Source organism: Lysinibacillus sp. FSL K6-0075, from assembly GCF_038592945.1.
GTDB lineage: Bacteria > Bacillota > Bacilli > Bacillales_A > Planococcaceae > Lysinibacillus > Lysinibacillus fusiformis_F.
The window spans coordinates 461,373-692,058 of record NZ_CP151947.1 but is presented as its reverse complement, the minus strand read 5'-3'; the positions used below and the strand labels follow the sequence as shown (position 1 = coordinate 692,058).

The following is a 230,686-nucleotide window of genomic DNA, read 5'->3' as shown; positions in this document are numbered from 1 at the left end:
AAATTAACAATCTTGAAGAAAAATATGTTAACAAGTCAGATGCTGAATTACGAGAAATGACTTTTATTTTCAAAGATCAATTAGAACAAGGTGAGCCTATTACATCAATTATCCCGGACGCATTTGCTGTTGTACGCGAAGCCTCAAAGCGTGTATTAGGAATGCGTCATTTTGATGTACAGCTTATCGGTGGTCTGGTATTAACTGAAGGTAATATTGCTGAAATGCCTACAGGTGAAGGTAAAACACTTGTTGCTTCCCTTCCCTCTTATGTGCGTGCATTAGAAGGCAAAGGTGTTCACGTCATCACAGTAAATGATTACCTGGCGAAACGAGACTATGAGCTAGTTGGCCAAATCCATCGTTTCCTTGGCTTAACTGTTGGTTTAAATGTACCGATGATGGAACCGGCTGAAAAGAAAGAAGCCTATAATGCAGATATTACATACGGTGTGGGTACTGAGTTTGGCTTCGACTATTTACGTGACAATATGGCTTATAGCTTAGCAGATAAAGTGCAACGTCCTTATCACTTCGCTATTATCGATGAAGTGGATAGTGTATTAATCGATGAAGCGAAAACACCGTTAATTATCGCAGGTAAAATGCCTTCTAACGATGAGTTACACCGCATTGCTGCTATGTTAGCTAAACGTTTCAAGAAAGATGAAGATTATGACTTTGATGATGAAACAAAAGCTACTTCTCTAACAGATAAAGGTATTGAAAAGGTTGAGGCTGCCTTCAATATCGATAATTTATATGACTTAGAACACCAAACACTCTTCCATTATGTCATTCAAGCAGTACGTGCGCATGTTATGTTTAAGCGCGATGTTGATTACATTGTGAAAGAGGACAAAATTGAGCTTGTTGACATGTTTACTGGTCGTATTCTAGAAGGTCGTTCACTTTCTGATGGCTTACATCAAGCAATTGAAGCTAAAGAAGGTGTAGCCATTACGGATGAAAATAAATCCCAGGCGCAAATCACTATTCAAAACTATTTCCGTATGTATCCGAAGCTTTCCGGGATGACGGGTACAGCGAAAACTCAGGAAAAGGAAATTCGCGAAGTGTACGGCATGGAAGTTATACAAATTCCAACAAACCGTCCGCGTCAACGTATCGATCAGCCTGATATTATTTTTAGCACACAGGAAGCAAAATATAAGTATGTTGCAGCCGAGACGAAAAAACGTCACGAAAAAGGACAGCCAATTTTAATTGGGACAACATCAATCTTACAGTCTGAAACTGTAGCTGACTATCTTAAAAAGGAAAAGTTAACATTCCAATTACTTAATGCAAAAACAGTTGAACAAGAAGTTGAACTTATTTCACAGGCAGGTCAAAAGGGTCGTATTACTGTAGCGACAAACATGGCTGGTCGTGGTACGGATATCATGCTAGGTGATGATGTACATGAACTTGGTGGTTTATATGTAATTGGGACAGAAAAACATGAAAGCCGCCGTGTAGACAATCAGCTACGTGGGCGTTCAGGCCGTCAAGGTGATATAGGTGAAAGCCGCTTCATTCTCTCTATTGAAGATGATATGTTCCGCCGTTACGCAAAAGAAGAAGTTGAAAAATTCTCTGCAAAAATGATTGTAGATGAAAATGGCATAATTCAAAATAAAGAGGTGCAAGAACTTATAGACCGTACACAGCGTATTGTTGAAGGTTCACAGTACGGCATGCGTGAATACAACTTAAAGTTAGATGATGTCATTAATGATCAGCGTACGGTTCTTTATGGATTACGCGACAAAATTTTAGCCGGTGAAGACTTGATGGGTGAGCTGAAAAAAATGCTTCGTGAAACTGTTGAATTTGCTGTTCATGACGCCGCACCGGAAGACGTGTCTTCTATAGATTGGGACTATGATCAAATGGAGTACGCACTTAACTCCTTGTTCATCACACCAGTTACAATTGATCGCGAAGTTGGAAAAGTAAAACAAATGCTAATGGATGTTCAGCCTTCTGAACAAGAACTACTCAATCATATGGAAAAATTTGCTGAAAACGAAAGAGTAATGGAAGTACTTCCTCAAATCATGCTTAGCCATATCGATAGTGGTTGGGTAAAGCATTTAGAGGCAATGAGTCATTTAAAAGAAGGAATCGGTTTACGTCATTATCAGCAAGAAGATCCAATGCGTATTTACCAACGTGAAGGACTTGAATTATTCGGTAAAAATTTCCAAGAATTACGTCGTTCAATAATTATTGAAATTACAGGCTTCATGAAAACAGTTGAGGCACAACAGGAGGCACAATAATGGGCTTATTTTCATTCTTTAAAAAATCAGATAAAGTTGTTCAGGAGAACACAATTGACTCAAAAGATTTATTAGGAAATACTGCAAAAAACACTGGCGATAATCGTGATGTGGAAACAAAATTATCATTCCATCCAGAGTGGGATGTGCCACAAGAACAAAAATACATTTTTAACTTCCTAGCGAATGAGCTAGAGCCATTGAAACCAAATCAATTGTCACTATCTTCTATTAGTATCGAAGAAGACATACTCACTCGTAAATGGCTTGTTCGTGCATTTTTCCGTTCCTCGTTACCTCAAGCAATTGAACTAGGTGAGATTGAACTTTTCATCTTGGATAAAAACGATGAGCTTGTAGCATCTAAAAAATTCGATTTTAAAGCACTTGGTACAATCCCGGCAGAAAGTGCTCGCCCATGGGTATTCGAATTTGAAAAATCTACAATTAAAGTAGATGAAGTGCCCGAAGATGGTTGGAAAATTGCCTTTAACCTCGTTTCCCTTCGTGGTCATCAATTAGAATTAGATCCATCCTGGGAAAAACAGTTACCAGCAGAACAAAAAGAAGAGCTAGAAAAGATCGTGAAAACACTACCAAAGCTAGGCGAAACAGAAGTAAATTTCACAGGTTTACAGGCAAAACTAGCTGACAATGGCAATTTAAACGTATCCATCTTTATTCGTAATGGACACAACAAAGCAATTAATCTAGAACAATTACCACTAGAAATTATCGATGCTACAGGTAAACAAATTGCCAAAGGCTCATTTAAAATGGATCCAATCTTAACTGTGCAACCAAATTCAACAAAGCCTTGGACATTCATATTCCCAGCAGAGCTTGTTGATGCAAAAGACGCTGACCTCTCTCGTTGGACAGCACGTGTAACACAATAACCGAATAAAACCCCCTCACTTTTTGTAGAAGGGGGTTTTGCTCAAATTAAAAGCGATTTTTGCCTAGGCAAAAATCGCTACTTTTTATTTCACACTGTCAAAGCGCTTGTAAGCTACTAATTTAGAAGACCAGTAAGAGTACGTAACATCTGATACTTCTACACCATCTGTACCCGCATGTATGAATTTATTATCACCGAGATAAATTCCCATATGAGAAATACCTTCTTTATACGTATTTTCAAAGAATACTAAATCACCAGGTACCGGATTTTCTACATGGGTTGTATTGCCATAAAAATAACCTTCACTGCTTGCTCTTCCTATTTTTAAACCACCTTGATTAAAAGCATAAAAAATAAAGCCACTGCAATCAAGACCTACTGGTGTATTACCACCGTATAGATAAGGTGTTCCAACCAATGTATTGGCAACTTCAACTGTTTTGTTATAAATCGCTTGTCCATTAGCTGTAGGATCTTTAGCGGTTACTTTTGATGGAGTGCCCGTACCTGAAGTCACATTATTATGTATAGTATCACCATCGGGTATCACTGCGCCTTGAGAAACCTTCAACACTTGTCCAATAAAAATCGTGTCTTTTTCAAGCTTATTCCAATCCATTATATCCTTAATTGTCACATTATATTGCTTTGCGATTTTTGATAATGTGTCACCTTTTGCTACTGTATGTGAGCTAGTTGTTGGTTTTACAGATGTTGATGGAGTGGAAGGCTTTACTCCCTCATTCGTAGATTGTTTTTGAATCTCAAGCTTTTGAGCTACATAAATCGTATCTTTCGATAGATTATTCCACTTCATAATATCCCCAATAGAAACTTGATGATTTTGGGCGATTTTAGTTAAAGTATCTCCTTTTTGTACAGTATATGTTGCTGCTTCTACTGTTTGTAGTGCTAAAAATGAAGTTGCTATAGTACTTAAAACAAGAATTCTCCATTTTTTTGTCTTTTGCATACCAAAGTGCCTCCGTTCGTGCTAGAATATTCCCTTGTGTGTCTATCATACTAGATAACTGCCTCATGAAAAATCGGAAAAACTGACTATTTTTCAAACATTATAGCAAACTTATAGAATACGACGAAATCCGACTATATTGAAATACTATTTCGATTGCAAGATTAGTGTTCCTATGATAACATACACTTCTGTATTTAAAATTTTTAGAAAGTTTTAGCTTTTCAATCTTAAAGGAGTTTTTATACTTATGAAGAACATCTTGCATTTCATCAAAGGAAATTTAGCAGTAGGATTACTACTATTTGCCTTGTTCTTGGGTGCTGGCAATATTATTTTTCCACCGTTATTAGGCCAACAAGCAGGTGAAAACATCACTGTAGCCATGATTGGTTTCCTTATAACAGGTGTTGGTTTACCACTACTAGCGATCGTTGCAGTTGCCAAAGCAGGAGGCGATTTGCAGCTGCTTGCAAACCGTGTTAGCCCTGCTTTTGGTGTGATTTTCACCTCAATTGTCTATTTAGCGATTGGACCCTTCTTTGCTGTACCACGAACAGGGTCTGTATCCTATGAAATAGGCATTGCGCCATTCCTCTCTGAAGCTATGAGGGATCATTGGGCGCCACTATTTATCACATCTATTTTGTTTTTCACTTTAATTCTTTATTTATCCATTAATCCTTCGAAGCTTGTCGATCGAGTAGGCAAAATTTTAACACCTGCCCTGCTTTTTGTTATTTTATTGCTTGCTGTTAAAAGTTTTATCTCTCCAATGGGAGAACCAGGAGAAGCTGTAGGAAACTATAAAGTGTCACCTTTAGCTGAAGGCTTTGTACAAGGTTACTTAACAATGGACGTTCTAAGTGCTCTTGTTTTTGGTATCGTAATTTTACAGGCCTTGCGTGATATGGGTATGAAGGATACGAAAAAACAAGTAAAAACAACGATTTTTGCCGGTGTCGTTGCTGCTATTGGTTTATCATTTGTCTATATCTCTCTAGGCCATATTGGTAACACAAGTATCAGTGCAATCGGTATCTCTGATAATGGCGGAAATATTATTGCAAAATCAGCTGAGGTGCTCTTTGGAAGCCTTGGAAGTATTATTTTGTCTGCGACTATTTTACTAGCTTGTATATCAACCGCTGTCGGTTTATTAACTGCCAATGCACAGTTTTTCCACAAGCTCTTCCCCAAAATTTCGTACAAAACGTTTTTAATTGTCTTCACTATTTTTAGTACAGCTATTACAAATGTAGGGCTTTCAACAATAATTAATGCGTCACTACCTGTACTCTTAATTATTTATCCTTTAGCTATGGTATTGATGGTCTTATCACTAGCAGATCATTTCTTTAAAGGTGGACAAATTGTTTATATTTTAGCGCTCGTTCCAACTTTCCTTGTTAGTCTATATGGTGGCTTAAAACAAATGAAAGTTGAAATTACACCTTATGAAAATATCCTGAAAGCATTGCCAATGTATGAGCAAAATTTAGGGTGGCTTTTACCAGCTATTGTTGGTGCATTAATTGGTTTTATTATTCATAAATTGATAAAAAAATAATATACAAGAATCTGCTTATCCTCTAGTGACAAGCGGATTCTTTTTCTATCTCATATAAGTCCACCACTATAGTTATGGCTTCATGTATAATAAAAATCAGATACTCAATTGCAAAATGTAACCATCCAATTAATACCATAAAATACTACATTCTATTTTGAGTTCTAGAAAAGAGGTGTCCAATGAAAAAGTTAATATGGTCATTCGCATTTGTTCTAGGCTTCATCCTTCTCCCTTTTACAACGACTCACGCTGCTGAAAATGATCAACAGCTTATCAAGGAAATTAAGGAGATTGTGAAAGATACTTACGTTGGAACAATTAATGGAAACTTAGAGAAGGCTACATCCATCTCAGAAATCATGAGTATGCTTGATCCTTATTCAACCTACTTCACTAAGCAAGAATTCGAAAATTATATGAATAGCATCAACCTAGCTACTATAGGGATTGGTGTTGTGATTGAAGAACACGAAGATGGAATTCATATTTTACAAGTAATTGAAGGAAGCGGTGCATTTGAGGCTGGTGTTCAGGCTGGAGATATCATCATTGGCGTTAATGGCGAATCTATAATTGGTCGCTCTACACAAGAGGCATCCTCCCTATTAATCGGTAATGAAGGAACTAAGGTGGAAGTTACATTAAAGCATAGTGATGGTTCAACAACTACGAAAACTATTACACGTAAAAAATTTACACTACCGAATGTACAAACTGACCTACTATTTGGAAATGTGGGCTATATCTCGTTAGCCTCTTTTTCAGAGGATGGCGCACAGCTTGTCAAAAATGCAATGATTGACTTAAAAAAGCTTGGTGCAACATCGTTCATCTTAGATTTACAAAACAATGGTGGCGGTTATGTGACAACAGCTGAAGAACTTACAGGATTATTCCCATCTGCTAAAATTGCCTATTTATTAGAAGAAGCACAAGCCTCTTATACAATACCAGCAGTTCAACAAGATACTAAGTTTCCAAAAAATACGCGTATTCTTGTCAATCGCTATAGTGCAAGTGCTTCTGAAATGCTTTCTGCCTCATTAAAAGATCAAAAAGCTGCTATTTTATACGGAGAAACAACCTACGGGAAAGGTGCAATGCAAGGCTTTTATACATTACATGATGGAAGCTATTTAAAGCTCACAGTTGGTAAATTTACGGGTCCTGCGGGTCATACCATTCATGAAGTAGGCGTTAAACCAAATGTTCAGACGACAACAGCACCTATTTTCCAGGCACATTATGATGCATTGAAGGAGAAGTATCCTAAATATAAACAACTCTCTACTGTAAAAAGTATTGCTGATACGGAAAAATTCACAGTGAAATTCCCTTCAGCACTTACTTCACAAATCGCCAAGAGCAACATTCAACTGGTTGCTTTAGGAGCTAAGGAAGTACCCGTAACAGTTAAAATTGAAGGGCGTTCAATAACAGTTACACCTAAGAGTGCTTTATCAGCGGATCAGGAATATATGCTACTTATTCACCCTAGGAGCAAAGATCAAAAAGGCTACTATCAGCATATAAGAATAAACAATTAAAAAATCCTGTCATCGATAATAAGAATCGATGACAGGATTTTTTATATCACTTCTTTAGTTTTCCAAAAATATAATTGTACAATATCATTTGCAAGTTCTGCAGGTAATCTTTTTTCTTCTAATAAATTCGTTATGATTAGTCTTTCTATTGACCCTACCAAACTATCTATCATTATTTTTATATCCACACTATACAGTAGAAGATCTTTGTCACAATCATGTAGATAAATAAGGTGGATCAATTGTTGTGTCAGTTGGTTTTTTACTAAATGGGCTTGCTTGGATTCAACAAAACCTATTTTAGTTAATTCAGGATTTTCAATAATATAAACAAACAGGTTCAATAACTTTTGCTCTAGTAGTGTGACAAAACCCTGTAATCCGTTTTCAATAATGTCAGTAGACTTATTATTCATTACTGCAAAGAATCCGCTTTGGAATTGCATATTCAAATCGTTATAAAGGGCATCCTTGCTTTTAAAATAGAGATAAAAAGTAGGCTGAGTTACATTGGCAGCCTTTACAATGTCACTAATTTTTGTGTGATGATAACCTTTATCAGAAAATAGCTCTATCGCTTTTTCAAGTAATAGTTGTTTGCTTTGTTCTCCATTTGAATTAAATTTTCTGCCTCTTGCCATACTTTCCACCTTATCTTAGTTTAGAGTAGTCATATTCCCTTTTGTATTGCTTATATAGACACACTATTCTAAATCAAAAGTAACTATAAATTCACAAAACGTACATAATTTAATCTTGATTATATACCATTTCATTATAATACACCCTGTTTTTTTTTACTATAAACTACTATTAATATGATATTTAGATTGAAAAATGCAAAAGTGGATACCTAAGAATCGCTTCTAAGATATCCACTATTATTTAGTTAATAAATTATATTGAAATAGCAATAAATCTATATTGAGATTTCTAAATACTATCGTGCCATTCAAGTAAAACTACTCTCTAAAACACCTATATCATACATATGCCCAAATTAAGACATATAACAACCAACATAAAGCAAATCTATAATTTTGAAAAGTCCTTTTTTTTGAAAAAAATTTTTTTAAATTGTATTTTTACTACGAAAAAGTCAATGACTGCAATAGTTTTATCTCTCTAACTAGCTGTCAAAAAATTTTTTTCTGAAAATCAAACCATTTTACTTTTCAAAAAAAGTGTTATAATCGCCAAGAATTTAAAATTTTCATTATTGGAGGCATATGATGGTATTACGTGACTTTTTCATTTATTTATCAGAGAACAAATTATTAAACAGCGCTGCACAAAAATATGGTTTAAAAATGGGTGCCCAAAGTGTTGTTGCTGGTACAAGTTTACCAGAAGTTGTGCAATCGATTAAAGAATTAAACAAGGCTAATATTTCTTGTACTGTCGATAATCTAGGCGAGTTCGTCTACGAAAAATCAGAGGCAACTGCTGCCAAAAATAATATTTTAGCTGTTGTACAAGCTATTCATGATGAACAGCTTGATGCACACATCTCTCTTAAACCTTCACAATTAGGTTTAGATATTGATTATGCATTTTGCTATGAAAACTTAAAAGAAATCGTAGCTCTTGCACATCAATATAATGTTTTCGTGAATTTTGATATGGAAAACTACGAGCGTTTACATAGCTCTTTTGAATTATTAGAGGAATTACACAAAGAGTATGATAACGTAGGGACAGTTATTCAAGCTTACTTCTTCGAATCAGAGGAAAATATTGAGAAATATAAAAACTTCCGTTTACGTATTGTAAAAGGTGCTTACAAAGAACCTGAAAATGTGGCATACCAATCAAAAACTGATATTGACCATAATTACTTAAAACTAATTGAATATCATTTGTTACATGGTAAATTTACTTCAATCGCTACACACGACCATAATGTGATCAACCATGTAAAACAATTTGTGAAACAACACAATATTCCAAATGAAAAATTCGAATTCCAAATGCTATATGGTTTCCGTAAAGAAATGCAGCTAGATCTTGCACGTGAAGGTTATAACTTCTGCACATACCTTCCATTTGGTAATGATTGGTACGGTTACTTCATGCGTCGTTTAGCAGAGCGTCCGCAAAACGTAGCACTTGTAACAAAACAAGTGTTTAACAAAAAAACGAACATGGCAATTGGATTAGGAGCCGCAGCATTTGCCCTTGGTCGCCTTTCAAAAAAAGGTAAATAATTACACAAGCTGAGAGCTATCCATCAGTTTAGTAATTCTAACCATCAGTTAGATAGTTCTATCCTTCACTTTCGGGAACCTATCCAAAAAAAGCGAAAACATCGTTAATCAATGTTTTCGCTTTTTTTATTGAGCTTATAGTTTTTAACACGATACTGTAAACTTTGTCGACGAATCCCCAATGCAGCAGCCGTTTTGGAAATATTCCCTTGATGAAAGTCCAATGCCTTCGAAATATAGTACTCCTCTACCTCTTTCATATAGACATCTAACGGTCGAATATCCTGTTGATTTTTAATAACAAACAAATCACTCGTAGAAACCTCTTTTTCCGTCTCCTCACAAGAGCTTTGGATTTTCCATTTGAAATGCACAGGTAGCATATGTGATTCAACGATTGTTTCATTGGTGATCAATGAGGTAATTTCATCCAACAGGACTTCTAATTCCTTTAAATTCCCAGGCCAATCATATTTTAAAAAAGTATCTCGCACTTCTTCTGAAAGCCCTTGAATAGATGAGCCAAAGCTATCACGATGCCTTTTGAAATAATCATCGATAAAAGGCATAATATCTTCTTTTCTTTCTCGTAAAGGAGGCACATAAATCGTAATACCTGAAAAAAGTCGGTAAAGCTTTTTGGATAGCTCGTGCTTTTGAATTAAATCAATTGGATCTTTACCAACACTAGCAATTAAAACATGCTGATGATTCGGATGATTATTGAAAAGTTCAACAATCTTTTCTTGTGCTTCTAGAGATAAATATTCGATGCGCTCAGCAAAGAAGGTTATTTTCTCCTTTTCCACAATATATTTTTCAAATTGCTTTAATACCGTTTTCTCATCTCGACGGCAAATTAAAGCAATAAACATATCATTTTGCACCTTTAGATCATGATGAATTCCCTCTGCAACCATATCAATCCCAGTACCTGATTCCCCTATTAATACAACAGGCATTCTACTTAGCGCCACAATCTTTGCCTTTTCAATGACATCCTTCATGACTGGTGATACTGCCGTGATGATGTCAAATGTCAATGGTGCGCCATACCTTCTTAATGGCTGATACATCATGTATTCAAGCTGTGTAATATCTCGGGCAAATTCCACAGCGCCTATTAAAGAGCCTTCATAGTGCAACGGATAAATATTGCTTATGTAGGTCACTTCTTGATTTTTTTTATTCCAATACGTTTTTTTTATATTGTGCACTGGCGTTTCAGAGCTGAGGACCTTATAAATATCACTTTTTTCGATTTCAAAATCAATGATCTCTAAGGCTCGCCTCTCCTCAAATTCATCCTCATTAACGCCTTCTAATTCTCTCATTTTTTTATTGTATATAAGCAATTTGCCCTCAGTGTCTACCACGCAAATTCCCATATCGCCTTTTTCAATGACGTATTTATAAATACTTAGTAGTACATTATTATCCATCTTGTCCTCCTGTATTCCATTAAGCTTATTCTAACACCAATATGAAAAGCAGATGCAAAAATTAAAAAAGTTTTAAAATTTGAGTTGATTAATGCCAAATTATATTGCATTATATAATTAACACAATCTAAAAAGGTGCATAATCATTTGGCACCACTTATCCATGGGGAGGAAACTGACATGATTCCATACAAACACGAACCATTCACAGATTTTTCACAAGAGGCAAACTACAATGCTTATGTAGAGGCTTTAAATAAAGTTGAAGGTTACTTAGGTCAAGACTACCCACTAATTATTGGTGGCGAGCGCATTACAACAGAAGATAAAATCGTTTCGTACAATCCTGCAAAGAAAACAGAAGTCATTGGTCGCGTTTCGAAAGCAAGCAAAGATTTAGCTGAAAAAGCGATGCAAGCGGCAGATGAAACATTCAAAACTTGGAAAAAAGTTGATCCAGCGATTCGTGCGGACGTTTTATTCAAAGCAGCAGCGATCATTCGTCGTCGTAAACATGAATTCTCTGCTTTATTAACAAAAGAAGCTGGGAAACCATGGGCAGAGGCAGATGCAGATACAGCGGAAGCAATCGACTTCTTGGAATACTATGGTCGCCAAATGCTACGCATTAAAAACGGTCAACCAGTAGAAAGCCGTCCAGGTGAGTACAACCGTTATGACTATATTCCACTAGGAATTGGTATCGTCATTTCTCCTTGGAACTTCCCATTTGCAATTATGGCTGGTACAACAGTAGCAGCTTTAGTAACAGGGAACACAGTTTTATTAAAACCAGCTTCAACAACTCCAGTTGTGGCGTATAAATTTATCGAAGTATTAGAAGAAGCAGGCCTTCCAGCAGGTGCAGTGAACTTCGTACCAGGTTCTGGTGCTGAAGTAGGTGACTACTTAGTTGATCATCCAAAAACTCGTTTTATCAGCTTCACTGGTTCACGTGATGTTGGCTTACGTATCAACCAACGTGCATCTGTGTTAAATGACGGTCAAATTTGGATTAAACGCGTTATCGCTGAAATGGGCGGTAAAGATACAATCGTAGTCGATAAAGAAGCAGATTTAGAATTAGCTGCACAATCGATCGTGAAATCAGCATTTGGCTTCTCTGGTCAAAAATGTTCAGCATGTTCTCGTGCTGTTATCGTAGAAGATGTATATGACCAAGTGGTGAACCGTGTAGAAGAGTTAACAAACGCTCTAACAGTGGGAGATCCAACAGATTTCAGCAATTTCATGGCAACAGTAATCGACCAAGCAGCATTCAATAAAATTACGGAATACATCGAAATCGGTAAAGGCGAAGGTCGCCTAGTAGCTGGTGGTACAGCGGATGATACAGTCGGTTACTTCGTACAACCAACTGTATTCGCGGACGTAGAGCCTTCTGCACGTATTATGAAAGAAGAAATCTTCGGACCAGTCGTAGCGATTGCAAAAGCAAAAGATTTCGATCACGCAATTGAAATTGCAAACGATACAGAATACGGTTTAACAGGTGCTGTTATCACAACTAACCGTGTGAACCTAGAAAAAGCGCGTGAAGAATTCCATGTAGGAAACCTTTACTTCAACCGTGGCTGTACAGGCGCAATCGTTGGTTACCAACCATTTGGTGGCTTCAACATGTCAGGTACAGATTCAAAAGCAGGTGGCCCAGACTACCTACAACTGCATATGCAAGCAAAAACAACTTCAGAAATGCTTTAATTATTATCCCAATAAAATGCCGTACATTGTTTCTTAGCACACAATGTACGGCATTATTTTTATGGACAACACAAAGGACATATATAATAGAAGAAACTCATGTGAATTTCGATTCACTTCCCCTCCCCTATTTTAAACTAACTCTCCCATCAAAATATAAAAGCATACTTATTGCCTATAAAAGGCTGGTATATTTTATGGTATTTCTAACATTTGACCCTTATCTTGATTGTGTAACTTTGTTAAAATGATATCAGTTTAGGAGGGTAAAACTATGAAAAAACTATCAATTTTTATGTTGCTCATGATGCTTGTTAGTCTAGTCATTTGGCAACCCCAATCGGTCTATGCAGATGAGCTATCAGGACATATGCACGAGAGTGGTCTGCGCTATTTAATTCAGAAAGATGCATTGCTGAAAGATGCAAATGGTAGCTATCGTCCAAATGCTACGGTGACACGCGGTGAATTCGCCACATACATAGCAAAAGCGTTAGATTTGGACGCAAAGAACGAGATAACGTTTACAGATGTCTCAGACACATATTTATTTGCAAATGAAATTAAGCTTGCTGCTACTGCTGGAATTATTACTGGCTATACGGATGGCTCATTTAAGCCGGATGACCGTATTTCAAGAGAGCATATGGCAGTTATGCTAATCAGAGCTGTTGATTATTTAAAAATACCAAAAGGTACTTCTTCTATTACCTTCAAAGACAATACCACTATTTTTAAAGATTTCCGTCAAGATGTTGCAATCGGTGCACAATTAGGACTTATTAAAGGAAGCTCCAATGGCATGTTTTTACCTAGAGACAATGCCACAATTGGTGAAGCGTCAACATTTATCTTACGATTAATCCTTCTTGCTGATCAGGTTGACGCTGGTAAAAATGAAAACAACGGTAACTCCGAGAATAACGGTAATACTAATAATAATGAGAACAATAATAATACTGGTAATAACGGTAATACTACCGCATATATCGTCAAAGAAATTTCAAATGGTAATCTAGTAGACAAGCAAACCTTTACTAGCTTTGAAGCAGCTGAAAAAGCGATGACGAATAATTCTTTAGTGATTACTCAAAATAATAAAATTATCAAAATGACTTCAGGTTATGTTGTAACGAATAATTATGTGGCACTGAATTCTGAAACCATAAAGGATCAAATCGCAGTTGCTGGTAATACAGAAATGGAGTATCTAGGTAGTGATGCCACACAAGTAAAAGTACGCTTAGCTGGTCATACTGGCTATTTAAAGCAGGCAGACGTTAACTTAATTCCTTCTACTTTAGTGAAAGGCCGTTCTTATTACACAAATGAATATGGTGAAATAAAACATACCTTATATGATTATAAAACAAATAAATATTCAGCTAGTTACGTGTATGGCAAGGCACCTAGCTTTATGAAGCAGGGTGAGAAATACTTTAGCTGGGATGGCATTAACTTTACCAATGCTGATGGTTCTTCAAAAGGAGAAGCCTATAACTACTATCAATTCTTACCAGCCCGTGCAACAACTCAATATACAGTAGAAGAGCTAGATCAATATATTGTGGAAAAATTAGCAGAGGTTGAAAGCTCTGGTGCTTCGATTTATAAAAATGCCACAACTAAAAGTAAGCTACTTGGCTTAGGTTCTGTATTAAAAGACGTGGAAGCAAATTCTCATATCAATGCTATGCTTATTTTATCTCTAGCACAGCATGAGAGTGCCTATGGTATGAGTGATCACGCTCAAAACCTAAACAATCTATTTGGATTATATGTCTATGATACAAATCCACTGAACAAGAAGTTTGATAGTGTCGAAGCTAATATTAATGAGTTGGTTGAAAAATTCTTACAGCCAAATTATATCACGCCAGGTGGACGTTATACGAATGGCGCAGTTGTTGGCTCTAAGGCTATTGGCTTCAACGTAAAATACGCTTCAGATCCATTCTGGGGCGCCAAAATTGCTGGACATTATTATCGTGCAGAAAAAGCTTTAGGCTTTAAAGATGCGAATAATCCTTATAAAATTGCACTTACAACAACTGCTGGACTGAATGTTCGTGCAGATGCATCAACAAGTCAAAGTCCACTCTTCACATTTAGTAAAAGTAATATGCCGGTCATCGTCACAGATACAAGCTCAAACGGTTGGTATCAAGTTGTTTCGGATAAACTAAACACTGAACCAGGATATATTAGTAAGGATTACATTAAATTCATTAATACCGTGAAATAACAGTAAATGGCTGCCTCTTCTAATTGAGGCAGCCATTTTTTAGTGTTGAGAAACAAAACCATCAATAAAATTTTTGTGAAAGATGAAGGGTTTCCGTTACAGGCTACTTGCTTTCCTGTGGGCGAGCGCCGAGCCGCTTCCTCCGCTACTGCTCCGTGCAGGGGCCCGCCTGTCTCGCTATCCACGGGAGTCAAGTAGCCTTCCACTCCAACCCACTAACTTTTTAGTAAAGGTGTTCACTACTCATTTTATGGAGGGGTGTCGTAATGAATTACTTCTCCACATTGAAAATAAGAGTCTATCCTTTCTCTAATTATACAAATAATGGGCTACTTTGATCGCTTCGGCTAGTATGAAAGACAAGGAAAAGACACTTTTACAGGATGGTTGATAGTAGTGGAGCCAGCGTCACTCCTAGGGGATTTAGGCGTTACAGATGAGACCCTGGAGCGAACGGAAGTGAGTGAAGCGGTTCATCGGACGCCCCCTGGAAAGAACGTTGGTGGAACGGTAACCAACCCCCCTCTTTTTCTGCTAGTGACATGATCTTTTTTCAACAACATGAAATGATTTGTTTGTCTTTCTCTAATGTAGGGTATATAGAGAATAAGAAAAACGATTCCAAAGGCTAGTACAGCTTTGGAATCGTCTCTTCATCACTTATTGTTTTTTATAGTATTGCAAAATACCATTATAAATAGATTCTGCAAATAACTTAACGTATTGATCATTTGTCATTTTACTGTTATCCTCTGCATTCGTTAAGAAACCAAGTTCCACTAGAATGGACGGGATCACCATATTACGAATTACGTAGTATTGCTCTTGCTTGACACCACGGTTTTTCATATTTAAATTGTTGACAATTTGATTATTAACATAAGTCGCTAAATCAATGTCTTCCTGATACATATCTCCTGTAGATATTGCATAATATGTTTCAGTACCTGACGCTGACGTATTAGCAGCAGAGTTGACATGAACACTCACGAAAATCTCACCATAGTTTGCTTGAGTAAAGTCTACGCGATCTTGTAATGATGGATACGTATCACCAGTACGTGTCATATAAACTTTTGCACCAGCATTCTCTAGTAATTGCTTCACTTGTGTGCTGACTTTTAGTGTAATGTTCTTTTCAGAAGCAGAGCCCTTTACAGTACCTGGATCTTTACCACCGTGACCTGGGTCTAGGATGATAATACGATTTTGTAAAGGTTTAGCTGTTTGATTTAATAGTTTCAAATAAGACTTGTGAACATAACCTGTTTGGCCATTATAAGTGATTTCTACCCAGTAACCATTGATGCTATTAACTTGGACATACTCTCCTTTGTTCAACTTAAATAACACAGCTGATGTAGAGTTACTTTGACTGCGAACATTTAAGTTATCAACCGTTACTCTTCCAAGCACATCACCTGAAGCTGGTGGTGGTGTAGGATCTGGATCTGGATTTGGATTTGGCTTTTCTTCTTCCACAGTATCTGTAGTGCTACTCGCTACAATATAGCCAGGTAAACCATTTACTTGTGTTAAGTAGTAGCCACCAATTGTTTTGTAAACAGGAAGCTTTTCATTCGCTTTAATTGATGAAATTACTTTTGCTGAAGAAGTAGGCTTCACATATAAATTGATAGCATTTTTTGTCGTTACTTCTTTTTCGACTGTTCCTAACTCATTGCCATCTGCATCTACAAATTCTGCATATTGCTTATAAACATAGGCATATGCCCCTTTATAAGTAACCTTTAGCCAATTACTTTCAACAGCGTAAACTGATAATTTACCGCCTGTATTGACTTTACCTACAATGTTCGTACTTGAAGTAGAATCTTTTGATTTACGGATGTTTAACCCATCAGTAGTGACCTTCACTAAGCCAATGACTTGTGATGTATCTGGAACTTGTACACCTTTTACAGGAAGCTCTAATCGATATTTTTCACTGTTTGCACGTGCAACGAATAATGAGAATTGTGAACGTGTTACAGTGCCATTTGGTAAATACGTATTACCTGTTCCGTTTGTAATACCATTATAATAGATTGTATTGATGTATTTCACATATTCGTGTGTGATTCCTACATCAGTAAATGGTGAGTCGATCCCCTCATACTCACTAGTATCTAAATTAAAAGCCTTTGTTAATACATAACTCATTTCTCCACGAGTTAGAGGCTTATTTGGTAAGAATTGGCCTTTTATATTTTTGTCGAAAAATCCTAGCTGTACAGCACGTTCTATGTAACCTGACATTTCAGTGCCGACTGTAACATCTGAAAAGCTAGATTTATTTACAATTAATGGTTTATTACCAGAGGCCACAACAACCATTTTAGCTGCTTGTCCTCTTGTTACACTATTATTTGGGCCAAAGACTCTTTTACCATTCACAAAGTAACCTTGAATTACCCCCAAATTTACTAAATAATTGATTTCTTCATATGCTGGGTGATTTTTAGTAACATCTTCAAATGTTATATTCGAATTGTTAGCTGCACTGACACTTGCACTATGTATCGTAAACATAGAAGCCGAAATGAATAAGACGCACAAGATAAGACTAATTTTTTTGATGTTCAATGTCTTATTTCCTCCCTTCTTGTTCTCTTAACGTGTCCATTTTAACAAAATTAGCTAAATAAAGCATCATACAATAGAACTGTTAAAATTTAATTTTCCAATTCACATCCTTTCCTACAAAATTATCATAAAAATAGAAGAGTCTGCTATTGCAAACCCTTCTTCCATTATACGCTATTCAAAAGATCATTTCTTGCAATCTATGACACAATTAAAGTGTTAACTTTATGAACTTATTGTTGAATTCTTTCAATAAATACTTTTAATTGTTCGATTTTTAGTAATTCATCAGAACCGAAGCTACCATCTCCGTCACCATTTGTAATGCCATTTGATGCTAGAGTAGACACATACTCATTAGCCCAGCTCTTTTGAGGTACATCACTAAATGTTACACTTCCACCATTGTTTTCAAGGCCAAATGCTAGCACTAATACTTTAGCAATTTGCGCACGCGTAATTGGTGAAGACGGGTTGAATTTACCATTTGCATCGCCTTCAAAGATACCTAATTTAGCTACAGCTGCAATAGCACCTGCGTGAGCATATGTAGGTTTTACATCAACGAAACTAGTAGTAGTATCAGATGTATCTAAGTTTAAAGCTTTTGCAATTTGTACTGCTACCTCTGCACGAGAAGCATATACAGAAAAGTCAATAGCTGCTTGCTTTACTTCAGCTTGTTGTTGAGCATCAAATGTTGCCACGCGTTTTGCACCTACATAACGATCACCCCAATAATATGGGTCATTAACATTTGAGTAGCTTACACCTTGACCAGTTTGAGAGTGGATCATTTTACCATCACCTATGTATATCCCCACATGTGAAATCCCACTACCACTTGTATTGAAAAATACTAAATCGCCAACTTGAAGATCACTCTTTGCAACTGCAGTACCTTGTTGATATTGTGATCCTGACGTACGGTTTAATTGAATGCCTAAGTCTGAAAATACTTTAGAAGTAAAGCCTGAGCAATCAAAACCGCTTGTTGTTGTACCGCCGTATTTATATGGAACACCTAAATATTTAGAAGCTGTATCAGTTAAATCTGCTTTAGACGCTGCTTCAGCAGTATTAATATTAGTAGTTGAAAATAACATAAAAGATGCAAAAATCGGTAATAACCATTTCTTATTCATACTTTTGTTATACCCCTCTCAAAACTTTTTTGCCTATACATAGACTATCACAAAAGAGGCTCATGTTATTTTTCAATTGTGTAACGGTTTTAGACAGCAAAAAAACGCTGTAATACCAACGTTTGGTGGTATTTCCAGCGTTAAAAGGGGGATTTTTTTATCGTAATTTGGAACTTTCGTAACATTTCTGTAATATTAGCGATTCTTTGTTACACAACAACTTATTGACTAGAGAACATTTGAACCCAATAGTAATTTCCTTTGCTATCCTGTGCTATTGCAACACCCGTATTTGTATAATGTTCTTTTAAAATATTATCTCGATGACTTGGAGAAGCCATCCATGCCTTTACTGCAACTTCTGGCGTTTTAATATTTCTAGCAATATTCTCTCCAAAACTTGTATAGTTGTAATCAAATAATGTCGCTAAATCCCAAGGTGCCCCATAATATGGAGAAACGTGTTCAAAATAATGACGCTTTACCATGTCCTGTGCTTTGATAATAGCGATTTGTGTCAGCTCTGAATCATAGACAACAGGTTCCAGCTTATTCTTCTGTCTTTCAACATTAATTAATTCAATCACCTTTTTAGACCACTCGGAAGAAAGGTTTACAGTTGGGATATAATCCTTTGCAAGATAGTCATAAGCTACTTCCAATGCCTTAATTTTTTGCTGAAAAACAATGCTCCGCTCAACAAAAACAGCAAACTGAGCGCGTGTTACCATTTGGTCAGGAGCAAAATGTTTAGCATCCACTCCACCGATAATGCCGATATCTGCTAAGGATTCGATATAATCTTTTGCCCAATGAGTACGTGTAATATCTGCAAACTGGCTATTATTTTTGCTATCTACTTTAAACTGATACGCAAGTGCTAGCATTTTTGCCACCTGCATACGCTTTAAAGGCTCTTCTGGTTGAAAGGCATCACTTTTTTGAATGACTCCTAGTTTAACAAGCTGACAAATTTCCTTGTAATAAGGATGTGTTGTAGGAACATCCTTAAATTTTACAGGGTTTTCAATGTCAATGTTTGTTTGAAGAGAGCGTGCAATAGCAGCAGCAGCCTCTGCCCTTGTAATAGCTTGCTCAGGCTTAAAAGTGTTATCGTTATATGTAGTCATATATTGTTTAGTGAGCATATGTTGAATTGAGGCATTTGCCCAGTATGAATTTGTCACATCTACAGCCTTTGCAGATGCTGCTTCGACTTGACTAAAACTAGTTAAACTTCCTACGGTTGCAGCTATTGAAAGTACCATTATACTAAGTAATTTTTTCAACAGGGCTACCTCCTCACGTTGGCAAAATGAATATGTATCAAATGGTACCTCCCAATCAAAGCGACCATTTATACTATAAGATACGAAATTCAAATGATATAGTTTCACTTTTTTGGAAAATAATATTAAGGTCCACTTTTTCTTACTTATAAAAGGAGTTTTCCCGTAATAATCATTGGGAAAACTCCTTTTTTATCATACTATTGAATCATTTTAAGATAGTCTTCTAGAATGCGGTAATTATACACTAAGCCCTGTTGCTCAATCGACAAATTACTATAATCTTTTTGAGCAGCTAGCACCTTTTTCTCAAATGATGAGCTGTCTGGATCAATGTTTCCGATAGCTTGAACAACTTTGAGAACGGCAGCCACATCTTTTTCAGCCTGCTTTAAGACATCCTCATTAATGACTTGTCCTTTAATTTTAGAGTCCAATGCCTTATAAGCCGCAACGGCATTCGCCACATCTTCAATATATGTCGAAGAACTTGGAGAAAGTCCTGCTATGATCTCTACAACCTTCTTCACATCGGCTAAACTTTTCTCTGCTTCGAGTAAAATAGAATAGTTGGAGATACGCTGTTTATCTGTCGTATTCAAACTATCATACTCTTTACGCGCCGCTTCCACCATGCCAAAGTAATATTTATCCTTTGGATTCAATTTAGCAATATTATTATAAACCTTTATAACACTATCTAGTGAAAGCAATAGTTGGTCGTTATAAACATAGCGTCGTTGATCAGCATTGAGTTTATCATACGCTTTTAAAATCTTTTGGTATTGACTATTCATATCTTTTGCCGTTAGCAATCGATCTATATCTTCTACAATACTTATTACAGGCTTTATTAGCTTTTCTTGATCTTGTAGTACTTGATAATTTTGAACAGCTCGTTGCTGATCCTTTGGTAAAGCATTGTAAGCAGCACGGATTTCTTGAATGCGTTTTACATATTGCTTTGGATCAACAGATGGTAAACCATCAATCATTTGCATGACATTACCAGCACCTAAAATACTAGACTCCGCTGCTTGCAATAAGTAGTAGTTTGTTACATATTGCTTCATATCGTCAGGTAGCGCATCGTAAAGTGAGCGTGCTCGTGACGTATCTTGAAGGAAGGTGTTACTTGAAGATTTTAGTTTACTAATCAATTCCATCACATTGGACACAGGCTCAAACTTTAACAGAATATCAATATTGTCGATATATTTTTTTTGATCTTTCGATAGTTTATCATAAGCTTTACGTGCTGAGCTTACCTTACTAACAAAGCTTTTTGATTCTGGATCTAACTCATTAATTTGAACCATCACACTTAAAATTGGTTTAACAGCTTTCTCACGTGTTGTTAGATCTTTAATATTCGTCACTAATTTCTTTTGGTTAGATGACAGCTTATCATATGCTACACGCGCATTCATTAGTTTCGTTAAATAGTCGGCATCCTGCACTTCTGTTAAGTTTATAAGCTCAACCACGCTCTGTGCTAAGCCCTGTTCATTTTCTGCTGCTACCAGTGCATCATAGTTTACAATTGCTTGCTGCTTCTGTTCTGGCAACGCATCATAAAGCTCACGCGCTGTTTTCATATCTTGATAGAATGTTTTACTAGTAGGCTTTAATGAAGCAATGAGACCAATCAAGGAAGCAACATCCTCAACAGCAGTGAGATTAGCATAGTTTGTCACACGCTTTTGGGAAACTTGATCAAGTGCATTATAGGCTTTACGAGCATCAAGAACCTTTTTTGTATAATCCTTATTTGTTGGATTTAAGGCATCAATCATTTGAATAACCTTGATTACCGCTTTGTTATCCTTCTCGTAGGAGCTTAACATTTTAGCTTGCTCCACTAGCTTCTGTGCGTTTTTATCCATTGCTTTATATTCAGCTGTCAGATCGGCTACCTTTTTGACAAATGTATCAGGTCCTTCATTTGCTAATGCTATAATACGGTCATCAAATGCCTTGGCCGTATTGATATAGCCCTGTGCTTTTGTTAGGTCCTCGCTGTTTACTACCTTTACCTTAAGAGATTCACCCAATTTATTAAACGCTTCATCTGCTTTTGCCACATCATCTTTATACGTTTTTTTAGATGTATTTAATGCACTAATTTGCACCATTACGTCAATTGCAGGAATAACATCTTTTAAATCTTTATAATTTTGTACAAATGTCTTATTCTTATCATCTAGCTTCGCATAAGCCGTATAAGCTGATTTTGCTTTAGAAATATAGCTTTTAGAAGTTGAATCTAGCTTTTCAAAAAGAGAGATGACATTAACAACCGATTTATAGGATTTCTCTAAATCTGTTAACACTTTAATATTCGTTACTCGCTTTTTAGCTGTCGTTGATAATGCATTATAAGCTGAGCGTGCAGCCAGTATTTCTTCAATTGCCACATTCGTGGACGCACCAAGATTCGTAATTTTCTCTTTAACCTGTTCTACAGCTGTTTCTTCATCTGTCAAAGCCTTTAATTCTTCTGTTAACTTTGTTTTCAAGCTATTAAGAGCTGCTTCATTTTCACTACCTGTAGCATCTAATTGATCTACTAGGGTTTTTAATTCAGCAAGCTGTGTGTTGTATTCAGCAGTAGGTTTTAATGTAGCAATTCTTTTTGATACATCAGCGTATTTTTGAAACAGTGTTAGTTTTGCAGCTCCTTGCACTAACTTTTTATCATTATCATTCAGCTTGTTAAAGGCTGCCCAAGCTGAGAGCGTCTTACTTTCAAAAGTTTTTGCAGTTGGATCTAGGCTATCAATTAACTTATCTACCTTTAAGCCAGCACCTAAATTTTTCTCCCAAGATGTTAACTCTGCTAAATTATTGACGATTTTTTTTACATTGCTTGGATTGATTGTTGTTCCAGTTGGAGCAGATGGATTATCATAAGCTGCACGCGCTGCTTTAATGGCAGCTACTTTTTCACTATCTGCTTTAGTACCAATCAATTTTATAAGATCTTCGATACTTTCAGCTACAGTAATATTGGCTATTGCTGAATGTAATTCGATCGCGTTTTTAACAAACCCTTTTTCAATTGTTAGGTTATCATGTTCTGTTTTTAGTCCAGTAACTGCGGTACGATAAGACTCTTCTTTGGATACACGCAGCCCTGAAATGCTTTTCGAAATATTTGCTGCCTGAAGATATTGTGCAATACTATCATATTCTGTTTTTAATAATTGTTTTGAGGCAGCATCCAGATTATTGTAGGCTTTCTCAACAGCAGCTACAGCACTAATAAAGCTTGAGGCTGAAGTGAAATCTGCAGGCTGCTTACCTTTTAACTGTGCAATGCTGGAAGTCACTTTTTCTACAGCAGACAAACCTGACAAGGCATCCTTATACTTTTTAAAAGGTGTAACCTTATCATCATTTGGATTGTATGCTTCAATTACTTTCTTTTGATCTGTAGTTAATACATTATAGGCAGTTGTGAACTTTTCTAATGCCGTCGAGATGGCGGCATAATCCGAAGAATTAGTTAATAGGTCCACTAAGTTTTTCAAATCTATAGTAAGCGGTGTAATGACAGCTGCATCATCAGTTAATTTAGATAGTTTTGCAATATCTGCTTTATTTTTAAAATAGGTATTACGTGCATTGTCATCATAACCATATTGTAACGATGTGCCGCGAATAGTTGAGGCAATGTTACTAGCATTGTTGAGAAGCGCTGCCTCAACAGCCTTTTTGAATTGGTCTTGTGCATATAAATATGAATCGGCTGTTGTATCTTTCCCTAAAAACGCTTCATAGTCATCTTCTATACTTGCAACAGTCTCAAGAAATGTCTGACTGGAATACGAAACAGTACCAATTCTATCCCCAATATTTTTTAGTACACTTAATAATCGACGTTGCTCCACAATATAATCATATTTCGCCTGAATGAATACTTTCTCATCCGCATTAAAATCACCTGAATTTTGGACAACCTTTATATCACCCTGTGCTATCGTCATCTCATCAGACGTTGAATTCTCCGACAGCTTACCAAATTGTGCAATAAGCTGTTCTCTTGTCGTTGCAGCCGCTATTTCATTCGTATAGGCAACCTGCTCTGTTTGCGTTGTAACGCGGGATTGTGCATCATTTTCCTGTGCATTGGCTATAGTCGTAGGTGCCAATAAAAGACCTGTTATGACTCCTGCTGTCAATTTTCGATTCAATCGAACCACCCTTTCATCGTTTATGTATAGGAAAATGATTGTGTTCATTTTCATTTAGAAATTATGACTTTAGTATCGGTGTAAATTGCTTGATTTCAAGCCATTCTAATACATTTACAAAATCAGACATATCAAAAGTAACTTTTCAAAATTACTAGCTAGAAAAACAGGAAGTTATTTCAATTATACTATACAATGGTGTTATGAGATTTTCACCAATCGACATATAATGAGAGAAAGCGTTTTTTCAATGAATTTATTGGAAAAAAACAGCTATTTTCATATGTCATAATATCTTTACAAGGTGTATACTACAACTTTGATATCCTATTTTGGAAGAAAGGACGCTGTTTAATGTTTTACCATTATAAGTTCTGGCATAGTTTAAAAAATCCTACCTACTTTACTAGCATCGTAGAGAAAGGCGAGGTCATCGGATATAAAAAAAGAGTACTAACGGTGTTCATTCTTTTCATCCTGTTGTTTGCTGCTCGCGAATATTGGGGCATGGGGACAGAAAATTTAACTTCCTTATTCGCAATGGATTTACAAAATGAATACTATGTAGCACGTATACTTTCGATGCTTGGTGCCGTTATATGGGCAATCGTCTATTTTTGCTTCCACTATTATGGTGTTACCTATCTATTACATCTATTAACGGACATTCCTTATACTTGGATAAAAAGAGTCCAGCTTTATGTTGTGGCCTTTCTACTAATTGAAAAAGCAATCCTCTTTGCTGTTTTCTATGCAGTAGGCTATACAACCATGTTTTCTTTCTTCTCCTTAGCTCCTGCTGCCTTACAGGTGATTGAAACAGATTTCGTATTATTTACGATCAATCAGTTGACGGTAACAACGGTTTTAATCATTATTGTACAGTATCTCTTCCTATCGAAATGGGAGGAAGAAGCTAGTAGAAAAATGTTAGTAGTCAAATTGATTGGTGTACAGCTATTTATGGCCCTTTTTGTTGGCTTAATCAGTGTGCTACCAATTAAAGAATGGATTGCTAGGGGGTTAGGATGATGGCATTTATTAAAACAAGACTATGGACAACGATGACCATCGTGTTAGCAATGCTAGTAATCGGTATAAATGCTTATTTTGTCTTTAAAGATAATAGCAGTGTGACACGATCCTACTTTATCGATGAGTTTCAAAAAGCGTATGTCGGCACGAATACAGAGCAGGTTCATAAAGAAACCATTGTAGCACCTGCTGAAACATACACGATTACTGCTGATGCCACTAACTTATCGGCTGTGAATGTAAAGCGTGGCCAAGAAGTGATGATGAATGATGTACTTGCTACCTATAAAACGGATGAGGTGGATGAGGAGTTAACTAAACTCGAATCTGAACGTACGGCCTATGAAACAGAATTACATGATTTACAAGATGCAATCGATCAAATTGAGGATGAGTACGGAGACAGCTCTAACCCAAAAAGCTCTATTAATACGGATCAAATCAATGACAAGCTATCCGTAACGCTAAAATTAGAGCTAGCTCAACAAAATTCAGCATCGACAGCAGTTGCGCTGTTAAATCGACATATAGCTGAAACGAATCGTCAAATTGCGCTACTTGAAGCCCAAATAACACAAATACAATCTCGTCAAGGTATTGTGAGCCCTATAGATGGTATTGTGTCAGCGATCAAGGAAGAAGCTGGTGCGCTAACTTTTGAAATCTATTCCAATGAAAAAGCAATGTATGCCTATTTATCAGAAAAAGAATGGCAAAAGGTGCAGGAAGGACAAACTGTTGATTTTAAAGTGAAACATGTCAAAGATGAACTATCTGGCGTGGTATTAGAAAAACAAACGATTGCTACTGACGATCAGACAGTTTGGGCAAATGAGCTAGCCAAAACAGCAGCATTGCCGCAACCAACAAATTATGAAGTAACGTTGCAGCAAGATGCACCACTAGAGGACATCCCATTTTCGACAACTGGTAAAGCCTCTATTATTGTCAACGAAGCATTCGATTCTTATAAAGTCGATAAATCGTGGTTAGCCACAGCTAAAAAAGGGAACAAAAAGCTTTATATCATCAATCAGGACGGCAAAATTCAGCTAATTGATGTCAATGTGCAATTTAATACGGCTAAGTCAGCTATTTTTATGGATTATGTTGATGAAGGGACGCCAATGCTCTCTAATGAGAAACGTAATATCGAATCCTATACCTTCAGAACATTGCCTGTTGAGAAAATACAATGGAGTCATTTTAAAGAACTAACTTGGAAGCAATATGTGAAATATATCGTTTTCTAATTGAAAAATCCGCTTCGTCCTTTTATGGACTAGGCGGATTTTTTGTTACAAAAGAAAATCTTTATTTTAATGATAAGCATCTATTTAAGAAGCTTGCGAATTGTGCACGTGTAATTTGTGCATCTGGTCTAAATGTGTTATCTGGGAAGCCTCCAGTTAAATCATTGGCCACAAGTGCTTGGATATGGCTGTATGCCCAATGTGTTGATTTCACATCTGAGAAGCTTACTTTGCTTGTACCTGTTAATTTATAGGCTCTTGTTAAAATGGCAGACATTTCTGCACGTGAAAGCTGTCCGTTTGGATTAAACTTCCCTGCCTCTTGCCCTTTAATAATGCCAGCCTGCTCAACTGCGGCAATAGCACTGTATGCATAATGGCTCTTACTCACATCTTTAAAGCTAGAATCCTTCGTTGTAGTTAGATTTAGAGCTCTGGCAATGATTGTAGCTGCCTCTGCACGTGTAATGGATGCCTCTGGTTTGAACGTTCCATTTGAGTATCCTTTAATAAGAGATTTATCGTATAAGCTTTGGATTTCTGAAAATGCCCAATGCCCTTTTGTTACATCTGTATAAACTAATTCTTCATGATTGTCTTTATAAACTGCTTGTAATTGATCGAAATACAGCTGACCTTTCTTCTGAAGAGAAGTTGTTGGCTGAGCAACATATAAACGCTCGAATTTCAATGGCTGTGGTAGATCACTTGGAATATCCGCTGTCACGTACTTCCAGCCACTCCAGTCTAAACCGCCCTGGCTTGTGAAATCAATTGTATGCTTAGTTCCAGCACCATCAATGACAACGCCTCTTAGCCAATGCTTGCCAGCATCGCCAAATACCCAAAGACCGATATTTTTAGGCTGACCTGTCATAGCTATTGGTGTTTTCGCAACCATATAGGCAGCTTTTGTGCCTGTGCCTGCTGTTGTGAAATCGTAGTTTAATTGTAAGCTAGCAGTTCCCTGTCTAGCATACTCTTTAGAGCTTGCTAATGAAGCATTGGCTTTCGCTGTTTCGGTTGTCCAAGAAGACGCATTATCGAAGCTATCTAGTACAATAGGTTTTTCTGCTAGGTCTACTACTTTCACAGCTGTAGACGTGCGAATACCTTCATACTCTCCGATAATTTTCCCTTCACCTTTTTGTGTTGCTGTGAAAGTTGCACCGTCCATTTTGCCGATATTGCCTTCAACTGTCCAGTTCATATTTGCTGAGTTGATGGTCATTGGATTCAAGTATTGATCATAGGCACTTGCAACTTGCATATCAATAGAAGAACCTTTCATTACTTGACCAACACTACTTAACGTAATTGATTTTACTTTCCCTGGTGGCGCTGTATTCACCACCTGTAAAATCGCTGATACACGACGTTCACTACCCTCTGATGGTCTATTCACTAGATTGGCGAAATACCCCCCTGGATTACGCACGACCATTGCTGTAGAGCCGCCTCCATCTAGGTTAATAGCCGAAGAAGCACCCATTGAAATTAAATGAGAAGCTAAATCTGATAAATTAACACCATTACTATGACCACTTATGCGACCATCAATTGTCACAAGAGAAACCTTTGTACCTGTAGCATCTATGGCTACTGCTGTACGTGGGCTTCGTGTGGAAGCAAACCCTGAATTTGTTGGCATGGAAATATCAACTTTACCGTTACGTACAAGCATTGGTCCAGCAGCTAAAATGAACTGTGCATCCATCCATTTTTGATCGATTGATAAGCTGACATCCACGCTTGTGCCTTCTGTAATGCTACTTAATTCAGCGGCTAATTCTTTATTTTGTACAGAGATGACAAAGCCATCTGCTGGTACAGACGAGTTACCTTCTGCTCCATAGGCTGTTACATGAGAAACTGTGCCCGAGAACTGATCACCAAAATGCAAAGTGTTTGTATCTTGGCTAGCACCCGACACAACGAGTTCTACACCCCATGTATTTGTCCCTGTTGATCTTTTTTCAGGTGTATATAAAACGTTTTTATTTGTTCCTCGTTCACTATTAATAAGATCAATAGGATAGCTTTTGCCATTCACTTGGAAAGTTAGATTCGTAGAATAATAGTCTGCTATCGCTTTCCCTGATTTCGATAAACCAAATGCAACTGGTTTTTGTGTTGGGCTATCATATGTATCTCCCAAAATACCGTAGTTCACAATTTCATTGTTTTCTGCTAACAAGTTCGCAGGCATACCATTTCCTAAAAAGTAAGAGGCATTGACCGCTCCAACAACGCGATGCCCATCAACTGTGTTTTGCTTGGCCATAGCAGATGTTGTTTTTAAAGAATTAATAGGATTTGGCATACCAATTTCTAGTTTTGTATATGTATTATTTAAATTGACATCTAAAACATTTACAAACTGATGTATAGAACCTGAAGTATAGTTTTGCTGTGAATGTATTACCTGTGGTGAAACCTCTGTTTTAACTTCACTGACTTTATTGCCTAAACCAGCAGCTTGTCCATTGATGGGACTAACTGTAAGTGTAAGCATGAATAGGACTACAATAATCGTTATTAGTTTTCTTGCCATTTTTCACTCCGAATTAATTCAAAGTATGGCACGTACCATGTCACATGGCCCGTGCCAGTGACTTTTTTATTTTGTTTCTACATAGATCGCTACCGGAAGATTCACGCCACCAGCATGCATTAACTCTAATTCAATCGTATCTTTTGAACCCTTCATCTTGAAATCTGGTAATTCAACATACTCTGCCCCTACTCTTAAAGAAGGCACTAAATACACTTTGCCATTCACCTTAATCGCTCCGCTGTATAATCCTCCTCGACCTGCTAGCTTCAGCTTAATCGTTTTTGTAGAGCCTGTTGGATTGACAACTGGAATGGACACTTTATAGTTCATACCAAAGTGACCTGGATTTCCTACCGCACCATTAATTTGAGAAAGCGAATTTTCAGCCGTTTGTAGATGGTCTGTACGGCCATTAGAAATGTTATAGCCTACCTCAGGAGAATCTACTGTATAGGCTGGTAGCTCTGCTAGAATGGTAGCACTTGGCCACGCGCCTCTTGGATGTTTCGCATACTCATCTACCGCAACCTGATTCGATTGGATTGTTGTTAAATCTGTATTATCTTTTGAAAGCACTGTACGAATCGTATACTCTGGCTTTCCACCATTGACTGCTTGAATATCTAGATCATGTAAAAAACCAATAATATAATCATAGTGTAGGTCATATGTTTCAATTAGCTTCGTTTCACCTGGTGCGATAACAATGCCACTACTCTCTGATTTTTTAAGTTTATTATTTAATACAGCATCAGCAATTGTTAAACCAATATCATGACCTACCCAGCTATTACCTGTTTTTTGGTTAATGCCTTTCGAATCAGTCACTTTAATGCTCTCTGTAGTAGACTTGTTTTGAACGGTAATACCAATATTGACATCTGTTCCTAGCGTGTTATAGTGCCAGCCAAAGACACGGTGCTTATTCATTGCTGTCGTTGGTTTCACATCATATTGTGCAAGTGTTACATTATTTATTGGTACAAGCTTGCGTGTTAATGTTTCTGGATTATCACTAATAAATAGATCACGATCCCCTTCTAAACGAGCAGAAGGAACAACCTCTGGGGATGACGTAGTACCGTATGACTTTTCAAGGAAAGAACTAGTATACATGTAGCGATATACGTAAATATACATTTCTTTTTTATCAGTGATATAGCGCAAATTCCCACCTAATGCATCCACAAGAAACTTAGCAGGAACAAACATTTTACCTTTTTGTATAAAAGGCTTTTCGATCATTGTCACTGCTTCATTGTTAATCAAAGCCTGATTGCTGTTATCATTGAAAATAAAGCTCATCCCACCAATTAGCAATTCGAAGGAGCCATCAGGTTGCCATGTGCCAGATGAATCATCTAAATAATCATAAATATAGTTAGCAGGTAAATAGGTTCTTCCATCCTTTGTAACAATCTGATCTTTCATGACAATACGCTTGTTATTGATATGTAAGATATACGGGTCTTCCTGCGGTGGTGCTGTTGTTTCATCTGATAATGTAATATCTACCGATTGGGTAGCCTCATCCCAATTAACAACACCATCAAAGTTTTCGCTGACGAAACGTAATGGCATGTAAGTACGATCTTTATACATAAATGGCGCAACATCCATTGCAACCTCTTCTCCGTCTATTAAAGCAGTCATCGAATCGATCGTTAAATCAACCGTCTTACCATTGCGAATCGCCGATGCAGTCAACGTTTCCTTATCCCAATCCACACTTGCACCAACCGCTTCATATAATGCACGCATTGGTAGTAATAAGAAATCCGATTTATTTAAAATAGGGTCATAAACACTAATCGTCTCTCCATTAATCGTAATCGAAACATTGTTTTTTATCTGAATTCCATTGTTATTAGTAGCTGTTGCAGACGCTTGTCCAGGTAAAATTGTAGCCAACGCAACTGCTGATACAATACATGTAGTCCTTAGTTTCTTAAACATCTTAATCTCCTTTTTCCTCTTACAATAGTCTTTATCATCTTAACACGAAAAACCCCTAAAATGTGGGATTTATATCGAAAAGGGTAGAATTCGGTACTAGAGTGCTAGCCTTTCTCCTTCGAAAGCTTCATATAGAACAAATGGTATTCTAAAATACCATGAATATTTTCTATAAAAATTATTTTGGGTGCTTTCACACTATTAGTACATCCCTTTTAAGTAGACTTGTCATAGCCTCAATAAGTTACATAATTATTAATTTCCTTTTAAGAAATTGAACGATTGAGTCGCATTGCAGTGTTGAAATACCATCTTCTGAATACTTCAAACGCTTGTAAACTACAAGCTCGTAACATAAAAAAATAAAGCCTCGTGACTAATTTGTCTACGAAGCTCTTATTTTTATCCTTACTTTTTTAAATTATTTTTGATATTTAAATTGTAAATGAATACCTTTATCCAACGTTTGATTATTTGAGTTTTTCAAATTTGATTTAATCACAAGCGTATAGGAGATACCTTCTATATAATTGTTCATTGGCGTTACCGTAATTTTTTTACCATCTACTCGAACAGAACTATCTATTGGGTCGCCAAACATATCAAGTAATACAATTTGCTTTAAGTTTTCAGGAGTGTTTAACACTTCTTGACTTAACTGGATTGTCCAAGGCTTCTTTACATCATTCACCTTCGGCACAGATGTCCAAGCTGTTGAGTCATTAAAGGTAAGCGACTCCATTTTTTGATATTTCTCTCTTATGAGCTTAATGCGCTGCTGTACTCCATTTGATAGTCGTAATTGCTCAGATTGTGAGAGACTATCAAATAATGAAAATAGTTGCTCTGCCTTCGATTTAAAATCTTTACTTAGAAATACGATTTGATTCGACAATTCTGTAACTTGGTTAATTTTCGTATCATCAGTAGGATTTTCTTGAAGACTTTCACGATAGATTTCAACATTGTTATTATAAGCTACTAGATTGCTACCTTCACGTGTTATCTTTGTCACTCGTTTATTGGCAAGCATCATACTATTTGTGCCATTCGACTTCATTTTATAGAGATATCCACCATTTGAATAGTTACTAAAATATAACCAGTCATTTGCATAAAACAAATGTTGCACACGCGTATCGGATACCTTCTCTTCTTGTAAATTCATACTCCCTAAATCGATCTTATATAATTTTTGGTTGTCAGATCCATTTGGATAATATAAAACTTTATTAATTTGTATTGGGCTTTCCACATTTCTCATCGCCACAAAACGCTCACTTGTTGCATTTGGGTAGCCTAAATCATCAATTTGATGGTCTTGGGAAATAGCATTATCTGAAATTAAAAAGTATTTATAGCTAACATAATCAGACATATCTCCCGCACTTGCAGAGAATACTGGATCATTCCAGGTCGTATCTAGATGATACCATTGGCCATCTACCTTTACGATATTCCATGCATGTGCTTCACCAGCCCAGCCAGTAACATAGCGTACTTCCATTCCAGCCTCTTGCAATAAACGATAAGCTAGTAGCGCATATGCCTGACAAACCCCTTTCCCTTCATTAAGAATGGCATACACTGCATGCGGTGTTGTCGATGAATTATAGGAGTATGTTGAATTTAACACAATATAATCATTGATAGCCTTTACTTTTTCAAAATCAGACATTGACGGATTAATTTCTTCTTGTACAATTCGTCTCACTTCTGATTGAATAAATGCCTCCTGCTCAGCTGTCGTATGATAGTCAAAATTTATACTAATGGCAATATTATTAGCAGTACCCTTATAGCCATATTTCCAACTTGCAACTGTTCCATTTAAATAATCATTGTTATGTAAGTTGTTTTTTATGATGCTATTGATTTGTTCCATAATCATTGAGCTATCGCCCGTATATTGGATAGACACATTTGTCTGAAATTGATTCATTTCACTCTCAATAAGCGCAGCAAGCTCTTGCACAGTCGTTGCTGTTAAAGTTGGTACACTTTCAGCTAATACTTGTACATCGCTATAAACATTAACGTTAACACCATTCATGTCAGGATTCGCGATTAATCCACTTTCTTCACTAACCCAATCCTGATTTTCGGCAAGACTCTCTATAGGATGAACTACTGATACTGCTACAATTGGTACAGTCATAAAGACAGACAGTGCTAATTTTCGTTTGTTCAATGGAAGTATCCCCCTTTAAGTTATAAAACTAATGCCTTAATTTTCTGATTTTAGCTATTAAAAATGAATATACTAAACCTAGTAATATATTTTTATCGGTAAAATAATATATTTCATAAAGCTAAAAAGTAATATTAAATCGAATATAATTACCACTCATGTATGTATATAATAAGTAAGATTTTAAATCTAGAGATTCCTTAGAATCATATAAAACAATAACTGTCCAAAAATAGACAGTTATTGTAAAGTTAAACCTCGTTTTATTCTTGGAGTTCCTCCCTAATCCCTAAGACTTTCAAGAGAGCGGATTCGTAATTGTGCACTTCTCTTAGTTCTGATCTCATCCAAATCTAACTCAAGTTCTGCTAATTGAGCTTGCAGTTCTTTTCTTTTCTTATCTGCTTTTGCAGATGTATCAAGAGCCAAGATAGAAATATTATAATTTGTTGTTGAAATTTCAGCTGACTTCTCTTTTATAAGTTTTTCATATTCATAATCTGAATAATCACCTATTGGAAATTGTCTCTGTAGCTCTGTTATTTTTTTATCAATAATAGAATGATTATTATCATTATCATACTTTGCAGTGTATTCGATTAGTATATTTTCCAATGATCTTAGTTGTAACTGCGCCCTTCTCGCTATAAGAAAATCATCTAACTCACTCTTCACTTTTCCAAGCTGTTCTTTAGCTTTTTTTAAATTCAACTTACCTTCATATGAATTATCCAATTCATATAAAGCGATATTTTCTTTTAATAGATTAATTTCTTTCAATATCTTGTTATAAGAACGTTTGAATTCATAATCACTTAATCTTCCAATAGGATAATAAATTTTTATTTTATCAATTTTTAATTGAACTTCTTTTGCAAGAAGAAGATACTCTGAACTGGATAATTCATTTGTAAAAAATGATTCCGTTGTAAAGTTCATCTTAACTTTACCTTCTAATGATTTACCTTTAAAATTTTTAACATTATTAACAATTAGTGAATATGTAGTATTAGGATTATAGCCTTGATTAATTGGTGTGACTAATACACGGTATTCATCTAAAGCTACTACTAAGCTTTCATAACGATTACCATTCGTATCAATAATATAGAAAGTGTCATTACTTACAGTAGAAACATCAATTGGCTCATTAAAAGTAATGGTCCATTCTTTTTCGACATTTATATTTGTTTTAGCTATCCATTCTGTATCGCTAGCATAAACGGTTTTAGTAAAACATAATAAAAATAGTAGGCATCCCATTAATTGAATAGTTTTTTTCACTCAAACATCTCCATTCATTGATATTATTCATTCTATATTCATTTAAAGTAGAAATAAAAGATTTACTATGAATAGTTTAGTAAATTCAGGAACTATTAATTATTTCAACTAAATTTTTGAAAATCTTGTCTTAAGACAGAAAAGACGAAAACACTTCAACCGTTCTGTTGCTCAAACAAAACATATGAGGAGTTTTCGCTTTTTACTACAGTTATCTTCTCTATTAATTTTATTAGAGCCATAATGCACAATATAATTTAAGTATTAACTACTCAATAGAAAGGATTGTAAACGTTGTAGTAGTATTTGGTTGCTTTAATTCTCCATTTACTTTTTCATACTCACTAACAGAAACACCTTTAGGATTTTGGCCCGCTGGCAATTTAGCTGCTGCTTGAAAATCATATACTTGATTACCCATCACTAAATAGGTTTGATAGCCCAATACGTCTTTGATAATTTTCTTTTTATCCTTCTTAGAAGATGCTTGAAAATCTTTTAAATTATAGACCAATTCATTCTTAATATAGAAACCAGCTACAACGTTTTTTTCACTTGCTAAAGCATTTTCTTTTACAGGTGCTGATAAAGAAATACTAAATAGTAGTACAGCAACTACTATAATTCGAAACATATTTTTCAATTTAATTTCCTCCTATACAGTATATATTTTCATTATAATCCAAATCATTGGCAATGAAAGTATATATTTTTAATTATTCTATTAATCAAGTAAAGTATTTTTTCACTTCTATGGTTACTTCTTTCGAAATCTCAATTGATGATAGTGATTCAAATTCACCATAGTCACTAGTCTTTTCATCACATCAATATCCTCTGGTGATGACATTGTATCGTTCGATGGGTGATTGTGCCCAACAATACAGCTAGCACTGTTCGATATTATTGCCAGTTTCAGTACATCTCTTGGATGCACTATCGAAGCATTAATAGAACCAGTGTGTACAACTTGCATCGCTGTTGGCTCATTTTTCGTTGACAAGCACAACACCACAAACTTCTCTCGATCCGAATCGCCAATGAAGTCACGAATGATGTTCGCTGCATCCTCTGATGAACGTACTCGTCTTCCTTCAAACAGTTGCGAGCCTTTTCTTTCTAGTACAACATCAACTGGTTGAATACGTTGGACTGATTGTTTCTTTTGCTTGTTTTCTATATGAATTCCTCCTTGAATTGAAAATAGCCCCTCACTCTAGTTGAAATGAAAGGCTTGTATTGATGATTCAGGGGTATAATATATGTCTATTTTTCTATTTAGTACGGAAAAATTATTACGTTAACTAGTTCTATAAAATAGTCCAGCAACTAAAAATATAATGGCTAACATTACAGTCACTAAGTTAATGACGTAAAGCCATTTAGGGACTACTTGATTGTCTTTCTCTGAAATTTTTATATCATCGTTTAAAATGAACTCCCTCTCTTCCACAGTTGCACCTTGTTGATATGCTTCTTCAACTCTTGCCTTATGTTTCTTTATTGCAGAAAGAGCAATGATGTTTAGTATAGCAAGTATGGTAACTAAATATAAAATGGTATTAGTGATTGACAAGTAAAACAGAAATGATGGTTCTATTTCATAAAGTAAGATTGGTGCAAGAATACAGATTACTAGAAATAGTATTGACATTTTAGTTGCTTCATACGATCATTCTACTATAAAAACACCATATTTTGTTACTATATTTCATTATCAATTGCTTCACCTGTCTATCTTCCAACATCCGCAGCGGAAACAAAACTAGAAGTAACACCTGTGTTGAACGGTCTTTATCATGCGTATAAAAAAATAGCGTAACCCTTGCATTTTTAAAAGCTTTCAATGAAAGGTTTATTTGTCATGTACTTTTTTACTCCTATTAATTTTCTCCGATTATTTTCTTTTCATATTGTCCAAAATAAATATATGTTTATGAATAAAAGAGAACCACCCAATGAAAAATAGGAGTGCCTCAACTAGAATTTTAGTTTTTGAAGGGGACAAGTGGAACTAAGTATTAAACTTACAGCCACTGGATTGACAGGCAGGGTTCGCTTTCCTTCATTTTTGGCATAAAACAGAAAAGCCACCCGGAGAAATTCAAAGGAATTCTCTCCGGATGGACTTTTTGAAAGCGACTAATAATGTTTAATTTAGTTTTATTAAGGTTTTACAACTGTTACTTTTACACCAGCTTTTTGAGTGTTAGGCGTACCAGCTGTATCTTCTACTACAGAAGAAGCTTTTGTTTCAACTGTAATATCTTTTGTTAAGTCAAGTGTAGTAACGAATGTTGGGGCAGTTGTTGCTACAGTAAATGTATTCGTATCAGCTCCACCAGTGATTACTACTTCAACACCATTGAATGTAAATGTACCGTCACCATTTGCATCAAGTTCACCTACTACATCAGAACCCTGTTTAACTTCCAGCGTTCCAGCGTTATCAGCAATCGTGAATGTAGTAGCAGCTGCATCAGCATTTGCTGTTGTTTGGTCAGTAAAGCTTACAATAGAAGAGTTAGCACCACCTGCTGTAGCAGAACCAGCCGCATCTGTACCTTGATCAATCGTAATTCTTACTTTTTTATTAAAACCAGATACTGCACTTGCTAGCAACTCATCAGCTTGAGCAAATGTAATAGCATCAGTACCTTGTTTGATAATGAAATCATTACCAATATCAGTACCAGTTAGGTTAATAGCTTCGCTATAAGTTAATTCAATTGTTTTGTTATCAATTGCCTTAGCACTTTGAAGTACTGGTGAAACATTATCTTCAACATCTACTGTACCTGTATAAGATTTAACAGTTTTAGTACCAGCAGTATTTTTGATATTTGCAACAGTAAAGATTGCTGCCGCGTCATCTTTTTCAACAGATTCAGCTGGTAAAGTAATTGTAGCTACCTTTTGAGCCGAATCAAGCGTAATTGTAGTTCCAGTTGGAAGTGGTTTTCCTGCTAATGTGTAGTTAGCAAGATCAGTTGCAGAGTTTGCTACCGCGCCACCTTTTACAGCTTCATCAAATGTAACTGTGATAACGTTTCCAGATGCTGTTGGTAGGTTACCTGAATCAAGCTCGAACTCAGTTACAGTTTCACCTTGACCGAAGTCAATTGTGTAATTGAATGTAGCTGATTTATTTGCTGTTTCAGCTTGGTCAGACACTAGCTCGGCAGCAAATGAGAATGCATATTTACCAGATATTTTAGCTGCCGCTGCTGGTTTATAAACAACCTTCTTATCCCCAGCTTGAACAGGATCTGCAGTTAGTCCACCAAGAAGAGTTGAAGTAACAATAACTCCATTTTCATTAACAATTGACGGTCCTGCAGGAGTTGCATCAGCTGCTAACCCTTCACTAAAGCTTACTTCAATAGCAGTAACTTTACCATCAGCATCTTTTACTACATTGTAGCCAGTTGCTACTGGTTTAACTGTATCTTTTGTAAGAGTAACTTTTTGTGTAGTTGCTTCAAGCTTGTTACCTAATGCATCTTCAATTCCATCAGAAAGTACTACTGTTAATGTTCTGCTGTCTTTGTTTGTATAAAGAGTATCACTTACTGGAATTAAGAATTGAGTATCATTTGAATCTGCAACAACTGTTGCAGTTCCTGAGTTTACAGCGGCTAAAGCTTCATCCTTAACAGCACCGTTTGCTAAAGCTGCAATTGTTTTAACAGTATCCATCTTCTTGTTGAATGTAACTAGGATTTGCTTATCACTTTGTGCAGATAATGTAGCTGTTGGAACAGTTGCATCGACACTTACAGTGAAATCAGCTGATACTAAAACTGTTTTATTTCCAGCTAGGTCTTCAAGGTTAATTAATTCTAACGTATGTGTTTTACCTGCTTCAAGAGAAAGACCTGTAATTGTAGCAGTATTTGTTCCGTTGAAATCAACATTAGCATATGCACCGTTAACTTTAACTAATGCTCCAGTTTTTACAGGTTCTGAAACTTTAACTGTAAGACTTTTCGCAACAGTACCATTTGTTTTAGCTTCAACACTTGCAATCGTTGGAGCAACTACATCTTCATAAGTAATAGTAGAAATATATTTAACAGTTTTCACTAGGTGGTCTGCTTTTGATTGAATTGGTTGAACAACAACAACTGCATTCGTCACATTGATAGGTGCGTTTGCAGTTAATGTTAATACTTTTCCATCGTTAGAAAGTGAGCGATTTGAAATCGTAACACCTTCAATTGAAGTGTTACCAGCAGTTTCAGCGTCTGCTTTATCAACAGGTTGATTAAATGTTACTTCAACTTGGGTAGCGTTAATCGCACTTACTGAAGTAACAGTTAATTCTGCTGCTGGAGCTTCATTGTCAACGATTCCGTTAGGAGTAAGTTTTTTACCAGTTTCTGCAGTGTATTCTTCTACAGTTTTACCCAAGCCTTCAACTTCGCTAGCTGGTGCATTTTGAATTTCTTCTTTAGTCATGTCATAAACTTTACCGTTTTGAACAAGTACTAATGCATTATCTTTAATATTTTCTGCTAAAAATGCTTTCTTAGCTGTTTTTGAAAGTTTTGCAAAGTCAGCTACTGGAACAAAAGTGCTTCCTGTGTAAAAACCTGGAGCCGTAGTTTCAGTTTCGTTTGCAAATGCTGCTACTGGAGTGATTGCTGATAGTGCAACCATTGTTGCTGCAGAGAATTTCACAATTTTACCCTTTTTCATCTATAATTTCCTCCCAAACTTATAGTATAGACCTAGATTTTCTAATCTAGGTCTATACAGATATTAATAGTTTCTATGAACTATTTAAATTCTACGTTAGTTGCTGCGCCTTCAGTGCCTTTTGCTTTAATAGCTTTTACTTTGTGGTCATAATCATTGTCACTGAATGTAACAGTGAATTTACCACTTGCATCTGGAGTAATAGTTACTGTGCGAGCAACTACAGAATCGTCTGCTAAAGTAAGTTCTAATTCAATAGAAGTAGCTTTTACGTCAGCAACTGTACCAGCTACTGTGTAGTCAAAGTTTCCTAATAATTGACCTAAGAAAGTTTCGTCAGCTACTGCAGTTGCAGAAGTAATAGCTGTTACGCCAACTGGTACAACTGATTTAAGTGCTGTACGAGCATCATTTAAAGCTTTTGCTGCTGCTGCTTTTACAGAGTCAGCTGCTGTAGGAGCTACAGCTTTTGCTGCTACTAATGCATCGTTATATACTTTCCAAGATTCTGCAGTGTAATCAGCTTCTTTTAAGTTAGCATTTTCTGCTTCTTTAATAGCTGTTGCTAAAGCTACTGCACCTGATTGTGCTGCAGCATTATCAACTGGTTTGTTACCAGTAGTAGCCACGCTGTAGATGTAGAATGTTGTTACGCCATCTTTTAGTTCATAAGTTACTTGAACAGTACCAGTTGCATTTGCTAAAGCTTTCTCGAAGTCTTCAGCAGTTGCGATTGGTGTGTTGTTTACGTTACGGTAGTAAACTTTCTCACCAACGTATGATACTGCATCTTTGCCTGCAAATTTAAGTGTTTGTTTAATAGAATCATAAGAATCTACTACACCAGTGTAAAGTGCAGGTACAACTGATGAATTTGTAAATGTTACAGAAGCAGTTTGAGTTGGAAGAATATTGCTTGCACCTGTTACGTTAACACTTACTGTATCAGCAGTGTCAGTTGTAACGCGAACAATTGCTTGACCATATGCATCTGATTTTACTTGGTAAGTTTTTGTATTACCTAAGTTTTGAGAAGCAGCTAATACTTTACCAGAAGCATCTTTTACAGTTGCATTACCAAATGTAGAAGTTACATCAAATGCTAAGTTGTATTCGTGAACTGTTTCTCCTGTAACTGTTACGTATTTAGGAATGTAAGCAACTGTACCATCTGGAGCTACTACTTTTTCCCAAATTAATTGAGTTGTGTCGCCTGTAATTTTATAACCTGTTGGACGGTAGTCAAATCCATTTTGGTCTACAGATTGGTAAGTGAAGAACGCATCTTTACCAGCAGTTGTAGATGAAATTGTACGACCATACTCATCAGTTACTTTTAATTTTGCATTATTCACAACTGGTGCTTTGAAGTAAGTTACTTCAGATACAGCTTGCACATCGTTTTTGTCAAGAGCTAGTTTGTCACCAGATGTATTTAGGAATACAGTTGGTTTTGCGAAAGTAGTTGCACCTTTACCAGCTACGTGGAATTGTGCTTTACCTTCTTTACCTACAGTTACTTTGTATGGAGTATCTGCTGTTACTTTTACAAAGTTTTCTTTTGCAGTTGAGAAGTAAACATCACCTTTGAAGTTACCATCTTCAAATGTTACATATGCAACTGTACCTTCAGGTGCTAATTTACCATCTTTGTCTGTTACAGTAACAGTGTAGTTACGGCCACCTACAGAGTTTTGATCGTAAGTTTTTGGTTCTGCTAGGAACTCTGCAGATTCTGCAGTACCTTCAGCAGCAACAGTAATCGCTAATTTATCGATTTTTGAGAATTTCACTGTTGGAGCTTCTGATTGTAATGCAAGTTTAGAGTAAGATAAATCAGTTACAGTTTTGTTAACTGATGATGGTAAGTAAACGATAGGTGTTGCAGATAAGTTAGAACCCCAAAGAGTAAATGTTGCTTCACCGTTAGCGTTTGTTTGTACTTTAGCATATTCATCTTTACCAGTAGTTAACTCATAAGGAGTTACAAAGTTACTGTTGTTATGATCTTGTACTTTAACGTCAACAATTTTATCTGGATTTACTTCTAAGTTTTCTTTAATTGCTACATAGTAAGTTGTGTTTTTAGCGCCAACTACTTTGTATGATTTTTTAGTATTGTTAGCTAATTCATTACCAGTTGTGATTTCAGAAACTGCTAATTGAATTTTGTTAGCCCAGTATACTTTACCAGTAGAAGAAACTGAAGATTTGCTAGTAGCGTAAGCTGCTACGTTATCGTTGTGCTCGTAGTAACGAGTGTAAGAGTAAGAAGCAACACCGTTTTCATCAGTTAAAGCTTCAACTTCGATTTTAGCATTCACGTTAGCGTTATCGCTTACGATGTTGAATGTTACTGGGATACCAGCTTTAGATTGACCTTCAGCTACAGTAACTTGAGCTTTAAGAGTTACTTCTTTACCAATAACTCCTTGTACTGATGTAGTTGTTACATCGATTTTCGTAGGAATTACAGCTGCAATACCTTTGAATTTACCGATTTCTTCTTCTTTATAAGATAAAACGTATTCTTTGTCAGCAGTTTGAGCTTCAGTAGTTAAAACAACAACTTTTTTGTTTGTTTGTTTAACAGAAGCGTTTTTAACTTCTAAACCATCGATTTTGAAGTTTGAAGCTTTTACGTCATCAACGTTCACTTCTTCGTCGAATGTTACTTCAACAGTTGTGTTGTTGATAGCTTTGATAGAAGCATCCACTGGAGTTTCAGCGTCAACTAGGTCAAGAGTACGTGAGAATACTACTGCAAAGTCTTGACGAGTGATTGATGCATTAGGGTTAAGGTTTAATTTACCGTTTGCTTCAGAACCAGTGAAGATTCCGTTAGCTACAGCTGTTTCTAAGTAAGATTTAGCCCATGGTTTTACTGAAGAAGCATCAGCGAATTGGCTTAGGCTTTCGCTACCTTCTAAACCGAAAGCGTCAACTAGGATTTTAGCTGCTTCTGAACGAGTTAATGATTTGTTAGGTGCGAATTCAGTTGCACTAACACCTTCAAAAATTCCGTTTGATACAGCTGCTGCGATTGCATCGTAGTACCAAGCGCCAGCTTTAACGTCTTTGAAATCTACAGATCCATCAGCTTCTAATTCTAATGCTTTTGTGAAGATTGTTGCAGCTTCTGCACGAGAAATAGTTTTAAGTGGGTTGAAGTTTCCGTTAGCATCACCTTGGATTACGCCGTTGTCAACTAGTGATTGAACCGCTTCTTTCGCGTAACCTGAGATTTTGTTGTAGTCATTTAATTGAGCAGCAGATGCTACAGGAACGATTGCTGATGCAACTAATGCAGCTGTTGCTGATGCCGCGAAAAACTTACGGCCTTTGTTTTGCTTTGCCATTAATGTATTCCTCCCTAAAATTCCTTAAATTGATATTAATCCAACGAAAACTATAGTACCGCCTTATTAGTTACCTAAATGTATGTATTATAGCTTTCTTGAATAATACAAAACTAAAGCAAATTTGTTAGTAAATTTACTAGAAAAAGAGTAGTAGAATACCATTCTAGTAAGTTTATTCACTTTCTACAATAATATAACACTAACTTTTCCTAAATTCAAGCACTGGGACATAAATTTAGTTATGAAAGCTTATTTTACCATACCTATTATGGTATATAATAGATACCAATAAGCTACCATCTATTTATTGTCTAAAATGTATTGGTAACATATAGTTCCGTTACCTATTATACCTTACTCTCAATAATAACCAAGCATTTTCTGGAATGGTTACTAAATTGTCAAAAATTAAAGACTCCCGTAATATTTTAGTTATAATTGTAAAGAAACAGAAATATAGAAGGCGTTTCTTAGCGAATTCTGCCACTCCCCCACCAACTTCACGAGTTTCTTCTTTATTAAGTAAATAATCAATTCTATCTGTCCCCATGTTGTAATAATAGATTGCCACTTTTTATGCTACACTTTTGATAGTTTGATAGAACATGATCAACTATTGAAGGGAGCTTGAAAAATGAAACGTAAATTTCCTCTTTATGGAGCAGTTTTGGCAGGTATGTTATATCTTGCCCCTACTACCGCTTCAGCAGAAGATATTTCAAAGCACTGGGCCTACCATGAAATGAACTATCTCATTACCAACGATTTAATGAAGGGCGACGAATTCGGCCATTATCGTCCGAATGATGCTGTCACTCGTGCTGAATTTGCTGCTTTTCTTGTCAGAACCCTGAATTTGCCAGCAGCTTCTAGTCAGGCAACCTTTGCAGATGTTAAAAAAGGTGACTGGTATTATGGAGTGGTTGAGCAAGCAAGCTATCACGGGTTAATTAAAGGTGACGAGCAAGGCAAGTTCCATCCGAATAATCATATTAATCGTCAGGAAATGGCGGCTATGTTAAAAAGAGCTCTTACTTATCAAAACATCAACACATCTTCCTCCCCTATTGCTTTTAGTGACAATGCACGCATTGCCAAATGGGCCTATGCAGATGTACAAGCTGTCGTCTCAACAGGACTACTTGTTGGGAAGCCGGATAATCAATTTGCACCTCTTGCTCAAACAACTCGTGCTGAGGCAGCTACCGTGCTCTATCGTTTAATCCATCTGGAAGCGCCTGGCACTGGTGGTAAGCAATACGTGACGACGAATTACTCACAAGATTACTCTTCTGTAGTGAGTAAACAAACAAAGAATAATCCAAAGGTCGATGGTGCTGGCATTTTCACGGCTAGCGAGGCACTAGTGTCATACTATGTACACCCAAAAAGCTTTATGCAAGATAGCCCATCTTATTATCAATTCTTAAAATTATCTACGGTAGTCAATAACCTGAGTGCAAAAGAGCTAAATGAGAAAGTACTTGCAAATAAAGGAAGCTTAGCTGGTACAGCAGATGCCTTCATTCAGGCTGGTGTCGACAATAAGATCAATGCTATTTATTTGGTCTCCCATGCCTTACATGAAACAGCTAATGGTGGTTCTGCTCTTATTAAAGGGATTGAGGTTGGCTTAGATACAAATGGCAAACCGATGATGGCGACACCAGAAAATCGCGATAAATTAACTGCTATTAAGACAACCTATAATGCTTACGGTATTGGCGCTATTGATGCCGATGCTAATAAGTACGGTGCTGAGCGTGCTTATACAAATGGTTGGTTTACTGTTCAGGATGCCATTATCGGTGGTGCCCAATTTGTAAAGGACCAGTACATTAGCAAGGGTCAAGATACGCTCTATAAAATGCGTTGGAATCCTGACAATCCGACAGTCCATCAATATGCAACACATGTGATGTGGGCCGTCATTCAAGCGAAAAAGATTTATGACATTTATGAATTGATTGGTGCTCATACGACAACAAATCTAGTGTTTGATGTACCTGCTTATCAAAGTCAATCTTCCGCTCCTGCATTACCAAGCCCAACGAAGCAATATGCAATGGATTTAGGTTTAGCTGGAGCAACAGGTAAGACGACGATTAATCTCAATATGAGAACATATCCAAATACAACAGATAATGCTTCGATTATTACGAATCTGCCAAAGGATACCTCCTTTAAAGTTCTTGGTGAAAATGGTGGTTGGTTGAAAGTAAGTGTCAATGGACAAGAAGGCTGGGTGTTTGATGATTATGTGAGTCTTGAAAATGGTTTACAAATTGTCAACATGAACATTACACTCAATGTTCGAAGTGAACCATCTACTACGAGTGCTATTTTAGGTACTGTTAAACCGAATGGCTTTATTATCGGCGTTGTAGACGATAAAGGTGAATTTGTAAAAAATGATGCCTGGTATCAGGTAATCTACAACGGAAAAACAGGCTGGGTGCATGGCGATTATATTGTAAAAAAATAATTTTAATAGGATGCGCCAAAGAAGAGTGCGATGTTGATTCGCACTCTTTTTGTTGGTCATTTTTTATCACGGAAATGTAAGCGCTATATAATAGAAGAAACTCGAAATTTTAGGCTATCATTTTCAAAGCGTTTCCCTAAAATTTAGTAAATTTCTACGCCTAAAAAGTGCGCTAAAAAGCTTCATATGATGATCCATATTCTTTTTAAAATTCGTATCTTATGAGAGCTATACCCTAGTTAATCACAGTTAAACCCATTATCGAAAATTTCCTGTCAATATTGCTTTTATGGTATGATAGATTGCAGTGAAAATGGAATTACAGAAAGGTTTGAACACTATATGAGGCATGTAACGATTATGGGCGTACCCTTTTTACATATTGGTCAGCAAGGGTTTGTTGATTTACTCGTTAATCGTATTGAACAGCAAGAAAAAACTTTCGTTGTGACAGCCAATCCTGAAGTTGTCATGCAGGCAAATGAAAATCCAACTGTCATGAATTACTTAAAGCAGGCAACTTACATTTGTGCGGATGGCATTGGTGTCGTTAAGGCTGCTCAAATTCTTGGTGATTCACTTCCAGAGCGTGTAACAGGCTATGATACGATGGTACGTCTGTTGGAAGTTGGTCAACAAAAGCGTTTTAAAATCTATTTATTAGGTGCTCAAAAGGAAACCATCGAAAAGACGGTTGCCAATATTCATAAGAACTATCCTAACGTTGATGTCGTTGGCTATCATGATGGCTACTTCGACTGGAATAATAATGATTTTGCAAAAGAAATTGCTACTCTACAACCTGATCTTGTATTTGTGGCATTAGGTGTACCAAGACAGGAAAAATGGATAACGGAAAACCTTGAGAAATTTTCAAAGGGTGTATTTATCGGTGTAGGTGGCTCTTTCGATGTCATCGCGGGCACTGTCAAACGTGCACCAGTTATTTGGCAAAAATTAAATCTTGAATGGCTCTATCGACTGTTACGCCAGCCAAGTCGATTTGGCAGAATGCTAGTACTTCCACGCTTCGCTTTAAAGGTATTCGCATTAAAGCTTAAAGGTCAGGGCAAAACAAAATGAGTCAGTCAACATTTGTTAAAAGTACACTCATCTTAACGATTGCGACCTTACTTTCAAAAGTAATCGGTAGTATCTTCCGTATACCACTTCAAAATATTGCTGGTGATGAAGTACTCGGTATTTTTAGTCTTGTCTATCCTGTTTATATGGTAGCACTTTATTTATCCGTTGCAGGTATCCCTATCGCTATTTCTAAGCTGATTGCGGAAGCCAAGTCGAGTCATGATACTGCCAAAATTAAGAAAATTTATGTGACTGCAAGAATCCTTGCATTATCCTTTGGCGTCATTAGTTTTACAATCATTTACGGCTTTTCAGAGCAGATAGCGAATGCACTTGGTGGGCCTTCAACAGAGATTGCCTTAATTATTGTTGCCCTCACATTACTGGTAGCACCCTATATGGCTGTCTATCGTGGATTTTTCCAAGGTTTTGGAGATATGCGACCTACTGCCATCTCGCAAGTGATTGAGCAGTTAGTACGTGTTGCGTTAATTTTAATTGTGGCGTATTTCCTAGTTGCGATGGATTATTCGAATGATATCGTAGCTGGGGGGATTATGGCAGGCTCTGTACTAGGAGCTCTCGGCTCACTTTTCTATTTACTCTTTAAATATTTCCGTTCTTCGGTAAAAGTGACGAGCAAGGAGAAATATTCTGGTAAGGATTTCTCTAAATACAGTAAAACCATTTTAAAAATTTCCATTCCAATCGCGATTGGTTCTGTCACAATGGCACTCTTTAACTTTGTAGATTCTTTTACGGTTACATATGGCTTAAGAAGTGCTGGTGCAGATGCTAGTGAGATCAGCTACCTTTATGGTATTTATGGTCGAGGACTAACATTAGTTCAAATTACGACTGTTTTTGCTTCTTCGATTATCTTACCGCTTGTACCGCTCATTACAACGAAGCTAGCTGAACGTAAATTGGATGAGACACGCAATATTATCGAAAAAACCCATCGTATGACACATCTTATTTCATGGCCAGCTGCGATTGGACTACTAGCCTTAACCTTGCCTTTAAATCTAGCTCTTTTTAAAGACTTAGAGGGAAGCTTAATGTTAGCCATCATCAATCTAAGCTCTGTCTTTACATCTCTGACTTTGCTTGGAACAGGTATTCTACAGGGCATGAATGCTGCCAAAACAGGGGCTATCATTATATTGAGTGGTGTTGTCCTTAAGGTGTTTTCTAACATCTTCCTTATTCAGGCATTCGGTTTAGATGGTGCTGCCTATGCAACTTTGCTAGTGTATTTTGTGTTATTTATTGTGAATTCTGTCTTTATTTATCGTACGATTCGCTTTACTGTCCTTGGAAAAGATACGGTAAAAATGATTGTGTCTTCGATTGTAATGGGAGCAGCAGTTGGATTACCAACACTTTGGCTTGACTTTACACATTGGTCAAGAATGACGTCAATGGGCTATCTAATTGTCGCAATCGTAGTTGGAGGGGCTCTTTACTTCCTTCTACTATGGCTAATGAAAGCTATTCATAAACAAGATCTAAAGAAAATCCCTGTTATCGGAAAAAGATTTTCATAAATAAGAGAGGTAGGACACTTATGTCAAAACAGAAATGGCTTTGGGGAATCATTGTTCTTTTACTCGTCGTTTCCTCTACAGGTATCATGATGAGGTGGAATGCGGAGCAATCGAATGATGCTTATGAGATTGTTATTCCCTATGATGAAATACAAACCGCAGAAAAAAATAGCGATCTAACAATGGATGAAATCCTTTCCTCATTAAAGGATGCTGGACTGAATACTGTGAGTCTAGAGCCCTTAACATTAAAGGAAATGGAAAAGCAAAACTTAATTACCGTTTATAAAGAAAATGAATTAGCCGCACAATTATTGTTTACACCTTATAAAGATGCTGTAGATATCTCTAATAGCGGCTATTATATTCGAGTGCCTGAAAATGAAAGCTACCAAAAGCTGATCATGGAGAGCGTTGAACCAGCGGAAGTACAAATAGGAGAAGAAGCTTTCTATTTCCTTCCTGCTTCTAACCACAATTTTGATTTAAAAACACCAATTGGCTACGATCAGCCTGCTATTGACATGATTAGTAAGCATGGACTAGCTCACATCTTTAAGGTAGAAAATGCAGATAATGAAGTAGCTAATGAAAAGTTGGTTAATCAATTAGTCGCTTTAAAAGAAGCTTCTGCTGGCCGCTTACTTGGTCAAGGTGATGAAGCTATTGGTTTTGGACAAGAAGATGGCAATCAATTAGTTGAAAAATTAAATGATGCTGGCTATTACTTCTACACAATTGAAAGTAACCCACTTAAAGGTGAAAGTAAAATCGCTCAAATGACGGATTACAATATGATTCGTTTGCATAGTATCAATGTCAACAGAGAGACTAAATTAAAGTTAAATGCAAGTATTGACCGTACAACACGTGCTGTCAAAGAGCGTAATATTCGCTCCATCTTCTATCATATTAAAACAACAGGCAATGCCAAAGAAAATGTAGAAGAAACGATTGATTACTTAAATGGCGTGCATGACACAATGCCAGATCATTTCCAACCAGGTGAACCAAAGCTGTTTGATAAAGTAGCCGTACCAGCTTGGGTTACAGCAGCCGTATTAGTAGCAGGTATTTTATTTACCTTTATCATTTCAGAATTAGTAAAATGGCTGCCTCTTCGTATCGCGGCAGCTGGCTTTATGGCTGTACTAGCCATTGCGTACTTTATCCTAAAAAGTACCCTTTTCTTACAAGCATTTGCACTCATTATTGCAGTCCTTGCACCAACCTATGCAGTCATCAAATCGGCGCAAGGTTCTACGAAGATGTCTAACATATTGGTCCAATATTTAAAAGCAGTAGCGATTAGTGTTATTGGTATTGTTATTGTTATTGGCTTATTGAATGGTAATGCCTTTATGACAGGGTTTGCAGTATTTAAAGGGGTTAAGCTTGTTTATCTTATTCCAATCATGGGTGTTTTATTATTTACAGTGATTGAGATTAACCGACTAGCAGATCAAAACATTAAGAACTCTTTATCGAATACAGTAACATTGTTAAATAAAGAACTAAAATATTGGCATGTGCTACTACTCGTTGTGTTGGCAGGTGTCGGATTATTTTACATTAGCAGAACAGGTAACTCTGGCTCTGTGAGTGATATGGAATTAGCCTTTAGACAATGGCTAGAAAATACATTGTATGTTCGACCAAGAACGAAGGAATTTTTAATTGGTTTCCCATTCTTTATTTTAGCGTTATATGTAATGGGTATTAATCGCAAATGGGGTAGCATTCTCCTTGTACCAGGTGTTATCGGTTTCTTATCCATCATGAATACATTTACTCACCTACACATCCCAGTAGCTGTTTCTGTCTTACGTACACTGTACAGTGTATCTCTTGGTCTTGTAGTAGGACTAGTGTTTATCCTACTCTTCAAAATCGGTTATCGTTGGGTTTCTAAGGCAATCGCGAGGTGGTCATAATGCACGTTGTTTTATCTGGCTATTATGGATTCGATAATGTCGGAGATGATGCCATTCTACTGTCCATCATCCAATCTCTCAAAAAGTGGCAAAATGATATAGAGATCACGGTATTATCTAATAACCCAGCAGCTACTGAGCAAACATATGGTGTCAAAGCCGTTAATCGTTGGAAAATGAAAGAAATTCGCCAATTACTTAAGACAGCAGATGGACTTATTAGTGGTGGCGGCAGCCTCATGCAGGATCAAACAGGCATGAAAACTATTCCTTACTATGCGGGCGTTATTCAAATCGCAAAATGGTTGAAGAAACCAGTATTTGTTTACGCCCAAGGCATGGGTCCGATTAATCACTCGCTTAGTAAATTCATTGTTCGTACAGTCTTTAATAAGGTCGAGCAAATAACCGTTAGAGATAGAGCCTCTCTAGCTCTTTTAACAGAGATCGGCGTACGAAAAGAAACAATGATAGTACCCGACCCTGTTATGGGACTAAACGGTAATGACTTTCATTGTGATTGGCTAGAAAATGAATCTTTGTCAGCCGATAGCTATATCTCGGTAAGTGTTCGTGACTGGCCTTCTGCTGTTGCCTACAAAGAAAAAATCGCACACAGCCTAGATGAATTAGCACGCCAGGGTGAGCAAATCGTCTTCCTCCCTATGCATGGTGAGCATGATTTTATCACTTCACAGGAAGTAGCAGCACTTATGAAGGAAAAGAGCTTGATTGCTCCTGCTGATTTATCCATTGAGGAGAAAATTGCCGTGATTGGTCAATCGCAACTATTAATAGGTATGCGACTACATTCCTTAATTTTCTCTGCAATCTATGCAACACCTTTTATTGCGATTTCGTATGATCCGAAAATTGATGCATTTGCTGATATCGTTGAACAACCTGTAATCGGTCATGTCGAAGTAGATGATTGGAATGGTGTGACATTGTTTGAACAAGCTGTGGCAATCCTTGAATCCTATACAATGGTTCAAGAAAAAATGCGCCAGGCTGTCATCCCATTGCAAGACGAAGCAACAGCAACAGCTAAATTAGCAATTGAAGCTTTTTCAAAATAAATATTAAAAAATGATGAATTTCAATTAACATTGAAATTCATCATTTTTTTCCTACTTCTAATAATTTTAATATCGATTGTGCTTGTTGCATATGCATGGCTAACACGTATTGACTTGCTTGCATCAAAATTTGCGCCTTCACCATATTCATCATCTCTTTTGCGATATCTGCATCTCGAATTCGAGACTCTGCTGCTTGTAAATTCTCTGCGGTGTTCACATTGGCATTGTAGGCATGTTCCAAGCGGTTTTGATAGGCGCCAAGTCGTGAGCGTTCATTGGAAACTCTTTTTAAAGCTTCATCCATTGAAGACATGGCTTTTTCCGCTTCCTCACGAGTCGCAATGGAAGCATCCTTCAAACCAAGTGCCTCGGACCCCATCCCATTGATAAATAATTCTATACTTTGCCCTGCATTGGCGCCTGCTTGAATCTTAATGCCATTTGTTTCATAATCCCCATTGAGTAATGTCTTCGTATTAAATTCTGTATCGGTCGATGTGCGCTGAATTTCCTTTTTTAATTCCTGGAACTCCAGATCTAATTTTTTACGATCCTCATCTGTTAATGTATCATTGGCTGCCTCAACTGCTAACTCACGCATACGCTGAATCATAGCATGTGTCTCATTCAGTGCCCCCTCTGCCGTCTGCACAAGAGAGATACCATCCTGTATATTCTTAGCCGCCATATTCAATCCACGAATTTGAGCACGCATTTTTTCAGAAATCGCCAGTCCAGCCGGATCATCCGCCGCACTATTAATCCGATAACCGGAAGAAATCCGTAGCATGGCTTTACTCATCGTACCATAATGACGATTCATATTATTCAGGATCGCCATCCCCGTTGCTGACCACTTACCAAGCATGATTTCACCACCTTCTTGACCTATATATCGGTTCATCCCCTCATCTATTGACTTTATTTTTGGAAATGGTTTCTAATTTTTTATGAGTTATTAACATTTTATAGTTGATTAACCACATCATAAAAGCACCTGCTTTTCATTTATGAAAAGTAGGTGCTTACTGGACAATCCATCTATTCAATTTTGAAACCTCCAAGTTGATGGCTCTTTTGCTGTAGCAACTCGAAAAAGAGTACTTTATCATTCTCTAATAATGCCTGATCAATTAAATGATCCAAATTTCTGTCCTCTAGCTCTGCAATAAGCTGGTCGATTTCGCCAACCGTCACAGTAGAAACCATCGGAATTTGTTGCTTTGGTGTAGCGCTTTCAAGTATTGGTGCTAGATGCTCGTGAACATTGGTAATAAGCAATAGTTGATAAAGTGGTAATCGAATAAAACGATTTCCTTTTTGGAAAACAAATACCTCAGATAAATTTTCAATTTGCTGTGTCTTCATGTTGATGATCATCTCTTTACCTTCTATGGGAATGAAATGGAAAATCTCATTCTCTTTTAAAATAGAGAAATATTGATAAGCAAATACGAGACGTAATTTATCTCCAGTAACTTTTGTGTAAAACGGCTTCATGTATTGAACTTGCATCATCTTTCATCCCTCCCTAGTTATCTGATTATTCAGATTTTAACACAAATCAAAAGCCTTGTTAACTATCTTTATTTCATTTTTTTCTTTCTGATCATTCAGCTTATCATTACTGCATTTTAATCGTATAATGGAAGGACAGTCTTTTTTTCCTTTTTTACATTTAACAATGTTAACTATAGCCATACATGATGAAAGGAGTGAGGTTATGGCATTGTCTATATCGCAATTAGCTAAGGAACATCAAGCATTTGTGCTGACTAAATTAAAAGAAGCTGAACAAGGCTTACATCCTTCCTCCACCGAGGATGAGGAACTAGTGCGTCGTGCTGTCTTTTCTGTAAGGAATAAATCCATTGTTTTTGAACGGTTTAATGGAGCGAGTTCTATATTATATGCAAGTGTTCAAGATGTCAGACCCGCTTCTGTTGAAATTGATTTTTCCAAGGAAGAGCTACACTGTAGCTGTCCTCAAGCAAAATGGTGCCGACATCAAATAGGTGCTTTACTTGCTCTCTATCAATATTTTGATTCGGTGCAAAATTGGTCGAGTGCTTGGCGTGCTCAAAAATCAGTTCAGTTAAAATTTTTAGCAGATGAACGCAGCCCGCAAAGCTGGTCGATGATGGTGGATGAGGTGATGAAACGATTATTACCACCTGGGCGCGTACTAGAAGGCTATGGACTTTCTGCTGTAAGAACCGATGCATTGGAGCGTCTTCGTCGACATATGCCCTTTGAGCGTGAATGGCAACCCCTTTATAAGCTGTATATGGACCTAGCTATTTTTAATTCGATATGGCGGCATTTAAATGCAACACCTGGACATTCGTTAGATTCACCTTATATGAAATATTTTATCGATCAAAGCACTCAATCTTTTGAGAGCATTCTCACAGAGCTTTCTAATCGGTCACGTCTGTTTGCGACTGACCCATTTTATGATGCCATCCAAGAGCTAGTAAGAGAATTTTTATTAGAACGACAAGGGCTTTTCGCTAACCGACTTCGTCTATACATGCTGCTGTGGGCAGTGCTTTTTTATGAGAAGCCTCGACGTGAACAGGAATTGGCATTTATAAATAATCTTGATCACCCTTCAGCAGAAATTTCTCTACAATCGCTAAAATTATTATTTTATGTGCTATTACAAAAAGAAGATTTGCTGCTTGAAAGTTTGGCACAGATTGATTTACCACAAATGCAGGATTTGTTTGAACTGGCTACTTTTGCTCAACGTGCTGGTGAGTCCTATTCATTAGCAGTCATTTTACGAGCAATTTTACCTTTGACTGAAGAATTTCTACAGGAAGTCGTTCCAGTTGTTCAGCGTGCCCAATACGTAAGGCAATTCCAACTTTTATTTGACGAGATACAGCTTACAGATGAAGAGGAAGCAATGCTATACAGTGCCTTTGGTGTGTATGGGTTACAGCCGTTCTCAAGTTTTTTAATAAAAAAAGGACGTTATCGTGAATGGGCAGCTCTCCATCAATTAAACCCATCATCTCTATCCTATTTAGAAATGTGTGGATTAAAAGATGTATTACAGGTTGAACCTGCAACTGTTTTACCTTTATATCATGTCTATGCCATGACTGAAATTGCTCAAAAATCGCGACTAAATTATAAGCAGGCTGTGCGTATTTGGAAAAGTATGCGTAGCGCTGCAAAACGGGCTGGCAAAGTAGCTTATTTTGAAACATATATGCAAACCATTCGTGCAGAATATAAACGACTCCGTGCGTTACAAGAAGAAATTGAGAAAGGAAACTTAGTATGATGACAATAAATGCTCCTTCCCCTTTTTCCAAAACACAACAGCTCCGTATTGAAGTAGCTCGGGAAGGATATTTTACGTTGCAGGGTTTTACTGCAAATGGTACAACAATCGATGTTGATACATTAATTTCTTCGCTATTCTTTACTTATGAGGCAAATGTTTATGGATTATTAACAAATCGGGCTGATTTTACAATTGAGGTTTCTACAGCTGAGTTACTAGATATTTTTTCATCAAGCTTCCAGCACCCCTTTATCAGTTGGATTGGTGCAAATGAAGATAGTATGGAATGGTTGAAAAAAGTATACGCCTTACAAGAATACTGGCAAGAGCCTTCACTTTGGTCACATGCTGTCATTGCAGATGATTTTTCATCATTAAGTTTTCCTATTGATCATATAGATTCAGCATTATTGGAAACAGCTGTACAGCAAAAGCTTTCACAGGTTGGACTAATACTAGCTGATTTACCAAAGTTACTCCCCTTTTTCCTACGAGGCGGCTGGCCATTGGATCAAGCTCGTCAAGCTGGAGCTGTTTCCGTTTCTTTACGGTTAAGTGAGCCAGAAGAAGATGCCGATGTATGGTTATTAGAAACGGTCCTAAGTACTGCTACAACAAAAAACTACTGGACACCTGCTATTCGTAAACAATCCTTACCTATAGAAGAAGCACTACCTATAAAGTGGCGAATGTTTGCAACTGAAATTGCGCAGCAACAACAGCAAATTGTAGAACTTCTATCCACCGACACGATCAATAGTGACATCTTTATTCGTGTGACACTGGAAGATTTAGAAGTGCGCTCTTTCCTACGTGAGGATCTCGCTAGATTGCAGGCACTTGGTTTTGATGTTGTACTACCAGCATGGCTAAAGGATTTAAAACAATCCAAAATTAGAGTACGCGTCACAACTAGCAATGTCTCCACAAGAAAGGTAGCAGGTTTAGATGATATTTTAACGTTTAAATGGCAGTTTTCTATGAACGGACAAACGATTTCAGCTGAGCAATTTAAAAAGCTCGTGGATGAGAAACGTGAATTTATTCGTATTGGAACTGAATGGTTCCGAGTAGACGCCAATTGGATGCAAGAAATGCGTGAATTAATGCAGCAGGCTGAAGATGAAAGCTGGACTGTTCGGGAATTGTTATTTAGAGAGTTACCAGAAGACTTGTCTGCTCCTCTTGAGGAAGAAGATGCAGATGATGCACTGAGAGATGATCCAATCTTTGCATTAGAAATACAACAATCATTAAAAGCATACATGGAGCAGCTTTTGGAGAAGAAAGGCTTGCCTGCCGTTCCAATTCCATTGTCCTTACAAACCGAATTACGCCCTTATCAATTAGAGGGCTTTGAATGGTTAGTCTTTATGCGTCAACAAGGTTTCGGTGCGTGTCTAGCCGATGATATGGGCCTTGGAAAAACGGTTCAATTGATTACCTATTTACTTCATATTTATGAGTCCGCAGCTGATTACACGAAGCCATCCATCATTATTTGTCCCACTTCAGTGCTTGGGAACTGGCAAAAAGAACTTGCTCGATTTGCTCCGTCCCTGATTGTGCATACGCATTATCAAACAAATCGAGCAAAGGATGAAGAGTTTAAACAGCTAGTGACAGCAGAAAAGCCACATGTCATTTTATCAACTTATGGTACTGTGTCACAGGATACTGAATTTTTACAGAATATTGATTGGGCAACGGTTGTACTCGATGAAGCTCAAAATATAAAAAATATGCAAACATTACAATCAAAAGCCATTCGTAAATTGCTAGGGGACCATCACATTGCTCTCACTGGGACACCTGTAGAAAATCGTTTATCTGAGTTATGGGCTATTTTTGATTTCATTCATAAGGGCTATTTAGGTAGCTTTGGCCGCTTCAATGAAGAATTTATTTTGCCTATTGAACGGGACGAATCAGAATCGCATAAGCAGAAGCTTCGAGCTAAAATTCAGCCATTCTTATTGCGTCGTACAAAGCGTGATCCACATTTACAGCTTAACTTACCTGATAAGCTAGAATCGAATGAATATTGTCCATTAACAACAGAGCAAGCTTCACTCTATGAGGGCTATATTTTAGAGACACTTGATCAACTAGAGCAGTTAACAGGCTTTCAAAAAAAGGGTCGCGTCTTAAAGATGCTCAGTAAATTAAAGCAATTATGTAATCATCCTGCCTTATATTTAAAGGAACCTTTCGAGGATGCCGAAACAATGCTTGCACGTTCGACTAAGCTAGAGCGCATTGTACAAATGGCAGCTGAGATTGTGGACAATGGGGAGCAATGTCTCATCTTTACACAGTATATTGGAATGGGACAATTGCTACAGCATTGCTTTAGTGAATTATATAATGTAGATGCACCGTTTTTAACTGGTGCTATGCCTAAGCAGCAGCGAGATCGCTTAGTAGAGGCTTTCCAGGCAGGAGATTTCCCTATATTTATCCTTTCATTAAAAGCTGGTGGAACAGGACTTAATTTAACAGCTGCTACTCATGTTTTACATGCGGATCGCTGGTGGAATCCCGCTGTCGAAAATCAAGCAACAGATCGTGCTTATCGCATCGGACAGACACAATTTGTGCAGGTCCATAAATTTGTGACAATTGGTACGATCGAAGAAAAAATTGATAAAATGCTGGTGCAGAAATCTGCATTATCGGAAGAGCTTATTCAATCAAGCCAGTGGTTGACTGAGTTAGAAGATCAAGAACTCCGCGATTTAATAACATTAGATATATAATAATGAGATGCGCCAAGAGCAAATAGTTCTTGGCGCTCTTTTAGTGGAACTTGCTACTTCTTTTCCCTACTTACTTCATCATTCATATTTAGTTGTGTTGTAAATTCCATTGCTGTGCGGTCTTCAGCAATGTTTATTATTAGTGGTACACATCATTCCTTTCTGCTGTTACGGTGCAAGAAATATAAGGAGAATGGCGGATCAGACAATGAATTTTCTCTTGCCCCGTATGTAAACTTTCCTTGCTAAGGTAAGACAAAATCCTTTAAGCCTTCCTGTTCATTCGGTGGCTGCGACGGTACTATAGCTGTTTCGTCACTATCTCTTTGTTTAAGTTGATAAAATCTAACATCCTCAACCACTACCTCTGTCATAAAAATCTTCGTGTTCTCCTCATTTACAAATGACCTTGTTTGAATACGGCCATTGACACCGATTAATGAACCTTTACCGCAATATTTAACGATATTCTCTGCAAGCCTTCCCCAAGCTGTACAGAAAACAAAATCTGTATCTACTTCCCCATGATTGTTTTTAAAATTACGGTTAATGGCTAGTGAAAAATGAGTCTGCACACGATTTCCAGATAAGTAACGTAACACCGGGTCTTTCGTAAACCTTCCAACCAATCCGACTTGATTCATCCGTTCACCTCCTTTGTTTTTGATTGCTCTCATCTTACAAAATGATTCCGGCATTAGCAAAAATCAATATTGTTAATTTCCTTCAGTTTTTGAGCATAAATTGGGTAAATTAACATTTTTGTTTTTCTATTTTTTATTAATTTTTTAGCTGAATGCTTTAGGCTGTAATAGCAAATGCTATTTCATGAAATCTGCAATTTCGCAGTTTTTGAAAAATCGTCACAGGGGCACTTCACAAACAACCGCTACCTCATGTGTTATACTAAAAGAATGACAGACTTAGGAGGAATATACATATTGAAAACATTTAAAATGCTTTCCTTTGACCTTGTCACAAAAGATGGCGTGCAACCATTCCCTTTAATCGATGGCATCATTATTAATCAGGAAAATAGTCATCAATCTTGGATACTTGAATTGTTTATGGAAAAACAATATCGCTCAACCTTTGATGAGCTCTTAGCGAATGCTACAGTATTCAATGTACGTGCAGTTATTTCGTTTCCAGATAATGAACCCGCTCCTTTCCAGGTAATCGTACATACTGTTGAAGAAATCGGTGATCATGTTTCAGTACTATTAAAAGGTACGCTTAAAATTAAACGCTCTAAATATGCTGAGCAATTACTGTCAGAGTTACTTGCTGAGGGCGTTTCCCTAGAGGATTTACTGGATCGCTTTACGCAAGATATGAAAAAGCGACCAAAATTAAAAAATGACTAGCGATGCGAATTTTTGCATCGCTTTTTTGTTGGACAAGCAGTTATTTTTATGTACAATACAATTTAAAAAAGGAGGGTTACATTTGGTTGTTGCTATGAGGGAGAAGCCTTTAAAATTATTATGGCTTGAGGCTTTGATGAGGCGTCTTTTAAAGGATGATGTAGAATTTCATTATTATCAAGAGCAGTATCGTCGACTAGATGCAGGGTTTGCGGGCGAGCAAAAGGTTGATCGCGTATGGCATGAATTAATATACCCAAATACCTTTTTTGTCTTACATAATGTATGCCTTGTGAACACTGCTCAACATCTGCATCAGATTGATACGCTTTTTATTTGTCCTCAATTTATGTTGGTGATAGAAATCAAAAATATACATGGTCGACTTGAATTTGATCAACACACACATCAATGCACACGCACAAAGGTTGATGGTACTGTTGAAGGATTCCCAAATGCTCTTACTCAAACTGAACGTCATATACGATTTCTTAAAGATGTTTTTGCAAGTTGTTCGCTCCCTGTTGAAGGGGCTGTTATTATAGCGAATCCTTCAACAATCATTGTCAATCCAACTAATAATCTCCCCATTTTTCATGTGTCAGGTCTTCATAAGTATCTTCAGTCACTTTTTAAAAAGCATCCTAAAAAAATAATGACGGATAATCATTTAAGTCAATTCGTGCAAGGCTTACTTGCTAAGCGTACGATTCCTCAGATTCATACAACGATAGCCCCATCACGATTTCGACACGGTGTTCTTTGTCCAAAATGTTCCTATCAAAATAATATGTATTTCCATCGTGGCATTTGGAAATGTCCGTTTTGTCATTATAGAAGTATAGAAATTTTTGCAGAGACCATGCTTGATTATCGGTTATTAGTTAGTCATTGTATTACCAATCAGCAGTTACGAGCTTTTTTTAAAATTAATTCTAACGATGCAGCTACTCGATTGTTACGGAAATATCAGTTTCCATATACCGGTACCTATAAGGATCGTGTTTACCATTTACCTGAAAATTTGCTGGAGCATATGAAGAAATTTTATTAATGGGGGTTTTGCTTTGCCTCGCGGGTATTTGCTTTCCTTCCGCGGGTATTCGCTTTCCCTTCCGCGGGTATTCACTTTCCTTCCGCGGGTATTCACTTTCCTTCCGCGGGTATTCACTTTCCTTCCGCGGGTATTCACTTTCCTTCCGCGGGTATTCACTTTCCTTCCGCGGGTATCCGCTTACCTTCCTTTCGCGGGTATTGAAAAAAGAGTGTTTTCCATAGAGGAAACACTCTTTTTATGTTATCGGTTGTTCATACCATCACGGTACTTTTCAGTGTCGTTAACTTTATCGTCGACAACATCATTATTATTGTTGCTGTTTATGTTGTCATTACGTTCAACACCATTTACACCGTTTGCATTTGGTGTGTTGTCATAGCCGTTTGTGCCGTTGATATCGGCATTTGAACCAGGTGTTGTTGCTTCAGGTAATGTTGTATTATCGTTTACAGTACCTCGATCAACACCATTCCCATTTACGTTATTGCGATCGTATGCATCATCACGATTATTCGGATCTAATGCGTCCTCGACATCGTCGACACCACGACGAACGTCATTCTCGACTTCTCGGACAGGGTGATCTTCTACTGCTTTATTTCCCCAGTTACAACCTCCAAGGAATGCAGTTGCAAGAATAATGGTTAAAAATGACATTTTCCACATAGTAAAAAACCTCCTTTCTTGGGTACTATGTCATCAAATACATCTTCTGTATTTGTGATCCTACATAGATTGCCCGGGAAAGGAGGGAACTATCCGATTTTTGTACAAACTATTTTTGTTTTTCTTTTAATAATTGTTCAATATATGCTGCTTCTGCTTTACAGTCGTAGCTATAGTTTGTGCCTAGCTCTTTTTGCAATGTTTCGATTGTTTCGATTTGCTGCGCCGTTGGTTCTTCATTTAAAATTTTGGCAATAACCTCATCGATTTTTTGTGCCATTTCTTCATGAAACTGTGCACTCATCAATGTATCAGCAGGGATTTTTTCGATCCATGCGGCATTCTCCTGAAAATAAGTCTGCCAGCTTGCAATGAAGTCTTCCATGGAAAAGCGCTCTTCATCCCAACCAATACTTGCTAAGTATGTTTCAAAAGATGTTGAAATCGAACGAGTAATGCTAATTTTAATACCTGAAGACAATTCCTTATACATCTTAATAATCCTCCTACATTCGTAAAACCTGAAAATTACATCTATTTCAATTCACAATCGCTTATTTGCCATCGCAATTTAATAACCTACTAATCAATTTTTGACTTGACTTTATCTATTTTATATCTTTTGGTCTACAAATGCAAATTAAGCTTGTTTAGGCTGTTCAGGCCCAATTGCAAATAGAATATCGGCTTCACATACAAGTTCTCCATCTACTGTTGCTACACCATGACCTTTACCCATTACGCCACGAAGTTTTACAAACTCTACTTCCAATTTAAGTTGGTCGCCAGGTACTACTTGACGTTTGAAACGACAATTGTCAACACCCGTTAAAAATGCTAAACGGCCCTTAAATTCTTCTGCATTTAATAAAGCCACTCCACCTACTTGAGCTAAAGCTTCCACAATTAACACACCTGGCATAACAGGGTAACCTGGGAAGTGCCCATTAAAAAAATCTTCGTTGATTGAAACGTTTTTTAAACCTACAGCACGTTTCCCTTCTTCTAATTCAACGATGCGATCTACGAATAAAAATGGATAGCGGTGTGGTAAAATTGCTTGAATTTGTTCTGCTGTTAACATGTCATTTCCCCCTCAAAATTAAGTATGTATACACAAAGTAAGGTAAAGAATAATGTTATTCTTTACCATTCATAATATCAAATATATGCTGCCATGTTTCTCTTTTAAAAATATCCATAGCATTGCCTTCTCCAATAACGCTAAAGCCAAACATTGCGCCTAATGATGCGGCAACAACGACTAAGATGAGAACAATTACAATGCGTAACCAAATCGGAATCAGTCGGATTTGCACCCATCGAACCTCGCGTTGCTCTCCAGTCGAGCGGCGTTCTTTCTTTTCTGGTTGCGGTTGCGTATCGGTTTCTTGTGTCGGCACAGAACGTCGACGTGAATCGTTTGTCATAGATTGTACTCCTCTTCATTCCTTACTATGCGGTTTTGGATGACTTCTTATCGAATGCCATTAATTAGTCCAAGCATTTGATCTGCTAATGTAACCGCTCTTGCGTTGAATTGATAAGAACGTTGTGTTTGAATGAGTTCTGTCATTTCTTTCGAGAGGTTAACATTGGACATTTCTAGTGTACCACTTTGCATGCCAATTTGCTGACGGTTCGCTCCCACAAGCTCTGTTAGAACTTCCGCCTGTGTATAGCCAAGTTCAGCTAAATTATTAGGTAATCCCATATAAGAACCAGCAACATGCTCCATTAATTGCGGCTTTTGGAATTCTGTTACAGCTAAATCCGTACGAATGACATCCCCATTTGGATAAGATGCTTCTAATACACCACCATCTCGAACGGCAAACTTTTGAACAGTATCCGGTAATGTAATAGCTTGTCCTGCAGCATTGGCTACAGGGTATCCCTCTGCTGTTACGAGCATGACTGTTCCATTGTTTAATGGAGATAAATAAAAGTCACCTTGTCGAGTATACACTGTTTCTGTTCCATTTTCACCATCTGGCATTAAAATATTGAAATATTGTTTCGCTTTTGTGAAAGCTAAGTCTAAATTACGATTCGTTGTTTGTAATGAACCTTGCTTTTCATTGGATTTAATTTGCCCAACCATTGCACCCGTTCCATAACGAATACCAACAGGAGTTTGACGCTCAGCACGATCCTGCTTATCATTATTAAACTGCTGATAAAGTAGTTCATTAAAGGATGCTTCCTTTGCTTTATAGCCCGTTGTATTACTGTTAGCAATGTTATTACTAATTGTATCAAGTTTGTTTTGTAATTGACCCATTGTGTTTGTTGCTGTAATCATTGTACGTAGCATTGATAAAAGCCTCCTGTTCGCCCATTAAATTTTTCCGATTTCATTCACAGCTTTTTCCATGCTACGATCATAAGCTTGCAATACTTTTTGGTTTGCTTCAAATGCACGATAGGCTGTCATTAAATCTGTCATTGTGCGACTAGAATCTACGTTTGAACCTTCTAAATAGTTTTGACGTAGTGTAAAGGAAACACCATTCGCTCCATAGGCTGTTGGCAAGTTCTCACCATTTGCTGTACGAATAAGGCCATTATCCTGTTTTTGTAGCATGTTCGGATTTTCAGCGAATGATACACCAACACGAGCTACTTGTTGATCATTTACAAAGATAGCGCCACTTTCATCCAAACGAAAATCATCATTTGGTAGCTGGATACGTTGGCCCGCATCGTTTAGTACGTATAATCCTTGACCGTTAACTAAATAGCCTTGACCATCTAGCGTGAAATTACCATTACGTGTGTACGCCTCACCACCATTAGGATGCTCTAGTCGGAAGAAAATTGAACCAGTAACACCATCTTCATTTTGTGGTAAGTTTCCATCAATCAATGCCATATCTGTTGTAAAATCAGTGTTATAGATTTGGCCCTGTATGTAATTAGGCAATGTTTCTTGTAAATATGTCCCTGTATTTAAAGCTCCTACTTGACTCATATAATCAGCGCCGGCTTGTTGGTGAGCAGGTGCATTTGTTTTTCCAATGCTAGACATTAACATGTCTGGGAACGAGCGAATGGTAGATTGATCTGCCTTAAATCCTGGTGTATTCGCATTTGATAAATTATTGGTAAGTAATTCTGTTCTTCTTTGTTGCGTGATCATACCTGTTGCAACTGTATAAAATCCTTTAAACAAAGAAATCACCTCATTTTAATTTTATAAGGATGCTGGAACACGATCTATATTTTCAAGCATGATACCTGTACCAATGGCTACACAATCCATAGGTCTCTCTGCAATGAATACAGGTACCTTTAACTCTTCTATTAATAGCTGATCCATCCCATGTAACAATGCACCACCACCAGTAATAATCACTCCACGATCAATGATATCAGCTGATAGTTCAGGTGGTGTTTTTTCTAAGACATTTTTAGCTGATTGGACAATCATCGCTACTGATTCGTGTAGTGCACGTTCAATTTCCTCAGACTCAATTGTAATTGTACGTGGTAAGCCTGTTACCATATCACGTCCACGAATATCCATTGTATCATTACGACTACCTTTGAAAACTGTACCAATTGTCATTTTGATTGCCTCGGCAGTACGTTCACCAATTAGCAATTTATATTCTTTTTTAATATATTGCAAAATATCGTTATCAAACACATCGCCTGCTACTTTAATGGATTCACTTGTTACGATATCACCCATTGATAGAACGGCGATATCTGTTGTTCCGCCACCGATATCGACTACCATATTTCCACTTGGTTGGAAGATGTCCATTCCAGCACCGATTGCTGCTACCTTTGGCTCTTCCTCTAAATATACTTTTTTACCACCTGATTTTTCAGCCGCTTCACGGATTGCCTTTTGTTCAACACTCGTAATATTCGTCGGACAGCAAATTAAAATGCGTGGCTTCGCCAAAAATCCTTTTACATTTAGTTTATTGATGAAATGTCTTAACATCGCCTCTGTCACATCAAAATCTGCAATGACTCCATCTCTTAGTGGGCGAATAGCTGTGATATTACCTGGCGTTCTCCCTACCATTTGGCGGGCTTCTTCCCCTACCGCTAATACTTTATTTGTCTTTTTATCGATCGCCACAACAGATGGTTCATTGAGGACGATCCCTTTCCCTTTAACGTGGATTAATACGTTCGCAGTCCCTAAGTCAATGCCAATATCTTTCGAAAACATTCTATAATTTCTCCTTCCCGCCAGTTCCAACTACATAACGTTCATTTTATCTCTTTATCTAGAATATTTTATCATATTCTATTGGTAATTTCACCTAAATTTAGTGAATAAGACTGTTTTCTTTTTAGGTTGTGAACGGCTATAATATAGAATTACTATTCCTTAGAAATCATCAATTATTCTTGTCCAGCACAACAAAAAAGAACGAATCATTCTTGACTCGCTCTTTCTTTCCACTTGTTTTTCGTTGCTTCTCCTCCACGAATATGACGTACGGCCTTATGGTAGGCGAGTATTTCTTTCACTTGGTCAGCTAATCCTTCATGAATTGTTGGTAATCGCTCTGTTAAATCCTTGTGCACCGTACTTTTTGAATAACCAGTCATTTTCGCGAGGACACGCACAGTCTCACGCGTCTCAATCAGTAATTCACCGAGGCGTATGCAGCGCTTCCGAATGTGCTCATGCACGTTCTTCGTCCTTTCCACACAATTTCACAAAATGCTTTGGCAATCAGATGCACATTTGCGCATTTCTTCACCTTATGTGGGGACAAAGCTATTCAGAACACATTTTGCATTTTCTTGATAAAATGCTGACTTTTTATGCGTTACTAGCTTTTCTCATTAAAAAGCTAGTAATTTTTTCGGATTGATATATTTTCCGTTTTCAAGAATTTCGAAATGCATGTGGACGCCAGCCGCTTGATTCCACTCGTTGTCAGTCGCTTTACCTAATGCTTGACCTTGTGTAACCTCATCGCCTTCTTTAACAGCGATATCTTTTACAGAGCTATAATGTGTTTGCATACCATTTGGATGCTCGATCACGATCTTATTGCCTGTAAATGCGTCTAGTTTTACCTCTAGTACTTTACCACTCATAGCAGCTAGTACTTCAAATTCTTCACCATTCATAGCAATAGAGATTCCAGAAGATGTAGTAAATGTTTGATTAAATACCATTAGTGCATTTTCACGAGACTCTTCATTTGCCTCTAACTCGTAAAATTCTTGTAAGACTTGTACTTTACTAAAGTTCTCTTCTTTGAATGGATACATCATGTTTTCAGTTCGTGCATTTGTTTCTACTACAGGACCAGGATCTACTTCAGCTAAATCTGGTAAAGGAGCCTCTTCTACTTTTGATACGAGACTATTGTAACCAAATAATAATCCTGCTAGAACGAGTGCACCACCTGTGTAAACTACTGGCCAAAACCACGGTTTCTTTTGTAATTGGCCATTTTCCTTTTGATTTGGATCTTGGTTTTGAGAAGTTTTGTTATTTTTATCCTCTCTCATTTTCATCACCTCTAGTTGCAGTGTGAACAACTAGAAGTTATTTTAAACATGCATCTATTTTTTTTATTTCAATATCTTGATAATAATAGTGTAAAATTTCGGCAGCTGTTTTCCCTTCATTTGCCATTGCCTCCGCTCCATATTGACTCATGCCTACCCCATGGCCATAGCCCTGAGTTCTCACTTGAACCTTTCTTTTATTGGTATCAAAGACAATGGTAAAATCAGTTGATGGAATACCAAGGAGGGTCCTTACCTCTCTCCCCGTCCAGACATTATTCCCCAACTGTAAACGCTCTACTCGCCCAGAGTCATTATAAAATAACTGGATACGATTAAAATCACTAGGTTGCCATTGTATAGGCCAGAGCTTATTCCATTGCGCTAATGTCCACTCTTGCTCAGACTCAAACTTTGGAGATGTTTGATCGGATATACTTGCAACACTTTGCAAATATGGAATTTCATTTCCACCATAACCATAAGCACTTTCTGTTTTACCGTTACTTGTTGAATGGAACATAGCTGTAATTAATTCATTATTATAAAGAATAACTTGTCCTTGTGTTTCATTGATAGCTTCGACAATTTTCTTTTCATTTCCCAGGAAATTGCTAGCCCAATTCGCCTTTCTTTGCTCTTCATCATAGAAGACTTGCTTTGCCACAGTTGGAGCAATCGTATTTTTACCGTAATTTGTCGTTTTCAACGCATATGTGCGTGCTGCAATCGCTTGTGCCTTCAGTGCCTCTTTTTTAAAAGAAACGGGCATTTCCGCAGCAACTACTCCTGTAATATACGTTTCCAAAGGGATTTTTTCTTCTTGTCCCTCCACTTCTATAAATATTTCACAAGCATTCTCATCACTAGCTGGAGATTTGACAGCTTCTTGCCTTTCACTAAGCCCTACTATAGGAAGCATATATAATGCCCCAATCAAGCAAATGACACCTATACTAATCATCCATTTTTTCATAAGGAATAATATGCTAGATTTCTTTTAGTTATGAGAAAACAAAAACCCTCTGCTTAAAAAGCAAAGGGTTTTGAAATCTATTTAGTTTGTAGGCAATTCAACTGTTATATCTTCAATTGTCACTACTTCTTCTGTAATACGTTCAATATTAGCACCAAGAGATGCTAATTTGCCATGGAAATCAACATAACCACGATCTAAATGATGAAGTTTAGTAACACGTGTCATTCCTTCAGATACAAGACCTGCTAAAATTAATGCAGCCGCAGCTCGTAAATCCGTTGCCATTACTTCAGCTCCCTGAAGATCCACAGGCCCCTCGATAAACACAGAACGTCCCTCTATTTTAGCACCGGCATTCATGCGACGGAACTCCTCAACATGCATAAAACGGTTTTCAAACACTGTTTCTGTAATAATACTCGTACCTTCGGCAGTAAGCATTAAAGCCATCATTTGCGATTGCATATCTGTTGGGAAACCAGGATGTGGCATCGTTTTGATATCAACTGCTTTTAGCGTTTGAGGAACTCGTACACGGATTCCTTCATCCAACTCTGTAATTTCTACGCCCATCTCACGCATTTTAGCAATTAAAGCAGTCATATGCTCAGGAACTGCATTTTCAATCACTACATCTCCTCTAGTAATAGCTGCTGCTACCATAAATGTACCAGCTTCAATACGGTCAGGAATAATATGATGTTCTACTCCGTATAATGTATCGACTCCTTCGATACGAATCGTATTTGTCCCCGCACCGATTACACGGCCACCCATACTATTGATGAAGTTTGCAAGATCCACGATTTCAGGCTCTTTCGCAGCATTTTCAATTACAGTTGTCCCTTCAGCTAAAGATGCAGCTGTCATAATATTTTCAGTTGCCCCAACACTTGGGAAGTCTAAATACACATTAGCCCCTTTTAAGCGACCTTCTGTCTTCGCCTCTACATAGCCATGGCCAAATGAAATTTTTGCACCCATTGCTTCAAAGCCTTTTAAGTGTAATTCAATTGGGCGCGAACCGATTGCACAGCCTCCAGGTAGTGCCACACGAGCATAGCCATTACGAGCAAGTAGAGAACCCATTACTAAAATGGATGCACGCATTTTACTAACAAATTCAAATTGAGCTTCACTTGAAAGTTCTTTTGTTGCATCTATATATACGGCATTATCTTCAGGTATATATGTAACTGCTGCGTTTAAACTTTTAAGTACTTCATTTATTGTAAAGACGTCTGCTAAATTAGGGACTTCTTTAATTACATTTTCTCCTTTTGAAGCAAGTAAAGCTGCTGCAAGGATTGGTAACACTGCATTTTTTGCGCCCTCTACACGAACTTTTCCCTGTAGTTTTTGGCCGCCAGTCACTATTATTTTATCCACCCTATGTCCCTCCGAATTCAATCTATTAACCTATCGAATTTTTATTTTAAAAAGAAGTATAATGTCATAATCAGTAAACAAACAACTCTATAGTACAACTTTTCTAACGCTCGTTCAAGCGTCCAAATCACTATTTTAAGCCATTATTAGATATTTTGCTATTTATTTATTGTACGCTGCCAATTTTTTTTTGTGAATGACCAATAACCCGTTCGCTTCTAATACATACCCAAAGATATATGAATAAAAAACAACTTTTCACTTCTTTTTCTATAAAAAGTGATGTGGTGGATGCCCATTATAGCCCATCTCTCAATGGGTATCTCAACAGCTAATAGCGTAGAATTTATAAGAATCTAATGTGTTAGCGCAATTAGATTTCTGATCCAGCGTTGATCAGTCTTTTTACATAGTTCAAAGGGCCACACAAATGGTATTATAAAGTCCTTTGAAGTATGTAGGCACATAAATTTATTGAAGATAGAAGTGAATTCTTTAAAATAAATATGGAAGTTTGCCTGACCAGTTAGATATTTGGAGAAAGAAATTCGATACTGCTGAGCCTATCGCAATACTAAGTAAAATATATATGAGCTGAATTTGAAAAACTCGATTCTTTTTAAATAATTTTTCAATCATAAAAGCTTGTAATGCGTAAAAAGTTATAGCAATAAAAAATAGATGCGATAATATTCCCAATAAAGCTTCTTGTCCTATCGCCTCATATAGTTCCATGCGGCATCCTCCTTTTCACCTTCAATATGTTGATTCACCTTAAAAAACGGGCAGATGCTATATCTGCCCGTTAAAAATGAATTAGATATTACCCTCATGAACGTTGATACGATTCAACGCACGTTTTAATGCTAGGTCAGCACGTTTGAAATCAATGTTGTCTTGTTTACTTTGAAGACGTCCTTCAGCACGTTTAACGGCTTCTTTAGCACGTTGAACATCGATGTTTTCAGCAATTTCAGCAGACGGCGCTAAAATTGAGATTTTATCTGGACGAACTTCAATGAAACCACCACTTACAGCAACAATATCAGTCGAACCGTTTTCTTTTTTAAGCTTCACTGCACCAATTGCAAGTGGAGCAACCATTGGAATATGGCCTGCAAGAACACCGATTTCTCCTGAAGTTGTTTTGGCGATTACCATTGATACTTCAGAATCGTATACTGGGCCGTCGGGAGTGACAATATTGACTAGAACTGTCTTCATATTTTTTCCTCCTCGTCCCTAGTATTAAACCTCTACGCCCATGCTTTTCGCTTTTTCAACTACTTCATCAATAGAACCAACTAGACGGAAAGCATCTTCTGGTAGGTGATCCCATTTGCCATCAAGGATTTCCTTGAATGAACGAACAGTTTCTTTTACAGGTACATAAGAACCTTTTTGACCAGTGAATTGTTCCGCTACGTGGAAGTTTTGTGATAAGAAGAATTGAATACGACGAGCACGTTCTACTGTTTGTTTATCTTCATCAGATAATTCATCCATACCTAAGATTGCAATGATATCTTGTAATTCACGGTAACGTTGGATTGTACGTTGTACACCAGTAGCAATTGCATAGTGCTCAGCGCCTACGATTTCAGGTGATAATGCACGAGAAGTCGAAGCTAATGGGTCAACCGCAGGGTAGATACCCATTTCTGATAATTTACGCTCAAGGTTAGTAGTTGCATCTAAGTGGGCGAAAGTTGTAGCTGGAGCCGGGTCAGTATAGTCATCGGCTGGTACATAGATCGCTTGGATAGAAGTTACAGATCCTTTGTTCGTAGATGTGATACGCTCTTGTAGTTTACCCATTTCAGTTGCAAGTGTTGGTTGGTAACCTACCGCAGAAGGCATACGACCTAATAGGGCAGAAACCTCAGAACCTGCTTGTGTGAAACGGAAGATATTGTCGATGAATAAAAGTACGTCAGCGCCTTGCTCATCACGGAAGTATTCAGCCATTGTAAGACCCGTTAAAGCTACACGCATACGCGCACCAGGAGGCTCGTTCATTTGACCGAATACCATCGCTGTTTGCTTGATAACGCCTGAATCGCTCATCTCGAAGAATAAGTCGTTCCCTTCACGAGTACGCTCACCTACACCAGCGAATACAGAGATACCTGAGTGCTCTTGTGCGATGTTATTGATTAATTCTTGGATTAATACTGTTTTACCTACACCGGCACCACCGAATAGACCGATTTTACCACCTTTAATATAAGGTGCTAATAAGTCTACTACTTTGATACCTGTTTCAAGAATTTCAACTGTAGTTGAAAGTTCATCGAAAGATGGCGCTTCGCGGTGAATTGAATCACGACGAGCATCAGCTGGAATCTCTTCACCTAAGTCAATTACTTCTCCAAGTACGTTGAATACACGACCTAGTGTCACTTCACCAACTGGTACTGAGATAGCTTTTCCTAAGTCTGTTACTTCTGCTCCACGTTGTAAGCCATCAGTAGATGACATTGCAATTGTACGAACAGAATCATCACCTAAATGAAGTGCAACTTCTAATGCAAGAATTGTTGGATCTTCATTAGGACGTTCAATCTTAACTGTTAATGAGTTATAGATTGCTGGTAATTGGCCGTTCTCGAATTTTACGTCGACAACTGGACCCATTACTTGAATAACATGTCCTTTATTCATTACTGTGTACCCTCCTATCGTATTCTTATACGACATTGGTGAGCTGAGCCTATTCTAAGGCTGCAGCTCCACCAACGATTTCTGTAATTTCTTGTGTAATCGCTGCTTGACGTGCACGGTTATATTGCAATGAAAGATCTGCAATAAGATCAGATGCATTATCAGTTGCATTTTTCATAGCAGTCATACGAGAAGCATGTTCACTTGCTTTTCCATCTAATAATGCGCCATAAACTAAGCTTTCCGCGTATTGTGGAAGTAATACTTCAAGAATTGCTTCACCAGATGGTTCAAATTCATAAGAAGCTTTACTGTTTACAGGTGCGATATCTGTTAATGGAAGAAGTTTTTTCTCTGTCACTTCGTTAGCAATTGCGCTGACAAAGTGATTATAGTACATATAAAGCTCATCATACGTACCGTCAATGAACATACCAACAGCATTACGAGCGATTTCTTTAATATCAGCGAATGTAGGTTGGTCAGGAAGAGCAACAACACTGCTGATGACATTATGATCACGTTTCACAAAGTAATCACGAACAACACGACCTACTGCTAAAATCACGTATTCGTCTTTTGATTTATGACGCTCGTTGATTGTACGTTGTACTTGACGTAGGATGCTTGAGTTGTAAGCACCTGCTAGACCACGGTCAGAACCAATGACTAAGTAAGCTGTTTTCTTTACAGGACGAGCAGTTAACATTGGATGTCCACTGTCTTTTGTACCTGCTGCAATCGCGCCTACTACGTCTTGGATTTTTTCCATATAAGGAACGTAAGCTTTAGCATTTTGCTCTGCACGACGTAACTTGGAAGAAGAAACCATCTGCATCGCTTTCGTAATTTGTTTCGTACTCTTTGTTGAATTAATACGACCTTTTATTTCGCGTAAGTTTACCACTGGTATTTCACCACCTTTTGTTTTTTAATCAAGTGACTAGCTAGAACTTATTCTGATTTAGCGAAAGTTTTCTTGAATGCATTGATTGCTGCTTCATAATCCGCATCAGGAGCAAGCTCTTTTGTAGTACGAACATGATCTAGAACGTTAGTGTGGTTTGAATCTAACCAGCTTAAGAATTCATTTTCGAAACGAACGATATCTTGTACTGGGATATCATCTAAATGACCTTTAGTTAATGCATAAAGGATCGCAACTTGTTTTTCAACTTTAAGTGGTTTGTTTAGGTCTTGTTTAAGCACTTCAACCGTACGTTTACCACGCTCAAGTTTAGCAAGTGTAATTTTATCTAAATCTGAACCGAATTGAGCAAATGATTCAAGCTCACGGAATGCAGCTAAGTCAAGACGTAGTGTACCCGCAACTTTTTTCATTGCTTTAATTTGAGCTGATCCACCTACACGTGATACAGAAAGACCTGCGTTAATCGCTGGACGTACACCTGAGTTGAATAAGTCAGATTGTAAGAAGATTTGACCATCAGTAATTGAGATTACGTTAGTTGGGATGTATGCAGAGATATCCCCAGCTTGTGTCTCTACGAATGGAAGAGCTGTGATAGAACCACAGTTGTAAGTTTCATTTAACTTCGCAGCACGTTCAAGTAAACGGCTGTGTAAGTAGAATACATCACCAGGGTATGCTTCACGACCTGGAGGACGGCGTAAAAGAAGTGAAAGTTCACGGTAAGCTGATGCTTGTTTAGAAAGATCATCATACACGATTAAAACGTGTTTACCTTGTAACATGAATTCTTCTGCCATAGAAACACCAGCAAATGGTGCTAAGTATAATAATGGAGCAGGTTGAGATGCTGCTGCAGTTACAACGATTGTATAATCTAAAGCACCGTGTTTACGTAAAGTTTCAACAACACCACGTACAGTAGATTCTTTTTGACCGATTGCAACATAGATACAAATCATGTTTTCACCATTTTGGTTTAAGATTGTATCGATTGCTACAGATGTTTTACCTACTTGACGGTCACCGATGATTAACTCACGTTGACCACGACCGATTGGCACTAATGCGTCAATCGCTTTAATACCAGTTTGTAGTGGTTCGTGCACTGATTTACGAGCCATTACACCGAAAGCTGGACTTTCAATTGGACGAGATTTTGTAGCGTTGATAGGACCTTGTCCATCCACTGGTTGACCAAGTGGGTTTACAACACGACCAATTAGTTCTTCACCAACTGGTACTTCCATGATACGACCTGTACGACGAACTTCATCGCCTTCTTTGATGTCAGTGTATGGACCTAAGATTACGATACCAACGTTACCTTCTTCTAGGTTTTGAGCCATACCCATAACACCATTAGAGAACTCTAAAAGCTCTCCAGCCATGGCGTTGTCGAGGCCATGAGCAAGAGCGATACCGTCACCAATACGGATAACTGTACCAACTTCGCTTACTTTAAGTTCAGATTCATAATTCTCAATCTGTTGTTTAATCAGACTGCTGATTTCTTCAGCCTTGATGCCCATGTATGTCACCTCTCACATTTCTAAATTATTAACCGATTAATTCACGTTTTAGACGCTCTAGTTTGTTAACTACTGAGCTGTCATAAATATGGTTACCGATTTGAACACGAATACCACCAAGTAAAGTTGGATCGATTTCGTTTGTAATGTTTAATGCTTGTTTTCCAACAAGTTTCGCAAACGCTGTCGAAATATTAGCGCTTTCTTCTGCAGAAAGTGCACGTGTTGAAAATACTGTTGCATCTGCCATACCTTGTGCTTGTGCAGCAAGCTCAGCATATGCATTAGCAATTAGCTTAATCTCGTTTACACGTTTTTTCTCAACTAGAAGTTGAACTGTGTGCAAAACTTCTGGTGTTGCACCAGTGAAAATGTCAGCTACCATTTGCTTTTTACGTTCGATGGAGAACTTAGGCGCACTTAAAAGCGTTAAAAAATCCGGAGATTCTTTCATTACTTTTGTTAGTTCGTTTAAGTCTGCTCCAACTTCAGTAAGCTTGTTTTTTTGTTGCGCTAATTCAAAAAGCGCTTGAGCGTAACGTTTTGCTACAGTTGAATTACTCATCGAGCTTCCCCTGCCTTCGCAATCGTCTCTTCAATAAGAGCACGGTTGTCTGCCTCAGAAATCTCTTTGCTAAGGACTTTAGATGCTGCAAGTACAGATAATGAAACGACTTCATCACGTACAGCTGCAATAGCTTTTTCTTTTTCAGACTCAATTTCACGTAAAGCCGATTCTTTTAAGCGATTTGCTTCATTGCGTGCTACAGTAAGAATTTCTTCTTTTTGTAGTTCGCCTTGCTTCTTAGCGCCCTCAACAATCGATTGTGCTTCTGTACGAGCTTCCTTAAGAAGGCTCTTTTGTTCTTCTAAAAATTGGTGCGATTCTTTGCGCGCTTTTTCAGCTGCTTCGATTTCACTCGCTACTAATTCTTCACGTTGTTGCATGATGCCCATAAGTGGACCCCAAGCGAATTTCTTAAGTAGTAACATTAATACTATGAAAATAACTAATGTTGCGATGATATCTCCACTATTAAACGAAGCACCGCCTGAACCTAGTACAAGATTATCTAAAAACACGATTGTTTCACTCCCTTCAAGAGCTTTAACTTCAACATAATTTAATGACTAAAAAACTACCTATTTTAAAAAGCTATATTTACACATAGCTTTTATCCGTTCCAAAATGAAGGGCGAAGTTTCATCTGGTGAATCCTGCTTCGCCACTAGTAAAATTCAGTGTTCAACTGAATTATTTGTTCATTACGATGAATGCTACTACTACTGCGATGATCGGTAGGGCTTCAACTAATGCAACCCCGATGAACATTGTAGTTTGAAGAACGCCACGAGCTTCTGGTTGGCGAGCGATACCTTCTACTGTTTTTGATACGATAAGACCGTTACCAATACCTGCACCAAGTGCACCTAAACCGATTGCGATTGCTGCTGCTAATAAACCTAATGAACCTGTCATTTGAAAATTTCCTCCTTGGAATTGTTTGTATTTGTTGTTCAAGCATAGGATATATGCTTTATATTAATGGTCATCGCTCACTTTATGAGCCATGTAAACCATTGTTAACATTGTGAAGATAAAGGCTTGGATAAAGCCGATGAAAATTGAGAAACCTTGCCATGCCATCATAGGAACGATTGCCCCGATGAATCCCACAGCACCTGATGATGCTAAACCTGCAAGTAAGCCAAGTAAAATCTCACCCGCGTAAATGTTACCGTAAAGACGTAAACCTAATGTTAATGTGTTTGCAAATTCTTCTACTATTTTAAGTGGGAACATGAATGACATTGGTTTGAAGAATGTACCAACATAATGACCTGTACCCTTCATTTTAACACCATAGTATTGCGTTAAGACTAAAATCATCGCTGCCAACGTCATCGTAACTGTAGGATCAGCTGTTGGTGATTTCCACCATAGCTCATGATCATAGACGATAGAGAATGGAAGACCTAATAAGTTAGATACTGCGATAAACATAATTAGCGTAATGGCTAGAACGTGGAATCGTCCACCAGTTTTCCAGTCCATGTTGCTTTTAATAATATTCTTAACGAAATCCATAATCCATTCCATAAAGTTTTGCATACCAGTAGGTTTTAACTTTAGGCTTCTAGTTGAAATAAAGGCAATTAAAAATACGATAATTGCTGCAACTAGTAACATCATAACTGTCGATTTGTTAAATGTTAAAAAACCGACTTCTAGTAACGGAGCTTCATGATTCATTGTTATTTTTCACCTCTCTTTCTAATTTAAAGCACATTAGCGGTTCCTTACATGTGACACAATTCTCTCGACAAAGAGAAAAACGTACGGAATCATTAGCCCTATAACCGTGCTAATTAAGTGAAAATAGTTTGGCAACGAAATGGCTATTGCGACTGCCGCAACACCTGATCCAAAGCGAAGCGCTGTACCAAGTGAGCCTATTTTCTTCCCTTCACTAATGGATCTGTCAAACTTCTCCATACGACGAACTAAGATCCAAAAATTATACGTACCAAAGAATGCACCGACTGCGATGCCCGCAAAAACAGTTTGATAGGGGGTAAATCCCCAGCCTAATGCGCAGAGTGCAAGCAAAAAAAATAACGCCCTCTTCTGCACAGCAAAAATGTGATGCAAATCTAGCATTGGTTGTAATCTCCTGAATCATTTTTTCGAGTAATGAAAACGTTTGCTGACCACTATGTGAAATCAGAAAAGAGCAGTGAAAAGCACTACTCACAGCGGAATAGTAATGGGAGAGTCATTTCAATTACAGGTGTAAATGCCCAAAAAAATAACTTACACCCCTTACCGACTCGGTAAAAACCGAAACGCACAAAACGTTGCAAATCGACAGTTTTATTTTGAACTGTCAATTTAGTAGAAAGTTGATATAACAAGTGTTTCAACGTCCTATTTATGAACAGAAACCCTTATCATTCTTACCCTTTGTAAGCATACAATAGGTGATATTTGAAGTCAATTGGTAAAGGAGAAAAACTTCACAGCCTCTATACTCTTGTCAAATTGTTGACAAATTTGTGTATGAAATTTCATAGTTTCAAAATTTCACAACCTTCTCACGCATAAAAAAAGCTAATTTACGACAAGATTATGCTCGTAAATTAGCTTACCCATTTCAATAGGTACATTAGACTTATTTTTAATATAAAATATAGTATATTAATTAGTTTTTTGTAAAAATCCTAGCAATGCCTCCACAATACGCTTAGATGCATGCCCATCGCCATATGGATTTGATGCTTTAGCCATTGCTTCATAGGCGCTTTTATCTGTTAGTAATTCTTTTGCTAAAGCGTAAATCGTTTCCTCTTCTGTTCCTGCTAGCTTTAATGTTCCTGCTGCAATCCCTTCTGGACGTTCTGTCGTATCTCTAAGAACAAGCACCGGCTTCCCTAATGAAGGAGCCTCTTCTTGTACACCACCTGAGTCCGTTAAGATCATATATGAATTTGCCGCAAAGTTATGGAAATCAAATACTTCAAGAGGCTCAATTAAATGCACTCGTTCATTATCCCCTAAAATTTCATTTGCAATTTCTCTCACAGCTGGATTCATATGCACTGGATAGACAACTTGAACATCCTCATGTTCTGCTAGGATTCTGGTGATCGCTTTAAACATATGGCGCATTGGTTCACCAAGATTTTCGCGACGATGTGCCGTTAATAAAATCATGCGATCTTCACCCATTTTATCTAATACAGGATGTGTGTAGTGTTCACTGACCGTTGTTGCTAATGCATCTATTGCAGTATTACCTGTAACAAAAATCGTCTCAGAATTTTTATTCTCATCTAAAAGATTCTTTTTAGATACTTCTGTTGGCGCAAAATGTAAATCAGCCATCACACCTGTTAGTTGACGGTTCATTTCCTCTGGATATGGTGAATATTTTTTCCATGTTCGAAGTCCTGCTTCTACATGCCCTATAGCAATTTGGTTATAGAACGCCGCCAAGCTAGCAATGAAAGTCGTCGCTGTATCACCATGTACCAACACGATATCTGGCTGTGCTTCTTTCATTACTTTATCTAAACCTTGTAATGCGTTTGTCGTTACATCGATTAATGTTTGGCGATCCTTCATAATATTTAAGTCATAGTTTGGTGTAATTTTAAATGTCTCTAGTACTTGATCGAGCATTTGGCGATGCTGTGCTGTTACAGTTACAATGGATTCTATTTGCTCAGGATACTTTTGCAACTCCAAAACAAGAGGAGCCATTTTAATTGCTTCTGGTCTTGTACCAAAAATCGTCATTACTTTCCATTTCTTTGTCAAAACGATCTGCACCGTCCTTTTTGTTATTGTATGCAAAGGTCAATCCTCCCCATTGATGCTAATCAAGAGGAATTACTTACCTACACATACTATGAAACGCCCTTCAATTTGAAGGACGCTTTCACAAGTTATTAGTTTCCTAAATGAGGAAACTTCATGTATTGATTTTTATTTTGTACCGAATAAGCGGTCTCCCGCATCACCTAAACCTGGTACAATATAGCCATGATCGTTTAATTTTTCATCAAGTGCAGCAATGTAAATATCTACATCCGAATGTTCTTCTTGAATAGCTTTTACACCCTCTGGTGCAGCGATTAAGCACATGAATTTAATGTTTTTAGCTCCACGTTTTTTCAGTGAATTGATTGCTTCCACTGCAGAACCACCCGTTGCAAGCATTGGATCTACAATGATGAAATCGCGTTCTTCAACATCTGCAGGAAGTTTTGCGTAATACTCAACTGGCTTTAATGTTTCTGGATCACGATAAAGACCAATATGACCAACTTTTGCAGCAGGGATAAGCTTTAATACGCCATCTACCATACCGATACCCGCACGTAGAATCGGTACAATCGCAAGTTTTTTACCAGAAAGTACTTTTGTTTTTGCAATTGTTACAGGTGTTTCAATTTCAATTTCTTCTACCGGCATATCGCGTGTAATTTCAAATGCCATAAGTGTTGCCACTTCGTCTACTAGCTCACGAAATTCTTTTGTTCCTGTGTTCTTGTCGCGAATATAAGTTAATTTGTGTTGGATTAGTGGATGATCAAATACATAGACTTTGCTCAAAGGGATTCTCTCCTCACCGTTCGGATTCATTTTTATCTCAACTAGTATAACAGAAAAAAGGAGTCGCCTCAAAAATAAATTTAGGACGACTCCTTTTATCATCTATTCTTTTGTCAAAAATAAGTTATTGATCCAGGATTATATCTAATTGTTCAATTGGCATTGGCTTAAAATAGAAGTATCCTTGTCCTACTGTACAGCCTAGCGCACGTAAAATTTCAACCTGTTCCTCCGTTTCTATGCCCTCTGCCACTGAAATCATCCCTAAATTTAATGCTAACTGAATGATAGAGCGAACAATAGCTAGTGTTGCGGGATCTTCAATAGCATTGATAAAGCTACGATCAATTTTTAATTCAGCAAACGGTAGTTGTTGCAAATAGCTTAACGAAGAAAAGCCTGTTCCAAAATCATCTACTGACGTTTTAAAGCCATAGCTCTTTAGCTCTTGAATTATTTTATAGGCAGATTGAAAATCTACTAAACCAATATTTTCTGTCACTTCTAAGATAATATAGCTAGGGTCAATATTATACTTCCGCACAAGTTTCAGTGTATCCTGAACAAAGTGTGTGTAGTAAAAATGATCGGGTGAAATATTGACTGCTATTTTCACTAATTTCTTTCCCAAACTTTGTCGGTCCGAAAGCCATGAGAGCACCGTCTCTAAAATAAGCACATCAATTTCTCGAACCTTACCGGCACTCTCTGCTACGGGAATAAAGACTGCTGGTGAAACAAAACCTAGTTTCGGAGAAATCCACCTTGCAAGTGCTTCAATACTTTGAATTTCTCCATTGCGTAAATCGACTTTAGGCTGTAAATGGACTGTAATTTCTTTATTTTTGATGGCCTCTGACAAATGATTTAAAACCGTCATCTTCTGTACAAGCACATCATTTTTCTCTGTTGTAAATATTTCGGTATGTGTGCCTGGTCTATCGATTGCAAAGGATAGCGCATTATCTGCAAAACGGATCGCATCATTAATATTTGTGTCATCATTATATGAAGCAATTCCTGTTTTTAAGGTAATATAGATTTGCTTTCCTCCTATAATAAAAGGCTGGCGAATCGTTTCTTTTATTCTCATCTCATAATCATGTAAATTTTCTTTCAGTGACATTGTAGTCATAATCAAACTAGAGCTCGTAAATCTAGCAACATATTCATTATTTTCCGACTTGTCTTGCTCGAGACGTTTGGCAAGTTGTCTTAAAAGTTCATCACCTATTTCACGCCCATACAGTTCAACTACTTGATGAAATTCACTAGGCTTTAATATTTTAATAAAGCCGCTTTGTCCCCGTTGGACTTCTCGTTCAATCGTATTAACAAAGCTGTGACGATTAGGTAGACCTGTTGTAATGTCTGTATAGGCTAAATCCCAAATTTTTTTCTGCGTCCTTGCATACGAAAAAGCCAATGCAACAAGTGCACCCATTTTTCGAAACATATTTTTAAACGTTTGGTCACTCTGTGTTTTTTGGCTAAAAATCGAAAAAACACCTATCACTTGCCGCTGCTGATTGCGTATAGGTATAAACCATCCATGCGGCTTTTTAGCTAGCGAAGCATATCGCTTATGTTCTATAGGAATATTCACTTCATCTAAATTCTCTACGAAAGTAGGCGTTTCTGATTGCATAACCTTATTAAAGAATTCATTGTTTGCACAACATCTTGGTACGCTCTCTGTTTGATTATCTCCTGTGAAAACTTGTAATTGGTTTACTTCTGTTTTTATGAGCACCATACTCGCAATATTTGGCATAAAAAATTCATCGAGACCGTTACAAATAATCTTCATCTTCTGCTCGAAGGTAAACTCCTTCTCAATTGCCTTGTACATATCATTTTCTAGACGCATTAAGAAGTCTTCCGTATGATAATACGTAACATCCTTCACAAATACTAAAACAAATTGCGTTATATTTGCATCATTGCAAAATGGTAGTGCTTGTATTTCTGCCCAAAAGGGAGGTTTATTGATGCCGTTATGATTTAGCTTTGCCTGCACCATTATGCCGTTATGTATTTTTTCTTTAATCATTTCAATGGTTGTCTTTTTTTCGTCCATAGATAGCCATGAAAAATAATTAGTATTTAGAATTTGAGAGCGTGAAGCATTCGTAAGCATACAAAAAGAATCATTACACTCTAATATGCAATGATGATTTGTTGCATCAAAAATAACGTAGCTTTCTTTAGAATTATTCCCTAATTTGCGAATGCTGTTTAATAATACATCATAATCTGTGTTTAACGATTTAGTGACCATCCAACCCCTCCTTTTCTATCACTTCAGCTCATTTCCATTGTACATAAAATTTAATTAAATTTTCACTTTTATTAAAAAAAACTTCTTTTCTAGGACACTATCTGTCCTCTGCCTACTATAATATATCCCTTTATACCGATTTAATGTAAATTTATTCAAAAATAAGGGGATTATTCTACTTTATTAGAAAAAAGATGTTTTTTACAGTTTAATCCTTCGTTTACAAAATAAAAAGCTGTATTTAAAGTAAAATTTGTACTTTAAACACAGCCCTATTATTCTATTGATTATGCGTATAGTGGATGCTTATCTGTTAATGCTTTCACACGATCTTTTGCATCTGCTTTAACTGCTTCATCTTCAGGGTTTTTAAGAACTGCTGCAATAATTGCTCCTACTTCTTTCATATCTTCTTCTTTAAACCCACGAGAAGTAACAGCTGGAGTACCAATACGAATTCCAGAAGTAACGAACGGAGATTCAGTATCGTAAGGAATTGTATTTTTATTTGTTGTAATACCCACTTCATCTAGTGCATGCTCTGCTACTTTACCTGTTAAACCAAGAGATTTAACATTTAGAAGTAATAAGTGGTTATCTGTACCACCAGAAACAATTTCAACACCTTCAGCAATTAATACTTCAGCTAAAGCTTTTGCATTCGCTTTAATTTGTTTTGCATAGTCTTTAAATTCTGGTTGTAATGCTTCTCCAAATGATACAGCTTTAGCAGCGATAACATGCATTAATGGACCACCTTGAATTCCTGGGAAAACAGATTTATTTAGTTTTTGCTCCCATTCCTTTGAAGCAAGGATTAATCCACCACGTGGTCCACGTAATGTTTTATGTGTCGTTGATGTAACAAAGTCAGCGTATGGTACTGGTGATTGGTGTTCGCCAGCAGCAACAAGACCAGCGATGTGCGCCATATCCACCATGAAATAAGCACCTACTTCGTCTGCAATCTCGCGGAATTTAGAGAAGTCAATTTCACGTGGATAGGCAGATGCACCTGCGACAATAAGTTTTGGTTTATGTTCTAAAGCTTTTTGACGTACATCTTCATAATCAATCACTTGTGTATCTTGTGTTACGCCATACTCAACAAAATTGTATAGGATACCAGAGAAGTTTACTGGAGAGCCGTGTGTTAAGTGACCACCATGAGAAAGGTTCATACCAAGCACTGTGTCTCCTGGTTCTAAAATTGTATGGTAAACAGCCATGTTTGCTTGTGCACCAGAGTGTGGTTGTACATTTGCATATTCTGCTCCAAAGAGTTCTTTCACACGATCACGCGCAATATCTTCTACTACGTCTACATGTTCACAGCCACCATAGTAGCGTTTACCAGGATAACCTTCAGCGTATTTATTTGTCAGTACTGATCCTTGCGCTTCCATAACTGCTTCGGATACAAAGTTTTCTGATGCAATCAATTCAATATTTGCTTGCTGACGTGTTTTTTCTGCAAGAATTCCATCTAATACTGCTTTGTCTTGTACTGCTAATTTTTCATATGCCATGTTTGAAAAAGCCTCCTAAAGTATCATTATTTATCTATACCACTAATAAATAGTAGTAATTATTTATATACTGCACGTTCTCCGCCAATTAGCTTTGGACGTGTTGTTGCAATCGTTACAACTGCGTCTCCTACCATTTTTACCGATGTTCGAACTGGAACAGCTACTGCTTTCAAATGCATACCGATTAATGTTTGTCCAATATCAATACCTGCATGTGCCTGTATTGTTTCAACAATCACTGGGTTATCAAATTGCGTATAGGCATATGCTGACATTGAGCCGCCTGCCGTACGTACTGGGACTACCGCAACTGGATCATAGCCAAATTTTTCAGCTGTCGATGCTTCCATAGTAATGGCACGATTTATATGCTCACAACCTTGGAATGCTAAATGCAATTGATGCTTTGATGCAAATTCTTGTAACGGCTCAAAAATGGCTTCTGCTATTTCCAATGCGCCTGCTGTGCCAATTTTCTGACCAATCACTTCAGATGTAGAGCACCCTACTACAAAAATTGTATGGGGTCGTATCGTTACCTGCTCTTCAAATTCACTGAGTAACTGAGTCAAATGTGTTCGTATTTGTTTTACAACCATTAAGCTCAGCTCCTTCATCTATATCCATTAAAATCATGCCATATATGACATCCTCTACGAATGCCATATATGGAATAACAAAATTACTATTGCTCTAGTTCAGTAATTTTTTCAATGCGGCGTGTATGACGGCCGCCTTCAAAATCTGTTTCTAGCCATGTTTGTACGATTTCACGTGCAAGGCCTGGACCAATAACACGTTCACCCATCGCTAAAATATTTGAGTCGTTATGGCAACGCGTTGCCTTGGCACTAAATACATCATGTACTAATGCACAACGAATGCCCTTAACCTTGTTAGCGGCAATGGACATACCAATGCCTGTGCCACAAATTAAAATACCTTTATCAAATTCTCCGTTAGCAACACCCTCAGATACAGGTTTTGCATAGTCTGGATAGTCTACTGAATCCGCAGATTGTGGACCAAAATCTTCGTAGCTAATGTGAAGTTCATCTAATAGCTGCATAATCTCACGACGTAAGTTATTGCCTCCGTGATCAGAAGAAATTGCTATTCTCACTGGGTTCCCTCTTTTCGAATTATAGTCAACCTTAGTGTACCACTTCTTTCTGAAGAATAACATGATTTTTCTTGTATTTTTACGCTGATTTCTCCCGAAAGACGAACATTAATTGTATATTAACACAAAAACATTCACTTTTAAACCTATATTTTTGTGGATAATGTGAATATCATGTTAATAAGTTCGGATAATGGTCTTTTGTTGTAATATTCCATCTTCTGAAGTTTTTTTAGCTTTTTACTTACAGTGGACATAAATTGCCCTTTAATAAAAAAGGCTATACATAAATCCGATTTTTCATCGCATTTACGTATAGCCTATAGCACTATGCTTGTCTATCAAATTGTTGAATCATTTTATGCAGTGCTTCCGATTGCTTTTTCAAACTTTGAGCTAGATGCTCTACCTGTTCAATTGCGTAGGCTTGCTCTTCAGCGGCACTACGAACTTCCTGTGCACCTGCTGACGTTTGTTCTGCAATGGCAGCAACTTCCTGTGATTGTCGCGCTGTCGTTTCAATATTATGCATTTGCTGTTCGATTAAAGAAGAAATCTCAACAATTGATGCTGCCATTTCATGTACATTAGAAGCCATATTTTCTACTGCTGTCGTTGTTTCAGAAACTCGATCGGCTTCCTTTGTAGCAAAGGCCACTTGTTCGTTCATTTGTTTCACAACTACTTCTACATTTTGCTGCATGGATTGAATTAAAGCTGTAATCCCTTGCACAGCTTTCGCACTTTCATCAGCCAAACCACGAACTTCCTCAGCTACTACCGCAAAGCCCTTTCCATGCTCCCCTGCACGTGCAGCTTCTATAGAGGCGTTTAGTGCCAATAGATTGGTTTGTGCCGCAATGTCACCAACTAAGCTAATTATACGTTCTACCTGTCCCGCATTTTCTTCTAGCGCATGAATGCTCTTCAATGCTTCACTATTGCCTGTCGCAATTTGTTGAATACTATTCACTAATGTTTCAATGGCTTTTGTTGTCGTCGATAAATTATGTAGAATCTCTTTCGTTTGTGATGCTGATGCCTCTGCTCTACTATTTACTTCTGTTGCAAGCGTTCTTACATCTTCAATTGCTTCAGCAGTATCTTGTACAGCTGTTGCAGATGCTTCTGCTCCAGTAGAAATATGCTTTACTGTAGACGCAATACCCTCTGCCTTTTTTGTTGCCACGCCTGCCTCATCGGATAGCTGAATAATTGATTGATTTGTTTGTTGGAAGTTATGATCAATACTTTCCACCATTTGGCGCAAGTTTAACACCATTTGTTGGAATGCCTCTGCAACTGATCGAATCTCATCATTTGTATTAGGCATTTGGACATCCTGCCCTATTTTTCCTTCTGCCACAAGTGTTGCTGAATGCTCAAGCTGCTGTAATGGCTTGATGAGAATTACACTTAAAAAGGCAGCTAGTATACCTGACCATGTTATGCCTAACGCGTAAGTAATCACTTCAAAAACTTTCCTGTTAGTGTCAGGGAAGAAGGTAGGTTGTAAAAACTCAATGAATATAAAACTGACACTGTAGGTGATTAGCGCAAGAACACTAACAAATAATACCAACTTTAGTCGTAAACCAAATTGTTTTTTCATAGGACCCCTCAATTCTTTTCTAGTTTTTGTATTAATTGATCAACCAGTTCCTTTAATTCTGCAAATGTTGCTTCGTAAATTGCTCTATTACCACCGTAAGGATCCCCTACATTTTCCAGACTGCCCTCATTTGTATACTCTTTCAATGTAAATACTTTATGTTCAGCTTCTGGATAATTGGAAATGACAGTATCTTTGTGAGCAGTCGTCATCGTTAAAATTAAGTCTGCCCAGTCCATTTCAGCTTTTGACAATTGCGTTGCCAAATGCTGATGAGGCATTTTGACTTCATTTAGCACTTGTTGTGCATGTGCTGACATTTGTGCATTAGGCATCGCATAAATACCTGCTGAACGCACGTCTACATTGTTTATTTGTTTATGTTTTAAAATAGCTTCTGCCATCGGACTGCGACAAGTATTGCCTGTACAAACAAATAATATTTTCACACTTATCACTCTCCAGTTTAATCTATTGTTGAATAGCTAGAATACTCATGATAATAAATATAATGCCAGCAACTACTTGAATTTTATTGCCAAAAAAGACTTGGCTTCTACGTGCAATGACTAATGACCCATATGCACAAATTAATGCACTTAAGCCTGCACTCATAATAAAGATTGTTTTTTCTAAGTTAAGCATACCAAAAGAAACACTAACTGAAAAGGTATCTAGGCTTGCAGTCACTGCTAAAAGTACAGGTGAAATTGTTACTTTTTCATCTCTATGAGAAAATAATAGTAAATGTATACCAATACAAAATAATAAAATACTTGAAATCCATTGTCCCCATTCTAATAGAAATTGAACTAAATAGCTTCCTAATTCAAATCCTAATAAAGGGAAAAGCATATGCAATGCAGCCGTCCATAATGATAAAAATAATCGATATCTAACATTGGGCAGCAAAACATATAGACCAATCACATCAACAGACGTTAATATACCTGCAAGAATTCCCTGCAAGAACGCACTCCTTCGCTCCCTAATATTTTATCATTTTATGCTCGAAAATACATTATTATCATAGTTGTTCACTATTATTTTTCATTTTTAACGTATAATAATTAGACAAAAAAAGACAAAAAACATCAGGTTGTTCAATGTCTTTTGTCTATAATGGCTCTATTATTTTTTACAATGAATACCATTTACCTCCAGAGGCTTTTTCAAGTCTATTCATAATAGCTGCTCCAACTCCTTCTATTGAAGTAGTTGTTGCTAATATAACGGTAGCGGTAGTTTTATCACATGCTCTTAGTGCATTGTATAAGGCCGCACCCATTTCTTCTTTACTTCCAGCTTCACCAATCGAAAAGTAAAAATCAGCCTTGATCTTCTCAAAATTCACAGGTGCAAGCAACGCTACGCTATGTCCATCACTCTGTAATTGCTGAACTGCTTCACTGACTTTCTCAACATCACAATCTATTAAATATACTGGAGCATTTGGTGCATAATGTGTATACTTCATTCCTGGTGCTTTAGGCGTTGTTTCTAGCTTCTGCTCTATTTTAGTTGGTTGAATAACAGGGCCAATCTTAGCTTCAAGCATTTCCTTTGTAATGCCGCCTGGACGTAAAATTACTGGAGGCTCATGTGTCACATCTAACACAGTGGATTCAAGCCCAATTCCGGTAGAACCTCCATCCAAAATATAAGGTATGTACCCTCCTAAATCATCTAATACATGAACTGCTTCTGTAGGACTTGGCTTTCCACTACGATTAGCGCTCGGTGCAGCTAGCGGTTTTTGAAGCTGTTGCAGTAAGGCAAGTGCTACTGGGTGGTCAGGCATCCGAATGCCCACTGTTGATAGTCCAGCTGTGACACTTTTAGCTAATACATTTGGCTTCGCTGGCATCACAAGTGTTAATGGTCCTGGCCAAAATAAATCCATGCATTGTTTCGCTATGTCAGAAATATCATCGATATAGATTGCTACTTCCTCTTTTGTACCTACGTGGACAATTAAAGGATTATCTGAAGGTCGACCTTTCGCTTCAAATATCTTTTTAACTGCCAGATCATTTGTGGCAATTGCTCCTAAGCCATAAACCGTTTCTGTCGGAAATGCGACTACCTCTCCTGCATTTAAGATATCCACAGCTTGTGTATAATTAATCTGACTATTCACATTACTGTCCACAACCTTACAAACGGTTTCCATGATTAATACCTACCTTCAATTATTCATTTTTACTGAATTATCCACATATTGTTTATAACTTATTAAAAAATGTGTATAAGTTGTCTGAATTTGTGCACAATTCATCCAAAAATCCCTTTAATCCATTCCCATATAAAGAATGTTACTTGCTCTTTTTCTTCCTCTACTTCTTCTTTTACCTCTTCTTTATCCGGCTCACAAATAGATGGGAAGATACTGCACCACCAGTTATCCCCACGCGCATCACCAATCTTCACAACAATCGATTGATATACATTTTGTGGATAAAGTACAGCACCTTGTCTTTTCGGTGGGAATAAGTTATCCCCAACAACAACCTGTGTATCTAATTGTGGATAATTTTCGCTCAGTTCAGCTTCAATTTGTTGTTTTAACGAAAGAATTTGCTCATTCCCTACAAATCCAGCGGTAGTCACTTGCAGAAAGTAAGGCTTTAAATCTTGGACAAGCTGCTGTTTCTCTAGCTGATCTTGTGCAGTATTACTGTTTGCAATAACACGTATACGAAAATCTTTTTCTTGCTCCTCATCGGAAGATTCCTTCGCAAAACCTACTAATGATGGAATATATAAAACACATAACTGTAAAGCAATCGCAATTAATACTAGTCTAGCAAAAGCTAGCAAGATATTTTGTTTAGGTAATCTAATAATCTTGTATTCGTTTAACATAAAAATCCCTCCTTGCTCAACATTGTTGGCAAGATTAAGAAACTTTATACATGAATCTCACAAAAAATCATTCGAGGTTTACCATTAATATCTTTTTCTACTGAAACTGTTGCCTGTGGAAAACTATCTTGAAAGAGTTTGGCTACTTTCTCCCCCTGTGTATAACCGATTTCTAATCCAATCAATGCTGGCCTATTCATATACGCTGGTAATTGTTCAGCTAATTTTCTATATAAAATAAGACCGTCTTCCTCTGCAAAGAGGGCACTATGCGGCTCATGCTCTAGAACAACACTGGACATTTCTTGTGCCTCATCAAATGCGATATATGGTGGGTTCGATAAAACAATATCAAATTTCTCTCCTGCAAGTGGCGCGGCTAAATCTCCCAATCTAAAATCAATATCCGCCTCTAATTGCTGTGCATTTTTTTGTGCGGTTGCTAGTGCATCTTTCGATATATCAGTAGCTATGACTGTTAACGCGGGACATTCTAGCTTCATTGAAATAGCTATGGCTCCACTGCCTGTACCAATATCAGCCAACTTCAATACTTGCTTTGTAAATAGTTTAGGTAGTCGATTAATTGTTCCAAGTACCAATTCCTCTGTTTCAGGTCGCGGTATTAAGACAGATTCATCCACTAGAAAAGAACGTCCATAAAATTCCTCACGCCCAACACAATATTGTACAGGGCGTCCACTGGCATGTTCTTCTATGAGCTCATTAAATGTCATTTGCTGTACTGCTGTTAATTCATCCTGCAAATGCAACATAACCTCTGCATAACTAGTACCAAGCACATGTTGCATGACAATACGCGCTGCTGTTTGTTCACGACCATTATCCACTAAAAAAGAAGAAGCCCACTCAAGGGCCTCCATTACATTTTTATAAGTCATCATTTAAGCGCTCTAACTTCGATGCTTGTTCTTCTAAAATAAGGGCATCGATAATCTCGTCTAGTCTACCTTCGACGATTTGGTCTAGCTTTTGAATCGTTAAACCGATACGGTGGTCAGTTACACGGTTTTGTGGATAATTGTATGTGCGAATTCGCTCAGAGCGATCGCCAGAGCCTACAGCAGATTTACGTGTAGCATCAATCTCTTTTTGTGCTTCCTGCATATACATATCTGCAACACGAGCACGTAGAATCTTCATTGCCTTTTCACGGTTTTTAATTTGTGAACGTTCATCCTGCATCGAAACCACAACACCTGTCGGTAAATGGGTCATACGAACAGCAGACATCGTTGTATTTACAGATTGACCACCCGCACCAGAAGATGCAAATGTATCTACACGGATATCTTTTTCATGGATTTCAACATCTACTTCCTCAACTTCAGGTAAGCAAGCAACTGTTGCTGTGGATGTATGAATTCGGCCTTGTGATTCTGTAGCAGGGACACGTTGTACACGGTGCGCGCCGTTTTCAAATTTGAATTTTGAATAGGCTCCTTGTCCGTTAATCATAAAGATTACTTCTTTATAGCCGCCCATTGGATTTGGCGTAGCTTCCATAATATCAATTTTCCAGCCTTGCGTTTCTGCATAGCGGGAGTACATACGGAACAAGTCACCTGCAAAAATATTGGCCTCGTCACCACCAGCTGCGCCACGGATTTCCATAATAACGTTCTTATTATCATTCGGATCTTTTGGAATTAATAAAATGCGTAAACGTTCTTCTAGCTCTTCCTGCTGTGCTTTTAATAGGTTAAATTCTTCCTTTACCATTTCATGCATATCAGGATCTTTTTCGCTATCTAACATTTCACGTGTGTCTACTAATTGCTCTTTAACATTTTTATATTCTCGATAAGTATCTACTGTCTCTTGGATATCTGATTGTTCCTTGGAATATTCGCGTAATTTCTTACTATCATTAACAATATCCGGATCGCTCAAAAGCTCTGTTAGCCTTTCATAACGATCTTCCACTGCCTGTAATCGATCAAACATGGATTTCACCTCTATTTAGTTTTTTTAAGATGCTCCTTTTTTACAGAGAAGCCGCTTCAATCAAAATTACGCTTAGGCGTAATGGCTTTTTCATTTCTTATTTCCACTACTTAGTATAAGGAAAATTTCACATGTATGCTACTTTTTCTTAGCACTGTTACATGCTATTTAGCTTTATAGTGGTGGATTTGCGTGACATTTTCGGCAAACAGGATAATACGTATCATTGCCACCGATTTGAATTTGATCACCTGTGTAAACTGGCTTTCCACTTTCATCCACTCGCAAATTCATTGTTGCTTTTTTATGACAGAACCAGCAAATTGTTTTCATTTCCTCAATTTTATCTGCATATGTAAGCATGTACTGGCTACCTTCAAATAGCTCATTTTGGAAATCATTTTTTAAACCAAAGCCCATTACGGGGATGTCCAATTTATCCACAATGTTAGCTAGTTGTAAAACATGTGCCTTTTTTAAAAATTGAACTTCATCCACAAGCACACAGTAAGGTTTGACAGCATTACTTTTCACTATTTCAAAAATATTTGTATCTTCATAAACAGGAATGGCTTGTTGTCGTAAACCTACCCGACTGGAAACAAAGCCCACCTCATCACGCGTATCTAGACCTGAAGTAAATATCATTACAGGCTTTTGTTGTTCTTCATAATTATGGGCAACTTTTAGAATTTCTATTGATTTCCCACTATTCATTGCACCATGTTTAAAATATAGCTGTGCCACTTTGTCTTCTCCCTTTCTTTGCGTCAATCTGGATTTTGAAAAGACTTGCATCAACGTAATTATTTACTGAAAAAAATACCTGCCAAGCGCATGCTTGGCAGGTATTAAACTAACATTAGTTTTTAAGACCGTATTTTTTGTTGAAACGATCCACGCGACCATCAGCAGACGCGAATTTTTGACGGCCAGTGTAGAATGGGTGACATTCGTTGCAGAACTCGACAACGATGTTTTCTTTTACTGAACCAGTTTTGAAAGTGTTCCCACAAGAGCAAGTTACTGTTGCTTCTTTGTAGTCTGGATGAATTCCTTGTTTCATATTCGTTTTCTCCTCTCGCCCTGAACCATCTGGAACAGAGTATTATCGAACTGTACCTTACATAGCCCGAATATGTCGACTACAAAAAATGTGTCGAAGTGGAACGTCAGCTACATATGTACACGTTGCATACTTTTGAAGTATAGCATAGTCATTTTATCATTTTCAAGTAAAAAATATTAACTGGGAGCCTTCTCTAATTCTTATCCGCGAACTTCACGATAGTCATTGTCTACTAACCCAATTTTTTCATTTCGTTCTTTGAAGCGAATATTATGGGATGATACATAGGCTACTTTCGGTGCATCTGGTTCCAAATAGAGTTTGGCACTATTTAATGCTAGTACCCCATCCGTAAATGCACCTGCTATTAATCTGACTTTACTAGGATGATCAATAAAATCACCAGCGCCATAGATTCCTGCTACGTTCGTTTCACGATTCTCATTGACAATCGCTACGCCATCTTGGATGTTTAATCCCCATTCTTCAAGTGCACCGTAATCACATTTTAAACCATGATTCACAATGACAGCATCTACTTCTACTCGTTCCATTTCATCAGTTTCTTTATTGACAATGGATACATATTGAATTAAATCACCGTCTCCATGCAATTGAACGACTTCATAAGGCGTTTTTACACGAACTGAGGATTCCTTCATGCGCAAGACATTCTTTTCATGACCACCAAAATCATCTCGACGATGCACAACTGTAACACTTGCTGCAATTGGCTCTAGCTCATTTGCCCAATCGACCGCAGAATTGCCACCACCTGAAATTAACACATGCTTGTTCCGGAAAATTTCTAATTCCTGTACTGTATAATGTAAATTCGTTACTTCATAGCGATCTGCTCCTTCTATTTCAAGCTTTTGCATAGAAAGAACGCCATAACCTACTGCTAAAATAACGGTTTTAGAATAATGCTTTTCACCTGTAGAGGATGTTAAAATAAATGTTCCATCCTGTTGTTTATCTAATTTTTCCACCTTTTGATTTAAGACAATCGTAGGATCAAATGTTTCAGCTTGCTCCACAAGTTGTTTAATAAGCTGCCCGCCTAAAATAGGTGTTACTCCACCAACATCCCAAATCATTTTTTCAGGATAAATTAACATACGACCACCTAGTTGTGAGCTATATTCGATAATTTTCGTTTTTAAATCTCGCATTCCACTATAAAAGGCAGTATAAAGCCCTGCTGGACCACCGCCAACAATCGTAACATCATATAGTTCTTCTGACATTTCTCCTTCTCCATCCCCTTTTAACTTGATTCAAACGTTAAATGTTTGATAAGTATTAATCTAATTTTCCCTTGATGGCAATACTATCTACACAACGGAAAAAGCGCCATTTATTCTTTTAATCGTGCTAGTAAATATAAGAAATAAGGTGCGCCTAAAACTGCTACCACAATCCCTGCTGGAATTTCTGAAGGTTCTAAAATCGAACGACCGATTGTATCAGCCATTAACACTAAAAAACCTCCTAATAATGCTGCAGTTGGCAATAAAAATTGGTGTTTTGCTCCAACAAGCTGTCGAGCTAAATGTGGCGCTACAAGTCCTACGAACCCAATACCACCACTTACAGAAACACTAGCTCCAGCTAAACCAACAGCAGCAGCCAACAGCCAACGTCGCTCTTTTTCAATTGAAGCACCTAGTCCTACCGCTGTTAATTCACCTAAATTCAATATGTTTAATACACGTGATTTTGAATAGACGAATGGCAATAAGATGACTAACCATGGTAATAATGACAGAACAAATCTCCAATTCGAGCCCCAAATGCTACCTGCTAGCCATGTTGCGACAAATTGATAATTCTCTGGTGATAGACGTAGTGTTAGCACAATCATAGCCGAGCTAATCCCTGCTGCCACAGCTACCCCTGTTAAAATTAAACGCATTGGTGTAATACCTTCATGGCGTCGATAAGAAAGTGAATAAATCAGTACTGCTGTCAAACCTGCTCCTACAAAAGCCAGTATCGGCAGTAAATAAACTGGCGCTGCTTTCGTAGTTGGGAAAAATGACACATAGAGCATAACGGCAAGACCTGCCCCAGCATTAATCCCTAAGATTCCTGGGTCTGCTAAAGCATTTTTAGAAATGCCCTGTAAAATAGCGCCTGAAATAGCTAAACCCATACCTACTAATACAGCAATCACAATTCTTGGAAGTCTGAACTCATATAAAATAAGTTGCTGTTGTGCATCACCTTGACCAAAAAGTGTCCGAAGAACTTCCATTGGTGTCAGTTTAATTACCCCTGTATTCATACTTATGACAAAGGTAATAACGATTAACACAATGAGCGTAGCAAGAATGGAGAAATTTTTCCTTTTCGCTTTCAGCTGACTTGGTGTTAAATAGCTGTTACTCATAGTTCTTTTCCTCCTTTTCGAGCTAAATAAAGGAAGAATGGTACACCGATAAAGGCTATGAGCGCACCAATTGGTGTTTCATAAGGTGGATTGATCACACGTGCTACTAAATCAGCTAACACAACAAGCAATGCTCCATATACCAAGGAACAAGCGATAATCCAGCGATAATCATGACCAACTATGTATCTCGTTAAATGAGGGATAATTAACCCTACAAAACCAACCGCACCGACAACAGATACTGCTGCACCCGCTAAAACTAAAACAATGATCATTCCCCATACTTTTACCACAGCAGTACGTTGCCCAAGCCCGACTGCAATTTCTTCACCTAAGCTTAGCACTGTGATGGAACGCGATAGGATAAGAGCTCCTATCATCGCAACAAGTATCCATGGAGATAAAATTTGTAGATGACTCCATTTTGTGCCCGAAACACCGCCCGCATACCAAAATGCTAGGTCTTGCCCAATACGAAAATAAAGAGCAATCCCTTCTCCTAGTGCTCCAAGTAATGCACTAACAGCAGCTCCGGCTAAAACTAGTCGCATAGGTGTTAAGCCACCTTTAGAAAGTGAGCCAATACCATAAACGATGGCAACACCAAGACCTGCACCTACAAAGGACCATAAAATTAAAAACATATAAGGCAGACCAGGGAAAAAGGCAAAACACACAGCTAACATAAAGGCAGCTCCTGAGTTCAAGCCTAATAATCCGGAGTCAGCTAATGGGTTACGTGTCATCCCCTGCATAATCGCACCTGCTACTGCAAAGCTTGCACCAACTAATGCTGCTCCCAGTACCCGTGGTAAGCGAATATCATGGATAATTTGATGTGTTGTTAATTCTGGTGAAAAATGGGTAACTGCTGTCCAAACAGTACCCAATGAAATATCTGCAGCACCAAAAGAAATTGATAAGCCAATGGCAAATATTAATCCAATAACTCCTACGATTAAAGCCACTACTCCACGGATCGGATGAGATCGCTTCTGTAGCTCTTCTAAATCATTGAGCTCTCCTACTCCTGTCGACGTAGTCATTTTATTTCCTCCTCATAACTTCCAAATAACCATACTAACTAGCTTTTATTTTTTCATATCGTACAACTGATAAGATAGGCAGATTGGATTTTTACTATAGGGACATACAGCCATTTCAGCATCGATATTAAATACCTTTTGTAAATTTTCTTTTGTCATCACTTCTTTTGGACTGCCATTCACCATTAAATTGCCGTCTCTCATGGCCATCATAAAATGAGAGAATCGTGATGCATGATTTAAATCATGTAAAACCATGATAATTGTTCGTCCTTCTTCCTTATTTAGTTTTTGCAGCAACAATAAAATATCAAGCTGATGTGCTAAATCTAAATAAGTTGTTGGTTCATCCAGTACTAAAATATCCGTGCCTTGCGCCAATGCCATGGCAATCCATACTCTTTGACGCTGACCACCTGATAATGCTTCAATTGGTCGATCACTAAATTCCCTTAGCCCCGTAACATCGATAGCCCAATGGATATATTCATAGTCTTCCTTTTGCAATGTACCAAAACCTACTTGATGCGGAAACCTACCATAGGATACTAGCTCAAAAACCGTTAATCCTCCTGGTGCTGTTGCTGTTTGAGGTAAAATAGCCATTCTTTTAGCCACTTCTTTAGTCTTTAATTGGTGTATAGCTTTGCCATCTAAATAGACAGCTCCATTTTGTGTGCGTAATACACGTGCAACAGCCTTTAGTAAAGTAGACTTGCCACAGCCATTTGGACCGATAATCGTGGAGATTTCCCCTTTTGGAATCTCCACACTTAAATCATTGACGATGAGCGCTGAGGAATAGCCAATCGCAACATGATCTATTTCGAGTACTGACATCTTTAACTTCCTTTCATTTTTGAGAATGCTATTGATTTTAAATTTGTAAACCGAATTGAGCTGTATACAAGCCATAATATGCATTTTGGCGTTCCATTAATTGCTCGTGTGTGCCCTCTTCAATGATGCCCTTTTTCGATACAACGACAATTCTGTCTGCATCCTTAATTGTTGCTAAGCGATGGGCAATCACTAATGTAGTACGACCGATGGAAAGCTCGTTTAAGGCTTGCTGGATAGCTTGTTCTGTTTCTGTATCCAATGCAGATGTTGCTTCATCCAGTATTAAGATTTTTGGGTTTTTCAAGAAAATACGGGCAATCGATAATCGTTGTTTTTGACCACCTGATAATTTCACGCCACGCTCACCAATTAATGTATCCATGCCCTCTGGTAAAGCATTGATCACATCTGTCAGTTGTGCTCGTTGTGCGGCATACCAAATATCTTCTTCACTGGCATTTAAATCACCATAGGCTATGTTTTCACGAATGGTACCATCGAATAAAAAGACATCTTGCTGAACAATCCCAATATGCGAACGTAAAGATTGCAGTTTAAAATCTCGTATATCAATACCATCAATTTTGATGGAACCTTCATTCACTTCATAAAAACGTGGCAATAAACTACAGATTGTAGATTTCCCTGCACCAGATGGACCTACCAAGGCAACGGTTTCACCAGGATTTACTTTTAAATTAATATGATGTAGGGCACGATTATTGGCAGCATAGCCAAACGATACATTCGAGAAAGTAATGGCGCCATCAATTTCCTCAACCGCTTTTGCCTCTGGACGATCAGCAATTTCAGGTTCCGTTTCTAGAAATTCGATATACCGTCTAAATCCTGCCATACCTTTCGGATAGCTTTCTATAAACATATTGATTTTGTTAATCGGGCCTAAGAGAATGCCTGACAGTAAAATAAATGCGATAAAATCACCATTTGTTAAATGTCCATTTAACACAAAATACGCTCCTACAGATAAAGTGAAGAGTGATAAGACCTTCGTGAGTATGCCTGAAATAGCTTCATTCCAAGCCATTACTTTATAGGAGAACAGCTTTGTCATACGGAATCTTTCATTATTTACTTTAAAGCGTTTAATCTCATGATCTTCATTTGTAAAAGCCTGTACAACACGAATACCACTTACATTGTTTTCAACACGTGCATTGAAATCTGCGATATCTCCAAACATTTGACGGAATGCTTTGGACATTAATTTACCAAAAATAATGGTTAAAATTAAAATGATCGGTACTAGTAGGAAAATAAGAATCGTAAAGGTTGGATCAATATAGTACATGACACCGAATGTTCCAATAATCGTCATTGCTGCAATAAAGATATCCTCTGGACCATGGTGAGCAAGTTCGCCAATATCCATTAAGTCATTCGTTAAACGAGAAACAAGATGCCCTGTTTTGTTGTTATCAAAATATCTAAAGGATAGCTTTTGTACATGGCTGAAGGATTCTTTTCTCATATCCGTCTCTATATTAATACCCAGCATATGTCCCCAATACGAAACGATAAAATGAAGAATGGAGTTAAAAATGTATAATCCAAACAGCAACAAACTTGCCATAATGATCCACTTTATTTCCCCATCTGGCAGAATATCATCTATTACCTTATTTAAAACAATTGGAAACGCTAGCTCGATTAGTGCCACTAATATGGCACAGCTAAAATCTAAAATAAATAAACCTTTATAGGGCCTATAATATGAAAAAAAGCGCCGTAATAACATGGTGTAGCCTCCTATTGTGATCTCGTTTTACGTATCTAATAAATGAGCTATCAACTATAGCTCTCATGTTTTCTCAGTTATTGTTGATGAGCCTTCGTAAAATCAACTATTTTGTCTGCTAGTTCTTCAGCTTGATGTAAGCCAGAGAGCGGATCAGAAGCAAAATAATATTCAGATGAAAGCTCTAATACTTGATTATTTTTAACGACATCTAAATTTGTCCATGTTGCTGGCAACTGGCCATCTTTGTTAAAGAAATTAATCATGAAGTTATAGTCACCTACATAATCACCTACTACTTCATAGGAAATCTCATAACGTCCATTACTTGCTTCCTTTGTATCAAAAATCTCCTGCACCTTTTCTTGAGGTTTCATGCCCAAAATTTGATAGAGCGCTCTACCGCCCGATACACTTGATTGCCCAACAATCGTTGCATTTTTTTCAAACATTTCATAAATAGTAAATGTGGATCCTTCTGGAATCACATCCATGATTTTTTCTTTAGCTTTTGCTATACGATCTTCAAATTCTTTTGTAAAGTTCTCAGCCTCTGCTTGTCTTCCTAAGTAATTTCCCATTGCCTTAATCTCCTCAATCGCTGATTGATGGGCGTCTTCAGCGAAGACAATTGTCGGGGCAATTTTTTCATATTTTGCTACATCTTCCACATTCCAAGTAATAATCAAGTCTGGCTTTAACTCTAAAACTTTTTCTAATGATACCTTACCATCTGTACCAATATTCGTAATTTCTCCATCCTTATAGTGTTGCTTTAAGAAAGCTGCATAATCAAGGTTAGCCGTTACGCCTCCAACTGGTACAACATCTAACGCTAAAATTTGCCCAAGATACCAATCAGTTACGATTCTCTCTGCCTTCACTGGAATTTCTACTTCGCGTCCACTATCATCTGTTACGGTTCTAGTCTCTGCCGTATCAGACGAAGTTTGTTCGTCAACCTTAGATTGGCTCGTATCTTCATTACATGCTGCCAGTAACACAATCAGGCCTAGTAAAAAAGGTAGCTTTATATGCTGAATCATCTTACTCATCATGATTTCATTTTCTCCATTCTCAAATCGTTTTGCTTGCGCGAGCTGATTATTATTGTATTGAAAATGATTCTCATTTGTAATGGCAATTTCGGACATACTAGCTGTATATTTCAGCCTAAAGCTACTTGGAGCCATATTTGTTGCTTTTTTAAAAGCACGACTAAAATAATATTCATCTTCAAACCCAAGAGAAATGGCAATTTCTTTTATGCCATATTGATTGGTTAGTAAATACTGCTTAGCTTGCTCTATTCTCAATTGTTGTAAATAAATTTGTGGACCTATTTCATAACGCGCTTTAAAGATGCGTAATAAATGCCGTGTACTAATCTGAAGCATGTCTGCTAATGTCTGTATAGATAGTGGTTGATGAATGTGTTGCTTAATAAACAATCGTGCAGCTTCTGCCTTATCCATCTCATGTGGTTTCCCTTGCCCTTCCGCTAATTCTCGAAAGACATGGTAGATAAGCTCATAGAAGGAGGCCTTTACAGATAAATGCTCCTGAATAGAGCCAGATTGCCATTTACTGTACATATCTTGAAGGATGCTGTGAATAACGATCGGATTAGCGGGTACACAAGAGAAATGTGTTTGAAATGGTTGATAGTGCATATGCAAATGTTGCATAAAAGCATCTTTGTACATGACATCCCCTTTATAGCTAATGAGAAAATAGCTAACACTCTGTTGTGCTGTAATCTGAAGACATTGAGATTTTCCTATATGAAAAATACTGAAGCGCTGCACATGATAGGGTTGATCATCAATGACAATCTGTGCACCACCTGCTGTGACAATAAGAAACGAGCTATATGTTAAAACCTTTGACACATGAACATCTGATTTATTTATGTAATCGATTTGCTTCAACTGGATAAATGCATTTTGCCAAAGAAGCATATAGGCATCATAATTCATCTTCGTCTCCTTCAAAATACATATTTACTTACTATTATATTGATAATGATTATCAATTTCAATATACATTTATAAAATAAAACTTATACAAAAAAATCACCATTGACAATTTGCTCGTCAATGGTGATGCCTTTTATAAAAGCCCCTTACCTTTTGTTGCTTTTTTCATATCTTCGTTCAGCTTTTCAAAAAATTCTTCATTTGATTTTGTTGTACGTATTTTTTTCAGGAAGCGCTCTGCAAAATCAGGTGCATCAGAAAATGTTTTACGAATTGCCCATAGTTTTTCAAGTTGTTCTGGCTCAAGAAGAAGCTCTTCTTTACGTGTACCTGAACGACGAATATCAAGCGCAGGGAATATACGGCGTTCTGCTAACTGACGATCAAGATGAAGCTCTAAGTTCCCTGTTCCCTTAAATTCTTCATAGATAACTTCATCCATACGAGACCCTGTATCTACTAAAGCGGTCGCTAAAATTGTTAAACTACCACCTTCTTCAATATTACGAGCTGAACCAAAGAAACGTTTTGGTCTATGGAATGCTGCAGGATCAATACCACCAGAAAGTGTACGTCCACTTGGAGGAATTACCAAGTTATAAGCACGCGCTAAACGTGTAATGGAGTCCATTAAAATAATTACATCACGCTTATGTTCCACTAAACGTCGTGCACGTTCTAATACTATTTCAGCCACTTTCACGTGGTTCTCAGGTACTTCATCAAATGTCGAGCTAACAACATCTGCATTGACAGACCGTTCAATATCTGTCACTTCCTCAGGACGTTCATCAATCAGTAAGACAATCAACTCCGCTTGTGGATGATTGGTTGTAATAGCGTTCGCGATCTCTTTTAATAAAGACGTTTTCCCTGCCTTTGGCGGAGCCACAATTAAACCACGTTGTCCAAAGCCTACAGGTGCCACTAAATCCATTATACGTGTCGATAAATTGCGTTGGTTTGTTTCAAGCTTAATTTGTCGATTTGGATATAAAGGGGTTAGTGCTGGAAAATGAACACGTTCCTTCGCTACCTCAGGATCTTCACCATTGACAGCATCTACTTGTAATAGGCCATAATAGCGTTCATTTTCCTTTGGTGGTCGCACCTTTCCTGACACCTTGTCCCCATTACGTAAGTCAAAGCGACGGATTTGGGATGCAGAAATATAAATATCTTCTTTACTTGGTGAGTAGTTGATTGGTCGAAGGAAGCCAAAGCCCTCTTGCGAAACAATTTCTAGTACGCCTTCCATAAAGAAATAGCCCTCTTGCTCTGAACGCGTTTTCAAAATAGCAAATATTAATTCTTTTTTCGTTAGCTTGCTATAATATGAAATTTTATATTGGCGTGCAAGGGCGTAAAGCTCTTTTAACGTCATGTTTTCTAATTGAGCGATTGTCAATGCAGACATATGCACAACTCCAGTCTTTTTCAAAATATAATACAATTTTATGGGGTTATCATTGAAGTTTACGATCGGCTCTGCTATTGCTTATATGGCTGCCTCAGTTTAACAATAACTATTGATATACTTTCCACCATATAACTAAACATAGCCTTAAAAATATGGGATGGTTATTTTAAGAAGAAGGTACCTAGCACAAAAGATGTACTAGGTATATTTTAGAAGAAAATAACATTAATATCTAGGTTTTTTCTCAAGAGCGTGACGGCCTTCAACAAAGCGAACCGTACCAGATTTAGCACGCATAACTACTGAATGGGTTAAGGCATAAGCACCTTTATATTGTACACCCTTTAAAAGCTCGCAATCTGTTACAGCTGTCGCTGCAAAAATAGCATCGTCACCTTTTACTAGGTCATCTAAATAAAGAACTTTTTCAACATCCACACCCATTTTTGTGCAGCGTTCTAATTGTTCTTCATCTTCAGGTACTAGTTTTGCTTGGAAATCTCCGCCAAGGCACTTTAAGGCTACAGCCGCAATAACACCCTCAGGTGCGCCGCCTGTTCCAAACATAATATCAATACCTGTTTCATCAAAGGCCGTATTGATTGCTGCGCCAACATCGCCATCTTGGATAAATTTAATACGTGCACCAGCCTCACGAATTTCATCAACAATCGCTTGGTGACGTGGTCGATCTAAAAGAGTAGCCACAACATCAGAAATATCTTTATTTTTAGCTTTTGCTACTTGTAATAAGTTATAAGTGACTGAAGCATTGATATCTACTTTGCCCGCTGCTTCTGGCCCTACAGCAATTTTCTCCATGTACATATCTGGTGCATTTAACAGATTCCCTTTGTCTGCAATAGCAAGAACTGTCATTGCACCATTAGTACCTTTTGCCACAATATTTGTACCTTCTAAAGGATCCACTGCAATATCTACTTTTGGACCACCATTTCGTAAACCAAGTTCTTCACCAATATAAAGCATTGGCGCTTCATCCATTTCACCTTCACCAATTACTACTGTAGCATGCATTGGAATTGTATCGAACATTTTTCGCATCGCTGTTGTTGCTGCATCATCTGCCTCAATTTTTAAACCGCGTCCCATCCATTTCCCGGATGCGATTGCTGCTGCTTCTGTTACTCGTACTACTTCCATCGATAAACTACGTTCCATTGTTGCTTTGCCTCCCGTTATCGGCATCTTTATGTGCCAAAACATTCAAATTACCTCTATTGTAACATAATTGGTTGAAAACTTTTAGCTCTCATTATTCCTTTGTTTCAGCTACACGTGCCATGATTGTTTCACGTCGAATATCAGCGCCTAAATCACGTAATTTCTCAATAAGTGAGCTATAGCCACGTTCGATATGATAGATATCCTGAATCTCAGTTTCTCCTTCCGCTAAGAGTCCAGCTAATACTAAAGCTGCTCCAGCGCGAAGATCTGTAGCTGTTACGGTTGAGCCATGTAATTTACTTGGCCCTTTAATAATCGCTGTGTTTCCTTCTACACGAGCATCTGCATTCATACGACGAAGCTCATCGATATGCTTAAATCGAGCTGTATAAATAGTATCTGTTACTTTTGAGGACCCGAATGCTTGTGACATTAACACGGCCAGTGGTTGCTGAATATCTGTTGGTAATCCAGGATATACCAATGTTTTGACATCCACTGCCTGTAATGTGGAGAGATCTGTTTTTGGTACATAAATACTTTCTTCACCGATTTCGAATTTCACACCCATTTCACGAAGCTTGGCAATGATTGCTTCTAAATGCAGTGGGATAACGTTATCAATTGTAATACCATCACCGACTGCTGCAGCCATAATCAAAAATGTGGAGGCTTCAATGCGATCTGGTATAATCGTATGCTCAGTACCATGCAGCTCTTCTACGCCTTCAATACGAATGACACTTGTACCTGCACCTTTAATATTGGCACCCATATTCGTTAGAAGTGTCGCTACATCAATTATTTCAGGTTCTTTTGCAGCATTTTCAATGACAGTACGTCCCTTAGCAAGTACAGCAGCAAGCATAATATTAATAGTTGCACCGACACTTGCCACATCTAAATAAATTTTTGCCCCAATTAACTCATCTGCACGTAAATAAATGGCTCCATGTTCATTGGTGATTTTAGCTCCTAAAGCCTCAAAGCCCTTTATATGTTGATCAATAGGGCGTGGTCCTAAAAAACAGCCTCCTGGTAAACCAATGACTGCCTTTTTGAAACGTCCAAGCATAGCGCCCATTAAATAATAAGAAGCGCGTAACTTTTTTACGTTGCCATTTGGTAAAGGTAATGCAATCATCTCTGATGGATCGATTGTCATTTTCCCATTCTCAAACGAAACTTCCCCACCAATTTCCTCTAATAAAGCCTTTAACGTCCAAGCATCTGAAATTTCGGGTATCCCTCCAATAGTCACTGGAGAGTTCGCCAAAATTGATGCAGGAATTAAGGCGACTGCACTATTTTTTGCACCACTAACTTTGATTGTACCTTGTAGACGATTTTCGCCAGTAATTTTATAAACATCCATTTTGCGTTCTCCCTCATGATTGGAAAGTAGTATTTTTGCAATTGACACACTTTATAATCTTATTATTCGCCTTTTCTCTTATTCCAATCCGCTAAAAATCCTTCAATTCCTTTTTCAGTTAATGGATGGTGGAAAAGCTGCTTTAATACTTTAAACGGAGTCGTTGAAATATGTGCACCTGCTAAAGCTGCTGCTGTAACGTGTTGCGGATGACGAACAGAGGCAGCAATAATTTGCGTATCGATATTATGAATTGTAAAAATATCTGCAATTGTTTCAATTAACTCAACACCATTTTGACCAATATCATCTAAACGGCCGATAAATGGTGATACGTATGTAGCACCTGCACGCGCAGCCATCAATGCTTGGTTTGCACTAAAGATTAATGTCACGTTTGTTTTAATACCTTTATTTGCAAAGAAACGACATGCCTCTAATCCAGCAGGTGTCATTGGCAGTTTAACTGTAATGTTTGGAGCAATAGCAGCTAATTCCAAACCTTCTTTAATCATACCTTCTGCATCAAGTGCAATAACTTCCCCACTTACAGAGCCATCAACAAGCTCAGCGATTTCGCGAAGACGATCATGGAAAGAAACATTCTCTTCTTTAGCAACTAATGATGGGTTTGTCGTCACTCCTGATAAAATACCCCATGCATGTGCCTCTTTAATCTCTTCAAAATTTGCTGTATCAATGAAAAATTTCATACTATTTCCTCCTGATCATTTTTCTTATATTATTAAATATTTTCCAAAATTTCTTTATTTCAAAAACAAGAGAAGGTCGATTGAAAGCATCAACACTTCTCTTATTATGTGTATTTTTCTATGCTTTTGTAACATATTAAATGCAAAAATTATGCTTTTTGTGCACTTCCAAATTCACGAATTTTACCAATAACCGTTGCTTTAATGGCTTCACGAGCTGGACCAAGGAATTTACGAGGATCGTAAACAACTTTGTCGTTGTCAAGAATTTCACGAATTACTTTTGTTGCTTCAATTTGATTTTCAGTATTGACGTTGATTTTAGCCGTACCTAATGAAATAGAACGTTGGATATCTTTTGTTGGGATACCTGTACCACCATGTAAAACAAGTGGAAGATCTGCCAATTTAGAGATTTCCTCCATTTCCTTAAAGCCTAAGTTTGGCTCTCCTTTGTAAGGACCGTGTACAGAGCCAAGTGCTGGTGCTAAGCAGTCGATGTCTGTTAGTTCAACCATTTTGCGGCATTCTTCTGGATCAGCGTAAATAATACCACCGATTACGCCATCTTCATCTCCACCAACTGTTCCTAATTCTGCTTCCACAGAAACGCCTTTAGCATGTGCGTATTCTACTACTTCTGAAGTAATTTTCACATTTTCCTCAAATGAATGATGTGATGCATCAATCATCACGGAAGTAAAGCCTGCATCAATTGCTTCTTTACATTTTGCAAAGCTAGAACCATGGTCAAGATGGATCGCTACAGGAACTGTAGTACCGTAAGATTCCATTAAACCTTTTACCATATGAACAACAGAAATAAATCCGCCCATATATTTACCTGCACCTTCAGAAACACCAAGAATCACTGGAGATTTTTCTTCTTCAGCTGCTTGTAAAATTGCTTGAGTCCATTCAAGGTTGTTAATGTTGAATTGACCAACAGCATAACCTTCTGCTTTTGCTTTAATTAACATCTCTTTCATAGATACTAATGCCATACTAAAAATCCTCCTCATAGGACTATTATTTCTACATAAACATGCCCCTCAATCATAGCAAAAATAATAGCCCCTGAAAAGCAGGGGCTATTATTTTCTACCCGAAAGCGTAGTATAACGGAGCGACAGGGTCGACGAAGTGAAGTGTAACGCAACGAAGTCCACGCACCTGAAAAGCAGGGGCTATTATTTTCTACCCGAAAGCGCAGTATAACGGAGCGACAGGGTCGACGAAGTGGAGTGCAACGCAACGAAGTCCACGCACCTGAAAAGCAGGGGCTATTATTTTCTACCCGAAAGCGCAGTATAACGGAGCGACAGGGTCGACGAAGTGCAGTGTAACGCAACGAAGTCCACGCACCTGAAAAGCAGGGGCTATTATTTTCTACCCGAAAGCGTAGTGTAACGGAGCGACAGGGTCGACGAAGTGGAGTGTAACGCAACGAAGTCCACGCCCCTCAAAAGCAGGGGCTATTATTTTCTACCCGAAAGCGCAGTATAACGGAGCGACAGGGTCAACGAAGTGCAGGGCAACGCAACGAAGTCTTGCCCCTGAAAAGCAGGGGCTATTATTTTCTACCCGAAAGCGCAGTATAACGGAGCGACAGGGTCGACGAAGCGTAGTGTAACGAAATATCCATTCCAATTCGTCTTATATCAACATAAAAAAACAGGCCGTGTGTCCACCGCCTGCTTTTTAAACTTGTAAAGCTTTATTTACCTCATCACGCACTTCGAAAATATCAAACGGTTTCGTAAAGTAACGAATGGCTCCTAGTTCTAACGCTTCTTGCACAACATCCAACTCGCCATATGCTGTCATCATAAAGACAGGAAGCTTTGGAAATTTTTCTTTTAAACGTCTCAAAATTTCAATACCATCCATTCCTGGAATTTTCATGTCCAGTAAAACACAATCCATCTCTTGTTCGTCTGCATACTTTAATGCCTCTGAACCATTAGCTGCTAAATATGTAAGATATCCTTCCTTTTTCAGCACTTCATTTAAAAGTAAACGAATCCCCTGCTGATCATCGACAATTAGTAATCGTTTCACATTTCATTCCGCCCTTTTTAGTTTTATTCTTACACAAAAACTTTCTTTATTATGTATAATTCTCCTTTTTTAGCTTAATACCTTCTAGTATTATAAATTATCTGCTTTTGCTTTCTACCTTTTACCCCCTATAATATGAATAGAGGTGGGAACATGTCAAAAATTCTAACAACACAATTAAGTGGATTATTACAAAGAATTACACAAAATGAAGAAGAAGCTATTGAGGAGACTGCAAGGTTATTGGCGCAAGCCGCCATTGGCCAAGGAACTGTCTATTTTGCTTGCTTTGGGGAAATGCAGATTGTGGAATTAAATGCACTTCATGCAGTTGAACCGTTTAGCAAGTTAGCACCTTGGACTTCAGACACAAGCTTAACAGAAGCTGATCGTGTTTGCATTTTTACTCGAAGTGCACACGATGAAGAAGCACTAGTGTTAGCTCAAAAATTAAATACACAATTCATTCCCTTCGCGGCTGTGGCTAGTGAAACAGCCAGTGTAGATAACCCTCTTGCAGATTTAGCCTACACATACGTTTCTACACGCATTAAAGGCGGTTTATTGCCTAATGATTTAGGTCAACGGATTGTTGTACCACATGCACTTGCAGGTCTATTTGTATATGAAGCTATCAAAATTGCTTATGATGAAATGATTGGGTTTGATGAAGAAGAACTGTAATCATCCATTTAAAAAGAGTTGTCTCGATATACACGAGACAACTCTTTTTGATTATTTAAATGTTGCGCCGATAAAGTCGCGGAACAATGGTTGTGGACGATTTGGACGTGACACTAGCTCTGGGTGGAATTGACACGCTACAAAGAAATTGTTTTCTGGTAGCTCAATAATTTCAACTAACTTGCCATCAGGGCTTGTACCTGAGAAGACAAGGCCAGCTGCTTCCATTGCCTCACGATATTCATTGTTAAATTCATAGCGGTGACGATGACGCTCATAAACAAGCTCTTTGCCATAAGCATTGCTTGCTTTTGAACCATCTTTTAATTTACATGGATATAACCCTAAACGTAATGTACCACCGATGTCTACAGTATCATTTTGATCTGGTAAGAAGTCGATAATTGGATACTCTGTATTTGCATCAAGCTCTGTAGAATGAGCACCTTTCAAGCCAAGAACATTACGTGCAAATTCTATTGTTGCTAATTGCATACCTAAACAAATACCTAGGAAAGGAACATTATTTTCACGTGCATATTGTGTCGCTAAAATTTTACCTTCAACACCGCGATCACCAAAGCCACCTGGTACTAAAATAGCGTCAGCACCTTTTAATAGAGAAGTAACATTATCTGCATCAACATGTTCTGCATTAATCCAGTCAATTTCAATATCAGAATTAAATGCATACCCTGCATGCTTTAATGCCTCAACTACAGAAATGTAAGCATCTTGTAGTTCTACGTATTTCCCTACTAATGCTATCTTTCTTTTATTTGGTAAGTTCTTCACTTTTTCTACAAGGTCACGCCATTCTCCCATGTCTGCCTCTGGTGCTTCAATGCCAAAATGATCTAGAACGATATCATCTATATCTTGTGCATGTAGGTTTAATGGTACTTCATATAAATGCTCAGCATCACGAGATTCAATAATTTCATGTGGTTGAACATCACAGAATAATGCTAATTTCTCTTTCATCTCTTGTGGTACTTCTTGTTCAGTACGGACTACGATAATATTTGGCTGGATACCTAAAGAGCGTAATTCTTTAACAGAATGCTGCGTAGGTTTTGTTTTAAGTTCACCAGCTGCTTTAATATAAGGAATAAGCGTACAGTGGATATACATTACATTGTTATGACCTAAGTTCGTTTTCATTTGACGGATAGCTTCGAGGAAAGGTAATGATTCAATATCCCCTACTGTTCCACCAACCTCAGTAATCACAACGTCAGCATTTGTTTCTCGACCAGCACGTTGGATACGGTCTTTAATTTCGTTTGTAATATGAGGAATTACTTGTACTGTTCCACCGTTATAATCACCACGACGTTCTTTCTGTAATACAGATTGGTAAACACGACCTGAAGTTACTGTAGAATGTTTCCCAAGGTTAATATCAATAAAGCGTTCATAGTGTCCTAAGTCTAAATCAGCCTCAGCACCATCATCTGTTACAAAAACTTCCCCATGTTGATAAGGGCTCATCGTACCTGGGTCAATATTGATATATGGGTCAAATTTTTGAATCGTAACTTCTAAACCACGGTTTTTTAATAAACGGCCTAGAGATGCTGCAACAATCCCTTTTCCAAGTGATGATACAACCCCACCTGTTACAAAAATATACTTCGTCATGAATAAATTCCTCCTTATGATGTTCTAAAATATTAGTGCGTTTAGGGGGGATCAGAACCATTTATATTCTAATACCCTAAAAAAAGAAAAGCCGAGAATGTCTACAAAAATGTAGTCGATTCGAAGCTGTAATCGGTTCTATCTCTTTTCCACTTTCCTTTAAACCTTAAAACTCTAACAACTGTTCAGTCACCGTTTACTATACATCATGAATAAATAAAAACATTTATATTCATATCGTTATGAAAAGTATGGGAGAACTAAACTGAATAAAGTTAAAAACAAAAAAACGCTCCTCCTGCATAGGTTTGCAGGGGGAGCGTATTATATACACGGTCTTTCTCCTTCTTTTAAGGAGCCCAAGTAAAAGATTAAACGTAACCGTGATAGAAGTCAAGATTTTTTGCTTCAAGCTTAAAAGAAAGAAAATTCTAAGAGTACTGTGCTAGACCTCTTCCTCTTCTTCATCAAATTCTTCTTCCTCTTCATCGATAAACTCTTCATCGATTTCTTCATCAATTTCTTCTAGATCTTCATCGTCAAAGTCGATATCTTCTTTTTCATCTTCTTCTTCCTCAAGGTCTTCTTCATCAATGAACTCTTCAAAGTCTTCATCAAAGTCGATATCTTCTTCCTCTAAATCTACATCCTCATCAAGATCTTCATCATCAAAGGCAGCTTTAGATTTTTTCTTTTGAGTCTTAACAGAAGGTGCTGTTTCTTCTTCAATTTGCTCTACTTTAAACCATTCACGTAAGCCCCAGCCTGCTTCCTGATTATATAAAAAGCGGCCATCAATATTCATATCTGTATAAAATTGTAACAGACGAGATTTCATTTCTGCATCACTATAGCCCACAAGTTCTTGAATTAATTTTAATAAATCATTAAAAGACACTGAGGCACGTTTTTCATTTAATATTGCATAAGCTAAGTTAATTAACGATTCTTCTGTTAATTGTTCCTTTGTCATTTCACGAAAATTCAATTCGTGCACTTCCTTTCCCTCATCACAATGGACGTTTTAAAATTACATGGTGCTTTATTCTCCAAGCGCAGCAAAAAAGGCCACGCAAAAGGTTCTTTCCATACAATAAGCATAATACCCATTATATACAAAGTTTTAGCCCCTTTGCTAGCTTCAATTACTGTTTTTTATATTACGCATTTTTTTTATTCCAAGATAAAACAAATAGACAGATAATAGTAGTAAAGGAATAGCGCCAATTTGCTTATTATACAGGAAAATGGCTCCCAATACTAAAGCTAATATAATTATGTAGTGAATAACTGATCTCATCCTCTACCGCGCCTCCCCTTTTTTTACATTTCTATTATAGCGAAAATAAAAAGAAGTGCCTAATCTTAAGACTAGACACTAGAAACTAGAGAAGCAAGTTACATAAATTAGAAAAAAATGTTAGAAAACAAGCAGTTTTGAACGACACTACTTACATATTACGACGATACTGTCCGCCAACTTCATATAAAGCTTTTGTAATTTGTCCTAAGCTTGCTACTTTTACTGATTCCATAAGCTCAGCAAAAATATTACCATTATTGACAGCCACTTCTTGTAAACGTGCAATCGCAGCTTCACTTTCCTCTTCATGTGCACTCCAAAATGTTTGTAAATTGCGAATTTGCGTTTCCTTTTCTTCTGTCGATGCACGAGCGATTTCCATATTATCTATATCAGCATCTGAAGCTGGATTTGGGTTCAAGTAAGTATTAACACCAATGATTGGTAACTCCCCTGAATGTTTTAACATCTCATAGTACATGGATTCTTCTTGAATTTTACCTCTTTGGTATTGTGTTTCCATTGCACCTAACACACCGCCACGATCATTGATACGATCAAATTCTTCAAGAACCGCTTCTTCCACAAGGTCTGTCAATTCTTCAACAATAAACGCACCTTGTAGTGGGTTTTCATTTTTCGCTAGACCATGCTCTTTTGTAATAATCATTTGAATAGCCATCGCACGTCGTACGGATTCTTCAGTAGGTGTAGTAATGGCCTCATCATAGGCGTTTGTATGCAATGAGTTACAGTTATCTTGTAATGCCATCAATGCCTGTAATGTTGTACGAATATCATTAAAATCAATCTCCTGAGCGTGTAAACTACGTCCAGATGTTTGAATATGGTATTTTAGCTTTTGAGCACGCTCATTAGCACCGTATTTATCACGCATAACAATGGCCCAAATACGTCGTGCAACACGTCCAATTACTGTATATTCTGGATCCAGTCCATTTGAGAAGAAGAATGATAGATTTGGTGCAAAGTCATTGATATTCATGCCACGGCTTAAATAATACTCTACATACGTAAAGCCATTAGCTAAAGTAAAGGCTAATTGGGAAATAGGATTTGCTCCAGCTTCCGCAATATGATACCCCGAAATGGAAACAGAATAGTAGTTACGCACTTTATGGTCAATAAAGTATTGCTGAATATCGCCCATCATACGTAAAGCAAACTCTGTTGAGAAAATACATGTATTCTGTCCTTGATCTTCTTTTAAAATATCTGCTTGCACTGTTCCACGAACAACCTGCAATGTTTTTTCACGTGTCTCAGTAAACTCTTCAACTGTCAAAGTTCGTCCTAGCTCTTGCTCACGCAATTGAACTTGTTGATCGATTGCTGTATTCATAAACATTGCTAAAATAATAGGGGCTGGACCATTAATTGTCATCGATACAGATGTAGATGGTGCACATAAATCAAAGCCTGCATATAGCTTCTTCATGTCCTCAAGTGTACAGATGGATACACCCGATTCCCCGACTTTACCATAAATATCTGGACGGTAATCTGGGTCCTCACCATACAGTGTTACCGAATCAAATGCTGTAGATAAACGTTTTGCATCATCATCCTTTGATAAATAGTGGAAGCGTTTATTTGTACGTTCTGGTGTCCCCTCGCCAGCAAATTGGCGTTTCGGATCTTCACCCTCACGTTTGAATTGGAAAACACCTGCCGTATATGGGAATTCGCCAGGAACATTTTCTTTATAAACCCAACGCAATATCTCACCATAATCTTCAAACTTCGGCAATGCCACTTTTGGAATTTTTGTGCCAGATAGACTTGTTGTTTTAAGGATGGTGCGAATTTCTTTATCACGAACTTTCGTCACAAATTCATCGCCAGCATAAGCTTCTTTTAAAGCCTGCCAATTGTCCAATATACGCTTTGATTCTGCTGTTAATTCATCTCTAACACCTTCTGCTAAAGAAGTAAGCGATGCAACAAGTGCATCATCTGGCGCTTTTTCTTTCACTGCTGCAATAGCGCCTTCTAATTGGAATAGTCGACGAGCAAATGCCACCTGTTGCTCTGATTTTTTATGATAGCCACGAACAGTGTCAGTAATTTCACGTAAATAATAACGACGATCGTTTGGAATGATGACATCTTGCTTTTGCGTTTTAGCAAATTGCTCATAACTTGTTTCCCAATTAAAACCTGTTTTTTCGTTAATAATTTTAACGAGAGCTGCGAATAATGCATTTGTTCCTTTGTCATTGAATTGGCTAGCAATTGTACCGTAAACTGGCATATTATCAAGTGATTCATCCCAAAGCTCACGTGAACGTTGATATTGTTTTTGTACTTGTCTTAGTGCATCCTCTGAGCCTTTTCGCTCAAATTTATTGATAGCAATAACATCTGCAAAATCAATCATATCAATTTTCTCAAGTTGTGTTGGCGCACCAAATTCGCTTGTCATGACATACATAGATAGATCCGTGTACTTTGTAATTTCGGCATCCCCTTGACCAATACCGCTTGTTTCTACGATGATTAGGTCATAGCCTGCTACACGTACTACATCTAGCACATCACCAATCGATGCAGATAATTCAGTACGAGAGCCACGTGTTGCTAAACTACGCATATAAACACGGTTATTAAAGATAGCATTCATACGAATTCGATCCCCAAGCAATGCTCCACCCGTTTTTTGCTTTGTTGGATCGACTGAAAGAATGGCTACACGTTTATCTGGGAATTCTTTTAGGAAGCGGCGAATCAGTTCATCTGTTAATGAAGATTTCCCTGCACCACCTGTTCCTGTAATCCCCATTACTGGTGTACCTTTTGAAAGCTTTCGTACCTCATCTAGCATTTCCTTCGTAGCTTCGTCGTCATTTGACTCAGCTGCTGTTATTAGATTAGCTAAAATTTCTGGCGTTTCCGGCGTTAAGGACTTTAATTTCTCTAAATAATTACCCGTTGCAGTTGGAAAATCTGTTCCTTTAATTTGCTCATTAATCATTCCTTGTAGCCCTAAAACACGGCCATCCTCAGGTGAGAATATCCCTGCAATGCCATACGTATGAAGCTCTTTAATTTCACGCGGTAAAATAACTCCTCCACCACCGCCATAAATTTTTATATGTGGTGCCCCTTTTTCACGCAGTAAATCATACATATATTTAAAGTATTCCATATGCCCGCCTTGATAAGAAGAAACTGCAATACCTTGTGCATCTTCTTGTATCGCAGCATTCACGACTTCTTCAACAGAACGGTTATGACCTAAATGGATTACTTCTACACCGCTCGATTGTAAAATGCGTCGCATAATATTGACGGAAGCATCATGTCCATCAAAAAGACTTGATGCTGTCACAAAACGTACGTGATTTTTTGGACGATATACTTCTACCTTTGTCATATGAAATCCCCACTCTCTCCCCTTATTGAATAAAAAAAGCCAGCAATTGCAATATCGCTATATGCAATTGCCGACAAACCCCTTACAAAATATTAGAACCCCTTTATGCCTGAAATGAACAAAGTGATTTGCATGTCAATGAATTCGTCAATGGAATGCTGACGATGTAATGCCCATTTGCGGAACGCCCAGCTTTGTCCTGAAACAACTAAGTTATTGGCTGCTAAATGGATTTGCTTGTCTGTCATTGTTAGTTCGCCAGACTGCACACATCGTTGTAACAAGCGTTCAAATGTGGCAACCATTTCAAACTCTTTACTAAAGACATAGCGTTGTGCTTCTTTTGACAATGATTTTGTTTCTTGATACATGATTGTTAGCTCATCAACCATGCTATCAATTTGCAGGAAATATTCCCTAATCATTTCTTTCAACTCATCAATTGTTCCTGCTTTAATCTCATAACTTGAAAGTCGCTCCATTGCATGGTGATAGATACTATCACAAACAAGATAAAGAACGTCTTCTTTCGTTCGGATGTACTCATACAAAGTACCAATACTAAAGCCAGCAGCTTTTGCAATCTCTCTCGTCGTGGCACGATGAAAGCCTTTTTCTCTAAATAGCTTAATAGCTCCTTGAATCATTTGTTCACGACGAATGGCGATTAAATTTTCATCTTTTACAGTTGACTGTACTTGGGGCCTTTTATCTTTTTCAGTCATCAATTATTTCGTTAGCATACGCGAGATAACAAGACGTTGAATCTCCTGCGTACCTTCATAAATTTGTGTAATTTTAGCATCACGCATAAAGCGCTCTACTGGATAATCTTTTGTATAACCATAGCCACCAAATACTTGAACCGCCTCTGTCGTTACACTCATAGCCGTATCGCCAGACATTAATTTCGCCATTGCAGATGCCTTACCATATGGTAGGTTATTAGACTCTAACCAAGCCGCCTGGTATGTAAGAAGTCGAGAAGCCTCTATTTGAGTTGCCATATCTGCTAATTTAAAGGAAATGCCTTGGTTTGCAGTGATTGGTTTACCAAATTGCACACGTTCTTTGGCGTAGTCTACTGCTGCATCTAATGCTCCCTGTGCAATCCCTACTGCTTGAGCCGCAATACCATTACGTCCACCGTCCAGTGTCGTCATGGCAATCTTAAAGCCTTCCCCTTCAGCACCTAATAGATTTTCTTTTGGAACACGACAGTTATCAAAAATAATCTCTGTTGTTGGAGATGAACGAATTCCTAATTTCTTTTCTTTCTTCCCTACAGAGAAACCTTCAAACCCAGCTTCCACGATAAATGCGGATGTGCCGTGTTTTGCTTCTGGATCTGTTACTGCAAATACAATATAAGTATCTGCTACTCCACCATTCGTAATAAAGATTTTTGAGCCATTTAAAATATAATCATCGCCATCACGTTTTGCATATGTTTTCATACCGCCTGCATCTGAACCTGATCCTGGTTCTGTTAAACCATACGCACCAATATGTTTGCCTTCAGCCATTGGACGAAGGTATTTTTGTTTTTGTTCTTCTGAACCAAACTTGTAAAGTGGCCAACCTGCCAGTGAAGTATGCGCAGATAATGTTACCCCAGTCGAAGCACAGACACGTGATAGTTCCTCGACAGCAATGACATATGCAAGGTAGTCAAATCCTGCACCACCATATTCCTCAGGCCATGGAATACCAGTTAACCCAAGCTCCGCCATTTTATCGAAAATCGCACGGTCAAATTCTTCATTTTCGTCACGTTCAGCAGCTGTTGGCGCCACTTCATTTATAGCAAAATCACGAATCATTTCACGTAATTGTTCATGCTCTTCTGTTAACTGAAAGTTCATTGTCCATTTCCCCTTTTTAATTAGACTCTGTTCTGTGTTACCTGATTGTTGTTAGAGCGGGTTTCCCTTATTTTAGAGCGGGTCTACACTCTCTAGGAGCGGATTTCTACCACTTTGGAGCGGTTTCTTCTCTTAATAGAGCGCCTCTCTCACTTTTTAGAGCGGATCAACACACTTTATGAGCGTGTCTTCCTCTCTGGAACGGTTTGTACCCTTCCTAACATCAGGCTTTATTTCAGTAAATGTTTACTAATGACTAATCTTTGAATTTCACTTGTACCTTCATAGATTTCTGTAACCTTTGCATCGCGGAAATAGCGCTCTACCGGATAATCTTCCGTATAGCCGTAGCCGCCGAATACTTGAACCGCTTCTATTGCCGTTTGTACCGCTGTTCGTGATGAGAAAAGTTTAGCCATTGAAGCTTCTGCTCCACATGGTAAACCTTTTGCACGTAAATCTGCTGCGCGATAGACTAATAGTTTCGCCGATTCAACAGCTGTTGCCATATCAGCAAGCTTAAAGCCAACACCTTGTTGTGCAGCAATTGGTTTGCCAAATTGTATACGTTCTTTAGCATAAGCAGTAGCCGCCTCTAGTGCTGCTTCAGCAATCCCTAAAGCCTGTGCCGCAATGCCAATTCGGCCAACATCTAAATTGGCCATCGCAATTTTAAAGCCTTCTCCCTCTTCCCCAAGTAGGTTGTCGGCTGGAATGCGACAATTATCGAATGTCAGCTGAACAGTACGTGAGCCATGTAAGCCCATCTTATGTTCATCTTTTCCGATGATTAAGCCAGGTGTCCCCTTTTCGACAATAAATGCCGAAATACCTTTTGTTTTTTCAGCAGGGTTAGTAGAAGCGAATACAATATATACATCAGCCTCTCCACCATTTGTAATAAATACTTTGGAGCCGTTAATAACATATTCATCGCCATCACGCACTGCCTTTGATTGTAGAGAGCCAGCGTCTGAGCCTGCACCTGGTTCCGTTAAACAAAATGCGCCTAAATATTCTCCTGCTGCAAGTTTTGGTACATAACGTTTCTTTTGTTCTTCATTCCCAAAGTAAATGATTGGATTTGTTCCAACCGAAGTATGCACCGATAAAATAACGCCCATTACAGCGCTTACTTTTGATAGTTCATTAATCGCAATTATATACGATGTAAAATCCATACCAGAGCCACCTAAGTCTTCTGGTGTAGTAATTCCCATTAAGCCAAGTTCACCCATTTGCTGTAGAAGCTCACGTGGGAATTCTCCCGCTTCCATTCGCTCTACCCATGGTTGAATTTTTTCCTGAGCAAATTGACGAACCATATCGCGCATCATAATTTGCTCATCTGTAAATTGCAAATGCATCTATAATGTCACCCCTCTAAGTTGTCCCCAAACATCTAAATAACCCCATCCCCATAGGATTATTCGTAAACGTAAAAGCCTCTTCCTGATTTCTTACCTAGCCAGCCTGCTGCAACGTATTTACGTAGCAGTGGGCAAGGACGATATTTACTATCTCCTAGACCCTCATGTAAAATTTCCATGATGTAAAGACATGTATCCAAACCAATGAAGTCTGCCAATGTTAATGGCCCCATTGGATGGTTCATACCAAGCTTCATTACATCATCAATTGCTTCCTTCGTAGCTACACCTTCATAGAGTGCGTAAATCGCTTCATTAATCATCGGTAGTAAGATTCGGTTTGAAATAAATCCTGGGAAGTCATTCACTTCTACTGGTGTTTTCGATAATTTGACCGTCATCTCTTCAACAGCTTTGTATACTTCATCTGTTGTTGCTAAGCCTCGAATGATTTCGACAAGTTTCATAACTGGTACAGGATTCATAAAGTGCATACCAATTACTTGCTCTGGACGATTTGTTACTGCTGCGATTTCTGTAATAGGCAGTGAAGATGTATTCGTAGCTAAAATAGCATGTGCTGGTGCAATGCCATCCAGTTGCTTAAAGATGGATTGCTTAATTTCCATATTTTCTACAGCTGCCTCAATGATAATATCTACATCACTAGCATCCTGTAAATCTAGTGACATACTAATTCGACCTAGAACAGCAGTCTTCTCATCTTCTGTTTTACGACCCTTTTCTACATCACGTGATAAATTTTTCGTAATAACCCCTAATCCACGCTCGAAAAATTCTTGCTTGATATCGTTCAATTTCACATCAAAGCCTGCTTGTGCACAAACCTGGGCAATACCAGAGCCCATTTGCCCTGCACCAATGACCATTACCTTTTGAATTCCCATTAGTTCAGTCCCCCTGTTTTTGGTACTTCAATCATAATTGCATCACCTTGACCGCCGCCTGAACAGATTGCAGCAATGCCGATACCACCGCCACGACGCTTCAATTCCTGTGCAAGTGTTAATATAATGCGTGCACCAGATGCCCCAATAGGATGACCTAAAGCAACTGCACCGCCATTAACATTCACTTTTTCTGCATCTAAATCTGCCAACTGCTTGCTGACTAAAGCGACTGCTGCAAAGGCTTCATTGATTTCTATTAAATCAATATCTGCTAATGATTTATTGGTCTTTTTCAGTAATTTATTAATAACAAGACCTGGTGTTTGTGGGAAGTTTTCTGGCTCAATCGCAAGTTCTTCATGACCAATGATTACTGCCAATGGTTCTCTACCTTCACGTTTTGCACGATCCTCACTCATGATGACAAGTGCACATGCTCCGTCGTTAACCCCAGGTGCGTTTCCTGCTGTAATCGTGCCATCCTTGTCAAAGGCTGGTTTTAGCTTCGCCAGTATTTCCAAAGACGTACCTGCTCTTGGTGCCTCATCTGTATCAACAACAAGTGGTTCACCTTTTCGTTGAGGAATCTCTACTGGTACGATTTCTTCTGCAAAGTAACCTTTTTCAATTGCGGCTAGCGCGCGTTCATGACTGCGAACTGACCAAGCATCCTGTTCTTCTCGACTTAGCGAGAATTCTTTAGCTGTTGCATTACCATAGCTGCCCATATGCGGTCTCGCTTTATCGAAAGCACATGTTAAACCATCATAAAGCATGCCATCTACCATTGTTGAATCTCCCATACGCAAACCATTTCGACCATTCAGAAGATAATATGGCGCATTGGACATAGATTCCATGCCACCAGCAATAACCACTTCTTCGTCCCCTAAACGAATCAATTGATTTGCTAATGTCACTGCACGCATCCCTGACGCACAAACTTTATTGATTGTTTCTGTTTTTACTGCTGTTGGTAAATTGGCCTTCAGCGCAGCCTGTCGAGAAGGAATTTGACCCTGTCCCCCTTGTAAAACAGAACCTAAAATTACCTCATCTACTTCCTCAGATGCAAGATTTGCTTTCTCTAATGCCCCTTTAATCGCAATCGCACCTAAATCACTTGCATGTAATGCTGATAATGAACCTCCAAATTTACCAAATGCAGTTCTTGCTCCTGCTAAAATTACAGCTCTATTCAAGTAAAACACCCCTTTTGTTTTACGTTCTCGATGAAGTTGTAAAGCATTATTGACTGAACGCTCGCTCGACTTCTATCGAGGAAAAATGGGAGTTTACTATCTCAACTCCCATTCCCATTTAATCTTATTCTACAAAACAATTTTTTATTGTGCAATTTATATTTTTCAGATAACTAAAATATTTCTGCAATAGCAATCATTTTTCTGCGTTCGCTTCCGGATTCTCGTCTTGGCGAGCCTTTTCTACGGATGCTACCACTTCTTCAAATGTTTCTTCTGTTTCCTCTGAAGAAGGTTGAATAGCCTTTACTTTTTCGCCGAACACTGAGCGCTCTAGTAATTCTGCAACATCAAATGTTCCAATAGAATCTTCAACCTCTTTTGCCTTTGTACCATCCTCTAACATTGTTAAACAGTAAGGACAGCCCGATGAAATAACCGATGCATTTGTTGCGAGAGCCTGCTCTGTACGTGCTACGTTAATACGGTTCCCTACGTGTTCTTCCATCCACATTAAGCCACCACCAGCACCACAGCACATCGCTGTTTCACGGTTACGTTCCATTTCAACAAGCTTCACACCAGGGATGCCTCGAAGAATTTCACGTGGAGCATCATAGACATCATTGTAACGGCCTAAGTAACAAGAATCATGGAAGACAATCGTTTCATGAACCTCATAGTTTAGCGCTAGACGATTTTCTTCAATCAACTGATTTAATAATTCAGTATGATGATACACTTCGCCTTTCCAGCCAAAGTCTTGATATTCATTTTTAAAGATATTGTAGGCATGAGGGTCGATTGTCACAATTTTCTTCACTTCGTTTTTCTCAAACTCATCAATATTCGCTGTAGCTAGCTCCTGGAATAAGAATTCATTCCCTAAACGGCGAGGTGTGTCCCCAGAGTTTTTCTCTTTATTACCTAAGATTGCAAACTTCACACCAGCTTCGTTTAATAAACGACAGAATGCTAAAGCGATTTTTTGAGAGCGGTTATCGAAAGCTCCCATCGAACCAACCCAGAATAAATATTCCATTTCCTCACCAGATTTTTTCAGCTCTTTTACAGTTGGAATTTGGATTGTTGGATCTAGATCGCGCCAATTTTCTTTTTCTTTACGGTTTAAGCCCCAAGGATTACCTTGTCGCTCGATATTTGTCATAGCACGTTGCGCATCTGGATTGACTTTTCCTTCAGTCATAGTTAGATAACGACGTAGGTCAATAATTTTATCAACATGCTCATTCATTACTGGGCATTGATCTTCACAGTTACGACAAGTTGTACAAGCCCAAATCTCTTCTTCTGTAATGACTTCGCCTATTAAAGATGGACTGTAGATATCTTCAATTACAGCACCTTCAGCACCAGCTGCCATTGCAAGCTGATTACCCTTTGTATTGGCAAAGAATTGATAAGGCACCCACGGTTTTTGTTTTGTTACAACTGCGCCCGTAAATGTTAAATGATCACGCAATTTCACGATTAAATCCATTGGCGACAGCATTTTTCCTGTTCCTGTTGCTGGACACATGTTTGTACAACGTCCACATTCTACACAAGAATATAGATCGAGCATTTGCTTTTGTGTGAAGTCCTGTATGCGTCCCACTCCAATAGAAGGCATATCCTCTTCACTTTCAGCATTTTCCCCTGCTTCTTCTAAGGCCTCGAAATCGATTGGTGTTAATGTACCCGCACGATCTAAACGATTCATGTAAACATTAAGTGGACTAACGATTAAATGGAAATGTTTAGATTGCGGTACGTAAACAAGGAATGTTAATAGAATTAAAAGGTGTGCCCACCACATTACATAAAATACGCCAGCAGCCACTGATGTAGGTAGGAAGCCAAAAATAGCAGCAATGCTTGAAGCAACTGGCTCCGTATAGGTTAATCCCTCACCATGCCAAATTAATCCCATACCATTAGCGATTAATGTAGATACCATTAACCCACCAATGAAAATTAATACAAGACCATTTTTCCATCCTCGTTTTAGACGCACTAGTTTTTCAACATAGCGGCGGTAAAATGCCCACACTACCGCAATTAAAATCATTAAAACTACAAGCTCCTGGAAGAATGTAAAGACACCATAGAAAATGCCTAGTGGCAGATGTGATTCTGGTGCTAGTCCTTTCCAGATTAAATCAATTGCCCCTAACTGCACCATCAAAAATCCATAGAAAAACATAACGTGAATTAAACCACTCTTTGGATCCTTTAATAGCTTATTTTGACCAAATACATTGACCATAATATAACGAAGTCGTTCTTTAACACTTTCATCAAACTCAACCTTTTTCCCCAATTGCACATACTTATAGCGTGTTTTCAACAGGTAGAAGAACAATCCTACTGCATAAAGCACAACCACGACTGTTAAGACAATGTTAGCAATTAATAATGGACTCATGGTTGGTCCCCCCTTTAGTTTGTCGTAATTTTCTCTCTTTGTGACGAATTTGCTAGTTCATACAGAAATGTACTTCACTTTATCATTATATTCCTATTCTAATAAATGAGTGAGCATTCAGTCAACATAAAACGGAAATATTTCTGATAATTTTATATTCTTACATTTTACAAGAAAAAAAGCCACCCTGAATTTTTCCAAGGTAGCATTTTTTTACTTTCCTTATCAATTATACCTTACCGAATGTTACATATTCAGTAGACGTTTGAACTTTTGCTGAAGAAAGCAAACAAACCTCTATCCCCTATAGAGGAAGGAGGCTTTAGTATCCGATGTTTTATTATGTGTACAAAAACATTTACTAAATCAAACTTTTATTTTTTAAAAACATTCCCGCTACGAATATACTCAACATCCGCTACATTTAATCGTGCATTTACAACACGTGCAGCTGCAAATAAATAATCTGATAATCGATTTAAATATTTTTGTACAACCTTTGGCACATCTTCAACCTCTTTCATTAGCGTCACCATTTCACGCTCTGCTCGACGTGCAACTGTGCGTGCAATGTGTAAAGTTGCAGCTGCTGGTGCACCTCCTGGTAAAATAAAACGTTGTAATGGTGGCGCTTCGTCTGATAAAGCATCTATACGAGTTTCGAGTACTTCAATCGGTTGCTCTGTTAACTTATATTGGCGTTCTTTCATCACATTGGCAAGGTCTCCACCAGCATCGAACAGCTCATGCTGAATTGTCTCTAGGTCTGTTAAAATATCCTTGAAAAGCGCTTGATCTAATTCACTTACGGCCTTCCCAATAAAGGAATTTAATTCATCAATTGCCCCATATGTTTCAACACGTAAACTATCTTTATCAACACGTCCTCCAATAAGACTTGTTTTCCCCGTATCGCCTGTTTTCGTGTAAAGCTTCATTTCTCTCATCTCCTAAAATTCATTTTTATAATTCCTAATCGCCTGAACTGTTGTTTCATAGACACCCTTTGCAATCACTTTACCAACGTCCGTAATGGGGCCACCATACAGCATTTCTTCTCCTTTTTGAGTCGCTGCAATTAACAAACTATCTGTAGCAGTACCTGTCGCAATAGTCCCACTCCGCTCATCACGAATATTTTCTGATTGCAACGCCTTGGTTTTTGCCTCAGTTGCTGTCATCAATGCCTGAAAAAATGCCTCTTCGGATAAACAACCATTAATAATAACCCATGTATTAATAGTACCAATATATGGCTCATCTTGTCTTTCGTGAACACGAGAGACATCAACTGCATTGCCTACGCCAGCTGTTACAGCTACGATTATACTGCCAAAAGGTGCTGAAAATTCATTAATTGCCACTAGCGCTGTTGGCACTGCTGTTAGCATCACAACAGTATTTGTAGGAGAAAAATTCTCCCTTTGCAAAAAATCACTAACTTCTCTTTTTACATCACTGATGACATAATCACCAGGAACTGAGCGATTTAATAAGCAATTATGCCAACCAATACCCGGGTTATGAACGGCAGAGGATACGGTCTTCAAAGGAAGCTCTGATGTAAGTTGAATATAGTGTTCCGTTATCGTAAAATGCTCTTTTTTAATGACAGCTCGCTGTTGGTAGTCAGTTGCTGCAGGCATCATTGTAATTTGCGGTTTTGGTATTTCAGGGTGTGCATATGTAGTCACCCGCGCTTGATAAACTTCTTCAATTTGGGAGGCAATTAATACTTCATGTGGTGCCCCAAGTGCTCTCACTTGCCCACTCTCCATAAGTAATAATTCATCGCAATAAAGCGAGGCTAGATTCATATCGTGTAGTACCATAACAACCGTTAAACCACATTCCATCGCTTCCTTCCGAACCATATCTAAAATTTGACGTTGGTGTGCAATGTCTAAATGATTAGTTGGTTCATCCAGTAATAGAATTTCTGCTGTTTGAGCTAAGGCCTGTGCTACAAACACTCTTTGTTGTTCACCGCCAGATAAAAATTCCATAGGCGTATGCTCATATCGCTTTACACCTGTTTGAAGCATGGCATGTTGAACAGCCTGCTCATCTTGTGCAGACCAACTTGAGAAAAAGCCTGTTTGATGCGGGTAGCGCCCTAGTGAAACTGCCTCTCTCACACTATTCGAGAAAGCATTTGCATGAAGCTGTGGTAATACAGCCATCTTTTGCGCCAAAGCACGAGCATTATAAGAAAGAATATTTTGTCCATCAATCGAAATAGTTCCAGCAGTAGCTGGTAAAATACCACTCATTACTTTTAATAGTGTGGATTTCCCGCTACCATTCGGCCCTAGAATGCCAAGAATTTTCCCTTTTCCAACGGTAAAACTAATATCCTTGACGATTGGTACATCTTCATAGCCACCTGATAGATGTTCAACAACAATCATGCCCGTACCCCCTTGCTTCTTCGCTGCTTATAAAAAATATAGGAGAAAACAGGTGCTCCAATAAATGCCGTAATAACACCAATTGGTAGCTCTCTTGGCACAATGATTGTTCGTGCTACTAAGTCGCAAATAATGAGTAATGTTGCACCATTGAAAAAAGATAATGGTAATAAGTGGCGATGATCAGAACCCCAAATCATCCTTGTCATATGCGGCACCACTAATCCTACAAAGCCAATTGTGCCAGAAACCGCTACAGCTGCTCCGGTTAGCATGGAGCCACCTGCTAGTATCAGATATTTACTACGCTTCACATTAACACCTAAATGTTTTGCTCGCTCTTCACCATACAACAAAACATTTAGCTCTCGTCTTTGCGTCCATAGCATAATTGAACCTACAATAACAAATGGAAAGATCATTTGGACATATGGCCAACCACGCATCGATACAGAACCAAGTAACCAGCCTATTACCTGACGTAATTCTTCACCAGATAAAGCAATCATTAATGAAATAAGGGAACCTAAAAATGAACTAAAAATAACACCTGTTAATATCAATGTTTCCATTTTCAATGAACGGTCTACGAGTCTAGCGAAGCTCATGACAACTACCATCGTGATGATAGCACCGATCATACTAAAGGTTGGTAGAGCATACAAACCGACGACAGGGATAGAAATACTAAAAAAGATTGTTATAACAGCACCAACAGAAGCCCCTGATGAAACCCCTAGTGTGTATGGGTCTGCTAATGGGTTTTTTAATAAACCTTGGAATGCTGCTCCAGCAATAGCTAGAGATGCCCCCACTAGTCCTGCTAACAACACGCGAGGCAAGCGAATTTTCCAAAAGATATTGGCGGCTGTTTCATCAGCCGCCTTATTCCACAATACTTCTAATGGAATATGAACTGAGCCTATCGCTACGCCACACCAGATGCTAATAAGAAGAAGCGTACATGTTAGTGCATAGGCTAGTGCTATTTTTTTCACTTAAATACCTCAGGATAGATCGCTTTTGCTAATTCTTCTAGACCTTCTGCTAAACGTGGTCCCTGACGACTCGTTGTACTTTCATCTACCTGTACAATCGCATTATTTTTTACGGCATTAATAGTATCAAAACCCGCACGTTTTGGTATTTTCGTTAAAATATCTGGTACATAATGATATGTCACCACAATGACATCTGGATTTTTCGCGATAATTTGTTCTGCATCAATTTTATACCAATTATCACCATCTACAGCTACATTCTCTGCATTGATCATTTCAAGCATTGCGTTCATAAATGTGCCATTGCCAGCTGTATAAATATCTGGCTCATCCGATGCTTCGACTAACACTTTTTTTGGTTCAACATCCTTGACTTTAGTCAAAACTTCTTCTACTTTGGCCTTCATATTAGCAACAATTTTTCCAGCCTCTGGTAATTTCCCTGTAGCACGACCAAGTTGCTCAATTGTCGTATATGTTTCATTAAAGTCTTGTGCATTTCTTACTACAAACACTTTCAAACCTGCTGATTCAAGCTGTGCAATAGCCTCTTCTGAAAGAGACATGCTAGATTCGTGTGAAAAAACGATATCTGGTTTTAAGGCAATAATTTTTTCAATATCGTATTCCATTCCGCCAACCTTATCCTTCTCAGCTGCCTCTGGTGGATAATCGTCGTTGTCAGTAACACCAACTATTTCATCATTTAAACCAAGTCCAAAAAGGATTTCAGTGTTACTTGGAATAAGTGAAACAATTTTCTCAGGAGGTGCTTCAAGAGTAATGTCCTTGCCAAGGGCATCTGTTATAGTCATTGGGAATGTTGCTTCATCCTGTGCTGTTTCTTGCTGTGTTTGCTGCTCAGTAGCTGGCTTGTTATCTTTTGCTTCCTGTCCACAAGCAGCTAGCAAGCCTACTGCTAAAAATGCTGATAATCCTATTTTCCAAAATTTCTTCATGTGAATCCTCCTTCGTTGATCCGTGCGACATTTCACTTTATTCTGCATCAAAATAAAACCCCTCATCTTTGAATGATGAGGGGGCAAAATCGCACCAAAAAAACTGATACAAAATCCACCACCCTATCCTCGTAGGTTGTCATGTCTGTTATAAAGGCAGGTCTCCTGGCTTGTGCTCCTTGCGATTTTTCAAGCCTTCCCGAAATCTTCAGTGGCATCATTTGAAAAAACTCACACTTACAGTGGCGGGACCGCATCGGATTTACACCGATTTCCCTTTTCACTTTACTTAAGTAAAGAACCTTTACAATATTCAGTTGATTTCATTATACATGAAAATGAAAGAAGTCGCCTCCATTCAAGACGACTCCCAAGCTATTATACAATTTCAGAAAAATATTGGACTGTTTTCATTTGAGCACCCATTTCTCTTAATGACCACGTCTGCTCTAAATAAACGTCCGCTAGTTTTTCATATTTCCCACCAAATTTATGCGCCCATTCTACTGCTACAACACTTTCATAAAGATGAGCCATTTTTTTCGCCATATCTTTTGCTTCAAAAGTTTTCGTTGCCGCGTCTAAAGCGCTAAAGATTTGTAATTTCACAGCCATATTCGCTAATTGTTCTTTAACGATTTGTACTAACGAGCTGTTAGCTAATTTTTCTAAGCGTTCCTCCATCTCCTGTACAAACAGTTCATGTGCATGAAACTTATCTACTAACCGAATGAGTTCTAAGGCCAAAATATTAGCCGTCCCCTCCCACACCGTCAACACTTGTGCGTCTCTTAATAAGCGGGGCGTTACAAAGTCTTCGATATAGCCATTACCTCCGTGTAATTCAATTGCCTCACTAGCATAATGAACGGCTTGCTCTGCTGTTTCCTTTTTCATAATGGCAATATATAAACGATTCATAATAAGGTCTTGCTGTGTTCCCTGTCCACTCGTCACTTTATCGTATAATTGAATAAGATCAAAAACTGTCGCTACTTCCACATGCAACTTAGCCGCAAATTTACCTAAAGTATCCTGAACCATAGGGTATTGTGTTAAAGGCTTGCCAAATGCATAACGATTGGTTACGTAATGTTTTGCCTCTAAAAAGCCACGACGCATAATGCCAATTGAAGCTACTGCATTACAAATTCTTGAGAGATTTAGTGCTTCTAGCATGTAATAAATCCCTTTATTTTGCTCCCCTACAACATAGGCAAGTGCACCATCAAATTCTACCTCACCTGAAGGAACTGCTCGAACGCCTAACTTATCTTTCAGTCGGCGAATACGAAGATGATTGGCTGTTCCATCTTCTTTGTGCCAAGGAACTGCAAACAACGTTAAGCCTTTGGAACCTGCTGGCGCATCTTCTAGTCGTGCCAACACCATCGCTACTCCACACATGCCCGCATTGGATGCGAAGTATTTTTCACCATATAGGCGATACGCAGCGCCATCCTTTCTCGCCTCCACAACATTCGCGCCAACGTCTGAGCCTCCTTGACGTTCTGTTAAAAATGTCGCACCTTCATATAACTCTGTGTCGCCTGTTGCACAAACATGAGGTAAGAAACGCTGCTTCACCTCTTCATCCGCATAATGATCTAATAGGTAGGCAGTAGCCATCGTCAATGTCACGGGACAATAAAAACCAGGCTCTGCATGAGACAATAAGTAACCTTGCGCAAAGCTATAAACATAATTCCCCTTGTGACCTAGCTGTGGAATATCCTTGTGCACATAGCCGACAATACCCGTACTATATGTCTCTTCAATCGTTTTCTTATAACCATCATTGACCCAAACCTCTGATATCTCTTCCCCATAGGCATCATACCTTTGAAGGCGAGGCTCCCCCTGCCGATCTGTATGCTTTGCCCTCACATCAATATCACCTGCACATAGCTCTCCAAAATCTGTTAACTCTCGATGGGCATAGGACAAAAACTCTTTATCTAACATCATTTCTAATATTTTTTGAAGCGTTTCATCCTCTGTAAAAAAGTTCGTAGTACGCATTTCTTCTTGTTGTAATACTTTCATGCTATCTCACCTCTTGCCCCTTCAAAGATTGTTTTAATATTTTACCTGATGCATTGCGTGGTAGCGCTTCCACTTTTTCGAAAATACGTGGTATTTTAAACTTTGCCAGATGTTCCTCTAAATAAGCTTTCAGCGCTTCCTCATCAATGTCTTGTTTAGCGGAATATACTGCCTTTACAGTTTCCCCCCATTGTGGATGGGGTACACCAATCACAGCAACCTCGAATATCCCTTCAAAGCCTAATAAGCAATCTTCAATTTCTTTCGGATAAATGTTGACACCACCCGAAATAATGACATCCTTTTTACGATCAACAATCCAAATAAAACCATCTTCATCCCTACGAGCTAAATCTCCTGTTTTTAACCAACCGTCAATGAAGGCGGCATTCGTTGCTACTTCATCCTTATAGTAGCCAAGCATATTGCCCTCACCTAACAAAACAATTTCCCCTACTTCGCCTACATTTACATCTTCTCCGTTGTCATTCACAATACGCAACTCTGTACCAAGCGGCGCCCGCTGCCCTATACTTCCAGCCTTTGTTTCATGCTCCTTGCCAAATAATAATGAACCACTTGGTCCAGCCTCTGTTAATCCATATACACAAGTTAAATTATTTGTTCGGAATGCCTGCTGAATGAAATGAACTTCATTTTGGGATAATGGTGCCCCACCATACACCCACCATTTCATTGAAGACAAATCAGCCGATTGTAATCTTGGCATCTGTGCCGTTAATAAATAAGCAACAGGTGCACCAAAGAAATGTGTGGTTTTCTCCTGTTCAATGGCATCAATGAATAAATCAGGTGTAAAAGTTGGTGTTAACACATTTGTTGAGCCTACCAATACGCCTGCCATTAAAAATAAATGCAATGGCGCCGAGTGTGTTAATGGCATCATGAGCAAAATACGGCTCTCAGGCTTTACCTCCATTTCAACAGCAATCATTTGTGCCACTGTTAAAATATTACGATAGCTAAATAACACACCCTTTGGTTTCCCTGTTGTACCAGATGTATACAAAATCGTGGAAGGGTCATCTTCATGCAGCTGGCAATCAATCAGTTGTGTGCTAGCATTTTGAAGCATTGTTTCATATTGAAGCCAACCCACTTTTTCTTGACCTGTTTTAATTTTTACCGGAATCACAGCTAGCTGTTCAACTGCAGCAAAAATAGCCTCATGAACGACAATTGCCTTCGCTTCTGCATGCTGCGCCACGTACTCTACTTCCTGCAATGTAAATTTCGCATTGACTGGCACAACAATCGCTCCGATACGCTGAATAGCAAAGTAACTGACAACAAACTCTAAAACGTTTGGCATGAAGATGATTACCTTATCACCCTGCCTTACTCCCTGCTCTAGCAAAGCATGACTGAAACGTGTCACCTGCTCATCTAAATCTTGATAGGTAACGCTTCTGCCATGACAAATAACGGCTTCATTTTTCGGATACTTACGGGCATTACGTGCTAATAAATTGGAACTATTCATCGTGCATCTCTCCCTTTAAAGTCGCTAATTTTTCACTAAACATGCCATGCATTTGTTGTAATTCATGTTTCATCTGCGTCAGCTCAGCTATTTTACTCTCAATCTCTTGAATTTTTTGTTCTCCGTATTCAACCGTTCGTTCTAATTGCTGAATTCCCGAGCGATCAAAATCAAATAGTAAAACCATCTCTTTGATTTCCTCCAGAGAAAATCCATAACGCTTGCCTCTGAAAATAAGCTTGAGCTTCGCCAATTCTTTTTTGGAAAAGGTTCGTTGATTGGTAGATGAGCGATGAGGACAAAGAAGCCCAAGTTCCTCATAATAACGAATTGTCCGTGTAGATACATTAAACTCCTTTGCTACCTCCTGAATCGTCTTCAAAGCCATCTCCCCCTTTCCTAATTGGCAACAGTATACCATTGACGTTAACGTAAACTTCAACAAAATTTTCGAAATTAACAGAAAAATAAAGTTTGAAACAGCTAATATTCCACGGTCTATCCGTTTCTCGAGTCTTTCTATCCGTCACTTTTACGGTTATATCCGCCACTTGTAGAACTTTATCGTTCACTTTCAGCCTTCTATCCATTAAAAAAGCCCCTAACACATTTCATGTTAGGCGCTTAAAAAGGTATTACATTTTTTCCGGTGCAGATACACCAATTAAACGTAGTGCATTCGCAATTGTTGTGCGGACAGCCGTAATTAACGCTAAACGAGCCTCTGTTAACTCTTTGTTTGAAGCATCTAAAACTTTTTCTGCATTATAGAAACTATGGAATGCAGCTGCTGTTTCTTGAATATAGTTTGCGATACGGTGTGGTGTACGGTGTTTCGCTGCTTCCGCTACCACTCTCGGGAAATCGCCAATCTTTTTCAATAAATCAATTTCTTTTTCTGCTGTTAACAGATTGAGATGTTCTGTTGTAGCAGCAAAGCCTTGTTCATTTGCTGAACGTAAAATAGACGAAATACGTGCATGCGCATATTGTGCATAGTACACAGGGTTTTCATTCGATTGTGAGACAGCAAGGTCAAGATCAAAGTCCATATGAGAATCGCCCGCTGTTTTGACAAAGAAGTAACGAACTGCATCAAGGCCAACCTCTTCTACAAGCTCACGCATTGTTACTGCGTTCCCTGTACGTTTAGACATTTTGAATTTTTCACCGTTTTTATAAAGCTGAACCATTTGAATAACTTCCACTTCTAACGTATCGCGATCATAGCCAAGTGCTTGAATCGCTGCTTTCATACGTGGAATATAACCGTGATGGTCAGCACCCCAAATATTGATTAATTTATCGAAGCCACGGACAATTTTGTCTTCGTGGTAAGCAATATCTGGCGTTAAATATGTGAATGACCCATCATTTTTAATTAACACACGATCTTTATCATCACCAAATGTTGTAGAGCGGAACCAAGTGGCACCATCCTCTTCAAACACATGACCATTGGCTTTTAATTTATCTAATGCTACTTCGATTTTACCGTTTTCATATAGAGATGTTTCAGAATACCAGACATCAAAATTCACACGGAAGTTTGCTAGGTCTGTTTTTAATTTATCCAATTCTAAAGCTAAACCTTGCTGACGGAAGAAGGCAAAACGATCTTCATCTGATTTTGCTAGAATAGCTTCACCATGCTCGTCTGCTAATTTACCTGCAATATCAATGATATCTTGCCCATGATAGCCATCTTCTGGCACCTCAGCTTCCATTCCTAATGCTTGTTTATAGCGAGCTTCTAATGAGTAAGCTAAGTTATTAATTTGATTACCTGCATCATTAATATAATATTCACGAGAGACACTGTAACCAGCCATATCTAACACATTACATAAGGAATCTCCAACAGAAGCTCCACGAGCATGACCTAAATGAAGGTCTCCAGTAGGGTTTGCTGAAACGAACTCCACTTGAATCTTTTCTCCTGCACCAGCATTTGAACGACCGTAGTCAGTACCTTGCTCAAGAGCTTGCGTAATTACCCCAGTTAGGAAATCTTTACGTACTGTGATATTCATGAAGCCAGGACCAGCAATGTCGATTTTTTCAATATCTGTACCTGCTGTCTCCAGGTTTTCTAAAATAGCTTCCGCAATAGCACGAGGTGGCTTTTTAGCTAACTTCGTTAATTGCATCGCAATGTTTGTTGCATAGTCACCATTTGCTTTATCCTTTGGTGTTTCCAGGTGAATCGATAATTCTGTGCCAGCCTCAACTAAGCCTGCTTTTTCAACAGCCTGCACTATCGCTGCTTTAATAGCCTGTTGTACTTGTTCTACTGCGTTCATTATTGTACCTCCGTAAATGTAATATCTAATGTATAGTTGCCAACGGATTGCCCACCCATTAGTAAATCGTACTGTACATGGAAATCTCCGCTTATTGCCTGTTTTGTAAACGTCATTTTTTTTGTGTCAATAACGAGTGGCATGGAACCCAACTCACTTTCATAATGCCCTTTTTGTTGTTCAATTATGTTCAGTGGTAGTCGCATACTAACCGCTCCCGCACGCATAATCAATGCCTTTTCATGACCTAACTTCATCGTTGTGCGGATGATTTTATCCTCCTGCACCTCATCATATTTTAAATACAGGCTTCCTGCTTTTTCAAGTAGCTGCCCTTTGAGCCACATTTCATAACTTTCGGACTCTCCATCACTTGGACGAATGGTAGAAATGAGCTTAATGTTCACTTGCGATCTTACTTCGTTCGCCATAACGGATGCCCCTTTTTAGTCTTTTACTATAACCTTTTTATTATAGGATGAATACTTATGTTTTTTCAAGATAGAAGTGATGTAAAGGTCCACAACAAGTTTATGAGAGTAAATAAAAACCCTCTCCTTCCAATAACTGAAAGAGAGGATTTCATTTTATCTATACCATTTTTTTATGATCAATTGTTGAACTATTAACAATAAAGCACTAACTGTCCAATAGATTGGGATAATCGCTGGATTGAACAGACTAAAAATGAGGATCATGATTGGATTAATAAATACCATTATCTTTATATTTAACGGTTGGCTTTTCTCTAAGGCGATATAACTTTGAATTAAATAAATCAAACAAGCAATCATCGAAATCCCAATATCAATCGTACCTAAATTCATCCAAAGGAAATTTTCACTGGCAATCACTGAATCTAACTTAATCGCGTAATACAGTGAAAATAATATAGGTAATTGAATGATGATTGGTAAACAACCTACTAAAGAACTTTTCAATGAATCTGAAGTTAGCTCTTGGATTTTATGTTGTACCACTCTTTTTTCAGATTCGCTTTGACTATTCTTATATTTGTCCGTAAGCGCATCTAATTCAGGCTTAATGGTAGTCATTAATTCTTTTGAGTGCTTTTGATGTTTTGCCGATTGAATAAATAACGGCATAAGAATTAATCTGACTACAATCGTAATGCCAATGACACTAAGTGCATAGCTGCCTGTAAAAGAATGAATAAAATGAATGACGTTAATAATAGGTTGTGCTAGAAATGTTAACAATGATATTCCTCCTAGTTTAAAAGTTTAAATCAAACTAGGAGATACACTTTCTTCCTCATTATCTTCGGACATTCTAATACACAGTACAAACCACGTTAGCATAGGTGGAGTCCAAGTATTCGTGATATTATAGTCCACTTCAAGCTCTTCGTCCTTCACTTGTTGAACGGTTATTTTATTGACGAGATACAGATGCAAATGAACACTTAGGACAGTTAAAATCAAAGAAGCTAATAGCCAAAAGTATTCCATTGTACTAACAAAGATGAATAAATCATTGATGAGAAGTGACCAAATCATAATACCCCTCCTTCCCTCTCTATATACAAAAATTATATTCGTATGTTGAATAATGAGTCAAATGAATCCTCATATACTATTTGTTCTATTTCGTAGCAACTGCACAAGGAAATAAAACAAGCCAGGTAAAACGATAATTAAACCCACTATTATATAAATTTGGCCAATACTCAAATCTAAAAATGACGCAGAGGCAAAGGCAATTCCTAATGGCATAGCGACCCGTAGAAAGAGTAAACGAACAGCACTGAGTTGCGCCATGCGATCTTTAGGTGCGATTTTCTGAAAGATGGCTGCACTACGAGCATTAAAAAGTGGAAACATTATTCCACCAAACAACTCACATAACCAAGCGATTGGTATGGATTCCACAAAGTACAGACAGACAAATGAAAGCCCCCCACCGATTAATCCGAGATACATGGTTTGATCGGTTTTCGGTATCTTTGCCAGTAAGAGTATGCCAATAAAATAGCCAATTGGAAAAGATCCAGCAAATATCGCATATTCCCATGATTGCCCATTAAGAGATTCACGAATGAAAGGAACGCTTAATACAGTTGTTGCGCCCACAGCAAACTGCACAGTTGTGGAGAGAAGCGTCAGCCTCAATAGATGTGGATAGTTAAAAAAGCTGTGATATCCTTCTTTCATTTCTTTCCACCAAAACTTCTTAGACCATACTGGCACTCTGTCTATACTTACTTGAGAAATCCCGGTGAGAGACAGATAACTGACTAGAAACATACAACAAGAAAATACATAAATAAATGGTATTGGACTTACTAATAAAAGGAATGAAGTCAATCCCGGAGCAAGAAAACTCATAAGTCGAATGGTACCATCCAATAAACCATTTGCTTCTGTTAATTCTTTTTCTTCGCAAATCTCAGGTAAAAGCGAAAAGGAAAGACTAGCATAAATAGGCTGCAGTAACCCCAATATGCATTGTAAGATGATTAACCCGAAGATAATTCCTTCATTTTTGTATAGAACGAAACCAATTACAGGAAATAGATACGCAAGCGAGCGAATAAGTTGGATATTTTGAATCGCTTTTCCTTTAGAAACATGATTTAAAAATGGTGCTGCTACACCTTGTAATACTAATGAGGGAATAAAATAAACTAACCAAAATACACCTAACCATTCCTTTGATCCTGTTAATTCGAACAGCAAAAGACCGTTAATAATGCCACCTGCTGCACTACCCAATTCTGATACAATTTCACCTATCCAGAGTGCTCTAAAAGATTTGGAATACCTCTTCATTTTTGATTCTCAAGATACTGTGTAAGTTTTTCTGTTAAATAGTTAAGTTCCGTTGGATTTGCCGAATAAATTCCTTTATCAACTTTAATAAATCTAGCAGCCTTTAAAATAGACAGTTGATGATGTAGCGTAGTCTTAGAAAGATTAAATCGTAAACTTAAGTCTTGTAATGCGGAAGGTCCTTTTAATAATTGATAGAGTAATTTTAAGCGAAGCTCATCTCCCAATGCTTTATACCCTCTAACCAACTCCACAGAAGGAACACCTGGTTCTAGTAAATGTTCTTCATTTAACGGATAAAAGAACAGTTTAGTATGACAGGTCCTTTTTTCTAAAACCCATGGACGATAGGATACATGTGGAATAAGTTTAACTGTCCAAACAGATGGTTCGAGTTGATACTTTACGCCACCAGTGATCTGTTCAATTTTTTCGATAGGGTCTGTCATGTTGATTGAACGAAATCTTTTTTGTTCAAAATCAAGTGCTTGCATCCACTTATCCCATTTCTCGTTTTTACGTACCCAGTTATGCCACTCGAACATGGCTGTTGTAAAAATATCACACAAGTCTTTATGTGAATACTTCGCAAGATTACGTATATATCCTCCTAGGTATTCATGGTCATCAAAATACTTCGCATATTTCTCTATCTGTCGAGGATTATTATACTGAGCAGAAGTTTCTTTTCTTATAGCCTCCGTTTCCCGATTTTTGTATGGCAAAAGTATTTCATAGAAACAATCTGCAGCTATGTTTTGAAGTTGATTCGAAAAATCTTGAATTGATAGCGATGATAATTTGTCCTGTAGCAGAATTAAAGCAAACCAAAAATTAGTTTTTTCAATCAATGCTAAAGATTTCACTAGCTGTTCAGGCATTGATTTATGTGCAATGGTCCACTCTTCATCAAATTCAAATGTGTGGCGAAGACGTGTATGTGTATATCCCGAGATACCAAGAATTACTTCCCAAACAAGTGAAGATTCTATTGTTAATTTAATTTGTTCCGTAGGCTGTGGTGAATATAGATATTTCAACAAAACTCCTCCTTCATACTTACATATAATAAAATTCTAAATTATACGAATATTTAATTCAATATTTTTCGAATATAAAGTTTTATTAATTCAAAATTAATTAAAATACAAAATGGGGCTAGCTCATAGCTAACCCCACTCAAGTAACTTTATTTACAAAGGCCTACTTATTTTACCCAGCCTAAGATCATTTCTCGTAATAATTTTGAAGCTGTGTTTGCTGTCATTTCTGAAGAATCATAGATTGGTGCTACTTCAACAAGGTCAAAACCTACAACATTTACACCACTTGCTGCAATAGCGTGGATGGAAGCGAGCAATTCTTTCGATGTAATGCCACCACAGTCTACTGTACCAGTGCCTGGTGCGTGTGCTGGATCTAGAACGTCAATATCAATTGTTACATACACATTGCGTCCAGCTAATGTTGGGAGAACCTCTTTTAACGGTTCAAGCACTTCAAATTTTGAAATGTGCATACCGTTTTCCTTTGCCCAATCAAACTCTTCTTTCATGCCTGAACGGATACCAAATGAATAGACATTTTTCGGCCCAATATGTTCTGCAATTTTACGAATAGGTGTAGAGTGCGAAAGTGGCTCTCCCTCATATTCCACACGTAAATCTGTATGTGCATCAAAGTGAATAATTGCAAGATCATCATATTTAGCTGATACAGCCTTCATCACAGGCCACGATACTAAATGCTCTCCACCCATGCCGACAGGAACCTTGTCATCCGCTAATAATTTTTCAATAAATTTCTCAATTTCATCTAATGAACGCTGTGCATTACCGAATGGTAGTGGAATATCGCCTGCGTCAAAGTACTTTACTTCATCAAGCTCACGATCTAGGTATGGGCTGTACTCCTCAAGACCAATGGATACCTCACGGATACGTTGTGGACCAAAACGTGATCCTGGACGATAACTTACTGTCCAATCCATTGGCATGCCATAAATCACTGCCTGTGCATCGTCATATGTAGGATGACTTTTTATAAAAACATTTCCTGAATAAGCTTCATCAAATCTCATTGCTAGCCCTCCATATTATTAAAATATTGTGTTGATCATCATTTTTCCGACTTCTTCTATTATGGCTTACAGGATTGTAATGAAACCTGTATCCTTTTATCCTCGTATACATTATTGGAACGTCTAGCAAATTTCGATTAAAATCTACAAGGTGCGATTTTTTTGTCGAATGCCAGCATTTCAAGTAGTACAAAAAAAGTATAGATGTTTTTGAATAAAGTGCAATAGTTTTTAGTTAGAATTTCGATTAAAGATGAATGTTCGAACACATACTAAAGCTAAGTTCGAAGCTGTGAGAAAACGAGGTGAAGTCGGATGAAACGAAAAAGCTATCATCGAAAGCAACAGCGTGTAAAGCGCACACGCAAAAGTCTTACGCTATTTGTCGCCTTTACATCTGCAATTGTTGTAGCATTTGTCGCACTCCGCATCTATGTTCAAGTGGCTGGTGCACCGCCTTTAACCGTACCAAAGGCTTCCATTTTCTTAGATGAAAATGAGCACCAAATTGGAGATCACTTTACAAATCAACGAAGATATTGGGTGGGTCTCGATGAGATGTCACCTTATTTAAAGGAAGCTGTAGTTGCTGTTGAAGATAAGGATTTTTATGAACATGGCGGTTTCGATTATTCACGTATTGCTGGTGCCATTTTAGTGGATATAAAGGCTGGTGGAAAGGTTCAAGGAGCTAGTACCATTACACAACAATATGCTCGTAACCTTTATCTTTCCCATGAAAAGTCTTGGACACGTAAATTGAACGAAGCCCTGTATGCTTATAGATTAGAAGTTTTTTATGATAAGGACGAAATACTAGAGGGCTATTTAAATACAGTATATTACGGTCACGGTATGTATGGAGTAGAAGCTGCCAGCCGTTTTTATTTCGGGAAATCTGCTAGTGATTTAACGCTTGCAGAAGCAGCAATGCTAACAGGTGTACCAAAAGGTCCAAGCATTTATTCACCAATTGCCAATTTAGATAAGGCTACCAATCGTCAACACGTTATTTTAAAACTTATGGCAGACCAAGGCGCCATTACACAAGAAGAAAAAGCGCGTGCTGAAAATGAACAGCTTGTCTTAAAAAATGATAGCTGGGTTGCAACCAAATCTGTTGCCCCTTATTTCCTAGATGTGGCTTGGCAAGAAGCAAGTGAAATTTTAAAATCAAAAAATCTCGATATTAGTGAAGGCGGCTGGACGATTCAAACAACGCTTAATCTAGAGCATCAAAAAGCGGCTGAAGAAGCGGTAGCCAAAAATATGCCTGCTAATGATCTGCAATCTGCGTTCGTGAGTATGGAATCGAAAACAGGAGCTGTCACTGCATTAGTCGGTGGTCGTGACTATTCAGTAAGCTCATTTAACCGGGTTACACAAGCCAAACGTCAACCAGGTTCTACTATTAAGCCGATTTTATATGCAGCGGCGCTTGAAAATGGTTATACACCACTAACTTTTTTAGATGTTGGTGAAACAACTTTTACTTATGATAATGGGCGTGGCACTTATGCACCTAAAAACGTCAATGGTCAATTCGCAGATCATGATATGACGATGGCACAAGCCATTGCTATCTCGGATAATATTTACGCAGTAAAAACCTTAGAGGACATTGGTTTCAAAGAGTTTCATGATATGGCAAACCGTTTTAATGTAGGGATTGGTGCGAAGGATAATTTATCAATTGCACTTGGTACGATTGAAACAACATTGTATGAAATGACGAATGCATATAATGTTTTGGCATCACAAGGACAGCAAACAACACCAACAACCATTGTATCCATTAAAAATGCACATGGGGATGTTATTTATGAAAACAAAGTTGTTGCAAGTAAAGCGGAAACAGCCATTTCCAAAGAAAATGCATACATCTTAACAGAAATGATGACAGGTATTTTTGATCCGGTATTCAGTGACTATTCACCTGCTACAGGAATTAGTATTCGTTCACGTATGACACACACATATGCTGCTAAATCAGGCTCTACCAATAGTGATCAATGGTTAATCGGTTTTACACCAAGACTTACTGCTGGTGTATGGAATGGCTATGATCAGGGTAAAAACCTTACGACGAAGGAAGATACTGCTGCAACAAAGCAAATCTGGATTGACTTTATGGAAGCTGTTAATAAAGGTACAAAAAATGAAGATTTCAAAAAGCCAAAAGGTGTTGAAGGTGTTGTCATTGATATCGAAACAGGTAAATTAGCGACTGACGCATGTCCTAAACAACGTCTTGTATATATGGAATCTAAGGATGTACCGACTGAGAAATGTACAAATTTCGACATTCTTGACAGTAATACATGGGGAGAATTTTGGAATATGCTACCATTCTCTATATTTAAGGACTAAAAAACAAACAATAATCCGGAAACCTTTTTAAACCTAATACGTTGTAAGTTATGAAGGCTCTCGACAAAGTAACTGATATACGAAAAAATAAGAAAAGCTTTCTCTTCCCCGGAGACGTGTCCGTGGGAACAGAAAGCTTTTCTTTTTTATGGTCCGCGAAGTATGAGCATCATGGGGCATTTGGCTTGGGTTTGGGTTGTTCAAATGCCGCATAGCGCTCATCGCATTCGCGAGACCAAGTGTCCTAGCTTACTAAAATGTAAGCTCTGCATCAAGTGTACTTTGTTTCAAACCCACTTTCAACCTAATATCGAAAGCGATTGCAAAATGTCACAGATTGTTCAATCATTATGAGTCTATTCGACAAATAAGTCTTGACGCAATTGCTCCCCACTACGTCCCCACAAGTCTGGATTAAGTTGCTCAAGGAAAGTAGCTAACACTTTTTTAGACGGTGCATCCATATGCTCCACAATAATATGACGCTTCATGGATTTATCCATTTTATTCACATGGTCAGCTAGAATTTTATAGCCTCGTCTTTTTTCACGGTTAACAACCATTTCACAAGCTGTTACACCCGCATAATAAGGCCCATCTTCTTTATGATCTATCGTCACCCATACGAGCCAATATGGTTTTCCACCCTCTGAATCAGCACGGTCCATTGTAAATTTAATACCACGCTCTACGTCACTCCGTGCATGCATGGCACCAATTTCAACAGAAGCCGTTCCCTCTTCTACATCAACAATAACCGGCGATACATTCTCTAATGAAAGTGAACCGATACCAAACCCTTTATGTCCATCTGTTGGATCATTTTTTATAATCGTAAAACCCATTTTTTGTTTTGGTTTTTCTTCATTTGCCATACTTAAATATCCTCCATTCTGCTATTATAAAGGAAAGCATATCAACGCATATTTTGTCGAAACAATCACTATTTTCGCCATCGCGCATATGCCTCAACGCAAGTAAGAAGTTTATACTTTCTTATAAACTAACTATACAACATTATTCTATAAAGGAGGCAATATTATGCCATACGTAACAGTGAAAATGCTTGAAGGTCGTACAGAGGAACAAAAACGTGCTCTTGTAAAGGAAGTAACAGAGGCCGTATCTCGCACAGTGAATGCACCTGCAGAAAATGTAACAGTTTTTATCGAAGAAATGTCTAAAAACCATTACGGCGTTGCAGGCGTTCGTTTTAGCGACAAATAATAGTAAGATGGGTAGAGCACAACAGAGCGCTCTACCCTTTTTTATAATCACTTCATGAAAATGCTAGTGCCAGCTACAACTTACTTTTCGTCTTTTCTTAACAATGTTAGTATTTGCTGTTTGATGGTTGGATGTGTAGCTTCATCCTCTAAGAAATCTAATGGAAAATAGATTTTATGATCTCGTTTCATACGTCCTGATATGGAATCGACAATAATGGATTCACGTGAAAGTTCCCGCAGCTCACCATTTTTCATTTCTAGAAAAATAGGTACACGGACTTCTTCCTCACCAGGTCTGTAAAAATCATATGGTAGATCTGCCGTTGTATCATGAACAAGATAATAATCAGGGTTCAAGTCTGCCTTTTTGAAAAGCTCTTGGAGTTTTTGATATTTATTGAGCTCCACACCAGGGTCTAAATCAATGTATTGAAATAGCTTGCGATTCACAAAGCGGCGACTTAAATCACTTAGAATAGCATCTTCCTCTTGCATCCATAACTGAAAATATGTAAAAAGTATACTCTCGTCTAACGCAAGATAATCCTCTAATGTAATAGCATTACGGAAGAATGCTAGGAAATGAGTAGGCTCATGCTTAAATGTATAGCCCGCTAAGCTTAATTGTTTTACTCTTTTTAAAATATTATTTAAAATTACCTCTGCGCTTCGTGACACAGGATGGAAATAAATTTGTAAGTACATTTGATAGCGACTCATTATATAGTCTTCCACCGCATGCATGCCTGTTGCTTTGATCACCACTTGATTTTTACGCGGACGCATTACTCTCAAAATCCGTTCCATATCAAAGTGACCGTAGCTAACACCTGTAAAATAAGCATCACGTTGTAAGTAATCCATACGATCCGCATCAATTTGGCTAGAAATTAAACTAATTACTTGCTTATTTGGATATGTCTTTCCAATCACTTGTGATACCTTTTCTGGAAAATCATCTGCCACTTTTTTTAAGATAGCATTTACTTCCGTATCACCCAACAAAATTTGCCTTGTGTAATATTCATGATCAAGCTCAAAAACATTTTCAAAAGCATGAGAAAATGGTCCATGCCCTAAATCATGTAAAAGGGCTGCACATAATACTAATAGTCTTTCACTTTCATCCCAATCTGGACGACCAACAAAGATATCATCTACTATGCGACGTACAATTTCGTAAACCCCAAGAGAATGACTAAAGCGACTGTGTTCCGCTCCATGAAATACTAAAAATGTGGTACCTAGCTGACGAATTCTACGTAAACGCTGAAATTCTCTTGTACCCACTAAATCCCATATCACTTGATCTCGAACATGTACATAACGGTGTACTGGGTCTTTAAATACCTTTTCTTCTTCTAATTTAGCGTTTGCATATGTCATTTGGATAGCACCCCCATTTTGTTATAGTTCTATTATATGCGATAAATCTAGGACTAGCATACTTATTGCCATTTTTCTATAGATATTAACAACCTATTTCCATTACTTTCATCATTATTTTTAAATCTATATTGGTCTAATTTCTCAACATATAAAAATAAGCAAAACAAAAACTATCTCCTCAAGTAGAGATAGCTTTTCATTTTACTTTTTTAATTTTGCTAAAACCTTTTCCATTAGTTCATCTTCTGTTAACGCAGCAACTGGGCGGCTATTTACAAAGGTAAATGTCTTTTTGCGTCCTGGACCACAGTAAGAATGACAGCCAATTTCGATGGTTGCATCAGGATCGATTTCCTTTAATTTTGGAATTAACGTCTTTAAGTTAACGGCCTGACATTCATCGCAAACTTTAAATTCGTTTGCCATTTTGTCAACAACCCTTTCTATATAGTATTTTTTCAAACATAATCTCGCTCTATTGAACACATGACCTTCACATATTTAAGTATGCAGCATGTGCACAAACCTACATCGGGTATTGTATCGCACTTTTCCCCTTCTATTCAAGCATAATTCCTTCTACATAGATGAATAAAAGGTTAAAAGATTGGTCATGCTAATCTTAAATAACAAGTTCCAGATAAAGGTGGGAGGATTTTAATATGAGTAAAATAAGACAAGATGCTTGGTTAAAAGAAAACGATGAATTACTAGCAGAAGCGGTAATCCGTCATGTAACAGAGGGCAGCACACAGCTAAATGCCTTCGAAGAAGCCGGTGATGCATTAAATCGTACTGCGGCAGCCTGTGGTTTTCGTTGGAATGCTGTTGTTCGTAAAGAATACGAGGGACAATTAGCAGAAGCTAAAAAGGAAAGAAAAGAGAGAATGCGAGTGTTGGGAGCCCCAGCAAGACGCCGTACTTCTAGTATGTTTACAGTAAATAATAGTGCTGCTGAAGGAAAGTCAATTCCGCTATCCGCTCTTTCTCTTGATATTGTCATAGCTTATTTACTACGTTTACAGCATTCTGGTGAAGTAGGAAATGAATCTTCAAAATGGCGACAACTAGTACATGTAACATCTGAGAAAAATAAAAAACTAGAGAAAACCATTACAAAATTAGAAGAAGAAAATCGAGCGATCCGCAAAGATTACGAGCAATTTGTTCAAATTATGAATCGCGCTAGACGTCTCGTTACGCTTGATGAAGAGGAAGAGCGAATTGCACCTGTTTTTAAAATGGAGAAAAACGGAAATCTTGTAACAAGTAGTTCTATTTATCAACCAGAAAATGGCGATGCGCTAAATTAGCCGCATCGCTTTTTTCTATTTCATATAATCAACCTTTTACTTCCGTTCAAGCATTTTCGCGTTGCGCTCAAAAACACGCTGTAAATAGAAACCATACAACGTTATTTCTTCATCATAGAAGGATTGTGGACGAACTTCTTGGGCCAAATGATAAAGTAGTTGCTGCAAACGAATAACGACCGCTTCTACTGTTAAATTCGGGTCAACAAGCTCTGATAGCGAAGCCATTACTTCAGGCACGATTTGAGGGTAAGTGAATTTTGTTTCCTCTTGTCGTAAGCTTACGTCATAAAAGTCTCGAATAAGTGCCGCGCGTTGCGAGCCACTTCCTTCAATACATAAATAAATTTGCACTGCCACCCCTTGACGTAAGCGTCTTTGTGAAATGCCAGCAAATTTTTTCCCTTCAATACTTAAATCATAAGAACCTGGGCAATAAGAGCCGACAATTTCATAAGCCTCAATTTTATCAGCTACTTCTGGGAACAACCCCTTCACAAGATCAACCATCACATCATAGCCATCGTTTATACTGAGTGACTCTGTTTGTTCAGACAATACAATAGAAATATTGAGAACTCCTTCATCTAGTACAACTGCTAAGCCACCAGAGTTACGAACGATAGGATGATAGCCTCTCGATTCTAGTAATTCCATACCTTGCTGGACATAGGGCAAACGATGATCTTGAATACCGAGCACAACAGATGCTTCATGAACCCATGTACGAATTGTGGGTGGGGACGTCAATTGACCAACTAATTGGCACAACGTATCATCCGTTGCAAAAGATTCAAGCGGTGATCTTTGCTTCGCACTAATGGATTGATCATAATAACGCCAAATAGGCTGTTGTAAAATATGTTTCATATTGGTACTCCTCTAATTACATCTCTTCTCTTTAGAATACATTATCTTTAGTTGGTGTCAAATTCGTGAATTACTATCATGAACTTAGGGATTTTGCACAAACTATGATAAACTAATTTTTGAATGGTATTCACTTATAAAGGAGTGTTTTCAATAATGAATGAAGCAGCAATTACGTTAGATGGTTGGTACGCTTTACATGATTTCCGCTCAATCGACTGGGCTTCTTGGAAACTTGTTTCTGCAGAGGAACGTCAAGCAGCAGTAGAGGAATTTATTGCATATTTAGAAAAACTGAACGAAGCAGACGTCGCTAAAACAGGTGCTCATGCCTTTTATGCAATCGTTGGTCAAAAAGCTGACTTTATGATTATGACATTGCGTGAAACAATGGATGAGTTACAAGAGCTTGAAGCAGAATTCAATAAATTAGCTATAGCAGATTTTACAATTCCTACATATTCTTATGTATCTGTTGTAGAGCTTTCAAACTATTTAGCTGGCGAATCAAATGAAGATCCTTACCAAAATCCACATGTACGTGCACGTCTATATCCAGAACTTCCACGTGCTAAATATGTATGCTTCTATCCAATGGATAAACGCCGTCAAGGGAACGACAACTGGTACATGCTATCAATGGATGAGCGTAAATCATTAATGCGTTCTCATGGAATGATTGGTCGCGGCTATGCTGGTAAAGTAAAACAAATTATTACTGGCTCTGTAGGCTTCGATGATCACGAATGGGGCGTAACTTTATTTGCTGATGACGTACTACAATTCAAAAAATTAGTATATGAAATGCGCTTTGATGAAGTATCGGCACGCTACGGCGAGTTTGGTGAATTCTTCGTCGGAAACCTACTTGATAACGATAAATTGGTTAAATTCTTAACTGTTTAATAGCTCATTAAAAATGCGAGTCCGCCAATATGGACTCGCATTTTTAAATTTCGTTTTCTTCAGCATTCTCGGATTCAAATATTAAAATAATGATGTGAATAAAAAATCCAGTTAGCATCATAAGAAAAACTAAATACCAATTATATGGTTGATGATAATATTCTGCTATTCCAACTGCCAGAAAAGCGCTGATAATGATTGCTACAAACATACTAAAAATACGCATGAAAACGCTCCTTCATACAAACAAAAATAAAGTCAATTTTAGTATGTCTCGGTATATTTTTAATATACTAGCAAGGCTAAGGTTTCCATAAAAATAATGATGTCTCATTGAAATAGCAGCTAAAACAAGCATTCATCCCCTATTAAAGAGTAGTCTTTTTTCCTGATACTTCGCTTTCCACACGAAAAAATTTACTCACCCAACATAAAAAAGTGCCATCCTTCTGCGATGACACTTTCTTAATCCCAACACTTTTCTTCTACATACTTCATTAAGAGCTCTCGTCCTTTACTTTTAAAATTAAGATAACCGTTTGAATAAAAAAACCGATCACAATAATGACAATAAAGAGATACCAATGGAGCGGCTGTCCATAAAACTCCCCTAATAGAAAAGCTAGTACTGCACTTAATAAAATTCCAAACCAAACCCCAATTTCCATAAACCATCACCTCACATGTATTGGATACACATGCAATTCATTTGATCTCACGTTCCCCTAATTCTATTTTTTTCTATTTACCCGTTTTAATAAAAAAACTATCGGTCTTGCAGGGTTTCGAAGTATTTTCTACGTACTTGTCGCTATTACTACTATATGCATAGTAATTTTAATGTGTGATTGTCTTTCTTAACAAAATTGAACATGTCTACAATACCTTCATGCATATACTGTCTGCGAGGAGGTATGAAAATCGCTGTTATTAAGACGAATGATGCACAGACAGCCCTACTCGCAAGGCTAATGCGTGCCGAAGCAGAAGGTGAAGGAGAGTTAGGCATGCTGATGGTTGGGAATGTTGGCGTTAATCGTGTAAGAGGTGATTGTTTAGATTTTGGTGATATTCGAACGATTGAACAAATGGTTTATCAGCGTCCGGGAGGCTTTGAGGCAACACAAAAGGGTTATTTTTATCAGCGAGCACGTGATCAAGATATTCGGTTAGCTAAAAGGGTTATTCAGGGTGAAAGATTTCATCCAGCTACCCGCTCTTTGTGGTTTTTCATGCCAGCAGGTGATTGTCCTGCACAATGGTATGGCCAATGGAATACTGGCAGATTCAAATCTCATTGTTTTTTCTCGCCAACTGAACAAGATTGTCCTCAAATTTAAAAAGAAAGTAGGTTGATAATTGATGATGCCTTATTATTGGACACCAACAACGCAACAACAAATGACTCCTCCTCCAGTCACACTTCCAAGCGGGCGACCACCTGGCCGTGAAGAGTCCTATATAGAAAATATTTTACGATTGAATCGTGGAAAACCTGCTACCTTCCATTTTTCTTTTGAGCATGCAGTGGAGCAGGGAAAAAACACAAAAACTGTTCGTGGTGTGGTAGAAGCCGCTGGTAGAGACCATGTCATTATTCGTGAACTTAAATCCAATCATCGTTTTCTTTTCCCTATGATTTATTTCGATTTTGCTGAGTATGATGAGGAAATGGCCTACTTTAATCAAAATCCATAATTCAATCTTCTAGTGTAAAAATCCGCAATACACTCACTGACCAAAAAAGTCGATGAGCGTATGCGGATTTTTATCATTCGCTATAATTAATTTTCTATTAGATACGTTAAAGTTGCTTTACCTAAGGTTTTCGCTGCTATGAGCATTGCACGTTCATCAAAATCAAAGCGTGCATGATGATGCGGATAGGCCTTTTCCCATTCTGGCTTTTTCGCCCCTGTGAAGAAAAATGTGCCTGGTACTTTTTCTAAATAATACGCAAAGTCTTCCCCAATCATAAATGGTGGACATGTTATTACTTGCTCTACACCTGGGACAGTCGACGCCAACTGTGCCACAAACGCTGTTTCTTTCTGATGGTTATAAACAGGTGGATAACCTCTTGTGTAACGATATTCGTAACTTGCCCCAAATGCCAGACAAGTCGCATTCAATACCGCTTCTAACTCTTGCTCCATTTGTGTGCGTACTTCTTCTTCAAACGTACGAATTGTTCCCGCCAATACTACTCGATCAGCAATAACATTAAACGGATTAATGGCCTCAAAATGACCAATTGTTAAAACAGCTGATTTCAATGGATCAATACGTCTTGAAACAAGCTGTTGAGCATTGACGACAAATTGTGAGGCAAGGGTAACAGCATCAATGGAATGATGCGGCTCTGCGCCATGTCCACCCTTCCCTTGAACCGTGATTTCTACTTTATCTGCAGCTGCCATAATGGCTCCATCTTTCACTAAAATTTCTCCTAATGGTGTAGGCGCCCATAAATGCGTACCAAAAATTACATCTACGCCATCTAAACAACCACCCTCTATCATCGGCTTAGCTCCACCTGGTGCTACTTCCTCTGCATGCTGATGAATAAATACCACATTGCCAGCAATTTCGTCCTTCATCGCATTCAGTGCCTTAGCTAGTCCAAGTAATGTAGCTGTATGTCCATCATGTCCACAAGCATGCATTTTTCCAGCTATTTTAGATTGATACGGTACATCATTCTCCTCTTGTATCGCTAATGCGTCAAAATCAGCTCGCAATGCTACTGTTTTACCAGACTTTCCACCACGTAATATCGCTACGACACCACGTCCTCCCACTCCTTCACGAACCTCATGGCCCAATTCTCTATGAAAAGCAGCTATATAGGCTGGCGTTTCCACTTCTTCAAAGGATAATTCAGGATATTGATGTAAATGACGACGAATCCCTACCATCTCATCATAGTTTGCATCTATTAATGCAAATAGTTTTTCCATACTACATAACCTCACTTTTGATATTTTCGAAATATTGCAAGTAATATTAGTAGTGTACTATAAATTCTTACAAAATGGATAGGATTTAAATTGCTATCTTTAGAAAATGACTGATAACAAAGAAAAACTCTCCTACAAATCATGTAAGAGAGTCAATTTAAAATTAACGAGCATGTTTGAGAGCAGTTAAAATAATAAGTAGCCATCCAGCTAAAAATAGTACACCACCAATTGGTGTAATAGCTCCCAATACTTTAATACCACTTATTGCTAGCACATATAAGCTACCAGAAAAGAAAACAATGCCAAGATTAAAGAATATTCCTGCTAGATTTAATTGTTTCACTTCACCTAATAATTTAGAGCTCATTAATAGACCAATAACTAGTAATCCAGTAGCGTGAAACATTTGATATTGCACAGCCGTTTCCCAAATACCTTGACTATATTCATCTAAAACTTCCTTTAAAGCATGTGCACCGAATGCACCGAATGCCACTGCTAATAGGCCATGAAGAGCACCTGTCACGATAAATCTTTTCATTTCTCGTTACCCTACCTTTTAAATGAATTAAAAATCAAAAATGGAATCACCATTTGCTCCATCTTCTTCAATCTTTGCTGTATATAAAGTGGATGGTTTTGACTCTGTTACAAGCATCTGCGGTACATGCTTATGGGGAGTGATAGATGCTGTCTCACTTGGAGAATCTAACACCACATCACATAATGCTCTGATGGCTGTAAGCGCCTCACGAATTTGCTGATCATTCCCCGCATTTTTTGCACTAGATAATTGTTTTTCAAGTTGCTGTATAACGGCTTGATAAGAAATCATTACATTCTCCCACTTTCTACTTTTGGTACGAATTTCAAACAATCCACACCCGAGGATTGCTTCACAACAACGGATGGTATTTGCTTTGTTTTAAAGCCATAAGCTACACATGCTCGTGGGGTTTGAGGGTCCCAGGTTACTTTAAAAAATTGACATTTGAAACAATTCACCTTCATCGTCGTCCCTCACTTTCTTCTATATTAAATGTATCATGATTGATCATGTGTATAAAGTAAACGATTTGTGCCAATCTATTCTAAACACCAATCAATTGGCTGCTTGCCCCACTCCACTAATTGTTGATTAATCTTTGAATAAGGTTTACTACCGAAGAATCCTCGATAAGCACTTAATGGACTTGGGTGTGGCGCTTCGAGTATGGCATGAGGCGTTTTATATTTTCGAATTAATTGCTTTTTGCGTTGCGCTGGTTTACCCCACAATACAAAAATTAGTGGCTCTTCTCTTGCAGCTAATAGATCGATAACAGCATCGGTAAATTGCTCCCAACCTTGTTCCTTATGCGAATTTGCTTGTCCTGCTCGAACCGTAAGCACCGTATTTAATAGCATAACACCCTGTTCAGCCCACTTTGTTAGCGTTCCATTTTGGGGAATTGGACAGCCTAAATCATCCTGTAGCTCTTGAAACATATTCCGTAAGCTAGGAGGATGTGGAATACCTGGTTTAACAGAAAAGCTTAACCCATGCGCTTGATTAGGTCCATGATATGGGTCTTGTCCTAAAATAACAACCTTCACATCATGATATGCTGTTGTATAAAATGCGTTCATCACATCATTCATTGGTGGATAAATGGTTTGTGTCGAATATTCATTTGCGACAAATTGACGTAGTTTTTGATAGTACGGTTTTTCCAACTCTTCTTTGAGTACTTCTTGCCAATCATTCGGGAATACTTGTTTCATCGTTCTTTAAGCCCCTTTCTCTTCTTACAACGGTACAAAAAATTAAAGATGAATTCAAGCATCAGTTGAAACTGACCATATAAAAATATAGTATTCTGGCTATTCTTATAGAATCAGAATCGGACTATACTAGAAGGTAATTTTATAACTCTTAACGATAAAGGGGATCTTTTACATGACTCTAAAAAAAACATTAACAATTGCAGGATCAGATACATCAGGCGGCGCAGGGATGCAGGCTGATCTCAAAACATTCCAAGAGCATGGTACATATGGTATGGTGGCATTAACAGTTGTCGTAACAATGGACCCGAATGGCTGGACACACAACGTCACACCTTTGCCAACTGAGTTACTACAAAAACAAATTGACACAGCTCTTTCCACAGGAATTGATGCCATTAAGACAGGGATGCTCTCAACAGAAGAAATTATTCGCATTGCTGGAGAGGCTATCGCAAATTCAGGCACTCCAAATGTTGTCATCGATCCTGTTATGGTATGTAAAGGTGACGATGAAGTATTGAATCCTGGGAACACAGATGCTATGGTTCAGCATCTTTTACCACTAGCAGCGGTAACAACACCAAATCTTTTTGAAGCGGGACAATTAGCTGGCACAGGTACACCAAAAAACATTGATGACATGAAGATCGCAGCTCGTAAAATCCACGAACTAGGGGCTAAAGCTGTTGTCATTAAAGGTGGAAAAGCACTAGCCACTGAAAAAGCAACAGACTTATTCTTTGATGGTGAAACATTCTACTTATTAGAAGCTGAAAAAGTTGCTTCTACTAATAACCACGGTGCAGGCTGTACATTTGCTGCTTCTGTAACAGCCAATCTTGCTAACGGTCTTTCTATTAAAGACTCTGTCATTGAAGCGAAAGAGTTTGTATCCGCAGCCATCGCACACGGCTGGGCGCTAAATGATTATGTAGGTCCTGTCATGCATGGAGCGAAATCCCGTTTTGGTGCTCCTCAAGTAACAGTAACTGAAATATAAGCATGAAGGGATGTCTCAAAGTCATTTGAGACACCCCTCTTTTTACATATAATTTCCCACCATTTCTAGCCGATAATCCCATGGATCATTCATTGATATAAATTGAGCTAATGCTTTACTTTCCTTTTTACGTTCAGCACGTGCCTTCGCTCGCTCTGAAGCTGTTTCATGCAATTTTGTCTCTTCTACTGTTTCAGGAATTACTCGTGGAACCAACGCTGGTTTATTATTTTCATCCAATGCAACAAATGTTAATAATGCAGTCGCTGCCACCTTTCTCTCTCCTGTTTTCAAGTTTTCAGAAATAACTTTGACAAAAACCTCCATAGAAGATCTTCCCGTCCATGTTACATAGGATTCGAAATAAACAGAATCTGTCGGGCGAATGGGATGTAAGAAATCGACAGAATCAGTTGAAGCTGTGACACAGTCTTTCCTGCTATGCTTTGCTGCTGAAATGGAAGCAACTTGATCAATATCGCTCATCAGTCGCCCACCAAATAATGTATTATGATTATTCACATCATTTGGAAACACACGACTTGTACGCATCACTCTTGATTCCTTACAATATTTAAAGTCCTTATTCACATTAATTCCCCCTCTAAGCGTCTGTTTATTCCTACTATAATGCTATATTTAAATGGAAAAATCAATGTAATTATTAGAAAATTACAAACATTAAACAATCCGTTAACGATTAGTATTTATTAGATAAAGATAAAAATAGGACAAGATACGTTAATGCTTCATATCCCATATATTAGCTGTATGGGAGGGGAAAAGATGAAAAAAAACAAAGTAGAGGACTTAACGGAAGAATCAGGTTTACTAGCTGGGGAAATCACCTCTTCAAAAGTTGAAGTAATTGCTTCCATCATATTAACACTTGGTTACTCATTATCCACCCTTGCCACAATATTGGCTCTTCAGGAGGAGGAAGAATTGGCACAAGCCAAAACAACTGAAACGCAAGATCAAAATCTTTATATGAAGCAAATGTTTAAACAATTACAAAATGTTAATAATCGTTTAGATACAATAGAACGAAAGCTTAATCGATACTAACAAATACATAGCCTACACGAATGTTCAATAAAAAAACCGCGACTCTCCGTCATAAAAGAGAGTCGCGATTTTTTATTATACTATGATAATGAGCTTCATTTTTCTTCCCTTATTCACAACTACCATACATAGCCTGTTCAAGGAACGTCATCTATTGTACCAAGATAGAATTCGTTATTTCTAAAATATTACTTCCTTCAACAGGTGGGGCTGTCTACACACACGAATTAGGAAGAAGTCATGGTTGCAATATCTTTTCAGATGTGAAAACGGATACAATACGAAACGACACATTTTGTACATATTTATTTTCACACTCCCTATATTGATACATTACAATAATTTTTTCAAGAATATTGCTTAAGAACTTGTCATAGATTTAGAGATGATGATTCATTTCCCTTGATGCTAGGATCGATTTTCGCAATCTCAAAAAAATCTGAACCCAATGACGCTGAGGTATATAGATACAAATCATCATTTTTTCATAACAAAGCAATCAATTTCCCTTTGCGAATTTTTTTACTATACTTAAAGGAGAAATGATCGAGAGGAGTGTTAAGATGCAAGAAGTACAAGTAGAGACGTTGCAAAAATTGCTGAATTCTTTCGCCAACAAAGACGTTTATATTCATCTTGAGACGACAAACGGATCTTATGCAGCACACTATGATGAACAGTTTTTTAATGCTGGTGCTTTTATTCGCAATGCTAAAATTAATTATGAGCTTGCTAAGGTTGTAGACAATGCACCTCATCGTGTGGGTTTAAAATTACCTCATGGCTGGGTTTATGCACAAGGCATTACACATTTTGAATTAGATGATTTAGGCCGTTTATTAATGGCTGGACTAGACTACTCTGGAAAATTGGCGATTGCACTTGAAATTAGTGAAACGCCATTTACCTACTAAGGGGGACGACTATTTGAATTTACAACCACAACGTCATATTTTAATTGTGTACCCTCACCCAGATGACGAGGCTTTTTCAGTTGCTGGGACCATCGCCCACTATACAAAGAAAATGAATACACCTGTTACATATGCCTGTTTAACATTAGGCGAAATGGGACGTAATTTAGGTAATCCACCCTTTGCAACGCGCGAGTCCTTACCTGAAATTCGCCGCAAGGAATTGGTTGCAGCAGCAGAGGCAATGGGTATTCAAGATTTACGTATGCTCGGTTTACGAGATAAAACAATTGAATTTGAAGATGATGAGAAAATGGTAAAGTTAGTGGAAGGGTTAATCGAAGAACTAATGCCTTCTTTAATTTTCACATTCTTGCCTGGCTTTGCTGTCCACCCAGACCACGAAGCAACAGCACGTGCTGTAGTTGAAGCTGTACGTCGTATGCCAAAGGCTGCTCGTCCACAAGTATTCGGCTGTGCCTTCGCCAATGATACGATTGAAAAAAATGGCGAACCACATGTTGTTTACGATATTCGTGAAATGCGAATGGACAAATTAAAAGCATTACAAGCTCATGCATCTCAGACTGGTTGGATGATGCAGGAGACGGAAAAACGTATTGATGACGGCGAACCAATGAGCGAGAGCTGGCTAAATATTGAAAAATTCTATATAGTTGACCCAGATAAATATGTAAAATAAAAAAAGTACTGTTCTCGTTTTTAGAGAACAGTACTTTTCATGCTGTTGAAAAAAGATGATGTCAACGGCAGAAAAAGCAACTTTACAAGGCGAGGGGTTGATTTCCGTTCCGCCAGCGTCCTTTCCAGGGGGCGTCCGATGAGCCGCTTCACTCACTTCCGTTCGCTCCAGGGCCTCCTCTGTGACGCTAAATCCCCTAGGAGTGACGCTGGCTCCTCTCCAATCAACCATGCTGCAAAGTGTCTTTACTTTTTTTCATAGTAGCATAGCGATCAAATCGCCCATTAACTGTATTCTTAGAGGGGATGAGCTCTTATTTTCAATGTGGAGAAGTGATGCGTGACAACACCTCTTCATAAAGAGTAGTGAACACCTTCACTTTATTTGAAAACCTTTGCTAAAAAGTCAGGGGTTGAAGTGGAAGGCTACTTGACTCCCGTGGGATAGCGAGACAGGCAAAACTCTAAACGGAGCGGTAGCGGAGGAAGCGATTCGGCGCTCGCCCACAGGAAAACAAGTAGCCTGCAACGGAAATCCATTTTTACCTTTCAATTGACTGTTTTGTTTTTCAACACTAAGAAAAGTACTGTTCTCATTTTTGGAGAACAGTACTTTTTAATTAGGCAGCTCTTACTTTCTTCATCATGTGCACAATGATTGTGATGGAAAAAGCAATCACTAAGAATAAGAAAAATAAATAATGTGGAATATGAATATTGAAAACACTCACTAACATTTTCAAGCCGATGACACCTATAATAATGAAGGCCGTTGCTTCAAGCTCTGGAATTTTTTCGATGATGATTAAAAAAACACCTGCAATGGTCCTCATCATTAATATCCCTAGCATCCCTCCAATTAAAAGCACCCATACTTGATCTGATACCGCAAAGGCAGCGAAGATGGAGTCAATTGAAAAAGCAATATCCATGAGCTCAACAGAAATGACAGTTGCCCAAAAGGTGCCAAAAAGACGCACCATCCATCCCGACCTCTTTACCTCCTTCACACTATCCTCATTCCCTATTTGGAGGAAATGAGCTACACAGAGCCACCCCAAATATAAAGCACCTAATACTTTAATAAACCAAAATTCTACAAGATAAACACCTATGCCAATAAATAAAAATCTAAAAAAATAGGCACCTAGCATACCGTACATTAATGCCCTTTTTCGTTGTTTATCTGGTAAATGTTTCACTAGTACCGCTAATACCAGTGCATTATCTGCCGACAGCAATCCTTCTATAATAATTAATGAGGATATTAGTCCCCAGGATACAGGGTCCATTAATACTTCTTGCCACATCGCCCAATCGAAAAATTTCCAATATGTAGATAAAATCCCTTGAATGATGTCCACTACTTACCCTCCTACTTGTCCTAAGCTAATCTAGTATATGCTTGGCCATTATTGTTATGAGAGTTGTATTTTTTGGATTTGATTCAACAGAGTTTAAATGATTTTTTCCACTTAAAATGTACTATTTCGAGGTCTGACACATCGCTTTTTTTACAAAAAAATAGGCTATATCAAGATAAAACGCTTACATCTTCAAATAGACACGGAAAATTTAGAATTTACTAAAAATTACTCCCAAAAAGCAAATAAAGTGTGCTATCATAGATAAATGTTTTAAACGTATAACGGAGGATGAATACTATGGAAGTTGCTGATACTAGAACCGTGCAAGTGGAGAATGTCCTGATTGCACATCATTTTTTAAAAGATGTAGTTGTGCACACACCACTACAAAAAAACGATTATTTATCCGAGAAATACGGAGCTAATATTTATATTAAACGCGAAGATTTACAGCATGTACGCTCATTCAAGCTTCGTGGTGCCTATTATAAAATTAAAAAAATCGAGGATGAAGCACGCAATGCTGGGGTTGTCTGTGCAAGTGCAGGCAATCATGCACAAGGTGTAGCTTATGCCTGTGCCCAATTAAAAATTCAAGCAAGCATTTTTATGCCTCAAACAACGCCGAAGCAAAAAATAAATCAAGTGCGTATGTTCGGACGTGAATATGTGGAAATTATTTTGGCAGGAGATACATTCGATGATTCTGCTGAAAGCGCCTTGAGCTATTGTGAAGAGCATAGTAAAATCTTCATTCATCCATTTGATGATCTCGATGTCATTGCCGGTCAAGGAACGGTAGCGGTAGAAATTATGAATGATATGGAGGAGCCAATCGACTACGTATTCGGTAGTATTGGTGGTGGCGGCTTAATGTCAGGCGTGTCTGCCTACATTAAAAACCTCTCTCCTTCTAGCAAAATTATTGGTGTGGAGCCTGCAGGTGCTGGTAGTATGAAGGCTGCCTTTGCTGAAGGTGGCACAGTTGCTCTTGATTGGATTGATAAATTCGTTGATGGTGCTGCTGTAAAATGCGTCGGTCACCACACTTACGATGTTTGTCGTCGCTATTTAGATGATATTGTTCTTGTACCTGAAGGCAAGGTATGTACGACCATTCTAGATTTATATAATAAACATGCGATTATTGCCGAGCCTGCTGGAGCATTATCAGTGGCAGCTCTTGATTTTTATAAAGAAGAAATTAAAGGTAAGTCAGTCGTTGTCATCATCAGTGGTGGTAATAATGACATTGGACGGATGCAGGAGATTAAAGAAAAGTCACTTATTCATGAAGGCTTACTTTACTATTTCATCGTCAGCTTCCCTCAGCGTGCAGGAGCATTACGTCAATTCCTCACTAGTGTACTTGGACCAAACGATGACATTACTACCTTTGAATATACGAAGAAAAACAATAAGGAAAGTGGCCCTGCACTCGTCGGTATTGAGCTAGGTGATCGTGCTGAATACGAAGGACTACTTGCCCGAATGGATGAATTCGGCTTCAAGTACAAAGAAGTAAACAACGACATTCAACTATTTGGTTTACTCGTTTAACATAAAGAGTCTCACTTCTCCGCAAGTGAGGCTTTTTTATGTATTAAAGTTTATCGATCATCTTATTATCCTAAATAAAAAACACTCATACAAGTGTATGAGCGTTTCATCATTAACCTAAAAGAGCACGGTCTGAATTCATTTTTTCCCCACGAATGCGTTCAAATTCAGCCATTAAATCAGGGATTGTTAATTCATGTTTGCGATCTTCACCAACTTCTAAAATGATTTGGCCTTTATCCATCATAATAAGACGATTGCCTAAATCTAATGCTTGCTGCATATTGTGCGTTACCATTAATGTCGTTAAATTATCTTTTTCCACTAAGTACTTCGTAATACGAGTAATTAATTCTGCACGTGATGGATCAAGTGCAGCCGTATGCTCATCCAGCAATAAAATAGATGGCTTTGTGAAGGTAGCCATTAAGAGCGACAAAGCTTGACGTTCCCCACCTGAAAGTAAGCCTACTTTTGCAGAAAGGCGATTCTCAAGATTCAAACCAAGCATCTCTAGTGATTCTTTAAAAAATTCACGACGCTTTTTATCCACACCATTACGTAACCCTCTATGCTTATTGCGAGAGTATGCTAGAGCTAGATTTTCTTCAATTGTCATCGTAGGTGCCGTTCCCGCCATTGGGTCCTGGAAGACACGACCAATGTATTGAGAGCGTTTATATTCAGGCAAACTTGTCACATTATTACCATCAATTAACACTGTCCCGAAATCAGGTGTTAAAGCACCTGAAATCATATTCATCATCGTTGATTTACCTGCACCATTACTACCAATGATTGTCACAAAATCACCAGGCTTTAAGTGTAGGTTAATCTCTGCAAGTGCAATTTTCTCATCTGGTGTTCCCTCATTAAATACCTTATTAATACCATGTAATTTAAGCAAGGCCTTTTCCTCCCTTCTCTACTGTTTTTACTTACGAAAGTCCCGCAGCACGCTTGGCTTTACGTTTACGTTCCTTACTCTTATTGATAATTTGCGGTAAAATCAGCGCCAAAATAACGATGATAGCCGTAATTAATTTCATGTCTCCTGAATCAAGGAAATCTACACGTAATGCTAATGCTAATATAATACGATAAATGATGGCTCCTGCAATGACTGCAAAAGTTGTACGAATAATGGTTTTAGTCCCAAAAATAGCCTCACCAATAATAACGGATGCAAGACCGATCACAATCATACCAATCCCCATACTTACATCTGAAAACTTCGAGTATTGTGCGATTAAAGCTCCAGAAAATGCGACAAGTGCATTGGAAAGTCCTAGCCCCAAAATGATAAGTGTATCTGTATTTGCTGAGAAGCTGCGAATCATTCGTTTATTATCACCAGTTGCTCGGATAGCTAGCCCGACCTCTGTCTTTAAGAACCAGTCTGCTATTAACTTAATTAAAATCGTGATGATTAATACGACAATCAGCACACTCCATGTACCTGGTACATGCTGAAAGCCCATGCCTTTTAATAGGTTATTAAGAGCAGCATCGATCCCTAAATTGCTCCAAAAAGCTTGAAACTTTGAAAAGATTGTTTCAGAGTTTAATAGTGGAATATTCGGGCGACCTATCGTATTTTCTGCAGTTAACCCCATGATGCGTAGATTAATCGAGTATAAAGCAATCATCATTAAAATCCCTGATAATAGTGGATTAATCTTTCCTTTCGTGTGAAGAATTCCTGTCATACATCCAGCAATAAATCCAGCAACAATTGCCACTAAAGTCGCTAAGATTGGGTGGTAGCCAAGCAAAACCATTGTTGCTGCCGTTGCCGCCCCTGTTACAAAGCTTCCATCAACCGTTAAATCCGGAAAATCTAACACCCGAAATGTTAAATATACACCAAGTGCCATAATTGCATAGATGATTCCTTGCTCCACTGCGCCAAATAATGCTAAAAACATCGTTGAATCATCTCCTAAATCTCTTAATTATTTATATCGCTTGTAAAATGAAGATAAAGCGGGGATAGTTCTCCCCCGCTTCGTTTTACTTTTCTAGAATTTCTGCACCCCAAGAATCTTTCATTTCGATTCCTAAATCATCCGCTACTTTTTTATTGATTAATAGTTTCAGATTTTGAGGATATTGTGCTGGTGTATCAGCAGGTGTTGCTTCACCTTTTAAAATTTTCACAGCCATTTGACCTGCTTCATAACCGATATCGAAATATTCAAATCCATAAGCAGCTAAACCACCACGTGCCACAGAATCTAATTCTCCTACGACTAATGGTAATTTATTCGTATTGGCAACATCAATTACCGATTCTAAAGCAGAAACTACTGTGTTATCAGTAATAATATAGAAAGCATCTACTTTACCAATTAGAGATTCTGTCGCTTGCTTTACATCTGCTGAAGTGGATGCTGATGCTTCTACCACCGTTAAACCTTGTTCATCCATAACCTTTTTCACTTCTGAAACTTGTGCAACTGAGTTTTGCTCACCCGCATTGTAGACCATCCCTACTTTTTTCGCACCAAGGTCTTGTAAGAATGCTACTGTTTTAGAAATCGTTTCAGGATGTAGATCAATTGTGCCTGTAATATTTTTCCCTGGCTTCTCCATTGAGTCGATTAACTGTGCACCAACAGCATCTGTAACCGATGTGAAAATAATTGGAATATCACTTGTTGCTGTTGCAGCTGCTTGTGCAGAAGGTGTAGAGTTAGCAAAAATTAAATCTACGTTTGCACTCACTAGATTGTTAGCAATCGTTGTGTTAAGGCTGTTATCTCCTTGCGCAATTTGTGGATCGTATTCAACTTTTAAGCCAGCATCTTCAATTGCTTTTTTAAAGCCTTCCGTTGCTGCGTTTAACGATGGATGCTCAACAATTTGAGTAATCCCGATTTTATATGTTTTATCGTCTGCATTTCCGCTCTCACTTGCATTGTTTGTTTCATTTCCTTTTGAATCTGTTGTACTAGAGCCACCACTACCACAAGCAGCAAGTAGTAACACTAATCCAAAAAGAAGGAATGATAGCTTCTTCACATTGCTTTTCACAAATAATCCCCCCGATTATGTTCTCAAATATCTACCGCACTTTATCCAAACAAAGTGTGAATGTATCGCTATATTATCGTTATTATCGAGCTCAGTCAACAACATTATGAATGTTCTGACTTTTAAAAGTGACAAAATATTTTAGTTTTTCATTCAATTTGGCGCTTTAAACCGCTAAACTACGCTGTTTTAGTTATTCTATTTCTTTTTTCAACATAGTAAAAAATATTTATGACAATTTTGCGACGATAGGACATTATAGACAAAGTCTGACATTTGACTTCTACTAGATATGTATAATAAAATATTTACTTGTGTGAAAGCACCGTGGTTCGTAACCATCCCACGAAAAAAAACTAAGGAGAAATGAATATGAAAATAAAATTTTTAGCAGCAAGTGGTATCATTGCGGCTCTCTATATAGCTGTGACCATGCTTGTTGCACCATTTGGTTTTACGGAGGTACAGTTCCGAGTATCCGAGATGTTTAACCATTTAGTAGCATTTAATCCACGCTTTGCCGTAGGGATTATTATTGGTGTATTGATCTCTAATCTCTTTTCACCACTTGGCATTTACGATTTAGTGTTTGGTGTAGGTCATTCAATGATTACACTTGGCCTGTTTATTTTAATCTGTAAATTTGTCAAAAATATATGGGCACGTTTAATTATTAATACATTGCTATTTACATGCACCATGTTTATCATTGCCTTTGAGCTGAACTTAGCCTTAGAGCTGCCATTCTTTTGGACTTGGCTAACAGTAGCGGCGGGTGAATTTGTTGTATTAGCTGTTGGTGCGCCGATTATGTATGTATTAAACAAACGCCTTCACTTTAATAATTTGATTTAACTGACGGGTCTTTTTAGATTCGTCTTTTTTCTTGACACTATTCTGAAAATATTCTACAATTCTTTCTAATAAATGCAAGGAAGAAGAGTAGTAGCAAGCATTGTTACTTCAAGAGAGCTGGTGGGTGGTGTGAACCAGTAGTACAGACTTGTGAATGGACTTCAGAGCAGCCTTATCAAATGTAAGGCCGATTTGCTCCCCGTTACCGGAGCAGGAAAGCGCGCAAAAATTGCGAATAAAGGTGGCACCACGGTTACTCGTCCTTTTTATGAGGGATTGGAGTGGCTTTTTTTTATGGAAAAATTAGCATAGAGGAGTCGAGTAAAGATGAGTACAATAGTAGAGAAAAAGGGATATTTCGGTGAATTTGGTGGAAGCTTTGTTCCAAAGGAGCTTCAAAATGTTTTAAATATACTAGATGAGAATTTTCAAAAGTATAAAGAGGATGATGACTTTAAGCAAGAATTAGATTACTATTTCCGTGAATATGTTGGTCGTAAATCCCCTCTTTATTTTGCAGAAAATTTAACAAAGCAATTGGGTGGTGCAAAAATTTATTTAAAACGTGAAGACCTTAACCATACAGGCTCACATAAAATCAATAATGTACTAGGACAGATCTTACTAGCCAAACGTATGGGAGCAAACCGCGTGATTGCCGAAACAGGTGCAGGTCAACATGGTGTAGCAACAGCTACAGCTTGTGCCATGTTTGGAATGGATTGCACGATTTATATGGGCTTGGAGGATACAAAGCGTCAGGCATTGAACGTATTTCGCATGGAGCTTCTTGGCGCGAAAGTCGTAGCGGTTGATAAAGGGCAGGGTCGCCTAAAGGATGCAGTTGATGAAGCATTTGCTGACTTAGTAGAAAACTATGAAACTACGTTCTATTTATTAGGTTCAGCAGTTGGTCCACATCCCTTCCCTACAATGGTTAAACATTTTCAATCCGTGATTAGCCGCGAAAGTCGTGAACAGATTTTAGAGAAAGAAGGAAAGCTTCCAACAGCGGTTCTTGCCTGTGTCGGCGGTGGTAGTAATGCCATTGGGGCATTTGCTGACTATATTGCAGACGAAGATGTTCGCCTTATTGGAATAGAGCCGGATCAAGCTGCTACCTTAAACGAAGGAACACCAGGTGAGCTACACGGCTTCAAATGCTTAGTGCTGCAGGACGCAGACGGTAATCCGCTCCCAACCTATTCAATAGCAGCTGGTTTAGATTATCCCGGTGCTGGACCTGAGCATAGCCATTTGAAAACAATTGGTCGTGCTGAGTATGTGACCGTGACCAATGAAGAAGTTTTAGAAGCATTCCAAGTACTTTCCAAGGTTGAAGGTATTATTCCTGCTCTTGAAAGCTCACATGCAGTCGCACATGCTCTAAAATTAGCACCAACTTTATCACCTGAGGAAAGCATTATTATTAATATCTCTGGTCGTGGTGATAAAGACGTTGAACAAGTTTTCCACATGTTAACTAAATAACTCAACAAAAGAGCGACTTCCGTTTAGGGAAATCGCTCTTTTAACTATACCAATGATCTAGGATAAATATCTGCTACATTATCTCTCAGCTTTGCTTTCAGAAATTTTCCAACAGATGTCTTTGGAATTTCCTCTAAAAATACGACTGCATCTGGTACCCACCATTTAGCAAATTGATTTTCTAAAAAGGCAAGAAGCTCTTGTTCAGTTACTGATTGCCCCTCTTTCAATACCACACAAGCTAATGGACGCTCCTGCCATTTAGCATGAGGCATGGCAATGACAGCCGCTTCTAAAACCGCATCATGCGTCATCAGTGCATTTTCCAAATCAACAGAGGAAATCCATTCGCCACCTGATTTAATAAGATCCTTCGTACGATCCGTAATTTTAATAAAGCCATCCTCTGTTCGTACTGCAATATCACCAGTATATAACCAGCCATCTCGATAGGCATCTGCTGTTCGTTCATCCCGATAGTATTCGTTAGAAATCCATGGACCTCTTAAACGCAATTCCCCCATTGTGTTGCCATCCCAAGGTACTTCACCCTTCTCATTAATGATACTAGATTCGATACCTGCCATCGTCATCCCTTGCATCGCTCGAGCTTCAATACGTTTTTCAATCGGCCAATCATCCATCCATGACATATAGTTGGAAAGTGCCACGATTGGTGTAGTTTCTGTCATGCCGTACACAACAATATAAGGAATTCCGTATTTTTCCTCAAATGTCCGAATGAGTCGGGTTGGTGAAGCCGAGCCACCACAACATATCGCTCTTAAAGAACTAATATCTCGCTCTTTCTTTTCCTGCTCCTGTAATGCGCCTATCCAAATTGTTGGTACACCAGCGGTTAATGTAACCTTTTCTTGTTCGATTAAATCCATTATTAACGCTGATGTAAATTGCGGACCTGGTAGAACTTGTGTAGCACCCACATTGACACTAGCAAAAGGTAACCCCCATGCATTTGCATGAAACATTGGCACAATTGGCATCACGACATCTCTTTCTGCAATCCCCATAGAATCAGACATACTCAGCATGTTGCTGTGTAATACTAACCCCCGATGTGAATAGACAACTCCTTTTGGATTCCCTGTCGTGGCACTTGTATAGCACATACCAGCAGGTGCTTCTTCATCAATATCCTCTGGAAATTGAAATTCTTCATCAGCAGTAGCTAATAACTCCTCATAAGATAAAACATTTTGTAATGTGGTCTTTGGCAAAGCTGTATCATCCGTCATAACAATATAGTGTTTCACTGTCTTTAGTTTTGGCGCAATATTTTCAATGATCGGTAATAAATCTACATCGACCATTAAAATCTCATCTTCTGCATGATTAATAATATAGATCAAATGCTCTTCTGATAAACGAATATTTACCATGTGTAAGATTGCCCCTGAGCAAGGTACAGCAAAGTAGGCTTCTAAATGCCGATGCTGGTTCCACGCAAAGGAGCCAACTTTCGTTCCTCTTGTCATCCCAAGCCTCGTAAGAGCATCTGCTAAACGACGCGTTCTTTTTGCCCACTGTCCATATGTTAAACGGTGTATTTTGTGTGGGCTTGTCCGTGAAATAATTGATTTTCTTGCAAAATAGCTCTCTGCTCGTTTGAAAAAACTAGTTAAAACTAATGGTGCTTGCATCATAAAACCCATCATCCCTTCATTTGTGAATTTTCCCCTTGTGAAATCGTCACAGCATCAATTTAACTGAATACTATTAATATTCCGAATATTATTATATTTTAATTCCATAATTTAATCTATATATTCCAATAATTTTCTTTTATATACATATAAAAAAACGGATGAAGTCTAGTTCTTCACCCTTTGCTTATCTATTATGAAATTGCTTTTTTATGCAGTTTAATTTTCAATTTCTCTAACATATCTACCGTCATTTTAGCTAAATCATACTCTGCTTTGAAGCCCCACTCTTTTTGAGCCGCTTCAATATTTAAAGAGTTTGGCCAGCTATCTGCAATGGCTTGACGAACTGGATCTACCTGATAGCTCATTGTGAAATTTGGTAAGTGTTTCTTGATTTCAGCCGCGATTTGCGAAGGTTCAAAGCTCATAGCAGTAATATTAAAAGCATTGCGATGAACGAGCTTACTACCGTCCGCTTCCATTAAATCTACGATAGCTTGTAGAGCATCTGGCATGTACATCATATCCATGAACGTTCCTTCTTGAATATACGATGTATACTTGCCTTGTTCGATGGCTTCATAGAAAATTTCTACTGCATAATCTGTTGTACCACCACCTGGAGGTGTTACATAAGAAATTAATCCTGGGAAGCGTACTCCACGTGTATCAACACCAAAACGATTGAAATAATAATCGCATAATAACTCACCCGCTACTTTATTTACACCATACATGGTTGTTGGTCGTTGCAAAGTATCCTGTGGTGTATCTTCCTTAGGTGTAGACGGACCAAACGCACCAATTGAGCTTGGCGTGAAAAATTGCATATTTAGCTCACGTGAAACTTCCAATGCATTCATTAATCCGCCCATATTTAAATTCCACGCTAACAATGGATTTCTTTCTGCTGTTGCTGATAATAATGCTGCTAAATGCATCATTGTATCTGCACCGAAGTCCTTTGCTAAATCGTGCATTCTTTGTCCATCTGTCACGTCCAATATTTCAAATGGGCCCTTAGTATGTTCAAGCTTTCTAATGTCTGTAGCAAGTATATTGTCCTCTCCATAAATACCACGAAGTTTTTCTACAAGCTCAGAACCAATTTGACCAAGTGCTCCAGTAACAATAATCTTTTTCATTTCCCAAAACCTCCACATGTGAACAATTGTACTTTCGGAAAGTACAAAAATATATTGATAAACATTGATTTAATAACACTTTCAATGAAATTCATTATAATGTGTTCGTTTTGAAAATACAACAATTATATTAATAATATTCCTTACAAGGAACATACAATCCCTTATTCTCAGTATATGAGGACATAAAAAATATTGTGCTACAAAAATATATAAAACACAATTGTACATCTCAAAAACACACAGTATTTACACTTTCTTAAACTAGTTTTGTAACCATGCAAAAAAAGAATCTTCTTTGCTATTTTTTGCAAAGAAGATTCTTTTTAGATATTATTCTTTAATATTAAATTATATCGAAAAACGTTTGACAGCTATTTGCAAAACTTTTGATACTTTGCGCAATTCTTTAATATAATTATGGAACTGTTGCTGAGCTGTTAATTGATCAGCTGTTAATGCAGCTACATGCTTAGTAGACACGGCATTCGTATCGGATAAAGCTGTCAACATAACCGCATCCTCACTTACCGTCTTTGTATGATTGGCAATCTCTTGAACCGTAGCAGATACTTCCATAATATACGGCTTTATAGTATGTACTTTTTCTAAGATTTGATCAAAACTTGATGCCGTTTGTCCTGTGACAGCAACACCTTTTTCAGTCGCCACTAAAACGCCTTCCATCATTTGTACCGCATAGCTCGAATCTAAATGGATGTTCTGTACAATGGATGTAATCGTTTGTGTTGATTGAACGGTTTGCTCTGCAAGCTTACGTACCTCATTAGCCACTACTGCAAAACCTTTCCCATGCTCTCCTGCTCTTGCAGCTTCAATAGATGCGTTTAACGCTAGTAAATTAGTTTGTGCTGTTATTCTTTCTATTACTTCAATCATTTGGTCAATCGATGCTGCACGCTCAACTAGATTAAAAATTGCTGTATTAGATCTTTCAACCGCCTGCTTAATCGCTTGCATTTGCGTTAAATTAGCCTGTACAATTTCTGTTCCACTTTCTGCATCTCTGGCTGTTTTTTGTGCAAAACTTTCTACAACCTGAATCTTTTCTAAAATAACCTGTACATCATTTAAAACTTCCTCTAAGGAAGCCGTATTCGAAGCTAATTTATTAGAAGAAGCGGTCGTTGACTCGGAAATAGATTGTACATCCTTTGCTATTTTTAATGTCGTTGTTGATGATTGCTCAGAGGATTTCTGCAATTTCCCTGTCATTTCTTCTACTTCATAGGCACTGTCAGTAACAGTATGGAGTAGGCGTTTCACTTCAGTTACCATTTGATTGTAGGACAGGACTACTTCACCAAGCTCATCATGAGCCACGTAACTTGCGTTGGCAGTGAAATCACCCTGTTCTGCACGTTTTAATAATGACTTTAGTTGACGTGTTGGCACATTGACTGCCTTCGTTGCGATAAATCCGATAAGGATTACAAGCAAGACAACCGCTAAGCATACACCGCCTAGTAACCAGTAGCCAAATTGCACATCTTTTTGATAAGCCTGCTGTTGGTCTTTTGCTCTTTGAACTAAATAATTTTGCGTATCCTCTAATAATGTATGACTTTCCTGACTAATTGGTAAAAAAGTTTGCAAATAAAACTGATCTAGCTCACCACGGTTCAATTGCTTAAAGTCCTCAATGGCTTCTTCCTGCTTCTTCAGCAATGACTTATACTTCTTAATTTGATGACTCATCTTTTTATCAATTTCTTGGCTATCTAGATGCTCTAAAGGCTGTGCCATGTTTTGTAAAATGGCTGCCATTTCTTTATCGTCACCCTTCGAATCTACTATAAAATCTAATCGACGCTGTGATTCTTCTAGCTCATTTAGCCATCCAATTGGGACAAGTCCCTGTGTGTAACTCTCACTTGCATGCCACGACATTTTCCTTAAATAATCTACACTAAATACACCTAGCAATACATTCGATAATACACAAACAATCATGAGTACAAGTAACTTGTCCTTCACCTTAACGAAACGGAAAAAATGCATGATCCTTGGCTCCTCCTCCAACTCTTACCAATAATGATAGTATAGAGATATAAAGCCAGTGTTATGTTTTTGTAAATTTTGATCGATATATTAAGAATTTATACCCATCCTTTAGTTCCATTTAGGTAATTTAACTTGCAAATCTATTCATACTATTGCTTCTTATTCGTACTACTTTTTGAATAAACATTTGCAACCTTCCATACATTGCCAACGTTGATAATAGAGAATGGGGGTGTTACATTTGACGCAATTCAAGAAGTTAGACTGGAATTTAGTAATCAGTCTTCTTTTACTCGGTGGTATTAGTTGCCTTTTTGTCCATTCGAGTAGTGTAAATTTCGAACAATATTCAAGCTCTTTTATTATCAAGCAATTTTTATTTTATCTCATAGGATTAACCATCATGTTTTGGATATCCTTACTTGATATTGAACAGTTGAAGAGAATCGGATGGCCATTTTACTTCCTAATCGTTGCTTTAACGGCTGGGCTTATTGTTGCACCAGAGAGCATTGCCCGGACAATCAATCAAGCAAAATCATGGTATCAAATCCCGTTTTTAGGTTCCCTCCAACCATCGGAATTTTTAAAGTTCGCTTTTTTAATAGTTGTGAGTAAGGTCATTATTGCTCATCAAGAGAAAAATGTCCGCCCCTCTTATCTAGCAGATTTTTGGCTACTTATAAAAATTGGGCTCATTGTCCTTCCTCCTTCACTTCTTGTTTATAGGCAACCCGATACAGGTATGGTCATGTTGTATATGGCAATGATTTTACCGATGATTTTCTTTTCAGGTATTCATAGAAAGCTTCTTGTCGTTTTTACAGCTGTCCCTTTAGTTATCATCAGTACGATTGTCGTGCTCTATGTCAGTTTTAATGAATTTTTTACAGAGAAGGTTTTAGGTGCTCTATCAGGACATCAGATTTCAAGAATTTATGGATGGCTTCAGCCTTATGAATATACAGATTCTTCTTTTCAAGTACGTCAAGGCTTTATGGCCATCGGATCAGGAGAGTTTGTGGGCAAGGGCTATCTACATAACAATGTCTATGTACCAGAAAAACATACCGATTTTATATTCTCTACTATTGCAGAAGAGTTAGGTTTTGTCGGAGGAGCATTTGTGATCACTCTATTATTTTTTGTTATCTATCGTATTGTTCTTATTACGGTAGTAGCGCGAGATCCCTTTATGACTTTAATGGGGGCAGGTATTTCAAGCTTACTAGCCTTCCAAATTACTCAAAATATTGGCATGACCATTGGGCTTTTACCAGTCACAGGCGTCACCCTACCCTTTTTAAGCTATGGGGGAAGTTCGTTATTATCCAACTTTATGCTTATTGGAATCGTCATGATCATACATAAATCTTACAAGGGATATATGTTTAAAGTAGGGGACTAACAAAATGCAAGTAGAGGATGGTACATACCATTCTCCACTTGCTAGATTAAAGGGGGATTAATTCGTTAAAAATGCCTTCATACTTGTATTATATTGATCGATAAATAGCTTAGCTTCATTACTAGGTAATTTTAATGCAGCTAAAGCAGCACCACCCACTGGTAAACTATAAGCACCCATGAAGTCATACTGATTACTATTCTTTTTATCAATAGCGACTAATTTTTCAATAAATAGCCTCAACTCATTAAAAACGCCACCAGCTAGCACTACTTTGACACGGTTATCTGCAAACGGATTTTTTTTGTAACAAGCGTCTATACTTTGATATAAAACATGGCACACTTGATCAATAATTGTATTGGCTTCTCCATCACCACGTTTAGCGCATTCGATTGCTACCTTACTTAAAGGAGATATTGTATCACGCGGATGACCTTCACCATATACCACTTCAATTATCTGCGGAACGGATTGTAACTGAAAATAGTCTAATACTGCTGCTGTTAGGAGCGTTTCAGGACCTCTTTTATCAAATGCTTTAAACACCGCTTTTAATGTGCGAATGCCAATATCATAGCCACTGCCCTCATCATCAAAAATATAACCCCACCCTGCTGTACGCTCAATTCTTTCAGATGAATCTATACTGAGTGTAATCGCACCCGTACCAGAAATCTGTACGATGCCAGGCTGACCCAATGTTCCCGCATACAGCGCGTTCAACCCATCATTCGATAGTGATAGTTGACAGTCTTTCGGTAAAAGCGAGGTTAATAATGCATGGGTAATTTTCTCATTATTATTTTCTGTTACACCAGACAGTCCCGCATGGCACTTTGTAATGTGTTGAAATTCGTGAGGTTGTTGTCTTTTTAAATCATTTATTAATTCTGTTATCGTCTCTGTAAATTGCTCGAAGCTCATAGATGTGGGATTACTTTTGCCCGTTTCTGCTAGCGCCATAATTTGTCCACGACAAGTTGAGATTGTCGCAATTGTTTTCGTTCCACCACCGTCTATTGCCAAAACATACAAGTACCTTCACCTCTATACAATTTTAATTGTAGAAACAATTTCCCCGACCTCAACCCCTGCATCATTACGCACAAATGAAGGAGACAATGCTTTAATACGCTCAATTGTTTCTTGATTTGTATACTGAATTTGTTCCAATACAGAAGCAATTACATTGGGCCACGGACTTTCTGAGCCATTCATAATTTTCAAGGCAAAACTTAGCCCTTCATTTCTTAGAGCAAAACAGTATACGCCCTGTGCTCCGCCCTTCGCCACAATATTAGGGTCCTTTAATAATGCCGTACAAATAAAGTTTTGCGCTGCAATGATATGATTCTCTTGATTCATTACTGCTGTAAGCTTTATTACTGCTTCACGAATTAGTTGATCATCAATCAATTCTGGTCGTGCTAGCTTTAAATAAGCAATTGCCATATTTTTTAGCGGAATCGCAAAAACAGGCGCACCACAGCCATCAATCCCTGTACGAATACTCTCCACATCATATTCACTTAAATAAGCAATGTATTTTTTTATCATCTGCTGCAATGGATGTTCTGGATGGCAATATTGCTTGACATCATAGCCATTTGCTAGACAGGCAGTTAAGAATCCTAAATGCTTGCCCGCGCAATTATGAAATAGTTTTCTCTTTTCATATCCCTGTTGAATATATTGTGTTTTAGGTTCCTCATTTAATGGATAGGATGCTGCACATATTAAATCATTTTCATTAATAGGGAGTTTTTCCAGCAAAGAGACTAATGCCTCTTGATGATAAATTTCGCCTCTTTGTGAAGCCAGAAATAATGCACTTTCATTTGAAGTAATCCCGTATTTTTCTATAAAATCAGTCATAAAAATGGGAATGGCTTGAAATGGTTTTGCTGCAGAACGAAAATACACAGGCTCATAATCTTGACCTACAGAGACGAATTCTTCCTTCGTTAGATTCACAGCACTCATTTGTCCATAATGCACATTTTCCATTAATCCTGAACGATACTCCTTTAAAAATTCTGAGTAAGCCACGAATCAACCAACCTTTCTTTAAACAGACAGCAACTGCTTTTGTGCTTGTAATGCCGCTCCTTTAACAACCCCTTCTTTTAATTGATTTGAAAACTGCAAATCAAAGTAGGGTTGTAATTCCTTCCATATATACTGTTTACACTTTTCACTAAGTAGTTTTTGAAATGACACATTATGCTCAATAATTTCCCCACTGACGATGACAGCCTCTGGTTCGTATAAACAAACTAGATTATTGATAGCAATAGCTAGAAAAGTAGCTACATCTTGTTGAATATCGATCGCCCATTGCTCTCCTTGATCAACACACTGCAAAATCTCTTCTATTGATTGAATATTAAGATTTTTAGGTGTTCTTTTTAACAGCGTAACTTCAGAAACATACATCGATAAGCATCCTCTTTTACCACAGTGACACATTTCACCAAAGGGATTAATCGTTATATGACTTATTTCTCCAGCTTTATTTTGAATGCCACGATACACTTCTCCATTTAATAATATGGATGCTCCTATTCCCGTTCCAATTCCGACTAAAATACAATTTGAATATAGTGGCGTATAGATATCACCAATTTCAGCAATGATTTGCATTTTTAATTCATTATCTACGATGACCTCACAACCAAAAACACCATTTAAATCTTCTCTTATATGGCAGTTTTCCCACTTCAATTGCTCAGAGGAAACGATAATTCCTTCCTCGTTATTGATTACTCCTGGAATCCCTATCCCAATGCCTAGTAATTTATCCTGAGCAATCTGATATTCTGTCATGATATTTTCTATAGATCGTTTTAGTAGATGTATGGCTTCTTCGTATTGATGCTTGATACTACATTTGACTTCCTGAAAGGCAATAAGCTTCCCCAAGAAATCTAGTATACCTATTCGAATAGTAAAACAGTCAATTTCTATCCCAATCGTATATAATGCATCTTCGCGCATATGAATTAACGTAGGACGTCTACCAATGGCTGTTTCTTCCGATACCCCTTCAAGAATAAAGCCTTCCGCTTCTAGCTCCTGCACAATACGAGTAATGGTCGTAGGGCTCATTTTTGTATATTTTGATAATTGAATTCTTGAAATTGGCGCCATCTGCCTTATTGCGTCAAGCACAATATATTTATTTTGTCTTCTCATTTGTACTTGATCTTGCTTTTTCAAATTAGATTCAACCCCTATTTAAACTTTTCTATGAATTGTACAGCTTCTTTGATGTCTTTTTCGGGATTTGATCTCACTTCTCGTTCAATAGTTAAATAGCCATTGTATCCGATTTCTTGTAAAGCTGAAAAGTAAAGCTCGAAATTGACATCTCCATGACCTAATGGAAGTTCTCTGAAAAACTCTCCATTTTCCACCATTTCTTCTATTTTATCATGAGATGTTCCAGAATCGTATCCTAAGTACCCGTACACATCTTTAGGATTCGTTGGCTGCAGTTGAATACCATCCTTTACATGTGTATGTACAATATACTTCTTTAATCGTTTGACTCCAGCTACAGGATCATCTTTTGTTACCATCACCATATTGGCAGGGTCAAAATTAACCGATACACCATTCGTTGAAAGCTTATCTAAAAATCCTTTTAATGTTTTACTTGTTTCTGGCCCTGTTTCAATTGCAAAATAAGCATCTAATGATGTAGCATATTGCCCTAATTCTTCGCAGGCTTCCAGCATTGTTTGATAGATTGGATCATTTTCATCTTCAGGAATAATACCAATATGGGTTGTAACGATGGATGTTCCCAGGTCCTTGGCTAATTGCAGTATTTCTTTTGATTTTTTTATTTTCCAGGCATTTTCTGTTTTGTCTTGAAAGCCATGCCCACCTAAATCTCCACATAATGCGGAAATCTCTAGACCTAACTCTGAAATGTACTGCTTCAATTCTGCTCTTTGGGCAGTATTTAAATTATCTGGGTCCAACTCACCTGAAACGGCATACATCTGTACCCCTTGTGCACCAACTTCTTTCGCTTTTAATAAACCTTCACGAATAGGCAATCGAAAGCTGTCTACTATCACGCCAATTTTATTGTCCAATTTCACCATCTTAATAAACAACTTCCTTTCCTTCAGTTGCAGAAATATAAATGCCTTCTAAGATTTTCATAATTTCTACCCCATCCTCTACAGGTGCAACAGAATCATAATGATGGAGGCAACAATCAACAAATGAATTGATTTCATTTTGAAAGGCTGTCGCAAAATCAAATGTTAAATCGTTAATTTGAGGATGAATATTTAAAATCGTATCATGCTCTTCACTTACAATTTTTAATTCAGGCTCTAGCTCTGCTCCACCATTCGTGCCATAAAGCTTAATACTTATTTCATCTTTAATGGCATGTAGTGTATAGGAAACGTCTACCATTAGCGACGCCCCATTCTCGAATGTAATGAGAGCATTTGCTAAGTCTTCTACTGTATTTTTAGTAGCATCATAGTCTGCAGCCTTGTAAAAGGATAAATTTTCAATATGGTTTCGATTTCCTAATTGATTGTAGGTATGACCTGTTATCCGCTTCACCTTTGGTCTACCCATTAAATACCAGCAAATATCAATCACATGTACGCCTAGATCAATTAAAGGCCCGCCACCAGACTTATCGATTTCTGCAAACCAGCCGCCTGGATTCCCTAATCTTCTAAGACAGGAAGCTTTGGCATAATAAATATCGCCCAATTTGTTATCGTCGATGAACCTTTTCAGTACTTTAGTATTTGTTGCAAACCGTCTTACATAGCCCACTTGAAATACTTTCTGATGCTTTTCTGCAATCTGTTGGATTTTTAGGGCCTCTGCATAAGTCATGGATAGCGGCTTTTCTATTAGAACATGTAAGTCATTTTCCAAAGCAAGAATGGCCAATTCTGCATGCGTATTATTCCATGTACAAATACTTACAGCATCCACATTTTTGTCTGCGAATAGCTCTTCTTTCGAAGAAAAAACATGCGTTGCTCCAAATTGTGCTGCTTTTGCTTTGCCTCGTTCGATGGAAGCATCATACACGCCATATAATTCAACAAATGGATTATTCTTATAGGAACCTAAGTGATAATCTGAAATAGAACCTGTGCCAATTACACAAACCTTTAACTTGTTCATGTGCTTTCCCCCTTTAGAGCTTGCATTCGTCCCATAAACGACGTACATTATCCATTCCTATTTTTGAACCAACTTGACAATCTTCCATCCCTTCAAACTCCACTGTAAGATAGCCATCATATCCACTGCCTTTTACGAGCTTAATAATTTCGCGAATATTTATATCGCCATGTCCGACAATAGCTCCTCTGATGTAATTGTTATGAACTGTACGGAACCATTCGCCCTCACCAGGATTTTCATAATAAGGACGAATATAAAAATCTTTGAAATGCACTGTAGCAGCATAAGGAATGTTTTTCATAACACCAATTAAAGGTTCTTCATCAATACATAAAAAATTCCCGACATCTAAAGTTGTTTTAAAGTTGTCTCTGTTTACCGCATGAATTAATTGTTGTACACGATCACTTGTTTGAACATTAAAGCCATGATTTTCAATCGTTGTTGTAATATTAAATTGCTTCGCGTAATCTGCAATCAACTGACAGCCTCTCACCATTTCTTCAAAGTGCTCATTGTAATAATGAATGGTTGTCTGCTCCTTTGGTAAAGTAAAGAGAGTAACATCATGGCGCATAATATTAATGCCCATATGATGTACTACATTAACATGTTTCTTTAAGCGTTCAACTTCTTCTAGAAAAGCTTCCTCCGTATCCTGAATAAAGTTAGCTGGTAACGAATAGGCCGATAGCTCTAATCCTAGCTCTGCTGCTTTTTCTTTAATTTGTGTTGCAAGTTCATAGTTATCTACAACAGTAAATTCATAGGGCACTAATTCTACATGCTGCCCTCCATTGTCTGCTACCCATTGCAAAACATCCAGAACATTCATTTCCCCCTGTCTCATTTTTTTGACCATACTATATGTGCTTAACCCTATTTTCATTTATATACACCCTCTCGATTAGTTGACAAAGTGACATGCGACACTTTGCTCTTCGTTAATTTTTTTCATTTCCGGAATAGCTTGCTTACATATATCTGATGCAAAGGGGCACCTTGTGTGGAAGGTACAACCACTTGGCGGATTTTTAGGATTCGGAATATCACCAGTTAAAACGATCTTCTTTTTTCGTAATGTTGGATCTGCTATCGGCACGGAAGCAATAAGCGCCTGTGTATAAGGGTGCTTTGGTTCATTAAATATGGTTTCTTTCCGCCCGATTTCTACAATGGAACCTAAATACATGACACCTATATAATGGCTAATATGTTCTACAACACTTAAATCGTGAGAAATAAAGAGATAAGATATTTTATATTCTTGCTGCAATTGCTTTAATAGATTCAATATTTGCGATTGTATAGATACATCCAACGCAGACACAGGCTCATCAGCAATAATTAATTTTGGTTTTGTTATTAAAGCACGTGCAATACCTAAACGCTGTCTTTGTCCACCACTGAACTCATGCGCATAGCGATCGGCATGTTCAGCATTTAATCCAACGACTTCCAGCATTTCAAGCACTAGTTTTTCACGCTCAGCTTTCGAAAGTTTTGTATGAATTTCTAAAGGCTCACCAACAAGCTCCTTTACCTTCATTCTCGGATTCAATGAGGCATATGGGTCTTGAAAAATCATTTGAACATTTTGCCTTAAATGCTTTAATTCAGATTGCTTTGCAGTTGCAACTTCTTTTCCATCCACAACGATACTTCCATTTGTTGGTGCTATTAATCTAGTGATTAACCGGCCAGTAGTAGATTTGCCACAACCACTTTCGCCAACTAAACTAAATGTCGTACCTTCTTCTATTTCAAAGGAAACATCTATGACCGCATTAACATATTGCTTTTTTTGAAATAACCCACCCGCTATTTGAAAGCTTTTTTTTAAGTTTTCCACTTTTAAAATACTGTTAGGCATTTACTTCCACATCCTTTTTCGCATATAGCCAGCAGCTACATTGCCGTGTAGCTGAAATTTTCACTGTCGGTGGACTCTCCTGATGGCATATAGACATCGCTTGATTACATCGTGGAGCAAATTTACAACCATTCGGCATATTTTGCGGGGATGGCACTTGACCATTGATAGAATCTAATACTTCTTTGTTATCACCAATTTTCGGTACAGATGCAATTAAACCTTTTGTATAGGGATGCTTTGGGCTAGCAAATAACTCAAAGACATCTGCTTCCTCTACAACCTGCCCTGCATACATCACAACTACCCTATCGCACATTTCAGCAACAACACCTAAATCATGTGTGATTAATAAAATAGCTGTCTCATTTTCTTCCTTTAGCTTTTTCATTAGCTCTAAAATTTGAGCTTGTATCGTGACATCAAGCGCAGTGGTTGGTTCGTCAGCAATGAGTAAATTAGGATGGCAGGCCATAGCCATGGCAATCATTACTCGCTGACGCATTCCTCCTGATAGCTGATGTGGATATTCATAAATGATTTCCTCGGCTCTTCCTATGCCCACACTTTTTAACATTTGGATTGCATGATGCTTACTTTCGTTCTTCGGCAGCTTCAAATGCATCTCAATTGCTTCCATTAATTGCTTGCCTATTTTTAAGACAGGATTTAAAGAAGTCATAGGTTCTTGAAAAATCATGGCCATTTGCTTGCCACGAATCTTCCGAATTTCTGATTCGGGCATTTTCGTCAAGTCATCTCCATTAAAATGTATAGAGCCATTGACGATTTTGCCTGTAGTGCCATGGAATAATTGCATGATGGATAGTGATGTTAAGCTTTTTCCACTACCCGATTCTCCCACTAAGCCTAATATCTCTCCTTTACGGATGGAAAAATTGACACCTCTTAAAATCTTGATTTCCTTTTTATCACGCGTAAAGGACGTTTCTAAGTCACTTACTCGCAATACATGTTCTGGCATAGGCATTCTCCTTAATTATTTTTTATTTTTGGATCTAATACATCTCGTAATCCATCACCTATTAAGTTAAATGCTAGTACGGTTAAAAATATTGCAATGCCTGGCATGATGACTACGTGCGAAGATGTTCCTAAATAGTCACGCCCACTACTTAGCATTACTCCCCACTCAGGCATTTCAGGGCTTGCACCTAAGCCTAAAAAACTTAAACCAGAAGCTGCTAAAATGGCTGTTCCTATACGCATTGTGACAAAGATGATTAATTCACTAATGGTTTCAGGGAAAATATGTTTCCACAGCACTCTAACATGCGAAGCTCCCATTGATTGTGCTGCCTCTACGTATACATTCTCTTTCGCATTCAATGTAGCACCTCTGACTAAACGTGCAAAAGATGGCACACTAAAGATCATCACAGCAATGATGACATTATTAATACCAGGACCCAATAAGGCTACAATGGCAATCGCTAACAATAAATCAGGGAATGAAAACAGTACATCACAGCTACGCATGATGATTTTGTCAATCCACCCACCAAAGTAACCGCTAATTAAACCTAAAATAGTTCCTAGTATTAGGCCTAAAAATACGGCACTGAAACTCACCATCAAGGATATTTTTGCGCCTACTATCAAACGACTAAAAATGTCTCGACCATACTCGTCCGTTCCTGCCAAATGACTTGCACTTGGTCCCTCTAATAAAGCATCATAATTGGGTTCAAAAGGATCGTACGGTGCGATATAAGGTCCAATAAAAGCGACTACAATTAACAATCCTATAAAGATACTTGCTACCAAAGCAGCCTTTTGTTTTTTAAAAGACTTCCAAAATTCTTTAAGAGGAGAGTATTTTTTTTGTGTATTTTGCACTTGGCTATTTTGCACAGTAGTTGGTGAAGTCATTTTGTTCCCTCCCTTAAGAATTTAATTGGATTTTTGGATTTAACACGGTATAAAGCACATCAACAATTAAATTGACTAAAATAAATTCAAATGCAAATAACAGCAGTGCAGACTGAATGACGGGATAATCTCGAAATGCGATCGAATCGATTAGAAGTCGTCCCATTCCTGGAAAACTAAAGACTGTCTCCACTACCACTGATCCTCCTAAGAGAAATCCAAATTGTAAGCCTGCTACTGTTACCACAGAAATCAAGGAATTTCTTAAAGCATGGGTCACAATAACGGAGTGTTCTTTCAGTCCTTTTGCTCTCCCTGTTCTTATAAAATCTGCTTGTAACGTTTCAAGCATGGAAGAACGAGTAAATCGAGCGATCATTGACATAATGCCAGCTCCTAAGGTCAAGGAGGGTAAAATATAACTAGAAAAGCCGTCTAATCCACCTGTCGGAAATAACCCTAGCTGCACTGAAAATAATTGAATCAATAATAAGCCCAGCCAAAATCCTGGAATCGAAATGCCAGAAACAGCCGTTACCATTCCAAAATAATCAGGCCATTTGTTTTTATTGATGGCAGAAAGAACACCAATCACCAAACCCATTAATGTAGCCCAAAACATGGAAAGGAAAGTAAGATGAAGAGAAGGCATAAACCTTGTTTTAAACATATCAATGACAGGTAGTCCTGTTGTTAAAGATGTGCCAAGCTCACCCGTCATAAGATTTTTCATATAATCCACGTATTGTTTAAGAATGGGTTTATCTAAACCCAACTCATGCCGTACATTTTCAACATCTTCTAGCGTGGCATCTTTACCAGCTACTAATCGTGCAGGGTCACCTGGTATGAAATGAATGAATAAGAATGTTAATATGGAAATGACAATTAATATCGGTATCATTTCAACGGTTCTTCTTGCTATATATTTCCACACGCCGCCTTCCTCCTTTCTATTTTGTAGAAAAGGAATTGACTAGCATCAATTCCTTTTATTGTGTTTTACTCCACTTTTGCATTTTTCACATCTAGTCCACCTGTCGGGTTTACTAGTACACCGCTGACATTTGAACGTACACCATATACAACCTCATCTACCCCTAAGAAAATCCAAGGTGTATCTTGATAAACGACTTCCTGTAATTTTTCATATAGTTCAGCTTGGCGATCTACATCTGAAATGGAATTAGCTTCATCCATTAATTGATCTGCCTCCGTATTATGATAGTAAGCTGTATTTGCACCATTTGGTGGGAATGATACGCTATGGAAAAGAGGCTTTGTCGCATTCGTTATATCCGAAGCATAGGCTGACCAACTCACATACCACATTTGTAATTTCGCATCATCTGGTGTTTGTGCACCATAGATTTCGTCTGATAAAGTGCCTTCTTCCATTGATTTAATTTCTACTTTTACACCGATTTGACCTAACTGTTGTTGAATAAACTGCATGCCTTTCATCGTATCCGAGTTTGTGTTCCCCCAGATTTCAATATCGAAGCCATCAGGATAGCCTGCCTCAGCTAACAATTCCTTTGCCTTTTCAATATTGTGTTCATACATTTTTTGTTGCTTATAATAAACGGTTTTGGAAGGAATAATGGAGTCTAATGGTACACCCAGCCCTGCATTCACCACTTTTAAATAAGCATCCTTGTCCACCGCATAGTTAAAGGCTTGTCGAACTTTAATATCATCCAAAGGTTTTTTATAGGTATTTAAGGAAACATAGTGTGCAATTGTAGAAGGAACCTTATTAACTTCTACATCTTTACTATTAGAAAGCTCATCAATATTTTGAGCTGGCACTGGATAGATAACCTGTGCATCACCCGCTTTTAGCATCGCTACGCGAGATCCGTTTTCTGGCACTGGTTTATAGGTGATTTTAGCAACACGTTCTCCACCATCCCAATAGCCATCAAAGTTTTCAATTGTTAAATGGTCTCCTTGTACCCATTCCACAAATTTATAAGGACCTGTACCAACAGGTTTTTTAGGTATATCTGCTGAATTTTCTTTAATCATTTTTGGACTAATCATTTTGGCAACTCCGAATCGAGTAATCATTGGTCCATATGGTTCTTTTAAAGTAACTTTAATTTCATAGTCGCCTAGAATTTCAACATTGCTGATTAAGCTAAAGCCACGAGAATATAAGCGTAAGCTTTCATCATTCATGATTCGTTCAATATTGGCCTTTACAGCCTCAGCATTAAACTGTTCCCCGTCATGGAAGGTAACCCCTTCTTTAAGTTTGAACGTATAGACAAGAGCGTCTTCACTAATTGAATAATCATCTGCTAAAACCTTAATAATTTGTCCATCTGCATCGAAGCCTAGCAAACCTTCTAGCATTGTCTCCTGTACAGAACTCGAATTAGTATCCCCTGTGTTATGCGGATCCATTGAAATAAAATTTTCATTTACAGCGATGACAAGTTCATTTTTAGAACTAGCTGTACCTGATTCTGTAGTAGACTTATCCCCAGTATTTGATGCGTTAGAATTGTCTTTCTCTGCGCATGCTGCTAAAAGCAACGTACATAGAATTACAAAAACCAATTTTTTAACATAATTCATCTCATCTACTCCCTTTGTAAAAATATATAAAAATATTTCTTATAATTTAATTTAAGAAATATAATTACCAAAAAACATTTATTTTCTCCACTGCTGAAAATAAGTAGGTAAAAAATTAACTATATTTTCTTATGATTAGACAATTCAATTCAGGCAAGACATCGCTTCCTCAACTATCACAATTGCTTTTAATCAGAAAGTATAGTTCAAATTACAAGATGTATTTATTCCACTGCTGAAAATAAGTGATTAAAAAAATATACCCTATCAGGACATTTCTTAAAATTTTTATCAGAAAATTAATTATTTTTTAACAACTATAAACTATGAAATCTAATATTTCCAGTATTATTTTAATAAATTTCTGAATTTTATAATTATTTTTATTGAGCTATAATAAATATCCCTATAGCTCATTTATGCTCCAAAGTACTACAATAAAAGCTCTAAAAGCCTTTATTACCCGGCTTTTAGAACTTTTATGAATAGTCACTATAGCGTATTTAAACTATTCACAACCACATTTAGTATACGGTCAAGATCTTCTTGTGCAATATTAAGTGGTGGTGATAACGTTAAGACATTATTAAACCCTGCTACGGTAGCTCCATTTTTCCCAATGATGACCCCTTGCCCTTTACATGCTGCAATGACAGCATTCACTTTCTCCACTGGTAAAGGTTCTTTCGAAACTTTATCTACTACTAATTCAATTCCAATCAATAAACCTTTGCCTCGTACATCCCCTACATTTGGGTGATGCTGTAATTCTTGTTGCAATGTTTCAAGTGTTGCAGCACCAATTTCCTTAGAACGGTCAAATAACGCCTCTTGCTCAAGAATCTCAATATTTTTTAATGCGACTGCACATGCCACTGGTGAGCCACCAAATGTATTTACATGGCGGAAATAGCCGTATGCATCTGAGCCTGTAAATGCCTCATATATTTCTCGCTTTACCGCTGTAGCTGATAGTGGTAAATAAGCACTTGTAATTCCTTTCGCCATCGTAATAATATCAGGCTTTACACCATAATTCATAAATCCAAAGGGCTTACCTGTTCGACCAAAACCACAAATAACCTCATCCACAATCATTAAAGCGCCGTGTTTTTTACATACTTCCTCAATACCTTTTAAATAGTTTTCTGGAGGCATAATGACACCACCACCTGTAATAATAGGCTCTAAAATCATCGCTGCAATCGTGTCGCTCAGTTCCCATGTCATGGTTTTATCTACAGCCTTTACACTTGCTAAATCTAATGGCGCGCTCGTATCACTTTCATGTTCACGATATTGATCAGGTGGTGCAACATGGATAAAACCTGGTGACAGTGGCTCATATTTATATTTACGTTCTGCCTGCCCTGTTGCCGCTAATGCCCCAAAGGAGTTACCATGATACGCACGGTAACGAGAGACAACTTTATAGCGAGAACTTTGCCCTTTTTGCTGATGATATTGTCGCGCTATTTTAAATGCTGTTTCATTTGCCTCTGACCCACTATTAGAGAAGAAAATAACGTAATCGCCACCAAGCATTTCATTTAGCTTTTCAGCTAATTCTACTGCAGGCAAATGTCCCTGAGATAAAGGTGCATATGCATTTTTCATCATTTGTTCATGCGCTGCATCCGCTAATTCTTTACGACCATAACCAACGTTGACACACCATAGCCCAGCCATCGCATCAATATATTCTACACCATCTGTATCAATGATTCTTGCACCATCAGATTTCTCCACCACATACGTAGCCTGCGGATTATAAGGTTTCATGGAATGCCATACATATTGCTCATCCTTTGCTAATACATCACTTTTAAGATTAATCTGCGTCATCGCCAAACACCCCTTACTATTATTTTTCTTACATTAGTTTTTCGCATCGTCATTACTTGGGAACGCAAAGGAGCTTGCTGTATCCTCTGTCTCATCGGGCCAACGTTCAGAAATCGTTTTTGCCTTTGTAAAGAATCTCGCCTGATCGGGGCCAAACATATGCCCTTCACCAAACTTAGATCGTTTCCATCCACCAAAGTTGTGATAGCCAACTGGGATTGGGATTGGCACATTAACCCCTACCATGCCCACTTCTATTTCTTCTTGGAATTTACGCGCCGCCGCTCCACTGCTTGTAAACATTGTGACACCATTACCAAGCTCATGATCATTTATTAAATCGATAGCCTTTTGTAGAGAGTCCACCCCCACTACAATACGTGCTGGACCAAAGACCTCCTCTTTGAAGATCGTCATTTCTGGTGTGACATGATTAAGTAAAGTAGGACCAAGATAAAAACCATTAGACTTTTCACATACTTTTGGATTTCTTCCGTCGATGACAAGATTTGCCCCTTCACTGACTGCCCCATCGATATAGCGTATAATTGTATCCTTGGACTGTTTAGTGATGACTGGACCAAAATCGACGTCTTGCTCTGTATAAGGCCCAACCTTTAGTTGAGAAATTTTATTTTTCAATATTTCTGTAAAACGTTGCTCCGTATCCTTACCTACAACAAGTGCACCGGAAATAGCCATACAGCGCTGAGATGCTGCGCCATATGCTGCTCCTAAAAAGGCATTTGCTGTTTGTTCTAAATTGGCGTCTGGCATAACAATCATGAAATTCTTCCCACCACCAAATGCTGCCACACGTTTATTGTGCTTTGTCCCAGTTTGATAAATATATTCAGCAACAGGCGTGGAACCAACAAATGAGATAGCTTGAATCTCTTTGTTTTCTAACAATTCATCCACTGCCTCTTTGTCACCATTGACAACTGTCCAAATACCGTCTGGCAGACCTGCCTCTTTCCATAATTGGCTCAAGTATAATGCTGAGATAGGTACACGTTCAGATGGCTTTAGAATAACGGCATTCCCCACTGCAACAGCCATACTTGTAATTGCGAGAGGTACCATAACAGGGAAATTAAATGGTGCGATCGTAGCCACTACGCCAAGTGGCGACTTGGCAGAAAAGGCATTAATATTACCACCCACATTAACGGAGTACTCCCCTTTTAGCATTTGTGGGGCACTGATCGCCATATCCACTGATTCAATCCCCCGAACAATTTCACCCTTCGCGTCTTCCTTTGTTTTCCCACTTTCCTGGCAAATCACAGCGATAAGCTCTTCCTGCTTTTCTACTAACAGCTGACGGAATCGATGTAATACTTCTACCCGCTTACCAATGGATGTTTTTTTCCATGCTGGAAAGACTTCTTTTGCAAGCCGAATAGCATGCTTTACCTCGTCTCTTGAAGCAAGCGGTACTCTTGCGATGACCTCACCTGTTGATGGATTATATACTTCTGAGAATCTGTTACTTGTACCTGCTACCTCTTCTCCTTTGATAAAATGTGTTAGCGTTTTCATTTCTTGCTGAACTGTCATAATGGATCACTCCTTCATCGTCTTATTGTTCAAAATCAAACTCGTCTTTTGTGAAAAGGGAACTTGATTCATCGGCTTGTTTAATCATCTTTTTCTTTTGAGTAAGCATATAGAAAATCATCACAATGGCCACAATAACGCATGTAAATAAAATTTGTGAGCGCATTGACTCTATAAAGAACATCGCAATGAGTAATGCTGTTGTTGCTAGTATTGTGAAATACGTTAAATACGGGAATAGCCACATCTTCACCTTTAATAGCTCTGGATTTTCTTGTTCAATCTTTCGTCGCATTCTTAATTGTGAAAAGGCAATGATTAAATAAAGAATTAACGTAATAGCACTACAAGAACTTAATAAAAACATAAATACTTTATCTGGCGAAACATAATTCATTATGACCGCAATATACGAGAAAAATGTTGCGGCAAGTATGGCATTGACAGGTGCACCATTTTTGTTTAATTTTAAAAACGCTTTTGGTGCTTCTCCTTTTTCCGCTAAAGAAAACACCATTCGTGAGGTTGCATAAAGTGCTGAATTTAGGCACGATAATACTGCAGTTAAAACAACAAAATTCATAATTTGTGCAGCAGCAGGAATACCAATATAGTCAAGTACCGCTACATAAGGACTTGTTAAAATATCTGAGGAATGCCAAGGTAATAGCGTCACAACAACTGCTATAGAACCCACATAGAAAATTAAAATACGCCAAGTAATAGAATTGGTAGCTTTCGTAACAGCTGCTAAAGGTTCATCCGATTCACCAGCAGCAATGGCCACGATCTCTGTCCCCATAAAAGAAAAGATAACTATGACGACACCCATTAGAACAGCGCCAAAACCGTTTGGTAAAAAACCGCCCTGTTCAACTAAGTTGGTCATACCTACAGCATTAAAGTTGGGGGCGATACCAAAAATAATAAATGCACCGAGACCAAGAAAAACGACTATACTTGCAACCTTAATAAGAGAGAACCAATACTCAAACTCACCAAAAGCTTTGACAGAAAGAACATTTGTTAAAGTAAGTGCTACGGTTAATAACAGACTTACTAGCCATAAAGGAATCCCGTCATACCAATATTGAATAATGGCTGCTGCCGCTGTTGCCTCTAAAGCAATCGCAATCACCCAGAAAAACCAGTACAGCCATCCAATCATAAAACCTGCCCACGGACCAATGGCTTCATATGCGTAGTGTGCAAACGACCCACTCGTTGGATTGACAGCCGCCATCTCACCTAGCATACGCATAACTAATACAACGATAATTCCTGCAAATATATACGATAAAATTGCCCCTGGGCCAGCTAAGTTAATGACCGAGCCACTTCCCATAAATAGGCCAGCACCGATTACTCCGGCAATCGCAATCATCGTCATATGCCGCTTTTTTAATCCTCTTTGCAAATGCGTTTGTTGCCCCATATCTGTCACCTCTTTTAGTAAATTGCTTGATCGCTTACAAAAATCTTACATCTTTCATAACGTTGAAGTAATAGACAAACTGTAAAATTCTATACTTTTGTTTTATACATAATGTAAAATAGACTAAATATTCTTAAAATAATTTAAAAACGATTTTCTAAGATAATTTGTAGCACTAAGCAGAAATAATCAAAATTAATCTGAAGATAAGTATGTCAAAAGGAGGGGCAAAATTGAGCCCATTTCAACTAAAAGTACTAGATGTTTTGAACAATAAATATTTTCAAAAGGCAGAGGTAGTAGCAGGTCATGAGGGATTAACAAGAATCGTCAAATGGGCACATGTTCTAGAAATCATACATGTTGATAATTTTTTAGTTGGTGAAGAGTTAGTATTAACAACGGGGATAAGTCTCCAACATAGCATTGAGGACTTTACTGCATTTATAGAAGCCATCATTCAAAAAAATTGTGCCGCTCTTTGTATTGAATATGGCTCCTCTATTCAAGCAGTTCCTGAAGCAATATTGGCAATAGCTAACCGTCATCAGTTTCCTATTATCGTTTTTCATGAAGCGGTTCCTTTTGTTCGTATTACACAGGATTTACATAGCCAAATTATCAATCAGCAATATTTATTGATCTCTTCGCTAGAATCTTACTCACAAGCTTTGAACAAAAATGCAGTCTTAGGACAAAACACAGAGGATATTTTACAAAATATGTATAATGAGTTGAAAACACAAATCATGTTTTCCATTAAGGGACGGGAGCCTATCTTTTTTCCGAATATGGCACACAAAAAGCGTCAGCAATTACTAGCATTGCACAAGTCTACTCAGCAGTTTAAACATGAGCCTATTTTTATTTTTGATCAACATTATGCCGATTTAACACTTTATCGAGAAGATGAGCTTTTCTCAGAGTTTGAGTTATTAATATTGGATCGTACAGCAACAGCGTTAGCACAGCTTTTAATGCGAGAGTTTTATATTGAGGAAAAAAAGAATATTGAGGATGCTTCGATTTTAGCCGATTGGATTGATCAAAAACTGTCTAAGGAGGAAATCTATAAATTTATCGTTACACATTACGCTAACTACATACAATCTAGTGGGGCTGTCTTTATTTTAGCCTCTCCTAATACTTTGACAAAGGCACAAGAGGATATTGTCTATAGTAAGCTTTATTATCGTAATCTCTTTGAGCAGCATGGCTTTATTCCGTTTTTATTTGAAAGAAAGAGCTATGTTATTTTTATTTTACTTCATACAAAAGATAGTAAAGCCACTCGTGATACGTTAAATAACCTGTTTTCCTCCTTACCCAAAACTGAATTTTATAAAAAGCAGCAAACACAGGGCTATCAGATAGCCGTTGGGAAAGTGGTTTGTGATGTTGATGAAATTCCTAAAAGCTATCAAACTGCCCTAGAAACCTTATATATTTGTCGAAAGGTACAAACGTCCTCGTTCTTTTATGATGATCTGCATTTATATCATTTAATCTATAAATTACAAATGCAAGTGAATTTACAGGAAGTGATATACGACTATTTACAGCCCGTTATTGAATACGATGAAAAAAACAATAGCAAGCTCCTCGAAACATTACAGGTGTATTTACAAACAAATGGCTCTAAACAGCAAACAGCGAACCAATTGTTTATTGTGCGTCAAACACTCTATCATCGCTTAAAAAAGCTTGAAAGTTTACTAGGCAAAAATTTTATGAAGGGGCATAACCGCATTACACTTGAATTTATGCTACTAGCCAATTCATTGATCGAGGATAAGAGCTAGAAAAAAAGTTGGCACGCAAAATGGGATCTTCCCTCCTAAGCGTGCCCCTTTATTACCCTTTCACAACTACATCCTGATACAGTCCAGGTCTGCGATCATCGTAAACAGGGATTCTTCCACGTACTTCATCGACAATCGAAAAGTCTACATCGATCACCGCTACTTCCTCGTCCTCAGCACCAACCCAAAGTACTTCTCCCCAAGGCTGAATAATCATAGATTGCCCATTAAAGTTTTCTACCTTTTTCGAAATACGATTAACTGCTATGACAAAGCATTGATTTTCAATTGCACGAGCCTGCAGCAATGTTTTCCAATGGTCAATCCTTGGAGTTGGCCACTGCGCTGGTACAAATAATACCTTTGCTCCTTGTAATGCATGGGCACGTAACCATTCTGGGAAGCGAATATCATAGCAAATAACACCAGCAGCTTCAATGTCACCTAGAGCAAAACGATTCATTTCATTCCCTGCCTCTAAGTAAAGATGCTCGTCCATTAAACGGAAAAGATGTGCCTTGCTATATTCCCCTACAAGCTCTCCATCACGATCAAAGGTATACATCGTATTATAAAATTTGTCGCCTTTCTTTGTTGAAACAGAGCCACCTACAATATGTACATTTAGTTCCTTAGCTAGTTTAGCTAAAAAGGCTTTTGTCCGCTCCCCATCGCTATCCGCTAGCTCAGGCAGTTTTTCCAAAGCATAGCCTGTATTCCACATTTCAGGTAACACAATAATTTCTGCCCCTTGTTTTGCAGCTTCTCGAATCTTATCCTCAGCACGTGCAAAATTTTCTTCAACTTTGCCAAAGCCAACATTTAATTGAATACAACCGATTTTCATATCTATTCCTCCTCTAGACAATTAACAGAAAAAGTAATACTATTTGCTTCATATTCTTCAATAATAATTATTATATTCTGAAAAAGGTGATTATGCATGGAATTCTCTAAAAAACTACAGCAACTACCCACTCAATTTTTTGCAGCACTCGTTCAAAAAGTAAACACGGCCTTAGAAGAAGGACGTGATGTCATTAACCTTGGGCAAGGAAATCCCGACCAACCCACGCCTCCTCACATCATTCAAGCATTACAGGAGGCGGCTGAAAACCCACAAAACCATAAATATTCACCATTTCGAGGTATCGCTGAATTACGCCAAGCAGCTGCCGACTTTTATCAACGTGAATATCATGTGGAACTAAATCCTGACACAGAGGTAGCGATTCTTGGTGGGACAAAAATAGGTCTAGTTGAACTACCTTTAGCTGTGTTAAACCCTGGCGACACGATGCTCTTACCAGACCCTGGCTATCCAGATTACTTATCAGGTGTCGTATTAGGGGATGTTAATTTTGAAGTGATGCCACTTTTTGCTGAAAATGATTTCTTACCTGATTATGATGCATTATCTGATGAAGTGAAAGAAAAGGTAAAGCTACTTTACCTAAATTACCCGAACAATCCTACAGGTGGTACAGCAACACTTGCGTTTTTTGAAGAAACCGTTCGTTTTGCGAAGGAACACAATATTATCGTATCACATGATTTTGCTTATGGAGCAATAGGATTTGACGGTAATAAACCAATTAGCTTCCTACAAGCAGAGGGTGCAAAAGAAGTTGGGATTGAAATGTATACCCTATCGAAAACCTATAATATGGCAGGCTGGCGTATAGGCTTTGCCGTTGGGAATGCCGAGATTATTGCTGCTATTAATCTTATTCAGGATCATCTGTTTTGTAGTCAATTCCCTGCTATTCAACAAGCAGCAGCAGTAGCACTGACAGCTTCCCAACAATGTGCGGATGAACTACGAGCTACTTATGAGCGTCGCCGAAATGTACTCATTGAAGAAGCTCAAAGAATCGGCTGGCATGTTACGGCTCCAAAAGGCTCCTTCTTCGCATGGCTCCCTGTACCATTAGGCTATACAAGCGAACAATTTGCTGATCTATTGCTTGAAAAAGCTGATATTGCTGTGGCAGCTGGCAATGGTTTCGGTCAATATGGCGAAGGCTACGTCCGTATCGGTTTGCTGGTAAGCGAGGAACGTTTACGTGAAGCAATCCATAGAATCGAGCAGTTACAATTATTTAACAAATGACAATGCCATCAATAGATTATTTGTGAAAGGTGAAAAGACCTTCTACCCCAATCCATAAAAGTGTTATCGTCTTAACAAAGGTTGTACAAATAAAATGAAGGTGTACACTACTCATTTTTATTGAGGGTTGTTGTGACTAATCATCTCTCCACATTGAAAATAAGAGCCTATCCTCTCTCTAATCATACAAATAATGAGTTATTTTGTTCACTACTACTAGTATGAAAGAGGGAAAGACATTTTTACAGAATGGTTGATTGGAGTGGAGCCAGCGTCACTCCTAGGGGATTTAGCGTCACAGAGGAGACCTTGGAGCGAACGGAAGTGAGTGAAGCGGCTCATCGGACACCCCCTGGAAAGGACGCTGGCGGAACGGAAATCAACCCATCACCCTGCTAACAGGTCTTTTTCTGTTAGTGACATGATCTTTTTTCCACAACATGTGTCCTGTAGCTAACTCTAGCTACAGGATCATTATTTTTCAATTTTCCTTGGCTGCCCTAAACCATTTTCTAATGGATAAAATTGAACATGACCTGTTTCATCATCCAATTTTCGAATATGTTGAATACCTTGTACCTCAGCCAGTACTAGGTCAGCAGTAATAACAGGATTTCCCCCTTTTATTAAATGCCCACCTGACACAACACCCCATTGATCGCTCATAGAACCATGGAAATGTGTTTCATATCCCCCGTCACGCTTACACACCACACCAGAGCCTTGAATAAATTCAAGTGGTCCATCTTTTTCAACCACATCACTAAAACGAACTTGAATCTGAGCTGTTGCATCTGGCACTAAATATACAAAGCTACTTTTTTGAAAGCTACCAATACAGCTAACAATCGTTGCTGACTCAATATGATTCTCTTCACAGAGCGCCTCAATTCCCTCAATGATATCTGTCCCTGTTAGAAGACGAGCACTAATAACCTTACCAAATGAACCTATACCATAATTAACTCTCACAGACATTGTTATCCCTCTTTCACGTCGAAATATTATAATTATATAAAAATTTTAAAAATTAATTATTGACTTACTATACCCTATAAATTATATTAGTTCTATCGGAATTACAAAAAAATATTATAAATCTCTTATCAAGAGTAGCTGAGGGACTGGCCCTATGAAGCTCGGCAACCTCCTTTTTAAAGGAAGGTGCTAAATCCTGCAAACGATCTTCGTTTGATAGATAAGAGAGGACATCTTTTCATGAGCCTCTCTTAGTTTGTAAGAGAGTTTTTTTATTTTCAAAAAACCGATAAAAACAATCTTGGAGGTAGTTTTCATGAAAAAGAAAAATAAATTTTTAGTAGGTTTAGCAAGTTTAACATTAGTAGCAGCTCTAGCAGGTTGTGGCTCTAAAGAAGATAGTAAAGGCCAAGCTGAGGCAATTGATGAAAAGAAAATCGTCGTAGGTGTCACTTCTGGTCCACATGAGCAAATTGCAGAAGTAGCAGCTAAAGTAGCAAAAGAAAAAGGGCTAGAAGTAGAGCTAAAATCATTTTCTGACTATGTTTTACCTAATACTTCCTTAGCTGAAGGTGATCTTGATGCGAACAGCTATCAACACGAACCTTTCCTCGATACATTTAATAAAGATCATGATACAGATTTAGTCCCAGTGGGCAAAACGATTTTGAATCCAATGGGTATCTACTCTGAAAAATATAAATCCTTTGATGACATTCCGGATGGTGCAACGTTTGGCCTACCAAATGACCCAACGAATGGAGCACGTGCCCTCTTTGTTTTACAAGAAGCTGGCTATATTAAGCTAAAAGATGGCGCAGACTTAACAGCCTCAATCCGTGATGTAGAAGAAAACAAAAAGAATTTAAAATTCATTGAATTAGAGGCAGCTCAAATTCCTAAACAGCTTAGTGAAGTAGATGTAGCAGCTATTAATACAAACTTTGCATTAGAAGCTGGCATTAACCCTAAAGACGACTCTATTTTATTGGAATCTACTGACTCTCCATACGTGAACTACATTGTCGTACGCGCTGAAAATGAAAATGACCCAACAATTAAAAAGTTCGTTGAGGCTTACCAATCTGATGAAGTACGTCAATTCATCGAAGAAGAATTCAAAGGTTCAGTAATCCCTAGCTGGTAATACATTCAGGAAGCTTCTATAAGCCGAAGAATCTGCCGAAATTCCTCTATGGGAAGACGAGCAGATTCTTGCTTTTTAGAAGGTTGAGAAAGGAGCAAACAATCGCATGATTCAATTACAAAATATCTCAAAAGAATTCAAGTCGAAAAAAGGCATCATTAAAGCTGTGGATGGGATCAATCTTCATGTAAAAAAGGGACAAATTCATGGTGTGATCGGCTATAGTGGTGCTGGTAAAAGTACACTCATTCGTTGTGTTAATCTACTAGAACGTCCTACAGCAGGAAAAGTAGTGATAGACAATGTAGACATTACGACCCTTTCTCTTCATGAATTACGTCAAACACGCCAAAAAATCGGGATGATTTTCCAGCACTTTAATCTATTAAAAACAGCAACAGTTTACAATAATATTGCCGTTCCCTTAAAGCTACTAGGCTATAAAGAGACGGAAGTAAAAAACCGTGTAGCTAAATATGCTGAAATTGTAGGCTTAACAGATAAACTAGATAGTTACCCAAATCAACTTTCAGGTGGTCAAAAACAACGTGTGGCTATTGCACGTGCCTTGGCACAGGAGCCAGAGATTTTACTTAGTGACGAAGCAACAAGTGCACTTGACCCTGAGACAACGGAAGCCATTCTTGAATTGTTGTTAAAAATTAACCGTGAATTAGGCATTACGATTCTGCTCATTACACATGAAATGAATGTGATTCAAAAAATTTGCGATGAGGTTTCTGTTCTAGAATCAGGGAAAGTTGTGGAATTTGGCACAGCTATTGAACTTTTTGCAAAACCGAAGCACCCTACAACGCGAAAGTTTTTAAATACAATTTCACAACGTAACTTATCCCCTTCTCTTATTGAGCAATTAAATGTTTCAGGTAGTGTAATCCGTTTAACATTCCTTGGTGAAAGCACTGGTAAGCCATTATTAGCAGAAGTCACTAAGGTATACGATGTGCAACCAAATATTTTAACGGCTAATATTATTGAATTAAAAAACGGCATTGTCGGCAATATTGTGGTGCATCTACATGGCGAGACGCAGATTGTCCAAAAGGCGCTAACTTATTTTTCGGAAAATGGCGTGGCAGTGGAAGAATTAGGAGGTGCGTTCAATGAGTAGTATCCAAAGTTTCTTTACAGATTGGTCAGATGTTATTGGCAAAGCAATTATCGAAACATTTCAAATGGTCGGAATTTCATTGTTGTTCTCCATTCTAATTGGTATTCCATTAGGGCTATTAATCGTTTTAACACGACCAGGACAATCCTTTGAAAATAAATTTTTCTATCAGTTTTTTAATCTATTCATCAATATTGTCCGCTCTGTGCCATTTATCATTTTATTATTCTTCATCTTACCTTTTACCAAGTTAATTGTTGGTACAACAATTGGTGTTAAAGGTGTAATCGTTCCGTTAGTTGTTTACACAGCTCCTTATATTGCACGATTGATGGAATCTGCGCTTTTAGAAGTGGATTCAGGAGTGGTAGAAGCTTACACAGCCATGGGTATTAAACGTCGTCATATTATTTGGCATGTACTATTACGTGAAGCTCGTCCATCGATTATTTTAGGCTTAACGATTGCCACAATTGGATTAATTGGTGCAACGGCAATGGCAGGAATGGTTGGTGCTGGCGGATTAGGTGACCTTGCCTATCGTTATGGTCATTTACGCTATGAGGTTGATGTGATGTATGCAACTGTCTTTATCTTAATCATCCTTGTGCAAAGCATTCAATCTATCGGCAACCGCTTCGCTGCGAAATTGAAAAAAGATTAAGAGGAGAATGAAGATGACAAAGGAAATTTATGTAGAGAAAAATGGCTATATTGCAACGTTAGTATTAAATCGCCCTGATAAACGAAATTCGTTTTCAAAGGCAATGTTTCAAGCTATAGTAGACCATCTTGAACAGCTACGTGTAGATTCTTCTATCAAGCTCTTGATTGTCCGCGGTGTCAATGAAGTAGCCTTTTCATCTGGTGCTGATATTAGCGAGTTTTTAGATATTCGTTATGCTGCAGACAATGCCAAAGCCTATAATGATTTGGCTTTAAAGGCAATCGATGCCCTCTATAAATTTCCGCATCCTACAATTGCTATGATCCAGGGCTTAGCAATTGGCGGTGGCTTAGAGTTAGCAAATGCTTGTGATTTTAGAATAGCAACACCTAAGAGTAAGCTAGGTATCACCGCTGCAAACATAGGTATTGTCTATAATTTAGAAAGCACGAAACGTCTCATCAATATTGTTGGTGTCGCTAAGGCAAAGGAAATTTTATACACAGCCAACATTTTTACAGCTGAAGAAGGAAAAAACATTGGTTTAATCACGGCCCTACATGAGCCAGAGGATATTGAAGATGCCACACTGCAATTCGCTGAACATCTATTAAGTAAATCATCCATTGCAAACGCAGGCATCAAAAAAATTATCCAGGCGATTGTAGATGGTGAAAATGAAGAAAGCGATGAGCTGGCACAGTTAGTTTTGGATTCATTTAGTTCAGACGATTATAACGAAGGTATTCAAGCCTTTTTAAATAAAAGAAAGCCTATTTTCAATAAATAAGTGAGGTAGTAACGATGACAAACACAACTGATGGCGATCTACTCTTAAAAAATATCACTGCACAAGCCCCCTTCCCCATTTGCTTTGCAGATTTAGAAAAGGCCGTAGCGGAAAAAATCGAAGCTGGACCTTTTGGCTACATCCGTTCAGGTGCTGGTGGTGAACAAACACTGCGCAATAATCGTGCAGCTTTTGAGAAGTATTCCATTGTTCCCCGCTTTTTAAATGATGTGTCAAACGTTGATACATCAATTCATTTGTTTGGTAAAACATATCCAACCCCTTTGCTCTTTGCTCCTGTTGGCATGAACGGAATGGTTCACGATGAAGGTGAGCTTGCCGTTGCACGTGCCGCCCAGAATTTAAATATCCCTTATATTCAAAGCACTGTTTCCACTTATGCTCTTGAAGAAGTTGCTCAAGCTGCTCCTTCTGCAACAAAGTGGTTTCAATTATATTGGTCTACTAATGAAGAAATTGCTTTTAGTATGGCTGCACGTGCGGAGGCAGCGGGATTTGAAGCAATCGTTTTAACTGTCGATACCGTAATGCTTGGCTGGCGCGAAGAAGATGTCCGCAATCAATTTTCACCATTGAAGCTAGGCTATGCACGAGGCAATTATATGAATGATCCCGTTTTTACTGCCACTTTACCTGATGATTCATTTGAGTCCTATGTACAAGGTGTCTTGCAAAATGTCTTCCACCCAACTCTTAATTGGGCGCATGTTCGAGAATTAAAAAAACGTACAAACCTTCCTATACTATTGAAGGGAATATTACATCCTGAAGATGCGAAGCTAGCTATCGACAATGGGATTGATGGCATTATTGTATCAAACCACGGTGGCCGTCAATTAGATGGCGTTATTGGTTCACTTGATGCCCTTCCTGCTATTGCAAAAGTTGTGAATGGACAAATTCCTATTATATTAGATAGTGGTGTATATCGTGGCATGGATGCCTTAAAAGCACTTGCTTTAGGAGCGGATGCCGTTGCAATTGGACGTCCTTTCGTCTATGGGCTAGCTCTTGAAGGACAACAAGGTGTCGAAAAGGTGATGACCAATCTTTATGATGAATTAAAGGTTTCCATCGCATTAGCAGGTGCCACCTCTGTCAAAGGATTACGCAACATCACATTAGTCAAACAGGATGGGACTGAGGTTAAATGAAACAAGCATTACAAGGATTAAAGGTTGTCGATTTATCACAAGTCTTAGCAGGCCCTTATTGCACCATGGTGTTAGCAGATATGGGTGCAGAAGTTATTAAAATTGAAAAATACCCAAATGGAGACGATACCCGTACAATGGGTCCTTTCGTTAATGAAGAAAGTCATATGTACATGATGGTTAATCGTAATAAAAAAGGTGTCTGCATCAATTTAAAAACTGCTGAGGGACTGGCTTTATTTAAAGAACTGATTCAATCTGTTGATGTATTGGTTGAAAATTATCGACCAGGTGTCACGAAAAAGCTGGGTATTGATTATGACACATTAAAAACCATCAATCCTGGCCTTATTTACTGTTCTATTTCAGGCTATGGTCAAACAGGTCCTTATAGTCAAAAGGGTGGCTATGATATTATGGCACAGGGTCTGAGCGGCTTAATGCATATGACAGGTGAAGCAGATGGCCGACCTGTAAAAGTTGGCTTTGCGGTGAATGATATTGCTGCTGCTCAAACAGCCTTACAGTCCATTTTAATGGCCTATATTTATAAGCTTCGTAGTGGCGAAGGACAATATATTGATGTTTCCTTAGTGGAGTCGGGTCTTGCATGGACTGTTTGGGAGGCTGCTGCTTATTTCGGACAAGGTGAGCTACCTGAGCGAACAGGAACAGCCCATCGTGTATCCGCGCCCTATCAAGGTTTCAAAACACAGGATGACTATATTCTAGTAGGTGCTGGCAATCAAAAGCTATGGGAGATTTTCGCGGCTAAGGTTGTCAATCGACCTGATTGGTTAGACAATCCCCTCTTTGCTACCAACTATTCACGTGCCCAACATGTGAAGGAGCTGGAAGCGGAAATTGAAAGCGAGCTAATCAAGCATAAGGCTACCTACTGGCTCGAACTTTTAGATAAATACGGCGTACCATCTAGCCCAATCTATTCCTACGATCAAACATTGAATGATCCACATATTCTAGAGCGTGGCATGGTACTGTCCTATGAGCACCCAACTGCCGGACCAATGCGAACACTAGGCTTCCCAGCCAAATTCTCGCAAACACCTGGACAGCTAACAAGTGCAGCTCCTACTTTAGGGCAACATAATGAGGAAGTTTTACAGGCATTAAATATTTCTGATCCAGATATTCAACAGCTCAAGGCAGCCAAAATTATTGGCTCAAAATAAAGCGATTATCTAGTTTTAGATCGCTATCAGTTACATTTAAGCTTCTATCAGTCACTTTTTTGACTCTATCCTGCACTTTTTCATTTCTATCACGCAAAAAAGGCTTCCCCATCTAGGAGGAAGCCTTTTTCTTATTGAATAACGCCTAATTCACGACCAACCTTCTCGTAAATCGCAATTGCATTATCAAGCATTTCTTTTGTATGTGCCGCTGTTGGCATATTCCGAACGCGACCTGTACCCTTTGGAACTGTTGGGAAGACAATCGATTTTGCATAAACGCCTTCTTCAAATAAACGTTTTGAAAATTCCTGTGTCAACTTTTCATCTCCAATGATACATGGTGTAATTGGTGTCTCAGACGCACCAATATTAAAGCCAAGCTTCTCAAGTCCCGCTTTTAAATAGTTTCCATTATCCCACAGCTTATCGTGTAGCTCTGTTGAATCAATCAGCATTTGCACAGCTGCTGTAATAGCGGCAACATCACCTGGCGGTAACGCTGTTGAGAATAGGAATGGGCGTGAGCGAACTTTTAGCCAATCAATTAAATTTTTCTTACCTGCTACATAGCCACCTACTACACCAATGGCTTTTGATAATGTGCCAATTTGGAAGTCAATTTCTTTTTCTAATCCAAAATGCTTCACAGTTCCTTTTCCTTTACCTGTTACACCTGAACCATGTGCATCATCCACATACGTTATTAAATCAAACTCTTTAGCAATTTCCACAATTTCAGGTAGTTTAGCAATATCACCATCCATTGAGAACACACCATCTGTGATAACCATGATTTTATTGTATAAGCCTGATTCCTTTGCCGCCTTTGCCTTAGCACGTAAATCATCCATATCGGAGTGATTAAATGCAATGATTTTCGCTTTTGATAAACGACAGCCGTCAATAATAGAGGCATGGTTCAATTGATCAGATAGAATGGCATCATTTTTATCCATTACAGCCGAAATAGCAGCCATATTACAATTAAAGCCAGATTGATAAGAAATAGCCGCTTCTGTTCCTTTAAATTCCGCAAGCTTTTCTTCTAATTTAACGTGCAAGTCAAGTGTCCCATTGATTGTACGAACAGCACCTGCTCCAACACCGTATTTATCAATTGTCTCTTTGGCAATACGCTTTAATTCTTCATTTGTTGCTAAACCAAGATAGTTGTTAGAGGATAAGTTAACAAGATTTTTGCCACGGACCTGAATAATCGGCCCATTTGCTCCCTCTACTGGATCGATTTCATTGTATAAGCCTTGTTCATGTAGGGCTTGTAGGTTTTCATCTAAAAATGCATTCAATACTTTAGACAAGCGTATCATCCTTTCCTAGGAAAACTGTTCTCGCTCCTAGTTTAGCACATGCAAGCCATTAGCTACATTACTTTGTTAATCTTTCGAATAGTGGCGCTGTTTTTTCTCGCCATAAAGAGGCAGATAGACAATGATCTAATAAACGCCGAACGGTATATTCAGCTTCTGCATATCGTTTGGAATGACCCATCGCATCCTGTATAGCTTCTTTGTATTGTGCTCGGACTGCCTCAATCGCAGTCTCTGCTTCCTCTGAAAGCGCACAATGTTGCCCAATATCAAAAATCTTATCCCCTAACCTACCATCCTCTGGATCAAAGATATGGGGCTCTGTGCTATCAAAGATACAGAAATTGAGCTCTGGGATAATGACCATATCCACAGATCCCGCATCTAAGCCACACCAAATAATTTGCGCATCAAGCCCTCTTGCATTTGCCTCATCCGCTAAGCTTTTCATTAATGAAGATTTACCTGTGCCTGGCTTGCCTTTAATCATGAAGCGAGTCGTGATACTTTTGGTGATACTATCCACTGTATTTTCCGCACCTCTAGGAGTTAACGTTCCAAGTAAACGATGTGTCCGCATGCCCGTTTTATTCAAAACAATGGATTGGAACACTTCCGTCTTTAAATTTTCCACCTGTTCATTTAATGCCTGCCAGTTCATACAGCTTTGTGTGACAACCTCCCAGTCATCATGAAGCTTGATTGCTTGATCCAGTTTCGCTATGCATTTTTCACGCCAAGTTGCCCGCTCCTGTATCGCCTCTGCAAGCTGTTCTCCAACCTTTTCAAGCTGTATGTCCTCTAAACAATCATAGAAAGACATGACACGATGCTTTGTACCGAGGAAAGTTGGCTCGATATTCCACTCAGAAGCCCATACAAAAAGTCTGTTACAGCCTTTTACATAAACGGCTTCTACAACCTCTTCTAATAAAGCATGCTTAAACCACTCAACAGCAAAGCCCTGTTTCACATAAAAATATCCTAGTTCTTTTAACAGTTCTGAACCTTTAAAGGTAGCGGGCCCTTGCAAAAAATAAACGAGAGCCGCTTCTTCCATCATTTCTTTATATAAATTTTTCACACCTTGCCCAGTCAATGCGTGTCCAAAATAATACGTTACATTTCCGTTCAAATGTCGTTCCTCCTTTAGCTTCTGCCCTGCATTATATGAAGGAACGCTAAAAAAAATGAAAAGCTACTTCTATCCTTTACAGATCTAAGTAGCTTCATGATTTAATAAAATGGCTTCATGCCTTCAATATTCCCAATACATTTCATTAATATTTTACGACAATACGGTAATGAATATTGCACAATATAGCCTGAAGTTAGCGCGATTAATACTGTCCCTACTCCAACTGGTCCTCCTAGTAGCCAGCCAACAATGGTTACGAGTACTTCAATTCCCATTCTTGCTGTTTTAATAGATCCGCCAAACTTTTCGACAAGTATCATCATTAAGGTATCCCTTGGTCCTGCGCCCATATTCGGTGCGATATACATCCCACAGCCAAAGCTCAAAACAAATAAACCAATAATAAAATATGTAATTTGTAAGCCATATACATCCGTTGAGGGCAACATCCAGTTAAATACATCAATGAATGAGCCGATTAGTAGCATATTGAGCCAAGTGCCTATCTTTGGCCATTGACGCAATACAATGGATGTTGAAGCAACTATAAAGAGTCCTGTTACAATAGACCAAGTACCAATACTTAAACCAAAATTTTGGAATAGACCCACATGTAAAACATCCCACGGGCTTGTCCCAACAATTTTTCCTTTTATCGACATCGTGATGCCAAGTGACATCACAATTAAGCCACCAATAAAAAAGGTCCAACGCCACCCCATTATTCTACGCATTCCTTATCCTTCTCTCTATGAATATATTGCTATTACTGTATCATACTTTCAACAAAAATTAAGCTATAGTGCTTGAACTAAACCGTTCATCTTACCACATAAAAAACTACCCATTTTCTCACTCATGGGTAGTTGTAATTGAGGCAAGTTGTGCCTTTGTTATATTTTTCAGATCTTCTACTTGAACATGAATTTGCATACCAATTTTCCCAGCACTAACGATTATGCTTCCTTGATCTTGAGCAGATGCATCAATGACCGTTGGATATAACTTCTTCATCCCTACTGGTGAACATCCACCACGAACATAACCGGTATGGCCAAGTAGATCTTTTACCGCTAACATTTCAATTTTCTTTTCTCCAACTACCTTTGCAGCTGCTTTTAAGTCCAGCTCCTCGGCTACAGGAATGACAAATACAAATAACTTTTGTGCACTTGCTTTTGCTACTAATGTTTTAAATACCCGAGCAACAGGCTGACCAATTTTCTCAGCTACAGAAACACCATCAACTTGACCATCCCCGGTTTCGTATTCAATCACATCAAAATGAATTTTTTGTTGTTCTAATAATCGAATTGCATTCGTTTTCGCATGCTTTGCCTTTGCCATGTCAACAATCTCCAATCTACAGCATCAGGCTATCAAAGAGAACATAGAATCCTTGTCTGGGCGATAGCCATTTTTCGTCATTTGAACGTGAGCCGCATATCTTTCCGATGCCTGTTTGAATGCTCTTAACCTGAATGCAGTCTCATAGTTCTTACCGAAAATTGTATCTGCAAATGGATCCAATTTCAATTCCTTCGAGAAACGTTCAGGAACCTTCACTTCAATAATGTCACGTACAAAGGATGGTTCGCCTTCGTTAGTGATAACATCTTCAAAACTTGATTCATTTAACATATGCTGTATTTGAGCATCAACGCTTTGTGCCACACGTAAATCTTGTGGAGAAGGCTCTGCTGATGACAATGCTGCATTACGTACCTGCTCTAAAATTTGCAGTGTGTCATTTAGCTCTGAATCGGATATATCCGAGGAATCAGCGTTATCATTCATTCCTACTTTATAAGCTTGCTCATGGGCACGTACATTCTTTTCTGTTTGCTGCAAATCTTCCATAATGGCTTGCTGTTGAGGCGTTACTTCTTTCGACTCTACTTGTTGCTGTTCATATAAATCCTGGTCAGTACGTCCTAACAGTAGATTTTCCAGTTCAATCAATAGTGGGTTTTTCTTTGGCTGGAAATACATCGCATTTTTTCTATATGCATCTCCCGCCTCTTTACGTTGCAATATCTTTTTACGATTATGCTGCGATGAAATTCTTTCTTGTTCCATTAAATTTGATATTTTCATAGTTTTCACCTCGCCCTTCTATCTTCATATGCTAATTAGATAATAGATATGAACATACTTACTTACACTCTATCTATACCATTTGAATAGTTTCTGTACACTCATTATCGGAATTTTCACTATTAAATTCAAGCACTAATTACTACTAACCTCCTAAAGAGATACTAACTATTTTCGAAATTAGGTATAAAGACTCTTATAAAGCCAATATTTTTCACATTCATTTATTAACTCCATACTATTTTCAATAAAATTTATTACCATATACACTAATCAAACAGTGTTAATCGACGTAAAAAAACAGCCCCTCATTCTGGACTGTCTTTCTCATTTTTTGGGTCTAATCAATATACCTTTATAAGCTAAGTAACCAAGCCATGCACCAATTGTATTTAAAATTAAATCATCAATATCCGCAGAGCCGACGGTAAAAATAAATTGAACGGTTTCGACAGCAAGACTAGAAAAAAAGCCTAAACAAATAATAACCCACGCTTTTCGGAATTTCTTCGATAGTAATGGCAGTAAAAAGCCCATTGGCGTAAAAATTAATAAGTTGCCAAGTAAGTTAACGATTATAATTTCCCAATTAAAATATTGAGAGTAGTTTATATAACGGAGAATCGTTTCGAAGGGAATAAAATTAGTAGTTAACCGCCAACTACTATAATCAAACAATCCTAAGTCACCTATCGAGTAATCTCCTTTAAATAAAACGACGACTACATCTACTAAGCGATCAATAACCAATTTATAAAAAGCCATAAATGAATAGATACTAAATAAAATCCAACCTGCGATCTTTAGCGGCAAATAATATGTATCAATGACATCCCGATATGGTAATGGGAGCTTGGCATTATTCTGAACATCCGCTATGTTGTTTTTAGACAAGCTTAACACCCACTTCCCTTTATTCCTTCCCATATTTTAATATGCTCAACTATAGCTTGCAAGTAGCTGAAAAAAATTATCATCCAAAAAAGCTGTCTCCTAGCAGCAGAGACAGCCTTGCAATAAGTATGTTTAAACTGGGTTTACCCCATGCTTACGTTGTGAGAATAATAAGTATTTTGACATATAAAGTTCTAAGCGATTTTCTAGTACCTTACGTAGCTCATTAGGTTCAATCACATCATCAATGATAAGCTCTGAAGCTAAACGATACACATCAATTTCCTCTTGATATTCTTTACGTTTCTCGGCAATGAAGCTTGCTTGTTCTTCTTTTGGAAGTTCTGCAATTTTATTGGCATAGACGGCATTGACAGCAGCTTCTGGTCCCATTACGGCAATTTGTGCATTTGATAATGCAATACAGCAGTCTGGTTCAAACGCAGGGCCAGCCATCGCATATAATCCTGCACCATACGCTTTACGCACAATGACCGTTAGCTTAGGAACAGTTGCCTCACTCATGGCAAAAATCATTTTAGCACCATGACGGATGATTCCTGCTTTTTCTACCTGAGTACCAATCATAAAGCCTGGAACGTCTGCTAGGAATAACAGCGGTATATTGAATGCATCACAAAGGGAAATAAACTTCGCCGCTTTATCAGCAGAATCATGGAATAGCACGCCTCCCTTGACACGTGGTTGGTTAGCGATAATGCCAACTGATTGTCCATTAATTCGTGCAAGGCCTGTAATTAATTCGGGTGCAAATAATTTCTTGACCTCACAAAACGAATCTTCATCGATAATACGATCAATTAGCTTATACATATCAAATGGAACATTTTGGTTTTTAGGAATTAATTCTTCAATAGATTTATCAAATGTAGCCGGTGGTTTAGGTGCCTCTACCTTGCTGCGTTCTGCATAGTTATTCGGGAAGTAACCCAAATATTTACGCGCATAAGTAATGGCCTCCTGTTCTGTTTTAACAAGCACATCTCCACAACCAGAAACGGAACAGTGCATTTTTGCGCCACCCATTGTTTCTAAATCCACTTTCTCACCGATAACCATTTCGGCCATACGAGGAGATCCTAAATACATGGAAGCATTCCCTTCTACCATCACAACGATATCGCAAAATGCAGGGATATAGGCACCGCCTGCTGCGGAAGGACCGAATAATAAGCAAATTTGCGGAACTTTTCCTGACAGCTTGACTTGGTTGTAGAAAATGCGTCCTGCACCTCTACGTCCTGGGAACATTTCTAGCTGATCTGTAATACGTGCACCTGCTGAATCTACTAAATAGAGTAATGGACAATTCAACTTTTCAGCAGTTTCTTGAATGCGAATCATTTTTTCAACTGTGCGTTTTCCCCAAGAACCCGCTTTAATCGTTGAATCATTGGCTAGCACACAAACCGTGCGACCATGAATTTTACCAATACCAGTGACAACACCATCTGCTGGTAAATCCCCTGCTAAACAGTTCGCATAGAGCCCATCCTCTGATTGAAGACCATCATCAAGTAATAGTTCAAGACGCTCACGTACAAATAGCTTACCTTGCTGTGCATTTTTGTCATGATATTTTGGTAATCCACCTGCTAGAATTTTATCTTTCATTGTAGGTGGCGTATTTTCTGTCGAGATATTGCTCATGTTTATTTCCTCCCTTTGCCCAATCGATTACACCAAAATTATTTCTTGGCGTTTTATTTCCCTGAATATTGTGGCGCTCGCTTCTCTTGGAAGGCAAGTAAGCCCTCTAATCGGTCTTCTGTTGGGATCAGTGCACTATATGCAAGTGATTCAATTTTTAACCCGGTAGCTAAATCTACCTCAACACCTTGATTGATCGCAACTTTGGCTTGCACTAAAGAGAGTGGTGCGTTTTTTGCCATTTCCAGTGCAAGCTGTTGTGCCTTCTCTAATACCTCATGTCCTTCATAAACATACTCGATAATGCCATAATGTTTAGCTTCTTCGGCATTCAGCCTACGTGCTGTATAAATTAATTCCTTTGCTTTGCCAAGACCAATTAGACGTGGAAGTCGTTGTGTTCCCCCAGCTCCTGGAATAATACCGAGCGATGTTTCTGTTAGACCTAGCTTTACATGTGTACCCGCAATGCGTAAATCACAAGCTAGTGCCAACTCCAAGCCTCCGCCAAAGGCTACGCCATTTAGGACAGCAATGACAGGCTGTGCAAGCATTTCAACTTTTGCCACAGTGGCGCCAATCAGCTGCACAATCTGCTTCACTTGTCGATCGGACATTCCTTTACGTTCCTTTAAATCAGCACCTGCACAAAATGCCTTTTCGCCTGCACCTGTTAGAAGGACTACGCGCACTGCTGGATCTCCATTGATTTGATCAAGCGTGTCAGACAGTTCATGAAGTAATTGAACCGACATAGCGTTAGCGGCTTCTGGTCTTGAAAGAGTAATAAGTCCAATACTACCCTCTAGTAATTCAAAACGAACGAGTTGTGTCATCGTTGATTTGCACTCCTTTCATTACGGACAATAGCCATTTGCTTCGATGCAACAGCTTTGCCTAATTTCTCTTCAATAAAGAGTGCCGCCTCTAGCACCTTTTGTCGATCTACTCCTGTTTCAATGCCCATCTCATCGAATAAATACAATAAATCTTCTGTGGCTACATTGCCTGAGGCACCCTTAGCATATGGGCAGCCCCCTAGCCCACCAAGCGCACTATCAAACTTAGAAATACCCATTTCTAAGGATTTCATAATATTAGCTAGTGCTGTTCCACGCGTATCATGAAAATGCATGGCAAATCTTTCAGCAGGATATCTTTTTAGTAATTCCTCTAAAAGAAATTCAACCTGCGTCGGTACACCAACACCAATTGTGTCGCCAAGCGATATTTCAGTCACACCCATCTCCAATAATTTTTCCGTTACTCGTCGTACCTTATCAGGATGGATATACCCCTCATAGGGACAACCAATAACCGTTGAGATATAGCCTCGAACATGTTTCTTTGCAGCCTTAGCTCCTACCACAACTTCCTCTAATATGGGAAATGTATCTTCTATCGTTTTATTAATATTACTTTGGTTATGACTTTCACTAGCAGACATAAAAATACTTACTTCATCTACTTCAGCCTGTAATGCACGTTCTAAGCCACGCATATTGGGTACAAGTGCTGCATAGGTAATATCCTTATGTCTTTTAATGGCTTGCAGAACCTCGACTGCATCTGCCAATTGAGGAATCCATTTCGGATGCACAAACGATGTCACTTCAATATAATTTAATCCTGTTTGACTTAATAAATTAACTAATTGTACTTTATCAGCTGTTGAAATATGCGTTTTTTCATTTTGTAAGCCATCACGGGGACCAACTTCTTTGATTATGACTTGCTTAGGTAGCTGCATAAAGAAGCCTCCTCTTATTCAATTTCTAAAATATCATCATCAACGTTAATGAAGTCTCCCTCATTGGCAATGATTTTCGTCACGACGCCATCCTCTTCTGCTGCAATTGGAATTTCCATTTTCATCGATTCTAAAATGGCTACATCTTGACCTGCTGTCACTTTCTCGCCCTCTGCTACTACGATTTTCCATACTGTTCCTGCCATGCTTGCTTTTACTGTTGCCATAATCATTCACTCCTATTTTTTTAATCATGCATTCGTCCTTCTATGGAAGCACGAATACATGAAAATTGTTATTTGGTTTCTGCTAATTGCGGTAAATAATATTGCTCTACAAATTTAGTCGTTGTATAGCCTTTTAAAAATTGCTCATGAGTGACGGTTTTTAACAACATCGGAATATTCGTTTGAATACCCTCGACTTTATACGCCTTTAGTGCTTGCGTTAATCTCTCACAGGCAATCGCTCTCGTTTCTCCCCACACCACCAATTTACTAATCATTGGATCATAGAATGGTGTGACCACTGAACCAGACTCTACACCACATTCATGTCGCACTCCTTCACCTGTCGGTAATTCAAGAGTTGTAATAGTGCCTGGAGAAGGGAAGAATGTCGAAGGATTTTCAGCGTATATCCGCACTTCAATCGCATGCCCTTCTTTAATCATACTTTCTCTAGTAAATGCAAGCGGTTGTTTTGCCGCAATTTTTAATTGCTCTTCTACTAAATCAAGCTTCGTAATTTCCTCTGTTACGGGATGCTCTACCTGTAATCTTGTATTCATTTCTAAGAAATAAAAGTTTTGATCTTCATCAACCAAATACTCAATTGTTCCAGCATTGACATAACCAATATGCTTCGCCGCCTTTACCGACGCTTCTAGCATTTTTTCTCTTGTCTCTTGTGAAATAAACGGTGATGGTGCTTCTTCTACTACTTTTTGATTTCTTCGTTGAATAGAGCATTCACGTTCAAATAACGGAACAACATTGCCCTGATGATCTGCAATAATCTGCACTTCGACATGGTGAGGGTTAGCAATGAATCGCTCCATATACATCGTGCCATCACCAAAGAATGATTGTGCACGCTTTTGATTGCCCTCAAAAGCTTTGGCCAGTTCCTCGGCATTTTCAACTAGCTGCATACCGATACCGCCCCCGCCTGCTGATGCCTTTAACATAATGGGATAGCCTAAACGCTCCGCTATGTCAGTGGCTTCTTCCACATCTTTCACAGGCGCTTCTACACCCTCTACAATAGGCACGCCAGCAGCTTTCATTGTTTTACGTGCCTCTAGTTTACTGCCCATTGAAGCGATCACATCTGCACTTGGCCCGATAAACACTAAACCTGCCTCTGTACAACGTTTCGCAAAATTTGCATTCTCTGATAGTAAACCATAGCCAGGATGAACAGCCTCTGCGCCACTTTCTAGTGCAATTTCAAGAATGCGGTCGATGTTTAAATAGCTCTGTGCAACAGGTGGCTTCCCTACACAGAAAGCCTCATCTGCATCTTTCACATGTAGGCTTTCAGCATCTGCCTCTGAATAGATAGCAACCGTATGAATATTTAGGCGCTTGCATGTTCTGATCACACGTCTAGCAATCTCCCCACGATTTGCAATTAATACCTTATTGAACATATCCACTGTCCCTCCTTACTTTACGGTCATAACAAAATCTTCTCGTAATTTATATTTTTGAACTTTTCCTGATGCAGTCATTGGATAGTTATCAATAAAGAAGATATGGCGAGGAATTTTATGTCTAGAAATTTTATCCCGACAATAATCTCGGATTTCTTCCTCTGTTGCCTGTTCTCCTTCTTTTAACACAATCCAAGCTGCCGCTTCCTCACCATAGACAGGGTCAGGGACACCTGCAACCTGAACATCTGAAATTTTAGGATGTGTATAAAGGAACTCCTCAATTTCACGAGGATATAGGTTTTCGCCACCACGAATGATCATATCCTTCAAACGACCTGTTACACGGATAAAACCGGCTTCATCCATTGTTGCTAAATCACCTGTGTGCAACCAACCATCCTCGTCAATCGCAAGATCTGTTTCCTCTTGGTTTTTATAGTAGCCCTTCATCACATGATAGCCCCTCGTACATAGCTCTCCCTGTTCATTCGTCGGTGCTTCCTCCGTTGTACCAGGAACAACAATCTTTACTTCTAGGTTAGGTAATGCGCGGCCGACCGTCTCCACCTTCAACACTAACGGGTCCTCCGTTCTTGTTTGCGTAATAACTGGTGATGATTCTGTTTGACCATAGCAAATTGTAATATCTTTCATCCCCATTTTCTCAATGACCGCTTTCATGACCTCAATTGGACAGTTTGAGCCAGCCATGACTCCTGTGCGTAAAGTTGAAAGATCGAAAGATGAAAAATTCGGTAAATTCAGTTCACTAATGAACATCGTTGGCACGCCATGTAATGCAGTACATTTCTCTTGTTGAACGGTTTTGAGTACCTCTTCAGGTGAAAATTCCTGCACTGGTACCATCGTTCCACCACTCGTAGTAATGGCTAATGTCCCTATGACACAACCAAAGCAATGGAAAAATGGAACTGGGATACATAGACGATCCTCTGCAGTTAAACGCATACATTCAGCAATGTTGACAGCATTGTTGACTAAATTAAAATGCGTTAACATTACACCCTTAGGAAAGCCTGTTGTACCAGACGTATATTGAATATTAATGACATCATCATAGTGTAGAGAGTGCTCTCTTTGATCTAGCTGTTCCTCGGATACTTGCTCGGCAGCAGTTAAAACGTCTGACCAATTTAGTACGCCGGGGTATTTCGTTTCACCGATTAAAATAACATTTTTTAATAAAGGTAGTCGCTTTGATTGCAAATTACCTGGTTCACAATGTTCAAGCTCTGGACATAACTCTTGCAGTGTATTGATAAAAGAATGGTCTCGATAATTTTCAATTAAAAAAATCGTTTTAGCATCAGATTGCTTCAATAGATACTCCAACTCACTCGCACGGTAATTCGTATTTACCGTAACAATTGGAGCACCCATCTTCCCTGTACCAAATTGAAGCTGTACCCACTCAGGAACATTCGTCGTCCATACTGCGATATGATCTCCCTTTTCAATTCCAAGAGCCATTAAACCTCTCGCTACGTATCGTGCTTGACGATTTAGCTGCTCATAAGTCATGCGTAAATTTCTGTCAGCGTAGACCAATGCTTCATTCTGCGGGTACTTTTTTGATTGTTCATCTAGCAATTGACCAATTGTTTGATACACAAGTTCTGCCATGAAGATCCCCCTTATTTATGCTATTTAACTTAATTGATGATGATTAACAGCCAATTAGACGAGAAATAACGAGACGTTGAATTTCAGATGTTCCTTCACCGATTTCCATTAACTTAATGTCACGTAAATGGCGTTCTACATCGTATTCTTTCATATATCCAGAACCACCATGAATTTGGATTGCTTGATTACATGTACGGAAGCCCATTTCAGAAGCAAATAGTTTAGCCATCGCAGCTTCTTTGCCAAATGGCTTCTTTTGATCTTTTAACCATGCCGCTTTATGTACTAGCGTACGAGCAAGCTCTATTTCCATCGCCATATCAGCTAATTTAAATTGGATCGCCTGTAGCTTTGAAATAGGTGCACCAAATTGCTCACGTTCCTTCGCGAATTTTAGTGCCTTTTCATAGGCAGCCTGTGCAATTCCAACAGAAAGAGCAGCGATGGAAATACGCCCACCATCAAGTGTATTTAAAAACTGGCTAAAGCCACGTTTTTCATCCCCTAATAGATTTGTTCTTGGGACACGAACATTTTCTAACACAATCTCACATGTATTGGAGCCACGTACACCCATTTTGTCATAATTACAGTTGATTGTTACACCTGGTGTGTTTGTTGGCACAATAATAGAAGAAATAATCTTTTTACCATCTTCACGTTTACCCGTTACCGCAGTTACAATAATTTGTCGAGCATATCCTGCATTGGTAATCCAGCATTTCTCTCCATTAATGATGTAGTCATCACCATCAATAACAGCTGTAGTACGTGTGCCACCAGCATCTGAACCTGCATTTGGCTCTGTTAAACCGAATGATCCTAATGTCTCACCCTTAGCTAATGGAACTAACCATTTTTGCTTTTGTTCCTCCGTACCGAAGTTGTAAATTGGTGAGGCTCCTAAGCTAACAGCAGCTGCATAGCTTAACCCCGTGCCTCCACATGCTCGACCAATTTCCTCTACAGCTAAAGCATAGGACACCGTATCACCACCTGATCCACCATATTCTTCAGGAAACGGGATACCCAATAAGCCTAGTTCTGCCATCTTCTTAAAGCTCTCTATTCTCATTGTTGATGTCTCATCAACCTCACGAGCATACGGTTTAATCTCCTTCTCAGCAAAATCACGCACCATGTCTCGAATCATTTCTTGCTCTTTTGTTAATTCAAAATTCATCCCTAATCCCCCTAATGTCTAATTTGCCATAGTAGATGTAGCTCAAGAACGATTGCTTCCAGTGAAATACCGACTAGTCGGTTTGTAAAAACAAATAATAAAACCAGTGTCTCCTACTGGCTACCCCTTTATTATAAATTGCTTCGCTTCTTCCATGGCTTGTTCTGTCACAATCGCACGTAATACCATATCGGTAAAAACATCTGTGATTTGCTCCATAGTTAATGGTCCTGATTGCTTAAACCATTTGTATGTCCAGTTAATCATCCCGACAATTGCCATAGTGACAATCGTACAAGGTAATTCAGTACGAAAAACCTTTGCTTTCTGACCCTCGGCTATCACTTTTTGTAAAATATCTCGATAGTGATCTCTCTTTTTATGGATGATGTCACTATATTCATCTGAGAGTGAACGACTTTCTTCATAAAAAATCGTAATATGTGCTTGATACATATCAAATACTTGTGTCAGTGTTTGCAGCATGGCACACAAACGTGTGATGGGTGTATCGTATTTGTCATATGCATCTTGCGATTGTTGAATAACATATGAAATAAAGACATCATGAATTTCATATAACAATTCATCTTTTGATTTAAAATTATGATAAAATCCACCCTTTGATGCTCCAATATATTCCACAATACGATCCACAGTTACATTGTGATAACCATCTTGCTGAAACAATTCAACTGAAGCGTCTACAATTCTTTGTTTTAACGTTTTCTTTACCATAGGCACCTATCATCCTTCATCTAGCTCTATACTCCATCACTCCTTATAATCAGGAAAAATCATTCAAATTCATAAAGTATTCTATTTTTTCCTAATTATAAAAATACTATGACAACATAAATATAGCATTCTCAAAATTTGGTGTCTAGCAACAAAATAGATTTTTCATAAAATTGCGAGCATAAAATTTACATGGAACAGAAATTAAAAACCTATAAACACATACATACCATATGAATTTTTTTTGCTCCTCATGACAAATTTTCTTCCCTCCCATTTCTTTGTCTAACAAATCCATTTTCCATTGCAGTTAAACTGCGAACCCACTCAACCTATGCTATATTTAAAACCATGGAACTATGAAAGGGTGTTAACAATGGCAAAGAGCGTAGTAATCGCTGAAAAACCTTCTGTAGCACGTGATATCGCACGTGTACTGAAGTGTAATAAAAAAGGAAATAGTTTCCTTGAGGGAGATAAATACATTGTTACTTGGGCGCTTGGACATCTTGTGACACTGGCTGACCCTGAAAGCTATGATGTGAAATATAAAACATGGAATCTTGAAGATCTACCCATGTTACCTGAACGACTAAAATTAACTGTTATAAAGCAAACTGGAAAGCAATTTAATGCGGTCAAAAGTCAGCTTACACGTAATGATGTCAGTGAAGTCATCATTGCTACAGATGCTGGACGTGAAGGTGAATTAGTAGCACGCTGGATACTCGATAAAGTGAAAATTAAAAAGCCTCTAAAACGCTTATGGATTTCCTCTGTTACAGATAAGGCAATTAAAGATGGCTTTGCCAATCTAAAGCCTGGCAAAGCATATGATAATCTATATGCCTCTGCTGTAGCTCGCTCAGAGGCAGACTGGTATATCGGACTCAATGCTACTCGTGCTTTAACTACCCGCTTTAACGCACAGTTGAATTGCGGACGAGTACAAACACCAACAGTAGCGATAATTGCTGCGCGTGAAGATGAAATTAAAAACTTTAAGGCACAAACTTATTATGGTATTGAAGCGCAAACAACTGACAACTTAAAGCTTACATGGCAAGACAAGAATGGTAATAGTCGTAGCTTTGATAAAGAAAAAATCGATACACTGGTGAAAAAAATAGGAAATAGCAATGCTATCGTTGCGGACATTGAAAAGAAACCTAAAAAATCATTTGCACCTGGCCTTTATGATTTAACAGAATTACAGCGTGATGCCAATAAAATATTCGGCTACTCAGCGAAAGAAACCTTGAATATTATGCAAAAACTCTATGAGCAACATAAAGTGTTAACTTATCCACGTACGGATTCTCGCTTTATTTCTCAAGATATCGTTGCCACACTACCTGAACGCTTAAAGGCATGTGGTATTGGTGAATATCGCTCCATCGCTAATAAACTGCTTACTAAACCAATCAAGCCAACAAAGGCCTTTGTCGATGATAGTAAAGTATCAGATCATCATGCGATTATTCCAACAGAGGGCTATGTAAATTATTCTGCTTTCTCTGATAAAGAACGTAAAATTTATGATCTTGTTGTAAAACGTTTCCTAGCTGTGCTACTGCCTGCTTTTGAATATGAACAGCTCACACTTCGTGCAAAAATTGGCGATGAAAGCTTTATTGCTCGTGGAAAAACGATTTTATCATCTGGCTGGAAGGAAGTTTATGAGCATCGCTTTGATGATGAGGACACAGCTGAAGACATCAAGGAGCAAATACTGCCCTGCATTGATAAAGGCGATATGTTAAAAGTAAAGCTTCTTGCCCAAACTTCTGGTCAAACAAAGCCACCTGCTAGATTTAACGAAGCTACTCTTTTATCAGCAATGGAAAACCCAACAAAATATATGGCTACGAATGATAAAAAATTAGCCGACACATTAAAATCTACAGGTGGTCTTGGTACAGTCGCAACACGTGCAGATATTATTGAAAAGCTTTTCAATTCCTTCTTAATAGAAAAGCGTGGTGGCAAAGATATATATATTACCTCTAAAGGTCGTCAACTACTCGACCTAGTGCCAGAGGAATTAAAATCCCCTGCCCTGACAGCAGATTGGGAGCAAAAACTTGAGCTTATTGCAAAGGGCAAGCTAAAAAAAGATATATTTATTAGCGAGATGAAAAATTACACAAAGGAAATTGTTACAGAGATTAAGGGTAGTGACAAAAAGTATAAGCATGATAATATCTCAACCAAATCATGTCCTGATTGCGGAAAACCGATGCTTGAAGTGAATGGCAAGAAAGGAAAAATGCTTGTCTGCCAAGATCGCGAATGTGGGCATCGTAAAAATGTCTCACGCACTACAAATGCACGTTGTCCACAATGTCATAAAAAATTAGAGCTTCGTGGAGAAGGCGATGGTCAAATTTTCGTTTGTAAATGTGGCTATCGTGAAAAATTATCTGCCTTTGAAGCAAGACGCAAAAAAGAAGGCGGAGGCAAGGTCGACAAGCGCTCTGTACAAAAGTACTTAAAGCAACAAAACAACGAGGAGCCTGTGAACAATGCCCTTGCTGAAGCATTAAAGGGGTTAAAGTTCGATTAAAAATAGAATGTAAATATAGAGCATGTTTTGAAAAAAATCAAACATGCTCATCTTTATATTGATTGAACTAGTTACCTATATTTAAATTGCTTATCGTATATAATTTTAACAGTTATAGCTAGTAAACCTATTTACTGTGCTTTCTTAAAAGTAAGTGATTTTCCTTTTGTTTCTTTCACCAGCATGATACATGAAATAGAAATGATACTTGATATAACCAAATAAATTGAAATTGGGATGGAGCTATTAAATTTATTTAAAAGACTTAATGAAATTAATGGAGCCAATGAGCCTGCTAAAATTGGTGCTACTTGATAACATAAGGACAAGGCTGTATATCTGATATGAGTTGGAAATAACTCTGTCATTAATGCAGAGTATGGCGAATACGTCATTGATTGAATGAATAAACCAAGAGTAATAGCAGACATAATGAGCCAATCATTTCCTGTATCCATCATTGGAAACCCAATAAATCCCCAAAACGCTGTTAAAACGGCTCCTGTAATATAGATTGACTTTCTCCCCCAAATATCACTTAAGTGACCCATTAATGGAATGAAGAAAAAGTGAATAGCATGAGCACCAAACATTAATAATAAGATTTGCGTAGTGTCTTTATTGACAACGAGTTTTAAATAACTGATGGAGAAAGTAACCACCATATAGTATAAGATGTTTTCTGCAAAACGAGCTCCAATACCTGCAATTATCGCTTTTTTGTGGTATTTAACCACTTCTATAATCCCTAATTGTTGTTTTTCTAATTGCGCTTGTTTTTCTTGTGCTTCTTTGAAAACAGGGGCATCATCTACACTTTTACGAATCCAAAGACCAATTAGTACAACAACGGCTGAGAACCAAAATGCTACACGCCAACCCCAATCCATAAATTGCTCAGGGCTTAAGTTTTTAGACAAAAGTAAAAGGATAATTGTAGCTATTAAATTCCCCAGTGGCACACCCGCCTGTGGCCAGCTTGCCCAATAACCACGACGATTGTTCGGGCTGTGCTCAGATACTAAAATAACAGCACCTCCCCATTCTCCACCAAAAGCAAACCCTTGAATTAAACGTAAAGTCACAAGTAAGATTGGAGCCCAATACCCAATACTACTGAATGTTGGAATACACCCCATTAAGAAAGTCGTAATTCCAACAATGATTAAGCTGATTTGTAGTAAATTTTTACGCCCAATTTTATCACCATAATGACCAAAAACAAGTCCACCGATTGGTCTGGCTAGAAATCCTACTGCATAGAGTGCAAATGCAGCTAAGATGCCGTCAATAGCGTTCCCTGTTTTCTGGAAAAATAATTCTCCAAAAACGAGAGCAGATGCGGTACCATATAAGAAAAATTCATACCATTCAGCTACAGATCCAATCATCGATGCAGCAACAACTTTTTTTAGTTGCTTATTGTCTGTTTTCTCCATATACACTCCCCCATAAAAGCTGATTCAAATTATTATGAATGAACGTACCAAATTACTTTTGTTTGCACATATTGCTCAAGTGCTTCCAAGCCATTATCTTTACCACCAAAACCTGATTGTTTGAAACCACCAAACGGGGTGGTGATATCGCCCTCGCTAAAGCCATTTACAGAAACAGTTCCTGCTTTTATAGCACGTGCCACGCGCATCGTTCGCTGTACGTTTTGGCTATAAAAAGATGCAGCTAGACCATAGGAAGTATTATTAGCAAGTGCAATGGCCTCTTCTTCCGTTTCAAACGTACTAACTGCTAAAATCGGACCAAAAACTTCATGTTGGAATAAGGTCATGTTGGCGGTTACATTATCAAAAATAGTTGGTTCAATGTACCAACCACTGCCCATATCACAGTGAATATTACCACCAGTAACTAAACGACCACCTTCTTGAATAGTAATGTCGAAGAATGATTTTACTTTATCAAAGTGCGCTTCTTCAATCATAGGACCAATGGCGACCGACTCATCCATTGGATTTCCAACTTTCCAGCTGGTTAAGCCAGCCTTTAATTTTTCTAATAATTCCTCTTTAATAGATTCATGTACAATCAATCTAGAACCACAGCTACAGTTTTCACTCATATTCCAGAAAGCTGCAGATAAAATATGTGGAACTGCCGCATCCAAATCTGCATCTTCAAACACCACTTGTGGGCTCTTACCACCGCACTCTAAAATGATTTCTTTAAGATTACTTTCGGCTGAATATTTTAAGAAATATCTACCCACTTCTGTTGAACCAGTGAACGAGACAACATCCACATCCATATGCCTTCCCAAAGGTTCACCTACTTTTTCTCCCAAACCACACACCAAGCTTAATGCTCCTTTAGGCACGCCCGCTTCATAAGCAAGTTCAATCATACGGAATGCGCTAAGTGACGTTAATTCGGCTGGCTTTACAATCACAGAATTACCTACTGCTAAAGCAGGTGCTACTTTCCAAGCAAACATTTGCGCCGGGAAGTTCCAAGGCAATACCGCACCAACTACGCCAATGGGCTCAGTGACAATCAAACCCAAAGCATCTTTACCTGTAGGAGCAACTTTGCCAAAGACTTTATCAATGGCTTCCGCATACCAATAAAATGTATCAATGGTTGCTGGTATATCAGTATTCAAACATTCCGTAATAGGTTTACCTGCATCTACGCAATCCAAGGCGGCCAATTCCTCACTGTGTTTTTCTAGTAATTGTGCCCAGCGAATCATTACTTTTTTTCGCTCACTCGGGGATAACTTACTCCAAGTACCTGTTTCAAATGTTTCTCTAGCTACCTTGACAGCAGCCTCTACATCCTGTGCATTGCCATCGGCTATATAGCCAATTATGCTGTTGTCAATCGGGGTGCGATTTTCTATTTTACAGTCTGCGCTCGAAAAACCATCAATTAAGTTACCAGCCCAAAGTTTCCCTTCTTTTGCAAGGGTAAAGATTTGTTCTTTTGATACGGTCATTTATCTTTCCTCCAATTTATTTATTAAAGAATGCCAAAAACCCTTTTTTTTCCTCTTCTGACAAATCAGATAAAGGTAGGCGCACTGTACCTACGTTCATTTCACCTTTCAGGCAACCTAATTTAGCTTTTTGGTTGTAGTTACCAGATTCCATAGAGTGAATAGCAGGATAGATCTCCCTCATGATTTGTCGTGCTTTATCCCAGTCCCCAGCTATGGCAGCATTGAACATGGCTACTTGATCTTCAGGGAACACATTACCTGCTCCAGCAATCCAACTTCTCGCACCCCAAAAGAAAAAGTCTATTGGTTGATCGTCACAACCACAAATCACTTCAAAATTCTCAAATGGAGTTTGTAGCAAACGTAGTGCACGGCTAAAATCACCACTACTCTCTTTAATAGCAACAATATTCTGATTTTTAGCCAAATGCACCACCGTTTCATATTCAATTTCAATGCCAATACGAGCAGGAAAATTGTACATGATAATAGGTAAATCAGTTGCTGCTGCCACCGTTTCGTAATGAGCAATCAAACCACCTTGGTCAGGTAAACTATAAGGTGTGGGTGATAACATTAAACCTTCATACCCTAAATCTTTAGCTTGTTTGGCACGGTTAACTGCCCCTTCAGTTGATAAATCATTAATACCTGCAATTAACGTTATGCGACCTTTAGCAACTTCTGACACCGTTCTTAAAACAGTTTCACGTTCCGCTTCATTCAAGGCGTAATATTCACCAGTTGTACCACACACCACTAAACCATTAACACCTTTGTCAATAAATGTGTTTGTCAATTGCTTTAAAGTTTCTACATCTAGACTTAGATCCTGTTTAAATGGAGTCACTATCGGAACCAAAATACCATGAAAATTCATCTTCATTCTCCTTTATTATTTGATAGAATACTTGATTCAATAAAAACAATATTGAAGTACAGCTTCAATTATTGAAGATAATAGCACACCGAATTTTCTGTGTAAACTAAATTTTCGGAATATTTTTAAATATAATCTTCTTTTATTTAGATATTACGCATAATTGTTTAAGTGACACTTAAACTTGAATGAACACTATTTTTTGATGAGATAGATTGCTCTACAGACGATTGTTTGTAACCGTTCTGAAATTAAAGCTTTTGTGTTATCCTTATCAACGTGGCTCCTTCTATTTGGTGAAATAAGTAGATGAACGACCAATGCAATATAAGAAATCGTGATAAAATAACTACTATTGTACGGTTACTTTGGGGGCTAGATGTTCGCGAAGAACGGAGTTTATTGTGGCTAGTCAAATCACAAAATAATAAAATAACCCTTAACATACAACTATGAAAAAATATTTACCTAACTTTTATTTCCATAGTGAGATTACATCTTGAATTTCACTACATAAACTTTCCTACAATAGTAAATAGGACTAATATCTGTAACAGGAGTGGAGAAAAGTGACTGACATAATTGGAGCAAAAATAAAATGTTTACGAAAAGAACGGAAGTTAACATTAAAACAAATTGCTGATCAAACAAATCTTTCAATTAGCTTTTTATCCCAGGTTGAACGATCAAAATCATCCATAACGCTCGAATCATTGAAAAAAATTTCTGAAGCACTTGGTGTCAATCCAAGCTATTTTTTTTCAGAGTCTGATGAGAAGATTGCACCGACAGTTATGCGTAATATTATTAGTAAAACGAACACCATGCATAACCAATTTTTTTATAGAGATTTAGCAGGGAACATTGAAAATCCACTCTTTAATCCCATCTTAGTATTGTTGAATCCAGGTGCAAATCGAGAGGATTCTTATTCACATTCAGGCCAAGAATTTCTTTACGTTTTGGAAGGAACACTAACCATCGTTATTGACAAAGAGGAACATGATTTACATCCTTATGATTGTATTTTCTTAGATTCAACCACCCCTCATAATTGGATAAATAAAACAGATTCAATTGTAAAGTTCCTTTGTATTTCTAGTATTCCAGTATAATGTTTTAACAGGCTCATAATACACTTTAATTGCATGAAAAAATACTCACAGCGCATTGCACACTGTGAGTATTTTTCAAGAATACAGCTAATAGCAGACAGTTATCAACGGGCAAATTCACATTTAGAGTGAATTTGCTCTTTCATTATGCATACTCATCCCTTCAAAACATATCTTGAATTGACTGAACATTCTATAAGGGAGGTTTTTAATGGACGCGAAAACTTTTAGACCACGCAATGTGATTTTTATGACGGTCGTTGTAGGTGTCTCTGTGTTAATTGGCCAAGCTATTTATGTCTTGTTTATTGATGTACCTTTCCCATAAGAAAGATTTATATCTTTAATTGACTAAGTAAATATTTTTCATTATTAATTATTTCCTGATGATGCGGTTTCCATTTTTGTGCCTCTAGATTATGCTGATAGGCATTTTCAAATAACCGTAACTCCCTATATAGCAGACTTAATTGTAAATGAGGAATCCATGTTGAATAAGCCCGCTTTTGGATAGTCATTGTGTCGACAGGAGCTTGTTGCAAGGCTTGAGAGTACCAGTAAATAGCCTCTTTATGTTTTAATTGCTCCATAAAAAATTGGCCCATTCGGCAACATGCTTCTGGCTTTGGTCGATCATATAGGAAGGATTGCAGAATAGCTTGCTGTGCTTGTTGATCATCATGTAAACGTCGATAGCATTCCCCTACATGTAAACAAGCCTCAATGCGATCATCTGTAGTGCCTAAGTTGCTATCCAAAAATAGATGGTATTGATTAATAGCTTCTAGGTAACGTTGATGTAATTTTAGTTCATTCGCATAATGAAATGTTTCTCTTGCTGAAAGAGATTGCCCATCCTTTATTAATCCCTCATAAATACGAATATTGCGATGAATATCTTGTGTTAACGGTAAATGGGTGACAGCGATATCACTATGATAGAACTGCCCGGACACCCTTAAATTTTCATGGACAGCACCCTCCCATTGAAAATGATTTGCCCTTTTTACTAGACGATACTTTCGTTCACTACACTCCACTTCTCCATCACAATCAAGCGTCAAATAATAATCCATTGTTACAGCATCAATAGAAGGATATAACGATTGCCTTAGTTGACTGAACTTGTGTTGATCTTCCTTTGTCATGGCATCATCAGCATCGAGCCATAAAATATAGTCTTTTGTTGCCTGCTGAAAGGAAAAGTTTCGTGCTTTAGCAAAATGATCGCACCAGGGAAAGTCATAAATGCGAGAGGTAAAATTTTGGACAATATCTTTCGTACGATCAGTTGAACCCGTATCAATGATGTTGATCTCATCTACTAGGTGCTGAACCGAATCTAAGCATCTTTCAATCGTACATTGTGCATTTCTAACAATCATACATAAACTAATCGTTAACATCTGTCCCCTCCTTAACAATGTTGTAATATGTGCTAATGCAGTATTTTATCGAAAAGTTTTTTCGATTATCACCTAACTTTGTAAATTTATCGTGTAAAACAAAAAAACGAACGCGACACACGTTCGTTTTTGCTTAGTGTTGAAAAACAAAACCATCAATAGAATTTTGGTAAAAGGTGAAAATGGATTTCCGTTGCAGGCTACTTGCTTTCCTGTGGGCGAGCGCCGAGCCGCTTCCTCCGCTACCGCTCCGTGTAGGGGCTCGCCTGTCTCGCTATCCCATGGGAGTCAAGTAGCCCTCCACTCCAACCCATAAATATTTAACTTTTTAGCAAAGGTTTTCAAATAAAGTGAAGGTGTTCAATACTCTTTAAGAAGAGGGTGTTGTCACGCATCACTTCTCCACATTGAAATGTATCCCCTCTAAGAATACAGATAATGGGTGATTTGATCGCTATGCTACTATGAAAAAAGTAAAGACACTTTGCAGAATAGTTGATTGGAGTGGAGCCAGCGTCACTCCTAGGGGATTTAGTGATCTGACCCCAAAAATATAAACTTTTTTACGAAGCTTTTCGATACTCAACGGGACTTTTTCCGTTGAGTTTTATTTTTATCCGTTCATGATTGTAGTAGTGGATATAGTCTACCAACGCTTTTTTGAATTCTTCATAGTTTCTAAACGTAGTTGTGTACAGAAATTCTGATTTCAGAATACCAAAAAAGCTTTCTATCACGGCATTATCTAAACAATTTCCTTTCCGTGACATACTTTGCTTGATTTCATGTGTTGCCAATAACGCTTTAAAACGTGATATTTGATATAACCATCCTTGATCAGAATGCATGATTAAGCCACTCTTTTTCGATAACTTTGTATACGTAAACGCCTTCTTAAAAGACTGTTGAACTAACTCAAAATTAGGTGATTTTGATACCTCATATCCAACGATCTCTCGATTGAATAAATCTAATACAGCAGATATATAGATTTTTTGACCGTTTATTTTAAACTCTGTGACATCGGTTACCCATTTCTGATTGGGTGCAGTGGCTTCAAAATCACGTTGGATGACATTCTCTGCGACATAGCCGACTGTTCCTTTATACGAACGGTATTTTTTAGGGCGTACCGTCCCTTTTAACCCCAATTCTTGCATCAATCGTTGGACCGTTTTATGGTTGATGAAAAACCCTTCATTTCGGAGGGCTAAACAAATACGACGATAGCCATAACGCCCCTTATGGTAATGAAAAAGCGTCTGAATTCGTTCTTTGATCGCCTGATATTTATCTGGTTTTACCCATTTTTGGAGATGATAATAATACGTACTTTTCTTAAGTTTCGCGACTTTTAATAGAGCTTGAAGAGGAAAATCCAACCTTAGCTCATAAACAGCTCTTACTTTTTCTTGGATGTGAAGGCATCCTTTTCTTGAACTAAGGCTTTCAACTTTTTTAAATAGGCGTTTTCCATCCGTAAATACTCAATTTCCGCTTTTAACTCTTCCGTTGTTTTTTCATTTAAATCGGACGAAGGTGGTTGTTTTTTTGGCATTGATTGGTGCTCCTTTTCTATTTGATAGAGCACCTCTCCAGCCTTTGACATCCATTGTTTTTTCCATCTCCGAATGGTTTCACGAGAAGGAATATTAAACTTCGCAGCAGTCTGAAGGAGCGAATCGCCCGTCTCTATCAGGTGTTGAATTACTTTTATTTTAAAAGAATCTTCGTAATTCGTGAACCCTTGAGGACGAATAATTCCTTCGATGCCATGATATCGATATAATTCAATCCATAATCGAATGTACTGTCGATCCCTCTTTAATCTATTGGCAATCTGATACGTACTTTCTTTTTCTTCAAAGTAAGCTAGAACTGCGGCTAATTTTTGTTCATCAGAAATCACTAACTGCACCCCCTATAGTAGATTTTTAAGTCCAATATTTTGGGTGCAGTTCATTAGCGTCACAGAGGAGACCCTGGAGCGAACGTAAGTGAGTGAAGCGGCTCATCGGACGCCCCCTGGAAAGGACGCTGGCGGAACGGAAATCAACCCATCACCTTTCAAACTTGCTTTTTCTGCCGTTGACATCATCATTTTGCAACAACATGAAAAAACGAACGCGACACACGTTCGTTTTTGTTCTAGTATTTGAACTCCTGCTAAATCAAGACAAATATTGCTCACGCCATGTTAACTGTTCTTTGTCTGCAAGCTGTTGCTCTAAACGATGATCCCATTGATTGAGCAATGTATTCCAAACTCGTACAAATAATATATCCTGCTCCTTATCATAAAGAACAAATTCTAAACATGGGCTATCATTAATTTGTTGCGCTTCTGTTTGAACAATTTTTGCGATGATTTTTTGCGAGTTACCTTCCTCTTCTTCATCCACTTCCTGTAATGCTGCTATCACCATGGACTCCTCAAACTGTTCCTGTTGTTCAGCCTCTTTGTCAATATAACGATAGAGCTCTGGCAGTTCATCATATTCATCATTATTCGTATCGACAGTAAGAAATGCTTGATGGCAAGGACTAAAGTAAAGCGTGGAGGTTTCTTCCTCTAGTTCTTCTTCAAAAATACCTCGTCCTAGCTGCTGCTGTCCTTTTTCAGTTAGCCTATAGAAGTCGTCTTCGTTCTTCACAAGATTTACTCGAAGCATTAAAGAAATCAAGTCTTCAATAAATAACGGATCCACAAGCAATAGCTCACTCAATTCCTGTGTGTTTCCAAAATCAGCCTCCTGAATACTAAGCAGAAGCATTGTCATTAAGACATCCATTGTCGAACGGCGAACTGGCTCATAGGTCACATCGACAGTCCGAATGGGGATACACCATTCAGCCATTTTGACAATCTTAATATTGCGATTTTGTTGAAGCTCACGCATTAGTCGTTGCTGTAATTTTGACACTCTACATCACCAATCCTTCATGATTACGCAAGCCATCGTAGGATTTTACTGTCTTTAATAAATTCGTATACATCTCTCTTGTCTCTTGATGTTTTGCACGTTTTGCAAACATATCGGCACTTCCTACAAGTAGAAGTAACTCTCTGGCACGAGAAAGAGCAACATTTAAACGACGGTAATCTCTGGCAAAGCCTATGTCTCCACCCTTAGGCGTATTCCGTACCATACTCACTAAAATGACATCCATTTCCATCCCTTGGAATTTATCGACAGTCCCTGTTCTAAATTGCAGATGTGGTAGCTGTAATTCTTGCTGAAGAAGGCGATTAATTTTCTTTACCTGCTCACCGTAGAAACTAATGACACCCACGCTTTTCTGAGCATCGTGTGGCATACGCCCTGCTTCTTTTGCCGCCTTCACTGCCTCATTGAGATCTAATAAGATACGGCGAATCGTTTGTAATTCCCCTTCGTTATAACGACTCGTTCCACCTTTTACCTGCTCCTCTAAATAAGGTTTCTCTGTTGGAATATCAATCCATAGTAAATGGTCTTCACGTTTTACAAATTGACCCTCTAAGCCATGATCCCTTGCTGCATCTGAATCTGGCAAGCCACATTGCAAGCCATTTTCTTCTTTCGCATAAAATGGTGTGATACTTTGCATGATTTTCTCATGCATACGGTATTGTAATGCTAGCATTTGTTTATGTGTTGGAGGCAAGTTATTAAATAAACGCTCAAATAATGATTCACGCAACAGATTTTTTAATTCCTGTGCACCATCAAAGTTTGGATTTTCTTCTAGCATTGCCTTTAGTGTTTCTTCCAGCGTATCATCCCCCAGTAATGGTGGAAGCTGATGATGGTCACCTACTAAAATAACCTTTTTCCCCTTCAGCATTGGTAAGAGTAATTCTGGTGGTGTTGCCTTTGAAACTTCATCAATAATAACTACATCAAAGGTCGGATAGTTTTCCATAAACTCTTTACTGGCAGAAGCTACGCATGTTGTACCAATAACGTTCGCATGACGCACATACAATTTTCGAATTTCATCTAAATCATACTCTGTTGCGTTTTGTAGTTTTTCACGCCATTGTTCTTGTAGTTTTTGGCGAAGTGGTAGCTGTTTTTCCTGACGTTGTAATGCTTCGATTGCTTGGTTTGCAGTTTGAATAGCTTCCTTCACCTCTTCAGCCGTTCGTTCTGGCGTAGATTGTAAAAGCTTTGTATAAACTGTTAATTGCTTCTCTTTCTTTAATCCAGCTATATTAATGTCTTTTATCTGTTCTTCCATTTGCGTTAACTGTTGTTCTACTTCCTGTAAGTTCGTTTGGACAGTCTGTAGAGAGGCTTGTTTAGGAACGAGTTGTACTTTAGCCTGTTCCACTGCCTCAAGCTGCTTTTTCGCTTGTTGAAGGGACTCACAAGCTTGTGAGGCAAGAATCTTCAAATACTCGACAGATTCTTCTGGCTCCTCAGTAATCTGAAAGGCGTTTGCTAATTGTTGTAAACGCTCAGTATGCTGTAAAAATGGTTGGAGCTGTCGCTGGTAACTTTGCACATCAAAGCTAGTTATTGCACACTCCTGATGAATTAAAGTTACTAGATTTTTACGAAAAGATTCATATTCCTGATCTTTATGCTCTTGTTGTTGCTTTAGTGCTATTCCCTTTTGCCAAACAAAATCACGTCGCATATATAGCCCCAGTAAATAACTTTCGATAACATCATTTGCTGGTGCTTGACCATCTTGAAACGTCGTGTTTAGCTGAGCGAATACCCCTGTAAGGTTTTGCAACGAAAATGATTGGACGGGCTGTAATCTACTTTTAGCAAGGGCACGTTCCTTCACTTCATGTGTAACTAAAGCCTCTAGCTTGGCAGTCGCTTTTTGTAAGCGAGCATTAATCGTTGACCATGCCTCTAAATCCTTTGCATCCTCCAAATGCTGCAAGCGCCCTATTTGCTGCGAAAGTACATGAGAGGGGCGAATTTGATAATGTTGTAAAAAACGCTGGATAAGCTCAAAAGAAGTTAAGGTGTATATATACTTTTGTGCTTCCTTCATGATGACTAGACGATTACTTTCGATGTCATATTTCTGCTGTATCTCTTCAAATTGCTGTGTTAACTGGTGCTTTTGCTCTTGCAGTTCTTTATATTGAGCAGCAGCCTCTAATTGTTCCACCTTTTCTGAAGTTTCCTGAATCGCATGCTGTAGTTGCTCGACTGAAGGGTATTCAGCAAGTGTCTGTTCAAGCTGCTGTACAATCGGCTCAATTTGAGCAAGCTGTTTCTCATAATGCTCTTTTTGTGCTTCACATGTTTGTTGCTCTGTTTTAGCAGCCTTCAATTCTTTTTTTAATGCTTGAATCTCCTGCTGTAAAATAGGTTCTTCAATAGCTGCCTGCTCTTTTGCGGCTATATCCTGTGTTAATTGCTCTAGCCATTGCTCTAATTTCGCTAGCTCATCTTTTGCTTTTACAAGATTTGCTTCTAGTTCTTGCTGACGTTCTGGAAATATTGTAATTGCTTCTTCAATCGCAGCAAGTGTCTGCTCACGCCACTGAAGCGCAACATTTTCCTCTATAAATTTTTTACCCTCTTCCTCAATACTTTCCGTTCTACCATAGCGTAAAATTCGTATTTTTTGATTGGACAACAAACGTCCTAATGCATTATCCACTGCTAAATTCGACTGTGAGGCAACAAGTGTTTTTAAGCCTGCTTTAACATTTTGCTGACAAATCTCTGAAATAACAGTCGTTTTCCCCGTACCAGGTGGACCTTGAATGACATATAAATCCTCAACAGATAATGCGCCTAAAACGGCTCGCCGCTGGTATTCATTTAAATTATTGTGAAACTCAATATCTTCCTGTATCTTGGATGTGCGAACTGTCGGACGTCGCTCAAACAGTATTGTTTCTAAATTAGGGTTTACTGCCTCACCCTTTTCTAGCTTTGTAAAACCATTACGTAGTCGTCGAATTTGGCTTAATGTTGCAAAATTACTAAAGCTTGCTTGTTTTGAACGAAGGTTCAGCTGATCCTTGCGAGCCAAGTCCTGTATGAAAGGTTTTAAATCAATTTCAACCGTTTGCTTTCCTGCATTCGCCTTTAAAACCTGTCCTATTTCGCCACGAACTCCTTGAATGTTTACACTTAAACCCTCTAGCTTTTTCCACTCTTTACTCTTTATGTAGGGGCATACAATGGTTAAGCGTGTGAAGTCTTCATTGAAATAGCTTTGCTTAAATTCTGTATGAATATCATCAATTGTTGCATCTCGTTCTTGAATTTTTAGATAGCCTTCCCAGCTGGCTATACGTTTTTTTACATACTCTGTACGTTCTTCTGCTATCGGTAGCTGTCTTATTTTCGTATGAAGCTCAAGTGGAATACCTGCTCCATTATTAGGCTTTGTCACAAATTGCAATGCGGCTGCTAAGCGACGATTTGTGTTGATAGGTCCACGCATATGGACAAATCGAATATTGGTTGCCAGCAATCCTTCCACCTTCAACACACAATCCATAATGACCGTTTTCTCAGCAAGAATATCGTTTAATTTATCATTGTCCTCCGCATTAAAATAGATGGATAAAAAGGTTTCACCAACTGTTTTTGCTTTTCGTTTTTCAATATAGACAGTAAAAGATCTTTGTAACGCAAAAAAGGCATGCTCGTTTGCTGAGCATTCCTCTACCGCTTCCTTCGCCTTGTTGGTCAAAATAAGATTACAGCGTTGTTTTTCTAGTAAAGCGATGTCCTGCATGAGCAGCCCTCCTTCCTGAGTCACTAAAGTTTTATTTTATCACATCCTAAAACAATACTTACAAAGAAAAATCCCCTGCACAGTGATTTCTTACCACCGTACAAGGGCTATCTTAATGTTGATCAATCGTTTCCTTCGGCAAGTTCTTGCTCATTTCACAATATTGAACAAATACACGAGCTAATTCACGTAAACGATTATGAACATCTTCATCGACAATGTTATTATCGGCATCAAAATGTGATGTATGTGTATATACATAATTTGGCGTAACAAGGGCTCTGAAGTAGTCTAAAATAGGTTTTAGTTGATTTTCGACTACAAGATGATGCTGGTATGTGCCGCCATTTGCAACAATGGATACGGGCTTATAGCGCATCGTTTTAGGGTGTAAGAAGTCAAAAGCATTTTTCAAAACACCTGGAATGGACGCTTGGAAAATAGGCGTTGCAATAATGTAAGCGTCTGCTTCCTCGAATTGTTGAATCATTTTTTTCATATCATCATTTAATGGTGAACCATCCACAATTTGATGCTTATATTGACTAAAATGCATCATTTCTAACTCGAAACTAGCATCTAATTCTTTAATATATTGCTCCACTTGCTCTAAAATAACACCAGTTTTACGACCAAACATAGTGCCATCAACGAGTAAAATTTTCATCTTTACTTTGCCTCCACATTCATCTTCTACAATAATATTGTAACAAATGAAAAGTGGCTCGGAAAGGATTGTATGACAATCGATATAAATTCAGTCTTTAGACGGAACGACAAAATTAATCCCTAAATTCATTATCCTGATCACGATGTCGGAAATGGACTTCCTTATCAATGACCGTTTCTTCAAGCTTATATTTATCTCGATTAATAACAACATCGCGATTTACTTTCTCACCTTCATTCAGCTTATCCCAATTAAATAATATCTCTCTTGAAACGTCCTCTTCTGGTACTTCAGGATACTCTAATGTTGCCAACTCATCTGATGGATAAATAGTGACTGGCTGTTGTTTACCGTATAGGGCAATGATAATCATAGCCTTTGCTACTTGTGTGGCTTCAATTGCTCTAGAGCGTTTTAAAGGTCCAATTAATAAAGGCTGTGCAAGCTTTAATAATTTTTCTCCCGCCTTTTCCCCTAAACGAAATTCATCACGATTCCCTACTAAGAGTGAAGGTCGAATAATGGAAAGTCTTTGTAAACCTAGTTCCTCTAAATCACGCTCAAGTTTTCCTTTAACCCGATTATAGTAAAATGGAGAACTCTCATTGGCTCCCATTGCCGTAATCACAAGAAAATGAGGGATTCCCCGTTTTTTTGCTAAAGAAGCAATTGCTAATGGGTATTCAAAATCTACCTTTTCAAACATATCACGAGAGCCTGCCTTTTTGATGGTTGTACCTAAGCAACAATACAACTCATGAGCAAATCCAATATCGTTTTCTTCTATTCTATCAAAATCACGAATTTTCACTTCTAACTTTGGATGCGTAAAAGTTAGCTTTCTTCGTGCAATTACTGTTACTGAAATATACTCATCATTTTCACATAATTGTTCAACCAGAGCAGAGCCAGTTAAACCAGTCGCCCCTACAACAATCGCTGCACGCATACTCATTTTTCTCCCGTCCTTCTACATATTGATAGTGTATCAATTACGTCTCAGTCTAAAAGCATCCAGATTTTTTCGAGCTTGCTCTACAAGCTCTCCTTCCAAATCCGTGATATCCTGCGTAGGCTTTATCTTGACACATTAGATGATAAATAAAGTAAACAATCATCTCTCCTCTTTTTGCAGAGGAATTTTTCTGAATCAAGATAAAGACTTTCAAGTTTGTATGTATCTTTCCTACAATTGACCTTACTATCTATATCGACCATTTTTTGATGATTAAAACAGATTAAAGATAGCTATTTTAGAAGATTCTTCTAGATGCATTCATTATCAAATCCTAAATTTTACACATACTTGCTCTTTCTTCGCCATAATTTAAAGAGACAGAGGAAAGGATGGGATACATTTGCAAAAAGAAACACACGCAATTGAACCAAAAAAAACGATTGTTTTCATTATTGAAAGCTGTATTGATAAAGGGCTGTATCCTTTTGAACGGGTTTCAACATTAGCTAAGCTACTTACGAATGAGAAGGTTTTTATATTTGTAAAGACTCCTTCGAATGACGGAATCCAAATTTTAATGAATGAAGGAATTTCTCCTATTTTATTTGATCACTTTAACGAATTGCCTAAGCAAATCAAAGGACTTCAACCTGATTTAATTGTTAGAGATGGGCGGAATTCTGAAGGCTGGCAAGTAGAGGATTTACGACCTTTCTGCAAAACAATTATTCACTTTGATGATTTTGGTGAAGGTGGCCAAGCCTGTGATTGTGTATTACTAGCACTCTATCAAGAAGTGAAAGATTATTTACCATCGCATTATCTGGGTGGAAGCTTTGTTTTTGCCCTACCAGAAGCCTACCAACAATTTGATGACGTTCCTGATAGTAAAACACCTGAAAACCCGCCTCATATCGTCGTTGCTTTTGAGGATGGGGACGAGCATAATTTAACGTATCGAACACTTCGACACTTAACTCAACTACAAATACCACTACAAATTACAGTTATGATCGACGACAGCTATCGCCATGCAACGGATGACTTACAAATGATGGTGCTTAGTCGTCGCAATACTGCCATTCTTCGAGATAAAAATGCACTCCTCAAACTACTACCTAAAGCAGATGTCATTATTTGTAATGCTAACTATACGCCTTATAAAATTGCCTCTTACGGAGTGCCATGCATTACACTTGCACAAACTGAAGCTGAGCTTTTACATGCTTTCCCTCGGGAGCACAACGGCTTTATTCATCTAGGGCTTGGCCGTAAAATGAAGCAATCACAAATCCAAAATGCTGTTATGGAGTTTCTTTTACATGAAGCTCGCAGTGAACGAGCAGTGAGAAAACAGCGACAACTCAATCTTGCTAGTAATAATGAAACACTTCAAGCATTACTCTTAGATTTTGCTTATGACCGTCATAATATCGCTTCTACTTAGTGCTACTTCGAAGATGATTATGATACAATATATAAGAATTTTTCACTCCAACTCCTCTTATAGAAGTTGGGACATAAGTAAATTCAACCAGTACCCGATTGATTTTAATGAATAAGCGGTGGGGGATTAGCAAAACCTCCATCGCTTTTACACGCATTCACTATAAAAATATTCTCAAAAGGAGCAGTCATTATGCCAACAAAAAGTGATATTGAATACCAAATTAGAGAGTTAAAAATGGACTATATGAATTTACAAGGTGATATAGAAAAATTGGAGTCTACTGGGCATAACGATCAGGTAGCAAAAGCAGAGCAACGTCTTGCAAATATGGAAGCTCAATTGGCTGAACTTAACAAGCAGCTTGCAGAACTATAAAATGTAAACAAGAAAGACAGTTGGAGGAACAGACATGGCAATATTAACAGTAGAAAATTTAGGTCATTCTTTCGGTGATCGTACACTCTTTAAAGATGTATCGTTTCGATTAGTGGAAGGTGATCATATTGGGCTTGTAGGAGCTAATGGTGTAGGTAAATCTACATTAATGGGTATCATTACAGGTCAAACGATCCACGATACAGGAAAAGTTGAATGGCTTCCTGGTACACACTATGGTTATCTAGACCAACATACAGTACTGACGGCTGGTAGAACAATGCGTGAAGTGTTACGCGATGCCTTTTTACCATTATATAAAAAAGAAGAAGAACTGAATGAAATTACAGGCAAGATGGCAGACGCAACGCCAGAAGAATTAGAAGTACTATTAGAACAAATGGCAGAAGTGCAGGATGCATTAGATGCAGGAGATTTTTATTCACTAGATATGAAAATTGAAGAGGTGGCACGTGGACTTGGCCTGGATGCCATTGGTTTAGAGCGTGATGTAGCTGCACTTTCTGGTGGACAGCGCACAAAGGTGTTACTCGCTAAGCTTTTATTAGAAAAACCAAAAGTACTTTTACTAGATGAGCCTACAAACTATCTTGATGAGGAACATATTACTTGGCTGAAAATCTATTTAAAGAACTATCCATATGCTTTCCTTCTAATTTCACATGATACAGAATTTATGAACGAAACAGTGGATGTCATCTTCCAACTGGAATTTTCAAAATTAACTCGTTATACTGCAACATACGAAAAATTCCTAGAACTTGCTGAAATCAATAAACGCCAGCATATTGAAGCCTATGAAAAGCAACAGGATTTCATCAAGAAACAAGAAGATTTTATTGCCAAAAACAAGGCACGTTACTCCACTACCGGTCGTGCAAAATCTCGTGCTAAGCAGCTTGATCGTTTAGAGCGAATTGATCGCCCAGAAACAGCTGTAAAACCAGAATTCGGTTTTAAAGAAGCACGTTCATCTAGCCGCTATGTTGTGGAGGCTGAAAACTTAGTCATTGGTTACGATAAAGACAAGCCATTGCTTCCCCCACTATCCTTTGCTATTGAACGAGGAGAGAAAATTGCTTTAGTCGGTATGAACGGTGTGGGTAAATCCACTTTATTAAAAACAATGTTAGGTAAAATTAATGCGCTTGGTGGGAAAGTAATTCGAGGTGACTACCTGTATCCTTCTTACTTTGAACAGGAAGTAAAAGCAGAGAAAATCACACCGATTGATGATGTTTGGAATGCCTTCCCTTCTATGGAACAAGCCCAAGTACGTGCAGCTTTAGCAAGAGCTGGTCTAAAAACTGACCATATTACACGTCCGCTTAATTCATTATCTGGTGGCGAGCAAGCTAAAGTTCGTTTATGTAAATTAATGATGGAGGAAGCGAACTGGCTTCTATTCGACGAACCGACAAACCATTTAGATGTAGATGCAAAAAATGAATTAAAACGTGCCATGAAAGAATTTAAAGGTACCATTGTGCTAGTAAGTCACGAACCAGATTTCTATGAAGGACTCGCAACAAAAGTCTGGAATGTTCAAGATTGGTTTACATCTGGACAACAAAGCCAAGACTAATTATTTCAAGGGCAGCTCCAACATGTTATGGGGCTGCTCTTTTAATTTTTTTAAAATTTCGATGTATAATTATCCTCATTTAAACATACTATAATCAGTGGACTAACAATTTCACTCCTGCTTCCAACTAACGCTCTCCTAAGAGATAAACTCAGAATTCTAGTAGTCCCTATTAACTCATCATGAATTTTTATAGCTTAAAAAAGTCATCTCCTGTGATATCAGCAGTGTTAACATAAACTTACATCATTGTAAGCTGAATAAACGAAACTTTTTATGCTTATCTTCGTATATTTTAATATAACTGAAAAAATATTAATTCGATTGAGAAATTTTTTCAATTAACTATTGATTTATATATAGCTTACTAGTAAGATATATATATAAACTATTAACTTACTAATAAGCTATTTGTAAAATATAATCTAAAAAAGAAAGCGAGGAATGAAGAATGACAGTTACAATTTACTCACAAGCGAGCTGTTCTTCATCCAGAAAAGCACTTAAATGGTTAAAAGATCACAACATAGAATATAAAGAAAAACGTATTACATCTCACCCACTTACACTTGCAGAATTCAAAGAAATTCTAAGCATGACTGAAGATGGCACAGATGAAATCATTGCAACAAACTCAAATGACTTTAAAAACTTAAATATCGACATCGACCAACTTTCTATTCAAGAGCTATTTGCCATTATTCAAGCACACCCAAGAATGTTGCGTAGCCCTATTATAATAGATGAAAAACGTATTCAAGTTGGTTACAATGAGATGGACATCCGTCGTTTTATCCCACGTAAAGTACGTGCTTACGAATTAAATGCGATGACAAGATTGGCACAAGAAAGTTAAAACAGTTTTGGAGATGACCTTCTATGGATCAAGAAAAACAAAAAGCCATTACCTCGTTGTTTGAAGTCGTTTCATCTATTGAGCGTAAGTGGGCAAACGAGTGGAATAATCATAATGTACTCGGCTTTTCAAAATCCCATATTTTAATTTTAGACTACTTATCGCAGGAGGGCCCAAAACGCCCTTCTGCTATTGCTGAGCGGTTAAAAGTAACTACTGGTGGTGTCACTGTTTTAACAACGAAGCTGATTAATGCTGGCTTTATTGAAAAAACACAGCATGCCACAGACCGCCGAGCTTCTCAACTAATCATTACTGCTGACGGTGAAACCATATTAAAAGAATCTCGTCAACAAGTGAGTGAAATCATTAATAATATGTTTGGTATGCTTACAGCAGAGGAACTGCAAACCTTACGAACTATTTTTTCTAAATGTTTACTGGATGTTGAGACAAATCGGTCAGAATAAAGGGCATAAAATAAGAAGATGATGTCAACGGCAGAAAAAGCAACTTTGCAAGGAGAGGGGTTGATTTCCGTTCCGCCAGCATCCTTTCCAGGGGGCGTCCGAGGAGCCGCTTCACTCACTTACGTTCGCTCCAGGGTCTCCTCTGTGACGCTCAATCCCCTAGGAGTGACGCTGGCTCCACTCCAATCAACCATTCTGCAAAGTGTCTTTACTTTTTTTCATAGCAGCATAGCGATCAAATCGCCCATTAACTGTATTCTTAGAGGGGATGAGCTCTTATTTTCAATGTGGAGAAGTGAAGCGTGATAACACCCCTCTATAAAGAGTAGTAAACACTTTCACTTTATTTGAAAACCTTTGCTAAAAAGTCAGTGGGTTGAAGTGGAAGGCTACTTGACTCCCGTGGGATAGTGAGACAGGCAAAACTCTAAACGGAGCGGTAGCGGAGGAAGCAATTCGGCGCTCGCCCACAGGAAAGCAAGTAGCCTGCAACGGAAATCCATTTCTACCTTTCAATTGACTGTTTTGTTTTTCAATACGAAGAAGATGCATTTGCAATTATTTGCGAATGCATCTTTTTTAGATTAGTCGACCGAATACTTCCGTCTAAGTACTGTGATGTGCGACCAATCTGCTTTCATTACGCTGGTAGCACAGATTCCACAATAGCTGTATCTGACATGAGCATTTCTTTTAATCGAGCCTTTGCACGGAATAAACGAGATTTCACAGTACCAATGGAAACTTTCATAATTGTAGAGATTTCTGCCAGTGAATATTGGTCTATGTAGAAATACCATAAAGTCTTTCTATAAATGGCATCTAATTGCTCCATTTTATCCTGCACTAGTTTTGTCACAATATCCTTTTCAATTTTTTCTTCTGTAGAAATTTCATTATTGGGAACCAAATCTAGAATCGGTACGTCTAATGTTTCAGGTTGGTTCATCATATATTTGCTACGTCGCACCTTTTTACGATAGCGATCTCTAAATGTATTCATTGTAATAGTTGTCAGCCAAGCTTTAATATGCTCTACTTCGGCAACGCTATCTTCATAGCGTACAACCTTCACCCAGACTTCTTGCATTAAATCTTCAGCTTCTATATTATTGCGAGTTAGTTTTAAACATAAGTGATATATATAAC

200 protein-coding genes, 3 riboswitches and 1 other annotated feature (2 of these 204 only partly in view) are annotated in these 230,686 nt (G+C 38.0%); of the genes, 48 read left to right on the top strand and 152 right to left on the bottom strand.

The window, feature by feature from the left end; translation table 11 throughout:
- Both secA2 and MHB65_RS03155 read left to right on the top strand, forming a co-directional pair.
- A protein-coding gene (secA2, locus tag MHB65_RS03160) for an accessory Sec system translocase SecA2 (protein ID WP_342442458.1) crosses the window boundary here: on the top strand, positions 1 to 2,288 show its 3' portion. It extends 76 nt beyond the left edge of the window; 2,288 of the gene's 2,364 nt are visible here — the last part of the coding sequence; its start codon lies beyond the left edge, outside the window; its stop codon occupies positions 2,286 to 2,288.
- Positions 2,288 to 3,187 (top strand): accessory Sec system S-layer assembly protein, encoded by a 900-nt coding sequence (locus MHB65_RS03155; RefSeq protein WP_342442457.1) that lies wholly within the window; start codon positions 2,288 to 2,290, stop codon positions 3,185 to 3,187. Before secA2 ends, MHB65_RS03155 begins: the two co-directional genes overlap by 1 nt.
- Before the next feature lie 84 nt (positions 3,188 to 3,271).
- On the opposite strand, the gene MHB65_RS03150 is transcribed toward MHB65_RS03155, so the two are convergent.
- Positions 3,272 to 4,165: a LysM peptidoglycan-binding domain-containing protein gene (locus tag MHB65_RS03150; protein WP_342442456.1), complete on the bottom strand. Its 894-nt coding sequence runs from the start codon at positions 4,163 to 4,165 to the stop codon at positions 3,272 to 3,274.
- A 250-nt stretch (positions 4,166 to 4,415) separates the two neighbouring features.
- On the opposite strand from MHB65_RS03150, the gene brnQ reads away from it, so the two are divergent.
- Together brnQ and MHB65_RS03140 are read left to right on the top strand one after the other, a co-directional pair.
- Entirely contained in the window at positions 4,416 to 5,735 is a 1,320-nt protein-coding gene (gene brnQ, locus MHB65_RS03145) for a branched-chain amino acid transport system II carrier protein (RefSeq protein ID WP_342442455.1), read from the top strand.
- A 182-nt stretch (positions 5,736 to 5,917) separates the two neighbouring features.
- On the top strand, positions 5,918 to 7,285 hold the full coding sequence (locus MHB65_RS03140; protein WP_342442454.1) for a S41 family peptidase: 1,368 nt from the start codon (positions 5,918 to 5,920) through the stop codon (positions 7,283 to 7,285).
- Between the two features lie 41 nt (positions 7,286 to 7,326).
- Here the strand turns inward: MHB65_RS03140 and MHB65_RS03135 are convergent, their stop codons facing one another.
- Positions 7,327 to 7,926: a helix-turn-helix domain-containing protein gene (locus tag MHB65_RS03135; protein ID WP_342442453.1), complete on the bottom strand. Its 600-nt coding sequence runs from the start codon at positions 7,924 to 7,926 to the stop codon at positions 7,327 to 7,329.
- A 591-nt stretch (positions 7,927 to 8,517) separates the two neighbouring features.
- Here MHB65_RS03135 and MHB65_RS03130 point away from each other — a divergent pair.
- Positions 8,518 to 9,492 (top strand): proline dehydrogenase family protein, encoded by a 975-nt coding sequence (locus MHB65_RS03130; protein ID WP_205441201.1) that lies wholly within the window; start codon positions 8,518 to 8,520, stop codon positions 9,490 to 9,492.
- A 104-nt stretch (positions 9,493 to 9,596) separates the two neighbouring features.
- Here MHB65_RS03130 and MHB65_RS03125 read toward each other — a convergent pair whose 3' ends face one another.
- On the bottom strand, positions 9,597 to 10,934 hold the full coding sequence (locus MHB65_RS03125) for a helix-turn-helix domain-containing protein (RefSeq protein ID WP_205441199.1): 1,338 nt from the start codon (positions 10,932 to 10,934) through the stop codon (positions 9,597 to 9,599).
- Between the two features lie 180 nt (positions 10,935 to 11,114).
- On the opposite strand from MHB65_RS03125, the gene pruA reads away from it, so the two are divergent.
- Together pruA and MHB65_RS03115 are read left to right on the top strand one after the other, a co-directional pair.
- The gene (gene pruA / locus MHB65_RS03120; RefSeq protein WP_205441196.1) at positions 11,115 to 12,659 is read left to right on the top strand and encodes an L-glutamate gamma-semialdehyde dehydrogenase; all 1,545 of its coding nucleotides are present in this window, start codon (positions 11,115 to 11,117) and stop codon (positions 12,657 to 12,659) included.
- Positions 12,660 to 12,933: 274 nt separating this feature from the next.
- Positions 12,934 to 14,904 carry an S-layer homology domain-containing protein gene (locus MHB65_RS03115; protein WP_342442452.1) on the top strand — a complete coding sequence of 657 codons (1,971 nt, stop codon included), beginning with the start codon at positions 12,934 to 12,936 and terminating at the stop codon, positions 14,902 to 14,904.
- Positions 14,905 to 15,564: 660 nt separating this feature from the next.
- Here MHB65_RS03115 and MHB65_RS03110 read toward each other — a convergent pair.
- The 4 genes from MHB65_RS03110 to MHB65_RS03095 form a co-directional block, all read right to left on the bottom strand.
- A complete protein-coding gene (locus tag MHB65_RS03110) occupies positions 15,565 to 17,490 on the bottom strand; it encodes an N-acetylmuramoyl-L-alanine amidase (protein WP_342442451.1) in 1,926 nt (641 codons plus the stop codon).
- A 233-nt stretch (positions 17,491 to 17,723) separates the two neighbouring features.
- Positions 17,724 to 18,635, bottom strand: a complete 912-nt coding sequence (locus MHB65_RS03105; protein WP_205441190.1) for a C40 family peptidase — start codon at positions 18,633 to 18,635, stop codon at positions 17,724 to 17,726.
- A gap of 221 nt (positions 18,636 to 18,856) precedes the next feature.
- Positions 18,857 to 19,924, bottom strand: a complete 1,068-nt coding sequence (locus MHB65_RS03100) for an S-layer homology domain-containing protein (RefSeq protein WP_205441188.1) — start codon at positions 19,922 to 19,924, stop codon at positions 18,857 to 18,859.
- 200 nt (positions 19,925 to 20,124) lie between these two features.
- Positions 20,125 to 24,129 (bottom strand): cell wall-binding protein, encoded by a 4,005-nt coding sequence (locus MHB65_RS03095; RefSeq protein WP_342442450.1) that lies wholly within the window; start codon positions 24,127 to 24,129, stop codon positions 20,125 to 20,127.
- 345 nt (positions 24,130 to 24,474) lie between these two features.
- On the opposite strand from MHB65_RS03095, the gene MHB65_RS03090 reads away from it, so the two are divergent.
- Both MHB65_RS03090 and MHB65_RS03085 read left to right on the top strand, forming a co-directional pair.
- Positions 24,475 to 25,152 carry a hypothetical protein gene (locus tag MHB65_RS03090; protein ID WP_205441184.1) on the top strand — a complete coding sequence of 226 codons (678 nt, stop codon included), beginning with the start codon at positions 24,475 to 24,477 and terminating at the stop codon, positions 25,150 to 25,152.
- Entirely contained in the window at positions 25,149 to 26,408 is a 1,260-nt protein-coding gene (locus tag MHB65_RS03085; protein WP_342442449.1) for an HlyD family secretion protein, read from the top strand. The genes MHB65_RS03090 and MHB65_RS03085 overlap by 4 nt, the downstream gene beginning before the upstream one ends.
- Positions 26,409 to 26,469: 61 nt before the next feature.
- Here MHB65_RS03085 and MHB65_RS03080 read toward each other — a convergent pair whose 3' ends face one another.
- The 10 genes from MHB65_RS03080 to MHB65_RS03035 all read right to left on the bottom strand — a co-directional run bounded on the left by MHB65_RS03080 (position 26,470) and on the right by MHB65_RS03035 (position 43,030).
- Positions 26,470 to 28,962: an S-layer homology domain-containing protein gene (locus MHB65_RS03080; protein ID WP_342442448.1), complete on the bottom strand. Its 2,493-nt coding sequence runs from the start codon at positions 28,960 to 28,962 to the stop codon at positions 26,470 to 26,472.
- Positions 28,963 to 29,028: 66 nt separating this feature from the next.
- Positions 29,029 to 30,921 (bottom strand): stalk domain-containing protein, encoded by a 1,893-nt coding sequence (locus tag MHB65_RS03075; protein WP_342442447.1) that lies wholly within the window; start codon positions 30,919 to 30,921, stop codon positions 29,029 to 29,031.
- 421 nt (positions 30,922 to 31,342) lie between these two features.
- The gene (locus MHB65_RS03070; protein ID WP_342442446.1) at positions 31,343 to 33,112 is read right to left on the bottom strand and encodes a transglutaminase domain-containing protein; all 1,770 of its coding nucleotides are present in this window, start codon (positions 33,110 to 33,112) and stop codon (positions 31,343 to 31,345) included.
- 282 nt (positions 33,113 to 33,394) lie between these two features.
- Positions 33,395 to 34,396, bottom strand: a complete 1,002-nt coding sequence (locus MHB65_RS03065) for an Ig-like domain-containing protein (protein ID WP_342442445.1) — start codon at positions 34,394 to 34,396, stop codon at positions 33,395 to 33,397.
- A 268-nt stretch (positions 34,397 to 34,664) separates the two neighbouring features.
- The gene (locus MHB65_RS03060; RefSeq protein ID WP_342442444.1) at positions 34,665 to 35,039 is read right to left on the bottom strand and encodes a hypothetical protein; all 375 of its coding nucleotides are present in this window, start codon (positions 35,037 to 35,039) and stop codon (positions 34,665 to 34,667) included.
- 114 nt (positions 35,040 to 35,153) lie between these two features.
- The gene (locus tag MHB65_RS03055; RefSeq protein ID WP_342443692.1) at positions 35,154 to 35,498 is read right to left on the bottom strand and encodes a JAB domain-containing protein; all 345 of its coding nucleotides are present in this window, start codon (positions 35,496 to 35,498) and stop codon (positions 35,154 to 35,156) included.
- Positions 35,499 to 35,696: 198 nt separating this feature from the next.
- Complete coding sequence (locus tag MHB65_RS03050; protein ID WP_342442443.1) at positions 35,697 to 36,050, bottom strand: hypothetical protein; 354 nt, start codon at positions 36,048 to 36,050, stop codon at positions 35,697 to 35,699.
- 512 nt (positions 36,051 to 36,562) lie between these two features.
- The gene (locus MHB65_RS03045; RefSeq protein ID WP_342442442.1) at positions 36,563 to 39,079 is read right to left on the bottom strand and encodes a hypothetical protein; all 2,517 of its coding nucleotides are present in this window, start codon (positions 39,077 to 39,079) and stop codon (positions 36,563 to 36,565) included.
- Positions 39,080 to 39,177: 98 nt separating this feature from the next.
- A complete protein-coding gene (locus MHB65_RS03040) occupies positions 39,178 to 42,456 on the bottom strand; it encodes an S-layer homology domain-containing protein (RefSeq protein WP_342442441.1) in 3,279 nt (1,092 codons plus the stop codon).
- Between the two features lie 343 nt (positions 42,457 to 42,799).
- Positions 42,800 to 43,030 carry a hypothetical protein gene (locus MHB65_RS03035; RefSeq protein WP_342442440.1) on the bottom strand — a complete coding sequence of 77 codons (231 nt, stop codon included), beginning with the start codon at positions 43,028 to 43,030 and terminating at the stop codon, positions 42,800 to 42,802.
- 63 nt (positions 43,031 to 43,093) lie between these two features.
- Between MHB65_RS03035 and MHB65_RS03030 the strand changes: the two genes are divergently transcribed.
- The 5 genes from MHB65_RS03030 (at position 43,094) to csaB (ending at position 50,593) form a co-directional block, all read left to right on the top strand.
- Entirely contained in the window at positions 43,094 to 44,944 is a 1,851-nt protein-coding gene (locus MHB65_RS03030) for an S-layer homology domain-containing protein (protein WP_342442439.1), read from the top strand.
- Between the two features lie 342 nt (positions 44,945 to 45,286).
- Positions 45,287 to 46,027, top strand: a complete 741-nt coding sequence (locus MHB65_RS03025; protein WP_342442438.1) for a WecB/TagA/CpsF family glycosyltransferase — start codon at positions 45,287 to 45,289, stop codon at positions 46,025 to 46,027.
- On the top strand, positions 46,024 to 47,580 hold the full coding sequence (locus MHB65_RS03020; RefSeq protein WP_342442437.1) for a polysaccharide biosynthesis protein: 1,557 nt from the start codon (positions 46,024 to 46,026) through the stop codon (positions 47,578 to 47,580). The genes MHB65_RS03025 and MHB65_RS03020 overlap by 4 nt, the downstream gene beginning before the upstream one ends.
- Positions 47,581 to 47,600: 20 nt before the next feature.
- On the top strand, positions 47,601 to 49,514 hold the full coding sequence (locus MHB65_RS03015; protein ID WP_342442436.1) for a DUF5693 family protein: 1,914 nt from the start codon (positions 47,601 to 47,603) through the stop codon (positions 49,512 to 49,514).
- Positions 49,514 to 50,593, top strand: coding sequence for a polysaccharide pyruvyl transferase CsaB (gene csaB, locus MHB65_RS03010; protein ID WP_342442435.1), 1,080 nt, complete (start codon positions 49,514 to 49,516; stop codon positions 50,591 to 50,593). The genes MHB65_RS03015 and csaB overlap by 1 nt, the downstream gene beginning before the upstream one ends.
- Positions 50,594 to 50,633: 40 nt before the next feature.
- On the opposite strand, the gene MHB65_RS03005 is transcribed toward csaB, so the two are convergent.
- Together MHB65_RS03005 and MHB65_RS03000 are read right to left on the bottom strand one after the other, a co-directional pair.
- A complete protein-coding gene (locus MHB65_RS03005; RefSeq protein WP_342442434.1) occupies positions 50,634 to 51,464 on the bottom strand; it encodes a flagellin in 831 nt (276 codons plus the stop codon).
- A 173-nt stretch (positions 51,465 to 51,637) separates the two neighbouring features.
- Entirely contained in the window at positions 51,638 to 52,114 is a 477-nt protein-coding gene (locus MHB65_RS03000) for a transcriptional regulator (protein ID WP_342442433.1), read from the bottom strand.
- A gap of 205 nt (positions 52,115 to 52,319) precedes the next feature.
- Between MHB65_RS03000 and MHB65_RS02995 the strand changes: the two genes are divergently transcribed.
- Complete coding sequence (locus MHB65_RS02995; RefSeq protein ID WP_342442432.1) at positions 52,320 to 53,894, top strand: hypothetical protein; 1,575 nt, start codon at positions 52,320 to 52,322, stop codon at positions 53,892 to 53,894.
- Positions 53,891 to 56,656: a DEAD/DEAH box helicase gene (locus tag MHB65_RS02990; protein WP_342442431.1), complete on the top strand. Its 2,766-nt coding sequence runs from the start codon at positions 53,891 to 53,893 to the stop codon at positions 56,654 to 56,656. The genes MHB65_RS02995 and MHB65_RS02990 overlap by 4 nt, the downstream gene beginning before the upstream one ends.
- Positions 56,657 to 56,901: 245 nt before the next feature.
- Here MHB65_RS02990 and ssb read toward each other — a convergent pair whose 3' ends face one another.
- Positions 56,902 to 57,300: a single-stranded DNA-binding protein gene (ssb, locus tag MHB65_RS02985; RefSeq protein WP_205446890.1), complete on the bottom strand. Its 399-nt coding sequence runs from the start codon at positions 57,298 to 57,300 to the stop codon at positions 56,902 to 56,904.
- Positions 57,301 to 57,597: 297 nt separating this feature from the next.
- On the opposite strand from ssb, the gene MHB65_RS02980 reads away from it, so the two are divergent.
- Positions 57,598 to 58,023, top strand: coding sequence for a YwpF family protein (locus tag MHB65_RS02980; RefSeq protein ID WP_342442430.1), 426 nt, complete (start codon positions 57,598 to 57,600; stop codon positions 58,021 to 58,023).
- 82 nt (positions 58,024 to 58,105) lie between these two features.
- Positions 58,106 to 59,077, top strand: a complete 972-nt coding sequence (locus MHB65_RS02975) for a nuclease-related domain-containing protein (protein WP_342442429.1) — start codon at positions 58,106 to 58,108, stop codon at positions 59,075 to 59,077.
- Between the two features lie 243 nt (positions 59,078 to 59,320).
- On the opposite strand, the gene MHB65_RS02970 is transcribed toward MHB65_RS02975, so the two are convergent.
- The 48 genes from MHB65_RS02970 to MHB65_RS02735 all read right to left on the bottom strand — a co-directional run bounded on the left by MHB65_RS02970 (position 59,321) and on the right by MHB65_RS02735 (position 105,088).
- On the bottom strand, positions 59,321 to 59,746 hold the full coding sequence (locus MHB65_RS02970; protein ID WP_205446888.1) for a hypothetical protein: 426 nt from the start codon (positions 59,744 to 59,746) through the stop codon (positions 59,321 to 59,323).
- Positions 59,747 to 59,855: 109 nt separating this feature from the next.
- Entirely contained in the window at positions 59,856 to 60,239 is a 384-nt protein-coding gene (locus MHB65_RS02965; RefSeq protein WP_205446887.1) for a hypothetical protein, read from the bottom strand.
- Between the two features lie 147 nt (positions 60,240 to 60,386).
- Positions 60,387 to 60,830 (bottom strand): 3-hydroxyacyl-ACP dehydratase FabZ, encoded by a 444-nt coding sequence (fabZ, locus tag MHB65_RS02960; RefSeq protein ID WP_205446885.1) that lies wholly within the window; start codon positions 60,828 to 60,830, stop codon positions 60,387 to 60,389.
- A gap of 55 nt (positions 60,831 to 60,885) precedes the next feature.
- Positions 60,886 to 61,176, bottom strand: a complete 291-nt coding sequence (locus tag MHB65_RS02955; RefSeq protein WP_205446875.1) for a DNA-directed RNA polymerase subunit beta — start codon at positions 61,174 to 61,176, stop codon at positions 60,886 to 60,888.
- Between the two features lie 47 nt (positions 61,177 to 61,223).
- Positions 61,224 to 62,063, bottom strand: a complete 840-nt coding sequence (locus MHB65_RS02950; protein WP_342442428.1) for a flagellar hook-basal body protein — start codon at positions 62,061 to 62,063, stop codon at positions 61,224 to 61,226.
- A 24-nt stretch (positions 62,064 to 62,087) separates the two neighbouring features.
- Complete coding sequence (locus MHB65_RS02945; protein ID WP_205446864.1) at positions 62,088 to 62,921, bottom strand: flagellar hook-basal body protein; 834 nt, start codon at positions 62,919 to 62,921, stop codon at positions 62,088 to 62,090.
- A gap of 21 nt (positions 62,922 to 62,942) precedes the next feature.
- Positions 62,943 to 63,938 carry a rod shape-determining protein gene (locus tag MHB65_RS02940; protein WP_004269486.1) on the bottom strand — a complete coding sequence of 332 codons (996 nt, stop codon included), beginning with the start codon at positions 63,936 to 63,938 and terminating at the stop codon, positions 62,943 to 62,945.
- A 209-nt stretch (positions 63,939 to 64,147) separates the two neighbouring features.
- Positions 64,148 to 64,408 carry a sporulation transcriptional regulator SpoIIID gene (locus tag MHB65_RS02935; protein ID WP_004269485.1) on the bottom strand — a complete coding sequence of 87 codons (261 nt, stop codon included), beginning with the start codon at positions 64,406 to 64,408 and terminating at the stop codon, positions 64,148 to 64,150.
- 156 nt (positions 64,409 to 64,564) lie between these two features.
- Positions 64,565 to 65,242, bottom strand: a complete 678-nt coding sequence (locus MHB65_RS02930) for a M23 family metallopeptidase (protein ID WP_205446863.1) — start codon at positions 65,240 to 65,242, stop codon at positions 64,565 to 64,567.
- A 37-nt stretch (positions 65,243 to 65,279) separates the two neighbouring features.
- A complete protein-coding gene (gene spoIID, locus MHB65_RS02925; protein ID WP_342442427.1) occupies positions 65,280 to 66,218 on the bottom strand; it encodes a stage II sporulation protein D in 939 nt (312 codons plus the stop codon).
- Positions 66,219 to 66,299: 81 nt separating this feature from the next.
- Positions 66,300 to 67,610: a UDP-N-acetylglucosamine 1-carboxyvinyltransferase gene (gene murA, locus MHB65_RS02920; protein WP_205446861.1), complete on the bottom strand. Its 1,311-nt coding sequence runs from the start codon at positions 67,608 to 67,610 to the stop codon at positions 66,300 to 66,302.
- A 495-nt stretch (positions 67,611 to 68,105) separates the two neighbouring features.
- Positions 68,106 to 68,345 carry a DUF1146 family protein gene (locus MHB65_RS02915; protein WP_205446857.1) on the bottom strand — a complete coding sequence of 80 codons (240 nt, stop codon included), beginning with the start codon at positions 68,343 to 68,345 and terminating at the stop codon, positions 68,106 to 68,108.
- Positions 68,346 to 68,426: 81 nt separating this feature from the next.
- The gene (locus MHB65_RS02910) at positions 68,427 to 68,834 is read right to left on the bottom strand and encodes a F0F1 ATP synthase subunit epsilon (protein ID WP_205446855.1); all 408 of its coding nucleotides are present in this window, start codon (positions 68,832 to 68,834) and stop codon (positions 68,427 to 68,429) included.
- Positions 68,835 to 68,858: 24 nt separating this feature from the next.
- Positions 68,859 to 70,274: a F0F1 ATP synthase subunit beta gene (gene atpD / locus MHB65_RS02905; RefSeq protein WP_205446853.1), complete on the bottom strand. Its 1,416-nt coding sequence runs from the start codon at positions 70,272 to 70,274 to the stop codon at positions 68,859 to 68,861.
- A 49-nt stretch (positions 70,275 to 70,323) separates the two neighbouring features.
- Positions 70,324 to 71,181 (bottom strand): ATP synthase F1 subunit gamma, encoded by an 858-nt coding sequence (atpG, locus tag MHB65_RS02900; RefSeq protein ID WP_036123615.1) that lies wholly within the window; start codon positions 71,179 to 71,181, stop codon positions 70,324 to 70,326.
- 47 nt (positions 71,182 to 71,228) lie between these two features.
- Positions 71,229 to 72,737, bottom strand: coding sequence for a F0F1 ATP synthase subunit alpha (atpA, locus tag MHB65_RS02895; RefSeq protein WP_036123620.1), 1,509 nt, complete (start codon positions 72,735 to 72,737; stop codon positions 71,229 to 71,231).
- A gap of 28 nt (positions 72,738 to 72,765) precedes the next feature.
- On the bottom strand, positions 72,766 to 73,302 hold the full coding sequence (locus tag MHB65_RS02890) for a F0F1 ATP synthase subunit delta (protein ID WP_205446851.1): 537 nt from the start codon (positions 73,300 to 73,302) through the stop codon (positions 72,766 to 72,768).
- A complete protein-coding gene (gene atpF / locus MHB65_RS02885; protein ID WP_205446849.1) occupies positions 73,299 to 73,820 on the bottom strand; it encodes a F0F1 ATP synthase subunit B in 522 nt (173 codons plus the stop codon). The genes MHB65_RS02890 and atpF overlap by 4 nt, the downstream gene beginning before the upstream one ends.
- Before the next feature lie 172 nt (positions 73,821 to 73,992).
- On the bottom strand, positions 73,993 to 74,217 hold the full coding sequence (gene atpE, locus MHB65_RS02880) for a F0F1 ATP synthase subunit C (protein ID WP_004269474.1): 225 nt from the start codon (positions 74,215 to 74,217) through the stop codon (positions 73,993 to 73,995).
- Positions 74,218 to 74,280: 63 nt separating this feature from the next.
- On the bottom strand, positions 74,281 to 74,991 hold the full coding sequence (atpB, locus tag MHB65_RS02875) for a F0F1 ATP synthase subunit A (protein ID WP_205446847.1): 711 nt from the start codon (positions 74,989 to 74,991) through the stop codon (positions 74,281 to 74,283).
- A 36-nt stretch (positions 74,992 to 75,027) separates the two neighbouring features.
- Positions 75,028 to 75,399, bottom strand: a complete 372-nt coding sequence (locus tag MHB65_RS02870; protein WP_004269472.1) for an ATP synthase subunit I — start codon at positions 75,397 to 75,399, stop codon at positions 75,028 to 75,030.
- A 537-nt stretch (positions 75,400 to 75,936) separates the two neighbouring features.
- Positions 75,937 to 77,058, bottom strand: coding sequence for a UDP-N-acetylglucosamine 2-epimerase (non-hydrolyzing) (wecB, locus tag MHB65_RS02865; RefSeq protein ID WP_342443691.1), 1,122 nt, complete (start codon positions 77,056 to 77,058; stop codon positions 75,937 to 75,939).
- Between the two features lie 168 nt (positions 77,059 to 77,226).
- Positions 77,227 to 77,856, bottom strand: coding sequence for a uracil phosphoribosyltransferase (gene upp, locus MHB65_RS02860; protein WP_008180557.1), 630 nt, complete (start codon positions 77,854 to 77,856; stop codon positions 77,227 to 77,229).
- 124 nt (positions 77,857 to 77,980) lie between these two features.
- Positions 77,981 to 80,137 carry an EAL domain-containing protein gene (locus tag MHB65_RS02855; RefSeq protein ID WP_342442426.1) on the bottom strand — a complete coding sequence of 719 codons (2,157 nt, stop codon included), beginning with the start codon at positions 80,135 to 80,137 and terminating at the stop codon, positions 77,981 to 77,983.
- 287 nt (positions 80,138 to 80,424) lie between these two features.
- Positions 80,425 to 81,666 (bottom strand): serine hydroxymethyltransferase, encoded by a 1,242-nt coding sequence (gene glyA, locus MHB65_RS02850; RefSeq protein ID WP_205446843.1) that lies wholly within the window; start codon positions 81,664 to 81,666, stop codon positions 80,425 to 80,427.
- A 59-nt stretch (positions 81,667 to 81,725) separates the two neighbouring features.
- Positions 81,726 to 82,268 carry a TIGR01440 family protein gene (locus MHB65_RS02845; protein ID WP_342442425.1) on the bottom strand — a complete coding sequence of 181 codons (543 nt, stop codon included), beginning with the start codon at positions 82,266 to 82,268 and terminating at the stop codon, positions 81,726 to 81,728.
- An 86-nt stretch (positions 82,269 to 82,354) separates the two neighbouring features.
- On the bottom strand, positions 82,355 to 82,792 hold the full coding sequence (gene rpiB / locus MHB65_RS02840; protein ID WP_205446839.1) for a ribose 5-phosphate isomerase B: 438 nt from the start codon (positions 82,790 to 82,792) through the stop codon (positions 82,355 to 82,357).
- Between the two features lie 328 nt (positions 82,793 to 83,120).
- Positions 83,121 to 84,404, bottom strand: a complete 1,284-nt coding sequence (locus MHB65_RS02835) for a HAMP domain-containing methyl-accepting chemotaxis protein (protein ID WP_205446836.1) — start codon at positions 84,402 to 84,404, stop codon at positions 83,121 to 83,123.
- A gap of 8 nt (positions 84,405 to 84,412) precedes the next feature.
- Positions 84,413 to 84,853: a low molecular weight protein arginine phosphatase gene (locus MHB65_RS02830; protein ID WP_342442424.1), complete on the bottom strand. Its 441-nt coding sequence runs from the start codon at positions 84,851 to 84,853 to the stop codon at positions 84,413 to 84,415.
- Positions 84,854 to 84,875: 22 nt separating this feature from the next.
- On the bottom strand, positions 84,876 to 85,373 hold the full coding sequence (locus tag MHB65_RS02825) for a manganese efflux pump (RefSeq protein ID WP_205446832.1): 498 nt from the start codon (positions 85,371 to 85,373) through the stop codon (positions 84,876 to 84,878).
- 169 nt (positions 85,374 to 85,542) lie between these two features.
- A complete protein-coding gene (locus tag MHB65_RS02820) occupies positions 85,543 to 86,577 on the bottom strand; it encodes an L-threonylcarbamoyladenylate synthase (RefSeq protein ID WP_342442423.1) in 1,035 nt (344 codons plus the stop codon).
- 101 nt (positions 86,578 to 86,678) lie between these two features.
- A complete protein-coding gene (locus MHB65_RS02815) occupies positions 86,679 to 87,269 on the bottom strand; it encodes a stage II sporulation protein R (protein WP_342442422.1) in 591 nt (196 codons plus the stop codon).
- 44 nt (positions 87,270 to 87,313) lie between these two features.
- Entirely contained in the window at positions 87,314 to 88,174 is an 861-nt protein-coding gene (prmC, locus tag MHB65_RS02810) for a peptide chain release factor N(5)-glutamine methyltransferase (RefSeq protein WP_342442421.1), read from the bottom strand.
- Positions 88,161 to 89,237 (bottom strand): peptide chain release factor 1, encoded by a 1,077-nt coding sequence (gene prfA / locus MHB65_RS02805; protein WP_205446817.1) that lies wholly within the window; start codon positions 89,235 to 89,237, stop codon positions 88,161 to 88,163. The genes prmC and prfA overlap by 14 nt, the downstream gene beginning before the upstream one ends.
- A 174-nt stretch (positions 89,238 to 89,411) precedes the next feature.
- Positions 89,412 to 89,984, bottom strand: coding sequence for a thymidine kinase (locus MHB65_RS02800; RefSeq protein ID WP_205446815.1), 573 nt, complete (start codon positions 89,982 to 89,984; stop codon positions 89,412 to 89,414).
- A 115-nt stretch (positions 89,985 to 90,099) separates the two neighbouring features.
- Positions 90,100 to 90,303 (bottom strand): 50S ribosomal protein L31, encoded by a 204-nt coding sequence (rpmE, locus tag MHB65_RS02795; protein ID WP_004269457.1) that lies wholly within the window; start codon positions 90,301 to 90,303, stop codon positions 90,100 to 90,102.
- A gap of 203 nt (positions 90,304 to 90,506) precedes the next feature.
- Complete coding sequence (locus tag MHB65_RS02790) at positions 90,507 to 91,556, bottom strand: NAD(P)/FAD-dependent oxidoreductase (RefSeq protein ID WP_205446813.1); 1,050 nt, start codon at positions 91,554 to 91,556, stop codon at positions 90,507 to 90,509.
- 110 nt (positions 91,557 to 91,666) lie between these two features.
- Positions 91,667 to 92,701: an iron ABC transporter permease gene (locus MHB65_RS02785; RefSeq protein WP_205446811.1), complete on the bottom strand. Its 1,035-nt coding sequence runs from the start codon at positions 92,699 to 92,701 to the stop codon at positions 91,667 to 91,669.
- Positions 92,698 to 93,750 (bottom strand): iron ABC transporter permease, encoded by a 1,053-nt coding sequence (locus MHB65_RS02780; RefSeq protein WP_205446809.1) that lies wholly within the window; start codon positions 93,748 to 93,750, stop codon positions 92,698 to 92,700. Before MHB65_RS02780 ends, MHB65_RS02785 begins: the two co-directional genes overlap by 4 nt.
- 45 nt (positions 93,751 to 93,795) lie before the next feature.
- Positions 93,796 to 94,590 (bottom strand): ABC transporter ATP-binding protein, encoded by a 795-nt coding sequence (locus MHB65_RS02775; protein WP_205446807.1) that lies wholly within the window; start codon positions 94,588 to 94,590, stop codon positions 93,796 to 93,798.
- Between the two features lie 37 nt (positions 94,591 to 94,627).
- On the bottom strand, positions 94,628 to 96,352 hold the full coding sequence (locus MHB65_RS02770) for an ABC transporter ATP-binding protein (protein ID WP_205446805.1): 1,725 nt from the start codon (positions 96,350 to 96,352) through the stop codon (positions 94,628 to 94,630).
- 77 nt (positions 96,353 to 96,429) lie between these two features.
- Positions 96,430 to 98,331 (bottom strand): AraC family transcriptional regulator, encoded by a 1,902-nt coding sequence (locus MHB65_RS02765; RefSeq protein ID WP_342442420.1) that lies wholly within the window; start codon positions 98,329 to 98,331, stop codon positions 96,430 to 96,432.
- A 133-nt stretch (positions 98,332 to 98,464) separates the two neighbouring features.
- Positions 98,465 to 99,748 carry a transcription termination factor Rho gene (gene rho, locus MHB65_RS02760; protein ID WP_205446801.1) on the bottom strand — a complete coding sequence of 428 codons (1,284 nt, stop codon included), beginning with the start codon at positions 99,746 to 99,748 and terminating at the stop codon, positions 98,465 to 98,467.
- A 228-nt stretch (positions 99,749 to 99,976) separates the two neighbouring features.
- A complete protein-coding gene (glpX, locus tag MHB65_RS02755) occupies positions 99,977 to 100,933 on the bottom strand; it encodes a class II fructose-bisphosphatase (RefSeq protein ID WP_004269449.1) in 957 nt (318 codons plus the stop codon).
- Between the two features lie 94 nt (positions 100,934 to 101,027).
- Positions 101,028 to 102,314 carry a UDP-N-acetylglucosamine 1-carboxyvinyltransferase gene (locus MHB65_RS02750; RefSeq protein ID WP_205446799.1) on the bottom strand — a complete coding sequence of 429 codons (1,287 nt, stop codon included), beginning with the start codon at positions 102,312 to 102,314 and terminating at the stop codon, positions 101,028 to 101,030.
- A 62-nt stretch (positions 102,315 to 102,376) separates the two neighbouring features.
- The gene (gene fsa, locus MHB65_RS02745) at positions 102,377 to 103,027 is read right to left on the bottom strand and encodes a fructose-6-phosphate aldolase (RefSeq protein WP_004269447.1); all 651 of its coding nucleotides are present in this window, start codon (positions 103,025 to 103,027) and stop codon (positions 102,377 to 102,379) included.
- A 149-nt stretch (positions 103,028 to 103,176) separates the two neighbouring features.
- Positions 103,177 to 104,031 carry a class II fructose-bisphosphate aldolase gene (locus MHB65_RS02740; RefSeq protein WP_342442419.1) on the bottom strand — a complete coding sequence of 285 codons (855 nt, stop codon included), beginning with the start codon at positions 104,029 to 104,031 and terminating at the stop codon, positions 103,177 to 103,179.
- Positions 104,032 to 104,728: 697 nt separating this feature from the next.
- Positions 104,729 to 105,088 carry a response regulator gene (locus MHB65_RS02735; protein ID WP_205446795.1) on the bottom strand — a complete coding sequence of 120 codons (360 nt, stop codon included), beginning with the start codon at positions 105,086 to 105,088 and terminating at the stop codon, positions 104,729 to 104,731.
- 153 nt (positions 105,089 to 105,241) lie between these two features.
- Between MHB65_RS02735 and MHB65_RS02730 the strand changes: the two genes are divergently transcribed.
- Entirely contained in the window at positions 105,242 to 105,772 is a 531-nt protein-coding gene (locus MHB65_RS02730; protein WP_342442418.1) for a DUF2529 family protein, read from the top strand.
- A 51-nt stretch (positions 105,773 to 105,823) separates the two neighbouring features.
- On the opposite strand, the gene MHB65_RS02725 is transcribed toward MHB65_RS02730, so the two are convergent.
- The 24 genes from MHB65_RS02725 to speB form a co-directional block, all read right to left on the bottom strand.
- Complete coding sequence (locus MHB65_RS02725) at positions 105,824 to 107,416, bottom strand: CTP synthase (protein ID WP_205446791.1); 1,593 nt, start codon at positions 107,414 to 107,416, stop codon at positions 105,824 to 105,826.
- 445 nt (positions 107,417 to 107,861) lie between these two features.
- Positions 107,862 to 108,404, bottom strand: coding sequence for a DNA-directed RNA polymerase subunit delta (gene rpoE, locus MHB65_RS02720; protein WP_205446789.1), 543 nt, complete (start codon positions 108,402 to 108,404; stop codon positions 107,862 to 107,864).
- A gap of 463 nt (positions 108,405 to 108,867) precedes the next feature.
- Entirely contained in the window at positions 108,868 to 112,116 is a 3,249-nt protein-coding gene (gene icmF / locus MHB65_RS02715) for a fused isobutyryl-CoA mutase/GTPase IcmF (RefSeq protein WP_205446787.1), read from the bottom strand.
- A gap of 92 nt (positions 112,117 to 112,208) precedes the next feature.
- Positions 112,209 to 112,841, bottom strand: a complete 633-nt coding sequence (locus tag MHB65_RS02710) for a TetR/AcrR family transcriptional regulator (RefSeq protein ID WP_205446785.1) — start codon at positions 112,839 to 112,841, stop codon at positions 112,209 to 112,211.
- A 3-nt stretch (positions 112,842 to 112,844) separates the two neighbouring features.
- Positions 112,845 to 113,981 (bottom strand): acyl-CoA dehydrogenase, encoded by a 1,137-nt coding sequence (locus MHB65_RS02705; RefSeq protein WP_205446783.1) that lies wholly within the window; start codon positions 113,979 to 113,981, stop codon positions 112,845 to 112,847.
- Positions 113,982 to 114,211: 230 nt separating this feature from the next.
- Positions 114,212 to 115,348, bottom strand: coding sequence for an acyl-CoA dehydrogenase (locus tag MHB65_RS02700; protein ID WP_342442417.1), 1,137 nt, complete (start codon positions 115,346 to 115,348; stop codon positions 114,212 to 114,214).
- A 59-nt stretch (positions 115,349 to 115,407) separates the two neighbouring features.
- On the bottom strand, positions 115,408 to 116,259 hold the full coding sequence (locus MHB65_RS02695; RefSeq protein ID WP_342442416.1) for a 3-hydroxybutyryl-CoA dehydrogenase: 852 nt from the start codon (positions 116,257 to 116,259) through the stop codon (positions 115,408 to 115,410).
- On the bottom strand, positions 116,259 to 117,464 hold the full coding sequence (locus MHB65_RS02690; protein ID WP_342442415.1) for an acetyl-CoA C-acetyltransferase: 1,206 nt from the start codon (positions 117,462 to 117,464) through the stop codon (positions 116,259 to 116,261). Before MHB65_RS02690 ends, MHB65_RS02695 begins: the two co-directional genes overlap by 1 nt.
- Positions 117,465 to 117,660: 196 nt before the next feature.
- On the bottom strand, positions 117,661 to 119,892 hold the full coding sequence (locus MHB65_RS02685; protein ID WP_342442414.1) for a heterodisulfide reductase-related iron-sulfur binding cluster: 2,232 nt from the start codon (positions 119,890 to 119,892) through the stop codon (positions 117,661 to 117,663).
- 374 nt (positions 119,893 to 120,266) lie between these two features.
- On the bottom strand, positions 120,267 to 120,830 hold the full coding sequence (locus MHB65_RS02680; RefSeq protein ID WP_342442413.1) for a cob(I)yrinic acid a,c-diamide adenosyltransferase: 564 nt from the start codon (positions 120,828 to 120,830) through the stop codon (positions 120,267 to 120,269).
- Positions 120,831 to 120,842: 12 nt separating this feature from the next.
- The gene (locus tag MHB65_RS02675) at positions 120,843 to 122,303 is read right to left on the bottom strand and encodes an adenosylcobinamide amidohydrolase (protein WP_342442412.1); all 1,461 of its coding nucleotides are present in this window, start codon (positions 122,301 to 122,303) and stop codon (positions 120,843 to 120,845) included.
- Positions 122,300 to 123,301 (bottom strand): iron ABC transporter permease, encoded by a 1,002-nt coding sequence (locus tag MHB65_RS02670; protein WP_342442411.1) that lies wholly within the window; start codon positions 123,299 to 123,301, stop codon positions 122,300 to 122,302. The genes MHB65_RS02675 and MHB65_RS02670 overlap by 4 nt, the downstream gene beginning before the upstream one ends.
- The gene (locus MHB65_RS02665; protein WP_342442410.1) at positions 123,298 to 124,263 is read right to left on the bottom strand and encodes an ABC transporter substrate-binding protein; all 966 of its coding nucleotides are present in this window, start codon (positions 124,261 to 124,263) and stop codon (positions 123,298 to 123,300) included. The genes MHB65_RS02670 and MHB65_RS02665 overlap by 4 nt, the downstream gene beginning before the upstream one ends.
- A gap of 137 nt (positions 124,264 to 124,400) precedes the next feature.
- Positions 124,401 to 124,584, bottom strand: a riboswitch (cobalamin riboswitch).
- A 57-nt stretch (positions 124,585 to 124,641) separates the two neighbouring features.
- Entirely contained in the window at positions 124,642 to 126,309 is a 1,668-nt protein-coding gene (locus MHB65_RS02660) for an acyl-CoA dehydrogenase family protein (RefSeq protein WP_342442409.1), read from the bottom strand.
- 1 nt (position 126,310) lies between these two features.
- Positions 126,311 to 127,813, bottom strand: a complete 1,503-nt coding sequence (locus MHB65_RS02655; protein WP_205446754.1) for a long-chain-fatty-acid--CoA ligase — start codon at positions 127,811 to 127,813, stop codon at positions 126,311 to 126,313.
- Positions 127,806 to 128,195 carry a MerR family DNA-binding transcriptional regulator gene (locus MHB65_RS02650; protein WP_205446753.1) on the bottom strand — a complete coding sequence of 130 codons (390 nt, stop codon included), beginning with the start codon at positions 128,193 to 128,195 and terminating at the stop codon, positions 127,806 to 127,808. Before MHB65_RS02650 ends, MHB65_RS02655 begins: the two co-directional genes overlap by 8 nt.
- A complete protein-coding gene (locus MHB65_RS02645; protein WP_342442408.1) occupies positions 128,161 to 128,403 on the bottom strand; it encodes a hypothetical protein in 243 nt (80 codons plus the stop codon). Before MHB65_RS02645 ends, MHB65_RS02650 begins: the two co-directional genes overlap by 35 nt.
- Before the next feature lie 45 nt (positions 128,404 to 128,448).
- Positions 128,449 to 130,116 (bottom strand): arginine--tRNA ligase, encoded by a 1,668-nt coding sequence (gene argS / locus MHB65_RS02640; protein ID WP_342442407.1) that lies wholly within the window; start codon positions 130,114 to 130,116, stop codon positions 128,449 to 128,451.
- Entirely contained in the window at positions 130,116 to 130,547 is a 432-nt protein-coding gene (locus MHB65_RS02635; RefSeq protein ID WP_205446750.1) for a DUF1934 domain-containing protein, read from the bottom strand. The genes argS and MHB65_RS02635 overlap by 1 nt, the downstream gene beginning before the upstream one ends.
- Before the next feature lie 156 nt (positions 130,548 to 130,703).
- Positions 130,704 to 131,336: a membrane protein insertase YidC gene (yidC, locus tag MHB65_RS02630; RefSeq protein WP_342442406.1), complete on the bottom strand. Its 633-nt coding sequence runs from the start codon at positions 131,334 to 131,336 to the stop codon at positions 130,704 to 130,706.
- A 24-nt stretch (positions 131,337 to 131,360) separates the two neighbouring features.
- Positions 131,361 to 131,636 carry a hypothetical protein gene (locus tag MHB65_RS02625; protein WP_342442405.1) on the bottom strand — a complete coding sequence of 92 codons (276 nt, stop codon included), beginning with the start codon at positions 131,634 to 131,636 and terminating at the stop codon, positions 131,361 to 131,363.
- Between the two features lie 69 nt (positions 131,637 to 131,705).
- Positions 131,706 to 132,908, bottom strand: coding sequence for an MFS transporter (locus tag MHB65_RS02620; RefSeq protein ID WP_342442404.1), 1,203 nt, complete (start codon positions 132,906 to 132,908; stop codon positions 131,706 to 131,708).
- Positions 132,905 to 133,948: an ArsR family transcriptional regulator gene (locus tag MHB65_RS02615; protein WP_342442403.1), complete on the bottom strand. Its 1,044-nt coding sequence runs from the start codon at positions 133,946 to 133,948 to the stop codon at positions 132,905 to 132,907. Before MHB65_RS02615 ends, MHB65_RS02620 begins: the two co-directional genes overlap by 4 nt.
- 167 nt (positions 133,949 to 134,115) lie before the next feature.
- The gene (gene speB, locus MHB65_RS02610; RefSeq protein ID WP_342442402.1) at positions 134,116 to 134,988 is read right to left on the bottom strand and encodes an agmatinase; all 873 of its coding nucleotides are present in this window, start codon (positions 134,986 to 134,988) and stop codon (positions 134,116 to 134,118) included.
- A gap of 315 nt (positions 134,989 to 135,303) precedes the next feature.
- On the opposite strand from speB, the gene MHB65_RS02605 reads away from it, so the two are divergent.
- The gene (locus MHB65_RS02605) at positions 135,304 to 137,358 is read left to right on the top strand and encodes a PBP1A family penicillin-binding protein (protein WP_342442401.1); all 2,055 of its coding nucleotides are present in this window, start codon (positions 135,304 to 135,306) and stop codon (positions 137,356 to 137,358) included.
- A 356-nt stretch (positions 137,359 to 137,714) separates the two neighbouring features.
- On the opposite strand, the gene MHB65_RS02600 is transcribed toward MHB65_RS02605, so the two are convergent.
- Positions 137,715 to 138,233, bottom strand: coding sequence for a YwhD family protein (locus MHB65_RS02600; protein ID WP_205446745.1), 519 nt, complete (start codon positions 138,231 to 138,233; stop codon positions 137,715 to 137,717).
- 166 nt (positions 138,234 to 138,399) lie between these two features.
- Between MHB65_RS02600 and MHB65_RS02595 the strand changes: the two genes are divergently transcribed.
- Entirely contained in the window at positions 138,400 to 138,585 is a 186-nt protein-coding gene (locus tag MHB65_RS02595; protein WP_004231516.1) for a 2-hydroxymuconate tautomerase, read from the top strand.
- 80 nt (positions 138,586 to 138,665) lie between these two features.
- On the opposite strand, the gene MHB65_RS02590 is transcribed toward MHB65_RS02595, so the two are convergent.
- Together MHB65_RS02590 and MHB65_RS02585 are read right to left on the bottom strand one after the other, a co-directional pair.
- The gene (locus tag MHB65_RS02590; RefSeq protein ID WP_205446744.1) at positions 138,666 to 139,973 is read right to left on the bottom strand and encodes an HD domain-containing protein; all 1,308 of its coding nucleotides are present in this window, start codon (positions 139,971 to 139,973) and stop codon (positions 138,666 to 138,668) included.
- Positions 139,974 to 140,177: 204 nt separating this feature from the next.
- Complete coding sequence (locus MHB65_RS02585; protein WP_004227652.1) at positions 140,178 to 140,402, bottom strand: DUF1450 domain-containing protein; 225 nt, start codon at positions 140,400 to 140,402, stop codon at positions 140,178 to 140,180.
- A gap of 236 nt (positions 140,403 to 140,638) precedes the next feature.
- Here MHB65_RS02585 and MHB65_RS02580 point away from each other — a divergent pair, with 236 nt between their 5' ends.
- Positions 140,639 to 141,289: an RsfA family transcriptional regulator gene (locus MHB65_RS02580; protein WP_205446743.1), complete on the top strand. Its 651-nt coding sequence runs from the start codon at positions 140,639 to 140,641 to the stop codon at positions 141,287 to 141,289.
- 36 nt (positions 141,290 to 141,325) lie between these two features.
- Here the strand turns inward: MHB65_RS02580 and MHB65_RS02575 are convergent, their stop codons facing one another.
- The gene (locus MHB65_RS02575; protein WP_342442400.1) at positions 141,326 to 142,159 is read right to left on the bottom strand and encodes a lipoate--protein ligase family protein; all 834 of its coding nucleotides are present in this window, start codon (positions 142,157 to 142,159) and stop codon (positions 141,326 to 141,328) included.
- A 156-nt stretch (positions 142,160 to 142,315) separates the two neighbouring features.
- Here MHB65_RS02575 and hemQ point away from each other — a divergent pair, with 156 nt between their 5' ends.
- Positions 142,316 to 143,065, top strand: a complete 750-nt coding sequence (hemQ, locus tag MHB65_RS02570; RefSeq protein ID WP_053993171.1) for a hydrogen peroxide-dependent heme synthase — start codon at positions 142,316 to 142,318, stop codon at positions 143,063 to 143,065.
- A gap of 43 nt (positions 143,066 to 143,108) precedes the next feature.
- On the opposite strand, the gene MHB65_RS02565 is transcribed toward hemQ, so the two are convergent.
- A complete protein-coding gene (locus MHB65_RS02565; protein ID WP_016993376.1) occupies positions 143,109 to 143,291 on the bottom strand; it encodes a hypothetical protein in 183 nt (60 codons plus the stop codon).
- 271 nt (positions 143,292 to 143,562) lie between these two features.
- Positions 143,563 to 143,733: a hypothetical protein gene (locus tag MHB65_RS02560; RefSeq protein ID WP_016993377.1), complete on the bottom strand. Its 171-nt coding sequence runs from the start codon at positions 143,731 to 143,733 to the stop codon at positions 143,563 to 143,565.
- Between the two features lie 246 nt (positions 143,734 to 143,979).
- Here MHB65_RS02560 and MHB65_RS02555 point away from each other — a divergent pair, with 246 nt between their 5' ends.
- Complete coding sequence (locus tag MHB65_RS02555) at positions 143,980 to 144,405, top strand: cell wall hydrolase (RefSeq protein WP_004227631.1); 426 nt, start codon at positions 143,980 to 143,982, stop codon at positions 144,403 to 144,405.
- A 22-nt stretch (positions 144,406 to 144,427) separates the two neighbouring features.
- A complete protein-coding gene (gene gerQ / locus MHB65_RS02550) occupies positions 144,428 to 144,763 on the top strand; it encodes a spore coat protein GerQ (protein ID WP_004227629.1) in 336 nt (111 codons plus the stop codon).
- A gap of 86 nt (positions 144,764 to 144,849) precedes the next feature.
- Here gerQ and MHB65_RS02545 read toward each other — a convergent pair whose 3' ends face one another.
- The 5 genes from MHB65_RS02545 to MHB65_RS02525 form a co-directional block, all read right to left on the bottom strand.
- Complete coding sequence (locus MHB65_RS02545) at positions 144,850 to 146,025, bottom strand: M20 family metallopeptidase (protein WP_342442399.1); 1,176 nt, start codon at positions 146,023 to 146,025, stop codon at positions 144,850 to 144,852.
- 163 nt (positions 146,026 to 146,188) lie between these two features.
- Positions 146,189 to 146,569, bottom strand: coding sequence for a DUF423 domain-containing protein (locus tag MHB65_RS02540; protein ID WP_205446739.1), 381 nt, complete (start codon positions 146,567 to 146,569; stop codon positions 146,189 to 146,191).
- A gap of 27 nt (positions 146,570 to 146,596) precedes the next feature.
- Positions 146,597 to 146,863, bottom strand: a complete 267-nt coding sequence (locus tag MHB65_RS02535; protein ID WP_342442398.1) for a YwdI family protein — start codon at positions 146,861 to 146,863, stop codon at positions 146,597 to 146,599.
- The gene (locus MHB65_RS02530; RefSeq protein ID WP_205446737.1) at positions 146,863 to 147,039 is read right to left on the bottom strand and encodes a uracil-DNA glycosylase; all 177 of its coding nucleotides are present in this window, start codon (positions 147,037 to 147,039) and stop codon (positions 146,863 to 146,865) included. The genes MHB65_RS02535 and MHB65_RS02530 overlap by 1 nt, the downstream gene beginning before the upstream one ends.
- A 75-nt stretch (positions 147,040 to 147,114) precedes the next feature.
- Positions 147,115 to 147,792 (bottom strand): uracil-DNA glycosylase, encoded by a 678-nt coding sequence (locus MHB65_RS02525; RefSeq protein WP_342442397.1) that lies wholly within the window; start codon positions 147,790 to 147,792, stop codon positions 147,115 to 147,117.
- 175 nt (positions 147,793 to 147,967) lie between these two features.
- On the opposite strand from MHB65_RS02525, the gene thiD reads away from it, so the two are divergent.
- A complete protein-coding gene (gene thiD, locus MHB65_RS02520) occupies positions 147,968 to 148,798 on the top strand; it encodes a bifunctional hydroxymethylpyrimidine kinase/phosphomethylpyrimidine kinase (protein ID WP_205446735.1) in 831 nt (276 codons plus the stop codon).
- Positions 148,799 to 148,840: 42 nt separating this feature from the next.
- Here thiD and MHB65_RS02515 read toward each other — a convergent pair whose 3' ends face one another.
- Positions 148,841 to 149,389 (bottom strand): acyl-CoA thioesterase, encoded by a 549-nt coding sequence (locus MHB65_RS02515; protein WP_205446734.1) that lies wholly within the window; start codon positions 149,387 to 149,389, stop codon positions 148,841 to 148,843.
- 195 nt (positions 149,390 to 149,584) lie between these two features.
- Here MHB65_RS02515 and MHB65_RS02510 point away from each other — a divergent pair, with 195 nt between their 5' ends.
- From MHB65_RS02510 to bshB2, 3 genes are all read left to right on the top strand, one after another.
- Positions 149,585 to 149,866 carry a hypothetical protein gene (locus MHB65_RS02510; RefSeq protein WP_048393429.1) on the top strand — a complete coding sequence of 94 codons (282 nt, stop codon included), beginning with the start codon at positions 149,585 to 149,587 and terminating at the stop codon, positions 149,864 to 149,866.
- Positions 149,867 to 150,429: 563 nt separating this feature from the next.
- Positions 150,430 to 150,780: a YojF family protein gene (locus MHB65_RS02505; protein WP_004225428.1), complete on the top strand. Its 351-nt coding sequence runs from the start codon at positions 150,430 to 150,432 to the stop codon at positions 150,778 to 150,780.
- Positions 150,781 to 150,793: 13 nt separating this feature from the next.
- The gene (bshB2, locus tag MHB65_RS02500) at positions 150,794 to 151,483 is read left to right on the top strand and encodes a bacillithiol biosynthesis deacetylase BshB2 (protein WP_342442396.1); all 690 of its coding nucleotides are present in this window, start codon (positions 150,794 to 150,796) and stop codon (positions 151,481 to 151,483) included.
- A 619-nt stretch (positions 151,484 to 152,102) separates the two neighbouring features.
- Here the strand turns inward: bshB2 and MHB65_RS02495 are convergent.
- Positions 152,103 to 152,846, bottom strand: coding sequence for a TerC family protein (locus MHB65_RS02495; RefSeq protein ID WP_205446732.1), 744 nt, complete (start codon positions 152,844 to 152,846; stop codon positions 152,103 to 152,105).
- A 300-nt stretch (positions 152,847 to 153,146) separates the two neighbouring features.
- Between MHB65_RS02495 and ilvA the strand changes: the two genes are divergently transcribed.
- On the top strand, positions 153,147 to 154,409 hold the full coding sequence (gene ilvA, locus MHB65_RS02490; RefSeq protein WP_342442395.1) for a threonine ammonia-lyase IlvA: 1,263 nt from the start codon (positions 153,147 to 153,149) through the stop codon (positions 154,407 to 154,409).
- 112 nt (positions 154,410 to 154,521) lie between these two features.
- Here ilvA and MHB65_RS02485 read toward each other — a convergent pair whose 3' ends face one another.
- From MHB65_RS02485 to MHB65_RS02475, 3 genes are all read right to left on the bottom strand, one after another.
- On the bottom strand, positions 154,522 to 155,316 hold the full coding sequence (locus MHB65_RS02485; RefSeq protein WP_036078189.1) for an ABC transporter ATP-binding protein: 795 nt from the start codon (positions 155,314 to 155,316) through the stop codon (positions 154,522 to 154,524).
- 31 nt (positions 155,317 to 155,347) lie between these two features.
- Positions 155,348 to 156,337 carry an ABC transporter permease gene (locus MHB65_RS02480; RefSeq protein ID WP_342442394.1) on the bottom strand — a complete coding sequence of 330 codons (990 nt, stop codon included), beginning with the start codon at positions 156,335 to 156,337 and terminating at the stop codon, positions 155,348 to 155,350.
- Between the two features lie 85 nt (positions 156,338 to 156,422).
- Positions 156,423 to 157,445, bottom strand: coding sequence for an ABC transporter substrate-binding protein (locus MHB65_RS02475; protein ID WP_205446729.1), 1,023 nt, complete (start codon positions 157,443 to 157,445; stop codon positions 156,423 to 156,425).
- 321 nt (positions 157,446 to 157,766) lie between these two features.
- Positions 157,767 to 157,811: riboswitch (PreQ1 riboswitch) on the top strand.
- Between the two features lie 6 nt (positions 157,812 to 157,817).
- On the opposite strand from MHB65_RS02475, the gene MHB65_RS02470 reads away from it, so the two are divergent.
- Entirely contained in the window at positions 157,818 to 158,300 is a 483-nt protein-coding gene (locus MHB65_RS02470) for a QueT transporter family protein (RefSeq protein WP_205446728.1), read from the top strand.
- Between the two features lie 68 nt (positions 158,301 to 158,368).
- Positions 158,369 to 158,568, top strand: a binding site (T-box leader).
- A 59-nt stretch (positions 158,569 to 158,627) separates the two neighbouring features.
- The gene (trpB, locus tag MHB65_RS02465) at positions 158,628 to 159,791 is read left to right on the top strand and encodes a tryptophan synthase subunit beta (protein ID WP_205446727.1); all 1,164 of its coding nucleotides are present in this window, start codon (positions 158,628 to 158,630) and stop codon (positions 159,789 to 159,791) included.
- 44 nt (positions 159,792 to 159,835) lie between these two features.
- Here trpB and MHB65_RS02460 read toward each other — a convergent pair whose 3' ends face one another.
- The 3 genes from MHB65_RS02460 to MHB65_RS02450 form a co-directional block, all read right to left on the bottom strand.
- Entirely contained in the window at positions 159,836 to 161,455 is a 1,620-nt protein-coding gene (locus tag MHB65_RS02460) for a long-chain fatty acid--CoA ligase (RefSeq protein ID WP_342442393.1), read from the bottom strand.
- Positions 161,456 to 161,649: 194 nt separating this feature from the next.
- Positions 161,650 to 162,603, bottom strand: a complete 954-nt coding sequence (locus MHB65_RS02455) for an L-threonine 3-dehydrogenase (protein WP_004225462.1) — start codon at positions 162,601 to 162,603, stop codon at positions 161,650 to 161,652.
- A gap of 351 nt (positions 162,604 to 162,954) precedes the next feature.
- A complete protein-coding gene (locus tag MHB65_RS02450) occupies positions 162,955 to 164,625 on the bottom strand; it encodes a methyl-accepting chemotaxis protein (protein WP_342442392.1) in 1,671 nt (556 codons plus the stop codon).
- A gap of 244 nt (positions 164,626 to 164,869) precedes the next feature.
- On the opposite strand from MHB65_RS02450, the gene MHB65_RS02445 reads away from it, so the two are divergent.
- Positions 164,870 to 166,036: an FtsW/RodA/SpoVE family cell cycle protein gene (locus MHB65_RS02445; RefSeq protein ID WP_342442391.1), complete on the top strand. Its 1,167-nt coding sequence runs from the start codon at positions 164,870 to 164,872 to the stop codon at positions 166,034 to 166,036.
- Between the two features lie 57 nt (positions 166,037 to 166,093).
- Here MHB65_RS02445 and MHB65_RS02440 read toward each other — a convergent pair whose 3' ends face one another.
- The 14 genes from MHB65_RS02440 to MHB65_RS02375 form a co-directional block, all read right to left on the bottom strand.
- Positions 166,094 to 167,074: a BadF/BadG/BcrA/BcrD ATPase family protein gene (locus tag MHB65_RS02440; protein WP_205446722.1), complete on the bottom strand. Its 981-nt coding sequence runs from the start codon at positions 167,072 to 167,074 to the stop codon at positions 166,094 to 166,096.
- A gap of 12 nt (positions 167,075 to 167,086) precedes the next feature.
- Positions 167,087 to 168,088 (bottom strand): asparaginase, encoded by a 1,002-nt coding sequence (locus MHB65_RS02435; RefSeq protein WP_342442390.1) that lies wholly within the window; start codon positions 168,086 to 168,088, stop codon positions 167,087 to 167,089.
- Positions 168,089 to 168,106: 18 nt separating this feature from the next.
- Positions 168,107 to 169,258: an ROK family transcriptional regulator gene (locus MHB65_RS02430; protein ID WP_342442389.1), complete on the bottom strand. Its 1,152-nt coding sequence runs from the start codon at positions 169,256 to 169,258 to the stop codon at positions 168,107 to 168,109.
- 14 nt (positions 169,259 to 169,272) lie between these two features.
- Positions 169,273 to 170,154 (bottom strand): sugar phosphate isomerase/epimerase family protein, encoded by an 882-nt coding sequence (locus MHB65_RS02425; RefSeq protein ID WP_342443690.1) that lies wholly within the window; start codon positions 170,152 to 170,154, stop codon positions 169,273 to 169,275.
- A 1-nt stretch (position 170,155) separates the two neighbouring features.
- Entirely contained in the window at positions 170,156 to 171,214 is a 1,059-nt protein-coding gene (locus MHB65_RS02420) for a Gfo/Idh/MocA family oxidoreductase (RefSeq protein ID WP_342442388.1), read from the bottom strand.
- A gap of 13 nt (positions 171,215 to 171,227) precedes the next feature.
- Positions 171,228 to 172,106: a sugar phosphate isomerase/epimerase gene (locus MHB65_RS02415; protein ID WP_342442387.1), complete on the bottom strand. Its 879-nt coding sequence runs from the start codon at positions 172,104 to 172,106 to the stop codon at positions 171,228 to 171,230.
- 18 nt (positions 172,107 to 172,124) lie between these two features.
- Positions 172,125 to 173,090, bottom strand: coding sequence for a dipeptide ABC transporter ATP-binding protein (locus MHB65_RS02410; RefSeq protein ID WP_205446717.1), 966 nt, complete (start codon positions 173,088 to 173,090; stop codon positions 172,125 to 172,127).
- Positions 173,083 to 174,075, bottom strand: a complete 993-nt coding sequence (locus MHB65_RS02405; protein ID WP_205446716.1) for an ABC transporter ATP-binding protein — start codon at positions 174,073 to 174,075, stop codon at positions 173,083 to 173,085. Before MHB65_RS02405 ends, MHB65_RS02410 begins: the two co-directional genes overlap by 8 nt.
- Before the next feature lie 11 nt (positions 174,076 to 174,086).
- Entirely contained in the window at positions 174,087 to 174,983 is an 897-nt protein-coding gene (locus tag MHB65_RS02400) for an ABC transporter permease subunit (protein ID WP_342442386.1), read from the bottom strand.
- A 13-nt stretch (positions 174,984 to 174,996) separates the two neighbouring features.
- Entirely contained in the window at positions 174,997 to 175,920 is a 924-nt protein-coding gene (locus tag MHB65_RS02395) for an ABC transporter permease subunit (RefSeq protein ID WP_205446714.1), read from the bottom strand.
- Positions 175,921 to 175,985: 65 nt separating this feature from the next.
- Complete coding sequence (locus MHB65_RS02390; RefSeq protein WP_342442385.1) at positions 175,986 to 177,569, bottom strand: glutathione ABC transporter substrate-binding protein; 1,584 nt, start codon at positions 177,567 to 177,569, stop codon at positions 175,986 to 175,988.
- Between the two features lie 492 nt (positions 177,570 to 178,061).
- The gene (locus tag MHB65_RS02385; RefSeq protein ID WP_342442384.1) at positions 178,062 to 179,414 is read right to left on the bottom strand and encodes an aspartate aminotransferase family protein; all 1,353 of its coding nucleotides are present in this window, start codon (positions 179,412 to 179,414) and stop codon (positions 178,062 to 178,064) included.
- A gap of 33 nt (positions 179,415 to 179,447) precedes the next feature.
- Positions 179,448 to 180,977 carry a CoA-acylating methylmalonate-semialdehyde dehydrogenase gene (locus tag MHB65_RS02380; RefSeq protein WP_342442383.1) on the bottom strand — a complete coding sequence of 510 codons (1,530 nt, stop codon included), beginning with the start codon at positions 180,975 to 180,977 and terminating at the stop codon, positions 179,448 to 179,450.
- 22 nt (positions 180,978 to 180,999) lie between these two features.
- Positions 181,000 to 182,412, bottom strand: a complete 1,413-nt coding sequence (locus MHB65_RS02375; protein WP_342442382.1) for an amino acid permease — start codon at positions 182,410 to 182,412, stop codon at positions 181,000 to 181,002.
- Positions 182,413 to 182,645: 233 nt separating this feature from the next.
- Between MHB65_RS02375 and MHB65_RS02370 the strand changes: the two genes are divergently transcribed.
- A complete protein-coding gene (locus tag MHB65_RS02370; protein WP_342442381.1) occupies positions 182,646 to 184,214 on the top strand; it encodes a PucR family transcriptional regulator ligand-binding domain-containing protein in 1,569 nt (522 codons plus the stop codon).
- A 52-nt stretch (positions 184,215 to 184,266) separates the two neighbouring features.
- On the opposite strand, the gene MHB65_RS02365 is transcribed toward MHB65_RS02370, so the two are convergent.
- Positions 184,267 to 185,061, bottom strand: coding sequence for a carbon-nitrogen family hydrolase (locus tag MHB65_RS02365; protein ID WP_342442380.1), 795 nt, complete (start codon positions 185,059 to 185,061; stop codon positions 184,267 to 184,269).
- Between the two features lie 96 nt (positions 185,062 to 185,157).
- Between MHB65_RS02365 and MHB65_RS02360 the strand changes: the two genes are divergently transcribed.
- On the top strand, positions 185,158 to 186,327 hold the full coding sequence (locus MHB65_RS02360; RefSeq protein ID WP_342442379.1) for a pyridoxal phosphate-dependent aminotransferase: 1,170 nt from the start codon (positions 185,158 to 185,160) through the stop codon (positions 186,325 to 186,327).
- Between the two features lie 474 nt (positions 186,328 to 186,801).
- Here the strand turns inward: MHB65_RS02360 and MHB65_RS02355 are convergent, their stop codons facing one another.
- Positions 186,802 to 187,305 carry a PPC domain-containing DNA-binding protein gene (locus MHB65_RS02355; protein WP_342442378.1) on the bottom strand — a complete coding sequence of 168 codons (504 nt, stop codon included), beginning with the start codon at positions 187,303 to 187,305 and terminating at the stop codon, positions 186,802 to 186,804.
- Between the two features lie 122 nt (positions 187,306 to 187,427).
- Positions 187,428 to 187,532: riboswitch (SAM riboswitch) on the top strand.
- Between the two features lie 89 nt (positions 187,533 to 187,621).
- Here MHB65_RS02355 and MHB65_RS02350 point away from each other — a divergent pair.
- The 6 genes from MHB65_RS02350 (at position 187,622) to MHB65_RS02325 (ending at position 193,409) form a co-directional block, all read left to right on the top strand.
- The gene (locus MHB65_RS02350) at positions 187,622 to 188,452 is read left to right on the top strand and encodes a MetQ/NlpA family ABC transporter substrate-binding protein (RefSeq protein ID WP_205446706.1); all 831 of its coding nucleotides are present in this window, start codon (positions 187,622 to 187,624) and stop codon (positions 188,450 to 188,452) included.
- Positions 188,453 to 188,558: 106 nt separating this feature from the next.
- Positions 188,559 to 189,584, top strand: coding sequence for an ATP-binding cassette domain-containing protein (locus MHB65_RS02345; protein WP_205446705.1), 1,026 nt, complete (start codon positions 188,559 to 188,561; stop codon positions 189,582 to 189,584).
- Complete coding sequence (locus tag MHB65_RS02340) at positions 189,577 to 190,248, top strand: methionine ABC transporter permease (RefSeq protein ID WP_004225517.1); 672 nt, start codon at positions 189,577 to 189,579, stop codon at positions 190,246 to 190,248. The genes MHB65_RS02345 and MHB65_RS02340 overlap by 8 nt, the downstream gene beginning before the upstream one ends.
- Before the next feature lie 13 nt (positions 190,249 to 190,261).
- A complete protein-coding gene (locus MHB65_RS02335) occupies positions 190,262 to 191,041 on the top strand; it encodes an enoyl-CoA hydratase-related protein (protein WP_342442377.1) in 780 nt (259 codons plus the stop codon).
- Between the two features lie 14 nt (positions 191,042 to 191,055).
- Complete coding sequence (locus MHB65_RS02330; protein WP_342442376.1) at positions 191,056 to 192,216, top strand: alpha-hydroxy acid oxidase; 1,161 nt, start codon at positions 191,056 to 191,058, stop codon at positions 192,214 to 192,216.
- A complete protein-coding gene (locus MHB65_RS02325; protein WP_342442375.1) occupies positions 192,213 to 193,409 on the top strand; it encodes a CoA transferase in 1,197 nt (398 codons plus the stop codon). The genes MHB65_RS02330 and MHB65_RS02325 overlap by 4 nt, the downstream gene beginning before the upstream one ends.
- A gap of 131 nt (positions 193,410 to 193,540) precedes the next feature.
- On the opposite strand, the gene MHB65_RS02320 is transcribed toward MHB65_RS02325, so the two are convergent.
- From MHB65_RS02320 to MHB65_RS02255, 14 genes are all read right to left on the bottom strand, one after another.
- Positions 193,541 to 194,740 (bottom strand): glycine C-acetyltransferase, encoded by a 1,200-nt coding sequence (locus MHB65_RS02320; RefSeq protein ID WP_342442374.1) that lies wholly within the window; start codon positions 194,738 to 194,740, stop codon positions 193,541 to 193,543.
- Between the two features lie 58 nt (positions 194,741 to 194,798).
- Positions 194,799 to 195,875, bottom strand: coding sequence for a nucleotide kinase (locus tag MHB65_RS02315; RefSeq protein WP_342442373.1), 1,077 nt, complete (start codon positions 195,873 to 195,875; stop codon positions 194,799 to 194,801).
- Positions 195,876 to 195,976: 101 nt separating this feature from the next.
- The gene (locus tag MHB65_RS02310) at positions 195,977 to 196,612 is read right to left on the bottom strand and encodes a YitT family protein (RefSeq protein WP_342442372.1); all 636 of its coding nucleotides are present in this window, start codon (positions 196,610 to 196,612) and stop codon (positions 195,977 to 195,979) included.
- A gap of 118 nt (positions 196,613 to 196,730) precedes the next feature.
- Complete coding sequence (gene ybaK, locus MHB65_RS02305) at positions 196,731 to 197,225, bottom strand: Cys-tRNA(Pro) deacylase (RefSeq protein ID WP_342442371.1); 495 nt, start codon at positions 197,223 to 197,225, stop codon at positions 196,731 to 196,733.
- Between the two features lie 24 nt (positions 197,226 to 197,249).
- The gene (locus MHB65_RS02300) at positions 197,250 to 197,975 is read right to left on the bottom strand and encodes a hypothetical protein (protein ID WP_342442370.1); all 726 of its coding nucleotides are present in this window, start codon (positions 197,973 to 197,975) and stop codon (positions 197,250 to 197,252) included.
- Positions 197,976 to 198,302: 327 nt separating this feature from the next.
- Positions 198,303 to 198,878, bottom strand: a complete 576-nt coding sequence (locus MHB65_RS02295; protein WP_243456414.1) for a VanZ family protein — start codon at positions 198,876 to 198,878, stop codon at positions 198,303 to 198,305.
- Positions 198,879 to 199,001: 123 nt separating this feature from the next.
- Positions 199,002 to 200,540 carry an acyl-CoA carboxylase subunit beta gene (locus tag MHB65_RS02290; protein WP_342442369.1) on the bottom strand — a complete coding sequence of 513 codons (1,539 nt, stop codon included), beginning with the start codon at positions 200,538 to 200,540 and terminating at the stop codon, positions 199,002 to 199,004.
- 53 nt (positions 200,541 to 200,593) lie between these two features.
- Positions 200,594 to 201,376: an enoyl-CoA hydratase gene (locus MHB65_RS02285; RefSeq protein WP_342442368.1), complete on the bottom strand. Its 783-nt coding sequence runs from the start codon at positions 201,374 to 201,376 to the stop codon at positions 200,594 to 200,596.
- A complete protein-coding gene (locus tag MHB65_RS02280; protein ID WP_342442367.1) occupies positions 201,373 to 202,290 on the bottom strand; it encodes a hydroxymethylglutaryl-CoA lyase in 918 nt (305 codons plus the stop codon). The genes MHB65_RS02285 and MHB65_RS02280 overlap by 4 nt, the downstream gene beginning before the upstream one ends.
- 14 nt (positions 202,291 to 202,304) lie before the next feature.
- Positions 202,305 to 202,517: an acetyl-CoA carboxylase biotin carboxyl carrier protein subunit gene (locus tag MHB65_RS02275; protein WP_031418413.1), complete on the bottom strand. Its 213-nt coding sequence runs from the start codon at positions 202,515 to 202,517 to the stop codon at positions 202,305 to 202,307.
- 68 nt (positions 202,518 to 202,585) lie between these two features.
- Positions 202,586 to 203,944, bottom strand: coding sequence for an acetyl-CoA carboxylase biotin carboxylase subunit (locus MHB65_RS02270; protein ID WP_342442366.1), 1,359 nt, complete (start codon positions 203,942 to 203,944; stop codon positions 202,586 to 202,588).
- A gap of 15 nt (positions 203,945 to 203,959) precedes the next feature.
- Complete coding sequence (locus MHB65_RS02265) at positions 203,960 to 205,594, bottom strand: AMP-binding protein (protein ID WP_342442365.1); 1,635 nt, start codon at positions 205,592 to 205,594, stop codon at positions 203,960 to 203,962.
- 43 nt (positions 205,595 to 205,637) lie between these two features.
- On the bottom strand, positions 205,638 to 206,780 hold the full coding sequence (locus tag MHB65_RS02260) for an acyl-CoA dehydrogenase (protein ID WP_342442364.1): 1,143 nt from the start codon (positions 206,778 to 206,780) through the stop codon (positions 205,638 to 205,640).
- Between the two features lie 120 nt (positions 206,781 to 206,900).
- Positions 206,901 to 207,518 carry a TetR/AcrR family transcriptional regulator gene (locus MHB65_RS02255; RefSeq protein WP_342442363.1) on the bottom strand — a complete coding sequence of 206 codons (618 nt, stop codon included), beginning with the start codon at positions 207,516 to 207,518 and terminating at the stop codon, positions 206,901 to 206,903.
- Between the two features lie 376 nt (positions 207,519 to 207,894).
- On the opposite strand from MHB65_RS02255, the gene MHB65_RS02250 reads away from it, so the two are divergent.
- Positions 207,895 to 210,084 (top strand): DNA topoisomerase III, encoded by a 2,190-nt coding sequence (locus tag MHB65_RS02250; protein ID WP_342442362.1) that lies wholly within the window; start codon positions 207,895 to 207,897, stop codon positions 210,082 to 210,084.
- A gap of 131 nt (positions 210,085 to 210,215) precedes the next feature.
- Here the strand turns inward: MHB65_RS02250 and abaF are convergent, their stop codons facing one another.
- From abaF to dapA, 3 genes are read right to left on the bottom strand one after another with little or no spacing between them, the layout of a single operon-like run.
- Positions 210,216 to 211,523, bottom strand: a complete 1,308-nt coding sequence (gene abaF, locus MHB65_RS02245) for a fosfomycin efflux MFS transporter AbaF (protein ID WP_342442361.1) — start codon at positions 211,521 to 211,523, stop codon at positions 210,216 to 210,218.
- A gap of 32 nt (positions 211,524 to 211,555) precedes the next feature.
- The gene (locus MHB65_RS02240) at positions 211,556 to 213,040 is read right to left on the bottom strand and encodes an aldehyde dehydrogenase (RefSeq protein ID WP_342442360.1); all 1,485 of its coding nucleotides are present in this window, start codon (positions 213,038 to 213,040) and stop codon (positions 211,556 to 211,558) included.
- A 16-nt stretch (positions 213,041 to 213,056) separates the two neighbouring features.
- The gene (gene dapA / locus MHB65_RS02235) at positions 213,057 to 213,923 is read right to left on the bottom strand and encodes a 4-hydroxy-tetrahydrodipicolinate synthase (RefSeq protein WP_342442359.1); all 867 of its coding nucleotides are present in this window, start codon (positions 213,921 to 213,923) and stop codon (positions 213,057 to 213,059) included.
- A 569-nt stretch (positions 213,924 to 214,492) separates the two neighbouring features.
- Here dapA and MHB65_RS02230 point away from each other — a divergent pair.
- Positions 214,493 to 215,038: an XRE family transcriptional regulator gene (locus MHB65_RS02230; RefSeq protein WP_342442358.1), complete on the top strand. Its 546-nt coding sequence runs from the start codon at positions 214,493 to 214,495 to the stop codon at positions 215,036 to 215,038.
- A gap of 335 nt (positions 215,039 to 215,373) precedes the next feature.
- On the opposite strand, the gene MHB65_RS02225 is transcribed toward MHB65_RS02230, so the two are convergent.
- The 7 genes from MHB65_RS02225 to MHB65_RS02195 form a co-directional block, all read right to left on the bottom strand.
- Positions 215,374 to 216,444, bottom strand: coding sequence for a glycosyltransferase family 2 protein (locus tag MHB65_RS02225; RefSeq protein ID WP_342442357.1), 1,071 nt, complete (start codon positions 216,442 to 216,444; stop codon positions 215,374 to 215,376).
- Between the two features lie 563 nt (positions 216,445 to 217,007).
- A complete protein-coding gene (locus MHB65_RS02220) occupies positions 217,008 to 217,862 on the bottom strand; it encodes an IS3 family transposase (RefSeq protein WP_342443689.1) in 855 nt (284 codons plus the stop codon).
- A complete protein-coding gene (locus tag MHB65_RS02215) occupies positions 217,847 to 218,353 on the bottom strand; it encodes a helix-turn-helix domain-containing protein (RefSeq protein WP_342442356.1) in 507 nt (168 codons plus the stop codon). The genes MHB65_RS02220 and MHB65_RS02215 overlap by 16 nt, the downstream gene beginning before the upstream one ends.
- Positions 218,354 to 218,615: 262 nt before the next feature.
- On the bottom strand, positions 218,616 to 219,368 hold the full coding sequence (locus tag MHB65_RS02210) for a hypothetical protein (protein WP_342442355.1): 753 nt from the start codon (positions 219,366 to 219,368) through the stop codon (positions 218,616 to 218,618).
- A gap of 1 nt (position 219,369) precedes the next feature.
- A complete protein-coding gene (locus tag MHB65_RS02205) occupies positions 219,370 to 223,152 on the bottom strand; it encodes an AAA domain-containing protein (protein ID WP_342442354.1) in 3,783 nt (1,260 codons plus the stop codon).
- A gap of 112 nt (positions 223,153 to 223,264) precedes the next feature.
- Complete coding sequence (locus MHB65_RS02200) at positions 223,265 to 223,819, bottom strand: NADPH-dependent FMN reductase (protein ID WP_205446685.1); 555 nt, start codon at positions 223,817 to 223,819, stop codon at positions 223,265 to 223,267.
- Positions 223,820 to 223,934: 115 nt separating this feature from the next.
- Complete coding sequence (locus MHB65_RS02195) at positions 223,935 to 224,777, bottom strand: oxidoreductase (protein ID WP_342442353.1); 843 nt, start codon at positions 224,775 to 224,777, stop codon at positions 223,935 to 223,937.
- A 403-nt stretch (positions 224,778 to 225,180) separates the two neighbouring features.
- Here MHB65_RS02195 and MHB65_RS02190 point away from each other — a divergent pair, with 403 nt between their 5' ends.
- The 5 genes from MHB65_RS02190 to MHB65_RS02170 all read left to right on the top strand — a co-directional run bounded on the left by MHB65_RS02190 (position 225,181) and on the right by MHB65_RS02170 (position 229,537).
- Positions 225,181 to 226,227, top strand: coding sequence for a CMP-N-acetylneuraminic acid synthetase (locus MHB65_RS02190; protein ID WP_205446683.1), 1,047 nt, complete (start codon positions 225,181 to 225,183; stop codon positions 226,225 to 226,227).
- Positions 226,228 to 226,419: 192 nt separating this feature from the next.
- Entirely contained in the window at positions 226,420 to 226,605 is a 186-nt protein-coding gene (locus MHB65_RS02185; RefSeq protein ID WP_004225556.1) for an SE1832 family protein, read from the top strand.
- Between the two features lie 34 nt (positions 226,606 to 226,639).
- A complete protein-coding gene (locus MHB65_RS02180; protein ID WP_342442352.1) occupies positions 226,640 to 228,211 on the top strand; it encodes an ABC-F family ATP-binding cassette domain-containing protein in 1,572 nt (523 codons plus the stop codon).
- Between the two features lie 451 nt (positions 228,212 to 228,662).
- Positions 228,663 to 229,067, top strand: a complete 405-nt coding sequence (gene spx, locus MHB65_RS02175; protein ID WP_004225558.1) for a transcriptional regulator Spx — start codon at positions 228,663 to 228,665, stop codon at positions 229,065 to 229,067.
- Between the two features lie 23 nt (positions 229,068 to 229,090).
- Positions 229,091 to 229,537, top strand: coding sequence for a MarR family transcriptional regulator (locus tag MHB65_RS02170; RefSeq protein WP_342442351.1), 447 nt, complete (start codon positions 229,091 to 229,093; stop codon positions 229,535 to 229,537).
- A 640-nt stretch (positions 229,538 to 230,177) separates the two neighbouring features.
- On the opposite strand, the gene MHB65_RS02165 is transcribed toward MHB65_RS02170, so the two are convergent.
- A protein-coding gene (locus MHB65_RS02165) for an RNA polymerase sigma factor (RefSeq protein ID WP_205446680.1) crosses the window boundary here: on the bottom strand, positions 230,178 to 230,686 show its 3' portion. Its footprint extends 40 nt past the window's final position; only the last 509 of its 549 coding nucleotides appear in the window; the start codon falls outside the window, past its right edge; it ends in the stop codon at positions 230,178 to 230,180.

Excerpts from the sequence above, each read along its gene's own strand:
- MHB65_RS03155 (WP_342442457.1), top strand. The coding sequence starts at position 2,288 with ATGGGCTTATTTTCATTCTTTAAAAAATCAGATAAAGTTGTTCAGGAG.
- MHB65_RS03150 (WP_342442456.1), bottom strand. The coding sequence starts at position 4,165 with ATGCAAAAGACAAAAAAATGGAGAATTCTTGTTTTAAGTACTATAGCA.
- brnQ (WP_342442455.1), top strand. The coding sequence starts at position 4,416 with ATGAAGAACATCTTGCATTTCATCAAAGGAAATTTAGCAGTAGGATTA.
- MHB65_RS03140 (WP_342442454.1), top strand. The coding sequence starts at position 5,918 with ATGAAAAAGTTAATATGGTCATTCGCATTTGTTCTAGGCTTCATCCTT.
- MHB65_RS03135 (WP_342442453.1), bottom strand. The coding sequence starts at position 7,926 with ATGGCAAGAGGCAGAAAATTTAATTCAAATGGAGAACAAAGCAAACAA.
- MHB65_RS03130 (WP_205441201.1), top strand. The coding sequence starts at position 8,518 with ATGGTATTACGTGACTTTTTCATTTATTTATCAGAGAACAAATTATTA.
- MHB65_RS03125 (WP_205441199.1), bottom strand. The coding sequence starts at position 10,934 with ATGGATAATAATGTACTACTAAGTATTTATAAATACGTCATTGAAAAA.
- pruA (WP_205441196.1), top strand. The coding sequence starts at position 11,115 with ATGATTCCATACAAACACGAACCATTCACAGATTTTTCACAAGAGGCA.
- MHB65_RS03115 (WP_342442452.1), top strand. The coding sequence starts at position 12,934 with ATGAAAAAACTATCAATTTTTATGTTGCTCATGATGCTTGTTAGTCTA.
- MHB65_RS03105 (WP_205441190.1), bottom strand. The coding sequence starts at position 18,635 with ATGAATAAGAAATGGTTATTACCGATTTTTGCATCTTTTATGTTATTT.
- MHB65_RS03090 (WP_205441184.1), top strand. The coding sequence starts at position 24,475 with ATGTTTTACCATTATAAGTTCTGGCATAGTTTAAAAAATCCTACCTAC.
- MHB65_RS03085 (WP_342442449.1), top strand. The coding sequence starts at position 25,149 with ATGATGGCATTTATTAAAACAAGACTATGGACAACGATGACCATCGTG.
- MHB65_RS03080 (WP_342442448.1), bottom strand. The coding sequence starts at position 28,962 with ATGGCAAGAAAACTAATAACGATTATTGTAGTCCTATTCATGCTTACA.
- MHB65_RS03075 (WP_342442447.1), bottom strand. The coding sequence starts at position 30,921 with ATGTTTAAGAAACTAAGGACTACATGTATTGTATCAGCAGTTGCGTTG.
- MHB65_RS03050 (WP_342442443.1), bottom strand. The coding sequence starts at position 36,050 with ATGTCAATACTATTTCTAGTAATCTGTATTCTTGCACCAATCTTACTT.
- MHB65_RS03040 (WP_342442441.1), bottom strand. The coding sequence starts at position 42,456 with ATGGCAAAGCAAAACAAAGGCCGTAAGTTTTTCGCGGCATCAGCAACA.
- MHB65_RS03030 (WP_342442439.1), top strand. The coding sequence starts at position 43,094 with ATGAAACGTAAATTTCCTCTTTATGGAGCAGTTTTGGCAGGTATGTTA.
- MHB65_RS03025 (WP_342442438.1), top strand. The coding sequence starts at position 45,287 with ATGAGGCATGTAACGATTATGGGCGTACCCTTTTTACATATTGGTCAG.
- MHB65_RS03020 (WP_342442437.1), top strand. The coding sequence starts at position 46,024 with ATGAGTCAGTCAACATTTGTTAAAAGTACACTCATCTTAACGATTGCG.
- MHB65_RS03015 (WP_342442436.1), top strand. The coding sequence starts at position 47,601 with ATGTCAAAACAGAAATGGCTTTGGGGAATCATTGTTCTTTTACTCGTC.
- csaB (WP_342442435.1), top strand. The coding sequence starts at position 49,514 with ATGCACGTTGTTTTATCTGGCTATTATGGATTCGATAATGTCGGAGAT.
- MHB65_RS03005 (WP_342442434.1), bottom strand. The coding sequence starts at position 51,464 with ATGCTTGGTAAGTGGTCAGCAACGGGGATGGCGATCCTGAATAATATG.
- MHB65_RS03000 (WP_342442433.1), bottom strand. The coding sequence starts at position 52,114 with ATGATGCAAGTTCAATACATGAAGCCGTTTTACACAAAAGTTACTGGA.
- MHB65_RS02995 (WP_342442432.1), top strand. The coding sequence starts at position 52,320 with ATGGCATTGTCTATATCGCAATTAGCTAAGGAACATCAAGCATTTGTG.
- MHB65_RS02990 (WP_342442431.1), top strand. The coding sequence starts at position 53,891 with ATGATGACAATAAATGCTCCTTCCCCTTTTTCCAAAACACAACAGCTC.
- ssb (WP_205446890.1), bottom strand. The coding sequence starts at position 57,300 with ATGAATCAAGTCGGATTGGTTGGAAGGTTTACGAAAGACCCGGTGTTA.
- MHB65_RS02970 (WP_205446888.1), bottom strand. The coding sequence starts at position 59,746 with ATGTGGAAAATGTCATTTTTAACCATTATTCTTGCAACTGCATTCCTT.
- MHB65_RS02965 (WP_205446887.1), bottom strand. The coding sequence starts at position 60,239 with ATGTATAAGGAATTGTCTTCAGGTATTAAAATTAGCATTACTCGTTCG.
- fabZ (WP_205446885.1), bottom strand. The coding sequence starts at position 60,830 with ATGTTAACAGCAGAACAAATTCAAGCAATTTTACCACACCGCTATCCA.
- MHB65_RS02955 (WP_205446875.1), bottom strand. The coding sequence starts at position 61,176 with ATGACAAACGATTCACGTCGACGTTCTGTGCCGACACAAGAAACCGAT.
- MHB65_RS02950 (WP_342442428.1), bottom strand. The coding sequence starts at position 62,063 with ATGCTACGTACAATGATTACAGCAACAAACACAATGGGTCAATTACAA.
- MHB65_RS02940 (WP_004269486.1), bottom strand. The coding sequence starts at position 63,938 with ATGTTTTCGAAAGATATTGGCATTGACTTAGGGACTGCGAACGTATTA.
- MHB65_RS02930 (WP_205446863.1), bottom strand. The coding sequence starts at position 65,242 with ATGAGAGAGGATAAAAATAACAAAACTTCTCAAAACCAAGATCCAAAT.
- spoIID (WP_342442427.1), bottom strand. The coding sequence starts at position 66,218 with ATGAAAAAATGGATGATTAGTATAGGTGTCATTTGCTTGATTGGGGCA.
- MHB65_RS02915 (WP_205446857.1), bottom strand. The coding sequence starts at position 68,345 with ATGGAACTATATGAGGCGATAGGACAAGAAGCTTTATTGGGAATATTA.
- MHB65_RS02910 (WP_205446855.1), bottom strand. The coding sequence starts at position 68,834 with ATGAAGACAGTTCTAGTCAATATTGTCACTCCCGACGGCCCAGTATAC.
- atpD (WP_205446853.1), bottom strand. The coding sequence starts at position 70,274 with ATGAATAAAGGACATGTTATTCAAGTAATGGGTCCAGTTGTCGACGTA.
- atpA (WP_036123620.1), bottom strand. The coding sequence starts at position 72,737 with ATGGGCATCAAGGCTGAAGAAATCAGCAGTCTGATTAAACAACAGATT.
- MHB65_RS02890 (WP_205446851.1), bottom strand. The coding sequence starts at position 73,302 with ATGAGTAATTCAACTGTAGCAAAACGTTACGCTCAAGCGCTTTTTGAA.
- atpE (WP_004269474.1), bottom strand. The coding sequence starts at position 74,217 with ATGACAGGTTCATTAGGTTTATTAGCAGCAGCAATCGCAATCGGTTTA.
- atpB (WP_205446847.1), bottom strand. The coding sequence starts at position 74,991 with ATGAATCATGAAGCTCCGTTACTAGAAGTCGGTTTTTTAACATTTAAC.
- MHB65_RS02870 (WP_004269472.1), bottom strand. The coding sequence starts at position 75,399 with ATGCTAGATTTGCATCACATTTTTGCTGTGCAGAAGAGGGCGTTATTT.
- MHB65_RS02855 (WP_342442426.1), bottom strand. The coding sequence starts at position 80,137 with ATGGTCACTAAATCGTTAAACACAGATTATGATGTATTATTAAACAGC.
- glyA (WP_205446843.1), bottom strand. The coding sequence starts at position 81,666 with ATGGCATATGAAAAATTAGCAGTACAAGACAAAGCAGTATTAGATGGA.
- MHB65_RS02845 (WP_342442425.1), bottom strand. The coding sequence starts at position 82,268 with ATGGTTGTAAAACAAATACGAACACATTTGACTCAGTTACTCAGTGAA.
- MHB65_RS02835 (WP_205446836.1), bottom strand. The coding sequence starts at position 84,404 with ATGAAAAAACAATTTGGTTTACGACTAAAGTTGGTATTATTTGTTAGT.
- MHB65_RS02820 (WP_342442423.1), bottom strand. The coding sequence starts at position 86,577 with ATGGAAACCGTTTGTAAGGTTGTGGACAGTAATGTGAATAGTCAGATT.
- MHB65_RS02815 (WP_342442422.1), bottom strand. The coding sequence starts at position 87,269 with ATGTTAAACGAATACAAGATTATTAGATTACCTAAACAAAATATCTTG.
- prmC (WP_342442421.1), bottom strand. The coding sequence starts at position 88,174 with ATGATGACTTATAAAAATGTAATGGAGGCCCTTGAGTGGGCTTCTTCT.
- prfA (WP_205446817.1), bottom strand. The coding sequence starts at position 89,237 with ATGTTTGATCGATTACAGGCAGTGGAAGATCGTTATGAAAGGCTAACA.
- rpmE (WP_004269457.1), bottom strand. The coding sequence starts at position 90,303 with ATGAAACAAGGAATTCATCCAGACTACAAAGAAGCAACAGTAACTTGC.
- MHB65_RS02790 (WP_205446813.1), bottom strand. The coding sequence starts at position 91,556 with ATGTCAGAAGAACTATATGATGTTACGATTGTTGGCGGTGGTCCAGCA.
- MHB65_RS02785 (WP_205446811.1), bottom strand. The coding sequence starts at position 92,701 with ATGAGTAACAGCTATTTAACACCAAGTCAGCTGAAAGCGAAAAGGAAA.
- MHB65_RS02780 (WP_205446809.1), bottom strand. The coding sequence starts at position 93,750 with ATGACTACGTCGACAGGAGTAGGAGAGCTCAATGATTTAGAAGAGCTA.
- MHB65_RS02775 (WP_205446807.1), bottom strand. The coding sequence starts at position 94,590 with ATGTCAGTACTCGAAATAGATCATGTTGCGATTGGCTATTCCTCAGCG.
- MHB65_RS02770 (WP_205446805.1), bottom strand. The coding sequence starts at position 96,352 with ATGTTATTACGGCGCTTTTTTTCATATTATAGGCCCTATAAAGGTTTA.
- MHB65_RS02765 (WP_342442420.1), bottom strand. The coding sequence starts at position 98,331 with ATGAATTATGATGCCTATATGCTTCTTTGGCAAAATGCATTTATCCAG.
- rho (WP_205446801.1), bottom strand. The coding sequence starts at position 99,748 with ATGTCTGCATTGACAATCGCTCAATTAGAAAACATGACGTTAAAAGAG.
- glpX (WP_004269449.1), bottom strand. The coding sequence starts at position 100,933 with ATGGAACGTAGTTTATCGATGGAAGTAGTACGAGTAACAGAAGCAGCA.
- MHB65_RS02750 (WP_205446799.1), bottom strand. The coding sequence starts at position 102,314 with ATGGATGTTTATAAAATTACTGGCGAAAATCGTCTACAAGGTACAATC.
- fsa (WP_004269447.1), bottom strand. The coding sequence starts at position 103,027 with ATGAAATTTTTCATTGATACAGCAAATTTTGAAGAGATTAAAGAGGCA.
- MHB65_RS02740 (WP_342442419.1), bottom strand. The coding sequence starts at position 104,031 with ATGGCATTAGTATCTATGAAAGAGATGTTAATTAAAGCAAAAGCAGAA.
- MHB65_RS02730 (WP_342442418.1), top strand. The coding sequence starts at position 105,242 with ATGTCAAAAATTCTAACAACACAATTAAGTGGATTATTACAAAGAATT.
- MHB65_RS02725 (WP_205446791.1), bottom strand. The coding sequence starts at position 107,416 with ATGACGAAGTATATTTTTGTAACAGGTGGGGTTGTATCATCACTTGGA.
- icmF (WP_205446787.1), bottom strand. The coding sequence starts at position 112,116 with ATGACAAAGGTAGAAGTATATCGTCCAAAAAATCACGTACGTTTTGTG.
- MHB65_RS02710 (WP_205446785.1), bottom strand. The coding sequence starts at position 112,841 with ATGACTGAAAAAGATAAAAGGCCCCAAGTACAGTCAACTGTAAAAGAT.
- MHB65_RS02705 (WP_205446783.1), bottom strand. The coding sequence starts at position 113,981 with ATGAACTTTCAGTTAACAGAAGAGCATGAACAATTACGTGAAATGATT.
- MHB65_RS02700 (WP_342442417.1), bottom strand. The coding sequence starts at position 115,348 with ATGCATTTGCAATTTACAGATGAGCAAATTATGATGCGCGATATGGTT.
- MHB65_RS02695 (WP_342442416.1), bottom strand. The coding sequence starts at position 116,259 with ATGGGAATTCAAAAGGTAATGGTCATTGGTGCAGGGCAAATGGGCTCT.
- MHB65_RS02685 (WP_342442414.1), bottom strand. The coding sequence starts at position 119,892 with ATGAGTCCATTATTAATTGCTAACATTGTCTTAACAGTCGTGGTTGTG.
- MHB65_RS02680 (WP_342442413.1), bottom strand. The coding sequence starts at position 120,830 with ATGAAGCTTTACACGAAAACAGGCGATACGGGGAAAACAAGTCTTATT.
- MHB65_RS02675 (WP_342442412.1), bottom strand. The coding sequence starts at position 122,303 with ATGATTGTTGTTGAACATCTATCAGGTGGCTATGAAGATGTACCAATC.
- MHB65_RS02665 (WP_342442410.1), bottom strand. The coding sequence starts at position 124,263 with ATGAAGAAATTTTGGAAAATAGGATTATCAGCATTTTTAGCAGTAGGC.
- MHB65_RS02660 (WP_342442409.1), bottom strand. The coding sequence starts at position 126,309 with ATGAAAGTATTACAACAAGAAGAAATGCGTACTACGAACTTTTTTACA.
- MHB65_RS02655 (WP_205446754.1), bottom strand. The coding sequence starts at position 127,813 with ATGAATAGTTCCAATTTATTAGCACGTAATGCCCGTAAGTATCCGAAA.
- MHB65_RS02645 (WP_342442408.1), bottom strand. The coding sequence starts at position 128,403 with ATGGATAGAAGGCTGAAAGTGAACGATAAAGTTCTACAAGTGGCGGAT.
- argS (WP_342442407.1), bottom strand. The coding sequence starts at position 130,116 with ATGAACGCAGTAGAACAAGTACAACAGGCTATTAAAGCAGCGATAGTG.
- MHB65_RS02635 (WP_205446750.1), bottom strand. The coding sequence starts at position 130,547 with ATGGCGAACGAAGTAAGATCGCAAGTGAACATTAAGCTCATTTCTACC.
- MHB65_RS02625 (WP_342442405.1), bottom strand. The coding sequence starts at position 131,636 with ATGATTTGGTCACTTCTCATCAATGATTTATTCATCTTTGTTAGTACA.
- MHB65_RS02620 (WP_342442404.1), bottom strand. The coding sequence starts at position 132,908 with ATGAAGAGGTATTCCAAATCTTTTAGAGCACTCTGGATAGGTGAAATT.
- speB (WP_342442402.1), bottom strand. The coding sequence starts at position 134,988 with ATGAGATTTGATGAAGCTTATTCAGGAAATGTTTTTATAAAAAGTCAT.
- MHB65_RS02605 (WP_342442401.1), top strand. The coding sequence starts at position 135,304 with ATGAAACGAAAAAGCTATCATCGAAAGCAACAGCGTGTAAAGCGCACA.
- MHB65_RS02600 (WP_205446745.1), bottom strand. The coding sequence starts at position 138,233 with ATGGCAAATGAAGAAAAACCAAAACAAAAAATGGGTTTTACGATTATA.
- MHB65_RS02595 (WP_004231516.1), top strand. The coding sequence starts at position 138,400 with ATGCCATACGTAACAGTGAAAATGCTTGAAGGTCGTACAGAGGAACAA.
- MHB65_RS02590 (WP_205446744.1), bottom strand. The coding sequence starts at position 139,973 with ATGACATATGCAAACGCTAAATTAGAAGAAGAAAAGGTATTTAAAGAC.
- MHB65_RS02585 (WP_004227652.1), bottom strand. The coding sequence starts at position 140,402 with ATGGCAAACGAATTTAAAGTTTGCGATGAATGTCAGGCCGTTAACTTA.
- MHB65_RS02580 (WP_205446743.1), top strand. The coding sequence starts at position 140,639 with ATGAGTAAAATAAGACAAGATGCTTGGTTAAAAGAAAACGATGAATTA.
- MHB65_RS02575 (WP_342442400.1), bottom strand. The coding sequence starts at position 142,159 with ATGAAACATATTTTACAACAGCCTATTTGGCGTTATTATGATCAATCC.
- hemQ (WP_053993171.1), top strand. The coding sequence starts at position 142,316 with ATGAATGAAGCAGCAATTACGTTAGATGGTTGGTACGCTTTACATGAT.
- MHB65_RS02565 (WP_016993376.1), bottom strand. The coding sequence starts at position 143,291 with ATGCGTATTTTTAGTATGTTTGTAGCAATCATTATCAGCGCTTTTCTG.
- MHB65_RS02560 (WP_016993377.1), bottom strand. The coding sequence starts at position 143,733 with ATGGAAATTGGGGTTTGGTTTGGAATTTTATTAAGTGCAGTACTAGCT.
- MHB65_RS02555 (WP_004227631.1), top strand. The coding sequence starts at position 143,980 with ATGAAAATCGCTGTTATTAAGACGAATGATGCACAGACAGCCCTACTC.
- gerQ (WP_004227629.1), top strand. The coding sequence starts at position 144,428 with ATGATGCCTTATTATTGGACACCAACAACGCAACAACAAATGACTCCT.
- MHB65_RS02545 (WP_342442399.1), bottom strand. The coding sequence starts at position 146,025 with ATGGAAAAACTATTTGCATTAATAGATGCAAACTATGATGAGATGGTA.
- MHB65_RS02540 (WP_205446739.1), bottom strand. The coding sequence starts at position 146,569 with ATGAAAAGATTTATCGTGACAGGTGCTCTTCATGGCCTATTAGCAGTG.
- MHB65_RS02535 (WP_342442398.1), bottom strand. The coding sequence starts at position 146,863 with ATGATTTCTTATCAAGCCGTTATACAGCAACTTGAAAAACAATTATCT.
- MHB65_RS02530 (WP_205446737.1), bottom strand. The coding sequence starts at position 147,039 with ATGAAGGTGAATTGTTTCAAATGTCAATTTTTTAAAGTAACCTGGGAC.
- MHB65_RS02525 (WP_342442397.1), bottom strand. The coding sequence starts at position 147,792 with ATGAAACAAGTATTCCCGAATGATTGGCAAGAAGTACTCAAAGAAGAG.
- thiD (WP_205446735.1), top strand. The coding sequence starts at position 147,968 with ATGACTCTAAAAAAAACATTAACAATTGCAGGATCAGATACATCAGGC.
- MHB65_RS02510 (WP_048393429.1), top strand. The coding sequence starts at position 149,585 with ATGAAAAAAAACAAAGTAGAGGACTTAACGGAAGAATCAGGTTTACTA.
- MHB65_RS02505 (WP_004225428.1), top strand. The coding sequence starts at position 150,430 with ATGCAAGAAGTACAAGTAGAGACGTTGCAAAAATTGCTGAATTCTTTC.
- ilvA (WP_342442395.1), top strand. The coding sequence starts at position 153,147 with ATGGAAGTTGCTGATACTAGAACCGTGCAAGTGGAGAATGTCCTGATT.
- MHB65_RS02480 (WP_342442394.1), bottom strand. The coding sequence starts at position 156,337 with ATGTTTTTAGCATTATTTGGCGCAGTGGAGCAAGGAATCATCTATGCA.
- MHB65_RS02470 (WP_205446728.1), top strand. The coding sequence starts at position 157,818 with ATGAAAATAAAATTTTTAGCAGCAAGTGGTATCATTGCGGCTCTCTAT.
- trpB (WP_205446727.1), top strand. The coding sequence starts at position 158,628 with ATGAGTACAATAGTAGAGAAAAAGGGATATTTCGGTGAATTTGGTGGA.
- MHB65_RS02460 (WP_342442393.1), bottom strand. The coding sequence starts at position 161,455 with ATGATGCAAGCACCATTAGTTTTAACTAGTTTTTTCAAACGAGCAGAG.
- MHB65_RS02455 (WP_004225462.1), bottom strand. The coding sequence starts at position 162,603 with ATGAAAAAGATTATTGTTACTGGAGCACTTGGTCAAATTGGTTCTGAG.
- MHB65_RS02450 (WP_342442392.1), bottom strand. The coding sequence starts at position 164,625 with ATGCATTTTTTCCGTTTCGTTAAGGTGAAGGACAAGTTACTTGTACTC.
- MHB65_RS02425 (WP_342443690.1), bottom strand. The coding sequence starts at position 170,154 with ATGGTGAAATTGGACAATAAAATTGGCGTGATAGTAGACAGCTTTCGA.
- MHB65_RS02420 (WP_342442388.1), bottom strand. The coding sequence starts at position 171,214 with ATGAACAAGTTAAAGGTTTGTGTAATTGGCACAGGTTCTATTTCAGAT.
- MHB65_RS02415 (WP_342442387.1), bottom strand. The coding sequence starts at position 172,106 with ATGAAAATAGGGTTAAGCACATATAGTATGGTCAAAAAAATGAGACAG.
- MHB65_RS02410 (WP_205446717.1), bottom strand. The coding sequence starts at position 173,090 with ATGCCTAACAGTATTTTAAAAGTGGAAAACTTAAAAAAAAGCTTTCAA.
- MHB65_RS02405 (WP_205446716.1), bottom strand. The coding sequence starts at position 174,075 with ATGCCAGAACATGTATTGCGAGTAAGTGACTTAGAAACGTCCTTTACG.
- MHB65_RS02400 (WP_342442386.1), bottom strand. The coding sequence starts at position 174,983 with ATGACTTCACCAACTACTGTGCAAAATAGCCAAGTGCAAAATACACAA.
- MHB65_RS02390 (WP_342442385.1), bottom strand. The coding sequence starts at position 177,569 with ATGAATTATGTTAAAAAATTGGTTTTTGTAATTCTATGTACGTTGCTT.
- MHB65_RS02385 (WP_342442384.1), bottom strand. The coding sequence starts at position 179,414 with ATGACGCAGATTAATCTTAAAAGTGATGTATTAGCAAAGGATGAGCAA.
- MHB65_RS02380 (WP_342442383.1), bottom strand. The coding sequence starts at position 180,977 with ATGACAGTTCAGCAAGAAATGAAAACGCTAACACATTTTATCAAAGGA.
- MHB65_RS02375 (WP_342442382.1), bottom strand. The coding sequence starts at position 182,412 with ATGGGGCAACAAACGCATTTGCAAAGAGGATTAAAAAAGCGGCATATG.
- MHB65_RS02365 (WP_342442380.1), bottom strand. The coding sequence starts at position 185,061 with ATGAAAATCGGTTGTATTCAATTAAATGTTGGCTTTGGCAAAGTTGAA.
- MHB65_RS02360 (WP_342442379.1), top strand. The coding sequence starts at position 185,158 with ATGGAATTCTCTAAAAAACTACAGCAACTACCCACTCAATTTTTTGCA.
- MHB65_RS02355 (WP_342442378.1), bottom strand. The coding sequence starts at position 187,305 with ATGTCTGTGAGAGTTAATTATGGTATAGGTTCATTTGGTAAGGTTATT.
- MHB65_RS02350 (WP_205446706.1), top strand. The coding sequence starts at position 187,622 with ATGAAAAAGAAAAATAAATTTTTAGTAGGTTTAGCAAGTTTAACATTA.
- MHB65_RS02345 (WP_205446705.1), top strand. The coding sequence starts at position 188,559 with ATGATTCAATTACAAAATATCTCAAAAGAATTCAAGTCGAAAAAAGGC.
- MHB65_RS02340 (WP_004225517.1), top strand. The coding sequence starts at position 189,577 with ATGAGTAGTATCCAAAGTTTCTTTACAGATTGGTCAGATGTTATTGGC.
- MHB65_RS02335 (WP_342442377.1), top strand. The coding sequence starts at position 190,262 with ATGACAAAGGAAATTTATGTAGAGAAAAATGGCTATATTGCAACGTTA.
- MHB65_RS02330 (WP_342442376.1), top strand. The coding sequence starts at position 191,056 with ATGACAAACACAACTGATGGCGATCTACTCTTAAAAAATATCACTGCA.
- MHB65_RS02325 (WP_342442375.1), top strand. The coding sequence starts at position 192,213 with ATGAAACAAGCATTACAAGGATTAAAGGTTGTCGATTTATCACAAGTC.
- MHB65_RS02320 (WP_342442374.1), bottom strand. The coding sequence starts at position 194,740 with ATGATACGCTTGTCTAAAGTATTGAATGCATTTTTAGATGAAAACCTA.
- MHB65_RS02310 (WP_342442372.1), bottom strand. The coding sequence starts at position 196,612 with ATGCGTAGAATAATGGGGTGGCGTTGGACCTTTTTTATTGGTGGCTTA.
- ybaK (WP_342442371.1), bottom strand. The coding sequence starts at position 197,225 with ATGGCAAAGGCAAAGCATGCGAAAACGAATGCAATTCGATTATTAGAA.
- MHB65_RS02300 (WP_342442370.1), bottom strand. The coding sequence starts at position 197,975 with ATGAAAATATCAAATTTAATGGAACAAGAAAGAATTTCATCGCAGCAT.
- MHB65_RS02290 (WP_342442369.1), bottom strand. The coding sequence starts at position 200,540 with ATGAGCAATATCTCGACAGAAAATACGCCACCTACAATGAAAGATAAA.
- MHB65_RS02285 (WP_342442368.1), bottom strand. The coding sequence starts at position 201,376 with ATGACACAACTCGTTCGTTTTGAATTACTAGAGGGTAGTATTGGACTT.
- MHB65_RS02280 (WP_342442367.1), bottom strand. The coding sequence starts at position 202,290 with ATGCAGCTACCTAAGCAAGTCATAATCAAAGAAGTTGGTCCCCGTGAT.
- MHB65_RS02275 (WP_031418413.1), bottom strand. The coding sequence starts at position 202,517 with ATGGCAACAGTAAAAGCAAGCATGGCAGGAACAGTATGGAAAATCGTA.
- MHB65_RS02270 (WP_342442366.1), bottom strand. The coding sequence starts at position 203,944 with ATGTTCAATAAGGTATTAATTGCAAATCGTGGGGAGATTGCTAGACGT.
- MHB65_RS02265 (WP_342442365.1), bottom strand. The coding sequence starts at position 205,594 with ATGGCAGAACTTGTGTATCAAACAATTGGTCAATTGCTAGATGAACAA.
- MHB65_RS02260 (WP_342442364.1), bottom strand. The coding sequence starts at position 206,780 with ATGAATTTTGAATTAACAAAAGAGCAAGAAATGATTCGAGACATGGTG.
- MHB65_RS02255 (WP_342442363.1), bottom strand. The coding sequence starts at position 207,518 with ATGGTAAAGAAAACGTTAAAACAAAGAATTGTAGACGCTTCAGTTGAA.
- MHB65_RS02250 (WP_342442362.1), top strand. The coding sequence starts at position 207,895 with ATGGCAAAGAGCGTAGTAATCGCTGAAAAACCTTCTGTAGCACGTGAT.
- abaF (WP_342442361.1), bottom strand. The coding sequence starts at position 211,523 with ATGGAGAAAACAGACAATAAGCAACTAAAAAAAGTTGTTGCTGCATCG.
- MHB65_RS02240 (WP_342442360.1), bottom strand. The coding sequence starts at position 213,040 with ATGACCGTATCAAAAGAACAAATCTTTACCCTTGCAAAAGAAGGGAAA.
- dapA (WP_342442359.1), bottom strand. The coding sequence starts at position 213,923 with ATGAATTTTCATGGTATTTTGGTTCCGATAGTGACTCCATTTAAACAG.
- MHB65_RS02225 (WP_342442357.1), bottom strand. The coding sequence starts at position 216,444 with ATGTTAACGATTAGTTTATGTATGATTGTTAGAAATGCACAATGTACG.
- MHB65_RS02205 (WP_342442354.1), bottom strand. The coding sequence starts at position 223,152 with ATGCAGGACATCGCTTTACTAGAAAAACAACGCTGTAATCTTATTTTG.
- MHB65_RS02200 (WP_205446685.1), bottom strand. The coding sequence starts at position 223,819 with ATGAAAATTTTACTCGTTGATGGCACTATGTTTGGTCGTAAAACTGGT.
- MHB65_RS02195 (WP_342442353.1), bottom strand. The coding sequence starts at position 224,777 with ATGAGTATGCGTGCAGCGATTGTTGTAGGGGCGACTGGTTTAACTGGC.
- MHB65_RS02185 (WP_004225556.1), top strand. The coding sequence starts at position 226,420 with ATGCCAACAAAAAGTGATATTGAATACCAAATTAGAGAGTTAAAAATG.
- MHB65_RS02180 (WP_342442352.1), top strand. The coding sequence starts at position 226,640 with ATGGCAATATTAACAGTAGAAAATTTAGGTCATTCTTTCGGTGATCGT.
- spx (WP_004225558.1), top strand. The coding sequence starts at position 228,663 with ATGACAGTTACAATTTACTCACAAGCGAGCTGTTCTTCATCCAGAAAA.
- MHB65_RS02170 (WP_342442351.1), top strand. The coding sequence starts at position 229,091 with ATGGATCAAGAAAAACAAAAAGCCATTACCTCGTTGTTTGAAGTCGTT.